Genomic DNA, 226472 nt, shown 5'->3' on the forward strand with positions numbered 1-226472 from the left:
CCACGACGACCACCGGCTTCTTCGCCTTCAGCCGCACCAGCGCGTCATAGAGCTGCTCAGAACCGGCGGTGGTGCCGCCAGGCGAATTGATGTGCACGATGACGGCGACATGGCTCGACTTCTCCAGCCGCTCCAGCGCCTCGACGCGTTGCTGGTCGCTGCGGATCAGCCCCTCGATATTGACGCGCGCGATTGACCCGGCCGATGTCAGCGCGGCGGGGCCGCTCCTGGTCGCAATCGCGCCAAAGGTGACGATCGCCGCGATCGTCACGAGACCCGCCACCAGGCGCCAGAAGGTCAGCTTGCGGCGAATCCTGCGGCGATCGACGATCACGTCCGAATCGAGCGACATCGAATTTCTCCAAGAAAACAGATCAGCGCGTTTTGCGCTCATAGCGTCAACGGCGCGTTATCTGATTACATCAATTGCGGCGCAATTTGAAGAAAACATGGCTTCGTATTGTCGTCCCCGCGAAGGCGGGGACCCATAACCACCGGCGCTGGTTTTTGGATTCGATGGAGCTCCAGCCCTGCGAAATACAGTCCGCCGGTGGTTATGGGTCCCGGATCGCGCTTCGCTTGTCCGGGACGACAGAAGAAACAAAAAGGCCCCGGTCGAAACCGGGGCCTGATGTCGCAGATAGATAAGCTGAAAGCTTACTTCTCGCGGTTCTTGAGCGCGGTGCCGAGAATGTCGCCCAGCGTCGCGCCCGAATCGGAGGAGCCGTACTGCGCGATGGCTTCCTTCTCTTCGGCTACTTCCAGCGCCTTGATCGAGACCTGCACCTTGCGGGCCTTCTTGTCGAACTGGATCACGCGCGCATCGACCTTCTCGCCGACGGCGAAGCGTTCGGCGCGCTGATCGTTGCGGTCACGGGCGAGCTCGGAGCGCTTGATGAAGGTGGTGAAGTCGGTGCCCGAGATCTTCACCTCGATGCCGGCTTCCTTCACTTCGAGCACTTCGCAAGTGACGACCGCGCCCTTCTTGACATCGCCGGGCTCGGCGAAGGGATCGCCTTCGAGCTGCTTGACGCCGAGCGAGATGCGCTCCTTCTCGACATCGACGTCGAGCACCACGGCCTTGACCATGTCACCCTTCTTGAAGTTGTCGATGACCTGTTCACCCGGCAGCTTCCAGTCGAGGTCGGACAGATGCACCATGCCGTCGACATCGCCATCGAGGCCGAGGAACAGACCGAACTCAGTCTTGTTCTTGACTTCGCCTTCGACAGTCGAACCGACCGGGAACTTCTCGACGAAGACTTCCCAGGGGTTGCGCATGGTCTGCTTGAGGCCGAGCGAGATGCGGCGCTTGACCGAATCCACCTCGAGAACCTGCACTTCGACTTCCTGCGAGGTCGAGACGATCTTGCCGGGGTGCATGTTCTTCTTGGTCCACGACATCTCCGAGACGTGGATCAGGCCTTCGATGCCCGGCTCCAGTTCGACGAACGCGCCGTAGTCGGTGATGTTGGTGACACGGCCGGTGAAGCGCGCGTTCAGTGGGTACTTCGCCTCGATGCCCTGCCACGGATCGTCCAGCAGCTGCTTCATGCCGAGCGAGATGCGGTGGGTCTCGTGGTTGATCTTGATGATCTTGACCTTCACGGTCTGGCCGATGGTCAGCACCTCGGTCGGGTGGTTGACCCGGCGCCAGGCGATATCGGTGACGTGGAGCAGGCCGTCGATGCCGCCGAGATCAACGAACGCACCGTAATCGGTGATGTTCTTGACCACGCCGTCGATCACCTGGCCTTCTTCGAGGTTCTGCACCAGCTCCTGGCGCTGCTCGGCGCGGGTCTCTTCGAGAACCGTGCGGCGCGACACCACGATGTTGCCGCGGCGGCGATCCATCTTGAGGATCTGGAACGGCTGCGAGTTGTTCATCAGCGGCGCGACGTCGCGGATCGGACGGATGTCGACCTGCGAGCGCGGCAGGAAGGCAACGGCGCCGTCGAGATCGACAGTAAAGCCGCCCTTGACCTGGTTGAAGATGACGCCGTGAACCTTCTCGTTGTTCTGGAACGCCTTCTCCAGCTTGCCCCAGCTCTCCTCGCGGCGCGCCTTGTCGCGCGACAGCACGGCTTCACCGAGCGCATTTTCGATCCGGTCGAGGAACACCTCGACTTCGTCGCCGACCTTGAGATCGCTTTCACGGCCGGGGCCGGCGAATTCGCGCAGCGCGACGCGGCCCTCGGTCTTCAGGCCGACGTCGATGACGGCCATGTCCTTTTCAATTGCAACCACCTTGCCCTTGATGACGGAGCTTTCCTGCAGATTGCCGCCGGCAAAGGACTCGTCCAGCATCGCAGCAAAATCGTCACGGGTAGGATTATAGGAAGCAGCGGTAATCGAAGCCATTTGTTCTCCAATGCGGGATACTTGCCGGCCGTTCGGGTTAAAGGGCGCATCGCGCGTGAAGGGTCAGGGGTCCGCAAACCCTGACGACCGCGTTTGCGGAGGAGCGCAAAAGCGGGCCGGCAGCATGCCTGCACGTTCGATACGTATTGATTTATCCGGAGCCTGAAACGAGCTTGTCGACTTCAGCAGCCTGGAGCGGGCTTTCCTCCAATGACGGCGGAGGTTCAAACCTGCCAGCCGGCCCGCTCGGACAGCCCTGATCTCATCGATGGCGGCCCGGATGGCCGTGGATATAGCCCCAAGGGCCATTTTCGGCAAGCGAAAATGCCTCGATTTACGGGCTCTTAAGGCTGACGGACCCTCATCGCCGGGCCTCCCGTTCAACGCCTTGTTGACCGCATGGCGCGAAAGGTCGCTCTCCCTCGCGGGATGGAACCTGACCTTAAGCCGGCCGCCTTACAGGATCGCCCGCTCAAAACCAGGGGGCCGCCCATGAAGAGCCTGATCGCTCTGACCGCCATCGCCATCTTTACCGTCACCGCGGCTGTCGCCGGCAAGCCGCCTGCATTTGCGACCGACAAGGCGATTGCCGCCGCCAAATCGAACCCTGTCATGATGGCCGAGCAGCAATTGCCGTTCGAGCGTGGGCGCTCGAAGAACTGACCCTGAAGATTTCTGCTGCGATGCCGGCTGCGAGCGGATCGGCATAAAACTCACCGCCCGGCGCGGACCGCCTCGACGATGGCAATCGCGGCGCGCACGCCGGCCTCGATGTCGAGATTGGTATTATCGAGAATATGGGCATCCGCCGCCGCCTTGAGCGGGGCGGCCGCGCGGTTCTTGTCCCGTTCATCGCGCTTGAGGATGTCGGCAAGCACCGCCGCCTCGTCGGCCTCCTCGCCGCGGGCGCGGGCTTCCAAAGTCCGGCGGTGGGCCCGCACCTGCGGATCGGCCACGACGAAGATCTTCACATCGGCATCCGGGCAGATGATAGTGCCGATGTCGCGCCCATCGAGCACCGCGCCGGGCGGATCGGCCGCAAACTGGCGCTGAAAGTTGACGAGAGCTTCGCGCACTTTCGGGATTGCCGACACTACCGATGCGGCATCACCGATGCGCTGCGTCTTAAGTTCGGGATGGCCGAACTTTTCGGGATCGAGCTCCATCGCAATCGCAACCGCCCGCGCCTCGTCGGTCAGCTCAAACCCCTGGTCGAGCAGCGCCTTCGCCACCGCGCGGTAGATCACGCCAGTGTCGAGATGGCGGTAGCCGTAATGATGGGCGAGGCGTTTGCCGAGCGTCCCCTTGCCGGATGCCGCCGGCCCGTCGATGGCGATGATCATGGAAGCCATGTGCGACAGACCGGGATGATGGTCAAGGGCGCGGCCAAGGATGGTCGGCCAGGATCGTCGGCCTTGAACGGTGGCCTTGAACGGTGGCCTTGGCCGGGATGCCGCCGCAGGATGGACGCATCCCAGATGCGTCCAAATGTTCCTCGCCCTCGCCACAAGCCGGCTCTAGTCTGAAGCAAGCCCGAAAAATCCACCAAGCAAACAAGCACCGGCGGGGAGGGTTACGATGAGCGCGATTTCACGGCGTCGTTTTATCGGTAGCGCAGCAGCCGCTTCGGCCATCCCGCTGCTCGGGACTTCGGCGAAGGCGCAGTCCGACTGGCCGACCAAGCCGATCAAGATCATCGCCGGCTACCCGGCCGGAGGGCAGACCGATTTGTTCGCGCGAACCTATGGCGAATATATCCGGATCGAGACCGGCCAGAACGTGGTGGTGGAAAACAAGGCCGGCGCTTCGGGATCGGTCGCCGCAGTGGAAGCCAAGCGCGCCGCGCCCGATGGCTACACGCTGATGTTCACCATCGCGACGACGATGATCATGAACCGCGTTCTGATCAAGGATATCCCTTACGATCCCGAAAAGGATTTTGTCCTCGTCTCGATCATGCCGGCGGGCAGCCTGCCGTTCGTTGTCGCCGAGAAGACAGGTGCAAAAACGCTCGCCGAATTTGTTGCCTATGCCAAGAAGGCCGAGAAGGTCAACGTCGGCACCTATGGCGCAGGCTCCTACGCGCACATGGCGGTCGCCGAAATGAACAAGCAGTATGGTCTCAAGATGGAAGCGGTCCATTATCGCGGCGAAGCGCCGATGTGGACCGACCTTGCCGGCGGATTCATCGATGGCGCGCACGGCAGCTATTCCGCCGCGTTGTCGGTGCTGCAGAGCGGCCGCGGCCGTGCGGTCGCCGTCTCGCGCAAGCGCATGTCGACCTTGCCGAACGTCCCGTCCTTTGCCGAGCAGGGCACGACATCGCCGATTTTCAAGCTGACCGGATTCCAGTGCTGCGCCGTGCCCACGGGTACGCCGGCGGCGATCGTTCAGAAGCTGTCGAAACTGCTCGTCGCCGGCGGCAAGACCGAAAAGGTGCTGCAGCTCATGAAGTCATTCGGCGTCGACGATACCGCGATGACCTTCGAGGAGACGCAGAAGCTCTACAAGGAGGAATCGCCGATCTGGCTTGAAGCCGTGACTAGCCTTGGGCTAGCGCCGTCCTGAAGCGCGCGGGCCTTCTTTACGCAAACTCCGCGCCCAGCGAACGCATCATCGGAATGAAATCCGGGAAGCTGGTGGCGATGAAGGTGGTGTCGTCGACCTTGACCGGCTTGTCGGCGGCGAGCCCCATCACCAGTGCCGACATCGCGATGCGGTGATCCATGTGGGTGGCGACGAGGCCGCCGCCCGGCACATGCCCGTGGCCCTCGACGATCAGATCGTCGCCGTCGATCGCGACCTTGACGCCGTTGACCCGCAGCATGGCGGCGGTCGCCTCCAGGCGATCGGATTCCTTGACGCGCAATTCCTGCAGGCCGCGCATGATCGTGGTGCCCTCGGCGAAGGCGGCGGCGACCGCCAGCACCAGATACTCGTCGATCATCGACGGCGCGCGCTCCGGCGGCACCTCGACGCCGCGCAGCTTCGAGGCGCGCACGCGCAAGGCGGCCATCGGCTCGCCGGCATCGCCGCGGACGTCGCTCTCCTCGATCGAAGCGCCCATCTCGCGCAGCGTCGTGAACAGGCCGGTGCGCAGCGGATTGGTCATCACATCGGAGAAGGTTACGTCGGAGCCCTCGACGATCAGCGCCGCCACGATCGGGAATGCCGCGGACGACGGATCGGCCGGCACGACGACGTTGGCGCCATGCAGCTCGGGCTCGCCCGTCAGCGTAATCTTGCGGCCGTGGGCACCTTCTTTGACTGAGACGATCTCGGCGCCGAAATGTTTCAGCATCAGCTCGGTATGGTCGCGGCTGGCCTCCTGCTCGATGACCGTGGTGACGCCCGGTGCGGCCAATCCGGCCAGCAGCACCGCCGACTTGATCTGGGCCGAGGCCACCGGGGTCCGGTAAAGGATCGGCACCGGCTCGCGCGCGCCGTGCAGCGTCAGCGGCAGGCGGCCGCCCTCCCGGGCTTCGCCAGTCCTGGCGCCCATCAATTCGAGGGGATCGAGGATCCGCCGCATCGGGCGGGACCGCAGCGAGGCGTCGCCATCGAAGACGGCCGTGATCGGACATCCGGCGGCCGCCCCCATCACCAGCCGGCACCCGGTACCGGAATTGCCGAAATCGAGTGGCGCGGCCGGCTGGGCGAAGCCGCCAACCCCGACACCCCGGACCTGCCAGGCGAACGGGCCGGTCCGCTCGACCTTGGCGCCCAGCGCCCGCATCGATTTGGCGGTGTTAAGCACGTCTTCGCCCTCGAGAAGCCCCGAAATCCGGGTTTCGCCGACCGAAAGCGCCCCCAGAATGAGGGCGCGGTGGGAAATCGACTTGTCGCCGGGAACATGTACTTTGCCGGCCAAGGGGCCGCCGGCACGGGATTCCAACGGAGTGGGCGTAGCGGAATGGGTCAAGATCGGGGTCCTCTGCGGGGGCGGCAGTATCACATGGGCCACACGGCGTCACGCGGCGGTCAAATGCCGAAAGCGCTATTGACACCGGCCTCTCAACTAGCCAAGTGAAGCACCGTTTTTCAGAATTTCCCAGGATTCACACGTGGCCAAATCCGACCTCGGAACCAAGCGCATTTGCCCGACCACGGGTAAGAAATTCTACGACCTGAATAAGAACCCCGTGATCTCGCCCTATACCGGCGAGGTGGTGCCGATCGCGCCGATTGCGCCGCCCCGCGGGCGTGGCGAAGCCGCACGCGCCGCCGCAGCGACCACCGCCGCCGACATGCCGGAGCCCGCCGAGGCCGAAGAGTTGGTCTCGCTCGAGGAGGCCGACGCCGAGGAGAATACCGGCAAGGTCAAGGCCCAGGTTCCCGAATCGGAGGACGACATCGAAATCGATGAGACCATCGAGGATGATGACGACGACGATTCCACCTTCATTCCCGACGAGGAAGAAGGGGACGAAGACGTGACTGACATCATCGGTGATGTCGGAGGTGATGAAGAGACTTGAGATCGGCCCTGATCTGTGATCAAGGGTGCTGCCGCACGAGTCGCCCAAGGCTCGGCGGCCGGGGATAGCCCACCATCCCCGATCGGACGTGTTAAGGGGCCATAGCTCAGCTGGGAGAGCGCTTGCATGGCATGCAAGAGGTCGGCGGTTCGATCCCGCCTGGCTCCACCAGCCTTCGCTTGCTTCGCAAGCTACGGCTCGGCAAGCCACGCCGTGCCCTCTCGTAGCGAAGCAAGCGAAGGCTGCCGCGGCGTAGCCCGAAGGGCGAAGCCGGGCTCTTTCCGCGAAGACTCGTTTTGCAAGTCACGGGCGGTGCCGTAGATTTAATGGCGGAGGCGATCCGCCATGAAATACGTCTACATTCTCGAAAGTCTCGACTCCCTGCATTTCTATGTCGGCATTACCGACGACCTGCGCGCGCGATTGGCGAAGCACAACGCCGGCGAGGTCCCGCACACATCAAAGCACGGGCCATGGCGAATAAAGACCTACGTAGCGTTTCGTGACGCAGCGCAGGCTGTCGCGTTCGAAAGATATCTGAAGTCGGCGTCCGGCCGCGCCTTCGCCAAGAAGCGCCTCTGACCCGTCACCGCCCCTCTATTCCCCCAACACCGCATTCAACCGGTCGCGCAGCGCGACGATTTCGTTCTTCATCGCGACCAGTTCGCCGACCGAACAATCCGACGCCGCAAGGATCGACTGCGGCACGGCGCGGGCTTTTTCCCTGAGCGCCTCGCCCCTGGCGGTCAGCGCGATCAGCACCTGCCGCTCGTCCTCGGTGCTACGTGTTCGCTTGATCAGCTCGGCCGCCTCCAGCCGCTTGAGCAGCGGCGTCAGCGTGCCGGAATCCAGGAACAGCCGCTCGCCGATATCTTTCACCGGCACGCCGTCGCGCTCCCACAGCACCAGCATGACAAGATATTGCGGGTAAGTTAGCCCGAGCCTGTCCAGCAGCGGCTTGTAGACGCGGTTGAACGCATGCGCGGTGGAATACACCGCAAAGCAGATCTGATTGTCGAGCCGCAGCGGAAAGTCCGCCGAAGATTTCTTGGCCATCACGACCTCGTTAGCAGGCGCCCTTCGGGACCTGATCTGGCGATCTAAGCAATTGATTTCAATTGCATACAATCAAATTGCGCCGTCCGCAATAATTTATGTTGCGCACAATCTAATTGCATGCAATACATCCCCCATCAAAACGGCAACCAAGGGAGACCGACATGTCCGTGAACGTGCTCTACAAGACCAGCGCCCAGGCCACCGGCGGCCGCGACGGCCATGCTGCGACCCTCGATGGCGCGCTCGACGTCAAGCTCACCACCCCGAAGGAGCTGGGCGGCGGCGGTGGTGCGGGCAACAATCCCGAGCAGCTGTTCGCGGCGGGCTATGCCGCCTGCTTCATCGGCGCGATGAAGTTCGTTGCTTCTCAGGGCGGCCCGAAGGTTCCGGCGGACGCCACCGTGACCTCCACCGTCGGCATCGGCCCGCGCTCGGAGGGCGGCTTTGGCCTCGACGTCGAACTCGCCGTGTCGCTGCCCGGCGTTGCCAAGGCGGACGCCGAAGCGCTGGTCGCGAAGGCGCACCAGGTGTGCCCCTATTCCAACGCCACGCGCGGCAATGTGGATGTGCGCCTGACGGTCGTCTGACGACCTGATCCGGACGGCCCGCCGTGGATACCGGCGGGCCGTTCGCCCCGCGGAATTTTTCGCGCGTGCTACGGCAGCCGCGTCATGCGCCTGTGCGCGCGACGCCATTGCTGCCGCGCCTGAAGACCGCTAGCTCAGGACTTCCATTCCCCATCCTGAGCGAAGGCTTTCTCCATGAGTTCTACCGGCGCGATGACCGGCCTGCGCGTGATCGATCTGACGCGCGTGCTCGGCGGCCCCTATTGCACGCAAATCCTCGCCGACCATGGCGCCGACGTCATCAAGGTCGAACCGCCGGCCGGCGACGAGGTGCGCGACTGGGGTCCTCCCTTCCACGAGGAGGACGCGGCCTATTTCGTCGGCATCAACCGCAACAAGCGCTCCGTCGGGCTCGACCTGTCGTCCGAGGGTGGGCGCGCGGTTCTCCTGAAGATGCTGGAGACGGCGGACGTCCTGATCGAGAATTTCAAGCCGGGCACGCTCGACAAATGGGGCATCGGCAACGAGGTGTTGCGCGCGAAATTCCCGCGGCTGGTGCATTGCCGGATCTCCGGCTTCGGCGCCGACGGCCCGCGCGGCGGCAATCCCGGCTATGACGCGATCATCCAGGCCATGACCGGCATGATCGCCGCGACCGGCTCGCCGGAAAGCGGCCCGATGCGGATCGGCGTTCCCCTCGTCGATATCACCACCGGGCTTTATGCGGCGATCGGCATTTTGATGGCGCTGTCGGAGCGGCAGCGTTCCGGTTTGGGACAGTTTCTCGAAACCACGCTGTACGAGACCGGCCTTGCGATCATGCACCCGCACACCGCGAACTATTTCATGCATGGCAAGCCGCCTTCGCTCACCGGCAACGAGCATCCGAACCTCGTTCCGTACGCGATCTTCCCGACCAAGACCGACAACATCTTCATCGGCGTCGGCAATGACGGCACCTTCCGTAAGCTGGCCAAAGAGATCGGCAAGCCTGAGCTCGGCACCGATCCGCGCTTTGCGCGCAACAAGGACCGCATCGCCAACCGCGAGGCACTGCGCGCCGAGCTTGCCGCCGTGTTCAGCCAGCACGAGGCTGAGCCGCTCTGCAATCGCCTGCTGGCGGCGGGCCTGCCGGCCGGCCCGGTGCAGAAGATCGACCAGGCGCTGACCAATCCGCATACGCTGCACCGCGGCGACATCATCTCGAAGGATTGGTACAAGGGCGTCGCCTCGCCGATCCGGATGGATCGGACCAAGCCGAGCCTGCGGCGGACGCCGCCGAAATTCAGCCAGCACACCTCGGAAGTGCTGGGCGAGTTCGGCTATTCCAAGAGCGAGATCGAGGCGCTGGTCGCCAAGGGCGCGGTCTGCGGCACCGAGCGCAAGCGGTAAAGGTAGTCGCCCCTGCGAACGCAGGGGCCCATACGCCGCGGCTTCGCTTGGGGCACAAGTGATGGCCGCCCTTCTGCAACCACACACGACTGTGGTTATGGGCCCCTGCGTTCGCAGGGGCGACGGAGTGTTGTGGCCTTCGCCTATTTTCCAGCTTCCCTCCGCGCCCGCTTCCCCAATACCTTGCTTTCGCTTATACGGTCATTTGCACGTCATCCGGCGCTGTTATCGCGCGAAACGAAGGTGACGACCTTAACCCGGAGGGATTCCATGGCATTTCGACAATTCGGCGCAGCAGCGGCAGTGGGTGTTGCGCTGGCGCTTGCAACGCCGGCCCACGCTGCGATCGAGATCCAGTGGTGGCACGCCATGACCGGCGGCAACAACGACGTCGTCAACAGGCTCGCCGAAGAATTCAACGCCAGCCAGTCCGATTACAAGGTCGTGCCGACCTACAAGGGTACCTACCCGGACACCATGAACGCCGGCATCGCTGCGTTCCGCGCCGGCAACGCGCCGCACATCATGCAGGTGTTCGAAGTCGGTACCGCCACGATGATGAGCGCGACTGGCGCCATCAAGCCGGTCTATCAGCTCATGAAAGACGCCGGCGAGCCATTCGACCCAAAGGCCTACCTGCCGACCATCACCGGCTACTACTCGACCTCCAAGGGCGAGATGCTGTCCTTTCCCTTCAATTCATCCTCGATGGTGATGTGGATCAACAAGGACGAGCTGAAGAAGGCCGGGATCGCCGAAATTCCGAAGACCTGGCCGGAAGTGTTCGAGGCCGCCAAGAAGCTCAAGGCCGCCGGCCATACCAGCTGCGGCTTCTCCAATGCCTGGGTGAGCTGGGCCCATATCGAGCAGTTCTCCGCCTGGCACAATTTGCCGATCGGCACCAAGGCCAACGGGCTTGACGGCTTTGATACCGAGCTGAAGTTCAACTCGCCGGTGCATGTGAAGCATCTGCAGAACCTGATCGATCTGCAGAAGGACAAGACCTACGACTACAGCGGCCGCGACAGCAAGAACGAAGCCCGCTTCGGCTCCGGCGAGTGCGCGATCTTCCTGACCTCGTCGGGCTATTACGGCACCGCAAAGGGCACAGCGAAGTTCGACTTCACCTCGGCGCCGATGCCGTATTATCCGGATGTTGCCGGCGCGCCGCAGAACTCGATCATCGGCGGTGCCTCGCTGTGGGTGATGGGCGGCAAGAAGCCGGAAGAGTACAAGGGCGTCGCAAAGTTCTTCGCCTTCCTGTCCGACACCAACCGGCAGGCCAAGCTGCACCAGGAATCCGGCTATCTGCCGATCACCAAGGCGGCCTATGAGAAGTCGATCAAGGACGGCTTCTACGAGAAGAACCCGACGCTGCAGACGCCCCTGAAGGAGCTGACCAACAAGGAGCCGACCGAAAACTCACGGGGCCTGCGCTTCGGCAACATGGTGCAGATGCGCGACATCTGGGCCGAGGAGATCGAAGCGGCGCTGGCCGGCAAGAAGACCGCCAAGGAAGCGCTCGATTCCGCGGTCTCGCGCGGCAACGCCATGTTGCGCACCTTCGAGAAGACTGCAAAGTAGGCTGAGCTCAATCGGGGGGCCCGTCATTGCGAGCGAGGCGAAGCAATCCATGGCACCGCATGATCGGTAGCAATGGATTGCTTCGTTGCTTCAGCACAAAATTGCTTCGTAATTTTGTCGCGGGCTCTCGCAATGACGAGCGCGTGTGAATGGAAAAGTCCACCGTCTTCAACAACCGTCTGCTGCCCTATCTGCTGCTGTTGCCGCAGCTCGTCATTACGGTTGTCTTCTTCTATTGGCCGGCAAGCCAGGCGATCTGGCAATCCTTCCTGCGCGAGGACGCCTTCGGTCTTCGCTCCGAATTCGTCGGCCTCGAGAACTATCAGGCGCTGTTCGCCCAGCCGGAATATTATGCGGCGATCTTGACGACGGTGGTGTTTTCGACGCTGGTTGCGGCGCTGTCGCTGTCGATTGCGCTGTTGTTCGCCACCCAGGCCGACAAGAATCTGAAGGCCGGAGCGGGATACAAAACGCTGCTGATCTGGCCCTATGCCGTGGCCCCCGCGGTTGCCGGCGTGCTTTGGTTTTTCATGTTTCAGCCCTCGCTCGGCATGCTCGCACGCCCGCTCCGCGGCGCAGGCATCGACTGGAATCCGCTGCTCAACGGCAACCACGCCCTGATCCTGGTGGTGATGGCCTCGGTGTGGAAACAGATCTCCTACAATTTCCTGTTCTTCCTGGCCGGCCTCCAGGCGATCCCGCGGAGCGTGCTCGAAGCCGGCGCGATCGACGGCGCCCGGCCGCTGCGGCGGTTCTGGACCATTACCTTCCCGCTGCTATCGCCGACGACGTTCTTCCTCCTGGTCGTCAACATCGTCTACGTCTTCTTCGACACGTTCGGCATCATCGATGCCGTGACCGGCGGCGGCCCTGCCGGCGCCACCACCACCATGGTCTACAAGGTCTATGCCGACGGCCGTCTCGGCGGCGACCTCGGCGGCTCGGCCGCGCAGTCGGTGATCCTGATGGTCATCGTGATCGCGCTCACTGCGGTCCAGTTCCGCTACGTCGAACGCAAGGTGCAATACTGATGGTCGAGCACCGCCCGCTTAACGATATCATCGCCTACGCCATCCTGACGCTTGGCGTTTTCATCGTGGCCTTCCCGGTCTACCTGGCGCTGATCGCCTCGACCCATGATGCCGGAACGGTGGTGGGCGGCCACATGCCGGCGACGCCCGGCGGCCAGACGCTAGACAACTACTACCGCGCGGTCTTTGTCGGCGGCGCACGTACCAGCCGCGAGCCGGTCGCCAACATGCTGATCAACTCCTTCGTCTCGGCGATCGGCATTGCCGTCGGCAAGATCTTCATCTCGATCCTGTCCGCATATGCCGTGGTCTATTTCCGCTTCCCGTTCCGCAAGACGGCGTTCTGGATCATCTTCATCACGCTGATGCTGCCGGTCGAGGTTCGCATCTATCCTACCTACAAGGTGGTCGCCGACCTCAATATGCTCGACACCTATGCCGGGCTGATCCTGCCGCTGATTGCATCCGCCACCGGCACGCTGCTGTTCCGCCAGTTCTTCATGACGGTACCGGACGAGCTCTTGGAAGCTTCGCGCATCGACGGCGCGGGCCCATTCCGCTTCTTCTTCGACACGCTGCTGCCGCTGTCGGTCACGACGATCGCCGCGCTGTTCGTGATCCAGTTCATCTACGGCTGGAATCAATATCTCTGGCCGCTTCTGATCACCACGAAGGATTCGATGCAGACCATCGTGATCGGCATCAAGAAGATGCTGGCAACGACAGACGAACTCGCCGAATGGCAGCTTGCGATGGCGACGGCGGTCCTCGCCATGCTGCCGCCGGTCGCAGTGGTCATCTTCATGCAGCGGCTGTTCGTGCGCGGCCTGGTCCAGACGGAAAAGTGAAATGGCCAACGTAACCCTCCGCAACGTCCGCAAGACCTATGTCGGCGGCTTCGAGGCCATCAAGGGCATCGATTTCGAGGTAGGCGATGGCCAGTTCTGCGTGCTGGTCGGCCCTTCCGGCTGCGGCAAGTCCACGCTGCTGCGCATGGTCGCGGGGCTGGAAACCATCACCGGCGGCGAGATCGACATCGGCGGGCGTGTGGTGAACCAGATCGAGCCGGCCGATCGCGACATCGCGATGGTGTTTCAGAACTACGCGCTCTACCCGCACATGAGCGTCTACAACAACATGGCCTACGGCCTGCGCAACCGCGGCATGGCCGAGGGCGAGATCAAGACGCGCGTGGAGGAAGCCGCGCGGATTCTCGAACTCGGCGCCATGCTCGACCGCAAGCCGCGGCAATTGTCCGGCGGCCAGCGCCAGCGCGTGGCGATGGGGCGCGCCATCGTGCGCCAGCCAAAAGTGTTTCTGTTCGACGAGCCGCTGTCCAACCTCGACGCCAAGCTGCGCATCGCGATGCGGGTCGAAATCCGTAAATTGCAGCGCCGCCTCTCGACGACCTCGATCTACGTCACCCACGACCAGCTCGAGGCGATGACGCTGGCCGACATTCTCGTTGTCATGAACGGCGGCCAGGTCGAGCAGATCGGCAATCCGCTCGACATCTATCAGAAGCCGGCGACCACCTTCGTTGCCTCCTTCATCGGCGCCCCGCCGATGAACCTGATGCCGCTGCGCTCGGACGAGCTGAAATCGCAGCTGGCCGGCGATTCGCGCATTGGCGAGGCCGGCATCCTCGGCATCCGGCCCGAGGATTTCGTCATCACAGGCGAAACAGCGTCCGGCGCCGTGGCGCTCGGCCTCACGGTGGAGGCGATCGAGCGGGTCGGCGCCGAGACCTTCGTCTACGGCACGCGGCAGAAGGAAGAGCAGGGTATCGCCGCCACCCCCGGCGAATTGCCACCAGGCGAAATCATCGTCCGCATCCCGGGCGCCGTCGGCCCGGCCATCGGCGAGCGAATCAGGGCGGTGGCGGCGAAAGACAAGCTGCATCTCTTTACCGCCGACGGAAGGAAGCGGGTGGGCTGAGGTCGTCATTCCGGGGCGACGCGAAGCGTCGAACCCGGAATCTCGTTCCACAAGCTCGGGATTCCGGGTTCGCTTCGCGCCCCGGAATGACTGCCACAAACCTCGCCGCGGCCGATTTACGCAGCTTTCAGAGGCGCTTGAACCCTCCTCAAATCACCCCCATATTGCTTCTTGACCGGACGGCAAGTCGGCCGGCCGGTTGCATGGGGCGCCGCAAGGGCCCCTCAAAGTCGCTTCGAGAGGACTTTGTAATGTCTCGTGTTCCTTCGTTGTCCAGTCCGTTCCTGCTTGGGTTCGACGAAATCGAGCGTGCGCTCGATCGCGTCGTCAAAGGCGCCGACGGTTATCCTCCCTACAACATCGAGCGGTGCGACCGTGCCAACGGCCAGCCCGAACGGTTGCGCATCACGCTGGCAGTGGCGGGTTTTACCCGTGACCAACTCGATGTGACGATTGAGGAAAACCAGCTCGTGATTCGGGGCCGCCAGCAGGACGACAAGGCCCGGCAATACATCCATCGCGGCATCGCCGCGCGCCACTTCCAGCGCACCTTCGTGCTGGCGGAGGGGATGCTGGTGCTGGGCGCGGATCTGAAGAACGGGCTGTTGTCGATCGATCTGGCCAGGCCTGAGCCTGAAAGGGTCGTTAAGACAATCGCTATCAATGAGCACGAATAATAGTGGAACAAGGAGCGGACTCGACCGCTTAGTCTCCAGAGGAGTCGAGACCATGAGTGATGTGAGTGTGACCTACGAACCCGAAAAGGTTTCCGTCGAGGCGCTTGCCCATCTTGGTGAAGGGCATATCGCCTATGTGAAACAAGTCCGTTCCGAGGACGTGCCGGGACTGTTTCCGCAGGCGCCGAAAATCGCGCCGGGACTCAAACTGTTCGCGCTGCATGCCGCCGACGGCACCCCGATCATGCTGACCGACAGCCGGGAAGCGGCGATCGCCAACGCATGGAGCAACGAGCTCCAGGCCGTCAGCGTACACTGACGCAGCCTGCTGCCGTCATTGACACGGCATTGGCTGCGGTCGCTGACGATACTTCGCCGGCATTGATGCCGCGAAGGTGAGAAGAGGGTTTCGGATACGCGGGCATCGCCCGCGTATCGTCTCTCTAACAAGCTTTGGTCCGCCTAGGCCGCACGGACGGTGGACAGGAATTTCTCCACCTCACCCTTGAGATGATTGCTCTGCGCCAGCAACGAGCGGGCGAGACCGTGGACATGCGTCGATGCTGCGCCAGTATCGGTCGCCCCGCGGTTGACGTCGGTGATGCTGCCCGCGACCTGCGTGGCGCCCTGCGCGGCCTGCTGCACGTTGCGTGAGATTTCCTGCGTCGTGGCGCCCTGCTCTTCCACTGCTGAGGCGATCGCCTGCGAGATTTCCGCGATGCGGCCGATCGTGCCGCCGATCTGCTGGATCGCCGACACCGATTGATTGGTCGCCGACTGCATCTGGCTGATCTGCTCGCTGATCTCCTCGGTCGCTTTCGCCGTCTGCGACGCCAGCGCCTTGACCTCGGAGGCGACGACCGCAAAACCCCGTCCGGCTTCGCCGGCGCGCGCCGCTTCGATCGTGGCGTTCAGCGCCAACAGATTGGTCTGCTCGGCGACCGCGCTGATCATCTTCACCACCTCGCCGATCCTGCTGGCGGATTGGGCAAGATCGGAAATCCGCGCATTGGTCTGCTCGACCTGGCTGACCGCCTCGCGCGATATCTTGTGCGAATCCTGGACCTGGCGGCTGATCTCCGACACCGACGAAGCCATTTCCTCCGCGGCCGCCGCGGCCGATTGCGCATTCGCCGAGGACTGCTCCGAGGCGCTAGCGACCGTCGCCGACAGCACCTGGGTTACTTCCGCGGTCTTGGTGAGCTGTCCGGCGGAAGATTCGAGCTCGGACGAGGCGCGCGATACGGTCTGGATGATCTTTCCAATGACGGAATCGAATCCGTCCGCCATCTGCTGCATCGCGGCCCTGCGCTCGCCTTCCGCCTTCAACTTCAGGCCCGCCTGCTCCGCCTCCATCGACTGCACCCGCAGCGCGTTGTCGCGGAACACCTGCACGGCGCGCGCCATGGCGCCGACCTCGTCGCCGCGGCTGAGCGCCGGCACCGAGACGCCGAGATCGCCGCCGGCAAGGCCCTTCATCACGTCGGTCATTTGCGCGATCGGCCTGATAACGCCGAACGCCACGCCGAAAATACCGCCGCCGATGATGAGAAACACCGCGGCCGAAACAGCCCACAGCACGAAGGTAAAGGTGGAGACGCGGTCCGTCGCTGCGATTTCCGTCGCCGCGTTCTGGTCGTTGGTCTGCTTGACAATGTCGTCGATGATGGCGCGGTGCGCCGTGTAGCGCGCGGTGATCTCGGCGTAGGATTTCGCCGCCGCGGCGGCGTCGCCCTTGGCAAGCGCCGGCAACAGGCCGTCCTGGATCGCTGTCCAGAAGCGGCGCACTTCGCTGTCGGATTTCTCCACCAGCTTCGTCTTCAAGACCGGATCGAGGTCGGACTTGATCCAGAAATCGCGGCGCTCGTCATATTCCTTCTTGAGCTGCGCAATCCTGTCGCGGTGAGCGGCAAGCTGCGCCGGATCGTGCAGCACGAGGGTCGCCTCGAGATAGGCTTCGATGACGTATTCGGGCGGCGGCAGGATGTCCGCGATCAGATCGTTGCCGAGCTTGATCTGGTTATAGAGGGGACCGCCGACCTTGAGCTGCGACAGCCCGTAAACACTGGTGGCAATCACGGCGCCGAGGCCTAGCGCAGTAACCAGTCCGAAAATCAATATCGCGCGCGAAATCGTCAGGCGCAGCGTCATGGCAATGTTCTCCGGGCGAGTAAAAAAATTCCCAGCGCCCGAACTAACGGCCATTTAGCTTAAAATTGCGTTTAATTAGTTTACTACCGTTCAGAGAAGCCCACGCTTCGCTGCGCGGAACCGCGGCGTTTTTCGGGTTCGCGTGAAGAATATTCGCCAAAAACGAGCGATCTAGGCCGCGCTCGCCGGCGGTAGCGCGAGCACCGAATAGATCGCCTGGGCGTCGCGGGAGGCACGCAACTTCTTGGCAACGTCCACGTCGCGGAGCAGGCGGGCGATTCGCGCCAGGGCCTTCAAATGGTCGGCACCGGCCCCTTCCGGGGCCAGCAGCAGGAAGATCAGGTCGACCGGCTGGCCGTCCATCGCCTCGAAATCGATCGGACGTTCGAGCCGGGCGAATAGCCCGAACAGCTTTTCCAGTTTCGGCAGTTTGCCGTGCGGGATGGCGACACCATAGCCGACGGCCGTGGTGCCGAGCTTCTCGCGCTGCAGCAGCACCTCGAACACCGCCCGCTCGTTTTGGCCGGTCAGGACGGAAGCCCGTGCGGCCAGTTCCTGCAGCGCCTGTTTCTTGCTGATGACCTTCAATGCGGGGAGAATCGCCTCGGGTGCGACCAGATCGGTAATCGTCATGGGGCGTTCCGAGGTGAATTAACCGTCAGGTTGCGAGATAGGTTCTAGAACCGGGGCGTCAAGAAGGTGAGACAGGAGGCGGGCTTAACCCGGGTCCTGATTTGCACGGCTTCTACTCCAACGTACGCACGCTGCCAACTCCCGAAGGGCAAGTTCCTGCCCCCGTGCTTAAAGAGCCGCGGACCATAGGGAGAGCCATTCGGGGCGTCAATGCTTTCGGTCCCAGATGTCAGGGGGTAACCGCCGGCGGATCGACCCAGCCGACATTGCCGTCCGCCCGGCGGTAAATGATGTTTACCCGGCCGCTGGAGCCATGCTGGAAGACGAGGCAGGCGGCCCCCGTCAGGTCGAGTTCCAGGACCGCCTCGCTGACCGAAAGCCGCTTCAGCGAGGTCGTCGCCTCGGCAATGATGACCGGGCTGTAGGAGGTCACCTCCCCGTCCCCTTCCGCCGGCGCCTCGATGACATAGCTCGGCGCGTCCAACATCGGCCCGTCGAGCTCGGCCAGCGCCGCCGAGGCCGCATAGGCCTTGCGGGCGGAGCGATCCTTCAGCCGGCTCTTGTAGCGGCGCAGGCGCTTCTCGATCATCAGCAGCGCCTGGTCGGCGCTGGCATACGCGTCGGTGGCATTCGATTCGGCTTCCAGCGTGATCCCGGAATCGAGGTGCAGCGCGCAATCGGTACGGAAGCCGAAGCCGTCCTTGCTCAGCGTGATGTGCCCGGAATAGTTACCGTCGAAATATTTTCTCAAAACTTCATCGGTGCGCTCGCTGACGCGCGAACGAAGCGCCTCGCCGACACTGATACTTTTCCCGGAGATTCGAAGGGTCATTTGATGCCTCGCTTGATGCCTCGGCTACTCTGGTCTTTCCCGGATCGGCTCCACAGGGCGAAACGAGACTATCGCGATTTGACGCGAACGCAATCAGGCCGGAGCCGTATCGCGGGACCGGTCGGAGGAGGTGGCGGAAGCGGAAAGGGCATTACCGAGCATGCTTTGCTTGTCGCGGCGGCGCTGCACCGAGGAAGGAATACGCATGGCCTCGCGGTATTTCGCGACCGTGCGGCGGGCAATATCAATGCCTGATGCGCGCAATCGTTCCACGATCGTATCGTCGGAGAGAATAGCGTTCGCCGTTTCGGCGTCGATCAACTGCTTGATGTGGTGACGCACCGCTTCGGCCGAATGCGCCTCGCCGCCGTCGGCCGACGCGATCGAGGCGGTGAAGAAATATTTCAGCTCGAAGGTGCCGCGATTGGTCGCCATATATTTGTTGGCGGTGACACGCGACACCGTCGATTCGTGCATCTGGATCGCATCCGCCACCGCTTTCAGATTGAGCGGCCGCAGATGTGCGACGCCGTGGGTGAAGAAGCCGTCCTGCTGACGGACGATTTCGGTGGCCACCTTGAGAATCGTACGGGCGCGCTGATCGAGCGCGCGCACCAGCCAGGTCGCGTTCTGCAGGCAGTCGCTGAAATAGGATTTGTCGCCGTCCTTGCGGATCGTCTTCGACAGCTCGGTGTAATAGACCTGATTGACCAGCACGCGCGGCAGAGTGTCGCTGTTGAGCTCGACATGCCAGCCGCCATCGGGGCCGGGCCGCACATAGACATCGGGCACCATGGTCTGCGTGCGCGCCGAGCCGAAGCGCAGGCCGGGCTTCGGATTGAGGCGGCGGATCTCGCCGATCATGTCGGTGATGTCTTCATCGTCGACGCCGCATAATTTGCGTAACGCGGCAATGTCGCGCTTCGCCAGCAGGTCGAGATTTTCCACCAGCGCCTGCATGGCGGGGTCGTAGCGATTGAGTTCGCGAAGCTGGATCGCCAGGCACTCGCTCAAATTCCGCGCGCAGACGCCGGGCGGATCGAATTTCTGCAACACCGCGAGCACAGCCTCGACATCGGCCTGCGAGGCGCCGAGGCGCTCGGCGGCCTGGCCGAGATCCGGCGGCAGGTAGCCGGCTTCGTCGACGAGGTCGATCAGGTACTGCCCGATCATGCGCTCCGCCGGCGCGCTGAACGCCACCGCAAGCTGCTCGGCAAGGTGGCTGGCGAGCGTCACCTCGGCGGCGACGAAGGCTTCCAGGTTGTAATCGTCGTCGTTAGAGGCGCCGCCGCCCCATTCGGTGTAGGCCGTCGGCGCGGCATCCTGCGCGGCGCGCGCGGCCGCCTCGGCGGGCTCCTCGGAAAACACGTTGTCGAGCGGGGTGTCGAGCGTCTGCTCGATCTCGGCACGGCTGCCGAGGTCGCGGTTCAGCCAGTCCTCCTGGCCGGGCTCGAAGGCTTCCCCCGCCCCGGCGCTCATGTCAGAGGCATCGCTGCCATCTTCGCCAGAATCCCGGTAGTCGCCGCCCTCGATGGCCGGCTCGCCCGCGACCGGGGGTTCGGGGCCGTCGCTGGCGCGCTCCAGCAGTGGATTGCGTTCCAGTTCCTCCTCGACGAAGGCCGACAAATCGAGATTCGACAGTTGCAGCAGCTTGATCGCCTGCATCAATTGCGGCGTCATCACCAGCGACTGCGACTGGCGGAACTCTAATCTCTGCGTCAGCGCCATGGGGCCAAGAACCGATCCTAACAAAAGTTGGTCCGATTCTTGCTTATATTAGTCCCAAGCCCTTGTACACGTCTTGACGGATGCAAAAATTGGGCTATGGCGCAACGGCCGCAGGCTGAAACCGGCTTCCGGCCCCGACGCTCCGAGAATTATCGAACAAGCACAATAGTTTATCTGAAATCCGGCCGCATCCGGCGCGGCATCGGCTAAAGCCGGAATTCCTCGCCAAGGTAAAGACGGCGTACATCGGGATCGTTGACGATTTCTTCCGGACTGCCCTCGGTCAAAATCTGCCCGGCATAGACGATGTAGGCACGGTCGGTGAGGCCGAGCGTCTCGCGGACATTGTGGTCCGTGATCAACACGCCGATGCCGCGGTTGGTGAGGTGGCGGACCAGGTCCTGAATGTCGCCGACCGCGATGGGATCGATGCCGGCAAAGGGCTCGTCGAGTAGCATGTAGTTCGGACGCGTCGCCAGCGCGCGGGCAATTTCGACGCGCCGCCGCTCGCCGCCGGAGAGTGCGATCGACGGCGACTTGCGCAGCCTCGTGACGTTGAATTCGTCGAGCAGCGCATCGAGCTCACGCTCGCGCTTCTTGCGGCTGGGCTCGACCACTTCGAGCACGGCGCGGATGTTCTGCTCGACGGTGAGGCCACGAAAGATCGAGGCTTCCTGCGGCAAATAGCCGATGCCGAGCCGCGCGCGCTGGTACATCGGCAGCTTCGTCACATCATGGCCGTCGAGCTCGATCGCACCGCGATCCGCCTTGATCAGGCCGGTGATCATGTAGAACACCGTGGTCTTGCCGGCGCCGTTCGGACCGAGCAGGCCGACCGCCTCGCCGCGACGGACATAGATGCTGACGCCGCGCACGACCTGCCGCGTGCCAAAGCTCTTCTCCACGCTATGCACCGCGAGGAAGCCGGACCGCTTGATGAGTTGTGGCGCGCCACCGCCATTGGACCTGGCTTGGGGACGCGGCGGCGCGGGCCGCGGGCGAGGCTCGCGCGCCGTTTCGGCATCCGCGTGCTGCTCGGGCAGCTCAAGTCCAGGCAATGAAGCGGCGGCAGAGCGCGCCCTCGGCGCGTCGCGCACCGGGCTCGTCAGCATGTCGCCGAAGGAATCGCCGAGCGCCGTTATGTCCTCGCGCGAACGCGCAAACCCCGCAGGGCCGCGCTTCGCGGGACGTCGACGAAACATGCCGAGAAAATCCACCATCCCGCTTCGCTTAAGCCTTTCACGGTGATTCCGCGACGCGCCCGCCAGCGAAAAGCTTCGCTGGCGAACCATGAATGAGTGGATGTCCCCCGGCCGGTGAAACACCCCTCCATACCCCGCTCACGTAGATACAGGCTCGCACCATCAGCTTCAACCGCACGGGCCCGAAATAATCTTTAAGGCGCTGATCTGCCTTATTTTTTACCGGGAATCAGCGACGGTATCTGCATCGGCGGCTGCTTTGCGCCGCCCGAACCCGAGCCGCAATTCTCTCCCTGGATGAACATGCCCTGCACTTTGCCGGCGTCGGATTCAACACGCGACACGCCGGTGGTCATGTCGACCTTGAGGCGGTCGCCTTTCAGCACGTTCTTGCACTGGGTCAGCACGACACCGCCGACCATGGTGATGAGGTTGGCCCGCGTGTCGAAGATCGCCGTCTCGCCGGTGACGACCTGATCCTTCTGCGTCACCACGACCGAGCCCTTGGCTTCGAGGCGGCGGATCGACGAACTGCCGCCCGGCCCGGGCGTTGCCGATTGCATCGATCCGGATTTCGATCCTTTCGGCGCGGCGGGCTGCGGCGCGTCCTGTGCCGGGCCGGAATCATAGAACACGACCAGCGATTTCGAGGTCATGGTAGTGTCGCCCTGCACGACCTTCACATTGCCGGAAAAGGTTGCTTCCTTCTTCTTGTCGCGCATTTCGAGCGACGCCGCTTCGATCTGAATCGGCTGATCGCGGTTCTGCGTAAAGCCCTGCATCGCATTCGGCACGCCGGACATCGCGCCCTGGGCGCGCGCATCGCCGGCGGCGAGCAGCGCGAGTGCGAGCGCTGCGGGCGCAAAGCTGCGCGAGAACAACTGCATCATTGATATCATTTCGTGTTGGTGGACTTGCCGGTGACAGACCGTGTCCTCGGTGGTGGTACCGGTTCAGGCTCCGGCTCGGGCGCCGGCGGGCTTTCCATAATCAAGTTCATCACGACGTTACCTTCGAAGCGAACGATCTCGCCGCTGTTGATGATCCTGAGCCTGTCCGCAGTGAGCGTGCCGTTCAGCAGTTTGACGTCGACATGCTCGTCCGACGTCACCGTCCCCTTGTTGATGTCGACATAGGCCTGCGAGAGTTTCGCTTCATAGCCGGTGGAGGATTGCAGGAAGATGTCCTTGCGCAGGTCGAGCATCTGCTGCTTGCTGTCGAAGAAGCCCGTGCGCGCATCCATCGTCACCGTGCTCTTGTCCTCCATCATGACCTTGGCGCGCAGCGTCCGGAGCTCGACCTGATCGGGATTGGCGAGATCCTGGATCGCCGCCTTGGCCCAGAGTTCGTAAGGCCGCTGGTCGGTGGAGAAACCCGCCAGATGCGGCGTTTCCATGGTGATCTTGGTGCCTGATACGACGAGATTGCCCATGTCGACCGGCAGCTTCACGATCTCCGTGATGCGAAACGGGTTGAAGACAGCGATGAGGACGATGACCGCCATCGACAGCGCCACGGCCGCTGGCACCGCGACCCGCAGCATCCGCACCATCCGGCTGTGGCGGGCGGCCGCGGCGAAGCGGACCTCCAGTCCGGGGTCGTAAGCGGGGTTCTGTACCGAGTTCACCGAGGCTCCAAAGACGCCAGCAAAGCGTCATTCTACCCGCAATCGCGGGATTATGCAGCCCGGACACTCGCGATCAGTATGTCGGAAACGGGGCGGAAGCGGCCTCCCGGACCGCTTCAAACGGCCTCGTTCACGAATGCGCGAAGATGTCTTCAGCCTCCCAGCCGCCGAGATCGAGCCTGGCCCGGGTCGGCAGGAAGTCGAAACAGGCCTGCGCCATCGCGGTGCGGCCCTCGCGCGCCAGCATGGCATCAAGCCGCTCGCGCAAGGCATGCAGGTGCAGCACGTCGGATGCGGCATAGGCGAGCTGCGCCTCACTGAGAGCAGCGGCACCCCAATCGCTCGACTGCTGCTGCTTCGACAGGTCGATATTGAGCACCTCGCGCACCAGGTCCTTCAGGCCATGCCGATCCGTATAGGTGCGCGTCAGGCGCGAAGCGATCTTGGTGCAATAGACCGGCTGCGGCATCACGCCAAAGGTGTTGTAGAGCACAGCGACATCGAAGCGGGCGAAGTGAAAGATTTTCGTCACGTTCGGATTGGCCAACAGCGCCTTCAAATTCGGCGCATCGGTGTGGCCTTGCGGGATCTGGATGACATCGGCGCTACCGTCACCATTGGACATCTGCACCACGCAGAGCCGGTCGCGATGCGGATTGAGTCCCATGGTCTCGGTATCGATCGCCACCGAATCCTTGTAACGGGACAAATCGGGCAGATCGCCGCGATGCAGGCGGATGGTCATGAAAAAAGCCTCGTGTCTCAGTCGATTCGACTTAAACACTAGCGTCGGCCGCCGCCGGAGGCGAGCGGCTGGGCACGGCTTATAGGCCGGAATTGGCGGATTGGTGGAAATTCTGTCTACTTCGCCGGGCGTTCGGCTGCCTTCCATGGAAGCCGGCATTGCCGGCTTACTTCATAATGCCGGTCGCTCAGGCCGGCTTGGCGCCGGACGATGTCGGGGGCTGAAGTTCCGGGCTATTGGCCCACCGGTCCAGATTTTCAATGACGTTCGCATGGCTCGGCCGCCGCGGGGGCGGCTGCTCCCGTTCCTCGGACAGCTTGCGCGGCAGCTTGATCTTCTCGGTCATGGCCAATCTCCACCATCATACAGCGTAACGCGCGGCGAGAGATTTTATCAAGCTATAACACATTGTTTTTACTGATGTATTTAACTAATTTGGCGTGAGAGCCTAGCTTAGTGGAACCAACACCGAAGACGGAAGTTGAGTAAACCACTCAATCATCTCATTTTGCGTTATTCTGGGATTTCCGATCTGGGATTATTCCGATGCCCGACGTCAGGGGAGAACGACTTCAGGTCATGCTGTCGCCAGATGAGCTGACGCTGATCGACGATTTCCGCTTCAAGCACCGCATGCCAACGCGGGCGGCCGCCGTCCGTGAGTTGTTGAAACTCGGCCTCACCGTCAGTGCGTCCAATGCTGACGGCGCAAAATCCAGCAGTTATGGCGTGTTCGGGCGCGGCCCGGATGGCCATACCGGCGATTCGGATTCCGCGACGTAAGCTCAGGTGCGGTGGGCGCGCTCAAAGTAGCGATTGATCCGCCGCCGGGAAGGCGCCGCAGCCGGCATTCAACCTGCAAGCGTGTGTAGTGGTGCCCAGGAAAGGACTCGAACCTTCACGGCCGTGAAGCCACTGGCACCTGAAGCCAGCGCGTCTACCAATTCCGCCACCTGGGCACGTGCATTTAGGCACGTGGCGCGCTTAGTAAGGATCGGTTACGCGCTTGTCAAATTGCTTCAACGCGATCCGAATAGGCTGTACAGCGGGGCCGTGTTGGCGTATCGCGAATCCGCTAAATCCCCTGATATCTTTCGAATTTGACCGGCAGGAATTGACCCGATGGCATCGAACCTGGAAACGCTCGTCACGGTTTTTGGCGGATCGGGGTTTCTGGGGCGAAACGTGGTCCGGGCGCTGGCCAAGCGCGAATACCGGATCCGCGTGGCGGTGCGGCGGCCCGAGCTCGCCGGACACCTGCAGCCGCTCGGCCGGGTCGGCCAGATCCATGCGGTGCAGGCCAATGTGCGCTATCCGGCTTCGGTCGAGGCCGCGATGCGGGGCTCCGAGATCGTCGTCAATCTGGTCGGCACGCTCTTCGAGAGCGGTGCGCAGACGTTCGATTCGGTCCAGACCAAGGGCGCCGAAACGATCGCCCGGGCGGCAGCCGGTGCCGGCGCCCGGATGGTGCATGTATCGGCGATCGGCGCCGACGCGAATTCGCCCTCGGCCTATAGCCGCGCCAAGGCGGCCGGCGAGACCGCCGTGCTGGCGGCCGTGCCCTCGGCCACCATCCTGCGGCCATCGCTGCTGTTCGGGCCCGAGGACCAGTTCACCAACCGCTTTGCGGCGCTGGCCCGGATATCGCCGTTCCTGCCGCTGATCGGCGGCGGGGTGAACCGGGTGCAGCCGGCCTATGTCGGCGACGTCGCCGCCGCCATTGCCGATGCGGCCGACGGCAAGACCAAGGCGGGCGGCGTTTACGAGCTCGGCGGGCCGGAAGTGTTGACCATGCGCGAGATCATGGAAATCATTCTCCGCATCACCGACCGCAAGCGCATGCTGCTGTCGCTGCCGTTCGGGCTGGCACGGACACAGGCGATGTTCCTGCAATTCGCGCCGGGAATCTTCAAACTGACGCCGGACCAGGTGGCGATGCTGCAGTCCGACAATGTGGTCTCCGATGCGGCGAAGGCCTCAGGGCTAACGCTGGAAGGGCTCGGCATCACGCCGGAATCGCTCGAGGTGATCGCTCCGCAATATCTCTGGCGCTTCCGCGCCGCCGGGCAATTTCAGCGAAAGAATGCGTAATAGCCGTCAACCCTCATGGTGAGGAGGCGCGTCAGCGCCGTCTCGAACCATGTGGCCCCCGCTGCTGCATCTCGGCTTTCATCCTTCGAGACGCCGCTGCGCGGCTCCTCAGGATGAGGTCCAACACCACTTCGCTCTTTCCAGAGACTACTTCCCCAGCGCCAGCGCGATCAGGCCGAGCGTGCCGACGATGACGCGCCACCACGCGAAGAACGTGAATCCGTGACGGGTGACATAGGTGAGGAACGTCTTCACCACGATCATCGCGGTGATGAAGGACACCACGAAGCCGATCGCGAGGATGCCGACGTGATCGACCGTCATCTCGGCACGGTTCTTGTAGAAATCATAGGCGAACGCGCCGACCATGGTCGGAATCGCGAGAAAGAACGAGAACTCGGCCGCCGAGCGCTTGTCGGCGCCGAGCAGCATCGCCGCGACGATGCTGGCGCCGGAACGCGACACGCCGGGGATCATCGCCACGCATTGCGCGATCCCGATCCACAGATACATCATCAGGGGATAGCGCGTGGCGTCGTCTTCGTGCGGCTTGAGATCGAGTTGATCGACCCACAGCAGGATCGCGCCGCCGACGATCAGCGTAAAGTTCACCACCCATGGATTGAACAACAGCTCCTTGATGTACTTGCCAACGGCGAGGCCGACGACGACGGCCGGCAGAAACGCCACCAGAACGCCGACGACGAAACGGCGGTCGTCGGGATTGGTGAACATGCCGAGCGCGACGCGCGACAATTTCCCGAAGTAAAGCGCGACGATGGCGAGGATCGCGCCGAGCTGAATCAGGATCACGAAACTCTGCCAGAACGCGCCTTCGCCGAGGCCGAAGAAGCGTTGCGCCAGCAACATATGGCCCGTGGAGGAAACGGGGAGAAATTCCGTGATACCCTCGATGATGCCGAGAATCACTGCCTTCACTGCATCAGACATCATGCTGCGGTCCGTCCTGACTGAAAAAGCCGCGCCCTTCTCGCCTATTCCCCCCTATGCCGCAATCGCAAAAAAACGCCAAAACACCATTGTCTGGCGCATTTGCTTGGCTAGTGTCCGATTCGCATGACGCGGCCTGAGGACCTTAAAGGTTCCCTCAGCGCCGCGATTTTACCTAGGGATTTCATGTACACGCTCTACCATCACCCGTTCTGCCCGCATTCGCGCTTCATTCGCCTCGTGCTCGGCGAACACGGCCTTGACCTGCGGCTGGTGGAAGAGCGGGCGTGGGAGCGGCGTGAAGGGTTTCTCCTGCTCAATCCGGCCGGCACGACGCCGGTGTTGATGGCCGAGGGCTTTCCGCCGATTCCGGGCGCCGGCATCATCGCCGAATATCTCGACGAGACGCATGGCCTCGAGGCGGGCGACCGCCGGCTGCTGCCGGCCGCGATGGGCGAGCGTGTCGAGGTGCGCCGGCTGATGGCGTGGTTCAATGAAAAATTCTTCGAGGAGGTCTCCAATCCGCTGGTGACCGAGCGCATCTACAAGCGTTTCATGAGCGAGGAGAATGGCGGCGGGGCGCCGTCGACCGACGTGATCCGCGCGGCCAAGGTCAATGTGCGCTATCATCTGGCCTATATCGGCTGGCTGGCGCAGACGCGGAACTTCCTCGCCGGCGACCGGCTGACCTACGCGGACCTCGCCGCCGCGGCGAACCTTTCGGCGATCGACTATCTGGGCGATGTGCCATGGCACGAGGACGAGGCGGCAAAGGCGTGGTACGCGCGGGTGAAATCCCGCCCGTCGTTCCGTCCGCTGCTCAGCGAGTGGCTGGCGGGCGTGCCGGCGTCGCGGACCTACGTGGACCTCGACTTCTGAACAAGACCGCCCTCTCCGCCACCGACCTGAAGGCCGCGCTTATCCGCGAAGCAAAGACTCTCGGATTCGATTGCATCGGCGTCACCGATCCCGACGCGATCGGGGATGCAGCAAAATATTTTCGCGAATTCCTCGCTGCCGGCGCGCATGGCGACATGGACTGGCTGGCCGCGCAGCCGGAACGGCGGATGGACCCGCGCGTGCTGTGGCCGGGCGTGCGCTCGATCATCATGCTCGGCGTCAATTATGGCCCCACCGAAGATCCGCTCGCCTTGCTGACGCAGCGCACGCGCGGCGCGATCTCGGCCTACGCGCAAGGTGATGACTATCACGACGTCATCAAGAAGCGTCTGAAGACGCTGGCGCGCTGGCTGGCGGCCGAGACCGGCGAAGATGTGAAGGTGTTCATCGATACCGCCGCGGTGATGGAAAAGCCGCTGGCGCGGGCGGCCGGGCTCGGCTGGCAGGGCAAGCACACCAACCTCGTCTCGCGCGAGTTCGGCTCATGGCTGTTTCTCGGTGCGATCTTCACCGCATCCGACCTGCCGCGCGATGCCGCCGAGCGCGACCATTGCGGCTCCTGCAACGCCTGCCAGGAGATCTGCCCGACCGCGGCGTTTCCGGCGCCCTACAAGCTCGATGCGCGGCGGTGCATTTCGTATCTGACGATCGAGAACAAGGGTCCGATCCCGCACGAATTCCGCAAGAGCATCGGCAACCGCATCTATGGCTGCGACGATTGCCTCGCCGTCTGCCCGTGGAACAAGTTCGCGCAGGAGGGACGCGAGGCGAAACTCGCCGCGCGTGCCGAGTTGCGCGCGCCTTCGCTGTCCGAACTGGCGCAGCTCGATGACGCCGCATTTCGCGCGCTGTTTTCAAAATCGCCGGTCAAGCGCATCGGCCGCGACCGTTTTGTTCGCAACGTGTTGATCGCAATCGGCAACGCGGACGACGCATCGCTTGCTGTCGAGGCCGAGCGCCTGCTCGATGACGCCAGCCCGCTGGTGCGTGGCGCCGCGGTCTGGGCGCTGTCGCAACTGGTGGAGCGGGAGAGGTTCGACGCGCTGGCTGCAAAGGCGCTGGATGCGGAGACGGATGAAGAAGTCCGCGCGGAGTGGCGGCGAACCTCCGTCGTCATGCCCCGCCACCGGGTCTCGCCGAAGGCGAGCCCGATGACAGGCTCCGGCGGGGCATCCAGTACTCCGAGGCATCTGTGATGAACCGGTATGTCCCAGCGTACTGGATAGTCCGCTCCAGTGCGCAATTGCGCACAAGGCGGACGATGACAGGTGAGACGAAATCCGTCATGGTCGCCAGCCATGACAAAAAACCAGCCTTTCTTCACGCATAATCGCGATACCGGCACCTTCATGCCCACGCCGGTTTCGAACGGCCCGTGGGACGCCAATTCCCTGCACGGCCGCGTCGTCATCGGCCTGCTCGCCCATGTGATCGAGCAGCGCCACGGCTCCGACGAGTTCGTGCCGGCGCGACTTACCGTCGACATGTTTCGTCTGCCAAACATCACGACGCCGATCGAGGTTAAGACAAAACTCGTCCGCGACGGGCTGCGCATCAAGGTGGTGGAGGCCGAGTTCTTCAGTGGCGGCACCAGCATGGCGCGCGCCTCCTGCCAGTTATTGCGCAAGACGGAAAACGCGCCGGGCAATGTCTGGTCACCCCCGAACTGGGACGCGCCGAAACCGGCGGATATTCCAAAGCCCACCGATCCCCGCCTCGGCATGAACGGCAAATGGACCACGCGGCCGATCGTCGGCCAGATGGGCTCGCTCGGGCCGCGGCGGCTATGGATGAGCGAGGTGCGCGAGCTCGTCGAGGGCGTGCCGATGTCGCCCTTCGTTCACGTCGCGACCGGCGCGGATTTCGCCAGCCCCTTCGCCAATGCCGGCGACCAGGGCCTCGGCTACATCAACAGCGACGTCACGCTGTACCTGCACCGCCTGCCCGTGACGCCCTGGATCGGCTTCGAGGTGGTCAACCATCACGCGTCAGACGGCGTCGCGATCGGCGAATGCTGGCTCTACGACGAACAGGGCCCGATCGGAACATCGACGGTCGCGGCGCTGGCGCAGCGCAAGCCGATGACGAACGTGCCGCCGCCGTAGCTCAATCCCGTCATGCCCCGCGAAGGGCGGGGCATCCAGTATTCCAGAGGCCTTAGAGAATAGATCGAGGCGTCACGGCGTACTGGATCGTCCGCCTTCGCGGACGATGACGGCCAGAGCGTGCGTTGTCACTCCACCAAATGCCGCTTCATCTCCGGCCGCGCCTTTAGCGCTGCGCCCTGCTTCGCGACGATCTTCGCGATCCGCTCCGGCGCGAACTTCAGATCGACAAACGCCGGCGCGGTATTGGCGACCTCGTGGTACTCCGCGATCTTGCCGCCCATGCAGGTGCATGATCGCGACGCCCTCGAACATCGCCCGCCCGCCGTTCGCTTCCGGCAGCGTCGACCGGTAGCTGAAAGTGTAGCGCGCGTAGAGCGTCTCGCCGTTGCTGACGGGATCGTGCATGTCCCAGCGAAAATCGGTGGCCGTGCGGTAGAACCAGTCGTCGATCATCTCGGCGATTTTCGCGCGGCCTTCGAACGCGCCGTAGAACACGTCGTGATAGACGCCGTCCTCGGTGAAGAGATCCGCGAATGCTTTTCCGTTACGCTGCTCGACGGCGTCGCAGAAGGCGCGGAGCATGGTGGATGGGTTCATTGTTTTTGTCTCCCTCCCCGGATGTCATGCCCCGCGAAGGCGGGGCATCCAGTATCCCAGAGAAAGCGACTTCAATCGATAGGCCGCGGCGTACTGGATCGTCCGCCTTCGCCTTCGCGGACGATGACAGCGCCAGCGAGGCAATAATTCACCCCATCTCCGCGACGGCGGCCATAATGCGCGCGATGTCCTGCGGGCGCGACAGGCGGTGGTCGCCGTCCTGGATCATGGTCAGCACGACATCTTCGGCGGGCAGCCGGTGCGCCAGCGCAAAGGCGTGCTGCCAGGGCACGTCGGGGTCCTGCGCGCCCTGCAGGATGCGGACCGGGCAGCCGACCTCGATGGCACTGCCGAGCAGCAAATGATTGCGCCCCTCCTCGATCAGCGCGCGGGTGATCGGGTAGGGCGTGCCGTCGCCATATTCGGAGGGGCGCATCCACACGCCCTTGGTCCTGATCTCCTCGCGGATCTCGTCGGAGAAGCTGTTCCACATCAATTGCTCGGTGAAGTCGGGCGCCGGCGCGATCAGCACGAGGCCGGCAAGCGATGCGGCCATCTGCCGCTTGGCGATTTCCCGCGCGAGCAGCAGCGCCATCCAGCCGCCCATCGACGAGCCGATCACGACCTGCGGGCCCTTCGCGAACTGCTCGAAGACCGCAACGGCCTCTTCCAGCCAGCGGCCGATCGTGCCGTCGATGAAGGCGCCGCCTGATTCGCCGTGGCCGGAATAATCGAACCTAATACAGGCGCGGCCACGTTCCCCGGCGAAGGCATCCAGCGCCAGGGCCTTGGTGCCCCGCATGTCGGAATTGAAGCCGCCGAGCCAGAACAGCCCCGGCGAGCTGCCCGGGCGGGCGCGTACCGCGATCCCGCGGCGCCCCTCGCCCTCTCCGACCTCAATAAAGGCCGGTTCCTGGTCGATATCAGCGGAATTGGTCATGGATAGCTCACCCTTATCGGCTGCTTTTGTCGGCGAGGCCGCTTCACCGGTCAAGCGCGGCGGCCCGGCGCTTGCGGATCGGGCGGCCGCGCTATATTTGCCGGACGTAACCGAAACGCCTCGCATTTGACGGTTTTCGGGCGCAGATGTCAGTGAGTTCGCTTGCTGTTATCAGCGTATTGCTTCAAACTACGCGCCTTCCTTTCACAACTTTGGAGAACTACCCATTCGCCGTCCCAACAGAGCCCCGCCCGCTGCAACCAAAGACGGGCCGCGCACCAATGATGATATCCGCAACGCGCAGATCCAGCTGATCGATCAGAATGGCATCAACCACGGAACGATCGAGACCGTGGTCGCCATCAAGATGGCCCTTGAGGCGGGCATGGATCTCGTCGAGATTTCGCCGAACAACAATCCTCCCGTTTGCAAGATTATGGACTACGGGAAGTTCAAGTATTCGGCGCAGAAGAAAGCCGCCGAGGCGCGCAAGAAGCAGAAGATCGTCGAGATCAAGGAGATCAAGCTGCGGCCGATGATCGACGATCACGACTATGACGTGAAGATGCGAGCGATGCAGCGGTTCTTCGAGGAAGGCGACAAGGTCAAGATCACCTTGCGCTACCGCGGCCGTGAGATGGCGCATCAGGAGATCGGCACCAAGCTATTGGACAAGGTGAAGGCGGATGTCGCCGAAATCGCCAAGGTCGAGCAGGATGCCAAGTTCGAGGGACGCCAGGTCGTGATGGTGCTGGCGCCGCGTTGATCTGCGTCGCAGCCCACTCGTCGTCCCCGCGAACGCGGGGACCCATAACCACCGAAGGTTATTGCTAGCAAAAAGCGTCTCCCATCCTGCCCGGATGGGAGAGCACGGCGCATGGGTCCCTGCGTTCGCAGGGACGACGCCAGTGAGCGCTCAGCTCCGCGTCGCCTGCCAGGTGCCGCTGCAGTAGTCACCGGTGATGAGGCCGCGCCACGAGCCTGCGCCGTAGCTGCCAACAAGCCGGCCGCCGCCGCTGGCGTGGGATGCCCCGACCGAAACCCTGACGGCAACCATACCGGCGCGACTGACCGATCCCGAAACCCTGCCGCCGCCGGCCGATGAAACCCGGCCGCCGATGACAGTGAAGGGAACGCTGAGGCCTGAACTGCAATTGCCCCGCGTGGTGGCGAAGACAACGTTCCAGATGCCATCATAGGCGCGGAGTACCCTGGCTCCCCTCGGCGCGGCTTCGGCGGTAACAGGGGCCGCCACGGCAACCAGCACGGCGAAAACGGGAAACCAGCGCGCGGTGCGAACGCCGGTAGAAGCTCGAAAACTGGCAATCGATCGCCGAAAATGGGTCATTGTTCCTGCTCCGGGCCGGGATGTTAATGACATCACGGGTAGGTAGCTGGAGCGCTTTCGCCGGTTCATCATTGCCATTTGGCGCATCCTCTGCCATAAGCCCGACCTTCATCGCCCGGCTGATCAAGGGCTGCCGTGTCGATGTCCGTGCGGGTTGCCTCGAAGCTTGAGGAAAACCTGAGCACTTTCAACGCTCTAACGAGCATTTTAGCCGGCAGAAGCGCCCCTCGGGGCGCGTTTTTCTGCGGCCATAGGAGAGCCAAATGCCCAAGCTGAAGACCAAGTCAGGCGCCAAAAAGCGCTTCAAGGTGACTGCCACCGGCAAAGTGATGCACGCCCAGCGCGGCAAGCGCCACGGCATGATCAAGCGGACGAAGAAGCAGATCCGTCAGCTCCGCGGCACCCGCGTGCTGTTCAAGACCGACGGCGACAACGTCAAGAAGTACTTCTTGCCGAACGCGTAAAACCGCGCGTTTCCGCCCATCACAGCCGAGCCGCGCCCGCGCGGCGCTTCCGTCACTTCATCTGATCAAGGATTTAAGTCATGTCTCGCGTCAAACGCGGTGTGACCGCCCACGCCAAGCACAAGAAAGTCTACAAGGCCGCCAAGGGTTATTACGGCCGCCGCAAGAACACGATCCGCATCGCCAAGCAGGCCGTCGAGAAGGCCGGCCAGTATGCGTTCCGCGACCGCAAGCGCAAGAAGCGCACCTTCCGCGCGCTGTGGATCCAGCGCCTGAACGCAGCCGTGCGCCCGTTCGGCATGACCTACAGCGTCTTCATCAACGGCCTGTCGAAGTCGGGCATCACGGTGGACCGCAAGGTGCTGTCGGATCTCGCCATCAACGAGCCGGCGGCGTTCCAGGCGATCGCCGAGAAGGCCAAGGCCGCGCTCGCGGCCTGATCCATCGTCGCTACGGCGTCTTGCAATCCGGTGTCATGCCCCGCCTTGTGCGCAATTGCGCACCGGGGGCGGGGCATCCAGTAACCACCGACCTACATATTGCCTCCGGGGTTACTGGAATCATCCGCTGCGGCGGGTGACACAGTCCCGTGCGGACTTGCGAGCACGCGATCTCCAAAGGTGCTCGTCCATGTCCGACCTCGCAACGCTTGAAAAATCCATCCTCGAGCAGATCGCCGGCGCCGGCGACGAAGCGGCGCTGGAAGCCGTTCGCGTCGCCGCGCTCGGCAAGAAGGGCTCGATCTCCGCGCTGCTCGCGACCCTCGGCAAGATGTCGCCGGACGAGCGCAAGACGCAGGGCGCTGCCATCAATCTGGCCAAGGACAACGTGACCCAGGCGCTCGCCGCCCGGCGCGATATTCTCAAGTCCGCCGCGCTCGATGCCCGTCTCGCTTCCGAGACCATCGACGTCACGCTACCGCTGCGTGAGGCGCCCGCAGAGACTGGCCGTATCCATCCGCTGAGCCAGGTCTTCGAGGAGGTCAACACGATCTTCGCCGACATGGGATTTGCGATCGCCGAAGGTCCTGACATCGAGACCGACGACTACAACTTCACCAAGCTGAATTTCCCGGAAGGCCACCCGGCGCGGGAAATGCACGACACGTTTTTCTTCAACCCGAAGGAAGACGGTTCGCGCATGCTGTTGCGCACGCATACCTCGCCGGTGCAGGTGCGCACGATGCTGAGCCAAAAGCCGCCGATCCGCGTGGTGTGCCCGGGCCGCACCTATCGCATCGATTCCGACGCAACCCATACGCCGCAGTTCCATCAGGTCGAGGGCCTCGTCATCGACAAGGGCTCGCATCTCGGCCACCTCAAATGGATCCTGCACGAGTTCTGCAAGGCGTTCTTCGAGGTCGAGCACATCAACATGCGGTTCCGGCCGTCGTTCTTCCCGTTCACCGAGCCCTCGCTCGAGGTCGACATCCAGTGTCGCCGCGACAAGGGCGAGATCCGTTTCGGCGAGGGCGAGGACTGGCTCGAAATTCTCGGCTGCGGCATGGTGCATCCGAACGTGCTGCGCGCCTGCGATATCGATCCCGACGTCTACCAGGGCTTTGCCTGGGGCATGGGCCTCGACCGCATCGCGATGCTGAAATACGGCATCGCCGACTTGCGGCAATTGTTCGAGAACGACGTGCGCTGGCTCAATCACTACGGCTTCAAGCCGCTCGACGTCCCGACGCTCGCCGGGGGATTGAGCACGTGAGCCTCGTCGAGACCGCCGTTGCGGAGAGAGCCCCCACCCTAACCCTCCCCCGCAAGCGGGAGAGGGAACGGACCGCGCTCGCGGCTACCACAGTTGCTCACGGTAGCCTTGCAGGATTCCACGAGGATACGCTTACCCTCACGGCTCGACGGCTCGAACTCCCTCTCCCGCTTGCGGGGGAGGGTTGGGGTGGGGGTCTCTCCGCATCGGAGGTATCAATGGTCGATCCGGAACATCCTGACTGGAAGGTTTCCGACAGGCTGCGCACCAATGCACGCGCGCTTCGAAAGAACTCGACGGATGCAGAAAGAATTCTCTGGTCAGAGCTCCGCGGTCATCGCCTGAACGGCGCCAGCTTCCGCCGCCAAGTCCCCATTAAGAACTACATCGCCGACTTCGTCTGTCACGCCGCAAAGCTGGTGATCGAACTCGATGGCGGCCAGCATTTTTCCGATCAAGCCGAGCAGGCCGATACTGTCCGCTCGGCGATAATCGAAGCCCAAGGCTTCAGGGTTCTTCGTTTCAGCAATCTCGATGTGATGAAAAATCGCGAAGGCGTCCTTGAGACAATCGCCGCTGCCGTTGCGGAGAGAGCCCCCACCCTGGCCCTCCCCCGCGAGCGGGAGAGGGAACAAGAGAAACCATCGTCATGAAATTCACGCTCTCCTGGCTGAAGGAACATCTCGACACCGACGAGCCCTTGGAAAAGCTTGCGGACAAGCTGACCATGATCGGGCTCGAGGTCGAGAGCATCGAGGACAAGGCGAAGGCGCTTGCGCCGTTTTCGATCGCGCGGGTGATTTCCGCCGAGCAGCATCCGAATGCCGATCGCCTGCGCGTGTGCCTGGTCGATACCGGAGATGGCGGCGCCCCCGTACAGGTGGTCTGCGGCGCGCCGAATGCCCGCGCCGGGCTTATCAGCGTGTTCTCGCCGCCGGGGACCTTCATCCCCGGCAAGAACATCACGCTCGGCGTCGGCACCATCAGGGGCGTCGAGAGCCGCGGCATGCTCTGCTCGGCGGCCGAGCTGCAGATTTCCGAGGACCATGACGGCATCATGGAGCTGCCGGCGGACGCGCCGATCGGCAAACCCTACGCCGCCTGGGCCGGCCTCGGCGATCCCGTGATCGAAATCAACCTGACGCCGAACCGGCAGGACTGCACCGGTGTGCACGGCATCGCCCGCGACCTCTCCGCCGCCGACATGGGCAAGCTGATCGATCCAGGGATCAAGCCGATCAAGGGCGAATTCCCCTGCCCGGTGAAGGTCGCGGTGGAAGACGCGACGCTCTGCCCCGGCTTCGCGCTGCGGCTGGTGCGCGGCGTCAAGAACGGTCCGTCACCAGAATGGCTGCAGAAGCGGCTGACCTCGATCGGGCTGCGGCCGATCAATGCGCTGGTCGATATCACCAACTTCATGACCTACGACCGCGCCCGGCCGCTCCACGTGTTCGATGCGAAGAAGGTAACGGGCCATCTCACCGTTCGCCGCGCGAAAGAAGGCGAGAGCCTGCTGGCGCTCGACGGCCGCACCTACACGCTCGATCCCTCGATCTGCGTGATTGCGGACGAGCACGGCGTCGAATCGCTCGCCGGCATCATGGGCGGCGAGACCTCCGGCTGCGACGAGAACACGACCGACGTGCTGATCGAATCGGCGCTGTGGAACGAAATCAACATCGCGCAGACCGGGCGCAAGCTCGGCATCAATTCGGATGCGCGCTACCGCTTCGAGCGCGGTGTCGATCCAGCCTTCATGGTGCCGGGGCTGGAGCTTGCGACCAAGATGGTGATGGAGTTTTGCGGCGGCGCGCCGTCGGAGACCGTCGTCGTCGGCAACGCCTTCGGCGAAGACCGCATCATCGATTTCCCGCTGACCGAGGTGAAGCGCCTCGCCGGCATAGAGGTGCCCCTGGTCGAGATGCGGCGCATCCTCGGCCATCTCGGCTTCATGGTCGCCGGCAATGGTCCGGTGGTGAAGGTCGCCGTTCCCTCCTGGCGCACCGACGTGCACGGCAAGGCCGACATCGTCGAGGAGATCGTGCGCATCGTCGGCGTCGACAAGGTGCCGGAGACGCCGTTCGAGCGCGGCGAGGATGCCCGCAAACCGGTGCTGACCGCGATGCAGAACCGCACCCGCCGCGCCAAGCGCGCGCTGGCGGCGCGCGGCATGGTCGAGGCCGTGACCTGGTCGTTCATTTCCAAACCGCATGCTGAGATGTTCGATCGCGATCCGCCCAAAGCTTTGCCTGACCATGCGCTCGCTAACCGCCGCGGCCATCCCGAATTGGCGCTGGCCAATCCGATCGCGGCTGATATGTCCGATATGCGGCCAAGCCTGCTCCCCGGCCTCGTCACGGCAGCGCAGGCAAACATCAATCGTGGCGTTCCGGATCTGGCACTGTTCGAGGTCGGGCAGGTCTTTGCAGGCGACAGGCCGGGAGACCAACTGATTGCCGCCGCGGGCGTGCGCCACGGGTTTGCGTCTTCGAAGGGCATGGGCCGGCACTGGTCCGGCTCCGCCATGACCGACGCGCTCGATGCCAAGGCCGATGCGTTCGCGGTGCTCGCTGCCGCCGGCGCGCCAATGCAGGCGTTGCAGATCGTATCAGGCGGTGCGAGCTGGCTGCATCCGGGACGCTCCGGCACCATCCAGATCGGCCCGCAGAATGTGCTCGGCTATTTCGGCGAATTGCATCCGCGTGCGCTGGAGGCGCTCGGCGCCGACGGCCCGTTGGTGGCATTCGAGGTGATCCTCGACCGCATTCCCGATGCCAAGAAGAAGCCGACCCGCGCCAAGCCGCTGCTCGAGCTCTCTGCGTTCCAGCCGGTGTCGCGCGACTTCGCCTTCATCGTCGATCGCAGCGTCAAGGCCGGCGACATCGTCCGCGCCGCTCAGAGCGTCGACAAGAAGCTGATCACGGACGTCTCCGTGTTCGACGTCTATGAAGGCAAGGGCATCGATCCCGACAAGAAGTCGATCGCGATCGCCGTGATGATCCAGCCGCGCGAGAAGACCCTGACCGACCAGGAGATCGACGCGGTCGCCGCGAAGATCGTGGCCGAGGTGACGAAGAAGACCGGTGGCAGCTTGCGGGGATGAGTCAGCTCATTCCCGCTGACGTCAGCCTAAACGCAGCGATCGCGATCTGCACGGTCGCCTTCATCTCCGGAACGGCGCGGGGTTTTTCCGGCTTCGGCTCGGCGCTGATCTTCATGCCGCTGGCGAGCAGCATGGCCGCCCCTCGTCTGGTCGCCGCGCTGCTGTTGATTATCGATTTCGTCGCCGCCGCGCCGCTCTTGCCGAATGCGTGGCAAAAGGCCGATCGCAAGGCAACTGCGATCATCGTAGCCGGCGCGCTGATCGGCGTGCCGATCGGGACCTACTTGCTCAGCCGCCTCGAGCCGGTAACGACCCGCTGGATCATTTCCGTTTTCGTGTTCGCGCTGCTGCTGCTTCTGCTCTCCGGCTGGCGCTACCGCGGCAAGGACCATGCGTCGATTGCAGTCGGCATCGGTGGGCTCTCGGGCTTTTGCAGCGGCCTCGCCCAGACCGGCGGGCCGCCGATTGTCGGCTACTGGCTCGGCCGCCCGATTCCATCTGTCATTGCTCGCGCCAATATCGTGCTGTTCTTCGGCGCATCGGACTTCTTCTCTGCCGTCAGCTATGCCGCGACCGGATTGATTACGCTTGACGCCATCAAGTTCGCGCTCGTGATCGGCCCGGTCTATGCCTGCGGCGTCTGGTTCGGCGCTTCGCTGTTCGGCAAGGCCAGCGAAACCGTGTTCCGCGCGATCTGCTATGCGCTGATTGCCGCGGCCGTGATCTTTGGATTGCCGGCGCTGGATGGCGTGCTGCGTTGATGGTGCGCCGTCAGTTGATCGGGGATCCCGCCCCACGCCGCCGCTGCTTCGTCGGCCGCGGCTCCGGCTCCGGCTCCTTCAACGCGCCGATCCGCCGTAGCGCTGCCTCCGCGGCGCGCTCGCCGCTCTCCCAGGCGCCGTCGATCGTCCCCCACAGCGTTTCATGGGTGGCCTCACCGGCGAGATAGAGGCAGCCAAACGGCTCGCTCAGGACCTTTCGCGAGGATTGCGCGCCGGCACCGGCCGCCGACATCGCCCCAAGCGCGAACGGCGCCGCGTTCCAGCGCGTCGCGCTCGATTTCTTTACCGCAGCGGCCGCCTCGCTGCCGAACAGTTTCGTCAGCCATTCCACGGCGAACGCCACCATGGCCTTCTCGCCCTGCGCGGACAGATCGCGGCCGAACGAGCCCCCGACATCGATCGTGCACAGCGACGAGCCGCCCATATTGGCGAAGATCAGCCCGGTTCTTGTCGAATCGCTCTTCTCGATGATGATGTCGTCGCGCGAAAGCCCGAACGGATTGCCCGGCATCTGCAGCGCGATCCGGTCATAGCTGCCGAGGCTAAGCTTCGAGGCGGCATCCAGTATTCTCTTCGGAATATCGGGTGCGAACTTGATGTTGCCCGCCGTCAGGACGTTGGTCGACACGGTGATGACGGCCGCGCGCGCGGCGATCCGCCCCGCGGGCGTTTCGACGCTGACATCGCGGTTGCTCCAGACGATACGCCCCGCCGGCGTCGATAGCGACAGCGGCAGCTGCTCGCCGAGCTTTGCGATCAGCGTGCCGAGCCCGGCGCGGCAGCCGATCGCGGTGTTGCGGTCCTGCGCGCGCGCCTTGTCGCCGACCGAGAGGTCCTTCAGATCCTTGCCCGCGAAACCCGCCCCGAGCACGAACTCAGCAGTGCCGGCCCAATCGCCGAGATCCTTCGGCAGCACCGAGGCGCAGGAGACGTCGAACCGCCGCGCAGCTTCGTCGATGGCGCGGTTGGCGCGCACCACGGCGGCCAGAAATTCCTCGGTTTCACCGGCGCGTGCATTGCGGCGGCCGATCCGGATCTTCTGCCCCGAAGGCGCGGTCGTGATCTCGAGGCCGGCGGCGCGCGCCAGCTTGATCATCGGATTTGTCTCGGGGTTGTGCATCCAGCGCGCGCCGCGGTCGAACGGCACCTCGAAGGTCGAGCTGTCGGTCTGGCATCGCCCGCCGATCTGGCTCGCAGCCTCCACCACGATCACTTTTCGGTTCGCCGCCATGATGCGCCGCGCCGCAGCAATGCCGGCCGCACCCGCGCCAATGACGACAATGTCGGCTTCCCGTGGCAAGGGCGCCGCTCCCGCGCGCTGCCCGTAAAAAGCCGGAGTCATCGCCAAGCCTGCGGACGCCGACAGAAAAGTGCGGCGGGTCAATGTCATGTCATGGTTTCCGAGGCCTGAAGAAGCCGAGAACAGCTCGCGAACTGTGCCGCATCTCACGGCGAGCGGCAACACTCATGGTAAATCAATCATCGTTGATCCCTTTGCCGCATGAACTAAATTGAAACGGCTTGCGACCATGATAAGGAAACAAAAAAAGCGGAAGAAAAGCCGCTCTGGGGGAGTTTCATGGGCGTAATGCTCGACACCATCGGCCAGTTGATTGCCGGCTACCTGCAAAAGGAAGTGCCGGGCTACGAGCCGTTTACGCCCAGCGATCCCGAGCACCTGCGCGGCGTCATCGCCGCCGGCGACGTCCTGCTGGTCGAGGGCAACAACCGCATTTCCGGCATCATCAAATATCTCACGCAATCCACCTGGTCGCACGCCGCGCTCTATGTCGGCCCGATCGACGGCGCCAGCGAGGCGGATGGCGAACCGCATGTGCTGATCGAGGCCAATATCGGCGAAGGCGTCACCTCGGCGCCGCTGTCGAAATATTTTCCCTATCACACCCGGCTCTGCCGCCCGATCGGCCTGTCCTACGAGGACCGCACCACCGTGTGCCGCTACGCTATCAACCGAATCGGCTTCGGCTACGACACCAAGAACATCGTTGACCTCATGCGCTACCTGATCCCGCTGCCGGTGCCGCAGCGCTGGCGGCGGCGCATGATCGCGTTCGGCTCGGGCGATCCCACCAAGATGATCTGCTCGGCCCTGATCGCGCAGGCGTTCGACGCCGTGCGCTACCCGATCCTGCCCAAGATCACCCGCGCGGCCACGCGAAAGGCCAGGCGCGAGATCCTGCATATTCGCGATTCCTCGCTCTACATGCCGCGCGATTTCGACATCTCGCCCTATTTCGAAATCGTCAAACCCACCATCGTGCACGGCTTCGATTACACGGCCTTGCACTGGGCCGACAAGCAGAAGCCGCTCGCGGAGGTAGCGGGCGAATTCGGTGTGTTTCCAGAGGTCAAGTCGCCGCCGCTTGTTCCTGAAGAGATTGACCAAGAAGCGCCGCTTCCGGCTGAAGAAGTGAGCGAGGAAGTGACGATCGAAGCCACGATGATCGAGCGTGTAACCGTGTCTGAACATTATCTCGCGGTCGAATACGTTGCCGTCCGCCCGCCCGATCGTCGCATGAAGCCGCGGATGCCGGAGACGATGGTTTAGTCGCGAATCCGAGGAGTGGGCAAAGCGCCGCGCGCCTACATTTGTCAGACCCCATCCTGAGGAGGCGCGGAGCGCCGTCTCGAAGGATGAATGGCACCAGCGGGGCCTCGTGGTTCGAGACGGCGCTACGCGCCTCCTCACCATGAGGGTCGGATATCGCCACGCATGGCCGCTAAAATCTCCGGCGTCAATCTCACCGTCAACGGCTCCGCGGCATGGCGATCGGCAACGCCGCCGTTTTTCAGCCGCGATTACCGGTCCGCGCGCCCGATCACGGCCATCAGCTCGGCGATCTTCTCGCGCTGGTCGGTCTTGTTGCCGCTGGTGATTGCATGCTCGACGCAATGCGCGACGTGATCGCGCAGCACTTCCTCCTCGACCCGGCGCAACGCAGCCCGCACGGCGGAAATCTGCGTGACGATATCGATGCAGTAGCGATCCTCTTCAACCATTTTTGAGAGACCGCGAACCTGCCCTTCGATCCGGCTGAGACGTTTCTGACAAGATGCCTTGATGTCTTTTCGCATGCAGCCTATATACCCCTACAGGGTATAGGTTTCAAGTGGCGGAGCGACCGATGAATAAGAATGAAAACGCCGGGCGGAACGGCGCGTCGAACAGCGGCTGCTGCGGTGGCCACCGCCATGCTGGCCATGATCACGGTCACCACGCCCACACCACGGTAACCGTGCGCGATCCCGTCTGCGGCATGACGGTCGATCCCGCGACCAGCAAGCATCGTTTCGATTACAAGGGCGAGATCTTCCATTTCTGCTCGGCCGGCTGCCGTACCAAGTTTGCCGCCGATCCCCTCGCCTATCTGGAAAAGGACAAGCGGCCGAAGCCTGCGGTGCCGGAAGGCACGATCTACACCTGCCCGATGCATCCGGAGATCCGCCAGGTCGGGCCCGGAAGCTGCCCGATCTGCGGCATGGCGCTGGAGCCCGAGGTCGCGAGCCTTGATGCGCCGCCCAATCCTGAACTTGCCGACATGACGCGCCGGTTCTGGATCGGCCTCGTGCTGGCGCTGCCCGCGGTTGTGCTCGAAATGGGCGGCCATCTCGTCGGCGGCCATGGTTGGGTCGATCAGGCCCTGTCGAACTGGATTCAATTTGCATTTGCCACGCCCGTCGTGCTCTGGGCCGGCTGGCCGTTCTTTGTGCGCGGCTGGCAGTCGCTGGTGACGCGCAATCTCAACATGTTCACGCTGATCGCGATGGGCACCGGCGTCGCCTACATCTACAGCGTCATCGGCACGGTTGCGCCCGGCATTTTCCCGGACACTTTCCGCAGCCATGGCGGTGCGGTAGCGGTCTATTTCGAAGCCGCTGCCGTGATCACCGTGCTGGTGCTGCTGGGACAGGTGCTGGAGCTGCGCGCGCGCGAGGCGACCTCAGGTGCGATCAAGGCGCTGCTGCAGCTCGCACCGAAGACGGCGCGCCGGATCGGCGACGACGGCACCGATCATGAGGTCGAAATCGACGCGCTTGCCGCCGGCGACCGATTGCGCGTGCGGCCGGGCGAGAAGGTGCCGGTCGACGGCGTCATCCTCGAGGGCCGGTCCTCGCTCGATGAATCGCTGGTCACGGGCGAATCGATGCCTGTTACCAAGGAGGTCGGCAGCAAGGTCATCGCGGGCACGCTGAACCAATCCGGCGGCTTCGTGATGCGCGCCGAAAAGGTCGGGCGCGACACGCTGCTTTCCCAGATCGTCAAGATGGTGGCGGACGCGCAGCGCTCCCGCGCGCCGATCCAGCGGCTGGCCGATCAGGTGTCCGGCTGGTTCGTGCCGATCGTTATCGTCGTGGCGCTGGTCGCGTTCGGCGCCTGGGCCTTTTTCGGACCCGAACCGCGGATGGCATTCGGCCTCGTCGCCGCCGTCAGCGTGCTCATCATCGCCTGCCCCTGCGCGCTCGGCCTTGCCACGCCGATGTCGATCATGGTCGGCGTCGGGCGCGGCGCGCAGGCCGGCGTGCTGATCAAGAACGCCGAAGCGCTCGAGCGCATGGAGAAGGTCAATACGCTGGTCGTCGACAAGACGGGAACGCTGACCGAGGGCAAGCCGAAGGTGGTGGCCATCGTGCCCGGCGCCGGCTTCGATGAAACCGAGATTCTGCGGCTGGCGGCGACCGTTGAACGCGCCAGCGAGCATCCGCTGGCCGACGCCATCGTGCGCGCGGCCAGCGAACGCAAGCTTGATCTCGGCAAGGTCGAGGCATTCGACTCGCCGACCGGCAAGGGCGCCACTGGCAAGGTGGACGGCAAGACCATCGTGCTTGGCAATGCGAACTTCCTGAAAGCGCTCGGCATCGACGCGCAGGCGCTGAACGACCAGGGCGAACGTTTGCGCGGCGAGGGCGCGACCGTGATCAACATGGCCGTCGATGGCAGGCTGGCCGGCCTGTTCGCGATCGCCGACCCGGTCAAGGCGTCGACGCCGGAGGCGCTGAAGGCGTTGGCGGCGGACGGCATCAAGGTCATCATGCTGACCGGCGACAACCGGACCACGGCGAATGCCGTCGCGAAAAACCTCGGCATATCGGATGTCGAAGCGGAGGTGTTGCCGGATCAGAAGAGCGCGGTGGTGGCAAAGCTGCAAAAGGCCGGAAAAATCGTCGCGATGGCCGGCGACGGCGTCAACGATGCGCCGGCGCTCGCCGCGGCTGAGGTCGGCATCGCCATGGGCACTGGCACTGATGTGGCGATGGAAAGCGCCGGGATCACGCTGCTGAAGGGCGACCTTATCGGCATCGTCCGCGCCCGCCGCCTATCGCAAGCGACGATGAGCAACATAAGGCAGAACCTGTTCTTCGCCTTCATCTACAATGCCGGCGGCATTCCGATTGCGGCCGGCATTCTCTACCCGACGTTCGGCCTGCTGCTGTCGCCGATCATCGCCGCGGCGGCGATGGCGCTGTCATCGGTCAGCGTCGTCGGCAACGCGTTGCGGCTGCGGCTGACGCGGCTGTAGTTGCGCCTGAAAGGCTTCCTCGGAAGGTGAACCGAATGAGGTCGTCATGCCCGGGCTTGTCCCGGGCATCCACGTCTTGGCGAACCATCAGCAAGAAAGACGTGGATGGCCGGGACAAGCCCGGCCATGACGAAAGTCAGTTCACGCCGCTTCCGCTCGCCCCCGCGGCAAGCCTGCCCGCGCGAGGCCGCCATACAGCGCCTCGCCGGGCATTTCCGATTTCAGGATCTCGCGCACCGAAATCAGTTTCTCGATATCGATACCGGTGGCAAATCCCTTGCTCTCGCACAGGAACACCAGATCCTCGAACACGACATTGCCGGTCGCGCCCGGCGCGAACGGGCAGCCGCCGAGGCCGCCGAGCGATCCGTCGAGCACGCGCGCGCCGGCATCGAGCGCGGCGGAAGCATTGGCAATGCCCATGCCGCGCGTGTCGTGCAGGTGAATGCAGATCGGCTTGTTGCCCGCAATCTTCACCGCGCCGGCGACGAGTTCGCCGACCTGCTTCGGCCCGGCATAGCCGACCGTATCGGCGATTGCGACCATGTCGACGCCGGCCTCGAACAGCTTTTCTGTCAATCGCAGCACTTCTTTCGGGTCCACCGCACCCACGATCGAACAGCCCAGCGCCATCGAGATCGCGGCGTTTACCACCGGCTTGTGCGCGCTGGCATCGCGCAACTCGCAGAGTCGCCGGACATTTGCGATGGCGGCGTCGCGCGAGCGGTTGGCGTTGGCCTGGCTGTGCTCCTCAGTCGCCGAAACCACCGTCGCCACTTCGGCGACGCCGGAGGCCAGCGCCTCGTTGGCACCGCGCTCGTTCAGCGTCAGCGCAATGCCACAGGCGCCGGGCAAGGATGCCACCGTCGCAATGATCTCGCGGACGTCGACGAATTGCGGAAAGGTCTTTGCCGGCAGGAACGAGCCGACCTCGAAGTGCCGCACGCCGGCGACGTATTCGTCCCGAATCCAGCGCTGCTTGGCTTCCGTCGACGGAAACGTCTTCACGAGTTGCAGGCCGTCGCGCAGCCCGACCTCGCGCAGCACGATCTTGCCGTCGGGATAGATTTCCTGGACACGGGTCATGGCCACGTCACTCCGCTGCTTTGACGACAGTCTTCTCTCCCCGGAGCCGGCAGGCTCTTGCCGAAGCCCTTGCACGTATCTACCTCTCGCAAGGGTTTCTTCACAAGGGTAGAACCGCCATGTTGGACGCCGCCGTCAAGGCGCTTTCGCAGATCCTGTCGCCGCCGATGCGCACCATCCTGTGGCGCTCGATCGGGCTGGCGCTGGTGCTGATCACGGTGCTGGCGATCGGCTTGCAGCGGCTGTTGAGCTGGTTTGCCGACTATGGCGAGGGCTGGGCAGAGGCGATGCTCGGGCCGGGCTTTCACACCTCGCTCCACGTCCTTTCCTGGATCATCTCGATCGCAGCCGGGCTTGGCGTCGTGCTCGGCGGCATCTTCCTGATGCCCGCGGTCACCTCGCTGATCGCGAGCGTGTTCGTCGACGACGTCGCCGACCATGTCGAGCGCGAACATTATCCGGCAGAGCGTCCGGGCCAAGCGCTGCCGCTCGGCATCGCGATCCCCGAGGGCATCAAGACAGCGCTGCTCACCATCCTGGTCTATCTGGTCGCGCTGCCCTTCGTGCTGTTCGCCGGCGCAGGCTTTCTAATCTTCTTCATCGCCACCGCATGGCTGCTCGGCCGCGAATATTTCGAGCTCGCAGCGATGCGCTTCCGCTCACCGGCAGAGGCCAAGGCGATGCGCAAGGACAATGCGGCGACCGTCTTTACCGCAGGCCTCTTCATCGCGGCCTTCGTATCGATCCCGATCGTCAATCTGGCGACGCCGGTGTTCGGCATGGCCTTCATGGTCCACATGCACAAGCGGCTTTCCGGTCCGCGGCCGGAGCTGATCGAGCCGGCGAGGAAGATGCCGGTGGCGTGAGGCAGGCTGCTAATCCCGTCATTGCGAGCGGAGCGAAGCAATCCACGCCTCCGCACGGGGACAGATGAATTGCTTCGTCGCTTTGCTCCTCGCAATGACGGGGCTGGCAGTACTGCTCCGCCCTCACACCGTCTTCTCCGGCCAGCGGCAGAGATCGTTGATCAAACACACCTCGCAACGCGGCTTGCGCGCCAGGCAGGTGTAACGGCCGTGCAGGATCAGCCAATGGTGGGCATGCAGCATGAATTCCGGCGGGATCACTTTTTCCAGCCCGAGCTCGACCTCGAGCGGCGTATTGCCCGGAGCCAATCCCGTACGGTTGCCGACGCGGAAGACGTGGGTGTCCACCGCCATCGTGTGCTCGCCGTAGGCCATGTTGAGCACGACATTCGCGGTCTTGCGCCCGGCGCCGGGCAGCGTCTCGATTTCGGCGCGGGTGCGTGGCACCTCGCCGCCGAACTCGTCGATCAGTTTCTGCGATAGCGCGATGACGTTCTTGGATTTGTTGCGATAGAGCCCGATGGTCCTGATGTACTCGCGCACCTTCTCTTCGCCGAGCGCGAGCATCTTTTGCGGCGTGTCGGCGACCGCAAACAGCGCGCGGGTTGCTTTGTTGACGCCGGCGTCGGTCGCCTGCGCCGACAGCACGACCGCAACCAGCAGTGTATAGGGATTGAGATGCTCGAGCTCGCCCTTCGGCTCCGGATTGGCCTTGCGAAACCGGCTAAATGCCTCGTGGATCTCGGCCGCGCTCCACGGTTTTGGCTTGGCCGATTTCTTCGCCGCGCGCTTCGGCGGCGTCCTGGCAGCCTTCTTGGCAGCTTTCCTTGCTACTTTCTTCGGCACGGATGGAACGCCGGCTTTCCTGGCACCGATAGAGCGGATGATTTTGGCCATGATCGAGGTATACTGATACGCGATGACCGCAGGCAACGACTTTGATCCGACGCGCGACCAGCCGACACTTTTTTCGGCGCGGGTGACGCCGCATCGCTCGCTGAACCGCACCGGCTTTCTGGTGCTGATGGCCTTCATCGGCGCGGTCAGCTTCGTCGCCGGCATTGCCTTCTGGATGATGGGCGCCTGGCCGGTGCTCGGGTTTTTCGGCCTCGATGTGCTGGTGATCTACTGGGCGTTCCGGATCAATTTCCGCAGCGCTGACGCCATCGAGGACATCGTGGTGACGCCGTCGGAATTGCGGGTGCGGCGGGTCAGCCATCGCGGCCATCTGATCGAATGGTCGTTCAACCCGCTCTGGGTGCAGCTCGAGCAAACCGGCGATCCGGAATTCGGCATCGAGCACCTCTTCCTGGTCTCCCGCGGCCGCCGGGTCGCGATCGGCCATTTCCTCGGGCCCGACGAAAAGGCGAGTTTTGCCAAAGCCTTATTAGCGGCGTTGCAAACCGCCAAACGGGGGGTCACCTATAATCCGATCACATAGGTCGACACGTTTTCCTTACGCGGGGCCGGTTCCGCTTCGCTCGAAAACGCGACGTTGAGCCTTGTCAGAAATCGGGTGGTTTGGACCGCGCATGAGCCCTAAATCAGACCCCATGATGACACTTGCGATACATGACCAGAGCCTCGCCAAGCCCGGCTCCCAGAACGCTGCCCTGCGCGACTACGACTCGGTGCGCCGCGCCATCGCGTTCATTTCCGAGCATTGGCGCGCACAGCCGACTATCGAGGCGATGGCGGACGCCGCCGCGGTGACGCCGGATGAGCTGCACCATTTATTCCGCCGCTGGGCCGGGCTGACGCCAAAAGCCTTCATGCAGGCGCTGACGCTCGATCACGCCAAGGGTCTCTTGCGCGATTCCGCCAGTGTGCTCGATGCCGCGCTCGACTCCGGCCTGTCGGGCCCGGGCCGGCTGCATGATCTGTTTGTCACCCATGAAGCGATGTCGCCGGGCGAATGGAAGAACGGCGGCGCCGGCATGACGCTGCGCTACGGCTTTCACGCCTGCCCGTTCGGCACGGCGATCGTGATCGGCAGCGACCGCGGATTGGCGGGGCTCGCTTTTGCCGATCCCGGCGAGGAACTGGCGTCGTTTGCCGACATGAAACGGCGCTGGCCGAACGCCACCTATGTCGAGGACCACGATGGCACGGCCGGCCTCGCGCAGCGCATCTTCGACACCAGGCTGTGGCGGCCGGACCAGCCGCTCCGCGTGGTGCTGATCGGCACCGATTTCGAGGTGCGGGTGTGGGAGACGCTGCTGAAGATCCCGATGGGCCGCGCCGTCTGCTATTCCGATATTGCCAACAAGATCCAGAACCCGAAGGCCTCGCGCGCGGTCGGCGCCGCTGTCGGACGCAACCCGGTGTCGTTCGTGGTGCCCTGCCATCGCGCACTCGGCAAAGGCGGCACGCTGACTGGCTATCACTGGGGCATCACCCGCAAGCAGGCGATGCTCGGCTGGGAAGCCGGGCAGGTGGGATTGCATTGATTGCGAATGCAGTAGGGTGGGCAAAGGAGTGCCAGCGACGTCCCCACCACCTATCCCGATGACGGTTGAATGGTGGGCACGCTTCGCTTTGCCCACCCTACGGCTACGCGCCTACGCCGCGAGATCGAGCTTCTCCGCCACCGTCGAATCCGCATTGAGCCGGTAGATCACCGGAACGCCGGTGGCCAGTTCGCGCTTCAAAATCTGCTCGGGCGTCAGCTTCTCCAGCACCATGATCAGCGCGCGCAGCGAATTGCCGTGGGCGGCGACCAGCGTGCGCTGGCCGCGCAGCACGCCGGGCAGGATCTCCTTCACATAATACGGCAGCGCGCGCGCCAGCGTGTCCTTCAGGCTCTCGCCGCCGGGCGGCGGCACGTCGTAGGAGCGGCGCCAGATCAGCACCTGGTCCTCGCCCCACTTCTTGCGGGCATCATCCTTGTTGAGCCCGGACAGATCGCCATAGTCGCGTTCGTTGAGCGCCAGGTTCTTCGTCGTCGGCAGGCCGGTCTGGCCGATCTCCGCGAGCATCAGCTTGAGCGTATGCTGGGCGCGCGTCAGGTCGGAGGTGAAGGCGACATCGAACGTCAGCCCCTGTGCCTTCAGCTTGCGGCCGGCCTCTTTGGCTTCGGCGATGCCCATCTCGGTGAGGTCAGGGTCCTTCCAGCCCGTGAACAGGTTCTTCAAATTCCATTCGCTCTGCCCGTGACGCACGAGCACAAGAAGACGTTCGCTCATTGTGGGGATGTCCCGTTTTTCGGTTGCTAGAAGTCGGCAAGCCCGAGCACGTCGGCCATGGTGTAGAAGCCGGGTTTCTTGCCATGCGCCCAGAGCGCCGCCTTCAGCGCGCCGTGCGCAAAGATCATACGGTCCTCGGCGTGGTGCGAGAGCGTGATGCGCTCCGAGCTACCGGCGAAGATCACGCTGTGATCGCCGGTGACCGTGCCGCCGCGCAGCGAGGCAAAGCCAATATCGCCGGGCCGCCGCGCACCGGTATGACCGTCGCGACCGCGCGCGGAGCGGGCATGCAGGTCGACGCCACGGCCGGCGGCGGCGGCCTCGCCGAGCAGGAAGGCGGTGCCCGAGGGCGCGTCGATCTTGGCCTTGTGATGCATCTCGACGATTTCGATGTCGAAGCTTTCGTCGAGCGATTGCGCCACGCGCTTGACCAGCGCCGCAAGCAGGTTGACGCCGAGGCTCATATTGCCCGACTGCACCACCACCGCGCGCGAGGTGACGCTCTTGATCACGGCCATGTCGGACATCGACAGGCCGGTGGTTCCGATGATGTGCACGAGGCCGCGCTCGGCGGCGATCGCAACGTTGGCGATGGTGGCGGCCGGCACGGTAAAATCGACAATGCCGTCGGCATTGGCTGACAGCGCCCAGAGGTCGGCGGAGAGCTTGATGCCGTTTTCCGGCAGGCCGGCGAGCACGCCGGAATCCTTGCCCAGAAGTTCCGATCCCGGCGCTTCCAGCGCACCGGTCAACACGGCGCCCGGTGTCTCGGAAATGACGCGCACCAGCGCGCGGCCCATCCGGCCGCCGGCCCCCGCAACGATCAATCGCATATCGGCCATGGCTTCACCTCTTCACGCCCTATTAGCGGGATGAGGCCGTTCCGGCAACCGATCAGGTCACATACTCGTCATGGCCGTCCGATGGATGGGGCGTGGATGCCCGGGTCAAGCCCCGGCATGGGATTGAAGTCCATCCCTCCTTACGGTTGCGGGCCGTCATAGCCCTCGATGACAATCAGCTCGGCGATCGAGTGCGGCTGCCGCACCTTGATGTTGGCCTGGTATTCCGGTGAGTTGTAGCAGGCCAGCGCCTGCTCGTAGCTGTCAAACTCGATCACGACGTTGCGCGAGCGGCTTTGGCCCTCGACGGCGGTGAACTTGCCGCCGCGCACGACATACCGCCCGCCGAATTTCTTGAAGATCGCGAGATTGGCCGCCGCATAGGGCTTGTAACCTTCGTCATTGTTCACGTCGACGCGACCGATCCAGTATCCCTTGGCCATTCTCACTCTCCGTTTCTTGCTTCCAGTTCTTGCTATCCCAAGGCCTGCTTGATTTCGGCCTGGATGGCATCCGCCGCCGCCTTGGGATCGGCGGCTTCGGTGATCGGACGTCCGACCACCAGATAATCCGCACCGGCGGCAATGGCACGCGCCGGCGTCATGATACGCTTCTGGTCGCCGGTCGCTGATCCCGCCGGGCGAATGCCGGGGGTCACCAGGTTCATCTGGTGGCCGACGATCTTGCGCAAGCTAGCCGCCTCTTCGGGCGAACTGACGAGGCCGTCGACGCCGAGCACCTGCGCCTGCTGTGCGCGCGCCTCGACGAGATCGGAGACGTTGAGGCGATAGCCGGCGGCATGCAGGTCGCCATCGTCATAGGAGGTCAGCACGGTGACGGCGAGAATCTTCAAGCCGGAGCCGGCGCGCGCCTCGACCGCCGCCTTCATGGTCTGCGGGTAGGCGTGCACGGTGAGGAAGGTCGCACCAAGCTTCGCCACGCTCTCGACGCCGCGCGCCACCGTGTTGCCGATGTCGTGCAGCTTGAGATCGATGAAGACCTTCTTGCCGGATTTCGCCAGTTGCTGCGCCAGCGGCAGTCCGCCGGCATAGGCGAGCTGATAGCCGATCTTGTAGAAGCTGACGCTGTCGCCGAGCCGCGTGATCATTGCTTCCGCGTCCGCAACAGCGGGCAGGTCGAGCGCGACGATCAGGCGATCCTTCGCTGCGATATCGGCTGGCTGCATGTCACCTCACATCATGCGTTGGGAAACGTCGATCAACTGCCGCACCAGCGCTTTCAGCGCGTCGATATCGGCAGCATTCTTCAGATGGTCCATCTCGTCATAGGCGTCTTCGGCGAACGCCAGCGCGAGCTGGTTCGGAATCACCTGGGCATGGCAGGCCGAGAGGATCAGCCGCAGCGCCGCCAAGGCACGCGCGCCGCCGAGCCGGTTTCCTGAAGCGGCGGCGATCGCAAACACCTTGTCGCGGAACACCTGGCCGCGGGTCTCGTGCGGGTCCTGCACCCGGCTCACCCAATCGATGGTATTCTTCACCAGCGCCGGCACCGAGGAATTATATTCCGGCGTCACGATCAGCACGCCGTGATGGGCTGACATCATGCGCTTCAGATTGACCGCATGCTTCGGCACGCCGGATTTCGCCTGCAGGTCGCCGTCGTAGATCGGCAGCGGAAAGTCGCCGAGCGAGATGCGGGTGACCTCCGCGCCTTCCTTCACCAGGGCGTGCGCGGCCACCGCGGCCAGCTTCGCATTGAGCGAGCCTGATCGCAGCGATCCCGGGATCACGAGGATTTTCAGCGCGGACATCTATTGAAATCGCGTTCGGGATGGGCCCCGCGCGATAGCGCAAGGCGGCTCAGCCCTTGCGATACACCCAGACCCGGGCGGGCGGAAGGTTCATCCAGATCCGCTCGGAAGCTTCTGTGGACACGCCCGGCAGCGATTTCGGGATCGGCGGGGCGACCGAATAGGTAAATTGCACGAAGGGCGCGCCCGGCTCCAGCGCCGTGAAGGCGTCGCGGATCAGCTTCAGGCGGGTCAGCATCGGTTTTGTCACAAGCGGCAGGCCGGAGACCACGGCGGAGGCCGGCGCATCCAGCGCCTCGCCAAGCGAGTCGCGCAGCGCATAGGCGTCACCCTGCACCACCTTGGCCTGCGGGTAGCGGTCGCGCAGCAGCGCGCAAAAGCCCGGATTATATTCGACCAGCACCAGCCGCTTCTGGTCGACGCCATGCTCGATCAGCGCATTGGTGATCGCGCCGGTGCCGGGCCCGAGCTCGATCACCGGCCCTTCAGATTCGACGTCGACATATTGCGCCATGGTCCGGGCGAGCAGCTTGCTCGACGGCATCACCGCGCCCATGTGCAGCGGCTTTTCGATCCATGAACGGAGGAAGCGAACCTCATCGTCGAGACGAGGCTTCTTCAACGCACGCACGGACGATTGCAAAGGCATGTCGCTACCAGGCGGGACCCGCTTTGATGCGGGGATGTCAGAAAACAGTCATAAACACGTATAGGTCGACGGGGATACGGTCAAGCCAAACGGTAATGCGCCAGACCTGCCAAAGTGCCGGCGTTCCCGCGATAACACACTGTGCAAGCTGAATGAATCATGACTGGCGGGCGAGCATCGCACCTCGCCCGGCTGCGGTTCTCAGGAGGCGGCGCGGTTGCCGAAGAAGTCCTTGACCTTGGTGAAGAAGCCGGCCGCTTCCGGCTGGGTGGCGCCGGACGACAGTTTTTCGAACTCGGCGAGGAGTTCCTGTTGCTTCTTGGTCAGATTCTGCGGCGTTTCGACCACGACCTGGACATACATGTCGCCGGTCTGGCGCGAGCGGAGCACCGGCATGCCTTTTGATGCAATGCGGAAACGGCGGCCCGACTGCGTTCCGGCCGGCACCTTCACCTTGGTCTTGCCCTTTTCGATGGTCGGGACCTCGAATTCGCCGCCGAGCGCGGCCGCGACCATGGAGATCGGAACCCGGCAGTGCAGATCGGCGCCGTCGCGCTGGAAGAATTCGTGGGTGGCGAGCGAAAGGAAAATATAGAGGTCGCCGGGCGGGCCGCCGCGAATGCCAGCCTCGCCTTCGCCGGCGAGGCGAATGCGCGTGCCGTCCTCGACACCGGGGGGAATATTGACCGACAACGTGCGGTCGCGCGTCACGCGTCCTGATCCCGCGCAGTTCGGACAGGCATCTTCGATCATCTGACCGCGGCCCTGACAGCTCGGACAGGTGCGCTCCAGCGTGAAGAAGCCCTGGGCCTGGCGGACGCGGCCGGCGCCGCCGCAGGTCGAGCAGGTCTTCGGCTTGGTGCCGGCCTTGGCGCCGGTGCCCGAACAGGGCTCGCAGGTGACCGAGACCGGAATCTCGATCTGCGCGGTCTTGCCCTGGAACGCTTCCTCGAGCGTGATCTCCATGTTGTAGCGCAGGTCGGCGCCGCGCTCGCGACCGCCGCCGCGCCGCTGTCCGGCCATGCCGAACAGGTCTTCGAAAATATCCGAGAAGGAGGACGCGAAGCCGGCGCCGAAGCCGGGGCCGCCGCCGCCCATGCCCTGCTCGAACGCGGCATGGCCATAGCGGTCATAGGCGGCACGCTTCTCGCCGTCCTTCAGCACTTCATAGGCTTCGTTGATTTCCTTGAACTTCATTTCGCTGGTGGCATCGCCCGGATTCTTGTCCGGATGCCATTTCATCGCCAGCTTGCGGAAGGCGGACTTGAGCTTCGACTCGTCTGCGTTCCGCTCGACTTCCAGGGTTTCGTAATAGCAGCGCTTGGTGGACATCAGTCAAACCCGCCCGAAATTCGCCTTCATGCCGAAAGCACCAGCAATCGAAGATGCCGCCATCGGCTTAAAGAAAAATGACCCCCACCCATCGAACGCCTGACCGCGCGCTCTTTTGGATGAGGGTCATGATCGAAAGCCCGCTTAAGCCGACTTCTTGTTGTTCTTGTCGTCGTCGACCTCGGTGAACTCCGCGTCGACCACGTCATCCTTGGCGGCATCCTTCTTGGCGTCCGCCTCGGCCTGCTGCTTGTACATGGCCTCGCCGAGCTTCATCGACGCCTGCGCCAGCGTATTGGTCTTGGCCTTGATGGCCTCGGCATCGTCGCCCTTCAGCGCTTCCTTGAGGTCGCTGACGGCATCCTCGATGGCGCGGCGCTCGCTCTCGGCGACCTTCGAACCGTGCTCGGCCAGCGCCTTCTCGGTGGAATGCACCAGCGCATCGGCATGGTTCTTGGCGTCGACCGCCTCGCGGCGCTTCTTGTCCTCGGCCGCATTGGCCTCGGCGTCCTTGACCATCTTCTCGATGTCGCTCTCCGACAGGCCGCCGGAGGCCTGAATCCGGATCTGCTGCTCCTTGCCGGTCGCCTTGTCCCTGGCCGAGACGTTGACGATGCCGTTGGCGTCGATGTCGAAGGTGACCTCGATCTGCGGCATGCCGCGGGGGGCCGGCGGAATGCCCATCAGGTCGAACTGGCCGAGCACCTTGTTGTCGGCCGCCATTTCGCGCTCACCCTGGAAGACGCGAATGGTGACGGCGTTCTGGTTGTCCTCGGCGGTCGAGAACACCTGGCTCTTCTTGGTCGGGATCGTGGTGTTGCGGTCGATGATGCGGGTGAACACGCCACCCAGCGTCTCGATGCCGAGCGATAGCGGGGTCACGTCGAGCAGCAGCACGTCCTTGACGTCGCCCTGCAGCACGCCGGCCTGGATCGCGGCGCCGATGGCGACGACCTCGTCCGGGTTGACGCCCTTGTGCGGCTCCTTGCCGAACAGCTGCTTGACGACTTCCTGAACCTTCGGCATGCGCGTCATGCCGCCGACCAACACCACCTCGCCGACTTCGGCGGCGGTGAGGCCTGCGTCCTTCAGCGCCTTGCGGCACGGCTCGATGGTCTTCTGCACGAGATCGTCGACCAGCGCCTCGAACTTGGCGCGGGTCAGCTTCATCGTCAGATGCTTCGGTCCGGTCTGGTCCGCCGTGATGAACGGCAGGTTGATTTCGGTCTGCGTCGTCGACGACAGCTCGATCTTGGCTTTTTCAGCGGCCTCCTTCAGGCGCTGCAAAGCGAGCTTGTCGTTGCGCAGGTTGATGCCCTGCTCCTTCTGGAACTCGTCGGCGAGATAGCTGACAAGACGCATGTCAAAGTCTTCACCGCCGAGGAAGGTGTCGCCATTGGTCGACTTCACCTCGAACACGCCGTCGCCGATTTCCAGAATCGAGACGTCGAAGGTGCCGCCGCCGAGGTCGTAGACCGCGATCGTGCCGGATTTCGATTTGTCGAGACCGTAGGCGAGCGCGGCCGCCGTCGGCTCGTTGATGATGCGCAGCACTTCAAGACCGGCGATCTTGCCGGCGTCCTTGGTGGCCTGGCGCTGGGCGTCGTTGAAATAGGCGGGGACGGTGATAACGGCCTGGTCGACCTTCTGGCCGAGATGGGCTTCCGCGGTCTCCTTCATCTTCTGCAGGATGAAGGCCGAGACCTGCGAGGGCGAGTAGGTTTTGCCGTCGGCTTCGACCCAGGCGTCGCCGTTCGATGCCTTGACGATCTTGTAGGGAACGAGCTTCTTGTCCTTCTCGACCATCGGGTCGTCATAGCGGCGGCCGATCAGGCGCTTCACCGCAAAGAACGTACGCTCGGGATTGGTCACCGCCTGACGCTTGGCAGGCTGGCCGACGAGGCGCTCGCCGTCATCGGTGACGGCAACGATCGAAGGCGTCGTGCGCATGCCCTCGGCGTTCTCGATGACTTTCGCAGTCTTGCCATCCATTACGGCGACGCACGAATTCGTGGTGCCGAGATCGATCCCAATGACCTTTCCCATGGTCCTCATATCCTTCTTTTTGCGGCAGGTTGGCTGGGCCCTGGACGGCGCACCTAACCGAACCCCCAACGTTCAAATACTCGCGATATTGCGACGGTGAGCCTCATATAGGAGGGTGGGTTGGGCCCGCAAGGACCGAAAGCAAGCTTAGGGCCTGAAAAGGCTGATGTTTGAAAGATTGTGTCAGCCATGGCACGGGCCGCCCTGCACGTCGAGCCGCGTTAAGAAACTGGCAAGGCCTCCATCATCCATGGCGCTGAAGTAGTGGCGGGCGCCGCGCCTCATCCACGCCGCGCGCCAGAGGGGGAGCGGTATTTGGCCGCTGCAAACGCCTCAAAAAAGCGCCCCGAGGATGGGCAAAATCGACACATATCGCGATGTAACGGGGGAACGGACGCCTATCCTGCCCTGTTGCAGGGACGTCAAAACCGCTAAAAGCGGGCCGACTGGAACGACCCCGTCGTGCCCCGAGGCCCCCAGGATTCCACAAGCTGCATTGTCCGACCTTGAACGGCCGCCATACCAAACCGGTAGATCCTCTATGACGCCATTTCGATCCTTCGCTGCGGTTGCCCTGATCGTCGCCGCTCTGTCTTCTGCCGATTCCGCGCTCGCCGCCGACCCGGTCTTCCCGCCGGGCGCCAGGGTCGGCATGACGCCGCTGGTCGGCCTCAACAAGGCCAGAACGTTCACGGGATTCGAGACCGAGGACCAGGGCGTCAAGGTGCTGGTCACCGACCTGCCCGCCGACGCCTATGGCGAAGTCGCCAACGCCTTCAAGGCCAATCCGGCCGGCGCCGGCGGCATCAAGCCGGAGAGCCTCGAGACTTCAGCAGGGCTCGGCTACTATACGATCGAAAACGGCAAGGACGGCGCCACCAATGTGCGCCGCTATTCGATGATCCTGCCCGGTCCCACCTTCTCCGGCTATATCGCCGTGCAGGTGCCGGAAAACGCCTCGAAAATCTATACCGACGATGCCATCCGGCAGATGTTTGCCACCGCCGCGATCCGCACCGAGGTGCCGGTCGACGAGCAGCTCGGACTGATGCCGTTCAAGATCAGCGAGCTTTCGAGCTTCAAGAACGTCCGCACGTTGGCGCCGGGCGCGGCTCTCATTCTCTCCGACAGCGACGAGAAGAAGGGTTTTGAGATCGCCCCCTTCATGATCCTCGGCATGATCGGCTCGACCGCGGCTTCGCCCGACGATCGCGGCCGCTTCGCCCAGCAGATCGCGACCACGATCCCCGGCGTGCGCGACGGACGCATCACGATGAACGAGCCGGTCCGCATCGACGGCCAGCCCGGCTTCGAGACCCGGATCGACGCCGTCAGCGGCAAGGACAATACGCCTGTTACCATCGTGCAATGGGTGCGGTTCGGCGCCCAGACCTCGCTTCGCATCATCGGCTCGTCGCCGCGCGACGAGTGGACCAAGGCCTTTCCGCGCTTCCGCGCGGTGCGGGACGGAATCCAGCCAAAGACCTGATCCCGCCCTTGGCGGCTCGCGCCGCAATTTCGGGCTTTCGTTCGTACACACATGGAACTAGCCTTCCCTGCAGTCGGGTTTGCAACAGGGGAGACGCGCTATGCTTTCTCGCAGGCTGGTTCTGACAGGTTTTGGCGCGACGTCGGTCGCTGCCCTCTTACCCGGCGCGCTGATGGCCGCGCCGATCAAGCCGGATGACGCTTCCGCGCTGATCGTCATCGACGTGCAAAACTGCTTCCTTCCCGGCGGCAGCCTCGCGGTCAAGGACGGCGAGCAGGTCGTTCCCGTGGTCAACCGCCTCGCCAAGGGTTTTGCCAATGTGGTGCTGACGCAGGACTGGCACACGCCGGGCCACGTCTCGTTCGCGACCTCGCATGCCGGCAAGAAGCCGTTCGAAACCGTCGATCTCCCCTATGGCAAGCAGGTGCTATGGCCGGATCATTGCGTGCAGGGCACCGACAGTGCCTTGCTATCAAAGGATCTCGCGATCCCGCATGCCGGGCTCGTCATCCGCAAGGGTTTCAACAAGAACGTCGATAGCTATTCGGCCTTCACCGAGGCCGACGGCAAGACCACGACGGGGCTCGCCGCTTACTTGAAGGCGCGCAAGGTGAAGCGGGTGTTCCTCGCCGGCCTCGCCACCGATTACTGCGTCGCCTGGAGCGCGCTCGACGCCCGCAAGGCCGGCTTCGAAACCTATGTGATCGAGGACGCCTGCCGCGGCATCGACCTGCAGGGCTCGCTCGCCAAAGCCTGGGCCGACATGACCAAGGCCGGCGTCAAGCGCATCCAGTCGGGTGATATTGCGGTTTGAGGTGCAGTACGTGCACGGTGGTAAACCCTCATCCTCAGGAGCCGCATTAGCGGTGTCTCGAAGGATGAAGGCCGGGATGCATCAGCGGGGCCTCATGGTTCGAGACGGCGCTAAAGCGCCTCCTCACCATGAGGGTCTACTGTCTACGCCGCGCTGTTCGGTTCGTTGTTCGCAGGCGCAGCCTTCGCGCCGCCCTTGGAGACGCCGACCAGTGCCGGGCGCAGCACGCGCTCGCCGATCATGAAGCCAGCCTGCACGACCTGAACCACCGTTCCCGACGGGACCGACGGATCGGGCACCTCGTACATTGCCTGCTGGAAGTTGGGATCGAACTTCTCGCCCGACGGATCGAACTTCTTGACGCCGTTCTTCTCCAGCGTGTTGAGCAGCGAGCGCTCGGTCAGCTCGACGCCTTCAATGAAGGCCTTGATGCCGGGATCGGCGGTCTCCCTGGCTTCGGCCGGAATGGCATCCAGCGCGCGCTGCAGATTGTCGGCGATTTCGAGAATGTCGCGCGCGAAACCGGTGATGCCGTACATCTTGGAATCGGCAACCTCGCGCCGCGTGCGCTGGCGCAGATTTTCCATCTCCGCCAGCGTGCGCAGCATCTTGTCCCGCGCCTCGGCAACCTCCTTCGTCAACGCCTCGACCGATCCTTCCTCGGGATCGTCAGGCATGATGTAGGGTTTCGAGACCACGGGCTCGCCGGTCTCCGCCGGTTTCGCCTCATCGTTACTCGGCCGGTTGGGATCGGTCATAAGGCTGCCTTCTCAAGAAACGCATCTGGTTCGATGGGGGGATTTGCTGGCCGGGATATCGTGCTTTAGAGGCCGAAAATCAAGCGTTCCATGGCGTTTTTGAGGGAAGCATGTCTTTCGGCGCGATCCGGAGGGGCCCCGCGCTGCCCGGAGCAAGATATATCAGAACCATAAAGCCGTGGATTGGACCTCAATTCGGCCCGGATCAACCGCCCAGCATCCGGCTGACGATCCGCGCGGCGTAATCCACCGTCGGGATCACCCGCGCATAATTCAGCCGCGTCGGCCCGATCACGCCGAGAACGCCGACGATGCGGCCCGAGGCGTCGCCATAGGGCGCGATGATGGTGGAGGAGCCGGACAGCGAGAACAGCTTGTTTTCCGATCCGATGAAAATCCGCACGCCTTCGGCGCGCTCGGCGCGGCCAAGCAGATCGATCACCCCGCGCTTGGTCTCGAGATCGTCGAACAGCGACTTGACGCGTTCGAGATCTTCCAGCGCGTGCAGGTCCTCCAGCAGATTGGCGTGCCCGCGCACGATCAACTGGCGCTCCTCGTGTTCGCCGCCGGACCAGCTCGCGATGCCGGCCGCGATCACCTTCTGCGTCAACTGATCGAGCTCGGCCCGGCTCTGCGCCAGCGCGTTTTCGAGCTCCAGCCGCGCTTCCGCCAGTGTGCGGCCGCGAATCCGGGCGTTGAGGAAATTGGTCGCTTCGGTCAGCGCCGCGGGCGGAACGCCGGGCGGCAGCGCCAGCACCCGGTTCTCGACCTGGCCGTCTTCGCCGACCAGCACGACCAGCGCGCGCTCCGGCTCCAGGCGGACGAATTCGATATGCTTGAGCCGCGAATTGGATTTCGCCGTCAGCACCACCGCCGCCGCGCGCGTCAGGCCGGAGAGCCGCGTCAGGGCTTCGCCGAGCGCCGCCTCGACCGATTGCGCGCGCCCGACCGAGGCCAGCTGGTTCTGGATCGATTCCCGCTCGGGCTCGGTGAGGTCGCCGACCTGCATCAACGCGTCGACGAAGAAGCGCAGGCCGAGTTCGGTAGGCAGCCGCCCTGCCGAAGTATGCGGCGCGTAGATCAGGCCGAGCGTCTCGAGGTCCGACATCACGTTGCGGACCGACGCCGGCGACAGCGGCACCGCGATCAGGCGCGAAATGTTGCGCGAGCCGACAGGTTCGCCGGTGGCGAGATAGCTCTCGACGATTTGCCGGAAAATGTCGCGCGAGCGCTCGTTGAGCTGGGCGAGCCCCGCATGCGGCGCGATCAGGCCGATCGGATCGTGGTGGGCCACTGTTAACTCCCTGATGCCCCCTAATTTGTCGTCCCAGGGCGCCGATGACAAGCGCGCTTTGCCCGCCAAATCGGCGGCCCAAACCCCTGCCAAAAACCCTTGCCGCTGCCCGCTCCCCCTCCTACAAGCACCGCAAACGGATTTTCGCTCGATTTTCGAAAGGATTCCCCATGCGGCCAAGCCGCCGTGCGCCGGATCAGTTGCGCCCCGTGTCGCTGGAACGCGGCGTGGTCAAATACGCCGAAGGTTCCTGCATGGTTAAATTCGGCGATACCCACGTGCTGGTAACCGCCACGCTGGAAGAGCGGCTGCCGCCCTGGCTGAAGGGCCAAGGTCGCGGCTGGGTCACCGCCGAATATGGCATGCTGCCGCGCGCCACGCTGGAACGCACCCGCCGCGAGGCCGCCGCCGGCAAGCAAGGCGGCCGCACCGTCGAGATCCAGCGGCTGATCGGCCGCTCCTTGCGCGCGGCCGTCGATCTGGAGGCGCTCGGCGAGCGCCAGATCACCGTCGATTGCGACGTGATCCAGGCCGATGGCGGCACGCGCACGGCCTCGATCACCGGCGCCTGGGTGGCGCTGGCCGACTGCATCGCCTGGATGAAATCGCGCAACATGCTGAAGGCCAACGTGCTGCGTGACAATGTCGCCGCAATCTCCTGCGGCATCTATCAGGGCACACCGGTGCTCGATCTCGACTATGCCGAGGATTCCGAGGCCGAGACCGACGCCAATTTCGTCATGACCGGCGACGGCCGCATCATCGAGGTGCAGGGCACCGCCGAGAAGACGCCGTTCTCGCAGGACGAGTTCCTCGCGCTGATGGAACTGGCGCGCAAGGGCGTCGCGCGTTTGGTGGACTTGCAGAAGCTGGCCGTGGCGTAGTCTGATCGCCCATGCACCGTCGAATCACCGGCCGCCTCGTGATCGCGACCCATAATCCCGGCAAGCTTGCCGAGATGCGGGAACTGCTCGCGCCGCATGGCGTCGAGGCGGTCTCGGCCGGCGAGTTGGGCCTGGACGAGCCCCATGAAACCGGCAAGACGTTTCGGGCCAATGCCGCGATCAAGGCGATCGCGGCCGCCAATGCGGCGCAGTTGCCGGCCTTTGCCGACGATTCCGGCCTCGTGGTCGATGCGCTCGACGGCGCACCGGGGATCTACTCGGCGCGCTGGGCCGGCGAGGGCAAGGATTTCACGGCCGCGATGACCCGGATCGAGCGCCTGTTGCAGGAGCGCGGCGCGACCACATCAGACAAGCGCAAGGCGCATTTCGTCTCGGCGCTATGCGTGGCGTGGCCGGACGGCCATCTCGAAGAGGTCGAGGCGCGCGTCGACGGAACGCTGGCCTGGCCGCCCCGCGGCACCGCCGGTTTCGGCTACGATCCGATGTTCCTTCCCGACGGACATACGCGTACCTTCGGCGAGATGGCTTCGATCGAAAAGCACGGCCTGCCCCCGCTTGGCCTTGGCCTGTCGCACCGCGCCCGCGCCTTCGTCAAACTGGCGGAGATCTGCCTTGGCTAGCACCGAGCGCCATTACGGCAAGCGAGCGGCCTTCGGCGTCTACGTGCACTGGCCGTTCTGCCTGTCGAAATGCCCGTATTGCGATTTCAACAGCCATGTCCGCCACGCCGCGATCGACGAAGCGAGATTTGCCCGCGCGTTCGAGCGTGAGATCGAAACCACGGCTGAGCGCACCGGTGAGCGAACCGTCACCTCGATCTTTCTCGGCGGCGGGACGCCGTCGCTGATGCAGCCGCACACCGTCGGCGCCGTTCTGGATGCGATCGGAAAACACTGGCGCGTCGCCGACAATGTCGAGGTGACGCTGGAAGCCAATCCGACCAGCGTGGAGGCAACGCGGTTTCGCGGCTATCGCACCGCCGGCGTCAACCGCGTTTCGCTCGGCGTGCAGGCGCTCGACGACGCGTCTCTCAAGGCCCTTGGACGGCTGCACAGCGCGCGCGAAGCGCTCGACGCCGTCGCCATCGCGCGCAGCGCGTTCGACCGCTACTCGTTCGACCTGATCTATGCGCGCCCCGACCAGACGCCGCAGATGTGGGCGGATGAACTGAAGCTGGCGATTTCAGAAGCCGCCGAGCACCTGTCGCTGTACCAGCTCACCATCGAGGAAGGCACGCCGTTCTTCGGGCTGCACGCCGCCGGCAAACTGAAGACGCCGGACGAGGCGCTGGCGCGCGCGCTCTATGATGTGACGCAGGAAGTCTGCAGCGCGCACGGTCTTCCGGCCTACGAGATTTCCAACCACGCCCGCTTAGGGGCCGAGTGCCAGCACAATCTCGTCTACTGGCGCGGCGACGAATATGCCGGCATCGGCCCCGGCGCGCATGGACGTCTCGACGTTGATGGCGGGCGCTACGCGACCGCGACCGAGAAGCGGCCCGAAGCCTGGCTGATGCGGGTGGAGGCCAAGGGCCATGGCGTCGTGTCGGACGAGCGCCTCAACAGCGAAGAACGCGCCGACGAATTTTTGCTGATGGGATTGCGCCTCGCCGAGGGCATCGATCCCAAGCGCTATGCCGCCCTGTCAGGCCGCGCGCTCGATCCGGGCCGGATCGCGATCCTGCGCGACGAAGGCGCGATCACGGTCGAAACCGACGGACGCCTTCGCGTGACCAAGGACGGTTTCCCCGTGCTTGACGCCGTGGTGGCGGATCTCGCGGCGTAACAGAAAGCGCGATGACGCTTCATCCAAATCTCATCGCGTTTTAGCCTGCGGCTCGCTTCGCTTCGACCATCGAGAGAACCGTATGTCTGATGTCGAGAGTGTCGTCCGATTCATGTCCAAGGGCGCGCAACGCCGCAAGGCAGCTCGCCAAAATACCCGAAGCGAGTCGACCAGGGTGCCGTCGAGACCCAGAAGAGCCGAGCAAGTCATGGCGCGAGGATAGCTGCCGAACGCGAACGAGCACAAGCTCGCTTGGCCTAGGCTGGAAGCTACTTGAGAAGCGAATCCCACAAGCCCTACGCCGCGTCATTCGGCCTTGGAGGCAAGGACAAGCTCAAGCCGTTCTCGATGTCCACCACGAGCTCGCTAGCCATCTCCTGCAATCTTTGACGTTCTTGGTCGGGGAAATTGCGCGGCTGCATGTCGACTAAACAGAGGCATCCTATGACCTCCCCGGATGAGGTCCTAAGAGGCACTCCGGCATAAAAGCGAATCCCCTTTTCCAGTACGCGTGGATCATCCGCGAAACGCGGGTCCTCAGTGACGTCTTCGGAAACCAGCACATCGTTTGCGGCGATGACGTGTGCGTCCAGCGAGTTCTCGTGAGCATCGTTGGTTTCCTGCGAGCCGGGATCGTTCAACGATACAAGCGCAATCGGGACCTCGAATGCCTGAGCGATTTTTCTGGAGGCCTGGTCAAGCTCCTGCCGCTGCATTGCGGTCCAACCGGCTCTGTTCACCGACGCAATCGGCGTCGGCTCCATCCTGCTGACGACTTGGAGAGCCTCGCCGCGGGCTGCGGCACGGTGCGTCCATTCGGCAATCTGGTCGGTACAGGCTTGAAGCGACGCGAAAACTGCATCGGCCGCCGTCTGCCGCTTCAGCTCTTCGGTCTGTCCCGTCCCGGCTGCCAAATTCCAGCAACAGACAGCGAACTTCACATGAGGAGCGCGGCGGCGCAACCTGCGAAAGGCATATCGCGCGTACACTTGCGGCTGAGGGTGAAAATAGGACAGGCAAACTGCATCGATACCCTGAAGATCGAGCTGGCCTAACGCACCCTGGCTGACTGCGATCGGCGGCAGCACTTTGGCGCTGAGACCACGCTCCTGAAGCACCTGCCCGATCATCTCCGCCGCTGCGTGATCGAGCTCGGTCCGTCCTGCAAGACAAAGGATGGACGGCCGCTCGGCGGTGAGATTTTCTTCGTCCAGAGCTTTTTCCCGGACATGGTCCTCGACCTCGCGCACCACGAAGACAGCGGTGTCCGCGACGAGCCGACGATAGTTTGTATCGCTGGTATTGCGCTGCCTGTCGTTCTCAGCAAGGCGAAGCGCGGGAATGGCCACATTATCGTAAAACTCGCGCGAGGAACATGCGTCGACATAGTCCTCTGCGATCTCCACCGCCTCTTCCACATTGCCCGCCAATAGCCGTTGATAAAGCTGCTCCTCCGGCGCGAGCACCGGATCGCTGCCGAGAAGAATGCCCAGGAACTCCAACTGCGGGACATAGCGCCCGATCACAACGACGCAGACGGTGAGCGGCGTCGAGAGGAATAGCCCGACGGGACCCCACAACATCGTCCAGAAAATCGCGGCGATAATGATTGCCAGCGATGAAAGACCGGTGCTGGAGCCGTAGAGCCAGGGCTCGATGACGTTGTTGCTGATGAGCTCAGCCACCAGGAACAGGCCGACGACCCAGAACAGCATGGTCCAGCCTGGATCGACGGCAATCGCCAGGGCAATTGGGAACAGAGCGGCCAGGAAGGGACCGAGATAGGGGATGAAACGGAGAACCGCAGCGAGCAGCCCCCACAGAATCGCGTTCGGCACGCCCACGAAGTAGAGCGCTATGCCAATCGGTATTCCGTAGGTCAGATTGACAATGAGCTGCATCACCAGATACCGACTGACGCGGGTGGCGGCGTCGTTGATGGCCTGCGTGCTCTTTTGAAGATCACCGGCTCCTGCAAGCTTGATGAAGCGGTCGCGCAGGTCCTCCCGCTCCAGCAGAACGAAGATGACAAAGATGACGACCAGCCCGGCGGTCGCCAGCGGCGCCAGCAAGGGGCCGATGACGGAGCGAATAAGTTCGAGGGGCCTGGGCTGTGGCGCCTCCAATCGGACAGTGACCGGCTCCTCGGCCCTGGAACTAAGGCGTGGCTGCACTGGTTCGGACTTCTTGTTTCCGCCCGAGATCTCCTTGCCGAGATCCTCCACCGTTGTGGTCACCTTGCTGACGACGCTGCCGCCCGGGGCCGATGCCTGCAGCGAGTGGATCTTCTCGGTGATTGTGGTCTGATATTTCGGGAGATTGTCCGCAAGCTGGACAAGTTGACGCCCGATAACCAAAGCAACGCCTGCAACGACGACGAACGCAAGCGATACAGCCATCAGCACTGCGGCGATGCGAGGCACCCTCCAACGCCGCAGCCAATTCACCATTGGTGTCAGGATAAAGCTCAGCAGGATGGCAAGGGCAAAAGGAACGAAGATTTCGCTGCCAAAATAGAGGCCTCCGATGGCCAGGACGATGCCGCCGGCCGTCAGGATCGGAGACGCTGCAGTTTGAACCGCTGGCAATCGCTGTGGCGATGCCGGATTCAGATCGGCCATTGGAGTTGGCCTTCCAGGTTGAACACAAGTTAACCCAGAATTGGCCGATCCGATCCAAGCGAGCGTTTTGGCGTGCGCGCCGTGGGCCCTGCCGGGAGCTGGCTAAAACTAGGCGCCAAAACTCTTCGGCGGACCGGCCACCGGCGTGGGACCGCCGCTGGCAACCCTCATCACGGCAAGGCCGCGCTCGTTGGTGCCGTCGGAGCGGAAGCGGAACAGGCCGTCGATGCCGGCAAAGCCTGACGGGTTGGTCAAGGTCTCAGGCGAGAAGCGGTGACTGCCCTGCTGCTTCGACAGCGCCGCGACCAGCGCGACGGCATCATAGGCAAGCGTCGCGGTGCGCACCGGGTCTGCGCCGAACTTGGCGCGGTAGCGGCCGGAGAAGGCGCGGAAGCCTGATGAATCCGGTGCGGCATAGAGCCCGCCCTGCAGCACAGGGCTCGCATAGACGCGCGGATTGTCCCACAGCCCAGTGCCGAGCATCTGGATGTTGCGCAAATTTGCGCCCGCCGCAGTCAGGGCATCCGCCGTCGCGACCACCGATTCGCCGTCGTCGGCGATGAACAGCGCATCCGCCGAGCCGAGCGACTGCGCCACCGTGCGCGCCGCCCCGGCGCGGTCGGCGGCGTATTTCTCGAAGGCAACGATGCGTCCCTTGCGGCCGGCCGCCTGCTTGAATGCCGCCTCCACCACATTGCCGTAGGCATTGTCGGGCAGCAGCGCTGCGAACGAACGCTTTCCGATGCTCGCGGAATAGTCGACGATCCGATAGACGTCGGATTCGGGCAGGAAGCTCAGGAGAAAAACGCCGCGTCCGGCGACGCTCGAATCGGTCGAGAAGGCGATCACCGGAATGCCGCGGCTGCGCGCCATTTGCGCGGTCGCCGGCACCGAGCCGGCGAACAGCGGGCCCAGAATGATCTCGACGCCTTCGCCGAGCGCCTCCTGCGTAACCTGCTGCGCACCTTGCGGATTGCCGCCGTCATCCTTGATCAGGAGCTGGATGTTCGGATTCTGGAATTCGGCTAGCGCCATCTCGGCCGCATTCTTCATCGATAGCGCGGCCACCCCGGCATTACCGGCAGCCGAGAGCGGCAGGATCAGGCCGACCTTGACGTTGCCAGTGCCGACCGCGAGCGGCTGCTGCTGCGGGCCGGGAGGCCCCTCGGGCGGCGCCGGGCCGAACGGGCTGGAAATCTGGCCGCCTCCGCCGGCGCAGGCGCCGAGCAGGGGCATGCCGAGGATGAGACCGACCGCGGTCCGCCGCGTCGGCCCCACGGACCGCAAAGCCGGGGACCCCTGGTTGCGATAGAGCGGGCCTTCCATTCTGTCTCTTCTCTTGACCGACCGCCGTCGGCCAGGATTCCGGCTTTCTGAGCCGAGGCACCTGAACCGCTACTGAACCCACCTGGGATTCTGCAATATTGTCGAGGATTAGTTAACCAAAACAAAAGGCTTACGATTCGCCAAAGACTTTATCGACCGCTTGGGAACTCTCAACGTCGCGCCGCCCATCCCGCCGGATATGGCGCTCGCCGGAAGACCCCTCTAGATTGGTCTCATGCGCGCAAGACCCAGTTCAAACTACGGCCCTGATACCGAACCGGGTTCGACGGGCAGAACATTTTTGATCGGCGGCCAGCTCCTGAACGCCCCGAAACCGGCGCCGGGCCTCTATCTGGTGGCGACCCCGATCGGCAATCTCGGCGACATTACCTTGCGCGCGCTGGAGACGCTGGCCGGCGTCGACATCATCGCCTGCGAGGACACCCGGGTCACCCGCCGCCTGACCGAGCGCTATGCGATTTCTGCGGAGCTCAAGCCCTATCACGAGCACAACGCCGTCATGGCGCGGCCGAAGATCCTGGAACGGCTGGCGCAGAGCGCTTCGATCGCGCTGGTGTCGGATGCCGGCACGCCGCTGATTTCCGATCCCGGCTTCAAGCTGGTCCGCGAGGTCTCCGCCGCCGGTTTTCCCGTGATCGCGGTGCCCGGCGCATCCTCGGTGCTGACCGCGCTGTCGGTCGCGGCGCTGCCGACCGATCGCTTCTTTTTCGAGGGCTTCCTGCCGGCCAAGGAGGTTTCGCGGCGGGCGCGGCTGGCCGAGCTCGCCCGCATCGACGCCACCCTCGTGATGTTCGAATCCGGCAATCGCGTGCAGGAGACGCTGAAAGATCTCGCCGCGGTCATGGCCGGGCGCGATGCTGCGATCTGCCGCGAGCTGACAAAGCTGCACGAGGACGTCAGGCGCGCGCCAATCGCCGAGCTGGCGAAGACCGCCGATACGCTGGAGACGCGCGGCGAGTTCGTGCTCGTCATGGGCCCGCCGCCCAAAGACGCCGAAGTCATGACACAGCACGATCTCGACGATCTCCTGCGTTCGTCGCTCGTCCGCGACAGCGTCAAGGACAGCGTCGCGCATGCTGTCGAGCTTTCGGGCCGGCCGCGCCGTGAGGTCTATGCCCGCGCGCTGGAGCTGGCCAAAGAACTCAGGGGCGGCGATGGCGAAGCGTGACGGCAGATTGCCGCCGGAGGCTGTGCCGAAGCTCGCCGCGCCCGAGCGCCTCGCCGCCTTTCGCACTGGGCTCTCCGCCGAAAGCCGCGCCGCCGCCTATTTGATGGCCAAGGGCTACCGCATCCTGGCCAAGCGCTTCCGCACCCCCTATGGCGAGATCGACCTGGTCGCGAAAAAGCGCGATCTGGTGGCCTTCATCGAGGTCAAGGCGCGCGCCAGCCTTGACGACGCCGCCTACGCCGTCACGCCACGCCAGCAAGGGCGCATTATCAACGCCGCCCAGGCCTGGCTGATGGCGCATCCCGACCATGCCGAATTTGAGCTGCGATTTGACGCCATCCTGATTGCGCCGCGGCGCCTGCCACGCCATCTGTTAGCGGCATTCGACGCCAGCCCGTAAAAGACCCCTCCAGAGACCCGGATCTTCCCATGAAACTGAATGTCGCCGTCCAGATGGACCCCATCGCGCGCATCAACATCCGCGGCGATTCGACCTTCGCCCTGATGCTGGAAGCGCAAAAGCGCGGCCATGGGCTTTTCTATTTCACGCCGGACCAGCTATCGCTGCGCGGCGAGGAGTTGGTGGCGCCGGTGCAGGCGGTGACCGTGCGAGACGAGGCCGGCAACCATTTCACTCTCGGAGAGCCCAAGCGCCAGCCGCTGAACGCCTTCGACGTCATCCTGCTGCGGCAGGAGCCGCCGTTCGACATCGCCTACATCACCTCGACGCATTTGCTGGAACGAATCCATCCGAGGACGCTGGTCGTGAACGATCCCGCCAGCGTGCGCAACGCGCCGGAAAAGATGTTCGTGCTGAACTTTCCTCAGCTGATGCCGCCGACGCTGATCTCGCGCGACCTCGACGAAATCAATTCGTTCCGCGCTGAGCATGGCGCGGTCGTCATGAAGCCGCTGCACGGCCATGGCGGCGCGGCGGTGTTCCGCGTGATGCCGCAGGACATGAATTTCGGCTCGCTGTTCGACATGTTCTCGGTCACCTTCCGCGAGCCCTGGGTGATCCAGCGCTTCCTGCCCGAGGTGAAGGATGGCGACAAGCGCATCATCCTGGTCGACGGCGAGTTCGCCGGCGCCGTCAACCGCGTGCCGGCGCCCGACGATCTCCGTTCCAACATGGTGCGCGGCGGCGCCGCGCAGGCGACCGAACTCTCACCGCGCGAGCGCGAGATTTGCGACACGCTCGGACCTGCGCTGCGCGAACGTGGACTGTTGTTCGTCGGCATCGACGTGATCGACGGCAACCTCACCGAGATCAACGTGACATGCCCGACCGGCATCCGCGCCATCCAGCGCCTCAACGGCCCGGATGTGGCGGCAAAGATCTGGGACACCATCGAGAAGAAGCGTGGCGGGAAATAATTTCCTCTCGCGACTTCCGATCCGTTCATGATGGAACCGGCAAGGCGAGCTGCGGCGCCGTTCCGTGGAGCCCGCGGAAGCGGCTTGCCATGCACTCCCTTCTTCCACCATCATGCGGCCACTGTTTGGGCAAGACTGCAGGGAGCGCTGCCGGATGGTCGACCGGCCACCTTCGGATGACATTGGACGGAAAAGGAATCGCCAATGACCTCCACGCCACCTCCGAAACCGACTGAAGCGCAGGATCCCCCAGTCGCAGGCGACGACGAGCGCCTTGCGCAGGCCCACGAACAGATCAAGCGCGCCGATGAACAGCTCACGCGTTTGACGGAGCAGCTTGCGCGCATGGAGCGCGACGCCACGCGTCCGTCCTCGGCCCGTCCGGCTCCGCAACCGAATTCGGCCAAACCTGCAGTCCAATTGCCGGCGATCTTACCTGTCCAGCCATCACCGTCAGGAAAGCCCTCGCTGCAAATCATCTTTGGCCTGGCGCTGGCGGCATGCGTCGTTGTCGCGACCCTGGTTTGGCAGCTAGCCTATGACGATGCGACACGGTCGGCGCCCCAGCTCGCTTCGTCGCCGTCCGCATCGCCGCCGGAGGACCGGGCATCACCCGCCCAGGCCGCGCCATCAATTGTTCAGATGGCCGCGGCGGAGCCTGCACCGCCGCAAGCCTCAGCCCCGCAAGCACCCTCACCGCCAGATTCACAGCCGCAGGCACCAACCTTGGCGCAGGCCGCAGCCCCGCAGGAGGCCTCGCCGCCGGCCGCCACGCCGTCCCCCGATCAGGCACAGCTCCTGCAAACCATCTCGCGCAACCTTGCCGATCTCGAGCGCAACATCGAGCAGCTAAAGTCGAACCAGCAACAAATGGTCAGCGACAATGCAAAGGCCATTGCGGAGCTCAAGGCGAGCCAGGAAGAGATGAAGCGCGCGCTCGCAAAAGCCTCCGATCAGGCCGCGCCGAGGGTGTCCCCGCCTGCGACGCAGCCCGCTCCCAGCGTGCGCAGGCCGGAGCGGCCACGACCGCAAGCAAGATCGCGGCCCCGATACCCCAGGGAATGGCTCTACGACGACGATTGGTAGCCGCGCGGTCGCGCAGCTGGCCTGACGTCGCGCAAAAAAATCTGGGATACCATCGAGAACAAACGCATCGCCAACTGACCCCGCACCGCGTCATCGCATTTTCACATCCCTGCCGCGCCTTCTCCTCCCACTTGCCAATTTTGGCAGGCGGGCGCAGCCTGTAGCTGCGGATGAATCTGTCCGGGCATAAAACTGCAATACATAAAATTAGTGGAGGGAAGAGGCATGACGACGAATCTTTCGCGACGGTCTTTGCTTGCGCTTGGCGCCGGTTTCGGCGCTTCAACGATGCTCGGTGGCAGTGCGCTGGCCAAGGCGCCCAAACTCAACACCCAGACGCCCTATTGGCACCGCTTCACCGTTGGTGATGCAGAAGTCACCGTTGTCTCCGACGGCCCGCTTCCGCTCGGCGACCCCTCCGGCACCTTCACCGGCGTGCCGAAGGAGGAAGTGAAGAAGATGCTCGTCGACAATTTCATGAATCCCGACAATGTCGTGCTGGAGCAGAACTCGCCGGTCATCAACACCGGCGACAAGCTGGTGTTGTTCGACACCGGCATGGGCACATCAAAGGCGTTCGGGCCTACGACCGGCCAGCAGCAGAAGAACCTTGCTGCCGCCGGCATCAAGGCTTCCGACATCGACGCCGTCGTCTGCACCCACGCCCATATCGACCATATCGGGGGCCTCGTCGGGGCGGACGACAAGCCGCTCTTCCCCAACGCGCAGGTCTATATTTCACAGGCCGATTACGACTACTGGACCGACGAGAGTAAGCTCGGCAGCCCGTTAAAGGACTTCGTGATCCATGCGCGCAAGAACCTGCTGCCGGTGAAGGATCGCCTGGTGTTCATCAAGGACGGCCAGGAATTCCTGCCCGGAATCCAGGCGATCGCCGCGCCCGGACACACCGTTGGCCACACCATCTTCATGGTGAGCTCGGCGGGCAAATCGTTCTGCTTCCTTGGCGACCTCACGCACCATTCGGTGCTGCTGATGGAGAAGCCGCGAATGGAATTCTCCTATGACACCGATCCGAAGCAATCTGCGGCGTCGCGGGTGAAGCTGCTTGACATGGTGGCTGCCAACAAGATCCCGGTGATGGCCTACCACTTCGCCTGGCCAGGATACGGCCACGTCGCCAAGAACGGCGATGGCTTCCGCTATTATCCCGAGCCGATGAACATGCAGCTTTGAGATAAAGTGTCCGGGGCCGGCGCTCAGACCGGCTCCGGATCATCACGATGCCGTCATGCGCGCGGCTTGCAGGCTGCGTCGAGCGTTGAATGGGCGTACCGTAGAAACGATCGCCGATGACCGGAATTGGTTTCCTTTAGGCGAGCGAAACACCGTGAGACTGGCTGCAAAGGCAACATGAGCGTCAGGCCGCAGGACCAGCAGGCGCCCAAACCGAAATACAGAGCCGTCTCGACCGCTTGGCAGCCAGTATGGAGGCCCAGCAAATGACCAAAGACTTCGTAGCCATTGGCGCTGGCATGCTCATCGTGGGGTTGGGAATATGGAGCTTTCAGCACGATCCGCAAAACACGCGACCTGCGGAGATGCAGGTACGCATTCTCGCCGACGACCCGGCGCTGAAACACGTTTCGGAAAATAGCCCCTACATGCGAACGGAGCGCTGAACACAATCAGCGCTGACTGCCTGCGTTGACGATCCGTAGTTGTGCCGGGCAGGCCAGCGCCTTGCCGCCGCGCGTTTCTTTGCACCTATGTTCTCCTATTGTTCTTGACTTATCCTCCGGTTCCCCGCTACCTTCGATTGCGTCACGAGGGGCAGCATGGTTGCGCGGGTATCTACGGTAGCCTTTGAAGGGATCGAGGCCCGCGCGGTCGACGTACAGGTGCAGGTCGCGCCGGGGTTGCCGGCCTTTGCGATCGTGGGTCTGCCCGACAAGGCGGTATCGGAAGCGCGGGAGCGGGTGCGCTCGGCGCTGATTGCCTCGGGACTGGCGCTGCCGGCGCGGCGGATCACGGTCAACCTCGCCCCGGCCGATCTGCCGAAGGAAGGCAGCCATTATGATCTGCCCATCGCGCTCGGGCTGATGGCGGCAATCGGCGCTATCCCGCCGGATGCGCTGAACGGTTTTACCGTGCTCGGCGAGCTCGGGCTCGACGGCTCGATCGCGCCTGTCGCAGGCGTGTTGCCGGCTGCGATCGGCGCCAACGCGCGCGAGGAAGGATTGATCTGCCCCGCCGCCTGCGGCACGGAAGCGGCGTGGGCGAGCCCCGACATCGAGATCATCGCGGCGAAATCGCTGATCCAGATCGCCAACCACTTTAAAGGCACGCAGGTGCTGTCGCGCCCGCAGCCGAAAGTGCACGAGGCGGAAGCGACGCATCTCGACCTCAGAGACATCAAGGGCCAGGAAAGCGCCAAGCGCGCGCTGGAGATCGCCGCGGCCGGCGGACATCATTTGCTGATGATCGGCTCGCCCGGCGCCGGCAAGTCGATGCTGGCGGCGCGGCTGCCCTCGATCCTGCCGCCGCTGTCGCCGTCGGAGCTTCTGGAAGTCTCGATGATCGCTTCCGTCGCCGGCGAAATCCGCGACGGCGCACTCACTGCGCGGCGCCCGTTCCGCAGCCCGCATCATTCCGCCAGCATGGCTGCGCTGACCGGCGGCGGCCTGCGTGCGAGGCCCGGCGAGATTTCGCTGGCGCATCAGGGTGTCTTGTTTCTCGACGAGCTGCCGGAGTTCGATCCGCGCGTGCTGGATTCGCTGCGCCAGCCGTTGGAGAACGGCGAGGTCTCGGTCTCCCGCGCCAACCACCGCGTCACCTACCCGGCGCGCTTCATGCTGGTCGCCGCGATGAACCCGTGCCGCTGCGGCCAGGCCTATGATCCCGGCTATTCCTGCAGGCGCGCACCGGTCGAGCGCTGCACCGCCGATTACCTGATGCGCATCTCCGGCCCGCTGATGGACCGCATCGATCTGCGCATCGAGGTCCCGGCGGTGACCGCCGCGGACCTGATCCTGCCGCCGCCGTCCGAAGGTTCGGCAGAAGTCGCAGCCCGCGTCGCCGCCGCCCGCGATATCCAGCTTGCGCGCTATGCGGCGGCCGGCATGCCGCAGATCCGCACCAATGCCGAAGCGCCGGCCTCTCTACTGGAGACGATCGCGCAGCCCGATGCGCAGGGACAAAAGCTGCTGCGCGATGCGGCCGAAACCATGAAGCTCACCGCACGCGGATACCATCGCGTGCTGCGCGTCGCGCGCACGCTCGCCGATCTCGACGGTGCGGAAAAAATCGGCCGGCTGCATCTGGCCGAAGCGCTTTCGTATCGCGCACTCGCCGAGGATTTGCGGCGAGCGGCATAACGCGTCGCAACGTCAACCAGCTGGGCCGGCTCTTCGCGCAGCCGCGTCATATCGAAACGTCGTTAAACAAGCGAAGCCTTTGCCTTTCTTTCGTTGATTCAGATCAACCCTCTGTTCCCGCGCAGCAGCTAAGGTGAATTCGGGAGGCGTGCACATTTCCTGCAACGGCGCAGGCGTGGCACGCGTCTCTGATCACATGACAACAACGCGAACGGCAATGCGGCCGCCGGGGGAACCGGCACGGCCGAATTGATGGGTTCGCTTCTGAGGCGACAGTTCGGGATATGCTCGACACGTCAGTTAAGCAGAATGCGCCGCCGGAAAGGTCCGGCACGGTCGGCCGGCGCGCCGAGCTCTTGGTGTTCGGCATCATCGCCGCTTTCATCTGGCCCATCGTCGCCGTCGGCGTGGTCGGCGGCTACGGCTTCCTCGTCTGGATGACGCAACTGATCCTGGGACCGCCCGGTCCCCCCGGCCATTGAGGCCGCCATGGAAAGCCCGGGCCCCTCGCGCCGCGCCCTGTTTCGCGGTCAATTCCTCACCAAACCGGTCGCGCTGATCGGCGACGGCTGCCTCGCCGAAGCCGGCATCTTCTGCCGTTCCTGTGGCGATGCCTGTCCGACTTCTGCCATTCGCTTCCGTCCTCGTATCGGACTGCCGCCGCAGGCCGTCGTCAATGAGGCAGCCTGCACCGGCTGCGGCGAATGCGTCACCGCCTGTCCGGGCGAGGCGATCACGCTCGGCGCCGCGCGTCATGGAGAAGCTTCATGACGGCGGACGCCACCATCCACATCTCAAGCGCGGTGGTGTCGGTGCTGCCGGAACGGCGCGATGAGGTGCTGCGCGCGCTTGCCGCGCTGCCGGACCTCGAGATCCATCAACGCGACGCCAGGAAGATCGTCATCGTGATGGAAGCGTCCGAGAGCGGCATCATCGGCACGCGTCTCGCCGAAATCGCATGCTGGCAGGGCGTCCTGTCGGCCAACATGGTGTTCGAGCAGGTCGAAAGATCCGCCGATATCGGAGACTAGAACATGTCACTGTCGCGACGCGAATTGTTGAAGGCGCAGGCCGCCGCCGTGGCCGCTGCAGCCGCCGGCATCGCTGCCCCTGCGGCCGCGCAACCGGTGCCGGGCGGCATCGGATCGCTGGAAATCAAATGGTCGAAAGCGCCATGCCGATTCTGCGGCACCGGCTGTGGCGTGATGGTCGGCGTCAAGGACAACAAGGTGGTCGCCACCCATGGCGACACGCTCGCTGAGGTCAATCGCGGGCTGAATTGCATCAAGGGATATTTCCTTTCCAAGATCATGTACGGCGCCGACCGCCTGACCACGCCGCTGCTGCGCAAGAAGGGCGGCGTGTTCGATAAGAACGGCGAGCTGACCCCGGTATCCTGGGAGGAGGCCTTCGACGTCATGGCGGCGCAGGTCAAGAAGGTGCTGAAGGAGAAGGGTCCGAACGCGATCGGCATGTTCGGCTCGGGGCAGTGGACGGTGTTCGAAGGCTATGCCGCCACCAAGCTGATGCGGGCCGGCTTCCGCTCCAACAACCTCGATCCGAACGCGCGCCATTGCATGGCCTCGGCAGCGGTTGCTTTCATGCGCACCTTCGGCATGGACGAGCCGATGGGCTGCTATGACGATTTCGAAGCCGCCGACGCCTTCGTGCTGTGGGGCTCCAACATGGCCGAGATGCATCCGATCTTGTGGACGCGTCTCACCGATCGCCGGCTGAGCCAGTCGCATGTCAAGGTCGCGGTGCTCTCGACCTTCACCAACCGCAGCTCCGACCTCGCCGATATCCCGATCGTGTTCAAGCCGGGCACGGATCTGGCGATTCTGAACTACATCGCCAACCACATCATCACGACCGGGCGGGTGAACCAGGATTTTGTGAAGAACCACACCACCTTCGTGAAGGGTACGGTCGACATCGGATATGGCCTGCGCGCCGATCATCCGCTTGAAATGAAGGCCAAAGGCGCGGCGACCGCCGCCGCGACCCAGCCAATTGATTTCGATTCCTATGCCGCCTTCGTAAAGGACTACACGCTCGAGAAAGTATCCGAGCTGACCGGCGTCGAGCGCGGCTTCCTGCAGGAGCTCGCCGAGCTCTACGCCGATCCCAAACGCAAGGTGATGTCGCTGTGGACCATGGGCTTCAACCAGCATGTCCGCGGCGTCTGGGCCAACCAGCTCCTCTACAATCTGCACCTCCTCACCGGAAAGATCGCCGAGCCCGGCAACTCGCCGTTCTCGCTGACTGGCCAGCCTTCCGCCTGCGGTACCGCGCGCGAGGTCGGCACCTTCGCGCACCGGCTGCCGGCCGACATGGTCGTCATGAACCCGGAGCACCGCAAGCACACGGAAGAAATCTGGCGCATTCCCCACGGCATCATTCCGGACAAGCCCGGCTATCACGCCGTCGAACAGGACCGCATGCTTCGCGACGGCAAGCTCAATTTCTACTGGGTTCAGGTCAACAACAACGTGCAGGCTGCGCCGAACAGTTCGCGCGAGACCTATCCGGGCTATCGCAATCCGGACAATTTCATCGTCGTCTCCGACGCCTACCCAACCGTCACGGCGCTATCGGCCGATCTCATATTGCCGGCGGCCATGTGGGTGGAGAAGGAAGGCGCCTACGGCAACGCCGAGCGCCGCACCCATGTGTGGCGGCAGCTTGTCAATGCGCCTGGCGAAGCGCGCTCCGACCTCTGGCAGCTCATGGAATTCTCCAAGCGCTTCACCACCGACGAGGTGTGGCCGGCGCAGATCCTGAACGAGAATCCCAACTATCGCGGCAAGACGTTGTTCGACGTGCTGTATCGCAACGGCAAGGTGGACAAGTTTCCGGCCAGCGAGATTCCCGCCGAATACGAGAACCGCGAGTCGAAAGCGTTCGGGTTCTACGTGCACAAGGGCCTGTTCGAGGAATACGCCGAATTCGGCCGCGGCCACGGCCACGACCTGGCAGACTACGACCAGCTCCATCAGGTCCGCGGACTGCGCTGGCCCGTCGTCAACGGCAAGGAGACGAAATGGCGCTACCGCGAAGGCCTTGATCCCTACGTGAAGCAGGGCAAGGGCGTCGAGTTCTACGGCAACAAGGACGGCAAGGCGCGGATCATCGCGGTGCCCTACGAGCCGCCCGCCGAATCGCCCGACAAGGAATACGACGTCTGGCTCGTCACCGGTCGCGTGCTCGAACATTGGCACTCGGGATCGATGACCATGCGGGTGCCGGAGCTCTACAAGTCGTTCCCCGGCGCGCGCATCTACATGCATGCCGAGGACGCCCGCGCCAGGGGCATCAACGAGGGCGCCGAGGTGCGGGTGATTTCCCGGCGCGGCGAAATCAGGACCCGCGTCGAGACCAAGGGCCGCAATCGGATGCCGCGTGGCGTCGTGTTCGTGCCCTGGTTCGACGCCAGCCAGCTCATCAACAAGGTGACGCTGGACGCCACCGATCCCATTTCCAAGCAGACGGATTTCAAGAAATGCGCGGTCAAGATCATCCCGGCCTGAAGAGGCTTCGAACCCCGCTCGCAGGCGCCCTGCTCGGCGGCATGCTGGTGCTCGCCTGCGGTGCGATCTACGCCCAGAACGCGCCCCAGATCGTGCCGCGCATCACCGGCGCGCCTTCGCCGATGGGTGATGTACCGGCACCCGCCCTGGCGCGGCCGGTCATCGACGACAAGCGGGTCATGCGCAACTATCCGGAGCAGCCGCCGGTCATTCCGCACTCGATCGACAATTACCAGCTCACGCTCAAGACCAATCGCTGCCTCGACTGCCACCGGCGGCAGTTCACCGAGGGCTCGGGCGCGCCGATGATCAGCGTCACCCACTTCATGGACCGCGATGGCCAGGTTCTCGCCGACGTGACGCCGCGGCGATATTTCTGCACCGGCTGCCACGTCCAGCAGACGGACGCGCAGCCCCTCGTGCCAAGCACGTTCAAGGACATGCTTCTCGTCGGTTCCGAGAAGAAGTGAGAACCGGCAATGAAGCGGATCAAGGAACTGTTGATCTGGTTCTGGCGCATTGCCAGCCGCCCGAGCACGCATATCAGTCTCGGCGTGCTCGCGCTCGGCGGATTCATCTGCGGCGTGCTGTTCTGGGGCGCATTCAACACCGCGCTTGAAGTCACCAACACCGAGAAGTTCTGCACCTCCTGCCACGAGATGCGCACCAACGTCTTCGAGGAGCTGCAACGCACCCCGCACTTCTCCAACCGCTCGGGGGTTCGCGCCAGCTGCCCCGACTGTCACGTCCCGCATAACTGGACCGACAAGATCGCCCGCAAGATGCAGGCGTCCAAGGAAGTCTGGGGCAAGATTTTCGGCACGATCGATACCAGGCAGAAGTTCCAGGATCACCGGCTCGAACTTGCCAAGCACGAATGGGCGCGGCTCAAGGCGAACGATTCGCTGGAGTGCCGCAACTGCCATTCGGCCGTGGCGATGGACTTCACCAAGCAGACGCGGCGCGCTTCCGACATTCACTCGAGGTTTCTCGTCAGCGGCGAGAAGACCTGCATCGACTGCCACAAGGGCATCGCCCACGAACTGCCCGACATGACCGGCGTCGAGCCGGGCTGGCGCGAGCCGCCCGAACTCCGGCAGCGTCAGAGCCATCGCGAAGACCCGCGCGCCGAGCTGGCACGCTACCTCGCCGACACCGGCGCCGGGCAGTAATTGGTCCGGCCCCACTCACATTGGAGTTCAGGACGGGCGTCGCCCTATTCCTGGGCTCGCCGGTAGCGCAGCCCGCGGATCAATTCCTCGAGGTACGGCAAGACTTCAAACAGCGCGGTCAACGCCAGCATCACGACAATGTAGGTCAGGGGCAGCGGCGATTGCTTCAGGGTGAATGAGAAATCCGGCGTTCCCTGGCCGAACAATGCGGCGAAGGCCGGCCAGTGCAGCGCAATCACAAGCAGCAATCCGGTAAGCGGCAGCATCTCGAGGAAGCTATGGACGTGCTGTTCGGTCGGCGACACGTCGCGCATGGTCGACGCGTAACGTACATCCCAGATCGCGGTGGCCTCGTGAAGAAGCAGGAACGCGACCATGACGAGGATCACGCCCGAGGTAACTTCGAGAAACAGCGCCGCGAGCACCGGTACGGCCATCTCCGCAAACTGGGCGAGGTGCAGGATCGATTCGCGCCAGCCGCTTGTCTTCTCGATGTGGCTGGCGCGGTGACAGAGATAATCGGCAAAGCCGGCCGCCAGCCAGAGCGGCAGGACGAAATACATCAGCATCCCACGCAAGATCTCGTCGGCCCCCATCGGCATCTCTCCGTGACCAGCCCGACGGTATAAAGAGCGGAACTCAGACAAGTTCCTGTCGGCAGCGATGCGGCACCGCGCCCGATCGTGCGCCGACGCAACGTCCGGTCGGGCCGATCACGTCATGGGGCATCGCAAAACGCGTCGATCTTCTGTTTTACGTGGTCAGAAGGATTCCTGCTTGTCGCTGTCACCACAGCTGATGAGAATGCGAAAACCATATCCCCGTCATTGCAAGCCGCCACTCGCGATCAGGATGCCGCGGATCACAACGACAACCGGCGTCAACAGGGTGGTAACTAGTTTCGTTTACGCTCCGCCAACCATAAGCCCCATGTCGCGGGCTTATGGTGAGCGAGTAGCGTGTCATGTTGCGTTTGAAGATTCTGGCTTCGGTAGTTCCGCTGGCAATCGTCGCTTTGTTCGCACGCGGCGAGTTCTTGGGTGGTCCGCGACCCTGTATCGAGGTCGCCGGTACGACTGTTCAGATCGCCGCCCTCTCCTGGCAGGCCGACCTGCATGTCGGTTTCACCAACAATCCTTCCCAAGCCACGGTGCGGGTCCAGATTTCCGACAATGCGGAAACCGCCGATTTCACCGTGATCGACGACATCGGAACAGTCGAGGCCGGCGCCTGCAAGGGCGGCACCCCGCCCCGGTTGATCGCGGTCTCGCGCCAGCCTTCGGAAACCGATCCGGTGATCTACCTGTCGCGGGACGGGCCGGCCGACTACCGCATCTTCGTGGCCTCGAAGAGCTTTTCGCTGCTCGACGCCGCCGCCCTACTGGTCGGCGCCCGCGGCGCCCGCCACCGCATCGAGGCGGCGTCGCTTTAGGTTTGGAGCATGGTCTTGTCGGAAAACCGGTTCCCACTTTTCCGGACCATGCTCGATTAACCTTTCATTCACCCTGTTCTCATCGCGGTCATGCCCGCGCCGGGCGCCTCAAGCACTTTGCAACGTCGGCGAAGCATCGTCTCTCCGAGAGGGACGGCGAAGCAGGGCCGGTTCAATTCAGGCAGCAAGCTCAGGGTCATGGCGATGGGGCGAACTTTCCGGATCAAACTTGCCTTTCGCCGTTTCGGCCGCCGCCATCCTTGGCTGACCTTCACGGTCCGCTCCTTCATGATCTTCTCGGTCGTGTTCGGCGCGGCCTACGGATTCATCGCCGGAAGCCGAAGCGAAAATTCCGGTTACGACCCGCACACCTTTGCGATCGGCGTTGCCTTCCTGTTTGCGATCGCCTGCGTCGCGCTCGCCACGTTCAGCGTTCGCTTCCGCCTGTTGCGCAAGAAGATGCGCAAACTCGCGCTGCATAACGAGGCGCTGGCCGACCGGAACTGGGAAATGCAGGAAGCCGAGCAGCGCAGCCGCCGCCTATTCGAATCACAGGGCGACCTGATCGTGCTGCGCGACGCCGAGAGCCGCATCACCTTTGTCAACGACGCCTATTGCGAGCTGGCGCAGATGCCGCGCGATCAGCTGATCGGCAGCCGCTTTGCGCTTTCCGTACTCGAACAGGGCGACACCGCGCTGGAGCCGAACGGCACTCGCGTTCACGACCAGCGGATTGAAGGCCCGCTCGGCCCACGCTGGATCGCCTGGCGCGAGGGGCTCATCCGCAACGATGCCGGCGGACCGGCCGAAATGCAGAGCGTCGGCCGCGACGTCACCGATCGCACCGAAAGCGAACGCGCGCTGACCGAAGCCCGCGACCAGGCCGATGCGGCAAGCCGCGCCAAGTCGCGCTTCCTCGCCATGGCGAGCCACGAGATCCGCACCCCGCTGAACGGCATCATCGGCATGAGCAGCCTGCTGATGGATACGCCGCTGACGCCGGAACAGACCACCTATGTCAAGGCGGTGAAGACTTCCGGCGACGCGCTGCTCGCGCTGATCGAGGAGCTGCTCGACTATTCCAAGATCGAGGCCGGCAAGATCGACCTCGAACACCGACCGTTCGCGCTATCAGGCATGATCGAGGACATCACCGAGCTGTTGGCGCCGCGCGCGGAGGCCAAAAGAATCGAGATCGCCGCCTATGTCGACGAGCGGCTGCCGCGCGAGGTGATCGGCGATGCGGCGCGGCTGCGGCAGGTACTGCTCAATCTCGCCGGCAATGCGATCAAGTTCACCTCGACCGGCGGCGTTGCGCTGATCGTCGAGCCCGGCATCTGGCCCAATGAAATCAGTTTCCTGGTGCGCGACACCGGTATCGGTATCGCGCCCGAGGCCCGCGAGCGCATCTTCCGCGAATTCGAGCAGGCCGACGACAAGATCGCCCGCAGCTATGGCGGTACCGGGCTCGGGCTGAGCATCTCCGACCGCATCGTCAAGCGCATGGGCGGCCGCATCACGCTGGAGAGCCAGGAGGGCGTCGGCTCGACCTTCGAAGTATCGATCCCGCTCGTTGCCGCCGATGGCGAGCAGGCCTCCTTCGCAGCGCCGGATCTCGCCGGACACTCGATCATGCTGGTCTCGCCGCAGAGCATCGAGGCGTCGCTGACCGCACGGCGGCTGCAGCGCTGGGGCGGGCAGACCTGCATGGTATCCGATGCCGACGTCGCTGAGGCGCTCCTGCCCGAACGTTCCTGGCATACCCTGCTGATTGATCACGCGCTGGGCCTCGTCGACGTCGAACGGCTCGGCGAGGCCGCGCGCCTTCATGCCGCGCAGCGCATCGTCATGTTCACGCCGGCAACGCGGCAGGAAATGCAGCCGTCCGCGAGCTCCGCCCTCACCGGCTATCTGGTCAAGCCGCTGCGCGCCGCCTCGCTTGCCGCCCGCCTGATGGCGGCGCCGGAAGTCGCCGCGCCGAGCCTGGAGCCCACGCTCGACGCGGGCGAAACGTCTGATACGCCGGCCGCCAAGGGCCTGTCGATCCTCGTTGCCGAGGACAACCAGATCAATGCGCTGTTGATCCGATCGCTGCTCGGCCGGCTCGGTCATCACGCCGTCATTACCACCAACGGCGCCGAGGCGCTGGAGTCCTGGCTGTCGGCGAAGTCCGCCGGCACGCCCTATGACCTCGTCCTGATGGACATCCAGATGCCGCAGCTCAACGGCATCGAGACCACCAAGCGGATCCGCGCCCTCGAGGCAGGCGAGCCGGGCCACCGCACGCCGATCCTCGCCCTCACCGCCAACACGCTGGTCGAAGACCGCTACGCCTGCTTCGAAGCCGGCATGGACGGATTCCTGATCAAGCCGCTCGACCGCGAGAAGCTCGCTGAGGCGCTGATGGGGTTGATCGCGTCACGGCATATTGCGGCGTGAAGTAAAAACAAACTAGACGTCGTCCCTGCGAACGCAGGGACCCATAACCACAGGATCTCGTGACAAGCAAAGGCATCTGTCTGCCTGCCCAAAGAGGGGCCGCGGCGTATGGGCCCCTGCGTTCGCAGGGGCGACAGTAATTAATTACAACCGCCGCAGCGCCACCGACTCGATGACGTGATCGGCGCCCTTCTTGAGGATCAAGGTCGCGCGCGGCCGCGTCGGCAGGATGTTTTCCTCGAGATTGGCGAGGTTGGTGCGCTCCCAGATCGCGGTTGCGGTGGCGATCGCCTCTTCGTCGGACAGCGGCGCATAACGATGGAAGTAGGACCTCGGATCGTGGAAGGCGGTGTCGCGCAGCGTCAGCCAGCGCTTCACATACCATTCGCGCAGCACCGGCTCTTCGGCGTCGATATAGACGGAGAAGTCGAAGAAGTCTGACACAACCGGCACCGCCTTGCCGTCGCGCGGCAGCCGTCCGGTTTGCAGCACATTGACGCCCTCGACGATCAGGATGTCGGGCTGGTCGACCTCCTGCCATTGGTTCGGGACAATGTCCCAACTCAGGTGCGAATAGACGGGCGCGCGAACTCCCCTCCGCCCGGCCTTGATGTCGCTCAGGAACGACAGCAACAACGGCAGATCGTAGCTCGCCGGAAAACCTTTTTTCTGTATCAATCCCAACCGTTCGAGCACCGCGTTCGGATAAAGGAAGCCGTCGGTTGTCACCAGGTCGACCTTGGGTCGTGGCGACCACCGTGCCAGCAGCGCCTGAAGCACGCGCGCGGTGGTCGACTTGCCGCCCGCAACTGAACCTGCGATACCGATGATGTAGGGCACCTTGCGATCCCTGATGCCGAGGAACTGGCGCTGCGCCTGAAACAGCCGGCTCGTGGCATCGACATAGATCGACAACAGACGGGACAGTGGCAGGTAAATGTCCTCGACCTCATTGAGGTCGAGACGATCATGGAGCGAACGCAGCCGCTCGAACTCGCCCGGCTCCAGCGTCATCGGCGTGTCGTCGCGCAGCCGCGCCCACTGCTCCCGGGTGAAGATGCGGTAGGGATTATATTGCTGCTCGGGAGCCCGGATATCCATCAGCCTGTCCTCTCGGTCAGTCGCGCTTGCGCGATGCCTTCTCCTCGAGCCCGGACATCGAGGTCCGCTGCGCCAGCGCTGCCTCGACCTCTTCCAGTGTCACGCCGCGCGATTTCAGAAGCACCAGCAAATGAAACAGCAGGTCGGCGCTTTCGGCGATCAGGTGGTCGCGATCGTCCTCGACCGCCGCGATCACGGTCTCGACCGCCTCCTCGCCCAGCTTCTTGGCGCAGTGCTCCGCGCCCTTGTCGAGCAGCCTGCGGGTGTAGGACGCCTCTCCGCCCGATGCGGCCCGTGCATCGATGGTGGCGGCCAGATCATGGATCGTGAAACGCGACATCAACCAAACTCAACACTCGCGCCGGGTGAGAAGCCGCGGCGCCGTCCCAGGAAGGGACTTAGCACTTTTGTGACGGCGAGTCGTCAGGGATCGAGCCGCATCGGCAAGCCGGCGCGCACCATGTGCTCCTTGGCTTGGCGTATGGTAAATTCGCCGAAGTGGAATATCGAGGCGGCCAACACCGCGGTGGCATGGCCCTGGCGGATGCCGTCGACGAGGTGGTCGAGATTGCCGACCCCGCCGGAGGCGATGACCGGTACGGGGACACTGTCTGCGATGGCTTGGGTCAGCGGCAGGTCGAACCCCTGCCGCGTGCCGTCGCGGTCCATCGAGGTCAGCAGGATCTCGCCGGCGCCCAGCGACACCACTTCCTGCGCGTATTCGATGGCATCGATCCCGGTGGAGTTGCGGCCGCCGTGGGTAAAAATCTCCCAGCGGTCCGAGCCGCCGGCGCGCTTGACCCGCTTGGCGTCGATCGCGACGACGATGCATTGCTCGCCGAATTTTTCGGCCGCCTGCTTGACGAATTCGCGGTTACTGACCGCCGCCGAATTGATCGAGACCTTGTCGGCGCCGGAACGCAGCAGCGTCTTGATGTCCTCGATGGTGCGGACCCCGCCGCCGACGGTCAGCGGCATGAAGCAGGCCTCCGCGGTACGCCGCACGACATCCAGCATGATGCCGCGGTTTTCGTGGGTGGCGGTGATGTCGAGGAAGCACAATTCGTCGGCACCGGCTGCATCATAGGCGATCGCCGCCTCGACGGGATCGCCGGCGTCGCGCAGATCGACGAAGTTGACGCCCTTGACCACCCTTCCGTCTTTCACATCGAGACAGGGGATCACGCGAACTTTGAACATCGCAAATCTCCCAAAGCGTTTTCAAGCGAGGTGGGTACCGGCTCGCGTGAAGAAAACGCGTCAATATAAAGAACTAGAGCCATGGTCCCGACCATGGCTCTACGCTGCAGTTCGCGCGTTGCGGATCAGCGCGAGCGCCGCAGCAGGATCGAGCCGGCCGTCATAGAGCGCGCGGCCGGCTATCGCGCCGGCGAGCTTTTTGGCGCGCGGCTCCAGCATCGCCTTGATGTCCTCAATCGAGGCAAGGCCGCCGGAGGCGATCACCGGGATCGAAATGCTTTCGGCCAAGGCAATGGTCGCATCGAGGTTGAGACCTTTCAGCAGGCCGTCGCGCGCGATATCGGTGAAGATGATCGCGGCAACGCCGGCATCCTCGAAACGTTGCGCGATTTCGAGCGCGGTCACTTGCGAGGTCTCGGCCCAGCCTTCGACGGCGACCTTGCCGTCGCGCGCGTCGAGCCCGACGGCGACGCGGCCAGGGAATTTCCTGGCGGCGCCTTTCACCAATTCAGGATCGCGCACCGCGGCGGTGCCGATGATGACGCGGGTAATCCCCTTGTCGAGCCAGGCTTCCACAGTCTTGAGATCGCGGATACCGCCGCCGAGCTGCACCGGCATGGTGACGGCCTTGAGCATCGCCTCGACCGCGTGCGCGTTCATCGGCTTGCCGGCAAAGGCGCCGTCGAGATCGACGACATGGAGATATTCGAACCCCTGTTCGGCGAAGGAGCGCGCCTGCGCGGCGGGGTCGAGGTTGAACACGGTCGCGCGCGCCATGTCGCCCTGTTCAAGGCGCACGCACTGGCCATTCTTCAGGTCGACCGCAGGAAAGAGAATCACGGCTTCCACTTCAAAAAGTTGGAAATCAAAGCGAGGCCAAAACGCTGGCTCTTCTCGGGGTGAAACTGGGTGCCGATCGCGGTGTCCTTGCTGACGATCGCCGTCACCGGCCCGCCATAGTCGGCGCGCGCCAGCACATCCGCCTCGTTGGCGGCGTTGAGATGATAGGAGTGCACGAAATAGGCGTGCAATCCTTTCGGTCCGAGCGGTAGTCGCTCCAGCACCGGGTGCTCAGCGAGTAGATCGAGCGTATTCCAGCCCATGTGCGGGATCTTCAGGTTTTCCTCGCGCGGCGAGATCTTCTCGACGTCGCCTTCGATCCAGTTGAAGCCTTCGGTGACGACGTGCTCCTTGCCGCGCGTCGCCATTAGCTGCATCCCGACGCAGATGCCGAAGAACGGCCGCGCCTTGACGCGCACCGCTTCGGTCATCGCCTCCAGCATGCCGTTCACGGCGTCGAGGCCGCGGCGGCAATCGGCGAAGGCGCCAACGCCCGGCAGCACGATGCGGTCGGCGCGGTACACCGCGTCAGGATCGCGCGTCACCACGACCTTTTGCGGGTCTTCCATGCTGCGCGACGCCCGCTCGAAGGCTTTCGCCGCCGAATGAAGATTGCCGGAGCCATAATCGACGATCGCAACGGTCATCGCGGTCCCCCCGGCTCCGGAAACAGGCCGATGATCCCGCCTTGCGGCAATGGCGGTGGCGGCTTGGAGAATGGTTGACCCGGAATGTTGCGGGTCGGCGGCGGCGCGCCGCGATCAACCGACCATTGATCGTTGACCGGGCCGCGCCCGCCGGCCCAGCGTTCAAAGAAGCGGTGCTCGGCGGCTTCCTCGTCGTCGGCCACCACGATGTCGAGCTGGCGCCATTTGCCTCGCGACAGCGTCCAGCGCCGCAGGCTGGCAGCTTCCAGGCCCATCAGGATGGCGATCAGAAGATCGACAGCGAAGACCGTGTCGCGGCTGGCGCCGATCGCGGACATCCCGAAATGGATGGCGATCATCAGAACGATATAGCCGATCAGCACCAGCCACAGCCGATACCACAACAGCCAGATCACGCTCGCGACCATCGCCCAGAAATGGAAGCCGTCACGAACGAAGACAAACCTGTCGGTCGCCGAAAGACTGACGCCATTGGCTACAGGAGCATGCACTGTGTAGACCGGCATCGAACCTCTCCGCCGCGAACCAAAAACGCGAACAAGAAATCAGCCGCCGAGCTGACCCTTGGTGGAAGGCACCTCACCCGCCGCGCGCGGATCGATCGCAACCGCGGCACGAAGCGCCCTCGCCAGACCCTTGAAACAGGATTCGGCGATATGATGGCTGTTCTCGCCATATAGGGTCTCGACGTGCAAAGTCACGCCGGCGTTGATGGTGAAGGCGTTGAACCATTCGCGCACCAACTCGGTGTCGAATGTACCTACCTTGTCGCGTGGAAAATCGACCTTGAACACCAGCACCGGCCGGCCCGAAATGTCGATCACGACGCGCGACAATGTCTCGTCCATCGGCATGTGGATCGAGGCGTAGCGGGTGATACCGGCCATGGTGCCGAGCGCCTGCTTCACGGCCTGGCCGAGCGCGATGCCGACGTCCTCGGTGGTGTGGTGATGATCGACATGAAGATCGCCGTCCGCCTTCACCGTGATGTCGATGCGGGAATGCCGGGCGAGCAGATCGAGCATATGGTCGAAAAAGCCGATGCCGGTCGACACCTTGGATACGCCGGTACCGTCAAGGTTTACCGCCACCTCGATGTCGGTTTCCTTGGTCTTGCGCTTGATAGACGCTGTGCGCATGAAAACTGCTTCCCTCTGGCCGCTCGGGGCCGAAAACGCGGCCCTTTTAACAGGCCGATGCCCCCTTCGCTACTGCGGGATAGGGCCAAAAGGCCGAACTTGAGCGCATGGTGACCGAAATCTGGGCCAAGAGGCCGCGATTGTAACCCTCCCCGCCAGCCCCTAAATCTGACGGGAACGAGGACAATCCATGCAAGCATCTGAAAGCAACCTGCCGATCTGGCACGGCACCACGATTTTGACGGTCCGCAAGGGCGGCAAGGTGGTCATCGGCGGCGACGGCCAGGTCTCAATCGGCCAGACCGTCATCAAGGCCAACGCCAGAAAGGTCCGCAAAATCGGCAAGGGCGACGTGATCGGCGGTTTTGCCGGGGCCACCGCCGACGCCTTCACCCTGTTCGAGCGGCTGGAAAACAAGCTGGAACAGTATCCGGGGCAACTGACCCGGGCGGCCGTCGAGCTCGCCAAGGACTGGCGGACCGACCGCTATCTGCGCCGCCTCGAGGCGATGATGATCGTCGCCGACAGGGACGTCTCGCTGGTCCTGACCGGCACCGGCGACGTGCTGGAGCCGGAAGCTGGCGTGATGGCGATCGGCTCCGGCGGCAACTACGCCCTTGCCGCCGCCCGCGCCCTGGTCGACACCGACAAGGACGCCGAGACCATCGTGCGCCGGGCGCTGGATATTGCCGCCGACATCTGCGTCTACACCAACCGGAACGTGACGATCGAGACGCTCTAGGAGGAGCCGCCGGGGATGGTGCCGGACTATCTCTTCCGCCCGATGACCTCTGCCGATCTGCCGCTGGTTCGCCGCTGGCTGGCGGAGCCGCATGTCGTGGAGTGGTGGGGCGATCCGAACGAGCAGTTCGATCTGGTCAGCGGCGACCTCGACGAACCCGCGATGGACCAGTTCATCGTCGCGGCCGGCGGCAGCGATTTCGCCTACCTGCAGTGCTACGCACTGACGGCATGGAATACGGGTTTCGGCGAGCATCCGCAGGGCACCCGCGGCATCGACCTCTTCATCGGCGAGCCCGGCCTGATCGAACGCGGCCATGGCTCGGCGCTCATCCGCGCCTTCGCCAGCGAGCGCCTGCGCAGCGGTGCGCCGCGCATCGTCACCGATCCCGACCCGGCCAATGCAAGGGCCATTCGCGCCTATGAGAACGCGGGCTTTGAAAAATCGGGTATGGTCGATACACCTGATGGCCCCGCCCTCTTGATGGTCCGCAACGCATGACCTCGACCAGCAGCATCGACAAGGCGCCGATGGTCCGAACGCTTTCAGGCTGGCATTGGCTTTTGATCGCCGCCGGCATCCTCGCAGCCCAGGCCGCGATCCTCTACGGGATGGGCCGCCTGCCGATCTGCGCCTGCGGCTACGTCAAACTCTGGCACGGCGTGGTGCAGAGTTCGGAGAACTCGCAGCACATCGCCGACTGGTACACGTTCTCGCATATACTGCACGGCATCCTGTTCTATGGCGCGGCCGTCCTCGCGTTCCCCCGCCTCGCCTGGCAGGGCCGCCTGATCCTCGCCATGCTGGTGGAGGGCGGCTGGGAACTGGTCGAGAATTCGGACTGGATCATCAACCGCTATCGTGCCGGCACAATCTCGCTGGATTATTTCGGCGACACCATCGTCAACTCGATCTCGGATTCGCTGGCGATGGTCGGCGGTTTCCTGCTGGCGAAAAAGCTGCCGGTGGCCATCACCGTAGCGGTCGCGATCCTGTTCGAACTCGTGTTGGCGCTCCACATTCGCGACAATCTGACACTCAACATCATCATGCTGATTCACCCGTTCGAGGCGATCAAGCTATGGCAGGGCGGCCCGCCTTACATCTGAGATGCCTTAGCAACGCCTTGCTCTCGCAACACTGGACGCCTACCTAGGACCTATGACCGACTTCTCTCCCCGTGAAATCGTCTCCGAACTCGACCGCTTCATCGTCGGCCAGGCCGACGCCAAGCGCGCGGTATCGATCGCACTGCGCAACCGCTGGCGGCGGCTGCAGCTCACCGGCAGCCTGCGCGAAGAGGTGCTGCCGAAAAACATCCTGATGATCGGGCCGACCGGCGTCGGCAAGACCGAGATCGCGCGGCGGCTGGCAAAGCTCGCCGGCGCGCCCTTCCTTAAGGTCGAGGCGACGAAATTCACCGAGGTCGGTTATGTCGGCCGCGACGTCGAGCAGATCATCCGCGATCTCGTCGAGGTCGCGATCATCCAGGTGCGCGAGCGCAAGCGCAAGGACGTGCAGGCCCGCGCGCAGCTCGCCGCCGAGGAGCGCGTGCTCGATGCACTGGTCGGACCGGCGTCGAGCCCGGCGACCCGCGATTCCTTCCGCAAGAAGCTGCGCGCCGGCGAATTGAACGACAAGGAAATCGAGATCGAGACGCAGTCCTCCGGCGGCATGCCGATGTTCGAGATCCCGGGCATGCCGGGCGCGCAGATGGGCGCGATTTCGATCGGCGATATCTTCGGCAAGCTTGGCGGGCGGACCAAGACCCGCCGCTTGACGGTGGAGGGCTCGCACGAAATCCTCGTCAACGAGGAATCCGACAAGCTGCTGGACAACGACCAGCTCGTGCTGGAGGCGATCGCCGCGGTCGAGAACAACGGGATCGTGTTCCTGGACGAGATCGACAAGATCTGCGTGCGCGAGAGCCGCGTCGGCGGCGACGTCTCGCGCGAGGGCGTGCAGCGTGATCTGCTGCCGCTGATCGAAGGCACCACCGTCACGACCAAGCACGGCGCGGTCAAGACCGACCATATCCTGTTCATCGCCTCCGGCGCCTTCCACATCGCAAAGCCCTCGGACCTGCTGCCGGAATTGCAGGGCCGCCTGCCGATCCGCGTCGAGCTGGAAGCGCTGAGCCGCGATGACATGCGTCGCATCCTGACCGAGCCGGAGGCCTCGCTGATCAAGCAATATGTCGCGCTGATGCTGACCGAAGGCGTGACGCTCGACATCACGGACGATGCGATCGATGCGCTGGCGGATGTCGCCGTCGCGGTCAATTCGACGGTCGAGAACATCGGCGCGCGGCGGCTGCAGACGGTGATGGAGCGCGTGCTCGACGAGATTTCATTCTCGGCGCCGGACCGCCATGGCGAAACCTTCAGGGTCGACGCCGACTACGTGCAGAAGCACATCGGCGACCTCGCCAAGAATTCGGATTTGAGCCGGTTTATTCTGTAGGCCGAGGCGCAATCACCGTCGTCCCGGCCTTGAGCCGGGACCCATAGCCACAAAACTCCGTTGTGCGCTTCGATTGGGGCCGCTATCCCGTTTGCGATCGAGGTCGGTGATTATGGGTCCCTGCTTTCGCAGGGACGACGGCGGATGGTACCAATGAATTTGCGGCTATGGGAAAACCCCTGGCGCTTGACGCTGGCCGTCAACGCTGCCGTGCTGGCCGGGGTCTTCCTGCACAAGATCACGCTGCAGCCTTACGTCCCCTACATCCATCTGCTCGTCGATTATCATTTCGGCTTTACCAAGCGCGCCTTGATCGGTGCGATCGTCTCGTTGTTTACGGCCAAGGTGCCGGTGTGGCTGGTTTTTGTGCTGGGGGGCGCGGCGTGGCTGATCACGGCAGGGCTGTTCGTCCAGCTATTCCGGCGAACCTTCGGGTTCGAGCAAAAACACCTGCCGCTGTTCGTGTTCATGGCAGGCTCGCCGTTCTTCCTGAAGAATTTTATGCACACGCTTGGGCATTTCGACATTTACGGATGCCTGCTTGCGATTGGCCTGTTGCTGATCCCGGCGCGCTCGGTGGCGTATGTGCTGCTCGCCGCCTTGTTCTCCGCGATCCTCGTTCTGATCCACCACATTCATCTCCTGATGTATGTGCCGACCATCGCCGTCATCGTGGTGCTGCGTCATTATCTCGCTTCTGGGATGAACCGACAGAACCTCGCCGTCGGCTTTGCATCGCTGATCGGTCTGGGCGCGCTTTTCATCGCCGCACAGTTCTACGGCACCGTTCCGGTATCGGAAGCGGAGTTCGTCGCCCATCTGGGAAGCCGGATGGCCGATCCTTCGCGGACCAATCTCTTGAGCTTCGGATACATCTGGTATCAGCCGCTCGCCAAGGAAATCTCGGATACCTGGCAGCGCCTGCCGCACAACCTGCTCGGCGTGCCGGTGTTCGCGCTGCTGATCTGGCTGCACACGCCGCTGTGGCGATATCTTCGCAATCTGATTGCCGCGCTTTCAGTTGACGCCCACCGCCGTATCGTCACTGCGGCGATCATCATCGTCAGCCTCGGCTATCTCGTGATGTTTGCGATCGTGTTCGATTATTCCCGCTGGGTTTCCAACTGGGCGGTATGCCTGATGCTGATCCTGCATGCGGTCAAGGCGCTGCCGGCCGCAAAGGAAGCGGCACCGATAAAGGCCGATAATCGGAAGACGCTCGTGTTCGGCTGGATCGTGACATTGATCCCGCGCGTCGGCATCGTGCGCCCGTTCTAAAAGCGCGAGCGCCTGACGCGGACATAGAGGGCGCCCTCGCCGCCATGGCCGATATGGGCTTCCTCGAAGCCGACCACCAGCGCGCGGAATTCCGGCAGGCCAAGCCATTGCGGCACCTGACGCCGCAGCACGCCACGTTCGGACTCGGTACCCATCTTGCCCTTGCCGGTGATGACGAGAACGAAGGTCAGTCCGTCATGATGGGCGCGCTGCAGGAAACCGAACAGGGCGCGGTGCGCGCGCATCTGCGTCATGCCGTGCAGATCGAGTCTGGCATCGATCTCCTTGCGGCCGCGCGACAGATGCGAGCGCTCGCGGCGGCCGATCGGTGCCAGCGGCGGCGGCGCTGGTTTTGAAGGAACGACTGGCCGCGCCGGCGCGACATGCTTCGGCGATGCGGCCGGTTTCGGCGTGGCCTGACCCGTGGCTTCCGGCGCGGCCATCGACGGCTTGACGACGCGATGTCGCTTGCGGAGTGGCTTGACCTGCTTGACGACGCTTTCCCACAGCGCGCGCTCCTCCTCGCTCAGGCCGCGCTTACGCCGCGGCGGCTCCGGCAATTCGGGAATCGACGACCTTCGTTTCATCGACGATAGCGATACCGGCGCAGGTGACGTTGATGCGGCTTTACCGAAACTGCCTCGACCTTCGGCCGCGGCTCGGGAAGCGGGACTGGCCTGGCTATGGCGGCCTGAACGGCCGGAGCTTGCGAAGGCGCCGATGTGGGTGGCGTTGCCGTCTGCGCCGCAGACCTGCCGGTTGTCGCCGCCGTCACCTCCGGCGGCTTCGCCACGTTCTTCTGCTCGGCGGAAGGCGCGGTTGGCGGAAACAGCTTGGCGATCTTCTCCGACGGCCGATCGTCGGGCAGCGGCAGCTTGCGGCCCCGCGCCACCGGATCGAGGCTCTTCGGTACGAGAATCACAAAGCGGGCATTGTGACGGAGCCGGCCCGACACCTTGCCGGCGTCGCTGCCTGCGCCGAAGTACAGGTCGGCGCGCGCGGGACCGACGATGGCCGAGCCAGTATCCTGCGCGATCATCAGCCGGCGAAACGGCGTCTTCGATAGCTCCGATTCGATCGGCAGCTCGCCCTCGATGAAGAATGGCGTGCCATAGACATGCAGCGATTTGTCGACGGCGATCGAGCGGCCCGGCGTCAGGGGCACACCCTGAGCGCCGACGGCTTCGTCCTTGTCGGAGAGCTGCACCTCGCGGAAGAACACGTAGGATTTGTTCTGCCGCCGCAGCTCGTCGGCCTCGTTCGGATTCTGCTCCATCCATTCCCGGATCTTCTGCATCGACATCTGATCCTTCGGGATGATGTTACGCTCGATCAGGATGCGACCGACCGCCGTGTAGGGAAAGCCATTATGCGCATCGTAATTGATGCGCAGCGTCGTGCCGTCGTCGAGGCTAACCCGTGCCGAGCCCTGGATCTGCGTGAACAACAGGTCGGTCTGGTTGGTCAGGTAGCAGATTTCAAGGCCGCGGCCGGCGATGGCGCCATCCTCGATCTCAGCGCGGTCGTAGTATGGCACCAGCTTGCGGCGGCCGATCTTGCGAAACACCTGTCCCTTGTTGGGCAATCCGGTCGACGCCTGCGTGGTGCCGCGAACGAACAGGTTCGACGGCCGCCGATAGACCGGCACCTTGTAGACCTCGTTCTCGGTCCGCGAGCCCTCGACGATGGGTTCGTAATAGCCGGTGACAAAGCCCTCGCCTTCGCCGAGCTTCGAAATGCGCAGCGGCAGGAAATGCTCCTCGAAGAATGTTTTCGCCCGACCGCCGTCGGATAGTTCGAGGCTCCTGGCCACAAGGCAGGGATCGCGCAGCGAGGTGCCGAGCGCCTTCGGATCGGCGGGCGGCTTCTGCTGCGCCGCTATCGGCCTGCAGCTGATGCGAAATGCCCTGTAGGCGGCGAGATGATCGTCATTGCTCCAACCCGCGATCTCGGACCAGGCGACCGGCGTATATTGCCCGCCATTGATCTGAAACGGCAGTTCGAGCTCGGGATATGGCAGATGCCGGACGGCCGGCGAAGGCAGCTGCTTTTGCGACCGCGCGTGGCGCGCAAAGGCATCCACCGGCGCGAGCGACAGCGTCAAAGCGATCGCGCCGAACGCGAGCCTCACAAGGTTCTGCGTCTCAGGCCGCGCTTCCAGTGCCAACCAGCTTCCAGTTCGGATCGCGAGAGCTTGTGTCGCGGGCGAAGGTCCAGACATCGGTGATATCGGCAACCTTGTCGGGATTGCCGTCGACAATGGCGCCGGTCCTGTCGCGCGTCACCGAGATCATCTGCGACACGAAGCGAACGGTGAGCTGCGCCGCGCGGTCACGGGCCTCCGCACCCACCAGCTCGGCCTTGTCGATCGACACGAACCGCGTTTCGGTCTTCTGCTCGTGCTTTTCGCGATCCTTGATCACGGCTTCGAAGCTGTCATAGACCTCGGTGGACAACAGGTCCTTCAGCGCGCGGCGATCGCCATTGGCAAACGCCAGCACGATCATCTCGTAGGCACTGCGGGCGCCGGAGAGGAAGTGCCTGGGATCGAACGAATTGTCCTGGGTGGCGATGGCATCAAGGCCGGCGGCCAGCGGCGTGCCCGGCTCGGCAACATCCTTCCAGCGATCGGACGGCGACGTCTCGGCATTCGGCGCCAGCGGCGACTGATCGATCACGGTGCCCGGCATCGGAACGACGTTATTATTGTCCTGCGTCCGCTGCGCGACGTTCGGCGCAGCCCGGTCATAGGGCCGCTCACTCCCGGTGCGCTGCCCGAGGACGCTGCGCAGGCGCAGGAAGATAAAGACCGCCAGCGCCAGGAAGATGATGGTGTAGATATCCACGTCGTATTCGCTTTCTGGGTTCTAACGCCGGCAACGGGCCCGGCGGTCGAGCGTTCCCTTGGTATGAGGCTCTCTGGCGAGTTTCCCCGAGAACGGCAGAGATTACATCATCGATTGAGACTGCAGCATGTAGGCATGAAACTACGCCCGGCCAATGGCGCGTTTTGGCGCGGGTGATTGTAGCGCGTTTTCGGTGCGAGGGGAAACCCGATCGTGGCTGGAAATCACGCACATTCAATCATTTAGAGTACAATTAGGGGCTCAGTCAGGCGGTATTAGGCATATCCGCCACAATTGAGGACCCCGGCTTGTCCGGTCACCCACCTGTCGTCCTTGTGGAATGAGCCGGGCCTATGATAGCCACTCGCCCGGAAAATACATTTTCGCACCAAAGCGAACTTGGACGAACAAGGCCTGCGCTCGCAAGCGCTTCAGGAGAGAGTTTCATGACCAACGGCAACGGCGCGCCTGCCGAACAGGCCCCTCCCCAGCTCAACGTCTTGGCCCAGTACACCAAGGATTTGTCGTTCGAGAATCCGAACGCCCCCTCCTCCCTGGCGCCGCAACAGCAGCAACCGGCGATCAACATTCAGATCAATGTTGGCGCGAATAATCTCTCGGAAAATGAGTTCGAGGTAACGCTCTCGATCGAGGGCAAGGCTGAAGGCGCCGGCAAGGTGATGTTCAGCTTCGAGTTGGCCTATGCCGGTGTGTTCCGCATCGTCAACGTGCCGAAGGAAAATTTGCATCCGCTGGTCATGATCGAGTGCCCGCGGCTGCTGTTCCCGTTCGCGCGCGAAATCATTGCGACCGCCGTGCGCGATGGCGGCTTCCCTCCGCTTATGCTGGATCCGGTCGATTTCGTCGGCCTGTACCGCCAGAACATGGAACGGCAGGCCGCAGCCCAGGCCGCTTCCGGCGCCAAGCCGAGCTGACGCGGGCGGGTCTTATTTGTTTGAGCATGATCTTTTCGGAAAACCGCTTCACACTTTTCCGGATCATGCTCTAACGGCCGCTAGGCTGCTGCCACCGGCAGAAAATCGTTCCAGATCGGCTTGTCGCCCAACGTGGCGACGAAGGCGCGATGGGCCTCGCGGTCCGCATCGGTGACGCGCGGCGCCAGCGGCACCTCGCGCTGCCGGCGCGGCGTGTCGCCGATCCCGCTGGTGACCGTAACACGGGTTTCCGACGCCAGAATCAGCTGCGACTGCCGTGCTCCGATCAGGTCGATATAGACTTCGGCCAGCAGTTCGGCGTCGAGCAGCGCGCCGTGCTTGGTGCGGCGGGAATTGTCGATCGCATAGCGCGAGCAGAGATCGTCCAGCCGATTGGATACGCCGGGATGCTTGCGCCGCGCGAGCAGCAGCGTGTCGACCAGCCGCTCGCGCGAAATCGGCTGCCGCTTGATGCGGTCCAGCTCGGCATTGATGAAGCTGATGTCGAACGAAGCGTTGTGGATGACGAGCGGCGCGTCGCCGATGAACTCCAGGAACTCCTCGACCACTTCGGTGAACGGCGGCTTAGAGGCAAGGAATTCGGTCGACAGGCCGTGCACGTTGAACGCTTCCATCGGCATGTCGCGCTCGGGATTGATGTAGCGGTGGAACGTCTGCCCTGTCGGCATGCGGTTGAAGATCTCGATGCAGCCGATCTCGACCAGGCGGTCGCCGCGCAGTGGGTCGAGGCCGGTGGTTTCGGTGTCGAGAACGATTTCGCGCATGGATTCCGCTTAACGCTGAGGTCCGGCGAATCAGCTCCGCCGCTGCGGCATCTTAACAACCGCGGCCAGAATGTCCTTGATTTGCGCCCGCACAGGGTCGAGGCCGTGGGAGGTATCCACCACGAAATCGGCGCGCTTCCGCTTCTCTGCGTCGGGTACCTGGCGCGCAATGATGGAATCGAGTTTTGCGGCATCCATGGTGCCGCGCGCCAGCACCCGCTCGCGCTGTAGTTCCGGCGAGGTCGTCACCACGACCACGGCATCGACGCGCTTCTCGCCGCCAGTCTCGTAGAGCAGCGGCACATCCACCACGACGACAGGCACGCCGGCGCGCTCGGCATCGGCGAAGAATTTCTGCCGGCCGGCGCCGAGCATGGGATGGACGATCTGCTCGAGCTGCTTCATGGCCGCGGGATCATGCACCACACGCTCGCTGAGCTTTTGCCGATCGACCTTGCCATTCGACGTCGTGCCGGGAAAGGCCGCCTCGATCGCCGGAACCGCTGCGCCCTCATAGAGCTTGTGGACCTCGGCATCGGCGTCATACAGCGGCACGCCCGCTTCCACGAACAGCTTTCCCGTCGTGGACTTGCCCATGCCGATCGAGCCGGTGAGACCGAGAACTAGCATTGTGTCCGCCGCATCATCTCAGACACCGAGTAGCCCCTGCCCCCGCAGGAATGCAAGCAGAGGCAACAGCGGCAGACCGAGAATTGTAAAATGGTCGCCCTCGATGCGCTCGAACAAATGCACGCCGAGCCCCTCCAACTGATAGGCCCCGACACTAGTCGTGACGGCGTCGCCAGCCGTATCCAGATAGATCCGTATGTCCTCGCCGCTCAACTGGCGCATGGTCATGCGCGCGATCGAAATCCCGGAAAACAACAGCTTGCCATCCCGAGCCACCGAAACGGCGGAATGCAGCTCGTGCGTATTCCCGGCCAGGGCGCGTAGTTGCTCCGCCGCCTGCGCGCGGCCTGCCGGCTTGGAGAACAATCGCTGGCCGAGCGCCAGCGTCTGGTCGGCGCCGACCACATAGCGGTCCGGCATCTTGGCCGAAACGAACAGCGCTTTTTCCTGCGCCAGAAGCGCGGCAATCTCTCCGGGCTTAAGCAAGCCCGATTGCTGCTGGATTGCGCGCTCATCGATATCGGCGGGCACCGCCTCGAAAGGGAGGCCGGCATTGGCGAGCAGCATCTGCCGCGCGCGGCTCTGCGAGGCTAGGATCAGTGGACGTTGCACACGCCAGATGGTCATCGCAGCAGCGTCATTCGGCCAGCCGTTGCCGCTGGCGATCGGTGAACAGTTTTAACACGGCCGCGGCGGTTTCCTCGATCGAGCGGCGCGTCACGTCGAGCTGCGCCCAACTGAATTTTGCACTTAGCTTGCGGGCATAGGCGACCTCGTCAGCCACTGCCTGACGATCGATGTAATCATCATTGGGCGTATCGGCGCCCATGCTCAGCAGTCGGTTTTGCCGGACCTGGATCAGCCGCTCCGGCGTCGCATGAAGGCTGACGACCAGCGGCTTCTTCAAGGCCTCGAGCTGATGCGGCAGCGGAATGCCCGGCACCAGCGGCACATTCGCAGTACGAACGCCGCGGTTGGCGAGATAGATCGAGGTCGGCGTCTTCGAGGTGCGGGACACGCCGACCAGAACCACGTCGGCCTCCTCCAGGCCTTCGACGTGCTGCCCGTCATCATGCATCATGGTGTAGTTGAGCGCATCGATGCGCTTGAAATATTCGGCATTCAAAACGTGCTGGGCACCTACCCTGCCCGTCGTTGCCGCGCCGAGATACGCCTCGAACAATTGCATCACCGGTCCGATGATCGAGAGGCTCGGGATATTGATGTCCCTGCACTTGGCTTCGAGACGGCCGACCAGGTCCTTCTCCAGCAGCGTGAACAGCACGATGCCCGGCGCCTCCTCGATCTCGTCGAGCACGCGGTCAAGCTGCTTCTGGCTGCGCACCAATGGATAGACGTGCTCGACCGCGGTCACGTTGGCGTATTGCGCGGCCACCGCGCGCGCCACCGTGATCAGCGTCTCGCCGGTCGAATCCGAGACTAGATGAAGATGAAAATAGTTGCCGGTCGTGGGCACCCGAACCCCTGTGTAATCCTGTGAATCCTGTGGAGCTTAACCGCGTTATCAGGCCCTGCGCCCCTGCCCCATGGATAACCCTCCGGTTTCTTCACAGGGCCCCCGCGAGGACAAGTCCGCCGTCTGCCGGCAATGATAATGAGAAGATGTGGATTTGTCTCTTGATAAGCTGGCCACGGATCAGCGCAAGCAATTGATGCGCGTGGCGTTATGCCGATGGTCCGGAGGCCGGCCAAGATTTGCGGGGGATGTGAACAAGCCCTTAAGAGATTAGGGACCGCGTTGTGTGAGTCCAAATCACCGCTACTCAGACTCAAACCCCTAAGATTCTAAAATTATTAGTTTAGAGAAGCGGAGCTTTGCGGATATGTCTTGCGTCCCACGTTGGCGGAGTTCTTTCGCAACGCTGAGGCATCACGAACGTTCCGGGACGAGACGGCTGCAATGTATGAGTGGATCAAGGCGCTGCATGTGATCGCGGTCATCTCCTGGATGGCTGGCATGCTCTATCTGCCGCGGCTGTTCGTTTATCATTGCGAGGCCGAGATCGGATCGAAGCAGTCCGAGACTTTCAAGGTGATGGAATGGCGGCTTTTGAAGCTGATCATCAACCCGGCGATGATGGTCACCTGGCTGGCCGGGCTCTACCTGGTGTGGAGCGGCCATTGGTACACGTCGCCCTGGTTTCACGCCAAGCTGACGCTGGTGCTCATCATGTCGGGCGTCCACGGCTTTTTTGTCCGCTGGGTCAAGGATTTCGCCGCTGACCGGAATACCAAAAGCCAGAAATTCTATCGTATTATCAATGAAATACCGACCGTCCTGATGATTTTCATCGTCATCCTGGTGATCGTGAAGCCGTTCTAGCCTCATTTTCGCTAGGCGGCCGGTTTCACACCAGCTTGCGAAGCAGCAAGCGATTTTCTATATTGTCTAAATCCCACCCTACGCAGGCGGATGTGGCTGCGTTCCGGCTCCTCATTGGACCGGCCGCCGCATCAGGTTTGATGCCTCACCGGCGCTTTCCTTGCTCAGATCTGCGGACCTTCCTTTTTCCGTGGCCGCTTTTTCTCAAAGCCACCTCGCACCCTTCCAGAAGACACCCCACAGGACGACCCCAATGCGGGAAATGAAACTCCAAGACCTCAAATCGAAAACGCCGGCCGAGCTCGTCACGTTCGCCGAAGAGAGCGGGGTCGAAAATGCCAGCACCATGCGCAAGCAGGAGCTGATGTTCGCCATCCTCAAGCAGCTCGCGATCCAGGAAATCGATATTATCGGTGAAGGCGTCGTCGAGGTTCTCTCCGACGGCTTCGGCTTCCTCCGCTCTCCCGACGCCAACTACCTGCCCGGCCCCGACGACATCTATGTCTCGCCGTCGCAGATCCGCCGCTTCGGTCTTCGCACCGGTGACACCATCGAAGGCCATATCCGCAGCCCGAAAGAAGGCGAACGCTATTTCGCACTGCTCAAGGTCAACACGCTCAATTTCGAAGATCCGGAAAAGTCCAAGCACAAGGTCAATTTCGACAACCTCACGCCGCTGTTTCCGGACCAACGCTTCCGCCTCGAGCTCGAAGACCCGACGCGAAAAGATCTCTCTGCACGCGTGATCGACATCGTCGCGCCGATCGGCAAGGGCCAGCGCGCTTTGATCGTGGCGCCGCCGCGCACCGGCAAGACGGTGCTGATGCAGAACATCGCGCACTCCATCACTGCCAATCATCCCGAATGCTATCTCATCGTTCTTCTGATCGACGAGCGTCCGGAAGAAGTCACGGACATGCAGCGCTCGGTGAAGGGCGAGGTGGTGTCGTCGACCTTCGACGAACCCGCCGTGCGTCACGTCCAGGTCGCCGAGATGGTGATCGAGAAGGCGAAGCGCCTGGTTGAGCACGGCCGCGATGTCGTGATCCTGCTCGACTCGATCACGCGTCTGGGCCGCGCTTACAACACGGTGGTGCCGTCATCCGGCAAGGTGCTGACCGGCGGTGTCGATGCCAACGCGTTGCAGCGGCCGAAGCGATTCTTCGGCGCCGCGCGAAACATCGAGGAGGGCGGTTCGCTCACCATCATCGCGACCGCGCTGGTCGATACGGGCAGCCGCATGGACGAAGTCATCTTCGAAGAGTTCAAGGGCACCGGTAACTCCGAACTGATCCTCGACCGCAAGGTCTCGGACAAGCGGACCTTCCCGGCGATCGACATCTCGCGCTCCGGCACGCGCAAGGAAGAGCTGATCACCGATCCGCAGCTCCTGAAGAAGATGTATGTGCTGCGCCGGATCCTCAATCCGATGGGCACGATGGATGCGATCGACTTCCTGCTCGACAAGCTCCGCAACACCAAGAACAACTCGGAGTTCTTCGACTCCATGAACACCTGAGCCGCGAGATAAGGCTTGGGGGAGGGCGCCTCGCACCGCGGGGGCGCCCTTTTTCATGCCGCCGAGCCAGAAGCCCGAAATTATTGATTGGTTAACCATATAAAGTATTGAATTTTATGCGGTTTGGTCTCTTGCGGCGATGCCCGGTTACAAAAACGCGAAAACAACCCCATGCACAGTAGAATGAGCCCGGACCTGCTTTGCCGCTCGCGCTGAATCGCGTTGCCTTTTCAGGACCTCCCGGACAAATAGGCCATGCATCCGCGGGACCAGACCATTTTCGCTTTGTCCTCAGGCCAGCCGCCGAGCGCGATTGCCTTGGTGCGCGTCTCCGGCCCGCAGGCTGGAAAGGTCGTCATAGCGCTGGCCGGCAAAACGCCGTCGCCGCGAATGGCCACCCGCGCCCTGCTTCGTGACCTCAGCCAGCGGCCGATCGACGATGCCGTGGTGCTGTGGTTTCCGGGTCCGGCGAGCGCGACGGGCGAAGACGTTGCGGAGTTTCATATCCATGGCGGGCGGGCGGTGCTCGCGGCGTTATTCGCGACACTGTCCGAATTCGAAAATGTTCGGCCGGCCGAGCCCGGAGAATTTACCCGGCGCGCGTTCGAGAACGGCAAGCTCGATCTCACCGAGGCCGAAGGCCTCGACGATCTCATCCACGCCGATACCGACAGGCAGCGCCGCCAGGCGCTGCGCCAGTTGAAAGGACTGCTCGGCGACAAGGCGCGCGACTGGCGCGCGCGGATTATCGAGGCCTCCGCCTTGATCGAAGCCGGAATCGATTTCTCCGATGAGGGCGACGTGCCGGCAGAGTTGATTGCGCCGGCGCTGGCAAAGGTGGGGGCGCTGCTGACGGAGATCGAGGAAGTCCTGGCGGAGCAGGGGCGCAGCGAACGCCTGCGCGATGGCCTGGTTATCGCGATCGCGGGACCGCCGAACGTCGGCAAGTCGACGCTGATGAATCAACTCGCACGCCGCGAGGTCGCGATCGTGTCACCGCATGCCGGCACGACGCGCGACGTCATCGAAGTGCAGCTCGACCTCGATGGCTATCCAGTGACGGTGATCGACACCGCGGGCATTCGCGCGACCGACGATCCGGTAGAGCAGGAGGGTGTTCGCCGCGCCCGCGCCCGGGCGGCCGATGCGGATCTTGTGCTGTGGCTGGCGGACTCATTGGACGTCGAGCGTGAAGGGCAGGGCGACACGGCTGCACCGGTCTGGCTGATCCGCAACAAGATCGATCTCGATGGAGAGGATCGGCCAGTGGCCGAGTCGTCCGATGGCCGGGTTTTCCGCATTTCGGCCCGCCGTGGCGACGGCTTGCCGGAACTGATCGCGGCCGTAGTCGGATTTGCGCAAATCTATTTCGGGAGCGGCGAGGGCGGACTGATCGGCCGGACCCGGCAGCGAAAGCTGTTGCAGGAGACGGCGGAGGCGCTGCGCCGTTGTGTTGAGGTCATCGAAGAGGGCGAAGAGCTCGCCGCGGAAGAGTTGCGTGCGGCGGCCTACTCCCTTGGGCGATTGCTCGGACGGGTCGATGTCGAGGATATTCTCGACGTGATCTTCCGGGAGTTCTGTGTAGGTAAGTAACACTTCCTTACCCATGTTTCACGTGAAACATGGCCGAGTCGGAACCCGGCGTTTCACGTGAAACAAATGCTTAAGCAAACTTCTGCTTTCCGGTCTTGCGACTTGGGGATAGAAACCCGCCATGATTTCCCAGGCAGACTCCTTCGACGTCATTGTCATCGGTGGCGGCCATGCCGGCTGCGAGGCCGCGAGCGCGGCTGCGCGGATGGGAGCGAAGACGGCGCTGGTGACTCATCGTTTCTCCACGGTCGGAGCGATGTCTTGCAATCCCGCCATTGGGGGTCTCGGCAAGGGTCATCTGGTCCGCGAAGTCGATGCGCTAGATGGCTTGATGGGCCGGGTCGCCGACGCCGGAGGCATCCAGTTTCGGATGCTGAACCGCCGTAAGGGCCCGGCCGTTCGTGGACCCCGCGCCCAGGCAGATCGCAAGCTTTACGCCGCCGCCATGCAGACCGCGATCCGGCAGACTGCCAATCTCAGCGTGGTCGAAGGCGAGGCGGATGAGCTAATCGTCTCGAACGGTCGGGTCACCGGAATTCGTCTCGGCGATGGCCGGACGTTGAGCGCCGGCGCCGTGGTGATCACGACCGGAACCTTTCTTCGCGGCCTGATCCATCTCGGCGAGAAGAACTGGCCCGCGGGTCGGGTCGGGGAGGCGCCAGCCATGGGGCTTTCCGCCTCGTTCGAGCGGGCCGGCTTTACCCTCGGACGTCTGAAGACCGGGACGCCGCCGCGGCTCGACGGCACCACCATCGACTGGTCTGCGGTCGAGATGCAGCCCGGCGACGATCCGCCGGAGCCATTCTCGGTCATGACCGACCGGATTACGACGCCGCAAATCCAGTGCGGGATCACCCGGACGACGCCGGCGACCCATGAGGTGATCCGCGCCAACGTGCATCGCTCGCCGATGTATTCCGGCCAGATCAAGAGCAGCGGCCCGCGCTATTGTCCGTCGATCGAGGACAAGATCGTCAAGTTCGGCGACCGTGACGGCCATCAGATCTTCCTGGAGCCGGAGGGGCTCGACGACCCCACGGTCTATCCTAACGGTATCTCCACCTCGCTGCCGGAGGAAGTTCAGCTCGCGATCCTCGCCAGCATTCCCGGCCTTGAGCGGGTCAGAATGGTCCGGCCGGGCTATGCCATTGAGTACGACCATGTCGATCCCCGCGAGCTCGACCCGACGCTGCAGACCAAGCGCGTGCCAGGTCTTTTCCTGGCCGGACAGATCAACGGCACGACGGGATATGAGGAGGCGGCGGCGCAGGGAATCGTGGCCGGCCTCAACGCGGCCCTGGCGGCTGGTGGCACTGACCCCATCGTGTTCGACAGGGCCGACGGCTATCTCGGCGTGATGATCGATGATCTCGTGACCCGCGGCATAACAGAGCCATACCGGATGTTCACCTCGCGGGCCGAATACCGCCTGACCCTGCGGGCCGACAATGCGGATCAGCGGCTGACCGATAAGGGGATCGCGCTGGGCTGCGTCGGCCCGACGCGTACCCAGCGGCATCGGGACAAGATGGCTGCGCTGGCGGCGGCGAAGGCGCTGGCCAAATCGCTGACGATGACTCCCAATGAAGCGGCCAAGCATGGCCTGGCGCTCAACCGGGACGGCCATCGCCGCTCGGCTTTTGAGTTGCTGGCCTATCCCGAGATCGACTGGATGACCCTGCGCGGCATCTGGCCGGAACTCTCGGCCATCGATCCGGCCATCGCCGTCCACCTTGAGATCGACGCCAAGTACGATGTCTATCTCAAGCGCCAGACCGCTGACGTCGATGCCTTCCGGCGCGACGAAGGCCTGGTCCTGACCGGCATCGATTATGGGGATGTGCCGGGGCTCTCGAACGAGGCGCGCGCCAAACTGGAGGCGGCAAAGCCGCGAACCGTGGGGCAGGCGGGCCGGCTCGACGGGTTGACGCCGGCGGCGCTGGGAATCTTGGCGGCCTATCTGCACCGCGAGGCGCGCCGGAAGAATTCGCGAGCGACAGCGTAAAGAATCTGTTTCACGTGAAACGGGCAGGGCGATTGCATCGTCACGGCCGGGCGTGGGGCGACCCGCTCGTCCAATGGCCGACTTTCAGCGAGCAACTTTCAGACATGAGCAAAACGCCAACGGCAATTCTCCCCTCGGCCGCGGACAAGGCGGAGGCACTCGCGCTCACGCCCGTCTCGCCTCAAACGGTCGAGCGGCTCGATCGCTACGTCGCTCTGCTCCTGGAGTGGCAGGCCAAGACGAATCTCGTTGCGCCCTCCACGCTTCCCAATCTCTGGACGCGCCACATCGCCGATTCGCTGCAGCTTCTCGACCTTGCGCCGTCGGCCAAAACCTGGGTCGACTTCGGGAGCGGTGGCGGTTTCCCCGGCGTGGTGCTGGCGTCTGCTCTGGCGGAGACGCTGGGTGCCAATGTCCATCTGGTCGAGCGCAACGCCAAGAAAGCAGCATTTCTGCGCGAGGCCGTGCGCATAACTTCTGCACCTGCAACCGTGCATTTGGCGGGAATCGGGGATATTGTGGATAGAATTGGCAGCCGCGTCGATTGCGTCACTGCACGGGCGCTGGCTCCATTACATCAGCTTGTCGGCTTTGCGGAGCCGTTTGTGAGCAATGGCGCTAAAGCGCTGTTTCTTAAGGGCCAAGATGTAGAGGCTGAATTGACTGAAGCCGCTATATATTGGAATATTGAACCGCGACTCTATTCCAGCCGCACGGGCGGGCACGGCTGGATCGTCGAACTCGATCGGATCGAGCGACGCAACCCTTCCGCGATCACACATGGCGATCGGGCATGAGCGAATTAGATCAGTTATATCAACAAGATAGGGACGAAACTCCACCGCCCCATCCACGCATCCTGTCGCTGGCCAATCAGAAGGGCGGCGTGGGAAAGACGACCACGGCGATCAACCTCGGCACCGCGCTTGCGGCGATTGGCGAGCGTGTCCTGATCGTCGACCTTGATCCGCAGGGCAACGCCTCGACCGGTCTCGGCATCGATCGTCGTAATCGCAACTGCTCGACCTACGATGTGCTGATCGGCGAAGCACCGCTGCGCGATGCCGTGGTGGCCACCGCGGTGCCGCGGCTGCACATCGCCTCCTCGACCATGGACCTGTCCGGCCTCGAGCTCGAACTCGGCACGACACCGGGCCGCGCGTTCCGCCTGCGCGATGCGATCGCGGCGCTGAACAAGAATGCCGCGCCAGATACCGACTACACCTATGTGCTGATCGATTGCCCGCCCTCGCTCAACCTTCTCACGGTCAACGCGATGGCGGCGTCGGATGCGATCCTGGTGCCGCTGCAGTGCGAGTTCTTCGCCCTCGAAGGTCTGTCGCAATTGTTGCAGACGGTGGAGCAGGTGCGCTCGACGCTCAACCCGAACCTGTCGATCCACGGCATCGTGCTGACCATGTTCGACTCGCGCAACAATTTGTCGAACCAGGTCGTTGCCGACGTCCGGCAGTTCATGGGCGGCAAGGTCTACGACACCATGATCCCGCGCAACGTGCGCATCTCCGAGGCGCCGTCCTACGGCAAGCCGGTGCTGGTCTACGATCTCAAATGCGTCGGCAGCGAAGCGTATCTGAAGCTCGCGACCGAAGTGATCCAGCGCGAGCGCGATCTAAGGACGCATTGAAAAATGTAGGATGGGTAGAGCGAAGCGAAACCCATTAAGGTGCGCGACGAAGGTGATGGGTTTCGCGTCCGCTCTACCCATCCTACGCACGGTCGCAAATCAATCGAATTCTGTAGTGGAGTAATTGAGTGAATCCGAGGGAGCTGGCGGCGATGGCCGACAAAACAGGTTCGCGACTGGGCCGTGGCCTCGCAAGTCTGATCGGAGATGTCGGTGGCGAGACCGCGCATGTCGAGCGGCCGCGTAATCAGCGCAAGGTGCCGATCGAGTTTCTCAAGCCCAACCCGCGCAACCCGCGCCGGACCTTTTCCGATACCGAGCTCGGCGAACTCGCCAGCTCGGTCAAGCAGCACGGCGTGATCCAGCCGATCGTGGTCCGTCCGGTGAAGGGCGCCCAGGATCGCTACGAGATCATCGCCGGCGAACGGCGCTGGCGCGCCGCGCAGCTTGCCAGCCTGCACGAGGTGCCGATCGTTCCGATCGAGGTCAGCGATAGCGACGCTCTCGAGATCATGATCATCGAGAACGTGCAGCGCGAAGACCTCAACGCGATGGAAGAGGCGCAGGGCTATCACGCGCTGGCCGACGAGTTCAAACGCAGCCAGGAAGAGATCGCCAGGGAAGTCGGCAAGAGCCGCAGCCACGTCGCCAACATGATGCGGCTGACGAAATTGCCGGCGGAAGTGCAGGCGCTTATTTCGAACGGCGAATTGTCGGCCGGCCATGCCCGCGCCTTGATCGGCGTGCCCGATCCGCTCGCGGCGGCCAAGCGCATCGTCGCCGAAGGCCTCAACGTCCGTCAGACCGAGGCGCTCGCCCATGAAGAAGGCGTGCCGGAGCGCAAGCCGCAGAAGGCGCGCAGCGGCGGTGGAGCTAAGACGAAGGATCCCGACACCATCGCGCTGGAGAAGCGCGTTTCCGATGCGCTCGGCCTGAACGTCACCGTCAACCACCGCGACCCCGGCGGCTCCGTCCAGATCAGCTACCGCAACCTCGAGCAGCTCGACGAGGTGATGCGGCGGCTGGAGGGGAAATGACGCTGTCATTGCGAGGAGCTACAGCGACGAAGCAATCCATCTATCCCCGTGCGGTGAGATGGATTGCTTCGCTCCGCTCGCAATGACGGCGGAGAACGACGGCGTGAAGCGGTGAGCCTCAGCGAAACTCGGCGACGATCCCGATCTCGCCGACGATGGCTTCGTTGAAGGCCGTCAATTCCTCAGCGGGAATCCAGTATTCCGAATGCGCGGCGCCGCCGGCTTTCTGGACGTCATATTTTTCCAGAAAATCCCGCCTGACCTGAAAACGAGTGACATAGCCAGAGCCACTGGCCGGCACATTCCAGTCGCGGGCGATCTTTACGGCATATTCTTCCGACAGCACGGGATAGAAGATGGGTTGCTCCGGCAGCCGTGGTGGAAACACGCGCATGCCGCTTTTGCGGATCAATTCCAGCTCGGTTGGTCCAACCGGGCGCCAGAGGGTGACGACATCTCCACCCGGCATCGTTATCCCCGCCGCTTCGCGTTTGCCGCGATCGACAGCAGCGCCCGCAGCCCGATCGCCGATGCCAGCGTTGCCTGCTTGCGCATGTCGAGCGCCGCGGTCCCGAGTTGGTCGATGATGGCGGCGAGCCGGGCTGGGTTGAAATTGCGCAGCGCGATTTCGACGGCGCCCTTGCGCGAGAAGTGCAGCCGCGGATAGCCGCTTTCGAGCAGGACCGACACCGGCGTGCCTTCGGCGACCGCGAGTGCGGATTTGTGCAGCCACGCCGCTTGGCGCTGCGCGGCCGAGATGATCACACCGGGATAGGTGCCGGCGACCATCGCTTTGGCAAACTCGCTTTCCACCACATCCGGCTTGCCGGCAAAGGCGCCGTCCACGATCGGATCGAGCTTCAGCTCGGAGGCGTCGGAGACGACGGTCATGACATCGTCGAGCGCGATCTCGCCCTTGCCGTGCGCATAAAGTGCAAGCTTGCGCAGCTCGTTGCGGGAGGCCTGGCGGTCGCCGCCGAGCAGCGACATCAGCACCGCACGGGCATCGGCGGCGATGCGCAGATTGGACGTCCGCACCTCCTCGTCGATCAGCCTGGCGAGGTCGCGCTCGGTATCGGGATAGCAGGCAATGGCGACTGCGGTCTTGGCGCGCTCGCAGGCCTTGCGCAGCGGCGATTCCGGCCGCAGCTCGCCGGCCTCGATCACGATACGGCAATCCTTCACCGCCGAATCGGCCAGCGTATCCACCCCGCTGGCAAAACTGCGCGAGCCGGCGCGCACGCGAATGGCGCGGCGGCCGCCGAACATTGGGATCGTCATGGCTTCGTCGACCAGCCGCGACGGCTCGGCCGCCAGCTCATCGCCTTCCAGCCGCACCAGCGAGAAGGGGTCATTGGGATCGTCAACGGCCGAAGCGATCAGCGCGTCGGCACGCTCGCGGACCAGGCCGGCGTCGGGCCCGTAGAGCAAAATGATCGGGCGGCCAGGGTCGGGCCGGGCGAGAAAAGCGTCGACGTCTTTTCCGCGGAGCGCGACCAACGGGGATCAGGTGCCGGCGTAGAAGTAGGATGCCAGCCGGGTCTGGATGTTTTCCGCGATCTCGTTGGCGGCGCGATCCTCGGCGTCGCGGAAGGCGCGCTGGCGGGCGAAGCGCTGCAGATTGCCCGGAATGTCATACGACACGCGGGAGAAAGTCGTCCCGGTCATGACGGACTTGTTGGTCGCAAGGTCGATCAGATTGTACTGCGCGTCGATTCCGTAGTTTTCGCTCGATGGCAGCGCGGTGGCGGGATCGAGCATCAGCGAGGAGCGCGTGGTGTTAAAGCGCAGCACCAGGCGGTGGGTCGGCGGCATGCCGGTGGCGTTGCCATAGAGCTTGAACGCCAGCGCGTTGCGGATCTCCACCTGGATCCTCGCTTCGCGGGAAGCATTTGGCTTATCGACCGGCGGGACTTCCACGCCCATCAGCTTTTCGCGCAGGCCGGGCTTGCCGTCGTTGCGTTCCGCATACATCGGCTGGAAACAGCCGGCCGTGAGCGCCGCCAGCGCGGCGACGGCGATTAGCCGGACGGCGATCCGGGTCCTAGCCAACGACATTCACGATCCTCATGGGAACAACGATTACCTTGCGGACGGCCTTGCCGCCGAGGGCGAGTTTTACCGCATCGAGCGCCAAAACGGCAGCCTCAATTTCCGGATTTTGGGCGACCCGTGGCACGGTAACATCACCCCGTTTCTTGCCGTTGACCTGGACCACCAGCGTCACGGTGTCCTCAACCAGCAAATCGCGTTCGATTTGCGGCCAGCTGGCCTCCGAAATCAGCCCGGACTGGCCCAGCACCTGCCAGCATTCCTCGGCCAGATGCGGCATCATCGGGGAGATCAGCTGCACCAGGATGGTTGCGGCCTCCTTGATGGCCCAGGCCAGATCCGGCGTCGGCTTGCCGTCGCGGCCCAGCACCTCCGCCAGTGCGTTGGTGAATTCCCGGATATGGGCCAGGCAGACGTTGAAATGTAGCCGCTCTATACCGGACGACACCTTGTCCAGCGCGCCATGGGCCGCCTTGCGCAAGGCAAGCGCATCGGCGCCGAACGAGGTCGGCCGGTCTGCCGAGGCCGGCTTGGCGATGTCGGCGGACTCATTCACCAGCCGCCACAGCCGCTGCACGAAGCGTGCCGCGCCCTGCACCCGCTCGTCGCTCCAGATCACGTCGCGGTCGGGCGGGGAGTCCGACAGCATGAACCAACGCGCGACGTCGGCGCCGTAGGTCGCGATGATGTCGTCGGGGTCGACGGTGTTCTTCTTCGACTTCGACATCTTCTCGATCGGGCCGATCGCGACCTCCTCGTCGCCATAGATCATGCTGGCGCGGCGCTCGCTGCCGACCATCTCGATCTTCACCTCGGCCGGCGTCACGAAAGTGCCGTCGGCCTTCTGGTAGGTCTCGTGCACCACCATGCCCTGGGTGAACATGCCGGCGAACGGCTCCTTCATATCGATATGGCCAGTCGCCTTCATCGCACGGGTGAAGAAGCGGCTGTAGAGCAGATGCAGGATCGCGTGCTCGACGCCGCCGATATACTGGTCGACCGGCATCATGCGGTTGGCGACATCGGGCGTGGTCGGCGCCGTCTCGTTCCAGGGATCGGTGAAGCGCGCAAAGTACCAGGACGAATCCACGAAGGTGTCCATGGTGTCGGTTTCGCGCTGCGCCTTGCCGCCGCACTTGGGGCAGGTGACGTGCTTCCAGGTCGGGTGGTGGTCGAGCGCGTTGCCGGGCTTGTCGAAGGTGGCGTCCTCCGGCAGCGTCACTGGCAGCTGATCGTCCGGCACCGGCACCACGTCGCATTTCTCGCAGTGGATCACCGGGATTGGGCAGCCCCAATAGCGCTGGCGCGAGATGCCCCAGTCACGCAGGCGGAAATTGACCTGCCGCTCGCCAATCGGCGCGTTGCCGCGCATCTCGGATTCCAGGCGCTTCGCAACTTCTTCCTTGGCGGCTTCGATGGTCATGCCGTCGAGGAAGCGCGAATTGATCATGCGGCCGTCGCCGTCATAGGCGGTGTCCGAGATGACAAACGTCTTCGGGTCCTGGCCCTCGGGGCAGACCACTGGAATATTGCCGAGCTTGTACTTGTTGACGAAGTCGAGGTCGCGCTGGTCATGGGCCGGACAGCCGAAGATGGCGCCGGTGCCGTATTCCATCAGGACGAAGTTTGCGACATAGACCGGCAGCTTCCAGCTCGGGTCGAACGGATGGACTGCCTTGATGCCGGTGTCAAAACCCTGCTTCTCGGCGGTGTCGATGATCTCCTGCGCGGTGCCGATCTTCTTGATGTCGGCGATGAACTCGGCGAGCTCTGGATTCTTCGCCGCCGCGGCTTGCGCCAGCGGATGGTCGGCCGAGATCGCCATAAATTTTGCGCCGAACAGCGTGTCCGGCCGCGTCGTAAAGATCTTCAGCTCGGTCTCGCCGGCAGGCGTTGTCGCCGGATCCAGCGCGAAGCGAATCAGCAGGCCCTCGGACCGGCCGATCCAGTTGCGCTGCATCAGCCGCACCTTGTCCGGCCAACGGTCCAGCCCGTCCAATGCGTCCAGCAGCTCTTGCGAGTACTTCGTAATCTTGAAGACCCACTGGCTCATCTCGCGCTGCTCGACGATCGCGCCGGAGCGCCAGCCGCGGCCGTCGATCACCTGCTCGTTGGCCAGTACGGTCATGTCGACCGGGTCCCAGTTGAGCTTGCGCTTCTCACGTTCGGCGAGGCCCGCGCGCAGCATGTCCAAAAACATCTTCTGCTGATGCTTGTAGTAGCTGGGATCGCAGGTCGCGAATTCCCGGCTCCAGTCCAGCGACAGTCCGATCGACCGCAGCTGCTTCTTCATCGCGGCGATGTTGTCGTAAGTCCACGCCTTCGGCGCGACCTTGCGCTCGATCGCGGCATTCTCCGCCGGCAGGCCGAAGGCGTCCCAGCCCATCGGGTGCAGCACGTTGAACCCCTTGGCGCGCATGAACCGCGCCAGCACGTCGCCGAGCGTATAGTTCCGGACATGCCCGATATGGATGCGCCCGGACGGGTAGGGGAACATCTCGAGCACGTAGTATTTCGGCCGCGGATCGTCGTTTTTGGAGGCGAAGATCGCCTTTTCGTCCCAGGCGGCTTGCCAGCGGGGCTCGGAATCACGGGCGTTGTAACGTTCGGCGGTCATGAAATCGCAGGGCTTTTTGTGGATTCGGGTCCCCATCCAGAGGACGGCGGACTAGGCCACAAAAGCGGCTGCGGAGCAACGGCTGGGGGCGGGGGAGGGGTGATTTGAAAACGGGTGTAGCGCCGGGGCGCTTCACCCCGCCATCGCGATTCCGGCTTCATCCACCAGCTTGGCAAAGCCATGCTCGACCACGGTATTTCGCCCGCGGTGTTTGGCGGCGTAGAGGGCGGCGTCGGCAGCTTCAATCAGGTCGCCCGGGGTTTGGATATCGCTCGGCAGCGTGGTGGCAATGCCGACGCTGACGGTGACCATCCCGTAGCTGGAGGTGATGTGGGGCAAAGCGAGGCCCTGGAGGGTGGCGCGCACGGTTTCGCCGATTTCGAGCGCCTTCTGCGCGCTGGTGTTCGGCAGCAGCAGGCAGAATTCCTCACCGCCATAGCGGCCGGCAAAGCCCATCGTGTCGCCGGCGATGCCGGCCAGCGTCTCGCCGATGCGCGTGAGGCAGGCGTCGCCTTCGGGATGGCCGTAGGTGTCGTTGTAGAGCTTGAAGTGATCGACATCGATCATCAGGAGCGACAGCTCGCTGGCGTATTGCTGCGCCTTCATCCACTCGAAATCGAGCCGGCCCTGGAAGCCGCGGCGGTTGGCAAGGCCGGACAGCATGTCGATCGAGGCCATCACGGTCAGCCGGTCGTTGGTGGCGACAAGCTCGCGCTCGCGCTGGCTGAGCTGCGCGGCCATCGCGTTGAAGGCGCGCGCCAGCGGCATGAATTCCGAGGGCAGGCGGCTGCGCGAGACGCGGGCCGACGCGTCGCCTTCGCCGAATCGCTTGGCCATGCTGGTCATGACCTCGATCGGTTTGATGATGAGCTTTTCGGCGCCGATCAGCGCACCCAGCAGCACAAACAAGCAGACGAATGCGAGCTGCAGATAGGCGATCCGGATGTCGCCGTTGATCGCGGCCGTCACCGTGTCTTCGTCGATGCTGACGATCAGGCGGGACTGCGTTCCGGGAATCCGGGCGAAACTGATGCTACGCTTCGAGCCGCTGGTCGCGGCAAAGGAGATCGAGCCCGTATCGGAATTGGAGGAGAGCGCCTTGTAGGTGATCGCCGAGAGCAGCGGCACATTATCGAGGGGACGGCCGATCGTGCCGGCCTGGTCCGGCGGCGCCGCCAGCACGACGCCGGTTGAGTCGATCAGGACGGATGAAATGCCCGGCCGTCCGCCGAGATTGGCCATGATCTTCGACAGCCAATCGAGATTGATACCGGCAACCGCAACCGAATCTTCTTCCGGATTGATCGCGGCGACCGGATAGGCCGCCATCATGATCGGCCGGTTGTTGGTCTTGCCGAACAGATAATCGCTGAAAATGAAGTCGCGGGTTTCCTGCGCCTTTCTGAAATACTCGCGATCGCCGATGTTGAGGCCGACTTGAATGTTCAAGGTCGAGCACTGCACCACGCCGTCCTTGCTCACGAGCATGATGCTCCGGATCCAGGGCAGGTTAGCGGGCAGGCTGGCGCGCAGGATCTCGCAGCTCCGTCCGATGCCGCTGGAGGCGCGGATGTACGCCGCCGATTTCAGCATTGTCTCGACCGAGGAGATCACCTCGCGCTGGGTCTCGGCGCTGTGGTGCGCGATATTGGCGTATTCTTCCGACGCCATCGCGATCTGCTTGACGCGCGCGTCTTCAAGCGAGCGGACCCGCTCCAGCATCAACGGCGCCACCAGCAGCACGGCCAGCATCGCAAGCCGCGCACGGATGCCCAGAAGCTTCTTGAGCTTGAGTTTGATCCGATTGCGGTTGAAAGTAACGCCAGACATCCTGCCCCCCACATCACAGAGTAGTGCGAAGGGTTCAAAAAGCCTTTCCCGAACTTGGTAAAATTCAAGGAAATGCCGTAAGATTTTCCGCGAAGAACGCGACCGGCAACAGAATATGACGCGAGAGAGATGGCGACGCCACTAACGAAGTCTTTACCAACCGGCCTTGCTCAGGTGGAGCAGGAGATCGCGCGCGCCTGCAAGGAAGCGCGCCGCGAGCGCGCGTCGGTGACGCTGGTTGCGGTGTCGAAGACATTCGACGGGGCAGCGATTTCACCTGTCATCGATGCCGGACAGCGCGTGTTCGGCGAAAATCGCGTGCAGGAAGCCAAGGGAAAATGGCCGGCATTGATGGCGGCCTATCCCGGAATTGCGTTGCATTTGATCGGACCGTTGCAATCCAACAAGGCAAAGGACGCGGTGGCGCTGTTCGACGCCATCCATTCGGTCGACCGGCCGAGCCTGTGCGAAGCGCTGGCCAAGGAAATCAAGTCGCAGAACAAACGTCCCGAATTGTTCGTCCAGCTGAACACCGGCGAGGAGCCGCAGAAGGCCGGCATCGCGCCTAGCGAAGCCGACGCCTTCATCGCAAGTTGCCGCGAGAAATATGGCCTCGTCATTTCCGGGTTGATGTGCATCCCGCCGGTCGATGAGGCGCCGGCGCCGCATTTCGCGCTGACGGCCAAGATCGCCGCGCGCAACGGCTTGCGGAATCTGTCGATGGGCATGAGCGCGGATTTTGCCGTGGCGATCCAGCTCGGCGCCACGCATGTGCGCGTCGGCTCGGCGATCTTTGGGGCGCGGTGAGCCCGGTTGTCGTCCCTGCGAACGCAGGGACCCATACGCCGCGGCTTTACTATTAGGGCGATGGGGTTAGTTATCTTCGTTACCAACGAGCGATGGTGGTTATGGGTCCCTGCGTTCGCAGGGACGACATCGAATGCGGAGAGGAAGCTTACTTAAATCCCACCGACACTTTGCCAAGCAACCCGAAATCGACGGCGCAGAAATCACCCGATTGAATCGGCAATGGCGGATGGCAGGTGCCCGTCGTCACCACATGCCCCGCCTTCAGCGTTACGCCAAGCTGGCGCAGTTCATTGGCGAGCCAGGCTAGCGCTTTCCGGGGATCGCCGAGCACGTTCTTGCCGTGACCGACATATTGCTGGCCGCGCATCGTGGTGACCGGCCGCTCCTCGACGAGGTCCAACGCGCGCCAGTTGGCGCTGGTCGCCGGTCCCAGCACGAACAGATGCGCACAGGCATTGTCGGCGATCAGCTGGGCCTCGCCGGCGCTGGCGAAATCGGCAAACCGCGAATCCGGAATCTCGATCGCCGGATGAAGCGTATCGACCGCATCGAGCACCTGCTGCACGGTATAGGGCGTCGGGCGCGCCGGCAGATCGACGCGCATGCGAAAGGCGAATTCAGGCTCGGCGACACGCATTTCATTGCCGGCCATCGAAGCGGTGCCGCCATCCGCGATCACGGTTTCGGCGAGGATGCGCCCGGCCATCGGGCCGGCGACATTGATGTGCTTTTGTCCGGCCTCGCTGGTTGCTGCGATCTTCCAGCCGAACAGGTTTTGGGCCGAAAATCGTTCGACGGCCGCCTGGATCGCGTAGGCTTCGATGCGGTCGCGCGGCCGCAGCGATGCGTCGAGCGCGTCGAGCTTGGTGCCGGCGCGCCAATGGTCGTGCAGCGTTTTCGAAGCGGCGGTTATTGCATCCTTGTCGAGCATGTTCTGGTCCCGTCAGCCGATCATGATTCTTGTCTGCGGGCCGATCCGCCGCAACAGGCGCAGCATGGCGGATTTGGTCATCGACACGCATCCCGCCGTCGGCGAAAAATTCGAGCGGGCCAGATGCAGGAACACGGCGCTGCCGCGGCCGGCGATGCGAGGCGCGCTGTTGTGATCGATCTCGATGATGAAATCATAGAGATGGTCCTCGCGCGTCAGCCGGTCGCCGGCCTGGCCGCGCACAAGGCGAATGGGCTGATTGTAATGGCGATCGCGTGGGTCTTCGCACCAGGCATCTTCCGTCCTGATCGCCCGGGTCGGGAGATAGGTCCCCGGCCGGGCGTGGCGGTCGGCGCGCCACCACAATCGCAGCGGGCGATAGGTGCCCCTGGGGGTGCCGCCGTCGCCTTCCTTCTTGTTGGCAAGGATGCCGGCGCGACCAAGTGCCACCGGCACGGACCAGCCATCCGTGGTTAGCCATCCCCGACGGGCGTCGCCGGCAGCCCTTTGCACCCGGATCACGGAAACCGGCCGATCACGCGCAGCTGTCTTATAAGTGATTGAAGTCGTGTCATTTTCCATGCCAATGCCCGAATTCGGGGATTGCCTGCCCCGGCCCATAATTGCCCCATTCGGGACCATTACAGGACATTCATCGAAACCGGCCTCAAATTTGGGATAGACTGCGGTCCAACTTGTGAAACTGTAACAATATCTTACCTCAATGCGAATCAGTACCAGCTTGGCTTGCCTGCGAAGTTTGCGCGCGAATCAGGTTGTCATCGACCAAGACCCGGCTTGAGACGCTTCCACTTGTGTCCGCCGCCTGCCTCAAGAGGATCGTATCCTATGCCCAATGCCCGCAAGATCCTGATCGTGGATGACGATACCGATCTGCGCGACACGCTGGTCGAGCAGCTATCGCTGCACGAAGAGTTCGAAGCTTCCGCCGTCGATACCGGCGCCAAGGGCGCCAGCGCCGCCAAAGCCAATTCCCCCGATCTGGTGCTGATGGATGTCGGCCTGCCCGATACCGACGGCAGGGAAGTCGTGCGCAGCCTGCGCAAGGGCGGCTTCAAGGCGCCGATCATCATGCTGACCGGCCACGACACCGATTCCGACACGATCCTGGGACTCGAGTCGGGCGCCAACGATTATGTCGCCAAGCCGTTCCGGTTCGCCGTCCTGCTCGCGCGGATCAGGGCGCAGCTCCGCCAGCACGAGGCCAGTGAGGACGCGGTGTTCTCCGTCGGTCCCTACAGCTTCCGCCCCGGCTCCAAGATGCTGACGGCCGCCAATGCCAGGAAGGTGCGGCTGACCGAAAAGGAAACGGCGATCCTGCGCTTCCTGTACCGCGCCGGCCAGTTGCCGGTATCGCGCGAGACCTTGCTGCAGGAAGTCTGGGGCTACAATTCGGGCGTCACGACCCACACGCTGGAAACCCACATCTACCGTCTCAGGCAGAAGATCGAAAAGGATGCGGCCAATCCGGAAATCCTGGTGACGGAAGCCGGTGGCTACAAGCTGGTGCCGTGATACGATTCGCAGCCACTATTGGTGATTTTCGCGGATCCTGGTCACAGGTTCATGTCGATCGAAGATGATGTAGCCCTGCTCGAGCGGGTCCCGACATTGCGCCTGTTGGGAACGGCGTCGCTGCGCATGCTGGCGATCGGCTCCGAGCAGCGCAATTTCTCGCCCGGCGACTATCTGTTCAACGCAGGCGACGATGCGGATGCGGGCTATATCGTTCAGCGCGGTTCGATCCGGGTTGAGGACGGCGGCGCCGAAGTCGTTGCCGGCCCCGGCTCCCTGATCGGCGAGCTGGCGCTCATCGTCGCGATGAAGCGGCCGTCAAGCGCGGTTGCGCTCGATCATGCCTCGGTCATCCGGGTGTCGCGCAGCCTGTTTCAACGCGTGCTCGAAAGCGATCCCGCCGCGGCCCGCCGTCTGCGCGATGAACTCGCCACCCGCACCAGTCAGCTTGCCAGCGATATTGTGATGGCGGGCGCCAAGCTGAGTATCTGATCTTCGTCGTCCCGGACAAGCGAGCAGAGCGAGCGCGATCCGGGACCCATACGCCGCGGCATCTCTTTTGGGCAATTTGGTAGATGGCTTTCGTAACAACGAAGGCCTGTGGTTATGGGTCCCTGCGTGCCGCCTCCGCTAAAGCTTCGGCGAGCCCAACGCCAAACCCCGGCGAAGCCTTGGCGAAGACGGGTCGCAGGGACGACAAGAGCTTATACTTCCAGCGTCACCGTCACCGGGACGTGGTCGGACGGGCGCTCCCAGCCGCGCGCATCACGGCTGATCCTGAAATCGGTGACGCCGTCCTTCAGCGCGCGCGAGACCCAGATGTGGTCGAGCCGCCGGCCACGGTCGCCCACGGTCCAGTCGGCAGCGCGGTAGCTCCACCACGTATAGACCTTTTCCGACAGCGGGATCCGCTCGCGCGCGACGTCGAACCATTCGCCGTGGGTCTGCGCGGCCAACAGCTTCTCGCATTCGATCGGCGTGTGCGAAACCACCTTCAACAGCTGCTTGTGCGACCACACGTCGTTCTCATGCGGTGCGACGTTGAGGTCGCCGACCAGGATATGCCGGTCGTCGCCGCGCGGATGTAGCGGCTCGCACGTCTTCATCTCGTCGAGAAATTTCAGCTTGTGATCGAATTTCGGATTGAGCGCGGGATCGGGAATGTCGCCGCCGGCCGGCACATAGAAATTGTGCAGCACCAGCGGCTTCGCCAGTTGCGCCTTCTCGCCGAACGCCACCGAGATGTGGCGTGAATCGATCTTGTCGCAGAAGGTCCTGATGTCGGTGGTGTCGAACGGCAGCTTTGAGACGATGGCAACGCCGTGATAGCCCTTCTGTCCGTTCAGCGCGATATGCTCATAGCCGAGACGTTTGAAGCGCTTGAGCGGAAAGGCATCGTCGATGCATTTGGTCTCTTGCAGGCACAGCACGTCCGGCCGCGCCGACTTGAGGAATTTGGCGACGATGTCGATGCGCAGGCGTACCGAATTGATGTTCCAGGTTGTCAGGGAAAAACGCATGGGAACCGTGTCTTATCACGGTTCGTAGCGGCGTCGCGCTGGTTGTCCACAGGCGGAAGCTGGTGGGCACGCCGCGCCTTGCCCGCCGGGCACTGGAACGAAGCCCTCAGTTCGCCGGCGTGAAATAGTTGGTGAAGTCGATCTTGAACAGGCCGGGGTCGACCTTCTTGGTCGAGTCGAGATTATAGACCGCGACCGTGGTGTCGTAGCCTTGCGGATCGGTCACGGTCCATTGCTTGAGCTGGCCATCCTTGACGCCGACCATCAGCATCAGCCGGCTGGTGCCGATCAGGGCCTGCTTCTCCTCGATCGTGACGCTGATATAGACGTCGTCGGCGGTGACGCTGACGACATTGGTGTCCTTGAGCAGATCGATTCTATCCGACAACAGGAAACGCAGCGGCGTTTGCGACAGCGGATAGATGTCCTGGGTGGCGAGCTTGCGATCGCGCACGGCCAGCGACGAGCCGTCCGCAACGATCGCGATCGGGCTCGGATCGTCGTACTCGAAACGCACCTTCCCCGGCTTTTGGATGTAGAAATCGCCCTTGGTCTTGCTGCCGTCGGGACCGACCTGGACGAAATTTCCGACCAGCGTCTGCAGCGAGGACAGATAGGAGCTCACCCGGGCCGCCTGCGCCTTCTGATTGGCATCGAAGGTCGCAAACACATTGGCCGGGACGTTGCGGTTCGGATTCGGAATCACCGGGTTCGGCGGCGTCTGGGTTGCGCCGGTGGTCATCGGAACCCTGTCCTGCGCGCTCATCTGTACGCCGCCATCACGCGCCTTCGGCGCGGGCTTCGGAACCGGAACGTTCTGCGACAGCGCCGGCGTCGCGAAGCCTGCGATGGAAGTGGCGAGCAAAAGGGCCAGTCCGGAGCGCAGCCCGCGATGGGTGGGTTGTTGTGTCATCAGATATTTCGGATCTCTATGCGATGAGGCATCCCGCTGCCCGCCAGTTTATCGCGCTTTCGGGCGAAGGAGGTATCGTTTTTCCGTGAAAATTGTTGCGCCGAATCCACGTTCAGCGCCGGAATCTAGAAGCCACCCTCCTCTTCTGGCACCAGAATCTCGCGCTTGCCGGCGTGATTCGCCTGGCCAACGATGCCTTCGAGTTCCATCCGCTCCATCAGGGATGCGGCGCGGTTGTAGCCGATCTGCAGTCGGCGCTGAATATAGGAGGTCGATGCCTTGCGGTCGCGTTTGACGATCGCCACCGCCTGCGCGAACAGGTCGCCGCCGCCATCGCCGCCCATGCCGGTGGAATCGAACACCGCGCCGTCTTCCTCGCTCGGCTCTTCCGCCGTGACCGCTTCCAGATATTCCGGCGCGCCCTGCGTCTTGAGATGGCGCACCACCTTCTCGACTTCTTCGTCGGAGGCAAACGGGCCGTGCACGCGGCTGATGCGGCCGCCGCCGGCCATATAGAGCATGTCGCCCTGGCCGAGCAGCTGCTCGGCGCCCATCTCGCCGAGAATGGTGCGGCTGTCGATTTTCGATGTGACCTGGAAGGCGATGCGGGTCGGGAAGTTCGCCTTGATGGTGCCGGTGATGACGTCGACCGACGGACGCTGCGTCGCCAGGATGACGTGGAGGCCCGCGGCGCGCGCCATCTGCGCTAGGCGCTGCACCGCGCCTTCGATGTCCTTGCCCGCGACCATCATCAGGTCGGCCATTTCGTCGACGATGATGACGATGTAGGGCAGCGGCTCGAGGTCGAGCTTTTCTTCCTCGTAGATTGCCTTGCCGGTTTCCTTGTCGAAGCCGGTATGCACCGTGCGCGTCAACTCCTCGCCCTTGCCCTTGGCTTCGACGAGGCGCTGGTTATAGCCGTCGATGTTGCGGACGCCGAGCTTGGCCATTTTCTTGTAGCGCTCTTCCATCTCGCGCACGGCCCATTTCAGCGCGACCACCGCCTTCTTCGGATCGGTCACGACGGGCGTCAGCAGGTGCGGAATGCCGTCATAGACGGAGAGTTCGAGCATCTTGGGATCGACCATGATCAGGCGGCACTGATCCGGCCGCAGCCGGTAGACCAGGCTGAGGATCATGGTGTTGATGGCGACCGATTTGCCGGAGCCGGTGGTGCCGGCGATCAGCATGTGCGGCGTACGCGCCAGATCGATGATGATGGATTCGCCGCCGATGTTCTTGCCAAGGCAGAGCGGAAGTTTTGCGTGCGAATCATCCTTCACCGAAAGCAATTCGCGCAAATAGACCTTTTCGCGATGCGCGTTCGGCAGCTCGATGCCGATGGCGTTGCGGCCGGCCACCACGGCGACGCGGGCCGACAGCGCGCTCATCGAGCGGGCGATGTCGTCGGCGAGGCCGATGACGCGCGAGGATTTGATGCCCGGCGCCGGCTCGAGTTCGTAGAGCGTGACGACCGGTCCCGGGTTGGCCTTGACGATCTCGCCGCGGACGCCGAAGTCGCCGAGCACGCCTTCCAGCGCACGCGAATTGGCCTCCAGTTCGGCCTTGCTGAGCGGCTGCCGGTCGGAGGCCTTGGGCGCGGTGAGCATGGAAACCGACGGCAGTTCGAACTTATCGGATTTGCGGGAAGCGGGACGCGGCGCGGGCTTCTTGCGTGCGCGGGGGGCTTCCTCTTCCTCCTCCTCGTCCTCCTCTTCTTCTTCCTCCTCGTCCTCGAGTTCCTCGTCCTGCGGCGCCTGTTTTGGCGCAGCGCGGCCGCGCAGGCTCGGTTCCTGGCGCTCGAAGGAGGAGGTGCGAGACGGCGAGGAGCTCGACACCAGCGAGCGGTAGGCCGCAGTCATCAGCCAGCCGATCCGCGCCTTGGCGCTCATCAGCGCGTGGTACACCCAGCCGAGCGATACCGAGCTGCGGTCTTCTTCCTCGACGAAGGGCGTGTCATCGTCCTCGATCGGTGTCAGCTCTTCTTCCTTCGCCCGCGAGCCCCAGCCGCAGGCAAACAGGAAGGCCGCACCCATCGCGACGAACAGGATGATGCCGAGCACTAGGCGATAGGTGAATCCGGCCGGACCGAACACCACGGCGGGCGCGCGCACCAGCGCGTCGCCGACGACGCCGCCAAGGCCGGTCGGCAGCGCCCATGCGCCGCCATGCGGCCAGCAGCTTGCAAACCCGGCCGCAATCACCGTGCAGAGAATCCAGCAGCCAAGGCGCAGCGCCTCGCGGTCGAAGTTGCGATGGGTCAGCATCCGCCAGCCCCACACGGCGACCGGGAGGATCAGCATGATCGCGCCGAGGCCAAGGATCTGCATCAACAGATCGGCGCCGATCGCGCCGGGGTAGCCGAGCACGTTGCGAATGGGGCGCGAGGTGGCGTGGCTCAGGCTGGGGTCTTGCACGGACCACGTCATCAGCGCTGCCGCAGCAGCGCCGGACAGTGCGATCAGGCCGAGGCCCATCAGTTCGCGCAGGCGCCGCGCCAGGGCCTCGCGGATCGAGACCGGCAGATGGCCGACCAGGGGAATGACACGTTCGATCGCTGGCATGCTCATCGGGCCCTGCGATTAATCCAGAATTTCGACCAGCCGGTGCAACGCCTCGGCTGTTGATTCACTGTCGGAAACCAGCGCCAGGCGGATATAGCCTGCGCCGGGATTGAAGCCGTCGGGCTGCAGCTGCGACAGATAGCTGCCCGGGATCACGCGGACGCCGGCGTCACGATAGAGTCTCACCGCCGCTGCCTCGTCGCCGCCGCGCTGGGATACGTCGAGCCAGACGCAGAAGCCGCCGGCGGGCCGCTTATAGCCGTAGCGGCTGCCGAGAATCTGGTCGGCGAGATCGAACTTGATGCGATACAGCCTGCGGTTTTCCTCGACATGGGCCTCATCGCTATAGGCGGCGACCGCGACATGCTGCAGTGGCACCGGCACCTGGGGGGCGGCGACATTGCGCAATTCGTGAAAGGCGGCAAGAAATTTTTTATCACCCGCGGCAAAGCCGACGCGCATGCCCGGCAGGTTCGAGCGCTTCGAGAGCGACTGGAACGCGACGACATTGGTGAAGTCGGGTCCCGCGCATTCCAGCGCGCTGCCCGGCGCCTCCCTTGTGTAGATTTCCGAATAGCACTCGTCGCTCAGGATCATGAAGCCGTAGGCGTCGGCGAGTTTCTTCAGCCGCGTGAAGTAGGCGCCCGAGGCAACAGAGCCTTGCGGATTGGCGGGCGAGGCGATGAAGATCGCGACGGTCCGGGCCAGCGTTGCTTCATCGAGCGAATCAAGGTCCGGCAAGAACCCGTTGGCCAGCGTGGTCGGCAGATAGACCAGCTCGCAACCCGCCGCGCGCGCGCCGGCGCCATAGGCCGGATAAAACGGATTGGGCATCAGGATCGCGGGCCTGCCGTTGCGCGGGCCGACATAGCGGGCGGCGGTGATCGCGGCGAAGAATAGGCCCTCACGGCTGCCGTTCAGCACCAAAACTTCGCTCTCGGGATCGATCGGCCGCGGCAGATCGAATCGGCTCGACAGCCATTTGGCGGCGGCGTGCCGAAACGGCTCGATGCCCTTGGCGAGGGGATAGCGGCCGAACTCGGCGATGTGTTTGGCCAGGACCGGCCCGACGAAGTCCGGCACCGGGTGCTGCGGCTCGCCCAATGACAACGTAATCAATGGCTTGGCCGGCTGGTACGGCGCCAATAGCTCGCTCGTCCGGAGAAAAGGAGAGCGCTCGGCCTGACCGGCAGGCACGCTGCCGGCGCCCTGCGCCACGCCGGAAGGGACGGTCATTGCCATGTGTGAAACGCCAGCACTTTCAAAACGGGGTCGAGGGCTTACCCCAGGACCGCGGACCCATCAAATCACCATAGATACGGCGAGGTTAAGACGCGATTAACCATCGGCCTCTGCTGGACAATCTACGGAGTATTACCATATTATCGGCAGGTATTACCAGAGGTGAGCCATGACGACGACAGTCACGCGCAAGGGGCAAGTGACAATCCCAAAGCCGCTCCGCGACTACTTGGGAATCCGACCCGGCAGTCAGGTGGATTTTCGCCGTACCGACGACGGCGGCGTCGTCATCGAGAAAGCTGATGGACCTCGGCCACCAAGCAGGTTTGCCAAAGCGCGCGGGTCGGCCGGGCCGGGTATGACGACCGACGAACTGATGGCTCTCCTCCGCGGCGAACCGGAATGACGTTGGTCGATTCGAACGTTCTCCTGGACGTTGTCACTGACGGCGAAGCGTGGGCGGACTGGTCGCAGGGACAGCTCGAGCAGGCGGCTTCGGTTGGGCCGCTTGTCATCAATGACGTCATCTACGCCGAGATCTCGACACGCTACGCTGCTGTCGAAGATGTGGATGCGATGCTCCGCAATCTCGACATCGAGGTCGTAGCAATCCCGCGCCCGGCGCTTTTTCTGGCGGGCAAGGCTTACCTGAGGTACCGCAGCGCCGGCGGCCAGCGCACCGGCGTTCTGGCCGACTTTTTCATCGGCGCTCACGCGGCGGTCGAGCGGCGGCCGCTTCTCACCAGGGATGCGCGGCGCTACCGCACATATTTCCCGACGATTGAGCTGATCACGCCGTCGGAAAGCGGAGGATAGCGTCCCGCGAAGGCTACCGCCCCGGCAGCCGCTCGAACGCGGGCATGCCCTCCGGCACGTGGTGGAAGGCCTGCCTGTCGATCGTGTAGATCGCCATCTGCGGGTTGAAGAGGCTGGGATCATCGAAGGTTCCGACCTTCAGCACCACGGCGGGCAAGCCCGGCACCTTGGTCACCAGATGGGTTCCGCATTCCGGGCAGAACTCGCGCGTCACGGCGCGCTCGAGGTCGCTGCGGGTGAACTGCTTGGGCTGGCTTGCGGTGTATTTGAAGCCGTCGACCGGCATCGCCACGAACATGTTCGGCGCGCCGCCGGAAATATACTGGCATTCGCGGCAGTGGCACTGCGCCGCCATCATCGGGTCGCCCTCGGCCACATAGCGCACCTTGCCGCAATAGCATCCGCCTTCGACTTTCATGACGTCCTCCCGGTTTTTGTTGCCGTCATTTCGACGGCTCTCGCCCGGTTTGGCAAATGCAATTTCGGCAAATGAGACAGAGAAAGAAAGGGGCTCCAACTTGCGCTGGAGCCCCTCAACGGTCAGGGCATTGCCGGGTATGTGCCCGAACCGGAGTTGTGGATGCGGGCCTCGAGACAACGACTACGCTGTCCCTGGGGGTCCGCATCCCGGGAGAACTTACATGTTGTAGGCGCGCTCGGTGTGCTCGGTGACGTCGAGGCCTTCACGCTCGGTCTCGACGTTGACGCGCAGGCCGACGATCACGTCGACCACCTTGAAGATGATCGCCGAACCGATGCCCGACCACACCAGCGTGGTTCCGACGCCGGTAGCTTGCGCGATCATCTGCGCGACGAAGTCGTAATCGGCGACCTTCGGCGGGATGGCGGTGTAGTCGATGATGCCTGCGCCGCCGAGCGCCGGATTCACCAGGATGCCGGTGCCGAGCGCGCCGACGATGCCGCCGACGCAGTGCACGCCGAACACGTCGAGCGAGTCGTCGTAGCCGAGTGCATTCTTCACCACGGTGCAGAAGAACAGGCAGACGACACCGACGACGAGGCCGAGGACGATCGCACCCATCGGACCGGCATAGCCAGCCGCGGGAGTGACAGCGACGAGGCCGGCCACCGCGCCCGAGAGCGCGCCGAGCACCGAGGGGTGGCCCTTGACGATCCATTCCGCGAACATCCAGGCCATCGCCGCCGCTGCAGTCGCAACGAAGGAGTTGGTCATGGCGAGCGCGGCGCCGCCGGATGCTTCGAGGTTCGAACCGGCGTTGAAGCCGAACCAGCCGACCCAGAGCAGCGAAGCGCCGATCATGGTCATGGTCAGGGAGTGCGGGGCCATGAGCTCCTTGCCGTAGCCGACGCGCTTGCCGATCAAGAGTGCACCGACCAGGCCGGCGATGCCGGCGTTGATGTGCACCACGGTGCCGCCGGCGAAGTCGATTGCACCCTTCTTGAAGATCCAGCCGGCGTCGGCGTTGAGCTCGTCGAGCTTGGCCTGCGCCGCGGTCTTGGCGGCACCGTCAGCAGCCGCGGCGAGCGCCTTGGCGGCATCCTGGATCAGGTCCGGACCCTGCCAGTACCAGACCATGTGCGCGATCGGGAAGTAGATCAGCGTCACCCAGAGCGGGATGAACAGCGCGATCGCCGCGAACTTCATGCGCTCGGCAAAGGCGCCGACGATGAGGGCGGGGGTGATCGCCGCAAACGTCATCTGGAAGCAGACATAGACCAGCTCGGAGATGTTGGCGTCGACGCTGAAGGTCGCCGCCTTCGAATCCGTGGTCACGCCCATCAGGAAGGCCTTGGAGAAGCCGCCGATGAAGTCGGAACCGCCGGTGAAGGCGAGGCTGTAGCCGTAGAGGGCCCAGAGAACGACGACGATGCAGACGGTGTAGAAAACCTGCATCAGGACCGACAGCATGTTCTTGGAACGGACGAGGCCGCCGTAGAACAGCGCCAGGCCCGGGATGGTCATCAACAGCACCAGCACTGTCGACGTCAGCATCCAGGCGTTGTCGCCCTTGTTGACGGTCGGCTCGGCATAGGCAGCGGTCGCGGCAAACATGCCGACGGCGAGCGCTGCCAATCCCGCGCTATAGGGACGTTTAAACGTCATTGATTTTACTCCTGAGTGGTAAGGTTTGTGCGCGAAATCAGAGGGCCGCGGCATCCGCCTCGCCGGTGCGGATGCGAACCGCGTGGTCGAGGTTGATGACGAAGATCTTGCCGTCGCCGATCTGTCCGGTCTTGGCGGCTGAGGTGATGGCGTCGATGGTCTTGTCGACCTGATCGGAGGCAACAGCGACCTCGATCTTGATCTTGGGCAGGAAGCTCACGGCGTACTCGGCGCCGCGATAGATCTCGGTGTGGCCCTTCTGCCGGCCGTAGCCCTTGACTTCCGTCACCGTGAGGCCGTGAACGCCAATGGCAGTCAGGGCATCACGGACTTCTTCCAGTTTGAATGGCTTGATAATCGCCATAACAATTTTCATGGGTCTTGGTCCCCGCTTGGGCCCGGCTTCGAGGACCGGGCGTTCTCGACTGAGATCACCACGCGGAGATGTTCACTACGCGGGCACAGCCGGGACCCATAGAATCAAATGCCGTGCCAGATCGGGACCGATCACTAACAGACTATGAAGTCGATCCTTTTCGCCCTTTGCGGGAATTGCTGCTTCCTGCGCCATTCGGTCGCGCCCAAAGTGTAGTCAGGTCTGCTCAAATCGTGAGCAGGTCTGACGCCTAGGACACAATCCTGCTCAGCTGCAGGGCAAGAAAATGGTAACGGGGTGGGCCGCCTGTTGCAGCGCTTTGCCGTGCTGGGAGGATGTCGAGGCGTTCCGGCCCTGCGGCGGCCCGCTGGTGCGACGATGCCGAGCCAATCAAGGGTTGCTTTACGGACTCGCCGGTAGGATCGACCTCCTAAAAGGGGCGTCCCATGCATGTCGACACGCTTCCGCTTATCGTCAAGCTGGCAGGGTTTCTGCTGGCCATCCTGCCGCTCATGATCGACAACCTGCGCAGCGGCAGAGCAACCAACGGCAACAATCTCATACTGCTGCTCGGCGGCCTCGCGATGCTCATCCTTGATCGAGCCATGGGATGGAGCGACCGATCCCTGCTGGCATCGGGCGGCTGGATCATCGCCGGAATGGCCATCCTCCTCGTGGTCCACCGGATGATCGGTGTTCCATCCGGCGTCGCCAAGACGCTGATGGCGCTGCTGCCGTGGTTCACCGTGGCAAACTATCTTGTGGTGATCACGGCAGGATTGCTCATCACCGCACTCACGGGCTTTGTCACACGCCGAGACGCGCCGGTCGTGCCGTCGCTCATGGTCGCCGGCGTCTTCATCCTGGCCCTGTGAGCTCGGCTGCTACTGCAGCGCTTCGCCGTGCTGGGAGATATCGAGGCCTTCCAGCTCCTGCTGCAGCGAGACCCGCAGCGGCGCGAACACGCCCACCAGCTTGAGTAGCACAAACGTAACTCCCGCGGACCATACCAGCGTGGCGCCGACCCCATAGAGCTGGATCAGAACTTGCTGCGGGTTGTTTTCCAGCAGGCCTGCAGTGCCACCGATCGCGTTCACCGCAAAGACACCGGCGAGCAGCGTGCCGGTCAATCCGCCAATGCCGTGGACGCCGAAAACGTCGAGCGAGTCGTCATACTTGAAGCGCTGCTTCAGCCAGGTGCAGGCCCAGAAGCAGAGCGTGCCGGCGAAGACGCCGATGATGACGCCATGCCATGGCGCGACGAATCCGGAAGCCGGCGTGATGGTGCCAAGGCCCGCGACGGCGCCTGAGATCATGCCGAGCACCGAGGGCTTGCGCCGCGTCGCCCATTCGATCGCGGCCCAGGTCAGCGCGCCGGCGCAGGCGGCGAGGTGCGTTGCGGTGATCGCCATTACCGCGCGCGAGCTGGCGGCCAGCGCCGACCCGCCGTTGAAGCCGAACCAGCCGATCCACAGCAAGCCGGTGCCGATCACGGCGAGCGACAGGTCGAACGGCGCGAGATTCTCGCTGCCATAGCCGTGACGCTGGCCCATCACCATCGCGGCGACCAGACCACCGATGCCGGCGGAAAGATGGACGACGAGGCCGCCGGCGAAATCGAGGACGCCCGCGCTCGCCAGGAAGCCGCCGCCCCACACCCAATGCGCCAGCGGCACATAGACGAACATGAACCAGCCGATGGAGAACAGCAGATAGGCCGAGAACCGCATCCGGTCCGCGACCGCGCCGGCCACCAGCGCCACCGTGATGATCGCAAACGTCATCTGGTACAGCATGAAAAGCGCTTCCGGAATCGTCTTTGCCGCCGGATTGACGCTGTCCATCGTCATTCCGACCAGGAACCAGCGATCGAGCGTGCCGATGATGGGACCGTCGCCGACGAAGGCCAGCGAATAGCCGAAGGCCACCCAGAGGATCGAGATGATCGCCACCGCCGAGAGGCTCTGCGCCATCGTCGCCAGCACGTTCTTCTTGCGCACCATGCCGGAATAGAACAGCGCCAACCCCGGTATCGTCATCATCAACACCAGCGCGGTGGCGACGATCATCCATGCCGTGTCGGCGGCGTTGATGGTGGATGTTTCGGCCAGGGCCGGCGTTGCGAGCGGGATGCTCGCGGCAAGCGTGATGAACGCAGCAATCGGCGCTGCACGATACGATGGTGCCCCCATAAAATTCCCCCGGCGTGGTGTCGTTTCTTGTCTCGCGCGTCCAGCGTCGCCGCCGCCGCGCCCTGGATTCGGTGATGTCTTTAGAGCGCGTCGCTATCGGTCTCGCCGGTGCGGATGCGCAGGGCGTGATCGATCGGCGTGACGAAGATCTTGCCGTCGCCGATCTGCCCGGTGCGGGCGTTCGCGGTGATGACCTCGATCGCCTTGTCCGCGACGTCGGAAGCGACTGCGATCTCGATCCTGAGCTTGGGCAGGAAGTTCACGACATATTCGGCGCCGCGGTAGATTTCGGTGTGACCCTTCTGGCGGCCGTAGCCCTTGACCTCGGTCACCGTCATGCCGTGGACGCCGATGGCCGTGAGCGCCTGGCGGACCTCGTCAAGCTTGAAAGGTTTGATGATGGCAACGACGAGTTTCATGATCAGGCCTTCATTTCCCTGGACATTTCGTGAGCACGAGGCAGGCTGACCGCCCATCGGCCCGGCTGCCAGTGCAAATCTGGCATCTTTCTAGGCAAATGGCACAAAAAAGTTGCAGGTAGAAGGGGAAAACATTTCGAGCTGGTGACGTCCATCACTGTACAGGCGGCAGGATCGTCCGCCAAAATACGGTCTCTCCCTCAGCCGCCCGCCGGCTACCTCCATTTTTCCACGGCTCAAGGAAATAAAATAATATGTCGAACCGATCGTGGTTTTATGCCGCCAACGGCCAGCAACAGGGCCCTTATCCGGAGGTCCAGCTTCGCGACCTCATCACCCGCGGCACGGTCGGGGCGGATACGCTGGTCTGGACCGAGGGCATGTCGGGCTGGCTCAGGGCCGGCGACATTCCTGGCCTGGTCCCTGGCGGCTCCAGCGCGCCGGCTTTCGCAGCCCCTGGCGGCCCGCCGTCGGTGGCCGGGAGCTATAGCGGAGGTCCGCTGTCGATCGACTTTGACATCCTGGAATTTACCTGGCGCACCCTGGCGCTTGTGGTCGGTCTGATCCTCATCATCCCGGCGCCGTGGGTTTTGGTCTGGTACACCAAGTGGATCGTGCCGCGCATAGGCGTGCCGGGACGACCGAACCTCAGCTTCGAGGGCGAGGCGATGACGATTGTGCCCTGGTTTTTTGGCTTCGTCGTCCTCATGATTGGCGTGAATCTGATCGGCAGCCAAGTGCTCAGCAACCTGATGATCCTCGTTCAGATGGCCCTGTATTGGCTGTTCCTCAAATGGTTCGTCGCCAATCTCGCATCGAGCGGCCAACCCCTTGAGCTCAGTTTTTCGGGCACGGTGTGGGCTTACCTCGGTTGGACCATTCTTGGGGCGATCTCCATCATCACCATCATCGGCTGGGCCTGGGTTTACGTCGCCATGCTGCGATGGGTCTGCCGCAACATCCAGGGCACGCGGCGCGAAGTACTCTTCATCGGCAGCGGCCTCGAGTTTCTGTGGCGCGCGGTCGTGGCGGCATTCGCCAGCATCTTCATCATTCCGATACCCTGGGTGTATCGATGGATGATGCAATGGCTGGCGTCGCAGACTGTCTTGGCAGAGCGCAGCGACTACGCAAACGCGTAAGCCTCACTTGCGCTGGCGCACCGAGCCTTCCTGCGCTACCGACGCCACCAGCGTGCCGTCGGGCTTGAAGATCAGGCCGCGGGTCAAGCCGCGGCCGCCTTGCGCACTCGGCGAATCCTGCGCGTAAAGCAGCCATTCGTCGGCACGGAACGGGCGGTGAAACCACATCGCGTGATCGAGGCTCGCCGGCATCATGCGCTTATCGAACAGCGTGCGGCCGTAGCGCGCCATCACCGCATCGAGCAGCGAGAAATCCGACGCATAGGCCAGCGCGCACAGGTGCAGCGCCGGATCGTCGGGCAGCTTCGCCGCGGTGCGTATCCAGACATGGATGCGTCCGTCGTCGATCTTCTGGCCGAAATAGCGGCCGAGCTCGCATGGGCGCAGTTCGATCGGCCGGTCGGATTCATAATAGCGCCGGATGAATTCCGGCATCTCCTTGAACATCGGCTGTTTCGACACTTCTTCGGCCGTCAGCTTTTCCGGCGGCGGCACGTCCGGCATCTTGTCCTGATGATCGAAGGCGCCTTCTTCTTCGGCATGGAAGGAAACCATAATGGAGAAGATCGCGTTGCCATGCTGGATCGCGGTGACGCGGCGGGTCGAATAGCTCTTGCCGTCGCGCAGACGTTCGACCTGGTAGATGATCGGGATCTGCGGATCGCCCGGCAGGATGAAGTAACAATGGATCGAATGCGGCAGGCGGCCTTCGACGGTGCGGCATGCCGCGACCATGGCCTGGCCGATCACCTGCCCGCCGAACACCCGCTGCCAGCTCGTCTTCGGACTGTTGCCGCGGAACAGGTTCACCTCGAGCTGCTCGAGATCGAGGATGGAAATCAGGTCAATCAGGCCTTTGGACATGAGAAGCGCTTTCGTTCGTCATTCCGGGGCGCCTCAAACAGGCGAACCCGGAATCTCGTGCCAACCTCTGGATTCCGGGTTCGCGCTGCCGCGCGCCCCGGAATGACGCTCTGGTTAAGCAACCTTGTTTCTTGGCCCTGTTTCGCCCAGCTAATATCAGGTAGCAAGTCTCGTCTGAGGTGACAGCGTAACCAGGTAAGGATCGCATGGCGGCACAGCGAAGCATTGTCATCTGCGGCGGCGCCTTTGCCGGCCTGGCGCTGGCGCTGGCGCTCCGCCAGGGGCTGGGCCCGGACATTCCCGTCATTGTCGCCGACCCCGCCCTCGCCACGCGGCCGAGCCGCGATCCACGGGCGACCGCGATTGTCGCCGCGTGCCGGCGGCTGTTCGAGGCGCTTGGCGTCTGGGATCAGGTGTCGGATTCGCAAGCGATCCTCGACATGGTCGTCACGGACTCCAAGCTGGAGGACGCTACCCGCCCGGTATTCCTGACTTTTGCGGGGGAGGTCGAGCCCGGCGAGCCCTTTGCGCATATGGTCGAAAACCGCCGCCTGATCGATGCGCTGGTCGCGCGTGCCGAGGCTGAAGGCATCGATCTCCGCGCCGCCGCGGTGTCGAGCTACGATTCACGGCCTGATGGTGTAACCGTAACGCTCGCCGACGGCAATGTCGTGGAAGCAAGCCTGCTCGTCGCGGCCGACGGCGCGCGCTCGAAGCTGCGCGAGCGTGCCGGCATCGCCACCCATGGCTGGGACTACGATCAATCCGGCATCGTCGTCACCGTCCGCCATGAGCGCGATCATCACGGCCGCGCCGAAGAGCACTTTCTGCCCGCAGGTCCGTTCGCGATCCTGCCGCTATCAGGCAAGCGCTCGTCGCTGGTCTGGACTGAAAGCCGCACCGAGGCCGCGCGTGTCACCGCGCTCGGCGAAAGCGAATTCCATGACGAGCTCGAAAGGCGCTTCGGGCTGCACCTCGGCGAGATCAAGGCGCTCGACAAACCGCGCGCCTTTCCGCTCGGCTATTTCGTCGCGCGCTCGTTCGTCGCCGAACGGCTGGCGTTGATCGGCGATGCCGCGCATGTCATTCATCCGATCGCGGGGCAGGGGCTCAACATGGGGCTGAAGGACGTCGCGGCGCTGGCGGAAGTCGTCGTCGATGCGGCCCGGCTCGGCATCGATCCCGGCCAGGCCGATGTGCTCGAGCGCTACCAGCGCTGGCGGCGCTTCGACACCATGGCGATGGGGCTCGCCACCAACTCGCTGAACTTCCTGTTCTCGAATGAATCGACGCTGCTACGGACCGTGCGCGATATCGGGCTCGGCCTCGTCGACCGCGCGCCGCCGCTGAAAAACCTTTTCATCAAACAGGCGGCGGGACTATCCGGCGAGGTGCCGCGGCTGTTGAAGGGCGAGGCGTTGTAAGAGAGCGAATTGTAGGATGGGTAGAGCGCAGCGAAACCCATCAACTTTCTTTGCGGCAACGATGATGGGTTTCGCTTGCGCTCTACCCATCCTACGAAAATGGCCTCACTCGATCTTCCGCGCCTCTTCCGGCAGCATGATCGGAATGCCGTCGCGGATCGGGTAGGCGAGTTTCGCCGAGCGCGAGATCAGCTCCTGGCGCGCGGAATCAAATTCCAGCGGGCCCTTGGTCACCGGGCAGACCAGGATTTCCAGCAGCTTTGGGTCGACGGTGCCGTCGAGGCGTTCGGGTGAGGCGTTCATTTGATGTCTCCGGATCGGCGTGGTGCTTAGCATGGAAGGCCGCCCGATGTCATGACGTCGCCATCCGCACCAATTCGTCCACCACGGCCTGCTGCCGGGCCTTCGGCAGCGCTTGATCCGATAGCGCGAAGCCGAGAAAGGCCCAATAGAGGATCTGCGCGCGGGAGCGGGCGGCCTCGGTTGATAGGCCGGACTGCACCAGTAGGCCCTCCACATAGTTCAGCCGCCGCCGGTCGATCGCCTGCACGGCGGCACGCGCGGCGGCATCGACGCCGGCCCAGCTTCGAACGGCGCGTTCCAGCGTCAGCCGCTCGCCGAACACGCGGCGCAGCAGCAGCGCGAGCGGGTTATCGTCTTTCGACGCCGCCTCGACATTTTCGATGATCTGCTCGGCGGCGACCTCGTGCCAGCGCGCCAGGACCGCGGCGTGGAACGCGGCGATATCGGCGAAGTGCCAGTAAAAACTGCCGCGCGAGACGCGCAGCGTTTTCGCCAGCGGATCGGCCTTCAGCGCGGTGAAGCCGCTGTTGGCCAGCGCCTTCAGGCCCTGATCGACCCAGTCCTTTGCCGAGAGTTGATCGCTCATATGTCCGCCACCATACACTACTGTATTGACAAGCGCCACAAGACGGCGCATAACCATACAGTGCTGTATGGAGGCGTCTCGATGCGCGATCTCATCCTGCAATGCGCCGGCGTCGCCGGCATAGCCGTGGCTCTGATTCATGGGGTGCTGGGCGAAACCAAGGTGTTCGCCAAGGCGACCATCCAGCCGGAGAGCCTGCGCACGCTGATCCGACTGGTGTGGCAGGCGGGCACGGTGGCCTGGATCGGCGGCGGTGTGCTGCTGATCGCCGCGCCCTCGCTCGGATCGGAGAGCGCGCGGCACTGGATCGTTGGGACGATCGTCGCGGTCTATGCGTTTGCCGCCGCCGCCAATGCCTGGTGGTCGCGCGGCCGCGGCTTTGGATGGAAAGCGCTCGGCGCCGTCGTCGTGCTCGCGGTCGCTGGCTATTGAAGCGCTATTGCAATCCAGTGTCGCCGCTGGTGCGCTTCTTGGCGAGGTCCATCTCGGTCACAGCGATCAGGATCTCGGCGCGGGTTTTCAGGTCGGGTGCTTCCAGCATCGCCTGCTTCTCCGCCGGACCATAAGGCGACATCATCGCGAGCGCATTGACCAGCGCCTCGTTCGGCGCGCTCTCGATGCCTTCCCAATCCACCTTCAGATTGTTGGCGTTGAGAAAGTCGGTCAGCACGTCGAGCAGGGCGGTGCGGTCGACGTCCTCTTCGCCCTTGCGTGCGACGAAATCGTCGGCATAGGGGAAGAAGTCCACCTTGCATTGCCGGTACGCCGTCAGAGCTGCGATTTCCTCCACCACCTTGAAGCGGGCGACGCCGGTGAGCTCGAGGATGTAGCGGCCATCGCCGGATTCGGCGAGCTGGGTGATGCGACCGACGCAGCCGACCCGGAACAGCTCGGGCTTTGCCTCGTCCCTGGTGTGGGAAATATCCGGCTGGATCATCCCGATCAGCCGGTGCCCGTCACGCAGCGCATCGTCCACCATCGCCAGATAACGCGGCTCGAAAATATTGAGCGGCATCTGGCCGCGCGGCAGCAACAGCGCGCCCGGCAACGGAAACACCGGAATGATTTCGGGAAGCTCGCCGGGTCCGCGGTATTCGGCATTGATCGGCATGGGCAGTCCCGGTCAGTTCGCTGGTTCGGTGCGTGTTCTCTTCACAAAACGACGTCCCACAGTTGGGAATACGCGCTATTCGTCTGAACATGATCTTGTCGGAAAACCGGTATCCACTTTGCGCTACGCGGCCGTTCCGGTCCGGATCATGCTCTAGGAGAAGAGTATCGTCGATAGTCGCCTTCGTCCTTCAACCGTTGCTTCGTCGGCGCCGCCCCAGGCCTCGAAGAACTGCACCAGCTGCTTGCGGGCGCCGTCATCGTTCCATTTGCGGTCGCGCTTGACGATCTCCAACAGCTGGTTGGTCGCCTCCGCGCGCTTGCCGAGGGCATTGAGCGCGGTCGCGAGATCGAATCGCGCCTGATGATCGAGCGGATTTGCGGCAACCTTCTGTTCAAGCTCGGTCACCGGACCCAGTGCCTTCGCTTGCTCGGCGAGGTCGATCGAGGCCTGCACGGCCTTGACCGCGGCGTCGTTGCGCTTGGATTCCGGCACCATTGCCAGCGTCTGCTTGGCCTGCTCGACGGCGCCCGTCGTGACATAGCATTTGGCAAGCCCAGCCAGCGCCGGGATGTTGGTGGCATCGAAACCAAGGATCTCGGCATAGATCTGGGCGGCCGCGGCGGGGTCGCCCTCCGCCAGCACGGCCTCGGCCTCTTTGAGGATTTCCGCGATATTCGGCTCGCCCGGCGCGGTCACGCCCTTGGTGATCTTCTCGATGAAGGCATTGACCTGGCTCTCCGGCACCGCGCCCATGAAACCGTCGGCGGGCTGGCCATTGACGAACGCAATAACGGCCGGGATCGACTGGATGCCCATCTGGCCCGGGATCGCCGGGTGCTGGTCGATGTTCATCTTGACCAGCTTGACCTTGCCCTTGGCGGCGCGGACCGCCTTTTCGAGCACCGGCGTGAGCTGCCGGCAGGGACCGCACCACTCCGCCCAGAAATCGATCAGCACCGGCTGGCGCTTCGATTCCTCGATGACGTCCTTCATAAAGGTCTGGGTGGTCGTTTCCTTGATCAGATCGGATGCTGCCTGCGGTGCCGGGCCGCCGCCCTGCTCAACTATCGTCACGGTATCCTCGCCTGATGTCTTGGCCTGATGTCTTGCGAATGCTTGTCGGGAACGGGGGTCGTTCTAGCACGTCCCGGAACCAAGTTCTCGTCAGCTAGATGGCGGCTTGGCCACAAAATTCAATTGGCCGCAGCCCGCCGGCCCGTCCCCTGGTCCGGGTTCCGAATCGCACCTTCCGATGCCGGTCGGCCCGTCCGGATGTCGTTTCGAGCGGTTCGAGCCCATTTGTTAATGAAATCGGACCAATCTGATGTCATCCAATTGCGTTCGGACTGTTGCATTCACGGTCCGCATTTGGCATAGGTCTGCCGTTGACGGCGCGCGTCGCCGCCATCTCGGATGCGGGTGTAGCTCAGTGGTAGAGCACGACCTTGCCAAGGTCGGGGTCGAGGGTTCGAGCCCCTTCGCCCGCTCCAGATTTCTTCAAATCGCTGGTACCGTATCAAACGACAGGCCGCCTTCTTGGCGGCCTTTCGTTTGCGGCTCATGCCGTTGGGTCCATCGGCAGCCGCTCACCTCGGAAGGCGATACACCCAGATCCTGGCCTTGCCTGAACTCACGTCCTGAAACATCTTCGGGAAGACAGCGCTGACCGGTTTGTTCAGATAAACGAACAATTGCCCGTCGCGGGTCGCCCGGAATTTTTCGTCGAGGCGGCCGTTGGTCGGCTCGCTGTCGAGGAAGTTCTCCTCATTGCCGGTCTCGCCATAGCGAAGGATGACGTGGCCGAAGGGGCGGTCGAGCGTCCGCTTGAGGGGATAGGCGGCCGCCAGCAGGACAAAACGCCCGAGCCCCGCGGCTGAGCCGAGCACACCGTCATTCTTCCAATCGGGAAGGAAGGCGCGGAGCGGCATTCCGCCGGGGCCGGACGAGGCGCCGAGGAATCGCCAGTCGCCGTCCTTCTCCAGGATGAACTGATATTGTGCGCGCCGTTCCAGCTTGATGCCGACCGGCGTGCACAGATCGGCGGTGTTGAATTCGGCGACATGGATGCGGCACGCCGCCGAGGCGCAAGTATTCGGAAGAAGGCCACCGTCGGCGTTGCGCTTGCACAGCTTCAAATCGTCGGGATCGCAGACGTCGAGCGTCACCGGCTGCTCCGCCGGCTTGCAGAAATCGCCGAGGCTGTCGCGGATGTTGAAGAGATAGTGGCTGGCAAGGATGATGCCACCGATCAGGAAAGTGACCGCGAAAAATGCCGGCGCAACCTTGAGCTTAATATCGCTGATGAATTGCCGGTAGGCATCCTTCAGCCTAAAGCGCGCGATCATGCGGTCGCTCAGCAGCATCGTAATCAGGATGACGAAGGCGAAAAACTGGAAATAGGGATGCGTGATCCGGTCGACCAAGGTCTGCGGCGAGGCAGGCAAATCAGGCACATCAAAGCCAAACCAGCTCGGCACTGGATACAGCGTGACGAACAGCAAGATGACGAAAAGCGCAATCGGAAGTCCGACCGCACTGCTGCGCGCTTTGGTTTCGCCTCGATGCAGGTCGACCTTTCCAAGGCTCGTCCGCCACGCCTGGCGCATCTGATCGGTGATCCGGCTTCGAAGGCTGACGCTCAGCCATAGCAGCAGCGCGACAAGGCCGGCGCAAAGCACGAACCACAGCGGCTCGCGCGCGTAGGCGTTGATCCAACGGGACGCCGCGCCCGGCAGCGCGAGGCCGACCATGCGAATGACGTCGGAAAGCGGCCGCAACGGCGAGGCGAACTCGGCCTGGGCCGGCGCGTTGGATGTCAGCGGATAGGTCAACAGATAAAACGAGGCGATGACGGTCAGGAAATAGATGATGCGCCGCCGCCAGATCGAGCTTCCGACGACGTGCTCCTGGGTGAACTCGCGCTGGCGGGCGGAAGCCGCCGTTTCATATTTCGGTTTGTCCGGTGGAACGATCAGCCTGTCTGGCGCGACGATCTTCTCGTCGTAGGTCAGTATTTCGTAACTCGGCGGCAATCCGACCGGCGCGTAGAGATGCGCATCGACGGCGATCCGGTCGAAAACGCTTTCGTGGATCTTCGGCGTTTCGATTTTGACGCAGTCGCGCTTGTCCTCGGAAAATTTCGTGTCCGAAAGCGCGGCGACGCTTCGCGGCCCATAGCGGTAGTAGCCGCCCAGCCCATTCCGCGAATCGTAGATGCGGCCGTCCTTGTCCTGCGTCGAGCGCACCCGGGTGAAGGCGTCGGGATCGGCGCCGGGCGCTTCCTTCAAGGTCAGCCCGCGGCGGCGCGCTTCCGACAGGATCCACGTCAGCGACACATGAGCGAGCGAGTCATCCGGATATCCGCCGCCCACATTGGAGTGAACGCCGGCGAACCAGACCTGGGTAATCCGGTTCGGTTGGGTTTCCGGACTCTCGTCCCATAATAGCGGATGGAAGGTGGTGCGCTCGTCGTCCAGCGACAGCGCGTGGCAGGCCTTGCGGACCAGCGGATGCAGCTGCCGGTCTGGCAGTTCGAGCGGCCACAGGTAGCGGCTGACGCCGCGCGTCATCTCGTCGATTGGCAGGCCGTAGGCGGCAACGGTATCCCACAGGCCGAGGAAAGCGACATGGTCGACCGGCCGTTCATTCTTGTCGTGCTTGGCGGAGACGAACAGGTTGCGCAGCTTGCGAAACGGCCATTCGACCTGAAACCGCGACTTGAACGATTCTGCCCGATGGGCCCGATAGGCCGCGGCGACTTTTCGATCGAGTTCTTCCTCGGTGCGGTAACTCACCAGCCCCTGTTCGCAGATCAGGCCGTTGACCACGCGGATGGTAAAGGCGCCACGGCTAAAGCCGAACGCGAAGATATCGTCGCTCTGCCAGGGGCCGTATTGCTCCGGCCGGTTCTCGGCCTTCGCCGCCGCGGCTTCAAGCCGGAGGTAGTCGAGATGCGAGCGATAATTGCGGCAGGCGAACTTGTAGATGTCGAGCACGTTGCGCTTCAGGCCGAAGCCGAAGGCACCGCCGAGGATTGCGAACGGCTTGAAGGAGGAGGTGCCGACGCCGTCGTCGTAGAACGCAATCTGCTGCGAGCTCGTCAGGTCCAGCGATTCGAAGACGCGCCAGACATTGGTTCGCCAGACCTTGCCGGCCGAATTGCCGGTGCCGTCTGAGAGCAAAATGATCCGCTTGTTGGCCATACGGACGCTCGCTCACGCGCGGTCGCATCAGACCGACGTTCAGTTGAGAGCATACGGAAAGTCTCTCAGGGATTGATCCGGCCCACTATGAAATGGACCACAGTTGGCCCATTCGTTTGTCGACCAGGATGAGGCCGCGCGATGTGGCGCGCCGCCCACTCGCGCGCCTTGCCCGCGGGATAGCGCACGTTTGCCCGTGGCAATATTGCGATGCAGCGGCCGCAGACGCAAAACGCAGCAAGCCGCTTGGCAATCCGTCTCAAATTTTTGCCGATCGCGTCGAGCCGAGCCGGTTGCGCTTCTTTCCCGAAGCGGATGTGCTACGGTTTTCTCGTCTGTTGCACCTCACCAGACCAATTCGTCTCTCAATAATAACAGGCGCAGCCGCCAGGCTGCCTTACGGGAGTGACGCGATGAAATCGGCTTTCAATCGATCCATTCTTGCGCTCGCAGCCATCCTCGTTGTCGCGGGGGCCGGCGAGGCCAGCGCGCAGCAGAAGGCCCTGAAGAAATACGAGTCCGGCACCAAGGATTTCTGGACCAACCCGCCGCCCGACTGGTTCCTCGGTGACGAGACCGAAGCCCAGAAGGGACAGGCGCCGCCCTCCGGCCCGCCGACCGGCGCTTCCGAAGCCGAACTCGCGGCAATGATGAAAAAGATCAAGCTGCCTGATGGTTTCAGCATCGAAGTCTATGCGTCGGGCGTGCTGGAAGCCCGGCAGATGGCCTGGGGCGACAAGGGCACGCTGTTTGTCGGCTCCTTCAGCCTCGGCAACGTCTATGCGATCAAGGACAATGGTGGAAAGCGGGAGGTCAAGACCGTCCTCAAGGGCCTCAACATGCCGACTGGTCTGGCGTTCCAGAACGGCGCGCTCTACGTCGTCGCGATCAACAGGCTGATCAAATACGAAAACGCCGAAGCCAATCTCGACAATCTCGGCGCCGGCAAGGTGGTGTATGACGACATGCCGACCTACGTCGCGCATGGCTGGAAATACATCGCCGTCGACAAGGAGGGCTGGTTCTATCTGCCGTTCGGGCCGCCCTTCAACATCGGCATCCCGCCGACCAGCGTCTCGCAGATCCGCCGCGTCGATCCCAAGACCGGCAATGCCGAGATCTGGGCTCTCGGCGTCCGCAACAGCGTCGGCGGCGACGTCGATCCGCGCTCGGGGCGATACTGGTTCACCGAAAATGCCCGCGACTGGATCAGCGACGACATGCCGAGTGACAAGCTCAACATGATCTCGAAGATCGGCGAACATTTCGGCTATCCCTATTGCCATCAGGGTGACATGCCGGATCCGAAATTCGCGATGGGGCACAAGTGCGATGAATTCACGCCGCCGGTCGTCAAGCTCGGCGCCCATGTCGCACCGCTCGGCATGAAGTTCTATACCGGCGATCAATTTCCCGCCGAGTACAAGAACAACATCCTGATCGCCGAGCACGGCTCCTGGAACCGCTACAAGTACCAGGGCGCCCGCATCAAGCGCGTGATCGTCGATGCCGACGGCAAGAACGCCAAGTCGGAGATATTTGCCTCCGGCTGGCTCGAGGGCGACACCAATTATCTGGGACGTCCGAACGACATCATCATCGCCAAGGACGGGTCGATCCTGGTGGCCGACGATTGGGCCGGCGCGATCTATCGCATCAGCTACAAGAAGTAGGACATGACCGATCAGAGGCTGCGGTTGCCCGGGAACGGGCAGCCGCAGCTTCTGTTGTTTGTGGCGTGTAATTGAGGAATTCGCATGCGAATGGCATTGGTGGTGCTGGCAGCGGCAATCGCTTGCGGCTCGTCCGTCCGCGCCGCCGATATCGCGGCCGGCAAGGCGAAGGCCGAACTCTGCGTCGGCTGTCATGGCGAAGGCGGCATTTCGCAGATGGAGAACATTCCATCGCTCGCGGCGCAGCCGGACCAGTTCATTCAGTGGCAGCTCGTGTTCTTCCGCGCCGGCACCCGCAAGAACGAGCAGATGCAGCCGATCGTCGAGCAGCTCAATAACGAAGACATCCGTAACCTCGGCGCCTATTACGCCTCGCTTCCACCGCCGAAGCCTAGGGATGACGACGATCCCGAGCTTTCGAAAAAGGGTGCGCAGGCGGCCGTCGGCCGGCGCTGCGCCTCATGCCATACCGATAGCTATGCCGGCACCAAGGGGGTCGCCCGCCTCGCCGGCCAGCGCGAGGAATATCTCGTCAAGGCGCTGCGCGACTACAAGACGAGCGTGCGCGCCGGCGGCGCAATGGCGGCGATGGCCGATGTCGCCTTTCCGCTCAGCGAGGAAGAGATCGAGGCGCTCGCGCATTATCTCGCGCATCTCTGAGTGACGTGGTCGTCCCTGCGAACGCAGGGACCCGTACCGCGTGATCTCTCGATGTGGCAGTGTGGCAGACGCCTTTCACAAAACTGCCGCCGGTGGCTATGGGTCCCTGCGTCCGCAGGGACGACCGAGATAGAATCGTATGACTACGCGGAACGCTGCTTCTCATACGCCTTGAGATGGGTGTAGGCGATGCGCAGCTTCGGCACCGGAATCTTGGCGGCGTCGGCGCGCACGACGAGATCGCCGATCACATGGTCGGCCTCGACCGGCAGGCCTGCCTTGATGTCGCGGAACATCGAGGCGGTCATCGGCGAGCCTTCCGTCGTCAGTAGCCCGGCGGTCCGCTGGAAGAACGGTCCGGCCGGCTCATAGCCCGACGCCTTGGCAATGGCGCTGCATTCATCGAGCATGCCGAGCAGAAAATCCTTGCCGCCGGCGGCCGCCAGGATGTTGCCGACGGACGTGCGCATCAGCGAGGTGGAAGCGGCGAGCGAGGCGAGGAAAACCCACTTCTCCCACATGTCCTGCATGATGTGCGCACTGGCGACGGCGCCGAACTTGCCGCTCTCGAACACTTTTGCGATCGCGCGCACCCGCTCCGACATCGTGCCGTCGCGTTCGCCGAAATTGAGCGACTGCATCGGCGCGAGCTGCACCACCTCGCGCGCCTCGTTGAGCGTCACCGCGATGGCGCAGAGGCCGCCAAGCACGCAGCCACTGCCGAACTTCTTGTCGAGCACGTTGAGGTGCAGCATGCCGTTGAGCAGCGGGATGATCGACGTGTTCGGCCCGACGGCCGGACCAAAGGAGTTGATCGCGTCTTCGAGGTCGAACGCCTTGCAGCTCAGCAGCACGACGTCGAAGGTCCCGGTAAGCTTGTCGGCCTGCACCGTTGGCGGATTCTTCAGTGTCACGTCGCCGGCGGGGCTCTTGATGACGAGGCCCGCGCTGGCGAGCTCGGATGCGCGCTTCGGCCGGACGAGGAAGGTCACATCATTTCCGGCCTGCAGCAGCCTGCCGCCGAAATAACCGCCGATGGCGCCGGCGCCGACCACGAGAATACGCATGCGATGCTTCCTTTTGTTTTTAGCCTTGGAAGGGCGAGTAGCGAATGGCGAGTAGGAAGATGCCGACTGCCACCTTCCAACCATTCGCTATTCGCTACTCGCCATTCGCCTCTTTACCATTTCCCGCCGAACAGTCGAATCCCGCTACTTCCCCGAGACCATTTCCTCGACCTCGCGGAGCTGTTCCTTGCCAAAGAACATTTCCTTGCCGACGAAGAATGTCGGCGAGCCGAAGGCGCCGCGCTCGACCGCGCTTTGGGTATTCTCGATCAGTTTGGCCTTTACGTCGCCGTCCTGCGCGCGGGTCAGCAGCTTGGCCGCATCGAGGCCGGAGGAGGCGAGCGCCTTGGCCGCAACTTCCGGATCGTCCATCTTCTTCGGCTCGACCCACATGTGGTGGAAAGCGGCCTCGACGTATTTTTCGAACACGCCTTCGAACTGCGCCGCAACCGCCGCGCGCATCAGGTTCAGCGTATTGACCGGGAAGAATGGGTTCAAGACGTAGGGCTTGACGCCAAAGCGCTTCACGAAGCGCTCGGTTTCCAGGGCGTGGAATTCACGCTTGTTCTTGATGCCGGCGAGCGATTCGGCAGGCGATTTGTTGTTGGTGGCCTTGAAGATGCCGCCAAGCAGGATCGGCACATATTCGAACTTCACGCCGGTGCGCTTCTCGATCGCCGGTATCGCCTCGTGGCTGAGGAAGGCATTGGGGCTGCCGACGTCGAACAGGAATTGTGGATTTATTCTCACGGCGGTCTCCCGAATGTTTTCCGTATTGTGGCCCAAGGCGGTCGTCGCGTCCATCGGTATGATGACGATCGTAATACTGCAACGGGTTTCGCCCGTTACACCAGACGCCGCAGCGGACGGCGACGCCAGACCAGCATGTAATAGCCGAGTTGCAGGACGAACATGGCGCAGAACACGATCGGATAGGCCGCCCAGACTCCTTTAAGCCCGATGGTCCGGCTCAGGATGACGGCCGAGGGTATCTCGATCGCGACAATGGCGAAGATCGAGAGCAGCATCGGAGCCAGCGCCACGCCGCCGGCGCGCATCGCGCCGGAGAATACGGTGGCCATGCCGAATGGCACCGAGCTCCACAAGGCGATCATGAGCAGTTCCCGCGCACGCTCAAGCACCGCCGGGTCGGTGATGAAGACACCGAGCGCCGCTCCTGGAAACAGGCAGATCAGCGCCACGAGGCCGCCGGTCAGCACGAGATTGAGCACGACGCCGGTCCGGACGATGGCGTCAAGCCGGCTGCCATGCCCGCCGCCGATCGCCTGCGCGCCGAGGATCGACACTGCGATCGAAATCGACACCGCGGTGAACTGCGCGTAACCCATGATCTGGTTGACCGCGCCGTAAGCTGCGGTGGCTTCCGAGCCAAAGCCGTTGACGAGGCCAAGCAGCACCAGCTCGGCAATCGCCATCACCACCATCCCGACCGCGCTCGGAATTCCGATGGCGAGGATCTTGCCGAGCAATGCGCGATCCAGCTGAAGCTTGCGCAAGAGCTCGGCGTCCGGTGTCAGCGGGCTTTTCCTCTGACGCAGGTACAGGCCGAGTGCGATCAGCGTCAATGCATTGGAAATCGCCGCCGCCCATGCCGGGCTGGTCACGCCGAACCCGGCGCGGATGAGCAGCGGCGTCACGATCAGGCCGATCGTCGTCGACAAGGCCAGGGCTACTAGCGGCGTCATCGTGTCGCCGGTCCCGCGCAGCATCGCCGTCGCCAGCAGGAAGACAAAGCCGAGCGGCATCGTCAGCAGCATGACGCGCGCATAGGCGCTTGCCTGGTCGAGGATGTCAGGCGGCGTGGCCAGCGCGGTCATCAATTGCCGGCTGAACATGCCACCAATCAGCGCGACCGAAACGGCCAGCCACAGCCCGATCGCCAGCGTCGCACCCGCAACGGCCTTCACCGTGCCGCGCTCGCCCGCGCCCCAGGCCTGCCCGATCAAGACGGTGGCGCCGGTCGAGAGGCCCATGACGAAGGCGAACAGGAAAAACATCACGGGAAAGAACACCGACACGGCGGCCAGCGCGTCGACGCCGATCATCTGGCCGAGCAAGGCGTTGCTTACGGTGCCAAACAGCGATTGCAGGGCGTTGCCCAGCATCAAGGGAGCGAGGAAGACGAGGAACGTCTTCCAGAGCGAAGGGGTTTTCGACATGGCTCTGTTCTCAATGAAGGCGTGACGGATCGTTGCCGCGCACCGGAGCGGTGGCGGGCAAGGCTCCCTTGGGAAGTTTCTGCTGGCGGGCGACCGCGCCTTACGGTTCGGCGCGGTCGCTGAAGGCGAGCTTGACGATGTGGTCGCGGATGTCGTCGGGCCAGCCGGCAATCAGGCCGACAAAGCGCCGGCGATCGTCGGCGAACAAGGCGCGCGAGGCTTCCTCAAAACCGGCGAGGTTGCCGGTCATGACCGACATGAAGCGATACGCGGCGTCCCGTGCGGCGCGGGCGCGATCGGTATCGCCATTGGCGCGGCGGGCTTCGTCGACCAGCTTGCGCAGCGCGACCGATGCGCCGCCGGGCTGTGCCCCGAGCCATTCCCAATGGCGTGGCAACAGCGTGACCTCGCGCGCGACGACGCCGAGTTTTGGCCGCCCGCGACCGCGCGGCTCCGCCGACGCCTCCTCCGTTGCGGCTTCCAGATCAGGCGCCGGCTGCGGCAGTCGGGCAATGACGTCGCGTTCGGTGCCGCGCAGGTCGAGGTCGATCGGCTGTCCCGTGGCGTCGGCGAAGATGATGATCGGCGGCGCGGCCGCGTTGCGCGAGGCATTCATGACCGCAATCGCGACCTCGGCGAGCGGGCCGGACGCCAGGCGTTGCGGGCCGATGAAGGCCGTGAATTGCGGGCGGGTGTTGGCAACCATCGGAGGGACTTTCAGTTTTTCGTCACTGTATATTTACCCGGGTCAAATTAGCCTGTCAATATCATCCGGGTAAATATATATCGCGTTCCCAACGCCGTCTCGACTTTGACGCGCCCGGCTGGCACCAACGGCGCGCCAATCGAAGGGGACGACATGCTCACGGTTCATCATCTCAACAATTCCCGCTCGCAGCGCGTGCTGTGGCTGCTCGAAGAGCTCGGCGTTCCCTATGAGATCGTGCGCTACCAGCGCCAGCCGGACATGCGGGCACCGAAGGAACTGCGCGCCATTCACCCGCTCGGCAAATCGCCCGTCATTACCGACAACGGCAACACCATCGCGGAATCAGGCGCGATCTGCGAATACATCATCGACACCTACGGCAACGGCCGCCTGATCCCGCCGCCTGGTACGCCGGAGCGGCTGCGCTACACCTATTGGCTGCACTATGCCGAGGGATCGGCGATGTCGCCGCTGCTGCTCAAGCTCTTGTTCACGCTGATGCCGAAGCGCACGCCCGCGCTGCTGCGGCCGCTGGTGCGCAAGGTCTCCAACACCGCGCTGACCACGCTGGTCAATCCGCAGCTCAAGCAGCACATGGATTACTGGGAGAGCGAACTCGGCAAGAGCGAGTGGTTCGCCGGCAGCGAGTTCACCGGCGCCGACATCCAGATGAGCTTTCCGCTCGAGGCCGCTGCGGCGCGCGCCGGGCTCGAGCAAGGCCATCCCAAAGCGATGGCGTTCCTGGAGCGCATCCATGCGCGGCCGGCCTACGCGCGGGCGCTGGAAAAGGGCGGGCCGTATGTGGTTGGAAGGTGATCGGCAAAATGGCTCGTCATACCCCGCGAAAGCGGGGTATCCAGTACGCCGCGGCCTATCGGTTCAATCATTAGTGTCTCTGGGATACTGGATCGTCCGCTCCAGTGCGCAATTGCGCACAAGGCGGACGATGACAAGTCTTCGCGCAATGACCACGCCTACGGCTGCATCGCCGCGATCACTTCCTTCACCAGGCGCGCAACGCCCCTGATATCGCCGGTCGGATCGACGCTGTCGCCGAGCCGCACCACGACAAGGCGCTGCGATGGGATAATGATGATGCGCTGGCCGAGATCGCCGGACGCAAAGAACGCATCGCGGGGAATGCCGGCCCGGACGCGGCCTCTCGCGTTGGGATGTTCGCTGCGGTTGGTCCAGAACCCGGCGGCATAGTCGGTATCGAGCGTCGCGGCGGCGCAGAAATCGACCCAGTCCGGATGCAGGATGCGCTTGTCGCCCGCCACGCCGTCATTGAGATAGAGCAGGCCGAATTTCGCCCAGTCGCGTGCGCTGGCCAGCATGTAGGTCGAGCCTTGAAGGGTGCCTGATCCGTCGAACTCCAGCGTGACGTTGCGCATGCCGAGCGGGTTGAACAGTTCGCGCCAGGCAAAGGCCAGCGTCTGCTCCGGCCCGCCAACGGCATCGCGGATGATGCGCGCCAAAATCTGCGTGGTCGGGCTCGAATAGGCCCAGCGCGTGCCGATTGGCGCGATCATCTTCGCATTTACCGCATACGCGGCGGTATCGTCCTGCAGATACATCCGGCTGGAGGGATCGAAGCCGGAATTGGTCTCGTCGAGGTCGAGGCCGCTGGTCATGCGCATTAGATGCTCGACCTCGATCTCCCGCCTGGGATCACCAGCGCCACGCCATTCCGCTATCGGCGCCGGCATCGACGGCGTGACGAGGCCCTGCTGGGTAAGGATGCCGATCAGCGCGTTGATGACCGATTTGGTCATGGAGAAGCCGAGCAGCGGCGTATCGACCCCGATGCCGGCGGCGTAGCGCTCGGCGATCACCCTGCCGTCATGAACCACGACCACCGCTTTGGTCCGGCGGAACGGCGGCTCCGCCGGCTCCTCGAAGGCGCGATCGAGCGCCGCCTTCAGCGCCGGCTCCGACGGCTCGACCACGGCCGGACCGGCAATCTCGGGTAACGACGGCGGCGTCTTCGCCTTCAGTGCCTCGACGTCGCTCTTCAGCAGATAAGGCTCCTTCTGCCTGTGCAGATCGACGCAGCCGAACCCTTCGTGAAATGCGGCGCGGCTGCGGAACAGGCCGAGCATCGAGGCATCGACGATGCGCGCGTTGCGGTCGATGTCGAAGCGAAGCCCATGGCGCAGGCGGCGAATCCCGGCGCGGTCGGAGACCTCAGCGAATACGGCCGCAGGATCGAAGCCTGACACGAAGGTCTTCGAGCAGACGTTGTGCGCGACATAGGTGGTCGCGACGCGAATGGCATGATCGGGTCGAAAATGGACGCCCGCGGCTGCCAGCGCGGCGATCAGGATGGCGAGAGCGATGGCAATCCACTTTCGCAACGTTGCTCCCGCCTAGCCCGACGTCTGCGCCGCGCCGACCGAAGGCAGTGCCTGCACAATGACGCCGGGCGGTGGCACATCGTCATCGGGCACGAAGAAGTCTGACATCAGCTGCACCGAAGGATCGACGCGGTACTTCTCGAAATCCCGGACGCCCGATGCATACAGCACCTTGTCGTCGATGCAGAACTGCCCGGTGAATTCGCGTGACGGCCGCGTCAGGATCGCGTGTGCGGCATCTCCCATGATCTCGGGCGTGCGGCTCGCCCGCATCATCGTTTCGCCGCCGAGCAGGTTGCCGACTGCCGCGGTCGCGATGGTGGTGCGCGGCCACAGCGCATTGACGGCGACGCCAGCGGATTTCAATTCACCCGACAGCCCCAGCGCGCACATGCTCATGCCGAACTTCGCCATCGTGTAGGCGGTGGAATGCGCGAACCATTTGACCTTCATGTCGAGCGGCGGCGACAGCATCAGGATATGCGGGTTGGCGGCCTTCTTCAGGTGCGGGATGCAGTATTTGGACACCATGAAGGTGCCGCGGGTGTTGATTCCCATCATCAGGTCGAACCGCTTCATGTCGGTCGCTTGCGAATTGGTTAGGCTGATCGCGCTGGCATTGTTGACGCAGATGTCGATGCCGCCGAACTCGGCAACGGTCTGCTCGACTGCCGCGATCACCTGCGCCTCGTCCCTGATATCGCAGAGCACTGGCAGCGCCTTGCCGCCAGCGGCGCGGATCTCGTCCGCCGCGGTGTAGATGGTGCCCTTGAGTTTTGGATGCGGCTCAGCGGTCTTCGCCGCGATCGCGACATTGGCGCCGTCGCGCGCGGCGCGCAGCGCAATCGCCAGCCCGATGCCGCGGCTGGCGCCGGAGATGAACAGCGTCTTGTCCTTGAGAGATGTCATCGAAACTCTCCTGCATGCGAAGTTATGGACGCATACTGGTCAGGCTCCCTCCCCCTTGCGGGGGAGGGCTGGGGAGAGGGGTAAGCCCCGGGCGCTGAACGCAGTCATGATGGGATCCTGCATCAACCGTCGTCGCGAAGCGATATGGATGTCGAGATTCTCTCGAGCGGCGGAGCAAGCGGCTACCCCTCTCCCTAACCCTCCCCGCAAGGGGGGAGGGAACCCATCCGCCGGTGCGTCCCGCACGCGTATGCGTCGCCCTTACGTGCACAAACTCACTGCCCAACCGCCGCCGCCCCTCTTGTCCGCGGATCGGGGGCGCCGAGCAGGCCATTTGGCGTGACGGCGATCGAATTGGCCGAGGTCTGGCCGAGCGGCTCGATCACCTTGTGGCCTTTCGCCTTCAGCTCGGTCAGCACCTCCTCGGGAAAGCCGCGTTCGACGCGCACTTCGTCGGGCATCCATTGATGATGGACCCGCGGCGCGGCCACCGCGGCGGCGACATCCATCCTGTAGTCGATCACGTCGACGACGATCTGCAGTACCGCCGAGATGATGCGGCTGCCGCCCGGCGAGCCCGTCACCAGCACCGGCTTGCCGTCCTTCAGCACGATGGTCGGCGACATCGACGATAGCGGCCGCTTGCCGGGGCCGGGCAGATTGGCTTCGAAGCCGACGAGGCCGAACGCGTTGGAGGCGCCGGGCGCGGCGGTGAAGTCGTCGAGCTCGTTGTTGAGCAGCACGCCGGTGCCCTGCGCGACGAGGCCGACGCCATAGGGAAAATTCAGCGTGTAGGTATTGCTGACGGCGTTGCCGCTGGCATCGACCACCGAATAATGCGTGGTGTTGCTGCCCTCGCGCGGGCTCACCGCCAGCACATCGCCCGCCGGCGTCGCGCGCGCCAGGTCGATGGTGGCGCGCTGCTTCGCTGCGTATTCCTTGGTGGTGAGCACATTGACGGGCGCGTTGACGAAGGCGGGATCGCCAAGATAGCGCGCGCGGTCGGCATAGGCGCGCTTCATCGCCTCGACCAGAAGGTGCAGCGACGGCGCGGAGCCCTGCTTCATGTCTGATATCGCGAACCCTTCGAGGATGTTCAGCGACTGCAGCAGCACCGTACCACCGGAAGATGGCAGCGGCATCGAGACGATGTCGTAGCCGCGATAATTGCCGCGTACCGGCGTGCGGATCACCGCCTCGTAGGATTTGAGATCGTCCGCCGTCATGATGCCGCCGGCATCGCGGACGGCTTTTGCAAGCCGCTCGGCAACCGGTCCTTCGTAGAAGCCACGCGGCCCCTGCTCGGCAATCGCCGTCAGCGTTGCGGCGAGATCGGCCTGGATCAGTCGGTCGCCCTCCTGCAATTGCATGCCGTCCGCACGCGCCAGCTGCCCGGTCGAGTTCGGCCACCGCGCCATGCGGCGATACATGTCGGAGAGTGTGTCGGCCATATCGTCAGTGACGACGAAGCCATCGCGCGCCAGCTCGATAGCGGGTTTAAGGATTTGCGCCAGCGTGAAACGTCCCGAACCGTATTTCTCCAACGCCATCGCCAGGCCGGCCACGGTGCCGGGCACGCCGATGCCGAGTGCGGAATTGCGTGACTTATCGGCGTCGGGCTTGCCGTCTGCCCCGAGAAAAATATCGGTTGTGATCGCCGCCGGTGCAGTCTCGCGATAGTCGATCGCAACGTCCTCGTTGCGGCTGGCCGAATGAATCACCATGAAGCCGCCGCCGCCGATGTTGCCGGCGCGGGGATAGGTGACGGCCAGCGCAAAGCCGGTGGCAACCGCGGCGTCGACCGCGTTGCCGCCCTGCCGCAGGATGTCGGCGCCGACTTGCGCGGCGATCCGCTCCTGCGCCACCACCATGCCATGCTCGGCGGTTATGGCGCGGACTGTCGTAAGGTCGGGCGGCGCGTAAGCGCGGCGCTCCTGGGCAAGCGCCGTCGCGCCGCAGGCCAACACAAGGACGAAGGTAGCAGCTACTCGGCGCCACCGGATTGAAGGGATCTCCATCGAAATTCCGCCGCAGTTGGAAGACTGTGTGACGCGCGGCAGCCGCCCCGCCGTCGGTGATGCATGCTATATAGGTTTGGATTTAACAGGCAGAACGCCTCACGCGACTTTGAAGGGAAATATCCGGCATGGCGGTGATCGCTTCCGAGGCGGAAGGCAGCAGGATTCCGCAGGTTTATCCGGGCCGTGCCGCCGTCATCAGCTGGATCTTCTTCGACTGGGCCGCGCAGCCCTATTTCACGCTGATCACGACCTTTATCTTCGCGCCCTACTTTGCGAGCTTCGTCGCGCCCGACCCGGCGAGCGGGCAGGCGCTGTGGGGATTTGCCACCGCCGCGGCCGGCTTGATGATCGCGCTGCTGTCGCCGGTGCTGGGCGCCGTTGCCGATGCCAGCGGCCGCCGCAAGCCGTGGATCGCCGGCTTCGGGTCGCTTTTGGTGATCGGCGCGTGCCTGATGTGGCTCGGCAAGCCCGGCGATCCGAGCGTCATCCCGCCGTTGCTGCTCGCCTATGCGATCGCCAGCGTCGGCGTCGAATTCGCCACTGTCTTCAACAATGCGATGATGCCGACGCTGGTGCCGCCGGATCGAATCGGCCGGTTGTCCGGCACTGGCTGGGCGACGGGCTATATCGGCGGCATTCTGAGCCTCGTTCTGGTGCTCGGCTTTCTCGCCGCCAGCCCTGAGACCGGCCGCACGCTGTTCGGCCTGGTGCCGGCGTTCGGGCTCGATCCGGTCGCGCATCAGGGCGACCGCATCACCGGTCCGCTGACCGGTATCTGGTTCATCATCTTCGTGACGCCGATGTTCCTGTTCACGCCGGATTATCCGGCGCGGCGCCCGATCCGCGAGGCCGTGCGCGAAGGATTGAACGGAATCAAGCGAACGCTTGGCGAATTGCCGAAGCAGCGGTCGCTCGCAACGTTCCTGCTCGCCAACATGATCTATACCGACGGGCTGGTGTCGCTGTTCGCCTTCGGCGGCATCTACGCCGCGGGCACCTTTGGCTGGCGCACGATCCAGATCGGCACCTTTGGCATCCTGCTGGCGATCGCCGGCACTTTTGGTGCGTGGCTTGGCGGCAAGCTCGACGACATGCTGGGGCCGAAGCGCGTCATTGCGGGCAGCCTGTTGATTCTGCTGCTGGCGCTGGCGGCGATCCTGCTGGTCGACAAGGATTCGATCCTGTTCGTGCAGGTCGCTCCGCCCGTGCCTGGCGGCGCGCTGTTCTCCGGCGCGGCCGAGCGCGCCTATCTCGTGCTGGGTTGCCTGATCGGCGCGGCCGGCGGCCCGCTGCAGGCGGCGTCGCGCACGCTTCTGATCCGCCTCGCGCCGCGCGATCGCATCGCGCAGTATTTTGGCTTGTTCGCGCTGACCGGGAAGGTGACGTCGTTCATCGGCCCGCTCCTGATCGGCGCGATCACCGCCGCGACCGCCAGCCAGAAGGCCGGCATGGCGCTGCTCGTGGTGTTCTTTGCCACGGGCCTCGCGCTGCTGACGCGCGTGCGGGAGTGAGGTACCAACCCAATCCACGACTGTCATCCCCGCGACGGCGGGGATCCAGTACGCCGCGCCCCATCGGTTCAATCACTGGCGTCTCTGGAATACTGGGTCACCCGCCTGCGCGGGTGACGACAGCTCCGCCGCCTTGGCGATGAGCGCCGATCAATGCCGGAAATGCCGGACGCCGGTAAACACCATGGCGATGCCGTGGTCATCGGCGGCCTTGATCACTTCGTCGTCGCGCACGGAGCCGCCGGGCTGGATCACGGCGGTGGCGCCGGCTTCGATGCAGGCCAGCATGCCGTCGGCGAACGGGAAGAACGCGTCCGATGCGACGACCGAGCCCTTGGTCAGCGGCTCGGCGAGCTTCAGTTCAGCCGCGGCATCGAGCGCCTTGCGGGCGGCAATGCGCGCGGAATCGACCCGGCTCATCTGGCCGGCACCGATGCCAACGGTGGCAAGGTCCCTGGCATAGATGATGGTGTTCGACTTGACGTGCTTGGCAACGCGGAAGGCGAATTTGAGATCGCGCAGCTCGGCGTCGGTCGGAGCGCGCCTGGTCGCAACCTTCAACTGCATGTCTTCGACCACCGCGTTGTCGCGGCTCTGCACCAGAAGGCCGCCGGCGACGGTCTTGGCCGTTAGGCCCACGGTGCGCGGATCGGGCAATCCGCCGGCGAGCAGCAATCGCAGATTCTTCCTCGCGCCGACGATCGCTATCGCTTCTTCCGTGGCGTCGGGCGCGATGATCACCTCAGTGAAGATCTCGGTGATGGCGCGCGCCGATTCCGCATCGAGCGTGCGGTTGAGCGCGACGATGCCGCCGAAGGCTGAAGTCGAGTCGCAGGCCAGCGCGCGGCGATAGGCGGTAATGAGATCGGGCCCTTCGGCAACGCCGCAGGGGTTGGCGTGCTTGACGATCACGCAGGCCGCGGTGCGTTTGGGGTCGAATTCGCCGATGCATTCATAGGCCGCATCGGTGTCGTTGATGTTGTTGTAGGACAGCTCCTTGCCCTGCAACTGGCGCGCGGTGGAGACGCCGGGCCGCTTGTCGGGCGTGGCATAGAAGGCCGCCTTCTGGTGCGGGTTCTCGCCATAGCGCAGCGACTGGATCAGCCGGCCGCCGAACGCGCGGAAATCCGGCGCGTCGGTCTCGTTCTGCGCCGCGAACCAGTTGGAGATCGCGGCGTCATAGGCGGCGGTGCGGGCATAGGCCTTGGCGGCAAGGCGGCGGCGCAGCGCCAGCGTCGTTGCGCCCTTGTTGGCAGCGAGCTCGTCGAGCACCGCCTGATAGTCCTGCGCTTCGACGACGACGGCGACATCGTCATGGTTCTTCGCCGCCGCGCGGATCATCGCGGGACCACCGATGTCGATATTCTCGATGCAGTCCTCGTAACCGGCGCCTTTGTCGACGGTCGCCTCGAACGGATAGAGGTTGACGACGAGCAGATCGATCGGCGCGATGCCATGCGCCTTCATCGCATCAGTGTGTTCCTTGTTGTCGCGGATCGCGAGCAGGCCGCCATGAACTTTCGGATGCAGCGTCTTGACCCTTCCGTCCATCATCTCGGGAAAGCCGGTCAGCTCCGAGACGTCCTTGACCGCAAGGCCCGCCGCCGCGATTGCCTTGGCGGTGCCGCCGGTGGAGACGAGCTCGACACCATGGGCGGCCAGCGCCTTGGCAAATTCGATCAAACCGGTCTTGTCGGAAACGGAGAGGAGGGCGCGGGTAACGCGGCGGGTGGTATCAGTCATGGGCAAGGTCCTTTGTCAGGGATGCTTATGCCCAGGCGCGCGGCGATCATTCCCGCGCTTCCCGATGGTGCTCCATCCAAAGTCGCCAGTCGCGCGAGAGGGCGCTGGTTAGCAGCTTTTGGCTGGGTTCACAATGGGGCGGAGCAGTCTCCGTAGTTGGCCTTGGCCTCGCGTCATACCCATCGAGCCCTCATCCTGAGGAGCCCGCGAAGCGGGCGTCTCGAAGGATGCAGGCCACAAACCGGGCTCATGGTTCGAGACGCGCTTCGCGCTCCTCACCATGAGGAATTACTGACGTAGCAGGATCAAAGCGGCAGTTCCGGTTCGCGGCGGGCGGTGCGGCGGGCGTTGGTGCCGGCGGCCGAGGTCGTCGAGCGGACAAAACTCCAGCGGACCGAGGTGGCGTGGCGGGAATCCTGCCGGATTACGATCTGGGCGGTGCGGCGCGGGCCGTCATTGCCGGCCAGAAACACGCTGTCCTCGAGGTCGACCTTGTCGTCGAGCGCCTCGAAGCTCCAAACGTCGCGGTTCGGCAATACCAGCATGACGCCGCGCGCGTCGCTGAGGCGGCTTGCCTTGACAGCGGGATGCAAATGAAAGCGCAGGGCAAAATCGGTGTCGCCCTTGGCTCGGGAGCCAGGCGCCGGCGACACGGTGTCCTCGCCGTCGAGCCTTCCACCATCCTGCGAGATCATCAGCACCCTTCGATGCAGGATGCCGAAGCGGGCGACATAGCCGTCATGCGAGGTGGTCAGGAGATCGCCATCGGCCACCGCCTCGCGGTAGCTTTCCACATTGGAAGGCCCGCTGACGATCGGCGCGCCCTGCAAGAGGCGCTTCATCGCCGACAATTCGACGAACTGGCACGAGGACGTGTCGTGATAGGTCAACGTCGAATGCGCCATCGTACTGCGCGCAAAGGTCCGCCAATTGTCGCGGCCGGTCGAGGGCATGCCGCAATTGACGACGATGCGGCTCACGCCCGACGACAGTTCGAACGACAGGCAGCCGGCGTGCGCCTCCTGGCTGACATTCGGCGGCGGCGGCGGGCCGGTGTCGATGATGACGGTCGTGCCGCCGGCATCGAGGCGCTGGAAGCCGGTATGCGGCATGTTCGCCATCGGCACGCCGTGGGTGTCGTCATAGGCGAGCAGCGTCGCCACCAGGTCCGAAGGCGCGTTACTCATGCCGTTGAACAGCGCAAAGCTGCCGTCGCCGTGACGGAAGAAGCGCAGCATCGGCATCATGCGGTCGATCGCATTGAGCAGCGCCGGCGGCGGCGCGATGTTGCGGGCGGCAAAGGTCTGGCGTAGCGGCAGCAAGTCGCTGAGCAGCTCGACCAGCGCGCCGGGATTGCGCGAGATATGCCCGCCGTCGGGCATGATCTGCCGCTGCAATTCGTCGGACAGCCGCCGCGTGGCGGCGCGGATGTGACGCGCCTGGTTGGCAAGACACAGCGAGGCGTAGCACAGCGCGATCAGCACCTGCAGCCGCGGCACGCCGTCGACGATATCGAACATCGCGTAGCGCAGATAGCGGATCTCGCGGGTCAGCCCGCGCAGATATTTGCGATAGAATTTTCCGTCGGTGTCGCCGAGCACCAGCGGTGCCTGCGACAATAGCGAGATGACGCGGCGCGCCAGCACGTCGGGGCGGCGCTCCAGCGGCCGCTTGCGCGCCGGATTGGAGATCCAATCGTCGACCAGCGAACGCGCATTGGCGCGGGTCAGCGCGGTGTCGGCGGCGCGCAAATGGCGCAGCCAGCCGAAGCCGAGCAGGGCGACTTCCCAATCCTCCGACGGCGGTTCGAGGTCGAAGATCGAGCGGCCATGGCAGGTCACGATCTTGCCGGCGAACACGAAGCGGCCGGCATAGATTTCGGCGGCGCGGGTGGCATCGGCGGTACGCAGGTCATGCGGGGCGATGATCAGTCGGTCGGCGCGGCCGGGCCACAGCCGCGACACGGCCACCGTCGCTCCCGTGGCGCGCGCGATCACGGTCCGCGCCGAGCGGCTCATGATAAGCGTCGAGATGCGTCTGCGTTGAGCGACCGACACGCCGTGCCTTGGAAAGGGAGGGAGGGGGTATTCTGGCGAATCCTTTTAGTCCGGAAACGCCGGCATAGCACCATCTTGAAAATCGGCGAATCACCCGAGGGACGGGAAATTTCGTTTGAAATCAGGCTGATTTAACCAGACGCGCCGCGTAAAATCCATCCAGGCCGCCGAGTCGGGGGTCGGAATGGGGCAAATGGCTGGGCAGGGTGCGTAAATCGCCCGATGCGGTGAGGATTTCACTCAAACCCGCGACCTCACAGGCATCGATCGGGGCGCGGCGTACGCCGGCCTCTGACGCCAGCAGGGCACCGACCGCCTGCTCGCCTTCCTCCGGCTCCAGCGAACAGGTGCAATAGACCAGCGTTCCGCCCGGCTTGAGCAGGGCGACCGCCTTCTGCAGCAGCCGCTTCTGCAGCGCCGACAGCGCCGCAATGTCGGCTTCCTGGCGCAGCCAGGCGACGTCGGGGTGACGGCGGATGGTGCCGGTGGAGGTGCAGGGCGCATCGACCAGCACGCCGTCGTAACCGCCATTGCCGGCGCCGGGCCATTCGGCGGCATCGGTGACGACGTCATTGGCCTGCAGCGAAAGCCGCGCCAGATTGTCACGCAGCCGCGCCATGCGCGCCGGCGAACGATCGACCGCGGTGACGCGCGCGCCGGCCTGCGCCAGTTGCGCGGTCTTGCCGCCCGGCGCGGCACAGAGATCGACGATGGCCTTGCCGGCGACGTCGCCGAACAACCGCGCCGGCAGCGCGGCGGCGGCATCCTGCACCCACCACTGCCCTTCCGAGAAACCCGGCAGCATCGTCACCGAGCCCTGCAGCAGGGTGCGCACGGTGCCGGTCGGCAAGGTTTCGCCATGCAGGCGGTTCGCCCATTGCGGCGCGTCCGATTTCACGGTGATGTCGAGCGAGGGTTCGTTGCCGATGGCGCGCGCCATCTCCCGCGCGGTGGCCTCGCCATAGGCGCCGATCCAGCGCGCGAGCAGCCACGGCGGAATGTCGAGCGTCTGCGATTTGACTTCCTCGATCAGCGGTTGCCCTTCGCGGGCGCAGCGGCGCAGCACCGCGTTGACGAGGCCGGCATATTTGGCGGCGCGCCGATCGGATTGCACGAGGCGCACCGAGAGATCGACGGCGGCGTGATCGGGCACGTCCATCCAGAGAATCTGCGCGGCACCGATCAACAGCGCGCTCTGCGCGCGCGGCGCGTCCGTCGGAACGCCGCGATCGAGCAGGCGCGACAGCAAATGGCCGAGCGTGCCGAGCCGACGCAGGATGGTTGCCACCAGGCGGCGCATCAGCGCGCGGTCGCGGTCGGCAAGTGCCTTGAGTCCGGGATGGGCGCCTGCGCCGTCGAGCTGATCGTCGAGGGTGCGATGCTTGTGCAGCACGCCGTCGAGGATGTCGGCCGCGATCCGCCGCGCAGCGAGGCCGGGCACTTCAGAAGGTACTGCGAATCTTGAAGGTGGCATGAAGCAGGAATGTCTCGGAAGGCAGAAAGGTTTCGGCTCATGCCATGGAAAATGAACCAGCCGTGTGCCATGCGAATATGCCAAATGTAAGAATCGCCACAGACAATTTTACGAATGTGATGTCATCTGTGCGCCTGTCCCGTGCTATGGGAGAGTTGTGATGACCGACAATTCTTCATCTGCCGCGCCCGTCGCGGAACGCAAGAAGCTGACGCCTGCGGCCGAGCGCGCGCTCGCCGAGGCCGATGCCCGACGCAAGGCCGCCGAAGCCAGCGCCGCCACGCTGCAGAAGGAGTTTTCGGGTCCGAAGGGCCTGGAACCGACCCGTTACGGCGATTGGGAGCGGAACGGGATCGCGTCGGACTTCTGATATTTTTGAAGCGGCGGACGCTTGCCGGCCCCTTGCCGGATGACCCGACTCAGCCCTTAGTCGGGCAATGCCCTCTTATGAGCGAATGAATACGGATCGGCGCCGCGGTCCATGGCGCCGCCTGATTTCGTCGGCCCTGCCGTGGATATTCGTGGCGTGCGTAGTGGCGGCGACCAATCTGCCGGTGCGCCAGTGGATCAACTGGCCGTGGTCGCGGCCCGTCGACAGCCAGGCGGCGCGCGATGCGGAGATGGTGTGGAAGCATGCCGGAAATTCCGCTGTGCATCAGCCCGTCGATGTCATCCGCACCATCGATGGTGACACGTTCGAGGCGCGTGTTCACCTGTCGCCTCGCCTTGAACCAATCACGCGTATCCGTCTTCGCGGCATCGATGCGCCCGAATTGAAGGCGTCCTGCGCGCAGGAATTGCGGATGGCGGAAGCCGCGACGGGTGCATTGCGCGCGTTGCTAAGCGAAGGCGGTGTCATGATCTTCAATATTGGTCCGGACAAATATGCCGGCCGAGTCGTCGCTGACGTCGCGACGCGGCGCACCGGAAATGTTTCGGCGGCGATGCTCACCGCAGGTTATGTACGCGGCTATGGCGGCGGTCACCGCAACGGTTGGTGTGCGAACGCGAGCGAAGCACTGCCGAAATGAAAGGGCCGCGCAATAGCGCAGCCCTTTGTTCACTCTGATCCAAGGATCAGCGCGTGACCGTCACGGTGGTTCCAACCGAGACGCGCTGGTAGAGGTCGGAGATGTCGTCATTGAGCATGCGGATGCAGCCATAGGACACGAAGCCGCCGATCGAGTTCGGCACGTTGGTGCCGTGAATGGCGTATTCGCCGCCGGCCAGCGTCATCGCCGCGACGCCCATCGGGTTGCGGGGCGAGCCGCCGGGGATGACGTCGGGCATCTCAGGCTTGTCGCGCTTGACTTCGCTCGGCGGCGACCAGGCCGGGTTGAGATATTTGCCGTCGATCTTGGTGGTGCCGGACCACTGCTTGCCGGCCTTGCCGACGCCGACCGGGTAGCGCATCGCGCGGCCGGATTCGAGAACGAGATAAAGGCGTCGCTCGCCGGTCTTCACCACGATCGTGCCCGGCGCGTAATCGCCGTGGATCCCCACCAGTTCCGGCCGCGCCTGCGCGGCTGGCGACGTCACAATGGCCAAACCCATGGTGGCGGCCAACGCCACCGCAATTCTCTTCAACATTCCCAGCTCCCACTCTGCCCGCCCCGCTCAGGGGGTCCTCAAATGTCCTTTCACAGGCCCTGCCGGCCCGCTGTCTCATCCGTGCCTAGTTTAGTCGCGTGCACTGACCGGGCGGTTTCAACCCGGCGTCGAGACTGGTTTCGCTGAGCGGAACAAAGAAAATGTTGGAAATAAAGTAAATGACCGGAAAACAACACATGGCCGCGAAATAGCCACGAAGCCAACCGGGCCACTGATAAATGCGTGAGGGAGGCTGACCTACAGGTCATGGCCTGATTTGTCGCGGTCATTGGCGGAACGACAAAGACGTCAATGCCCGGGACAAAGCCCGGGCATGACGGCAACGAAACGGGGCGATCGTGGACCCTACAACGCCGGATGCGCCTGCCTCGCCCGGCCGCGCGCCGACCTTACGCCGGCGCCCCCTTCTTGTTCTGCCGGTTCTGCACGAGGTCGTCGACGACGGCGGGATCGGCCAGTGTCGAGGTGTCGCCGAGGCTGGACGGTTCGTCCTCCGCGATCTTGCGCAGGATGCGGCGCATGATCTTGCCGGAGCGTGTCTTGGGCAGGCCCGGCGCGAATTGGATCTGATCGGGGGACGCGATCGGGCCGATGTCCTTGCGCACCCAGGCCACCAGTTCCTTGCGCAGTTCCTCGGTCGGCTCGGTGCCGGCCATCAGCGTGACATAGGCGTAGATGCCCTGGCCTTTGATGTCATGGGGATAGCCGACCACCGCCGCCTCCGACACCTTGGCATGCGCGACCAGCGAGCTCTCGACTTCGGCGGTACCCATTCGGTGGCCGGAGACGTTGATAACGTCGTCGACGCGGCCGGTGATCCAGTAATAGCCGTCGGCATCCCGCCGGCAGCCGTCGCCGGTGAAGTATTTGCCCTTGTAGGTCGAAAAATAGGTCTGCTCGAAACGCGCATGATCGCCATAGACCGTGCGCATCATTCCCGGCCAGGATTTGGCGAGGCAGAGATTGCCCGTGGTCTCGCCCTGCAGCACGTTGCCCTCGGCATCGACGATCTCAGGCACCACGCCGAAGAACGGCCGCGTCGCCGAGCCGGGCTTGAGTTTCGTTGCGCCGGGCAGCGGGGTGATCAAAATGCCGCCGGTCTCGGTCTGCCACCAGGTGTCGACGATCGGGCAGCGGCTGTCGCCGACGACGCGGTAATACCATTCCCAGGCTTCCGGATTGATCGGCTCGCCGACCGTGCCGAGCAGCTTAAGAGATTTGCGCGAGGTTTTCTTCACCGGCTCGTCGCCGCCCTGCATCAGCGCGCGGATCGCGGTCGGCGCGGTGTAGAAGATGTTGACGTTGTGCTTGTCGATGACGTTCCAAAACCGCGAATTATCCGGATAGTTCGGCACGCCTTCGAACATCAGCGTGGTGGCGCCGTTCGCCAGCGGCCCATAGAGAATGTAGCTGTGGCCGGTGACCCAGCCGACATCGGCGGTGCACCAGTAGATGTCGCCGTCGTGATAGTCGAAGACGTATTGATGCGTCATCGCCGCGTAGACGAGATAGCCGCCGGTGGTGTGCAGCACGCCCTTGGGCTGGCCGGTGGAGCCGGACGTATAGAGGATGAACAGCGGATCTTCGGCGTGCATATGCTCGGCCGGGCATTCGGTCGTCACGACGGCGGCCGCCTCGTGGTACCAGAAATCGCGCGACGGATTCATATCGACGGCAGCGCCCGTGCGCTTGACCACGACGACCCAGTCGACTCCGCCGGTTTTTGCGATCGCGGCATCGACATTGGCCTTTAGCGGCACTTTCTTGCCGCCGCGCAGGCCCTCGTCGGCGGTGATGATGACCTTGGACTGGCAATCGGTGATGCGCTGGGCGAGGCTGTCGGGCGAGAAGCCGGCGAACACTACGGAGTGGATCGCGCCGATCCGCGCGCAGGCCAGGATCGCATAGGCCGCTTCCGGGATCATCGGCAGATAGATGGTGACGCGGTCGCCCTTCTTGACGTTCCGCGTGCGCAGGATGTTGGCCATCTTGCAGACTTCGTCGTGCAGCTGGCGGTAGGTGATGTGCTTGGACTGCGAGGGATCGTCGCCCTCCCAGATGATCGCGGTCTGGTTGCCGCGCTTGTCGAGGTGGCGATCGATGCAGTTCCAGGCCGCGTTCAGGACACCGTCCTCGAACCATTTGATCGAGATGTTGCCGGGAGCAAACGAGACGTTCTCGATCTTGTGGGGCGCTTTGATCCAGTCGATGCGCTTGGCCTGTTCGGCCCAGAAGCCGTTGGGGTCCGAGACCGAGCGGGCGTACATTTCGCGGTACTTGGCGTCATCGACATAGGCGCGCTTGGCCCAATCGGCAGATACGTCGTAGATCTTCTCGGACATGCTTCCCTCCCACTCATTGCGGCCCCATGTCGGCGGCCGCAAATCGTCCAGAATTGTTGCAGCGATTATGCGTCGCGGGGCGATACCCGGACAAGGCGGAACGTTTGCGACCTTGGTCGGTCAGCCGTTGACCGGCCTTGTCTGGGATCAAAGTCGCTAAATTTTTAGGGAGCTTGGGCAGGGCCAAATCAACGTTATCGCCGGAATGGCTCCCATGAAAGGTATTTGGTAACCGTCAATGACGGAATCGGGACTCGCAAAAGGGGACGTTACCCCCTAAATGGCCTCCCCGGGGCTGACGGCCTCCCGGAACCAAGCCACAAGAAAAGGCATTACCGGCGAAACAGGCGGAGTAAGGCGACAACGGTCATGATGGATCAGCAGAATTTCGAGGCTACGCGGCCCGTTTCCGCCGATCCTGCCGTGGCACTGGCGCAAGCGCTTGGGCAACTGCCGAAGGAACCGATCAAGGACCCTCGAAAAGCTATTGCGGCAAAGCCGCACATCGTCGCCAAGACTCCCCTAGGCAAGACCTCCGTCGAGGAACTGGCGCAAGAGCTCGGCCTCAAGCTCGGCGACCAGAACGGGCTGACGATCCGCCGCGTCAAGCGCGGCAAGGGCTATTCATTCCATCGCGCCAACGGCACGCAGATTCGTCATGCCGGCACCATCCGCCGCCTGCATTCGATGGCGGTGCCGCCGGCCTATCGCGACGTGCGCTACTCGGCCGATCCGACCTCGCACCTGCAGGCGGTCGGCATCGATGCCGCCGGGCGGCTGCAATATCGCTATCACGCCGATTGGGAAAAGGTCCGCGAGCACCGCAAGGCGCATCGCCTGGCCAAGCTGGTCGCGGCGCTGCCGAAGATCCGCCGCAAGGTTTCGGCGTTCCTGTCCGGCGACGAACCGACGCGCGAATTCGCGCTTTCGGCGGTGATCGAGCTGATCGCGCGCACCGCGATCCGTCCGGGCAATGAATCCTACGCCCGCCTCAACGGCACCCGCGGCGCCACCACGATGCTGAAGTCCAACGTCACGCTGGAAGACGATTGCTTCGTCCTGACCTTCAAGGCCAAGGGCGGTAAGGCCGTGCGCAAGGAATGCGACGCCGCAAAACTGGTGCGCGCCATCGGCATTTTGCGCACCGTGCCGGGCAAGCGCATGTTCCAGTACTATGATCGTTCCGGCGTCGTGCGCGCCGCCTCGACCACGGCGGTAAATGCGTTCCTGCGCGAGATCGCCGGCATCAAGATTTCGCTGAAGGATTTTCGCACCCTGATGGCATCCGCCGTCGTGCTGGAATCGCTGTCGCGGATTTCCCCGGCGGCGAGCGCCCGCGGCCGTAAGAAGCAGGTGCTGGACGCCGTGCGCGCCGCGGCCGATGAGCTGTCGAACACGCCGGCGATCTGCCGCAAGAGCTACGTCCACGACACCATCGTCACCGCCTTCGAGGACGGTATCCTTGAGCGCTTCGCCGCGACGATGAAGGGTTACCGCACGCAAGCCAAGCGCGAGGCGCTGTTGGCGCAGGTGGTGACCGCGGCCGCGGCGGCGTGACGCACTGCGTAGGGTGGGCTGAGCGAAGCGAGCTCACCCTCTCTCGACATCGGAAGTCCGAATGGTGGGCACGCTGCGCTTAGCCCACCCTACCGCACTGTCTGACGCTGCTAGCTACATCCCGCCCATCTTGCAGACCAGCTTCCATTCATCCGCCGTCACCGGCTGCACCGACAGGCGCGAGTATTTCACCAGCGCCATATCCGCCAGCTTCTTATCGGCCTTGATCGCGGCCATCGTCACCGGCGTCTTCAACGGTTTGTCCGCCTTGATGTCGACGCAGACGAATTTGCCGGTCTTGTCGGTCGGATCGGGATAGGCCTCCTTGATGACTTCCGCGATGCCGACGATCTCCTTGCCCTCGTTGGAATGATAGAAGAAGGCCTTGTCGCCCTTCTTCATGTTCACGAGGTTTTGCCGGGCGGTGAAGTTGCGCACGCCGGTCCAGGCTTCGCCCTTGGCGCCCTTCGCGACCTGCTGGTCCCAGGACCAGGCCGACGGTTCGGATTTCACCAGCCAGTACGCCATCGTCATTCCTCCGCCTTGAACGGCCGCGTCATCAGGCCCTCGATCGCGGCGTCGATCGTGATCTTGCCGCTCAATATCGCCGCGACCGCCTTTGATACCGGCATATCGACATTTTGCGAAGCTGCCAGTTCGATCAGGACCGGCGCGGTGAATTCGCCCTCGGCGAGCTTGGCGCGGTTCGGCGCCTCGCCGCGGCCGAGCGCAATGCCGAAGGCGAAATTGCGCGATTGGGGACTGGCGCAGCTCAGAACGAGATCGCCGAGACCCGACAGGCCGACCAGCGTTTCGGTGCGCGCGCCGCAGGCCCGGCCGAGGCGTGCCAGTTCGCTGAAGCCGCGCGTCGTCAGCGCTGCCAGTGCGGAGGCACCGAGCTGGCGGCCGACGACGATGCCGGCGGCGATCGCCAAGACGTTCTTGGCCGCGCCGCCGATCTCGACGCCGCGCACATCGGTGGTGTGATAGGGCCGGAACGTGGCCGAGCCCAGCGCCTGCACCAGGTCTGCTGCCAGTCCTTCATCCTTTGCGGCAAGCGTCACGGCGGTCGGCAGGCCACGTGCGACGTCGTCAGCGAAATTCGGCCCGGACAGGATGGCAGCAATCGCACTCGGCATCGTCTCGGCGATCACCTCGGTCATGAATTTGTGCGTGCCACGCTCGATGCCTTTGGCGCAGGCAACCACGGACGTCGAAGGCTTTATGAGCTGGGCAAGCGCAGTGGCGGCATCGCGCAAATGTTGTGCAGGTGTCGCCAGCAGGATGATATCCGCGCGCGCGGCCTCGGCCATGTCCGCGGTGACGCCAATGCTGGCATCGAGGCTGATGCCGGGAAGTTTTGGATTTTGCCGCGTCGCCCTGATCTGCGCGGCGGCCTCGGTGCTGCGCGCATAGAGCGTGACCTTGCGGCCGGCGCGGGTGGCGGCGCAGGCGAGCGCGGTGCCATACGCGCCGGCCCCGATCACTGCGACAGTGTTGAAAGATGCCACGTCAGAATCCCGCACGCGTTTTGGCGTAACCAGCCGGCGCCTTGGCGTTGGCATCGAGCAGCCAGCGCGCCCGCGGCGGTGCGTCCATCGTATCGGTGAGGCCGAGCGCCATCCGCTCCGCGCCGGCCCAGGCGATCATCGCGCCGTTGTCGGTGCAGAGTGCGGGCGGCGGAATGATCAGCGTGGTCTGCGCCTTCGCGGCAACCTCCTGCAGCGCGCCGCGGATGGCGTGGTTGGCGGCGACGCCGCCGGCGGCGACCAGCGCGCGCGGCGGGCCGAACCGTTCGTGAAATAATCTTAAACCGACGCTCAGGCGGTCCGCGGTCGATTCCAGCACCGCGGCCTGGAAGCTGGCGCAGAGATCGCTGACATCCTGCGGCTCCAGCGGCATCATGCGGCTGGCCTCGTTGCGCACCGCGGTCTTCAGCCCCGACAAGGAGAAATTCGCATCGGGGCGCCCGAGCATCGGCCGCGGAAAGGCAAAACGCCTGGGATCGCCGCTGCCGGCGGCGCGCTCGACCTCCGGTCCGCCCGGATAGGGCAGCGAAAGCATTTTGGCGACCTTGTCGAAGGCTTCGCCCATCGCGTCGTCGACCGTGGTGCCGAGCCGGACATATTCACCCACGCCGACAACGGCAACGATCTGGGTGTGGCCGCCGGAAGCCAGGAACAGGCAATAGGGAAAGGCGAGCGCGCAAGTGAGCCGCGGTGTCAGCGCATGAGCCTCGAGATGGTTGACCGCGATCAGCGGCGTATCGTGCACCATCGCAATGGCCTTGGCCGTAGTGAGGCCGACGATGACGCCGCCGATCAGGCCGGGGCCGGCGGCGGCCGCCACCGCCGACAATTCTGCGAAGCCGACATCAGCGTCCTTCATCGCCCGGCCGACGATGCCGTCGAGCAGGTCGACATGGGCGCGCGCGGCAATCTCCGGCACCACGCCGCCGAATCGGGCGTGTTCCGTCGTCTGCGAGCGCACGATATTCGACAAAATTCTTCCGCTGCCGTCGGGCAGGCGCCGGACCACCGCGGCTGCGGTTTCATCGCAGGTGGTCTCGATACCCAGCACCAGCATCGGCTTTTCGTTACTCAATTTCAGCCCTTGCGCGATCGGCAAAAACAACGTTTCGGTAACCGCGTAGCACTACGAGGTCGCAAGGTGCAATCGGGCCGAAATGGTTTTGGCGGAGATCTGACATATGGCCGTCCTCGTCACGCGACCAAGCCCGGACGATGATACGACCGCCAGCGCCCTGCGCGCGCGGGGCTTTGAGGTATTGTGCGCGCCGATGCTGCGGTTCGAAGCCATCCCGTTCCAGGACGACGCGGAGGCAAATTATGGCGCCGTCCTCGTCACCAGCGCCAACGCGCTACGCGCCGCAGCTCCGCAACTCGGGAACAGCCGGCTTCTCAGGCTGCCCCTGTTTGCGGTTGGAGAACACACCGCCGCCGCCGCGCGCGATGCCGGTTTCAGTGAGGTGATCGTCTCAAAGGGAGACGCCGGCGCGTTGCGTGAGCTGGTGCTGGCGGCTGCGAAATCGAAACAGCTCAAGAAGGCGAACCCGCTGCTGTACCTCGCAGGCGCCGATCTTGCGCGCGACCTTGCCAGTGAACTCGGCGACAAGGGATTTACCGTGGCGACGCGCACCACTTACCGGATGGTGCCGGCCCCGAGCCTGCCACGGGAGATATGTGACGCCTTTGTGGCTGATAGGATCGAGGCAGTGCTGCATTATTCACGGCGTAGCGCGCGGGCCTTTCTGGAGGCGGCGCGCGCCGGCGGCGTCGAAATCTCGGCGCTGGCGCTGCCGCAATGCTGCATCTCGGCGGCGGTCGCCGCAGTGTTGCGGGAGGCCGGCGCCAGCCAGGTTACGGCGGCGGAGTCGGCGGATGAAAATGCCCTGTTCGAGGCGCTGCAGCGGGCGCTGCAACGGCGAATTCGCACTAATCTTTAAGTCTAGCAGTGTCTTATCGGAAAACCGGTGCCGCCGCGGCCACTTCATGCTCTAACACGTCCCGATTCTGCTAAGTTCCGGCATCTAACCGTTCAAGGGAACCGCTGCGATGGTCGACAACAGGCCCGAAGACACTCAATCGCCGCCCGATTCTGGCCGCCCGAAGCGCGAGCCGCCGACCATCGACCTCGAAGCGGTGTCGAGCGAGACCAAGCGCGTGGTTGAGGCCTCGTCCGACCCGGCGGACGAGGCTGCCCCGGAGACGATGGCCGAGCCGGCGCCCGAAGCCGCCGCGCCCGCCGCTGCGCCGCCGGTATCGGAGCCGCCGTCGCGGCCGGCTTCGCCTTGGGTCGTCGCGCCGGTGTCCGGCGCAGTTGCGGCTGCGCTAGTGATCGGCGTCGGCTGGATGCTGGGCTGGCCCGCGATCCAGCCCGTCACCGTGCCGCCGGCCGCGCAGCAGAATGCCGCCGCCATCGATGGCCTGACCGCGCGTGTCGCCGGCCTCGAGGCCAAGGCGGGCAAGGTCGTTGCCGATCCGCGCACCGAGGCGCTGGAAAAATCGCTGGCGACGCTGCGCGGCGAACTCGCGACGACGCGTGCGCAAGGTGACAAGCTGGCGGCCACGCTGAACGAGGTGCGGTCCGCGCCGCGTGCTGATGGCGCCGTATCGCCGGATCTCACCGCGTTTGCGGAGCGCCTTGGAAAAATCGAGAACCAGATGCGCGCGCAAAGCGCCGAGATCGCGCAGCAAGGCAGCAAGCTCGCCAACACGCAAAGTGCCGATGCCAAGGCTGCGAGCGATATGCCGTGGCGGCGCGTGCTGGCCGCGGCGCTGCTCGACGTGCTGGTGCGGGTCGGCGATCCCTACCCTGTCGCGCTTGCGACGGCAAAATCGCTGGCACCGAATCCGGATGCGCTGAAGCCACTCGAACCATTTGCCGAGAAGGGCGTGCCGAACGCGAACAGGCTGAGCACGGAGCTCTTGGCCCTGGTCCCGAAGCTGACGCCGGCGCAGCAGCAGGCCGCCGCCACGACCGGCACCGGCATTGTCGATCGCCTGCAGGCGGGCGCGGCCAAGCTCGTCAAGATCGAGCGCACCGATACTGCCGGCACCGACCGCGGCGCCGTGGTGGCGCGGATCACCGCGGCGGCGCTGCGCAATGATTTCAACGAGGCACGGCGCGAATTGAAGACGCTTTCACCGGAAGATCGCGCGCCGGTGCAAAGCTGGCTCGATCGGGCCGATGCGCGCGACGCGGCGCTGGCTGCTTCCCGTCAGTTTGCGAGCGAGGCCATGGCCGTGCTCGCCAAACCGTCGGAATAGGAATTTTATTAACGCTGGGATTTCGATGATCCGGATCATTCTTTTTCTGTTGTTGATCGCGCTCGGCGCAGCGGGCGCAGCCTGGATTGCCGAACAAACCGGCGATGTCGTGCTGTCGTGGGGCGGCTATCGCGTCCAGACCACGCTGCCGGTATTCGTGCTGGCGCTCGGCATCGTCATCGTCGTGGCGATGATGGTGTGGGCGATCGTGCGCGGCCTCTGGCGCACCCCGGCGCGCCTCCGCCGCAACCGGCGCGAGCGGCGCCTGGCGCGCGGCAGGCACGCGATCACGCAAGGGCTGCTCGCGATCGGCCACGGCGATTCCTCTGCCGCCCGCTTCCACGCCGACGCCGCGCGAAAACACGCATCGCATGATCCGCTGGCCTTATTGCTGCACGCGCAATCGGCGCAGCTCGACGGCGACCGCGACGGCGCGCAGCGCGCCTTCCGCGCCATGGCCGAGCGTGAGGACACGCGGCTCCTCGGCCTGCGCGGCCTGTTCATCGAGGCGCAGCGCGCCGACGATCCGGTCGCGGCCGTGATGCTCGCCGAGGAGGCACTAAAACTGTCGCCGTCCTCGTCATGGGCCTCGCATGCGGTGCTCGGCTTCTGCTGCGCCAAGGGCGACTGGGCCGGCGCGCTGAAGATTCTCGACAACAATCAATCCGCCGGGCTGATCGACAAGGCGACTTATCGCCGGCAGCGTGGCGTGCTGCTGACGGCGCGGGCGCTCGAGCTCGAAAAGGTCGATCGCGACCTGGCGCGCGAGAGCGTGATGGAAGCGGTCAAGCTGGCGCCGACCTTGGTGCCGGCCGCGGCGCTCGCCAGCAAGTTCGAAAGCGAGGCGCATCAGGTGCGCCGCTCGATGCGCCTTGTCGAGACGGCATGGCTGGCGCAGCCGCATCCCGATCTCGCAGATGCCTACGCCCATGTGAAACTCGGCGATGCCGCGCGGCAGCGGCTGGTGCGTGTCGAGACGCTGGCGGCGAAAACGCCGGGCCATATCGAGGGCGCGCTGGCGATCGCGCGCGCCGCGATCGACGCCTCCGAATTCGCAAAGGCGCGTGCGGCACTGGAGCCTTTCATTGCCGCACCGACGCAGCGCGTCGCGCTTCTGATGGCCGAGCTCGAACGCACCGAGCACGGCGATAGCGGCCGTGCCCGCGCCTGGACCTTGCGAGCGGTGCGCGCAGCTCACGACCCGGCCTGGACCGCGGACGGCTATGTCAGCGATCGCTGGCGCCCGGTTTCCCCGGTTACGGGGCGGCTCGACGCGTTCCAGTGGCAGACGCCGGTGGCGGCGCTGCCGTCCGACAAGGGACCTGCGATCGAATCCTCGCCGTTCGAGGAAGCCATGCTGGCGACCCCGCGCCGCGCCGTTGTGATCGCGCCGCCGGAACCCGTGAACGAACCGGCGGCCGAGCCTGCTCCGACCAAGCCGGAGTCGTCAGCCGCTCCGGCCGAGACGACGGCACCCGCCGCGCAGGACAACACGCCGCCCGCGGCGGTCGCTGCAGAGCCGGCCCCGGCCGAGGCCGCCCGTCCCGAACCTGTCGTGGAGCCAACGCCGCCCCCGCAAAAACCGGCCGAATCTGCCCCGCCGCAGCCGGCTCCCCTGTTCCGCTCGCGCAGGGACATTCCGAAAGCCGTCCCAGTGCCGATTCCGGCGGTAATCCCGCTGGTCCGCGCCCCCGACGATCCCGGGGTCGATGAGGATGGCCCGCCGGACGAATTCGCGGAACAAATCGGCCCGCCCAAGGCCCAGGCCGGCGGCTGGCGCGGATTTTTGTCACGCTGGGGCGGCAGCTAGCGTTCCGCCGCAGCGATTATCTTGCCAATCGGGGCAAGCCCCGATATCAGGTGCAGGCGTTCGCGGGCTCACCCGGCGAGCGCCGCTTCGGTTCGCCGCAATAGCTCAGTTGGTAGAGCACGTCATTCGTAATGACGGGGTCACAGGTTCGAGTCCTGTTTGCGGCACCACGCTTTTCCGGATCGGTTTTTCTTCTCCGCCATCGACTTGAGCGCAAGAAGTCGGCGGCGCAGCGCGTAGCGGGAAATTTGATCATCTCGCCATTGCCGTGGCCGAAGGCGGCGACCGCCGTATCTTTGTTGCCGACCCGCGATCAGCGCTCTTGCCAAGCGCGTCAGCTGACTTCCCGTACATCTGAAGCGCGCAATTAAACGAAAATACACCCTTTTCGCGCTTGACGCTGTAGTTGTGTGCTCGATCACGGTATCACCAAGCGTGCCGGGCTCGCGTCGCTTCGAAAGTCTGGAAAGCTCAGTTGCGTTTCCCAGCGCCGGAGATCGACATGCAGGCCCAAGCAGGTTTCCGCGGCTGGAGGCCAGCCGGGACGGATGCGCCTGTAGACCGCGGCCCGGCATCCTCGGGGCATTGCGAACCGGCCCGTCTGCATGAGCTGGACAGTTTACGAGCCCTTGCGGCGATCGGCGTCGTTGGATGGCATTACACAAATCATTTCGGCGCTTCTCCGCTGCCAGTTCTCATGGCGCCGTTCTATCGACACGGCGAGCTCCTCGTTGACTTCTTCTTCCTATTGTCAGGTTTCGTGCTCGCCCGCGTCTATTGGAACGACCGGTGCAGCGCGGCGTTCGCGCGCAATGTTCGCGACCGCGTTGCCCGAATGTATCCATTGCATCTCACCACGTTATGCTTCGTGGCTGTCATGCAGTGGATCCTGGTCAATCCGCTGGCGTCGACGCCTTTTGTCTATGTCTTCAACGACGCGCATGATTTCGCGCTGAACCTTGCGCTGCTGAATCGGACCGGACTTGAACGAGGGCTTTCGTTTAACGGGCCGTCATGGTCGATCTCGACGGAATTCGTCGTCAACATTCTGTTTCTGGCGGCTATCGCACTCCCGCGCAGCACGGCCCGTGCGGTACTGTTCGCGCTGTTCGCCGTGTCACTCGCGGTGATCCTGAAGAATGGCCTGGTCAGCGATGCCCTGGCATTCGGAATCAGCAACGATGTGTTCCGGACAATCGTCGGCTTCGTCTGTGGCGCGGCGCTATATCACGTGCACGCGCGCTGGCTGTCGCGGATCGACTTGAAGCGCGGTTTTGCCGATGGCCTCGCCATCGCGGCGGTTTTCGTATTCCTCTATTACTGCGCACGGGGTGAACTCGCCGGGCTACTTGATCTGATGATGGCGGTCACCTGCTTTCCGGCGCTGATTATTGGTGCGATCCATGGCCGGCTGGTTAAGCGGTTTTTGACACTTCGCTTCCTGGTCTATCTCGGCAGCGTCTCCTACTCCCTTTATCTCGTGCACTTTCCGCTTCAGCTCGCCATGCATCTGGCGTCCGTCACGCTTCTCGTTCAGATGCCCTATGACAGCGCGCTTTTCCTGCTGGGCTTCATCTTCGCAACGATCGGATTGGCATCGATCACCTATCGCCTGATTGAAGTGCCCGGAAAAAAGCTGCTGCGAACGCAGCGGATGGCCGCCCTTCCGGAACCGTTAGTGAGCCCCAGGTAGTAGAAAATCGGACGTAGTTTCAATAAATTAGCGGTGCCGTATTTAACGCGCCCAGGATTGAGCCCGCCGGCGATGGCTTCCGCGGCCGTGCCGCTACTTTGCGCTGATGCCTGCCGCCGCGCTTCATGCCTTATCGTATGCGCGTCCTGCGCGCCGAAATCCCTTATTAACTGGCCCCGTTCTAGCGTGCCTGCAAACCAACCTGCAGGGATATTGCATGTCGCTCGATGTCGGCCTGAGCCTTGCCGGGGACAGGCCCGCCCGCCAGGGAATCTGGACCGCCTCTCCGCTGCATGGCGTCGTCGTCGTCTTCATGGCGGCGATCATGCTGCGTGGGGTCCTGCCCTTCAACGTCGACGTCAGCTGGTGGCTGATCGTCTGCGAGCGCATCCTCGACGGCCAGCGGCTCTATGTCGACATCCTCGAGACCAATCCGCCGATGGCGGGGTCGGTCTACATGTTCGGCGTCTTCTTGGCGCGCGCGGTCCACGCGCGGCCGGAAGTCGCGACCAATGGGCTGATCTTTCTGATGATCGCGGGATCGCTGGCGCTGACGTGGCGGGTCTTGCGCTTCTCCTCGCTCCGCGAACGCGCCGGCGGCGCCGCAGCTGTCTGGGCGACCGTCGTGCTGACCATCCTGCCAATGTACGATTTCGGCCAGCGCGAACACCTGGCGCTGATCGTGCTGCTGCCGGCGCTCGCCGTCTACGTCCTGCGCGCCAATCGCGAGGCGGTTGCGCCATGGGCTGTTCTGATTGCCGGCCTGTGCGCCGCGACCACCATGAACTTCAAGCCGTATTTCGTCTTCGCGGTCGGCTTCTGCATTCTCACTGCCGCGGTGCAGGCGCGCGACTGGCGGGTGCTGTTCGCGCCCGAGAACTGGATCGCCGCCGCTTTCGTCGTGATCCACGCCGTTTGCATCGTCGCGTTCTACCCGGAATATTTTACGCTGATCTATCCGCTGGTCCGCGACGTCTATCTGCTGCTGAAGGCGCCGCTCCTCGCCATTCTGTTGGCATCGGCCACGACGTTCTGGCTGCTGGCGATCATGGTCGCGCTGGCGCTGCAAAGCCGGCGGCAGAAAGTCGACAGCGCGACGCTGGTGATGATGGCCGGTTCGCTCGGCTTTGCGATCTCGTTCTTCGCGCAAGGAAAGGGCTGGGGGTATCACGCCTATCCGATGGTCGCGCTCGGGCTGCTGGCGGCGGGCTGGGCGATTGCGGACAGCAGCGATGCGCAGGCGCCAGCGCGCTGGCTCCGCGCCGGTGCGATGCTGGTGGTCGTGCTGATCTTCGCCAATGCATGCCTGTGGTTCAACGCGAGCGTCGATATGCGGCGCGTTCAGGAAGAGGTGACGCTATTGGAGCCGCGGCCGAAGATCCTCGTGCTGAGCGCAGCCGCCGTCATCGGTCATCCGATGGTGCGCGAGGTCGGCGGCACATGGATCTCGCGTCAGCAGGCGTTCTGGATGCGGGAAATCGTCCGTCGTGCGCTCAAGGACGGCGCGATCGATCAGGCGACGGCCGATCGCCTCGCCACTTACGTGGCGCAGGAGCGCGCCGGAATCATCGAGGATTTCAGGAAGCAGACGCCTGATGTCGTCGTGATCGACAACCAGAACAGCGACTGGGGCAAGTGGGCGGCGGCCGATCCCGAGCTTTCCGAACTGCTGAAGGCCTACGTTTCCGTGAAGAACGTCGACGGGATCGAAATTTTGCGACGGGCCGATCAGCCCCGGTCCTAGGAGCCTGATGAGACCGCCCGCTACGCCAGCCGTTGCCGGCTACTTTGCATGGGGTTGTTTTCGATATTTTGTTTGGGCGGTCGATCCGACCGCTCGCGCTGCGTGATCTGGCGCACATAATGATCCGGCCGTCATCCGTAGTCTCCCGGACAACTCAAGGGGAGACCTCATCATGCGTAAGTTTATTTTGATTGCAGGCTTCGTTCTGGCTTCCGCCACCGCCCACGCTGGTGACCGAAGCTTGTCACTGTCCGGCGTCGAAAAGCAAAGCGCGCCGGCGCCCGCGAAAACCATCGACGCGCCGCGAACGGCGGAAGCGCCTCAGGCTGTGGAAACGCCGAAATACACCGAGCGGCCGGCGATCGTCGAGCCCAAGGCGGAAACACAGAGGACCGAGACGTCCAGAGGTGAAACGTCGAGGGCTGAAACGTCCAATGCGGAGTCGCCAAGGGCCGGCAAATACAGGGCTGGAAGGTACCGGCCCGCGGCGCGGGTTGAGCAGAATATGGCGGAGCGGCCGAGAGCCGAACGCGGCAGGCCCATGATGCGGAGATCGGCGTCGATGTCGAGGCGGGGCATGATGAGGCCGCACCGGCCCTTCCGGCTCGCGCGTATCATCAACACGCTGCATCGCTACGGAATCTACTGGTAAGCGTAGGCGTAAGTGTCGCGTAATTGTCTGCGTTTGCGTCATGCCCGGCCTTTGCGCCGGGCATTTCGTTTGAGGCGGCGCCCGCGGGCGCCGCCGCCGCATTACTGCGAAACCGTCTGCACCACGCTGCTGATCGGACGGCTCGCAACCGCCGGCGTCTTCTGGTCCTTCACCAGCATCGCGTCATATTCGGGCAGGGTTTCGAGCTGCTCCTTGGCGCGCATCTGCACCACCTTGTAGCCGCCGGCCTTGAGGCGGCGCAGCAGCGTCGGCAGGGCGAGCGCGGTGTGCTTCTGCAAATCGTGCATCAGGATCACGCCCTTGCCCTGCTTGTCGAGCTTGGTCATGACGTTCTGGATGACCTGGTCGGGACCGGACGATTTGAAGTCGTTGGAATCGACGTCGACTGAAAACATCGAGATGTTGCGCGAGGCCAGATAGCCCAGCGCCGCCTGCGTGTGCCCGAGCCCGGGGAAGCGGAAGAACGGCGCGGGCGCAGTCCCCAGCGCCATCTTCACGGCGCTAAAACCCTTCTCGATCTCCTCGCGCATCTGCGGCTCGGTCATCTTCTTGCTGTCGAGATGGGCGTGCGACCAGGTGTGCGAGCCGATGGTGTGGCCGGCGGCCGCGACCTGCTTGAGAATTTCCGGATGATAGGTGGTGTGCTTGCCGACTGGGAAGAACAGGCCCTTGGTGCATTCATCCGCGAGCGCCTTCAGCACCGCCGGCGTGGTCGGCCACGGACCGTCGTCGAACGTCAGCACGACCTCCTTGTCGGTCAGGAAGTCGAACTGCTTGTATTGCAGGAAGCCGAAGCCGGGACCGCCGGTCGTGTCGATCACGACGACGCGGCTGACGCCGAGCGCGTCCGGATTGGCGCAGGTTGCGGCCGGCCGCACCGGAAGCGGTGCAGGGAAGGCTGCGGGTGCGGGAGCCAGGGCGGGGGCCGGTTTCGACAGCCCCGCGGTGATCTCGACGTCGTCCTTGGGCGCGGGCTTGGCGGCAGCGGGCGCCGGCAGCGGATCGGCCGCGCGGGCGGCAACGGTTTGAGGAGGAGCCGCGTCGGCGCGCGGCGAGGAAGTCCAGAACCAAACGCCGGTGATGAGAACCGCCGTCACAAAACTGGCCAGCATCAGGCCCAACGCGTTACGCATCGCTACTCTTCCACATACTCAGGGATACACAGACAACAGGCCATTAATGACAACAATGTCTTAACGTCTGGCGAACACGCCCCGGTTAGGCGAAGAAAATGAGGGGTTTATGATCGAGTGACGTCAGTCACAGTCGAATCGTCCGGTTCCGCGCATGGTGCAACCATCAACAGCCGGTCCACGTAGCTGGACCAAAGGGAGCCGACAATGACCGCAGTGTTCTCAAATTCCGTTCGCAAGGTCAGTTTAGTTCTGGCCTTGACCACCTCTTTCGCCGCCGTGTCGTCGACCGCAAGCTTCGCCTTCTCCTCTGAGGCGCAGCAGCAGTGCACCGGCGACGCGTTTCGCCTCTGCAGCTCGGAAATTCCGAACATCCCGAAGATCACCGCGTGCATGGTCAAGCACCGCTCCGATCTGAGCGCCGGCTGCCGCAGCGTGATGGACCGTGAATTCGCCGCGCAGAAGGGTAAACTCGCCGCGCAATAAGCGGCTCACCTTTGATCAGGCTCTCAGAAGCGCTTGCGTCGATCCGACGCAGGCGTTTTCTGCTTGCAGGGGTCCGTTAGGGACCTGCGTCGTTTGAGGCGATTTTTCTCGCCCGCGAGGGCCTCAGGAGCGGATTTTCGAGCCTGGATGGCCCAATCCGGCACGTTTTCTTGACGCGAACAGGTAACCCACGTCGCCCGAACGCGTTATAGAGGCGTCCTGATTGCGGTTCCCAGTACGAAGGCATAGCCAAATGACCAAGATACTTTTCGTCATCCCCCTCGTTTTGATCACGTCCGCCGCTGCGGCCCAGACGCCGCAGGACCGGCAGAAGGGGCATGATGCCTGCTCGCGCGACGTCTCGCGCTACTGCCGGGCACATATGCAGGAGGGCGACCAGATCGTGCTGGCCTGCCTGAAGCAGAACCGCGCGAAGATCAGCAAGGGCTGCCAGCAGATGCTGGCGAGCCACGGGCAGTAACAATTTCGGCCGTAAACCCCGACAGTACGATCTCTCGGCGGCGCTAGCCGCCGCCGTAGAGGTAGTTCGGCAGCCACAGCGTCATGCCGGGCCATAGATACATGATCACCATGCACAGGATCACGATCAGCATGTAGGGCATCATGCCCGCGAAGATCTGGTTCAGCGTGACATGCTTCGGCGCGACGCCCTTGAGGTAGAACGCCGACATCGCCACCGGCGGCGACAGGAACGCCGCCTGCAGGTTGACGAACACCAGCACGCCCCACAGCACCGGGTCGATGCCGAAATGCTTCAGCATCGGCAGGAAGATCGGCACGAAGATGATGATGATCTCGGTCCATTCCAGCGGCCAGCCGAGAACGAAGATGATCGCCTGCGACAGGATCAGGAACTGGACCGGCGACATGTTGAGCGAGAGCACCCAACTCTCCAGCAGCGCCTGGCCTCCGAGAATGGCGAACACCGCCGAGAACAGCGCGCTTCCGACGAACAGCCAGCACACCATCGCGGTGGTCTTTGCGGTCAGGAACACCGCTTCCTTGGTGCGCTTCCAGTCGAGCGTGCGGGCATGGAAGGCGAGGATGAAGGCGCCGGCGGCGCCGACGCCGGCGGATTCGGTCGCGGTCGTGATGCCGAACAGGATCACCCCGAGCACGACAACGGTGAGAATGCCGAGCGGCATCACAGAGGAGGTCAAGAGTTTCAGCACTTCGAAGCGCTCGCCGTCCATGCGCAGGTAGGAGCGCAGCGACCACGCCGCGAGCACGGCAGCCGATATCGCGAACCAGATATAGAACTGAGCGTCCGGACCCTTCTCGCTCGGTGACAGTTCCTTGGCCTCGACCGCGCTGCCGAGTTGTTGCAGGCCTTCGACGGCTTCGCCCGCGGCGCCGGCTTGCTGGTGGATCACGACATACCACCAGACTGTGGCGAGCGTGACGACGGTCAAGAGCAGCGGCACCAGCGAAATCAGGAAGTGCTTGACGATCGCGCCATAGCCCATCGGCTTGCCGTCGACCTCGAGCATCTTCGCCTTCGCCGGCGAAAGCATCGCCTTGGAAAGGCCGACGAACATGTTCGGCGAATAGAGCTTCGTAAAGCTGTTGATCCATTCCGGCACCGGGACGCGGGTCTGCTCCTCCGGCAAGGGCGGAGCGACCTTCGGATTGATCATCGCCCAGCCGATGACATAGACAAGGTAGAGGAATGCGAGGAAGAAGCCGGGAAACATCGCGGCTGCATAGAGCTTGACGACCGACTGTCCCGCGACAGCGGCATAGACGATGATCATCACCGAGGGCGGGATCAGGATGCCGAGCGTGCCGCCCGCGGTGATGACGCCGGAGGCGAGCTTCACGTCGTAGCCGGCGCGCAACATCGGGTTGAAGGCGATCACGCCCATCAGCACCACCACGGCGCCGACCAGCCCGCTCGCGATACCCCAGAAGGTACAGACGATCAGGGTCGCCACCGCCAGCGAGGCCGGCAGGCGGCGGAAGGCGAGCTGGATCGAATAGAACATCTTGTCGACCAGCGCGCCGCGCTCCATCACGTAGCCCATCAGCACGAACAGCGGGATGGATATCAGGACGTCGTTGGTCATCGCGCCGTAGGTGCGCTGGACCATCAGCTCGAACACCTTGTTATGGGTCCAGCTCTGCGACGGGTCGTAGAAGGCGATGAAGCCGAAGAACATGCCAAGGCCCATCAGCGTGAAGGCCGTGGCGAAGCCCATCATGATGACGACGACGATGAGCGTCAGCATCAACAGGCCGAGTGCCGGATCGCTCATGTGTTCAGGTCCCCGCCCATGCCGCGCTGCCGCGCCATTTCATCGATGCGCGCCGCGCCCTCGATGGCGAGCTTGCGCGATTCCTCGTCGACATATTCAGAGTGCGCGAGCTGCTCTTCGATCACGTCGGTCTCGGCGACATCGGCAAGCCGGCTCGGCCATTCGCCGGTCTTCAGGCAGACGATGCAGCGGATGATCTCGGCGATCCCTTGCAGCATGATCAGCGCGCCCGCGATCGGAATTACCGTCTTGAAGTGATAGACCGGCGGGCCCTCGGCCGTGACGTTGGAATGCTCGTTGATGGCCCAGGAATCCGCGGCATAGAAGTAGCCGGCATAGATCAGCGCGGCGATGCCCGGAATGAAGAACACGAAATAGAGAACCAGGTCGAGGGCGGCCTGTGTGCGCGGGCGCATCGAGGAATACAGGAAGTCGCCGCGGACATGGGCGTTCTGCGCCAGCGTATAGGCGCCAGCCAGCATGAACAGCGACCCATACATCATGTTCTCGGCATCGAATATCCACGCCGTCGGCATGTTGACGGCGTAGCGCTTGAACACCTCGATGCAGACGACGCTCATCAGGAGGATCATAAGCCAGGCCGTCGCCTTGCCGACCCAGGTCGAGATGCCGTCGATCGTGTGCAGTAAACTCTGGACACTCATGTGATATGCTTCGGCATAAGAAATGGTCCCCAACATAGCACAAGGCACCGTCCGGGGTGTGGTCCGGACGGCGCCTTGCCGGTTTTATTTCGTGATCAGATCTTCTTCGCTGCGGCGTTCGGCCCGAAATAGTGGTCGTAGGCCATGCGACGGCTCACCACCGTGTCCTGCTCCCACTGCGTCGCGCGCTTGGCGAACTCGATCTGCGACTGCACGATCTCCTTGAACAGCGGATTTTCCGCTGCCTTCTTCTTCGCCACCTCGTCATAGATCTCGAGTTGTCGCTTCAGGATGGCGTCAGGCGTCTTGTAGAACTTGACGTTGTCCTTGCTCTGCAGCTCGACATAGTCCTTGGAGTAGCGGTCGATCGCCTTCCAGGACATGTCAGCCGAGGCTGCGTCCACCGCATTGGCGATGATCGACTTCATCTTGTCGGGCAGCGCGTTGTACTTGTCCTTGTTGAACATGATCTCGAGCTGCTCGGCGTTCTGGTGATAGCTCTGCAGCATGCAGACCTTGGAAACGTCGGGGAAGCCGAGCACGCGGTCGGAGGAGGCGTTGTTGAACTCGGCCGCATCGAGCAGGCCGCGGTCCATGGCAGCCACGATTTCGCCGCCCGGCAGCGCGTTCACGGCAGCGCCCATGCCCGAATACACGTCGATGGAGATACCGACGGTGCGGAATTTCAGGCCCTTGACGTCCTCGACCTTTGCGACCGGTTTCTTGAACCAGCCAAACGGCTGGGTCGGCATCGGGCCGTAGGGGAAGGAGACCACGTTGGCGTTGATCGACGCGTAGAGCTTTTCGAGCAGCTCCTTGCCGCCGCCATAACGGTGCCAGGCCAGCAGCATGTTGGCGTCCATCGCAAACCCCGGGCCCGAGCCCCACAGCGCCAGCGCGGTCTGCTTGCCGTAGTGGTAGACCAGCACGCCATGGCCGCCGTCGAGCACGCCCTTGGAGACGGCGTCGAGCAGGCCGAACGCCGGCACCACGGCGCCTGCCGGGAGCACCTCGATCTTGAGATCGCCGCCGGTCATGTCGTTGACCTTCTTGGCGTAGTCCTGCGCGTATTCGTGGAAAATGTCCTTGGACGGCCAGGTGCTCTGCCAGCGCATGCTGATCGGGCCCTGGGCCTTGACGACGCTCGGCGCGGCGACGGCGGTAGCGGCCCCCGCGGCGGCGGCCGTCAGGAAGCGACGGCGCGACGTGGTGTCCTTGGTAGGTTTGGTCATGGGTATCCTCCCGGTTGAGCCGGCCTTTATTTTTGGCGGCCAGCCGTTGTTGATTGGGACGAACTCTACGGTTCCGGCCGGAGCTTTGGCAAGGATACGTTATACCAATGCGGCGTTAGGCTGCGGCGCGGGCGATGGACAGCAACCCATGGCAGAAGCCCGGGGCGGCGGGCGTGCAACTGGTTAACGGCTCGCCGGGGATTGCGGCGCGTGCCGCCAGATCAGGTACTGCTGCCGGCCGCCGTCGCGACCACGGGCAAGACCTCGTTGGCGGCGCGGTCGGGGGTGTCTTCCTTCCAGCGGACCGAGCCGAACGGGCGCTCCAGCATGCGGCGGACACGGATCGGTTCGGGGCCGAGGTGAAAGTCGATCGCGCGCTGGTGCAAAGCGCGCTCGGACTGCGTCGGGCGGCTCCGTTGGCGCAGGTAATCCAGCCAGGTCGGGCAGTGGTAGCGTTCGGTCCATAGTTCGGGGTCGGCGATGTCGCGGGCGATCGACCAGCCATAGGCGCCGTTGCGCTGCCGGCTGAGCTGCACCTCCTGCATCACATTGTGGAAGGCGCGGGCGTTGTCCTGCGCCACGCGGTATTCGATCTCCACCACCAGCGGCCCGCTGCGGCCGGTCAGCGACAGTTTTACCTCGGGATCGGCCAGCGCCTCGGCGGGCGGCTCGTAGCGCGCGCCGACCGGCGGCATGCGCAGCCAGATGCCGAGCAGCGGCGATGCCAGCATCGCTCCGGCGGAGACCAGCAGCGCCACCTCGACGCCATAGATGTCGGTGAGGTGGCCCCAGCCCCAGCTTCCGATCGCGATGCCGCCGGCGATCGCGGCCTGGAACGCGGCGAGCGAGCGCCCGGCGACCCAGCGCGGCGCCGACAGCTGCACGCCAATATTGAACAGCGCCACCGCCAGCATCCACACCGCGCCGGCAAGCACGAGCGCGATCGCCGTCAGGAAGGCGCTGGTCGAGAGCGCGACGGCGGCGATCGCCCCGGCCAGCGATATCGTGCAGGCGCGCACCGCGGCCTCGCCGCTCAGTTGCCTGCGGACGGTGCCGATATTGAGTGCGCCGAACACCGCGCCCATGCCGAACGCGCCGAGCATGACGCCATAGGTCTGCGCGCCGCCATGCAACAGGTCGCGCGCGATCAGCGGCATCAGCGCCGAGATCGAACCCCCGATGATGCCGGTGACGAGCGTGCGCGTCAGCACTATCTTGATCGATGGCGAATTGGTGATGTAGCGGACGCCGGAGACCATGGCACGGTTGAGCCGCTCGCGCGGCAGCCGCGACGGTTCATGGACCCGCTTCCAGAGAAACAGCACGACCAGTAACGGTAAATACAGCACCGTGTTGACGGCGAAGGCCGCAACCGCGCCGGCGGTCGCGACGATGATGCCGCCGATCGCGGGGCCGAAACTGCGTGCGATATTGTAGCTGATGCCGTTGAGCGCGACCGCCGCCGGCAGGGTTTCGGGCGGCACCTGCTCGCTGACCGAGGACTGCCAGGCCGGCCCCATCAGCGCCATGCCGGTGCCGACGATGAAGCAGAACAGCAGGAGCACGTTCGGCGTGACCAGGCCGAACCATGACAGCAGCGTCAGTGCAGTCGCGCCGGTCAGTGCGATCAACAGCGCCGCCATCGCGACGACGCGGCGGTCGTGCATGTCGGCAATGGCGCCGGCCGGCATCGAGATCAGCATGATCGGCAGCATCAAGGCTGTTTGCACCAGCGCCACCTTGTCGGCCGATGACGTCATCTGCGTCATCGCCCAAGCGGCGCCGACGCCCTGGATCAGAATGCCCAAATTCGACAGCAGGCTCGCCAGCCAGATCCGCCGGAACACCGAATGCCTGAGCGGTGCGGTGATACTGTCGGAGCGCTTTGGCGGTTCGGTCATATCCGGTTCCGGTTGGGCTGCTTGGAGCGCGATGATTCCTGCGGGCGCTTCACAGATGCCCGCGAAAAGCTTGCGCTGTCCAGTCGTTGGGTCGCTGGGAGAACGGCGAGGGCACAGCTAAGATGCGGAAAGAGGACGGGGAACTGGAATGGACCTGACGCGGCGAACGATGCTGCGGGGCGCCGGCGCGCTACCGCTGCTGGCCGGCGGCTTTGCCGGAAATCTCAGCTTCTCTGCGCTGGCGCAGCCGGCCGCGGCGCCATCTGCGGCGAACGAGATTCCGCCTGTTCTGTTCGTGCACGGCAACGGCGATCATGCCGCACTGTGGATCACCACGCTGTGGCGCATGGAATCGAACGGCGTGCCGCGCGAGCGGATGATGGCGATCAGCTTCACCGATCCCCTGGCGCGCACTGACGACAAGGTGGAGCAGGCGAACCGTTCCTCGACCGAAGACCAGCGCCGCGAGCTCGGCGAAGCGATCAAGCAATTGAAGCAGCGCACCGGTGCGATGCGTGTCGCGCTGGTCGGCAATTCGCGCGGCGGCTATTCGATCCGCAATATCGTCAAGAATGGCGGCGGTGCCGACGTCAGCCACGCCGTGCTGTGCGGCGTTCCCAACCACGGCATTTACCAATGGGACGAGGGACTCGGCGGCGAATTCAACGGCCGCGGACCGTTCCTGCGCGGCCTGAACGAAGGCGAAAGCGAAGTGACGGCAGGAACGGCGTTCCTCACCTTGCGAAGCGACGGCATGGACAAATATGCGCAGGCCGACGGCCGCTTCGTCGGCAAGCCGGGCGTGCCGACCGGCATCACATCCGATGGCCCGGCGCTGAAGGGCGCGACTAATCTCGTGCTGGGCGCGCTCGATCACCGCGAGGTCGCGTTTCATCCGCGTGCGTTTCGCGAGATCTACAAATTCATTGCAGGCAAAGAGCCCTCGCGCATCGAGATCGTGCCGGAAGCGGGAGTCAGGCTGAGCGGCCTTGTCACGGGCGCGCCCGGCGGGGTCGTCACCAACCGGCCGGTTTCCGGCGCCACGGTCGAGATTTATCGCGTCTCGCCCGAGACCGGCGAACGCAGCGGCGGGCCGATCCATTCGTCGCAGACCGGCGCCGATGGACGCTGGGGTCCGGCGCAGGTCGAGCCGACCTGGTATCTCGAAATCGTGCTGACCTCGTCGGGCGCGACGACGACGCATTTCTATCGCTCGCCGTTTCCGCGCTCCTCCGACATCGTCAATCTGCGCGCCGCACGGCCGATCGGGAGTGCGGACGCAGGTGCGGACGCCGTCGTGCTGATGACGCGCCCGCGCGGCTATTTCGGCCTGCCGCGCGATGTGGTGCTGCTCGACGGCAAGGAGCCAAAGGATGTGAAGCCAGGCGTGCCGACGGATTCAACCACGACCTTGCGGCTGGCTGCGGAAGAGGTTGGGCGGTCCGTGGTCGCCATGTTCAATACAGAGCGAATCGTGGCGCGGGCGTGGCCGGCCTCGGAGAACCGGATTGCGGTGGCGGAGCTGACTTACTAGCTGTGTATGGACGGCGCCTTTGCGGCGCCTGGATCGAGACATAGATAATCGTAGCCCGCATGAGCGCAGCGATATGCGGGGCTTTGGCACAATCCCGGATATCGCTGCGCTCATCCGGGCTACGGGAACGGCCCCATGAGCATTGCCGAAGCCTACGACATGCCGGTTGCGCGAACGCCGCTGGTGCCGCCGAGCCCGCCGCGCGCGCCCGATAACATGTCGCTGTTCGCCAGGCTGAAGGCGATCCGCGAAAGCCCGATCGGGATGTGGGGCCAGCCGGCCTATGAGGAAGATATCATCCAGGGCCGCTTCTTCGGGCGCAGCAGCTTCATCCTCAATGCGCCCGATGCGATCAAGCATGTGCTGGTCGACAATTACGAGAACTATACGCGCACCCCCGTCAGCTTCCGCGTGCTGCGTCCGATCCTCGGCCAGGGGCTTTTGATCGCCGAGGGGCGCGCGTGGAAGCATCAGCGCCGCACATTGGCGCCGGCGTTTACGCCGCGCGCGGTGATGACGCTGATTCCACATATGCTGGCCGCGACCGACGAGACCGTCGCCAAGCTCCGCGCCGCGAGCCATGCGCCGGTCGATTTGCGCGAGGCGATGCAGCGGATGACGCTGGAGATCGCGGGACGCACGATGTTCTCGTTCGGCATGGACCGGCACGGCGCCGCCTTGCGCGATTTCGTTATGGAATATGGCGAGCAACTGGCGCGGCCGCATTTCCTCGATCTGCTGGTGCCCTTGAGCTGGCCGAGCCCGCAGGATTTGAAACGCGCGCGCTTCCGCAAGCGCTGGACCGCCTTTGTCGGCATGCTGATGGCCGAACGCCGCGCCGCCGGCAAAAAGGAGGGCGCGCCGGCGCGCGACCTGTTCGATCTGATGGGCGAGGCGCGCGACCCCGAAACCGGGCTGGCGTTTACCGACGACCAGCTCGGCGATCAGGTCGCGACCATGATCCTCGCCGGCCATGAGACGACGGCGACCGCGCTGTTCTGGGCGCTCTATCTGCTGGCGCTCGATCCCTTGACGCAGGAGGAAGTGGCGCGGGAAGTGGAGGGCGCCGGCGCCAATGGCGCGCTCGATCTCGAGCGGCTGAAATTCACCCGCGCGGTCATGGACGAAACGATGCGGCTCTATCCGCCGGCGTTCCTGATCGCCCGTGCGGCCGACGGACCTGATACGATCGAGGGGCTGCCGATCAGGAAGAAGGACGTCATCCTGATCGCGCCGTGGATCCTGCATCGGCACGAAAAACTCTGGCGCAATCCGAACGCCTTCATCCCGTCGCGCTTCATGACCGGCACGCCGCCGGACCGTTTCGCCTATCTGCCCTTCGGCGTCGGCCCGCGGGTCTGCATCGGCGCGCATTTCGCGCTGGTCGAGGCGACGCTGGCGCTGGCCAAGATGATCGGCGCGTTTCGCGTGACCCTGGCTGACAAGGAACCGGTGAAGCCGATCGGCGTGGTGACGACGCAGCCTGACCGCTCGCCGATGTTTACCATCACGCCCCGGTAGTGCTTTTGTGATCGGATGGATTGCCCGTGCGCGTAACAAAACGCGCCCGGCAACGAATGAATATCTTGCGAAGCGGCATCAGGACCGTCATCTAGGTTGCCAGCATGAGCGATACCCAGGCCCAGTTCTCCGTCCTGCGCCAGACCGCCGACCCCGCGGTGGTCGACGCCATTTCGCAACTGATCGCCAAGGGCGAGGACCGCGACCTCAACCGGATCAACCTGCTGGACTTCGCCGCGCGCTACGGGCTCGACGAGGAAAAGGTGATCTCCGCTTTTCTGCATTCGGCGCGGCTCGGGCTATTCGACCTCACCTGGAATGTGCTGTGCCCCGGCTGCGGCGGCGTGCTCGGCGCGCACAACACGCTGAAATCGCTCCGCCACGACGATTATAATTGTGCGCTATGCGCGCAAGGCTATGAAGCGTCCGTCGACGACCGCGTCGAGGTCGCCTTCACGGTGAGCCCGCGCGTCCGGCGCATCGCCGCGCATGATCCCAACACGCTGCCGATCTGGGAATATAACCGCCAGATGTTCTGGAGCTCGGGGATGGACCTGAGCGAGGAATCGATCCAGCGGCTGATCGACGAGGTTTCGCTCGAGGCGATCGAACTGCCGCCGGGCGAAAAAGCGGTGCTGTCGCTGCAACTGCCCAGCCAGTTCGTCATCGTGTTTGAGCCGGTGACGCATTCGGCGCATTTCTTCGACGTCCAGGGCGAGCCGAGCCGGGAGCGGCAGCAGTTTTCGATCGTGTTCAATAAGCTGCACGCGCCGACCGGCTCGACCGTGATGCGCCCGGGGCCGCTGCGCCTGTCGCTGGAAAACCAGACCGATACGCGTGTGCTGCCCGCCGTCTGGGTCGCCAACGACACCCTCCATGGGCTGCTCGGCAAGCGCAAGCCGATCCTCACCGCCAAGCGGATGCTGTCCAACCAGACGTTCCGCGACGTGTTCAAGGCCGACAATCTCAACGTCGATCAGCGGCTGAAGATCACCTCGCTGACCTTCCTGTTTACGGACCTCAAGGGCTCCACGGCGCTCTATGAGCGGGTCGGCGATCTCGCTGCCTTCGATCTGGTGCGGGCGCACTTCCACGCGCTGCTCGATATCATCGCTTCCGAGAAGGGCGCGGTCGTGAAGACGATCGGCGATGCTGTCATGGCGACCTTCATCCGGCCGGAGCATGCCATCATTGCGGGATTGCGCATGCGCGCGGCGATGGCTGCGCTTAATGTCGAGCGCGGCCGCGAGGATTTGATCGTGAAGATCGGCATCCACGAGGGGCCTTGCCTCGCCGTGATGCTCAACGAGCGGCAGGATTATTTCGGCCAGACCGTCAACATCGCTTCCAGAGTGCAGAGCCTGTCGACCTCGCAGGAGATCCACATCACCGGATCCATTATCGAGTCGCCGGCCGTCGCCTCGATCCTTCAGAAGGAGGCGATCCGGCCGATCCAGAAGGAAGCCGCGCTGCGCGGCATCGCCGACAAGATGGTGGTGTACGAGATACCTTAATCGTGAGCTCCTCATGGTGAGGAGCGCGTCTTCGCGCGTCTCCGGACGATGCTTTGCATCGCCGGGCGAACCATGAAGGCCCGGTCTGTGGCCTACATCCTTCGAGACGCCCGCTTTGCGGGCTCCTCAGGATGAGGGGTGGGAGTGGCCATGACGCAGCAGAACAAGAAGCAATCGGGGTAGCCTTTAACGCAATTGCGAATGATTCGCAGTTTGGCCGTGGCCTCGACGTCTGGCGCATCTCGCGGCGCCGTTGGGCCTTGAACCTTGGCCTGTGCGATTTGACCCATCAGCAGGCGACCACCCGCAAGGACCGCCCAACCTTCGGTCTCAAGTTTCCGCGCAGATGCATCGGTCACCTCAAACCTGACGCCGATTTAATCTGTCCGCGCAGCCGGACGTTGATTGCGGCGACTACATTTTCAACCCATATTCGATCGACAGGCTTTTCACGCGGTTGCAGGTAGATTGATGCTCGACGGACTACGCCAATTCATTGCCGACATCGTTTCGCCGAGCGCGGATCAGGATCTCGCGTTCGACGACACCGGATATCTTCTGGCGGCGACCGCGCTCTTGGTTCACGTCGTCTCGCTCGATGGCGAGCCGAACGAGGCCGAGAAGCGCAAGCTGCACAGCCTGATCGAAAGCCGCTTCAAGCTCGATCAAGGCAAGGCGGATCATCTGATCGCGCAGGCGACGCGCGCCGAGGGCGAGGCGGTCGATCTCTATCATTTCACCAGCGTCATCATGCGTTCGGTGAACGAGGAGGGCAGGCTTCGCATCATCGAGATGATGTGGGAGCTCGTATACGCCGATGGCGATGTCAGCGAATTCGAGGACAACGTCGTGTGGCGCGCCGCCGATCTGCTCGGTGTGGCCTCGCGCGACCGGCTCGAGCTCAAGCACAAGGCGGCCGCCCAGCGCCAATCGGGCTCGCCCAGGGATGTTTCGAAAACGGCCGACGCGGCAACGTGATCGACACCGTCACACCCATTGATTGCATTTCAACGCAGATGACGAAACTTTAATCTGCGTCCCGGTCCGTCGCGGCAACGCCGCGATGATCCTGAAAACATTGAACTTCGATTGCCGAGGCAGGAAACGGCGCATGGGCATATGCCATGCACGTGGCTTGCGCCGCACCTCGCCCCTATGCTCTCGTTCCCGCGCTGGCGGAATTCTTTGCAATTCACTTAAGAGCATTCGACTGTGACCGAGCGTGTGACGCTGATTACCGGTGCATCAGCGGGGATAGGCACCGAACTGGCGCGCGTTTTTGCGTCACATGGCCATCGTCTGGTGCTGGTCGCGCGGCGCGCCGATCGCCTGACGGCGCTGGCCGCCGAAATCACCGCCGCGGGCGGCCCGGCTCCGATCGTGATTCCCTGCGACCTCGTGCAGGTGGACTGCGGCGACAAGATCGCGGAGGCGCTGGCAGCTGCCGGTGTGGAAGTCGAATACGTCGTCAACAATGCAGGCTTCGGATTGTTCGGCAAGGCCGTCCAGCGCGACCGCGCCGATCAGCTCGACATGATCGCGGTCAATATCCGCGCGCTGACCGATCTGTCGCTGCGGTTCTCCGAGCAATTGATCCGCCATCGCGGCGGACTTCTGAACGTCGGTTCGATCGCTGGCTTTCTGCCGGGCCCGGGAATGGCAATCTATTACGCCACCAAGGCCTATGTGCTGTCGTTCACGGAGGCGATGCGTGCCGAACTCGCGCCGCATGGTGTGCGTGTGACGGTGCTGTGTCCAGGTCCGGTGCCGTCGGAATTCCAGGCCCGCGCGGGCTTCCGGCCCGGTTTCGATTCGGCGGTTCTTAAGGTTTTGCCCGCCGACGTCGCGCAGCAGGCCTATCGCGGATTGATGGCTAACAAACGTGCAGTGATGCCGGGCATCGGCATCAAGATTGTGCCATTCCTGCTCCGCCTGTTTCCGCGCTCCTTCATTCTGGGCGCCGTCGGCCGTCTTCAACTGCGCCAGCGCTGAAGAATTCCCGTGTTTTTCCGGAAGTCGCGGCCGTTTGCGCCGTGTGCAGCGCGCTGACCGCCTCTGGCCCGGCGTTTGCATTTTTGCGTGTGTGCATGAACTCACGCGAAATTAACAATCACTTAGGTATGGTTTCATTTCGAGGTCCCAGGTAACGCCGATGTCGTTCCGGTCGCACAGTGGTCACAAGAACGTGCTGCCCTTTCCGGGCCGTTGCACGTCGGCTGCCTCCGGTCCGGCTCTCAGGCCGGTGCTGATCATCCTGCACCAGGAAACTTCGACGCCGGGCCGGGTCGGCAATGCGCTGCGCGCGCTCGGCTATCCCCTCGACATTCGCCGTCCGCGGTTCGGCGATCCCTTGCCGGAAACGCTGGATGGGCACGCCGGCGCGGTCATCTTCGGCGGGCCGATGAGCGCCAACGATCCCGACGACTACGTCCGCCGCGAGATCGACTGGATTGAAATTCCCCTGCGCGAGCAGCGGCCGTTCCTCGGCATCTGCCTCGGTGCGCAGATGCTGGCCAGGCAACTCGGCGCAGAGGTCGCGCCGCATCGCGACGGGCGCGTGGAGGTCGGCTACTATCCGATCCGCCCGACGGCCGCCGGTCACGCGCTCTGCGCGGACTGGCCGGAGCGTGTCTACCACTGGCATGGCGAAGGATTTCAGCTGCCTCGTGGTGCCGAGCTGCTCGCCGAAGGCGATGACTTTCCGGTGCAGGCGTTCCGGGCAGGCCATGCGTTCGGCCTGCAGTTTCACCCCGACGTCACCTACGCGATGATGCACCGCTGGACCACGCGCGGCTGCGTGCGCATGGATTCGCCGGGCGCACAGCCGCGTCATCTGCACTTCGAGGGCCGCGCGGTGCACGACGTGACCGAGCGCGCCTGGCTGAACAATTTCATCGCGGGCTGGACCACGCGCGCGCCGCGTGCGGTTCTCCTGGAGGCCGCCGAATAGCCGCCGCACGGAATTTCCTCGTGCCTCCGAACGCCTTTCAAAATCCGTCGATGTGATAGTGTTGCGCTCGAAAAGCCCGCGGTTCCGAACGGGCGAAGGGAGGCGACCTCGTGACCTATCAGCATATTCTCTATGAGGTGAGCGACAAGATCGCGACCATCACCCTCAACCGTCCCGATCGCATGAATGCGTGGACCGCGACCATGGAGCGCGACGTCCGCCATGCCATGGAGGCCGCCGCCGGCGATGACAATGTCCGCGTCATCGTGCTGACCGGCGCCGGCCGCGCCTTCTGCGCCGGCGCCGACATGGAAGCGCTGCAGGCGATCGATCCCAGCGAGATCAGGCGCGGCGAGAACACGCCGCCCTTCGACATGAACCGAAGAGCGGACTGGCAGACCCGCTACGCCTATTATCCGGCAATCCCAAAGCCCGTGATCGGCATGCTGAACGGCGCCACCGCCGGCATTGGCCTCGTCCATGCGCTCTATTGCGACCTGCGCTTTGCGGCCGACAACACCGTCTTCACCACCTCGTTCGCGCGCCGCGGGCTGATCGCCGAGCACGGCATCAACTGGATGCTGCCGCGCATCGTCGGCCACGCCAACGCGCTCGATTTGCTGATGTCGGCGCGGCGGGTCTCCAGCGAGGAGGCGCTGCGGATCGGGCTGGTCAACCGGATCTATGCGCCGGAGCGCTTACGCGAGGAGACCTACGCCTACGCCCGCGATCTCGCCGATTTCGTCTCGCCCAGCGCGATTTCGGTGATCAAGCGCCAGCTCTACGACGTGCCGTTTCAGACCCTGGCGGAGGCGACCATCGACGCCAACCGCGAAATGCAAATCGCGCTGAAGGGGAGTGACTTTAAGGAGGGCGTGGCGAGTTTTGTGGAGAAACGGCCGCCGCGGTTTACGGGGAAATGAGGGGAGTTTGCCGGAGCCCGCCGTCGCCCTTCGGGCTATGGCGAGGCAGCCTTCGCTACGAAAGAGGCCTGCCCAGCCGAAGCAGGCGCAGCCTGCGAAGGCTGGTGGAGCCAGGCGGGATCGAACCGCCGACCTCGTCATTGCGAACGACGCGCTCTCCCAGCTGAGCTATGGCCCCGTCGCGACCGCCTCGAACTGACCCGAAGCAGCCGACAATCGGCGCCATTTACAGTCCGCCCCAAGGCCAAGTCAAGAACGCTGCAAGAAACTTGAAACGGCCGATTTTGGCGTCATTTTGCCGGGAACTTCCCTTGTTTGCGGGGGGATGAACCGATATCTAGCGTTGTACCCCACCTCGCGAGCACCCCCGCCACATGCGTGCCATCCTCGATATCGTCATCATCGTCCTTGACCTCTATGTCTGGCTCCTGATCGCGTCCGCCATCCTGTCCTGGCTGATCGCCTTCAATGTCGTGAACACGCGCAACCAGTTCGTCGCCGCGGTGGCCGAGTTCCTCTACCGGATCACCGAGCCAGCGCTGGCGCCGATCCGCCGCTTCATGCCCAATCTGGGCGGCCTCGATATCTCGCCGATCATCCTGATCCTGATCATCATGTTCATCCAGCGGGTGATTCTCTATTACGTCTATCCCAACGTGATCTGATTGCGGGCGCTGGGGGATGGATCCTTGGCGCTATTCGACCGACGGCGTCAGCGTTGCGCTTCGAGTGACGCCGCGCGGTGGCAGAGACGACATCGACGGTATTGAAACGCTCGCCAACGGGCGGGCCGTGGTCAAGGTTCGCGTCCGTGCCATCGCCGAGGGCGGCGAGGCCAACCGCGCGGTCACGGAGCTGCTGGCAAAGCTGCTCGGCGTGCCGAAGGCGCGGGTGAAGATTCTTTCAGGCACGACTTCCCGCCTGAAGCAGGTGGCGATCGAGGGCGATCCGAAAATTCTCGGCGAAGCGCTTCGCAAGGCGACTGCGGCCAAGCCGAACAAAACGAAGGATTGAGATGACGGCACGCATTATCGATGGAAAGGTCATTGCCGCGGAGCTTCGTGCCCGCGTCGCGGACGAGGTGGCGCGGGTCAAGCGCGAGCATCAGATAACGCCGGGCCTTGCGGTGGTGCTGGTCGGCAACGATCCCGCCAGCGAGGTCTATGTCCGCAGCAAGCATACCCAGACCCAGGCCGCCGGCATGGCCTCGTTCGAGCATAAGCTGCCCGAAGACGTCGCGCAGGCCGATCTCCTGGCGCTGATTGCAAAGCTCAACGGCGACCCGGCCGTGCACGGCATTCTCGTGCAACTGCCGCTGCCGAAATCGATTCACACCGAAACCATCATCAACGCGATCGATCCGGCCAAGGATGTCGACGGCCTGCATCCGAGCAATGCCGGACGGCTGGCGGGCGGCTTTGCCGCGCTGTCGCCCTGCACGCCGCTCGGCTGCGTCATTTTGACCAAGAGCGTGCACGCCTCGCTGGAAGGCATGAACGCGATCGTCATCGGCCGTTCCAACCTGGTCGGCCGCCCGCTGGTGCAATTGCTGCTCAACGAGAATGCGACGGTGACGATCGCGCATTCGCGCTCAAGGGATCTGCCGCAACTCTGCGCCCGCGCCGATCTGGTCTATGCCGCAGTCGGCAAGGCGGAAATGGTGCGCGCCGGCTGGATCAAGCCGGGGGCCACCGTGATCGACATCGGCATCAACCGCCTGCCGGGCGCCGAGGGCAAGACGCGGCTGGTCGGCGACGTCGCGTTCAAGGAAGTGTCTGATGTCGCCGGCGCGATCACGCCGGTGCCCGGCGGCGTCGGGCAGATGACGGTGGCGTGCCTGTTGGTGAACACCCTACGCGCGGCCTGCGCGATCAAGGGGCTGCCGAAGCCGGGGGTGTGAGGGTGCCTTCACTCCCTCTCCCCGTTCTTCACGGGGAGAGGGTCGGGGTGAGGGGCTCTCACCGCGGACTCTTCTCCTCGTGGGGACTCGCGGATGGACCCCTCACCCCAACCCTCTCCCCGCAAGAGCGGGGCGAGGGAGCTTTCTAGTCACCCGCCGCGTCCGAGACGCGAGAACTCACTTCTTCTTCGCGCGCTCGATGCCTTCCAGGATAAGGCGGTGGGCGTCCTCGGCGCCGCACCAGCGCAGCACCTTTACCCATTTGCCTTTTTCGAGATCCTTGTAGTGCTCGAAGAAGTGCTGGATCTGCTGCAGCGTGATATCGGGGAGGTCGTTGTAGTTCCGGACCTTGTCATAGCGCTGAGTCAGCTTCGAGGACGGTACCGCGATGATCTTCTCATCGCCGCCGGCCTCGTCTTCCATCAGCAGCACGCCGACGGGGCGCACGCTCATCACGGCGCCCGGCACGATCGCCCGGGTATTGGCGATCAGGACGTCGCAGGGGTCGCCGTCGCCCGACAGCGTGTGCGGGATGAAGCCGTAATTGCCGGGATAGCGCATCGCCGTATAGAGGAAGCGATCGACCACCAGCGTGCCGGCCTCCTTGTCCATTTCGTATTTGATCGGCTCGCCGCCAACCGGCACCTCGATGATGACGTTGACGTCGTGGGGCGGATTTACTCCGATCGGGATGGCGTCGATACGCATGAAAACTCCGCTATGCGTTGCAGGGCACGCCCGGAATCAGGCGTGCGTCCGGGTCCCTTTAGACCGGCGGCGGAGCAGGGAAAAGCCTCAATTAGACTCAGTTGGTCCAGGCGAATGCGACTTTATCGAGCGACTTGTGCCCGAATTTTTCGGAGGAACGGGCTACCATCCGGCCGCCGAGCGCGCGGTAGAATTCCGTCGCCGGATCATTATCCGAAAGCGCCCAGATCACCATGCTCTTCAGCCCGCTCTGCATCAGGTCGCGCCGGGCTGATGTGAACAGGCGGCGGCCGAAGCCGAGGCCCTGGAATTCGGGCCGCAGATAGAGCTCGTAGATCTCGCCTTCGAAATGCAGGCTGCGGGCGCGGTTGCGGCCGTAATTGGCGTAGCCTGCGACCTTGTCGCCGAACACCAGCACGCTGACGCGGCTGCCCTTGCGGATCGCGCTGTCCCACCACTGCGGGCCGCGACGGTTAATGAGCTTCTCGAGCTCCGCGCCGGGAATGATGCCCTGATAGGCAGAGCGCCAGGCTTCATCATGCGTAGCCGCTACCGCGGCTGCGTCCGCAGCCTTGGCCGGTCGAACCTCGATCAGGGTTGTGCTCATGACCCAATCAAAGCAAGTCAGCGGGCCGGCTTCAAGGTCCATCGTTAATTATCGGTTAACCTGTGGATTTTCTGCATCAGTTACGCGATCATATGTATCGAAAGAGGACAAGGAGGCTGTCGTACCAATCCTTCGCGGGCGCCATGACAAGGAAATGGTTGCCAAAATCATCGAAGGCAGCGCTTTCGCGAATTTCGTTCACGGAAAAATGCACCGGATTTGATTCGCCGGCGGTATTCTGTTGGCGATCTCGAAAATGCGCCCTCCTTCGGCTCGATCAGGCCAGTTCATGCGTCCCCCGCCCGCGCGATTTGCGCTGCTTCTTGTTGCCGCGCTCGGTGTGAAAGCCGCGACCGCGCAGCCCGGTCTTGGCGCGCAAGGATCTGAAGGTGAGCCGCATCGGCTGCAGCAGTGGCGAGTGCCTTCTTCCGATCCCGGTGCCACCGCGCGCGCCGTGCTGTTCAGACCGCCGGGCGATGGACCGTTTCCACTTGCGGTGATTGCGCACGCTACCACCCAGAACGTCTTGCGACGGGCGCAGATGCCGCAGCCCGAATACCGCGCGCTCGCCGCCTGGCTGGTGGGGCGCGGCTTTGCCGTGCTGGTCCCGGAGCGGTCCGGCCATGGCGCGGGCGGAAAATATCTCGAGGACCAGGGCGGCTGCGACGAGGCGGACTATGCGCGGGCCGGCCGCGCCACGGCGGATGAGATTGCCGCCGCGATCGGCCTGTTGCGCCAACAGTCCTTCATCCGGCCCGAGGGCGCGGTCGTGATCGGCCATTCGGCCGGTGCCTGGGGCGCGCTGGTGTTGGCCGGTGATGATCCCAGCAATGTCGTCGCCATCATCGCATTCGCGCCGGGGCGCGGCGGACATGCCAATGATCTACCGGGCAAGGTCTGCGCGCCGCATACGCTGATTTCAGCCGCCGGCGAGTTCGGCAAGGCCGCGCGCACGACGGTGACCTGGCTGGTGGCTGCCAATGACAGCTATTTTCCGCCGGCATTCTCCAGGCAATTGGCGGATGCATTCCGCGCCGGCGGCGGCAGGGTCGATTTCCACGTGCTGCCGGCCCATGGCAGCGAGGGGCACTGGCTGGCGGAGACCGCGAGCGGCGTCGCGCTTGCCGACACTGAGCTCGACCGCGCCTTGAAGGCGCGATCCGCGGCGGCGGGGAAGAAGCGATGACGCTGTATTTCCTCATCAAATATCTGCATGTGCTCGGCGCCATCGTCATTCTCGGCACCGGCGCGGGTACCGCGTTTTTCATGCTGATGGCGCTTCGCAGCCGCGACGTGGCGTTCATCGCGCGCACGGCGGAGACCGTCGTCATCGCCGACATGCTGTTCACGCTGACGGCGGTGCTGCTGCAGCCGGTGAGCGGGGCCGCGCTGATGTGGCAATCCGCCACCGCATGGAGCGAGCGCTGGCTGATCGTCTCGCTCGCCCTCTATGCGGTCGCCGGGTTGTTCTGGGTGCCTGTCGTCTTCATGCAGATCGAGATGCGCGATCTCGCGCGCAAGGCGGCCACGCACAATCAGGAGCTGTCTCCCCGCTATTTCGCACTTTTCCACCGCTGGTTTCTGTTCGGGATTCCCGGGTTCGGTTCGGTCATGGCTATTCTGTGGCTGATGATCGCCAAACCGTTCTAGACAGCCATGAACGCCGACATCAGAAAAATCCTCGTGCTCGGCGCTTCCGGTTTGATCGGTTGCTTCATTACCCGTGACCTGCGCATCCGTGGATTTCCGGTGGTGGGCGTCGCCCGCAAGCTGCCGGCCTTGCAGAAGACCGGCCCGCACGATCTCGAACTGCCGCTGATGTCGATGGATGCGGCCGCGCTGACGAAGCTGATCCACGACCATCGCATCGACATCGTCGTCAATTGCCTTGGCGTGCTGCAGGACGGTCCGGGCAGTGACACCGCCGCCGTGCATTGCGATTTCGTCAAGCGGCTCTCGCACGCGATCAAGGGCAGCCGCCGTGCGATCCGCCTCGTGCACGTCTCGATTCCAGGTACGGCCGAGACCGACCAGACCAATTTCAGCACCACCAAGCGCGAGGGCGAGCGGCTGATCGAGGAGTCCGGCGTCTCCTACACGATCCTGCGGCCCGGCTTCGTGGTGGCGCTGGCGGCCTATGGCGGCAGCGCGATGGTGCGCTCGCTCGCGGCCTATCCGTTCGATCTGCCGGATGACGAGCAGGCGACGCCGTTCCAGCCGATCGCGATGGAGGACATTGCTGCGACCATCGCCTGGCTCGCGTCGCGCAATCCAGGCGAGGCGAACGGCGAGACCTGGGACCTGATGCAGGCGGAGCCGGTCACGCTTGGCGGCGTGATCGATCACTTCCGCCAGGCGCTCGGTACCCGCGAATGGCCGCGCATCGCGATGCCGGCGTTTCTGCTCGATTTAGGCGCAAGGCTTGGCGATCTCGCCAATTTATTCGGCTGGATGCCGCCGATGCGGAGCACCGCGATTGCCGAGCTGCGCCGCGGCGTCAAGGGCAACCCCGCCGGATGGATCAGCGCCACCGGCATCACGCCCAAGACGATCGCAGAGATGGCCGCGCAGCGTCCGGCAACCATTCAGGAAAAATGGTTTGCCCGGCTGTTTCCGATTAAGGCGCTGATCATCGCAAGCCTCGTCGTGTTCTGGGTGGTGTCGGGTTTCATCGCGCTGCTGATCTCCTATGACGCGGCGGCGGACATCCTGCGCAGCCACAACTTTCCGGCCTGGCTCGTCGACCCCATCACCGTCGGCACCAGCCTGATGGACATGAGCATCGGCGTATTGATCGCGTTCCGCCGCACCTCGGCATTCGGCCTGATCGCGGGTATCATCGCTTCGCTCGGCTATATGTTTGGTGCGGCGATCCTGACGCCGGATCTCTGGATCGAGCCGCTGGGCGCGCTGGTGAAGACGGGACCTGCGATCGTGCTGATGCTGGTGGCGCTGCTGACGCTGGATAATAGATAGCGTTTCCGGGCGAAGTGGGAACCGGTTCGCGAAGGAAACGCGTCAAAACAAAGAATGTGCATGAACAGCTGGCCCGACGATGACGTGATCCTCTACGACGGCGTCTGCATCTTCTGCTCACGCTGGGTGCGCTTCGTTGCAAAGCGCGATGTAGCGCGCAGATTCCGCTTCACCCCAATCCAGTCAGCCTATGGCACGAAGCTGGCGCAGACGTTCGGCATCGATCCCGATGATCCCGATACCAACGCCGTCGTACATGGCGGCGTGGCGTGGCTGAAGTCCGACGCCGCGCTGACGGTGCTGAGCCAGTTGCCGCGCTGGGGCTGGGTGCGCGTGCTGTTCGCCGTGCCAAAGCCGCTACGCGATGCGATCTACAGCCTCATCGCGCGCAATCGGTATCGGATCTTTGGGAAGTATGAGCAGTGTTTTGTGCCCGATGCGGAGATGCGGGCTCGGGTGATGGAATAGAGGAAATTGCCTCAACCGTCATTGCGAGCGCAGCGAAGCAATCCATTGTGCGGCTCGGGGATATTGCTTCGCTTCGCTCGCAATGACGGGGAGAGATCAGCGCTTCTTCAACGCAGCCAACACTTCCCTCGCCGCTCGCTCGCCACTATCCCGCGCCCCATGGGCAGTCGTGAAAAACTCCGGCGAGGTCGCTTCGCCGGCGAAGAACAACCTGCCATCGACGGGGGCGGCCAACACCGCACGGTCGCCCGCGTGGCCCGGCAGCGCGTGCGAGTACGAACCGCGGGCGAACGGGTCGTGGGCCCAGCGCGATTCCGCGAGCGGCTTCAGCCTGCGGCGGAAATCATTGCCGAGGAAGGACACGATCTCGTCGATGCCTGCCGCGGCGAGCGCGCCGTCGCCGGCGTCCTCCAGCGATTGCGCGAAGCGGCCGCCAAAAAAGCCCTCGATGCAGGGCTGGCCGAACGGGCGGATGTGATAGGTGCCCATGCCGGTGCGCATGGTTGCGCCGCGCAGATTGCCTTCGACGGGCAGCGCCTCGGGCTCGGCCAGCGCCAGCGTTATCTTGTCGGCAAGGCCGAGCGGCAGGCCGCGCGCGGCGTCGACCTTTGCGGGCAGAGCGGGCTGAAAGCGAATCGTTTCATCCGCGATCAGGTTGGTCGGCACGGTGACGATGATCTTGTCCGCCTCCAGCGTGCCGCGCGCTGTCTCAATGCGGATGCGCTTTGCGGAATGATCGATCAGTGTCACCGCGCAGTTGAGCGCGACCGGACATGAGGCGCCGTAGGCCGCAACGAGGGCGCCATAGCCACGGCGGACACGCCAGTTGATGTCGGTATCCTCATAGGCTTCCATGTCGAGGATCGAGACCTGGTCGAGCTCGCGGCCGTTCACATAGGTCGAGATCGCATCGATCATCGGATTCCAGCGATTGCCGGGCTCGAGATAGAGACTGGCGGCGCAGTCGCGGCCGGTCTTGACCGCCTCCGCCGCGGCTTGTCCGGCGCGATTGTAGAAAGCGTTCAGCGCATCGATGAAATCGTCACGATCGGCTTGCGGAAACGCCTCGCCATAGGCGCGCTCGCGCCAGGGCGGCAGCGCCCGATTGATCTCGAAGCCAAGCTCTTCGGCGATTGCGACGAACGAGTTTCTATCAGCCGAATGCAGCCAGCCGCAGCCGACATCGAAGGTGACCTCGGGCGAGGCCATGATGGTATGCGCCCGGCCGCCGAGGCGGTCACGCGCTTCCAGCACGATAATGGAAAGGCCTGAATCCCTCAGCGCATTGGCGGCGCCGAGGCCGGCGGCGCCGGCGCCTATGATGGCGATATCGACGGAAGAGGGCAGGGACGTCATGCGGCAGGCTCTAGCACGTTCGGCGACAGCTCTAAAGCTACCCGCGCACAACCGTCGTCACCCGCGCAGGCGGGTGACCCAGTATCCAGAGACGTCAGTGATTGAAGGATAGGCCGCGGCGTGCTGGATGCCCCGCCTTCGCGGGGCATGACGAGTAGCGGAGGGGCGCCTACGCCACCGCTTCCTTGGCCTTCTCCGCGCGCTTGCGGTCGTTGGCGTCCAAGAACTTTTTGCGCAGGCGGATCGACTTCGGGGTCACCTCGACCAGCTCGTCGTCCTCGATATAGGCCAGCGCCTTTTCCAGCGTCATCCGGATCGGCGGCGTCAGGCGCACCGCTTCGTCCTTGGAGGTGGTGCGGATGTTGGTGAGCTGCTTGCCCTTGAGCACGTTGATCTCGAGATCGTTGTCGCGGGTGTGCTCGCCGACGATCATGCCCTTGTAGACCTTCCAGCCCGGCTCGATCATCATCGGGCCGCGGTCTTCCAGCTTGAACATGGCATAGGCCACCGCTTCGCCCTGATCGTTGGAGATCAACACGCCGTTGCGGCGGCCCTGGATGTCGCCCTTGTAATTGGCATAGCCATGGAACAGGCGGTTCATGATCGCAGTGCCGCGGGTGTCGGTCAGCAGTTCGCCCTGATAGCCGATCAGGCCGCGGGTCGGCGCGTAGAACACCAGCCGCAGGCGGTTGCCGCCGGACGGGCGCATCTCGATCATCTCGGCCTTGCGCTCGCTCATCTTTTGCACGACGACGCCGGAATGCTCCTCGTCGACGTCGATCACGACCTCCTCGATCGGCTCCTGCCACGCTCCGGTGGCTTCGTCCTTCTGCAGCACGACGCGCGGACGCGAGACGGAAAGCTCAAAGCCTTCGCGGCGCATGGTCTCGATCAGGATCGCGAGCTGCAATTCGCCGCGGCCCGACACTTCCATAGAATCCTTGTCGGCGGCTTCGACCACGCGCAGCGCGACATTGCCTTCTGCTTCGCGCATCAGGCGGTCGCGGATCATGCGGCTCGTCACCTTGTCACCCTCGGTGCCGGCGAGCGGCGAGTTGTTGACGATGAACGACATCGAGACCGTCGGTGGATCGATCGGCTGCGCCTGCAGCGGCGTTTCGACCGTGGGATCGCAGAAGGTGTCGGCGACGGTGCCCTTGGTCAGGCCCGCGATGGCGACGATGTCGCCGGCTTCGGCTTCATCCAGCGGCGTACGCTCGATGCCGCGGAAGGCGAGGATCTTTGTGATGCGACCCTGCTCGATGGTCTTGCCGTCGGCGCCCAGCACCTTGACCTGCTGGTTCGGCTTGATCGCACCCGAGGTGATGCGGCCGGTGATGATGCGGCCGAGATAGGGGTTGGCCTCGAGAATGGTGCCGATCATCCGGAACGGGCCCTGTTCGACGGTCGGCGGCGCGACATGGCGCACGATCAGGTCGAACAGCGGCTGCATGCCGGCATCGTGCGAGCCATCCGGGCTGTCGGCCATCCAGCCCTGCTTGGCCGACCCGTAGAGGATCGGGAAATCGAGCTGCTCCTCGCTGGCGTCGAGCGCCGCGAACAGGTCGAACACCTCGTTGATGACTTCGGTCGGGCGCGCGTCGGGGCGGTCGACCTTGTTGATGACGACGATCGGCTTCAGCCCGACCTTCAGCGCCTTGGAGACCACGAACTTGGTCTGCGGCAATGGACCTTCGGCGGCGTCGACCAGCACCAGTGCGCCATCCACCATGTTGAGGATGCGCTCGACCTCGCCGCCGAAATCGGCGTGGCCGGGGGTATCGACGATGTTGATGCGGGTATCCTTCCACTGCACCGAGGCGGCCTTGGCCAGAATGGTGATGCCGCGCTCGCGCTCCAGGTCGTTGGAGTCCATCGCGCGCTCCGTCACCTTCTGGTTTTCGCGATAGGTGCCGGATTGCTGCAGCAGGCGGTCGACGAGAGTAGTCTTGCCGTGGTCGACGTGGGCGATGATGGCGACGTTACGAAGGTTCATGGCTCTTCTTCTGGTCGTGCAATGGTGGACGCGCGATCTCGCCGGAAAGCCGGGATCCACTGTTCCGAATCGCGCTGCTCAAACCCTGGAATACTGGCGCGTGATGACGCTTCTTCGAATCGTCATCCAGCTCCATCTCTTTCTCTTTTGTCGAGCATGATCTCGGGACAAACGCGTACCGCGTTTGTCCCGAGGGAAAACCGGTATCCACTTTTCCGGATCCATGCTCCGGGGGCGCTTTCCCCCCCAAAAAGGAAGCCCGGCCAAAAGGACCGGGCACACCTTACGCGTTGCGGCGCAATATATTCGGAAAACGCCAAAAAACAATGGTTTGTTTGCCATTTGGTTAGCCGATTTGGGCCAGGCGCGGCCTCAATTGTCCTTGCCGGGTTCGGGATAGATTCCCCGCAAAACCTCCTCAAAATGGCCCTTCACGGCCTCATTGCAGCGGCAGGAGCGGTTTCGCAGCCCTTCCGCGTTGCGGATCACGATCGAGCCGCGCCGGGTCTCGAGCGTACCCTCCGCCTTGAAGGTCTGGATGACCCGGCTGGTGTAGGAGCGGCCGACGCCGAGCAGGGTCGCCAGCTGCTCATGCGTGAGCGGCACGGTGTCGCCGTGATCGGTGCGCTCCATCGCCGAAATGATCCATTTGGCCGTGCGCTGCTCGATCGAATGGATCGCATTGCAGGCGGTAGACTGGAAAATCTGCGCCAGCATGCAGTCCGCATAGCGCGCGAAGACGTTGTTCAGCGAGCGCGATTTGGCTTTGGCGGCATCGAGCTTGTTGACTGGCAGCCGAACGAAGGGCCCGGCGAACTTGACGATGATGCGGGTATAGGCCGGGAGGTTGCCCTGGCTGACGATGCCGCCGACCGCGCCCTCGCGTCCGATCAGGATGGTCTCGACGTCGCGGCCGTCCTCGTTGGCGACCATGTAGGAGACGAGGCTGGGGCCGCAGGGAAAATGCACGGTCTCGACATTGTCGCCGGGGCTGTAGAGCAGATCATTCGGATCGCTGTCGGCGGCGACAAGGTGCGGGGCAATCAACGCGAAATCGGCGTCATTCAAACGGCGCAGCAGGTTGTTGAACGGCCGTACGCCGGCCGTGCCGTTTCGTCGCGTGAGCATGAAAGTTCCCTTGTCCCTCCGAGCGACAATAATCGGTCTGCCTCCCGCGATATGTGCACAAGTGGACAGACGGTAGAACGTTCGTGTGGTGGTTTCAGTTCCGGAACCGGCGGATGCGCTTTGCGAAGGCGTCAGCCCTCAGCCGAAATTTCCGGGACCTCGGCCCGGATCTCCGAAACAAGCTTCAGACCTGGAACTTGCGAGACATGGACCCCGCCTCCCATGACGGCATGCCAATTGACGTCCTGGTCGTCGAAGACGACCCGATCATCGCCCTCGACTTCGAAGACACGATCCACGGTTTCGGTGTGAAGTCGGTGCGGATCGCCGCCACCGTGGCCAAGGCACTCGAACTGATTGAAGACAAGCCGCCGCAATTCGCGCTGCTCGATGTCGGGCTGATCCGCGAGGAGAGTTTTGCCGTCGCCGAGCGGCTTGAGACGCTTCAGATTCCCTTTGCCTTCGTCACCGGCTACGGCGCCGATGCGATGCTGCCGACAGCATTCGCGACCAGGCCGCGGTTGCCCAAGCCCTGCTCCACCGACGCGCTGCGGGCGCTGCTGACGAGCCGCGGCATCAATTCCTGAACGGCAGCGGCGATCTGCGAGGGTTACACCGGTTTCGGGTCGAGCGTCGTTGACCACAACGCAACGTCGGTGCGGTCGCGCAAGGTCACGGTCATCTGCCCGCTGGCGCCGTCGATCCGGACATCGCCGAAGAACTGCATGCCGGCCGACGGCGGCAGGTTCTGCTTGCCGGGCCCTGGCGCCTTGATGAATTTCACCTCGGGGCCGAACGTGTTGTCGAGTTCGTTCGGACCAAATGTGCCGGCGTGCAGCGGGCCGGCAACGAACTCCCAGAACGGGTCGAACTCGGCAAACTGCGCCTTGTCGGGATTGTAGTAATGCGCGGCGGCGTAGTGCACGTCAGCCGTCAGCCACACCGTGTTGATGACACCTGATGTCTTGATGAAGCGCAGGAGATCGGCGATCTCCAGCTCGCGGCCGCGCGGCGGGCCGTCGCTTTGCGCTACCGCTTCCGAGCCTTTCTTGTTGGTTGCATCGTCATAGACGATGATGGAGAGTGGCATGTCTGACGCGATCACCTTCCAGGTGGCGCGTGAATTGAGCAAAGCGCGCTTCAGCCAGGCGAGTTGCTCGGGGCCAAGAAAATACGCTTCCGGGCCGTATTCGGTCTGCTGGTTCAGACCATTCGGGCCGCGATAGCTGCGCTCGTCCAGCATGAAGACGTCGAGATGCGGACCATAGCTCAGCGTGCGGTAGACTCGCCCCGGCTCGCGGATGCTCTCGCGCGTCGGATACATTTCGTGGAACGCGCGGGCTGAACGCGCGGCGAGTAGGCTGATGCTGCGTTCCTTGTAGGTCGCCGGCAATTCCTTCGATAACGACCAGTTGTTGACGACCTCATGGTCGTCCCACTGCACGAAGACCGGCACCTCGGCATTGAAGGCGCGCAGGTGCTCGTCCATGAAATTATACTTGTGCGCGGCGCGGAATTCGTCGAGCGTTTCGGCGACCTTTGCCTTCTCCGGGATAGTCACGTTCTTCCAGACCTTTCCGTCGGGCAGCGTCACCTCGCTCTTGATCGGACCGTCGGCGTAGATGGTGTCGCCGGAGTGCAGCAGAAAATCCGGGCGATGCCTGCGCATGGTGGCGAAGGTGAGCATGCCGCCGTCCTCAGGGTTGATGCCCCAGCCTTGCCCCGCGACATCGCCGCCCCAGACAAAGCTGATGTCGCGGCGGTCGGCGGGCGCGGTACGGAAGCGTCCGACGACCGGTTCGCTCATTATTTCCGGATGCGAGAGGTCGCGGAATTTCACGCGATAGAAGATATCCTGGCCGGCCGGAAGATTCTCCAGCAGCATTTTTGCGGTGTAGTCGCTCTCGGGGAGCGCCGCGATCGGCGGCAGGGCGCGGACCTTGGCAAAGGATTCGGTGGTGGAGACCTCGACCAGCATTTGCGAGGGACGGTCGGCGCGCGACCACACCACGCCGCTGTCGATGCTCACATCGCCGGACTGCACGCCCGATGTCACGATCGGCCGGTCGGCGGCGCGGCTGAGATAGGGCATTGCGATGAGGCCGACGGCGCTGGCGCCGGCAGAGGCGAGGAAACGCCGCCGCGAGATTCCGCAAAGACCATTGCGGGACGTGCTGCGAGGAATTTGGAACCTCATGCGGGACCTCTTCAGGATCGGGCGCGGATGCGATGATAGCACCGCCAGACCTAGAAGGAATTGATGACGGCCCGATTACCGCCGTCGCCGTTCAGGCGTTGCCGGCGGCGCGAAATTGCGCGCTCGCCCGTTGCAGGTTCTGCGGCATGCTGAGGAGCAGCGCCTTGCGGTCGGCGACCGCGTTGTGAAACTGCTCAATCGCGATGTTGAACGCGGTCAGCGTGCCTTCCTCGATCGCGCCGTGCTCGAAACATTGCAGCGTGTCGCGCAGAATCGCGTCCGCTTCCGCCTGCATCTGGTCGAGCTCGTCCATCGAATCGCATTGGCGGGCGGCGGTGAGCATGTCGAGCAGCCGGTCGCGCTGCGAGGTGTTGACGCTGCGATCGTCCTTCTTGAGATAGCCGGCGAACCAGGCGCCGGCGGAGCCCATCGCCGACAGCGCCATCAGGGCCCACCAGATGTAATCGCTGTAGCGGTCGAGAAAGGTCTTCTCCTCGCCATCGACGAAGGCGGCGGCGCCGGGATGAACCGGGATGGTGGCGTCCTTATCGGTGTCGGGCGTCTCGATCTTGGCCGCCAGCGGGAATTCGTTTTTCAGGTTCTGGCGGACCGCAAACAATTGCCGCGTAAAGACCGCAACGGTCGATTCCGCAATGCCTCGGCGTGCCACGATGTGGTGCGCAAAACTGATGGTCTTGACCTCTTCCTCGGGCCGGCTCGGCGCGCTGCCGAATGTTCCGGCCGGGATCTCGGAGGCTTCGTAGGCGGGATGGTTCTGCGCGATGGCTTCCGCGGAATCGATTGCGAGGAATTTCGGCGCGCCGCCCTCGCGCGCCGACGCGGCGATCGCGTCCGCCGTGATCTTGCTGTTGACCGGTCCGGCGGCGAGATAGGCGTCGGCCTTCTGGTTACGGATGGCCTCGGCAGCCTCATTGGCGGGAAACTGGATGATCTCGACCTTTGCCGGATCGACGCCATATTGCCGGAGGATCACCTTGAGCAGGTTGACGTTGGCCTGGGTGCGGCCGACGACGCCGATGCGGCGTCCCGTGAGCTGGCCGATCTTGGTGATGCCAGGTGCGGCCTTCTTTCCCTTTTCCTTCTTGGCGGCAGACGCGACCCACAGCACCACGACGTTCTTGCGCAGCGTCGCCACCGCCTGCGCATTTCTCGGCACCTCGAGGTCACCGCGAATGATGGCGAGATCGACCTTGCCATCGCCGAGCAGGCTGGCGCTCGCGAGCGCGCCGTCGGTCTGCACCGGCCGCAGCCGGACCAGGCTGTTGCGCTGGTTGTTGAAGGCCTGCGCCAGGTTCTGCACCACCTTGAGGTCGTCGCTGTTGGCGGGGCCGACCGCGATCCGCAAGGTCACGGGCCGCATGGCAAAATAATAGCCGGCGACCAGCGCACCGACGATGGCCAGTACGCCCGCGAGCGTGATGAATGTCAGCCGTCGTTTCGCTGAGCGGGGCGAGGGTGGGACCGGCATTTCCGGAACGAGAGGGCCGTCGCTCATCAATCCCTAGAATCGTTGGAGGTGCAGTTCCACTGCCGGCGGCACGCTTCAATTGGGATAACCTAGCAAAATCTCCCGCTTAACCATCATTACATCTGCGTCATGGTTACCAGCCGTCCCCAGCGGCCGTTGCGAGCCGGCCTCGGCCAATTTTAGGCAGGATCCCCCGCGCGGCTTTCGGTGTTAGGGTTTGAGACGGTTCTGAAACGGGAGGCGAACATGGCGGAGCGGCTGTCGGCGGAGGCACGGAAATCGGCGCTGGTGGAACTTTCCGGCTGGGCCGAAACGCCGGGGCGCGAGGCGATCACGCGGACCTTCACCTTCAAGGATTTCAACGAAGCGTTCGGTTTCATGTCCCGCGCCGCGCTGGTGGCGGAAAAGAACGACCATCACCCGGAATGGAAGAACGTCTACAAGACCGTGGAAGTGGTGTTGGCGACCCACGACGCCGGCGGCGTAACCGGGCGCGACGTCGATCTTGCCAAGGCCATGAATGCGATTGCGCGGCAGCTCGGCGTCGCCTGAGCCGGCGTTGCCAGATACTTGCGCCGCAGAGGAAACATCCCCAATTGTTCCACGGGGCGTTCTCACGCGAAGCGGTTCGCGTGAAGGACATAATGGAAGCGGAGAGCCGGCATCCATGCCGGAGCCCTGAGGGAGCGCCGCAATGGCATCGTCCGATCACACCGCGGGTTTCGAGCCGGCCGACCGGTTGGCGCAGGACCGCGAGAGCGTGCGCCGGCGCTTCTGGATCAAGTTCAAGCAGGTGGTGGCGCAGCTTCCATTCGCCGAGGATCTGCTCGCAGCCTATTACTGCGCCTTCGACAAGGAGACGCCGCGCCATGTTCAGGCGTCGCTGCTCGGCGCGGTGGCCTATTTCATTCTGCCGTTCGACTTCATGCCCGACATGCTGCCCTTGCTTGGCTTTACCGACGATGCAGCCGTGCTGGCGACCGCCATCCGCATGGTCGCAGGTCATATCACGCCGGAGCATCGCGAAGCCGCCCGCGCGGCGCTGAAGCGCGGGATTGACGCCGAGACGGGCGAATAGCCAACATCGTATTGGCAGACGTAAAAACCCCGTTCCGAAGCATTCGGAACGGGGTTTTCGGTTTTCGTCGCTTTGATGAACCGGCCGCTGCTAGCGTTGAGCCGGCGCCTGCACCTTTGCACTTCGCTCGGCTTCCCAAGCCTGGAACTGCTTGAACAGGGCCTCCCTGTCCGCGTCCGACTTGACGCTCGCCGCGGTCGTCGGGCTCTGCTTCAGGAATTCATCGAACCTGGCGCGCGACACCGCCTCGATGTTGTGGCTCTTGAGCCATTGGTCGGCGACCGGCAGGCGCTGCCAGTCCGGCAGCGGCGCCGACAGCGACACTTCCTTCCACTTCGGATGGAATGGCGGGTTCTGGAAGGTCGGAAACTTCGTGAAGAAGGCGTCCACGAACTGGGCAAGCTTGCGGTAACGGTCGGTGTTGGGCGCCCAATTATAGGCCGCGAGCACCGCCGGCACCGCAATCGTGTCGACCTTGCCCCCTTCCGGGATCAGGTTGGGATAGTCCTTTGAGGTTAGCACCGCCGGCAGATAATCGCCCTGCAGCGGCCGCGAATAGTCGACCGGGACGAGATGGAAGCGGTTGTCGTTGAAATTGCTGACCGACTTGTACGGCTTGCCGCCGACGGCGATGACCGCGTCAATCTCGCCAGCCCGCATCTTCTCCATCGCGATGCGCTGCTCGATGTAGACGAAGTTCGGCTTGATGCCGAGCCGCTCGAACACGACGGCCGCGGTCACGAAGGTGCCGCCGTTGGGAAGATCGACGCTGACCCTCTTGCCGTTGAGCTGGTTGATGCTGGTCACCGATTTCGACGCGATGACGTACATCTCTTCGTTGTAGAGCTTCGTCACATAGGTGAACTGCTTCTTGATGTCCTTGGCGAAGCCCTTCTTCTCGAGATAGTCGAGCGTGTCGGCGCGCACGATGCCGAGGTCGACGCCCTGCAGGAACAGGATGTCGGCGACGCTTTGCACAGAGCCGCGCCCGACGATGGGGAGTACGCGCAACTTGTTTCCATCGTCGAGCACGGAAGCAAGGTCGGCGCCAAACTGCACATAGGTGCCGCCGATCGTCCCGGAAATCAGGGTGACCGTGTTGGCGTTCAGCGCCTGTTTGGTGGCGACGGAGCCGAACTGAAAAATCGCCTTCAGGCTTTCACTGACCTTGGCCGGGTCGTATTCCGTTTCTGCGGCCTTAGCCGCGGTATTGCTGCATGCCACTGTCATGGCAAGCAATGCCATTCCCAGGAAGTGTCGCATGGGTTCCTCTGTTTGCGCTGGTCAAAATAACTTCTGCAGTATTGGCCCAAATGCGATGCGATTCGGATGAATCGTCATCGCGCTTTAGGTCTTTGCTTGAACATGATCTCTTCGGAAAACCGCTTCACACTTTTCCGGATCATGCGCTAGTTCAGCTGGCCGAGCCTTCGCTTAGCATCGGTCGAGCCCATCTGGGCGGCCTTCTGGTACCAGACCTTCGCCGCCGCGGGGTCGGGCGTGACGCTCCGCAGATCCTGGCTGCCGAGCACCTGCGGATCATAGGTTCCCGCAAGCATCAATGCGGCTTCCGGCTCCTGCGCGTCCGCCGCGCGTTCGAGCAGCAGCCGGGCCGAGGTGATGTCGCCGATCGAGAGCAGGCTCTTCGCGCGATTGAGCAGCGCGGCCAGTTCGTCCGGATCGATGCGCCGGACCGGAGGAGCCGCCTCACGCGGGGCTGGAGCCGGTTCGCGAACCACTGGCGCGACCGCAGCAACCGCAGGCGCCGGATTGATCGCCGCGACGACTTCGCGGGATGCCTCGCGGGCCGCGGCCTCGGGCACTGCAACCTTGCCCTTCAGCGCGGTCTGATAGGCTGCGGCAATTTCGTCGCGCGTCGGCGAGGCCGAAGCCATCGCGTTCGCCACCGACGTGCGGCGGGCCGCGGCGAGCTCGGCTCCGGTCGGTTCAGCGGCAATCGGCGGCGCAGCAACGCGCGCGGGCATTTGTCCGGGGTCCGGCACGGCCGCGGCGAGCTCGGCCGGGGGCGGCGCGCTGCCGCCACCACCGCTGCCGCCGAGAGAAGCGTTGAAGATGACGGCGCGCGTTGAATCAATCGAAAACAAGGCGAGAACGGCCGCGATGGCCGAAACCACTGCGACACCGGTGATGATGCGGCCGGCGCGCGGCTTCCTCAGCCCGCCACCGCTGCCAAACCTGCCGCTGCCGAAGGTATATTCCGAAAGCTGCTGGTGGGACTCTTCCTCGTAATTGGAGAGGAAAAGCGGCACCTCCTCGTGCGGCGGCAGCTCCTCGGGCAGGACCTCGGTCCGCTCGAACGACAGCGCAAAGGGCTGGTCGTACTGAGGCTCTTGATACCGGGTCTGCGGCTCGTACCGGAGCTGTTCGAATCGAGATTGCTCGGCCTCATACAGCCGCGGATCGCTGATGGCTTCGTCGAACCTGTCGAACGGATCCCTTGCCTGAACCGGCCTGTTATTCTCCGACATGATGATGCTTCCCCACTACTGAACGCAACGACGGGCGTCCCCCCGTACATTCTTCTTGCTCTTGTTGATGTACAGGAGCCCCTTCACCACCCCTAAGGTCGCACACGGATTGGGTTTAAAAAACGACGGCCGACGCTCGGAATTAGGAAATTTTTTGGTATGATTAAGGCGCACAAGCGGTATGGGGGGCTTTCGAAACACGTATTATTACGGGGAAAATATCTTGTGAGAGCAATTTTCGGAACAAAATGCGGGGCTTGCGGCCGGCCGCGCGCACGGGATGGCCGTTTCGCCTCCGCGGCGCGCCATCATTGAGCAAATATGGCGAATGATGGAACCCAGTTCAGGGGTGCAGGATTACTTTGCCCATGGCCTTGCGCCCGGCGAGCACTTTCAGCGCCTCGGCGGTTTGCGCCAGCGGGAAGGTGCGGTCGACATGGGAGGAGATTTTGCCTTCAGCCGTCCACTTCACCAGCTTTTCCAGGTTGGCGCGGTTCTTCTCCGGATTGACCCTGGTCCACGCGCCCCAGAACACGCCTCTGATATCGCAGCCTTTGAGCAGCGCGAGGTTGAGCGGCATCTTCGGGATGTCGCCCGCGGCAAAGCCGATCACCAGGAAGCGGCCTTCCCACGCGATCGAACGCAGCGCGGCTTCTGCATAGGTGCCGCCGACCGGATCGAAGATGATGTCGGCGCCCTTGCCGCCGGTGAGCCGGCGCAGGCCCTCTTTAAGGTCTTCCTTGCTGTAGTTCAGCGTCAGCTCGGCGCCATGCGCCTTGGCGAATTCGAGCTTCTCGTCCGATGACGCGCAGGCGATCACCTTCAAGCCCATCAGCTTGCCGAGTTCGCAGGCCGCAAGGCCGGTGCCGCCGGCCGCGCCCAGCACGGCGAGCGTCTCGCCCGCCTTCGGGCTGGCGCGATCTTCCAGCGCATGCAGTGCCGTGCCGTAAATGATGATGATCCCGGCGGCGCGGTCGAAATCCAGATTATTGGGAATTTTCACGATCGAGTTTGCCGGCAGCGCGATCTTCTCGCGCGCGCCATTATGGCCGCAGGACGCCACCACGCGGTCGCCGACTTTCAGGTCGGTGACCCCGGCGCCGACGCTTTCGATCACGCCGGCCACTTCGGCGGCGGGCGAGAACGGGAACGGCGGCTTGATCTGGTACTTGCCCTGGATCATCAGGATGTCGAAGAAATTCAGCGCCGCGGCCTTGATCGCGATCACCGCCTGTCCGGCCTCGGCGACCGGATCGGGCACATCAGTCAGCACGAGATCGTCGGGTTGGCAATATTGCGAGCAGAGAATGGCTTTCATGGGCGCACCTGATTTCGGACCGTCAAGAAATGCTGGCAGCTTCATGCCGGATTTGAAGCCGGGCTACAATCCGATTCGAGGCATAGCCTCATGGTGGCTGGAGGATTCAAACGATGTTTGAAAAAGGCTTGCTGGCGGGAAAGCGGATATTGGTCACCGGCGGCGGCTCCGGGCTCGGGGCCGCGATGGGACATCGCTTCGTCGAGCTCGGCGCCGAGCTGATCATCTGCGGGCGTCGGCGCGAGGTGCTGGAGCAGGCGGCCATGCGGCTGCGCAGCGAGCTCGGCGGCAAGGTCGGCACGATCGGTTGCGATATTCGCGACGGCGCCGCCGTCGAGGCCATGATGGACGAGATCTGGCGCGATGCGCCGATCGACGTGCTGGTCAACAACGCCGCGGCGACCTTCATCGCGCAGACCGAACATATGTCGTCTCGCGCAGCGGATGCGATCCTGGCGCCGACACTGCACGGCGCGATGTACTGCACGCTTGCGGCGGGCCGGCGCTGGATCGACGGCAAGCACAAGGGTGTGGTGTTGAGCATTCTCTCGACGTCGACGATCACCGGCCGCGCCTTCACCGTCCCATCGGCGATGGCGAAATCCGCCGTGCTCGCGATGACCAAGAGTCTTGCGGTGGAGTGGGGACCCAAAGGCGTGCGCACGGTGGCGATCGCGCCGGGCGCGTTTCCAACGCCGGGCGCGTCGGGCCAACTCCGTCCCGAAGGCCGCGATGCAAGTTGGGCGGAGCGCAATCCGCTCGGCCGTGCCGGCGAGCATCGCGAGCTTGCCAATCTTGCCAGCTTTCTGATTTCCGATCAGGCCGGTTACATCAATGGCGAGATGGTGGTGCAGGATGGCGGCGCGCACCTGCGCAGTTCAGGCGCCGAGGATCTCCTGCAATGGACCGATGCGCAGTGGCAACAGCAGCGCGAGCGAAGGTCGAAAAATTAATACAGAGGTTGACGCCGGCGATTGACACAAAGCGCGCGCTTTTGATTCGCTGGAGGGACCCGGGACGAAGCGTCGCCGCGACGGTGACAGTGATGTAACTGCCTTCCCAAGAAAGCATTTCCCGGCTATCCATCGCCGGCGCGCGATGCGCCCTCGGGCCATCTTCCAGTCACAATGATGAGGGAACCAGTTGTCCGTGTTGCGAATACTGACATTTCTGGTTGCTATTGCGGTGTTGTGTGGGGCGACATCCCTCGCACAGGCACAGAGCCCTGCTCCGAAGAACGCCAAGGATGCTGCCAAGGCGGCGCCTGCGCCGGCACCGGCTGCAAAGAAGCCGGAACCGGCGGCGACGGCAGCGGCGGGTGGCGCCGAGCCGACGTTGATCGGGCAATACGGCACCTGGGGCGCCTACACGGCGACACCGAACGGCCGAAAGGTTTGCTTCGCGCTGGCAAAGCCGTCGTCATCGAAAACCAATCCGCCGAATCGCCCGCGCGATCCGGCCTACGCATTCGTCTCGACGCGTCCGGCGGAGAAGGTCTTCAACGAAGTCTCGATCATGATCGGCTACGCGCTGAAGCCGGGCTCGGAATCCTCGCTCGAGGTCGGCGGCGCGGCGTATGCGATGTACACCCAGGGCGACGGGCTCTGGATCAAGAACGCGGCGGAGGAAGAGCAGATGGTCAGCGCCATGCGCAAGTCCGCCGAAGTGGTCGTCAAGGGCGTGTCGGCCAAGGGCACCGAGACCACCGACGTCTTCTCGCTGAAGGGGCTGTCCCAGGCGCTCGACCGCCTGGCGCAGGATTGCAAGCGGTAGGCCGCTTTAAGCTCAAAATGCCGTTGTTTGCGGGCCCCGGAAGGCCTATTTGAAGCTCCAGTAGGGTGGGCAAAGGCGCGCAGCGCCTGCCCACCATTTTGATGTGGTGGTGGGCACGTTGCGCTTTGCCCACCCTACGCCGCCCCCAACGATCTCGTGTGAGTCAATGACGCTTTCATCTTCCGTGGCGCCGCTGGAGAAGGTTCCGCTCGAAACCTATGTGCCGCCGGCAAAGCCCTCGCTGATCGGGCTGTCGCGCGCCGAGATCGCCGAGCGGCTTGGCGAGATCGGCGTTGCGCCGGCGCAGCGCAAGATGCGCACGCAGCAGCTCTGGCACTGGATGTATTTCCGCGGCGCCAAGAGCTTTGCCGAGATGACCAGCGTTTCCAAGGACATGCGCGCCGAACTGGAGCAGCATTTTACCGTCGATCGCCCGGAAGTGGTTGCCGAGCAGATCTCCAGCGACGGCACCCGCAAATGGCTGCTGCGTCTGCCGAGCGGCGATGCGCTGCAGAAGGCGCATGAGGTCGAGTGCGTTTATATTCCCGAAACCGATCGCGGCACGCTCTGCGTCTCCTCGCAGGTCGGCTGCACGCTGAACTGTTCGTTCTGCCACACCGGCACGCAGCGGTTGGTGCGTAACCTCACCGCCGGCGAGATCGTCGGCCAGGTCATGGTGGCGCGCGACCGTCTCAACGACTGGGCCGATCGCGATACGCCGGGCGGCGGCCGGTTCGTCACCAACATCGTCATGATGGGCATGGGCGAGCCGCTCTATAATTTCGACGCGGTGCGCGATGCGCTGCTCATTGTCGCCGACAATGAGGGCATCGGCATTTCCCGCCGCCGCATCACGCTGTCGACCTCGGGCGTGGTGCCGAACATCATCCGCACCGGCGAGGAGATCGGCGTCATGCTGGCGATCTCGCTGCACGCGGTGCGCGACGAGCTGCGCAACGAGCTGGTGCCGCTGAACCGGAAATATCCGATTCAACAATTGCTGCAGGCCTGCCGCGACTATCCGGGCTCCTCGAACGCGCGCCGCATCACGTTTGAATATGTCATGCTCAAGGGCGTCAACGATTCCCTTGATGACGCCAAGCTGCTGGTCAAACTGCTCAAGGGCATTCCGGCCAAGATCAACCTGATCCCGTTCAATCCGTGGCCGGGCTCGCGTTACGAATGCTCCGACTGGGAGCAGATCGAAAAGTTCTCCGAATACATCTTCAACGCCGGCTACTCGTCGCCGGTGCGCACGCCGCGTGGCCGCGACATCCTTGCCGCCTGCGGCCAGTTGAAGTCGGAGACCGAAAAGCTCTCCGCGCGCGAGCGCCAGGCGCTGCGCGCCATGGCGATGACGGATTGATGGGCGGTCGCCGCATGCCATCCCGTCATTGCGAGGAGCAACGCGACGAAGCAATCCATCTCTCCGCGTGTGGAGACGTGGATTGCTTCGCGGAGCCTGTCATCCGGCGGCGCTTCGCGCCGACCGGGTGGCTCGCAATGACGGAGCCATCATGTCCCTAATCGGCCGCATCTTCGTCATCCTGTTCGCGTTCCTCGCCGCCTGCTTCGTGGCGGGGATGATCGTGGTCGGCGCGGTGCTGTATCCGGAAATCTCCGATCTCGGCGGGGGGCCGATCGATCAGGGCGCAGTCAATGTCCTGCTCGGCTTCGGCTTCATCTTTCTCTCAGGCTTTGCGCTGCTGCCGGCGCTGGTCGTGGTCCTGATCACGGAGGCCTTCTATATCCGCAGCGTGCTCGCTTATGCGATCGTCGGCGCGGCCTGTTATCTCGGCCTGATCCCCTTCGACACCGAGACGCTGCAGTTCGACGGCATCATCCGCCGGCATCTCGAAATCATGACCGGCGCCGGCATCGTGGCCGGCCTTGTCTACTGGATGATCGCCGGCCGCACTGCCGGGGCCTGGCGCGAGCCGCGGCCTCCGCTACGGCCGCCGCCGCCCTTGCCGTCGCAATCCGTCCGCTGACGTGATGTGTTCCACAGCCGCTCCACTTACCCTACCCCTCCAGGGGAGGGTAAGGGCGCCTGTGCCTTTCCATCCGCCATCGCCTCGGCTAAACCCCGCGCCATGAACCGGACTGGACTTGTAATTGCGTTGGGCCTCTCGCTCGTCATCGGACTGCTGTTCGGAATCTTTCCCGAACTCGACCTGAAACTGGCGGCATTGTTCTATGATCCCACGAGTGCCTCGTTTCCGTTGAAGCAGAGCGGGCTTGCCGCCTTCGTGCGTGATGGCGCGATGTGGGTCGCCTGGGCGCTGGTGCTGCCGGCGCTGTTTGCCATCATCGGCAAATTGCTGCGGCCAGATCGGCCGATGCTGGTGCCGGGACGCGCCGCGGTGTTTCTATTGGTCACGATCCTGCTCTCTGCGGTTGTGCTCACCAATCTCACCTTCAAAAGCTATTGGGGCCGGCCGCGGCCGGTCGTGGTGACAGAGTTCAACGGCCCCTGGAAGTTCGTGCCGTGGTGGGATCCGCGCGGCGAGTGCGGGCGCAACTGCTCGTTCTTCTCCGGCGAGGGCGCCACCGCGTTCTGGACCTACGCACCGGCCGCCCTAACTCCGCCGGCATGGCGGCCGCTGGCCTATGTGGCGGCGACATTGTTCGGGGTGGTCACGAGCGGGCTTCGCATGGCGTTCGGCGGGCATTTCTTCACCGATGTCGCCGCCGCCGGCCTCGTCAGCTTTTTCGTGATCTGGCTGGCCTATGCCTTTATTTACCGCTGGCCCTCGACGCGGCTGACGGATGAAGAGATCGAGGCAGCGCTGGGGCGATGGGGCTCCCCCGGCTACCGCCTGTGGCAGCGCTGGCGTGGACGCCCGGCGGGGTAACCCGGTCTCGGCCGCCAGGCGCCATTAATCGCGTGCCCAGGGCTGCGAAATTTGTTATTCGCGCCTCCAAAGCCGCTGGAGCTTCGGCTCTGATAAAATCAGAACCGAAGCTCCAGCTCCTTGTTTTGACGCGTTTTCTTCACGCGAACCGGTATCCGCTTCGCTTGAAAACGCTATAACCGCATCCGCCATTTTCGACCGATTGGAAACTTGATGAGTACGATTCTGAAAAGCCTGCCCAAGGGGGAAAAAGTCGGCATCGCTTTCTCGGGCGGCCTCGACACCAGCGCGGCGCTGCTCTGGATGAAGCAGAAGGGTGCAAAAGTCTTTGCCTATACCGCCAATCTCGGCCAGCCCGACGAGGCGGACTACGACGAGATTCCGCGCAAGGCGATGGAGTTCGGCGCCGAGAAGGCGCGCCTGGTGGATTGCCGCACGCAACTGGTTCACGAAGGCATTGCTGCCATCCAGTCCGGCGCCTTCCATGTCTCGACCGGCGGCATCGCCTATTTCAACACGACGCCGCTCGGCCGCGCGGTGACCGGCACCATGCTGGTTGCGGCGATGAAGGAGGACGGCGTCAACATCTGGGGCGACGGCTCGACTTACAAGGGCAACGACATCGAGCGCTTCTACCGCTACGGCCTTTTGACCAATCCGAGCCTGCGCATCTACAAGCCCTGGCTCGACCAACTCTTCATCGATGAGCTCGGCGGCCGCGCGGAAATGTCTGCGTTCATGACCGCCAATGGATTTGCCTACAAGATGAGTGCCGAAAAGGCGTACTCGACCGATAGCAACATCCTCGGCGCTACCCATGAGGCCAAGGATCTCGAGCAGCTCAATAGCGGCATCAAGATCGTCAACCCGATCATGGGCGTGCCGTTCTGGCGCGATGATTGCGTTGTGAAGGCCGAGCAGGTCGTGGTGCGTTTCGAGGAAGGCCAGCCGGTCGCGCTGAACGGCCAGACCTTTGCCGATCCGGTCGCGCTGTTCCTCGAGGCCAATGCGATCGGCGGCCGTCACGGCCTCGGCATGAGCGACCAGATCGAGAACCGCATCATCGAGGCGAAGAGCCGCGGCATCTATGAGGCGCCCGGCATGGCGCTATTGCACATCGCCTACGAGCGCCTCGTCACCGGCATCCACAACGAGGACATGATCGAGCAGTACCGGATCAGCGGCATACGCCTTGGCCGACTGCTCTACCAGGGGCGCTGGTTCGACTCGCAAGCACTGATGCTGCGAGAAACCGCCCAGCGCTGGGTAGCCCGCCCCATCACCGGCGAGGTGACGCTCGAGCTTCGCCGTGGCAACGACTACTCGTTCCTGAACACCGAGAGCCCGAACCTGACCTATCAGCCGGAGCGGCTCAGCATGGAGAAGGTCGAGGACGCCGCGTTCACGCCGGCCGACCGCATCGGCCAGCTCACCATGCGCAACCTCGATATCGCCGACACCCGGGCCAAGCTGAAGCTCTATACGGATACGGGCTTGCTGTCCGGCAGCGAAGGCTCGGAGATCTTCAAGCTCGAAAGCGACAAGGGCTGACTAAGCGGATTGTTGTAGTGGTCGTCCCGGCGAAGGCCGGGACCCATACGCCGCGGCGGGCATGGTTGAAACCCGCTGGTGGACGACTTCGCTCACCAACGGCCATTTGTGGTTATGGGCCCCGGCCTTCGCCGGGGCGACCACGTTTGTAGCAGCGAACAAAAATGGCCGGGATCGCTCCCGGCCATTTTCATTTCGTCGCAGATCGCCTCAGCGTGGCGGCGCGGTGCCGGCCGGGGGCGGCGGCAGCGAGGCCTGTCCGCCGTTGAGCAGCGGCGTGATGTTGCGGATGGTGACGCGCCGGTTGATCGCGCTTGGCCCGTCGACCTGCTCCTTGGGATACTGCTCGCCATAACCTTGCGAGGTCAGGTTCTCCGCCGGCACGTTGAACTGCTGCGTCAGCAGCGTTGCGGCGGATTCCGCGCGGCGGTCCGACAGCGACAGATTGTCGACGTCGGAGCCCACCTTGTCGGTGTGACCTTCGATCAGGAACACGGCGCGTGGATTTTCCTGGATCGCCCTGTTGAGGCCGTCGGCGATCACCTGCAGCTTCGCCGCCTGGTCCGGCGGGATCTCCCACGAACCGGTCGCGAAGTTGATGGAGTTGACGTCGATGCTCGGCATCTGCATCCGCACATTGGGGCTGTAGCGGATTTCGTCGAGCGAGTAGCGCCGGTTGATCCGTTGCACCGGCGGCGCCCTCAGGGTTTCGTAGATCACTTCCGGGGGTGCTTCGTCCGCGGCGACGATGTAGCGGTCGTACGGCATGTTGACCACTGGCGGCGGCAGATCGACATAGAAGCCGCCGACGGCTTGCGGATCGCGGTAGCTGTTGTCGATGATGATGATCTCACGGCCACGGTCGTCGCGGCGGATGCGGCGCAGCAGCCGTCCGTCACTGCCGACCACGGTGACAATCTGGCTGCCATCCGGCCGGACCACGACGGTGCGGGTTTCGCCGCCGACGGTCTGGGTCTGGATGTCGCGCGCACCATAGCGGAAGCGATAGAGATCGTTGCCGCGGACGTATTGCTGTCCGCTCGGGTCACGGATGATGACGCGGTCCGGCTCATAGTAGACCGTGCGGCCGCCCTCGGTGACCTCCCGTCGCTGGTTGTGCATGTTGGCGATGGTCGCGCCGGCCACGGCGCCTGCGACGACGCCCGCGCCGATCGCGAGCGGCGTCAGGTTTTCACGCCGTGGCTGTGGCGGAGGCGGTAGTGGCGTTGTGACCGTGGGGGCGGCCCGGAACGCGGGTGCAACCGTCGGCGGAGCGAATTGCGCCCTGCCGGGCGGTGGCGCTGCGGCTGCCGAGCCCGGGACGACAGTCGGCGCGGCGGCGCCCGGTGCGGGGCTGGTCGTCGGCGCGGGCGCAGCCGTTCCGCCGGGTGCGCCCGGAGGCGGCGCGCCGGGGCGACCCGCCGCGGCCGGGGGCGGCGTTGTCGGCGTGCCCGCTGCCGGCGGCGTGGTGGGCGCTGCGCCGGGCCGCGGCGGTGCGGCGGTGCTTCCGCCGGGTGGAGGCGTGGTCGTTGGAGCCGGTGCAGTCGGTGTGGTGGGCGTTGCCCCGGGACGTGGCGGCGCGGCAGTGCTTCCGCCGGGCGGAGGCGTGGTCGTCGGAGTTGGTGTGGCCGCGGGCGCCGGCGGCTGCTTGGCGCCAGCCGGCGGAGGCGGCGGCGGCACAGGGGAGGGCGTCCCCTTCTGCGATGAAGGCGGCGGCGGTGGCGGCGGAGGCGGTGTCGCAGGCTGCTTCGGCGCGGTGGGCGCTGCTGCCGGCGGGGAGGCGGCGGCGGTGTCGGGCGCGAAGGCGCGGCCGCAGGCGGCGGCGGAGGCGTTGCCGGTGCCTTCGGTGCAGCCGCCGGAGGTGGCGGAGGCGGCGGGGGTGCTGCCTTCGGTGCGGCCGTGGGCGGCGGCGGTGGCGGGGTTGGACGTGGCGGAGCCGCGGCAGGCGGAGGTGGCGGCGCCGGACGCGGCGGCGGGGCGGCTGCCGGAGGCGGTGGCGGTGGCGCGGCTGGACGTGGAGGAGCTGCAGCCGGAGGCGGGGGAGCCGCGGGCGCAGGTGCCTTCGGTGCGGCAGCGGGTGGTGGCGCGCCCTTTTGCGGCGGCTGGCCTCCCTTGGCCCGGTCGTCATCCTTGGCTTGCGCCACGACAAGCGGAGCGGTCTGCGCATGCGATGCGGAAGTCGCGAACTGCGTCGCCGTCAAGGCGGTTGTGGCGAGCAGCAGGATGCGGAGGTTTGTCATGATATCCTTGGTCCCCGAAGATAGGCCTGACAGCAACGGAAGGGCCCTCATTGACATGTCAGTTAGTCGATGAGCGGCTCATCATTAGGCCGGATTGTGGCGGTCTACAAATGGTCGAGTGCTATTTATTTCATTAGCGCAAGGGGTTGCATTCATTGCGCGTTCAGGAGGGGCATTCACCCCGCCCCCGGATCGGTGGCGGGGTTGGGCGTGCGGGGGCCATTGGGCCCGCGTATCGGTAGCTCTTCCGGCATCTCGCCCGGCAGCTCCTCGGGTTGTGGCGGCTCGCCTGGTTCACGTAAGGGTGGTGGAACGTCCGGACGCGGATTGCCCGGCGGACTCTCGGGGGGCGGCTCTGTCGGCTGTCCCGGTGTCGCCGGCGGAATCTCCGGCGGTTCGATCGGCATCCCATCTCCTGAAGTTCGGCTCCAGGAGCAACAACGCGCGACGTGCGCGGCAGGTTCCCGCGCGTTTCAAAAATGGAACCGATTAGGCGGGCGTATGGCAGACGGCTTCGATGTTGTGCCCATCGGGATCGAGCACGAAGGCGCCGTAATAGTTCGGGTGATAATGCGCACGGATGCCCGGCGCGCCGTTGTCGCGCCCGCCGGCCGCGATCGCGGCCTTGTAGAATGCGTCGACCGTGGCGCGGTCCTTGGCGACGATCGCGACATGCAGCGGTTTGTCCAGACCGCCTTCGCCGCCGATCCAGAAATCCGGCTTTCCGTTGGCGCCGAAACCGGCGGCGGGATGCTCATCGGGACCGTCCTGCTTCACCTCCATGATCAGGACATAGTCGAGCGGCGCCAGCGCCTTCAGATAGAAAGCCTTGGAACGTTCATAGTCGGAAATCGGAAATCCGATATGGTCGATCATTAAACTCTCCCGCGATGTGAGGCAGCGTCAGACAGGGAAATTCAGCTTCGCGTCAAAAGCGTGTTGCTCCGGGTCTTGCCGGTCTCGGCATAACCGCGCGCACGCATGTCGGCGATGCAGTCGGTTTGCCATTCGTCTTTGGACAAATGCTCGATCACCACCGCGCGCGGCCACAAGCTTTGCGGCGCCTCGGCGAAGAAGCCGGTCAAGACGCGATCCTCAAAACCTTCGACGTCGATCTTGAGCGCGTCGACATGCGAGACGCCGGCCTCTTCAAGGATGCGCTGCAGCCGCAGCGACGGCACCTTGATGGCCCGGCTTGAGGCTTCGCCCGACACGATGTGGCTGGCGCCGAGATTGTCGCCGTCGGTTTCGATCAGCAGTTCGCCGTCGGTGGGACCGGCAGCAGCCGCGACCAGCCGCACCTGGCTGTAACCGGAGGCCCCGCTGTTGAAGGCGAGCCGCGCATGGGTGACCGGATGCGGCTCGATCGCGATCACCTTGCCACCCGCGCCGACGTCGCGCGCCAGGCTGAGCGCATAGGTGCCGACATTGGCGCCGACATCGACGAACACGCCGCCTGCGGGAAGATGCGCGCGCAAGAAATCCAGCTCCTCGATATTGTAGGCAGGGTTGAACAGCGCGCCGCGTTCGGTGGCGCTAGCCTGGTGGTAGAAGCGGAACGAGCCACCTTGATATTGCACGTCGACCGGGCCACTGCGCAACAGGTTCACCAGCCGCGACAGCATCGGCCGAAACGCCCCGCGCTTCAGCCGCGTGCGGTGGGCCAGCGAAATGATGGCGGCCTGTGCGGCATTGGGGGCGAAGGCGCCGAACGGGGCGGGGGCGGGATCATTGTCGGGCGTCAAACAGAGGTCCTCGGATAGAAGCGGCGCATGCATAGCCGGTTTTGCGCGCGACTCCAACGAGGCTGTGAGGCTTCGTTTCGGTTGTCATGCCCCGCGAAGGCGGGGCATCCAGTACGCCGCAGCGTCTCGATGAATCGCTGTCGTCTCTGGAATACTGGATCGTCGGCCTTCGCGCCTTCGCGGACGATGACAGGGGGAGTACGATCGAATACTATGCCGCCTTCTTCGCCGCCTTCCGCGGCCGCAGGAAACGGCCCAGCAGGCGCTGCCTGTCCTTGCGCGGGATCAGGTTGACGTCGCTGACCAGCTTGGCGCCGCCCTTGCGCCGTTCCAGCACGATCTTGCGGCTGTGGAACGCCTCCAGCTCGGCGCGGTGGGCGACGCTGACGATGGTGGCCTTCGGCAATTCCTTGATCACCATCTCCATCATCTTGTCCTGGCTCTTGGCGTCGAGCGCCGAGGTCGCTTCATCCAGCACGACGATGTCGGGGTTGTGCAGCAACAGGCGCGCAAAGGCGAGCCGCTGCTTCTCACCGCCCGACAGCGTCTGGTCCCACGGCGCCTCTTCCTCGAGCTTCTCCTTGAGATGGTCGAGGCCGACCTTGCGCAGCGCTTCGCAGATCTGCTCGGTCAGCCAGTCATCGGCCGCGCCGGGATAGGCGACCGCGCGCCGCAACGTGCCTGACGGCACGTAAGATTTTTGCGGCAGCATGAAGAGCCGGCGGTCGGCGTGGAAGTTGACGCTGCCGCCGCCCCAGGGCCAGAGCCCGGCCAGCGCCCGCACCAGCGTGCTTTTGCCGGTGCCGGATTCACCGGCCACCAGCAGCCGCTCGCCGGGTTCGATTACGACTTCGGTCTCGCCGACGACGGCAGTGCCGTCGTCGAGCGTCACCGAGAGATCGTTGAGGCTCAGTATCGCGCCGCCCTCGGTCTCGCCGCGCTGGATGCGGCCGATGCCGTCGCCCTGTTCGGCGCGCTCGAGGCCATCGAGCGACATCATCAAGGAGGCGATGCGGCGGGCGCAGGCATTCCAGTCCGCCAGCCGCGGATAATTGTCGACCAGCCAGCCGAACGCGGTCTGCACGATGGTGAAGGCGGATGCCGCCTGCATCACCTGGCCGAGCGTCATGCTGCCATCGAGAAATTTCGGCGCGCACAATAGCAGCGGAACGACTGGCGCGATCAGCCCTGATCCCTGCGACACCAGCGTCGTGCGCATGTGCTGGCCGGCGAGACGCGCCCATTGCCGCAGCACTTTCGAAAAGGTCTTGTCGATGCCGTCGCGCTCTTCCTCTTCGCCGCCGAGCAGCGCGATGCTCTCGCCGTTCTCGCGCAGGCGCGTCAGCGTGTAGCGGTATTCGGCCTCGGCCTGGTTCTTGTCTTCCGACACCTGCACGAAGCTGCGCCCGATCGTCACGATCGAGCCTGAGGCGATCGCGGCGTAGAGGATCGCGGCGATCACGAGGAAGCCCGGGATGGTGATCGTGGAGCCGCCCAGTGTCAGCGTCAGCGCGCCGCCGATGGTCCAGAGCACGACGATGAAGGTGGCGGCCGACAGGAACGCCGAGGTGACGCCGGCGACAAAATCCACCGGCGAATCGGTCGCAATCCGCAGGTCCTCGGCGATCCGGTATTCCGGGTTCTGGTGATCGCCGCCGACGAGGTTGAGCTGATAGTAGCGGCCGTTCGCCAGCCAGCGCGAGATCACGGCACTGGTGAGCCAGGCGCGCCAGCGGCGCTGGATGGCCATGCGGGCGAACACTTGCGCCACACCGAGCAGCACGCTGCCGATCGCCAGCGGAAAGAATACGGCGGTGAGATAATAGACAGTCCCGGCATCGCGCCTTTCGATGGCATCGAAGATCGCGCGATTCCAGACATTGATGCCGTATTGAAAGCCGACATGGCCGACGATCAGCAGCAGCAGTCCAATCGTGAACAGCCAGGCCAGCCGGTCGCCCGTCCTGCCCCAATAGCCGCGTGCAGAAATCCAGAAACGCGTCAGCAGATAATCCTTGCGGGCCTGCTCGGCCTCTTCGGGCGACATCTGCGGATCAGGCTCGATGACCTCCGGCGGCGGCGGTTCGACCTGATCTCCGGTCTCGGCGACGACCTCCGCGAGTTCGGCTTTTTCTTCGGGATCCGGCGCCCCGGACTCCGGCGTCTCCTTTGCCTTGGCTGCCGTGTTCGCAGCGGATTTCTTCGCGGACGGTTTGGCTGCTTTGCCCATGGCGGCACAACGGCAGCCAAATCAGAAGGTTCCCGCCGGTTCCCGGCTTAGATCAATCGATCGCCTTGGCTGCGCGCCGGCCGTTGCCGGCTACTGTGCATGGGGTTGTTTTCGATATTTTTCTTTGGGGCCGTCAAAGATGCATCAGGCCGGATCTGATCTCATCAGCGTTAGGCCGGGGCAGCACGGGGAGCGCCGCGGTCTCACCGCGCATCGGCCATCCCGCGTCAGCGCGCTTCCGAAGCCGCCGGCTCGAACTTGCGCCGGCGCGCGTCCTGCAGCACGCGGGAAAGCTGCTCGATCGAATAGGGCTTTTGCAGCAGTTCGAAGCCGTAAGCGCCGTGCTCCGACAGCACGTGGCTGTAGCCGCTGGTCAGCACGACCGGCAGCTCAGGATGGTTGCGGCGAATTTCCTGGGCGAGCTCAAGGCCGCTCATGCCGGGCATCACGACGTCGGTGAAGACGGCGTCGAAGCGGTCGGCGCCGATCGCCAGCTCTTCGAGCGCGTGCGTGGCACTCCCGACGAGGCAGGTAGCGTAGCCGAGTTCGGCCAGCGCATCGGTGGTGAATCGCCCGACCTCGGCATTGTCCTCGACGACCAGCACCGACATGCCGCGGCCGTCGGTCCCTTCGACATCGGTGGCCGGTGTCTGCCGCGACTTGCCGCTGCCGGCGGTGCGCGGCAGGTACAGCGTGAAAATGCTGCCTTTGCCGACTTCGCTGTTGACGGTCACTTCGCCGCCCGACTGCTTGGCGAAGCCGAAGACTTGCGACAGGCCGAGGCCGGTGCCATGGCCGGCCTGCTTGGTGGTGAAAAACGGCTCGAAGATGCGCTCGAACTGATCCGGCGGGATACCGCTGCCGGTATCGGCGACCGACACGGCAACATAGCCATAGGGATGTTGCGGCAAAGGCGCGGCATTGGGCAGGCTGGCCGCCATTCCCACCGCGATCGTCAGCCGTCCGCGGCCCTCCATGGCGTCGCGTGCGTTGACGGCCATGTTGATGATGGCGGTCTCGAACTGGCCGGCATCGGCGTTGACGAAGCATGGCTCTTCCGGCCCGAGGATGACGATCTCGATGCGCGAGCCGATCAGCGTTGAGATCATTTCGCTCAGCGTCTGCACGCTGCGGCCGACGTCGAAGATCTCCGGCTTCAGCGTCTGCCGCCGTGCAAAGGCCAGGAGCTGCCCGGTCAGCTTGGCGGCGCGGGTCACCGTATCCGAGATCGCGTCGATGTAGCGCAGCCGCCGCGGTTCCGGCAGGTCGGGCCGCCGCAACAGGTCGACGGAGGCGCGGATCACCGTGAGCAGATTGTTGAAATCATGCGCGACGCCGCCGGTGAGTTGGCCGAGTGCTTCCAGGCGCTGGCCGTGCTTGAGCGCTTCCTCGGCCGCCTGCCGCTTCTCGGCCTCGAAATGCAGATGGCGGGTGCGGCGCAAGGCGAGCCCGAGCAGGGCAAACAGCAACGCGGTGGCCGGCGCGCCGAAGATCAAGTGCTGGCTCATGGTGGCTAGCCAGCGCGCGCGGATCGCCGAGGTCTCGAGGCCGGCGCTGACGTAGATCGGATATTCGGCGAGGCGCTGATATCCGAGACGCCGCTCCACGCCGTCGACTGGCGAGGTGGCCGTGATCAGGCCGGCCTTGGGGTTGGCCGCGATCTGTGTGCCGATCGCGCCGGTGCGATCGAGGCGGACGTCGCGGCCAGCGGCCGGGAAACGGGCCAGCACGGTGCCGTCGGCGCGGCCGACCGCGAAGAAGGCGCCAGGCTCGCGGCCGATCCGGGCATAGTAATTTTCAAAATATTCCGGCAGCACGGAGGTCTGGATCACGCCCGTGAAGCCATGGTCCTCGCTCGGCCGCCGCCGGCTGACGCCGAAGAACGGGGCGCCCTGGTAGGGCGGGCGCGGCTTCAGCACTTTGCCGATATAGGTTCCGATATCGCTGGCGGCATGAGCCTTGAAATAATCGCGGTCGGAAAAATCGATGTCGGGGGCCGGGACGACGAGGCTGTTCACCAGCGCATGACCCTTGGCGTCGAACACCCAGGCCGACTTCACCTGCGGCAGCGAAGCGACCAGTTGCTTCAGCCGCAGATGCAGCGCCTGTTCGCGAGCGACGATCTCGGCATCGGGGATGTCGCGGATGATCTCGCCGATCTCCGACAGGCTGCGATCGATCGTCTCGAAGACTTTCAGCGCATGCTCATGCGCGACGTCGAGCGTGCGCTCGATCTCGCGGTCGGCGGTTTCGCTGATGGAGGTCCAGGAGACAGCGGATGCAAATACGAACAGCGCCAACGGAAGGGCCAGTGAGGCGGCCATCATCCATTGCAGTAGTCTCAACGAATTACGTTGGGCGGGGTGCACGCTCGCTCCGGATCATGCGCCAAGCTTAACGCAATCTCCGGCTGGCAACCAAGTCCCGTCGATGGAACCACGATCGCTTGCCGCGCCCGGCCTCGGCGCGTTCTGATTTGCTTCAAATTGCACTCGAATGTTGCAAAGCCTGTCGCCCGGCGCGCATTCGCGCGACCGGCTCGCTCGGCTACAGGCGAGGACGCTACGACCTAGATCTGCCGCTCGACCATCTTGAGCTTGAGCTCGGCGATGGCTTCCGATGGGTTGAGGCCCTTCGGACAGGCCTTGGCGCAGTTCATGATGGTGTGGCAGCGGTAGAGGCGGAACGGGTCTTCGAGGTTATCGAGCCGTTCGCCGGTGGCCTCATCGCGGGAATCGGTAACCCAGCGGTTCGCCTGCAGCAGCGCCGCCGGGCCGAGGAAGCGGTCGCTGTTCCACCAATAGCTCGGACATGAGGTCGAGCAGCAGGCGCACAGGATGCACTCGTAGAGGCCGTCGAGTTTCTCGCGATCCTCGTGGCTCTGCTTCCATTCCTTCTGCGGCGTCGGCGTGGTCGTCTTCAGCCACGGCTCGATCGAGGCGTACTGGGCGTAGAAGTTGGTGAGGTCGGGAACCAGGTCCTTGACGACAGGCTGGTGCGGCAGCGGGTTGACCTTGACTGCGCCGCCGGCGGCGACGTCATGCATCGACTTGGTGCAGGCCAGCGTGTTTTGGCCGTCGATGTTCATGGCGCAGGAGCCGCAGACGCCTTCGCGACAGGAGCGGCGGAAGGTCAGCGTCGGGTCGATGTGGTTCTTGATCCAGATCAGGCCGTCCAGCACCATCGGCCCGCAATCGTTGATGTCGACATGGTAGGTGTCGATGCTCGGGTTCTTGCCGTCGTCGGGATTCCAGCGATAGACCCGGAACTCGCGCGTCTCGGTCGCGCCGGCCGGCTTCGGCCAGGCCTTGCCGCCAGTGATCTTCGAGTTCTTCGGAAGCGTAAATTCAGCCATGCTGCAAGCCTTCGCTGTCGTCCTCAGTACACCCGCGCCTTCGGCGGGATGTACTGAACGTCGTTCGTCATCGTGTAATTGTGCACCGGGCGGTAGTCGATCGTGGTGTTGCCGCGATCGTCGATCCACGCCAGCGTATGCTTCATCCAGTTTTTGTCGTCGCGCTCGGAAAAATCCTCGCGCGCATGGGCGCCGCGGCTTTCGGTGCGGTTCGCCGCCGAATCCATCGTGACGACCGCCTGCGCGATCAGATTGTCGAATTCGAGCGTTTCAACCAGGTCGGAATTCCAGACCAGCGAGCGGTCGGTGGTCGCAACGTCGCCGATGCCGCCATGGACCTTGTGAATCAGGTTCTGGCCTTCCTGCAGAATCTCGCCGGTACGGAACACCGCACAATTGTTCTGCATCACGTGCTGCATGCCTTCGCGCAGTTTTGCCGTCGGTGTGCCGCCGGAGGCGTAGCGGAAATGGTCGAGCCGGCCGAGCGCCGTCTCGGCGGAATCCTTCGGCAATTCGGCCTGCTTGCCATTCGGCGTCAGCTTTTCGGCAAGCCGCAGCGCGGCGGCGCGGCCGAACACGACGAGGTCGATCAGCGAGTTGGAGCCGAGCCGGTTGGCGCCGTGCACGGACACGCAGGCGGCTTCGCCGATCGCCATCAGGCCGGGCACCACGGCGTTGTCGTCCCCGTCCTTCTTGGTCAGCACCTCGGCGTGATAATTGGTGGGAATACCGCCCATGTTGTAGTGCACGGTCGGCACGATCGGGATCGGCTCGCGGGTCACGTCGACATTGGCGAAGATCTTCGCCGATTCGGAAATGCCGGGCAGCCGTTCGTTCAGCACCTTCGGATCGAGATGATCGAGATGAAGGAAAATGTGGTCCTTCTTCTTGCCGACGCCGCGGCCTTCGCGAATCTCGATGGTCATCGAGCGCGAAACCACGTCGCGGGAGGCAAGGTCCTTGGCGGAGGGCGCATAGCGCTCCATGAAGCGCTCGCCCTCGGAATTGACGAGATAACCGCCTTCGCCGCGCGCGCCCTCGGTGACGAGGCAGCCGGCGCCATAAATCCCGGTCGGGTGGAACTGAACGAACTCCATGTCCTGCAGCGGCAGGCC

218 protein-coding genes, 5 tRNA genes, 1 pseudogene and 1 riboswitch (2 of these 225 running past the window's edge) are annotated in these 226472 nt (G+C 63.9%); of the genes and pseudogenes, 113 read left to right on the plus strand and 111 right to left on the minus strand.

Translation table 11 applies throughout. The features are described from left to right. Both sppA and rpsA read right to left on the minus strand, forming a co-directional pair. A protein-coding gene (sppA, locus tag QA643_RS00500; RefSeq protein WP_283031267.1) for a signal peptide peptidase SppA crosses the window boundary here: on the minus strand, positions 1-352 show its 5' portion. 620 nt of this gene lie to the left of the window's left edge; only the first 352 of its 972 coding nucleotides appear in the window; it begins with the start codon at positions 350-352; its stop codon lies beyond the left edge, outside the window. Between the two features lie 305 nt (positions 353-657). Further along, the gene (gene rpsA / locus QA643_RS00505; RefSeq protein WP_283031268.1) at positions 658-2361 is read right to left on the minus strand and encodes a 30S ribosomal protein S1; all 1704 of its coding nucleotides are present in this window, start codon (positions 2359-2361) and stop codon (positions 658-660) included. A gap of 492 nt (positions 2362-2853) precedes the next feature. Between rpsA and QA643_RS00510 the strand changes: the two genes are divergently transcribed. Then, a complete protein-coding gene (locus QA643_RS00510) occupies positions 2854-3024 on the plus strand; it encodes a hypothetical protein (protein WP_283031269.1) in 171 nt (56 codons plus the stop codon). Positions 3025-3074: 50 nt separating this feature from the next. On the opposite strand, the gene cmk is transcribed toward QA643_RS00510, so the two are convergent. Continuing rightward, positions 3075-3704 carry a (d)CMP kinase gene (gene cmk, locus QA643_RS00515; protein ID WP_283035076.1) on the minus strand — a complete coding sequence of 210 codons (630 nt, stop codon included), beginning with the start codon at positions 3702-3704 and terminating at the stop codon, positions 3075-3077. Positions 3705-3939: 235 nt separating this feature from the next. On the opposite strand from cmk, the gene QA643_RS00520 reads away from it, so the two are divergent. Further along, positions 3940-4929: a tripartite tricarboxylate transporter substrate binding protein gene (locus QA643_RS00520; protein ID WP_283031270.1), complete on the plus strand. Its 990-nt coding sequence runs from the start codon at positions 3940-3942 to the stop codon at positions 4927-4929. Between the two features lie 16 nt (positions 4930-4945). Here QA643_RS00520 and aroA read toward each other — a convergent pair whose 3' ends face one another. Next, positions 4946-6283 carry a 3-phosphoshikimate 1-carboxyvinyltransferase gene (gene aroA / locus QA643_RS00525; protein ID WP_283031271.1) on the minus strand — a complete coding sequence of 446 codons (1338 nt, stop codon included), beginning with the start codon at positions 6281-6283 and terminating at the stop codon, positions 4946-4948. Between the two features lie 142 nt (positions 6284-6425). Here aroA and QA643_RS00530 point away from each other — a divergent pair, with 142 nt between their 5' ends. The 3 genes from QA643_RS00530 (at position 6426) to QA643_RS00540 (ending at position 7421) form a co-directional block, all read left to right on the plus strand. Continuing rightward, a complete protein-coding gene (locus QA643_RS00530; protein ID WP_283031272.1) occupies positions 6426-6839 on the plus strand; it encodes a TIGR02300 family protein in 414 nt (137 codons plus the stop codon). Between the two features lie 95 nt (positions 6840-6934). Further along, positions 6935-7010: transfer RNA gene (locus QA643_RS00535), tRNA-Ala, on the plus strand. A 174-nt stretch (positions 7011-7184) separates the two neighbouring features. Next, positions 7185-7421 (plus strand): GIY-YIG nuclease family protein, encoded by a 237-nt coding sequence (locus tag QA643_RS00540; protein ID WP_283031273.1) that lies wholly within the window; start codon positions 7185-7187, stop codon positions 7419-7421. Positions 7422-7436: 15 nt separating this feature from the next. Here the strand turns inward: QA643_RS00540 and QA643_RS00545 are convergent, their stop codons facing one another. Beyond that, the gene (locus QA643_RS00545) at positions 7437-7895 is read right to left on the minus strand and encodes a MarR family transcriptional regulator (protein WP_283031274.1); all 459 of its coding nucleotides are present in this window, start codon (positions 7893-7895) and stop codon (positions 7437-7439) included. A gap of 164 nt (positions 7896-8059) precedes the next feature. Here QA643_RS00545 and QA643_RS00550 point away from each other — a divergent pair, with 164 nt between their 5' ends. From QA643_RS00550 to QA643_RS00585, 8 genes are all read left to right on the plus strand, one after another. Continuing rightward, positions 8060-8485 carry an organic hydroperoxide resistance protein gene (locus tag QA643_RS00550; protein WP_283031275.1) on the plus strand — a complete coding sequence of 142 codons (426 nt, stop codon included), beginning with the start codon at positions 8060-8062 and terminating at the stop codon, positions 8483-8485. Between the two features lie 174 nt (positions 8486-8659). Continuing rightward, positions 8660-9856, plus strand: coding sequence for a CaiB/BaiF CoA-transferase family protein (locus QA643_RS00555; RefSeq protein WP_283031276.1), 1197 nt, complete (start codon positions 8660-8662; stop codon positions 9854-9856). A gap of 270 nt (positions 9857-10126) precedes the next feature. After that, complete coding sequence (ugpB, locus tag QA643_RS00560; protein ID WP_283031277.1) at positions 10127-11440, plus strand: sn-glycerol-3-phosphate ABC transporter substrate-binding protein UgpB; 1314 nt, start codon at positions 10127-10129, stop codon at positions 11438-11440. Between the two features lie 149 nt (positions 11441-11589). Continuing rightward, positions 11590-12471, plus strand: coding sequence for a sn-glycerol-3-phosphate ABC transporter permease UgpA (gene ugpA / locus QA643_RS00565; protein ID WP_283031278.1), 882 nt, complete (start codon positions 11590-11592; stop codon positions 12469-12471). After that, positions 12471-13319, plus strand: coding sequence for a sn-glycerol-3-phosphate ABC transporter permease UgpE (gene ugpE / locus QA643_RS00570; RefSeq protein ID WP_283031279.1), 849 nt, complete (start codon positions 12471-12473; stop codon positions 13317-13319). Before ugpA ends, ugpE begins: the two co-directional genes overlap by 1 nt. A gap of 1 nt (position 13320) precedes the next feature. After that, positions 13321-14409, plus strand: coding sequence for a sn-glycerol-3-phosphate import ATP-binding protein UgpC (locus QA643_RS00575; protein ID WP_283031280.1), 1089 nt, complete (start codon positions 13321-13323; stop codon positions 14407-14409). Between the two features lie 251 nt (positions 14410-14660). After that, a complete protein-coding gene (locus QA643_RS00580; protein WP_057850485.1) occupies positions 14661-15086 on the plus strand; it encodes an Hsp20 family protein in 426 nt (141 codons plus the stop codon). Positions 15087-15138: 52 nt separating this feature from the next. Beyond that, on the plus strand, positions 15139-15405 hold the full coding sequence (locus QA643_RS00585; RefSeq protein ID WP_283031281.1) for a DUF1150 domain-containing protein: 267 nt from the start codon (positions 15139-15141) through the stop codon (positions 15403-15405). 143 nt (positions 15406-15548) lie between these two features. Here the strand turns inward: QA643_RS00585 and QA643_RS00590 are convergent, their stop codons facing one another. The 9 genes from QA643_RS00590 to QA643_RS00630 all read right to left on the minus strand — a co-directional run bounded on the left by QA643_RS00590 (position 15549) and on the right by QA643_RS00630 (position 24350). Beyond that, a complete protein-coding gene (locus tag QA643_RS00590; RefSeq protein WP_283031282.1) occupies positions 15549-17237 on the minus strand; it encodes a HAMP domain-containing methyl-accepting chemotaxis protein in 1689 nt (562 codons plus the stop codon). A 171-nt stretch (positions 17238-17408) separates the two neighbouring features. Beyond that, complete coding sequence (gene ptsN, locus QA643_RS00595; protein WP_283031283.1) at positions 17409-17870, minus strand: PTS IIA-like nitrogen regulatory protein PtsN; 462 nt, start codon at positions 17868-17870, stop codon at positions 17409-17411. A 229-nt stretch (positions 17871-18099) separates the two neighbouring features. Beyond that, positions 18100-18702: a ribosome-associated translation inhibitor RaiA gene (gene raiA, locus QA643_RS00600; RefSeq protein ID WP_283031284.1), complete on the minus strand. Its 603-nt coding sequence runs from the start codon at positions 18700-18702 to the stop codon at positions 18100-18102. A gap of 93 nt (positions 18703-18795) precedes the next feature. Next, positions 18796-20430 carry an RNA polymerase factor sigma-54 gene (gene rpoN / locus QA643_RS00605; RefSeq protein ID WP_283031285.1) on the minus strand — a complete coding sequence of 545 codons (1635 nt, stop codon included), beginning with the start codon at positions 20428-20430 and terminating at the stop codon, positions 18796-18798. 206 nt (positions 20431-20636) lie between these two features. Next, positions 20637-21650: an LPS export ABC transporter ATP-binding protein gene (gene lptB / locus QA643_RS00610; protein WP_283031286.1), complete on the minus strand. Its 1014-nt coding sequence runs from the start codon at positions 21648-21650 to the stop codon at positions 20637-20639. Positions 21651-21844: 194 nt separating this feature from the next. Next, positions 21845-22531, minus strand: a complete 687-nt coding sequence (locus QA643_RS00615; protein ID WP_283031287.1) for an LptA/OstA family protein — start codon at positions 22529-22531, stop codon at positions 21845-21847. Next, positions 22528-23259: an LPS export ABC transporter periplasmic protein LptC gene (gene lptC / locus QA643_RS00620; protein WP_283031288.1), complete on the minus strand. Its 732-nt coding sequence runs from the start codon at positions 23257-23259 to the stop codon at positions 22528-22530. Before lptC ends, QA643_RS00615 begins: the two co-directional genes overlap by 4 nt. Before the next feature lie 130 nt (positions 23260-23389). After that, positions 23390-24004 (minus strand): ribonuclease D, encoded by a 615-nt coding sequence (locus QA643_RS00625; RefSeq protein WP_283031289.1) that lies wholly within the window; start codon positions 24002-24004, stop codon positions 23390-23392. A gap of 187 nt (positions 24005-24191) precedes the next feature. Then, positions 24192-24350, minus strand: a complete 159-nt coding sequence (locus QA643_RS00630) for a hypothetical protein (protein WP_283031290.1) — start codon at positions 24348-24350, stop codon at positions 24192-24194. A 200-nt stretch (positions 24351-24550) separates the two neighbouring features. Here QA643_RS00630 and QA643_RS00635 point away from each other — a divergent pair, with 200 nt between their 5' ends. Beyond that, the gene (locus tag QA643_RS00635) at positions 24551-24787 is read left to right on the plus strand and encodes a hypothetical protein (RefSeq protein WP_283031291.1); all 237 of its coding nucleotides are present in this window, start codon (positions 24551-24553) and stop codon (positions 24785-24787) included. A gap of 89 nt (positions 24788-24876) precedes the next feature. Here the strand turns inward: QA643_RS00635 and QA643_RS00640 are convergent. Next, a tRNA-Leu gene (locus tag QA643_RS00640) sits at positions 24877-24963 on the minus strand. A gap of 163 nt (positions 24964-25126) precedes the next feature. Between QA643_RS00640 and QA643_RS00645 the strand changes: the two genes are divergently transcribed. Beyond that, positions 25127-26095: a complex I NDUFA9 subunit family protein gene (locus tag QA643_RS00645; protein WP_283031292.1), complete on the plus strand. Its 969-nt coding sequence runs from the start codon at positions 25127-25129 to the stop codon at positions 26093-26095. 147 nt (positions 26096-26242) lie between these two features. On the opposite strand, the gene QA643_RS00650 is transcribed toward QA643_RS00645, so the two are convergent. Then, complete coding sequence (locus tag QA643_RS00650) at positions 26243-27049, minus strand: undecaprenyl-diphosphate phosphatase (RefSeq protein WP_283031293.1); 807 nt, start codon at positions 27047-27049, stop codon at positions 26243-26245. A 183-nt stretch (positions 27050-27232) separates the two neighbouring features. Here QA643_RS00650 and QA643_RS00655 point away from each other — a divergent pair, with 183 nt between their 5' ends. From QA643_RS00655 to QA643_RS00665, 3 genes are all read left to right on the plus strand, one after another. Further along, positions 27233-27925: a glutathione S-transferase family protein gene (locus QA643_RS00655; RefSeq protein WP_283031294.1), complete on the plus strand. Its 693-nt coding sequence runs from the start codon at positions 27233-27235 to the stop codon at positions 27923-27925. After that, positions 27874-29142 carry a tRNA epoxyqueuosine(34) reductase QueG gene (gene queG, locus QA643_RS00660; protein WP_283031295.1) on the plus strand — a complete coding sequence of 423 codons (1269 nt, stop codon included), beginning with the start codon at positions 27874-27876 and terminating at the stop codon, positions 29140-29142. Before QA643_RS00655 ends, queG begins: the two co-directional genes overlap by 52 nt. A 102-nt stretch (positions 29143-29244) precedes the next feature. Next, complete coding sequence (locus QA643_RS00665; RefSeq protein ID WP_283031296.1) at positions 29245-30051, plus strand: acyl-CoA thioesterase domain-containing protein; 807 nt, start codon at positions 29245-29247, stop codon at positions 30049-30051. Between the two features lie 128 nt (positions 30052-30179). Here QA643_RS00665 and QA643_RS00670 read toward each other — a convergent pair. Continuing rightward, a pseudogene (locus QA643_RS00670) lies at positions 30180-30651 on the minus strand (nuclear transport factor 2 family protein). Between the two features lie 148 nt (positions 30652-30799). Then, complete coding sequence (locus QA643_RS00675) at positions 30800-31591, minus strand: alpha/beta hydrolase (RefSeq protein ID WP_283031297.1); 792 nt, start codon at positions 31589-31591, stop codon at positions 30800-30802. A 226-nt stretch (positions 31592-31817) separates the two neighbouring features. Between QA643_RS00675 and infC the strand changes: the two genes are divergently transcribed. Next, positions 31818-32357 (plus strand): translation initiation factor IF-3, encoded by a 540-nt coding sequence (infC, locus tag QA643_RS00680; protein ID WP_283035077.1) that lies wholly within the window; start codon positions 31818-31820, stop codon positions 32355-32357. A gap of 150 nt (positions 32358-32507) precedes the next feature. On the opposite strand, the gene QA643_RS00685 is transcribed toward infC, so the two are convergent. Then, positions 32508-32939, minus strand: coding sequence for a hypothetical protein (locus QA643_RS00685; protein ID WP_283031298.1), 432 nt, complete (start codon positions 32937-32939; stop codon positions 32508-32510). Positions 32940-33202: 263 nt separating this feature from the next. On the opposite strand from QA643_RS00685, the gene rpmI reads away from it, so the two are divergent. From rpmI to QA643_RS00715, 6 genes are all read left to right on the plus strand, one after another. After that, complete coding sequence (rpmI, locus tag QA643_RS00690; RefSeq protein WP_008539890.1) at positions 33203-33403, plus strand: 50S ribosomal protein L35; 201 nt, start codon at positions 33203-33205, stop codon at positions 33401-33403. A gap of 80 nt (positions 33404-33483) precedes the next feature. Then, positions 33484-33843: a 50S ribosomal protein L20 gene (gene rplT, locus QA643_RS00695; protein ID WP_171712761.1), complete on the plus strand. Its 360-nt coding sequence runs from the start codon at positions 33484-33486 to the stop codon at positions 33841-33843. A gap of 190 nt (positions 33844-34033) precedes the next feature. Further along, complete coding sequence (pheS, locus tag QA643_RS00700) at positions 34034-35116, plus strand: phenylalanine--tRNA ligase subunit alpha (RefSeq protein WP_283031299.1); 1083 nt, start codon at positions 34034-34036, stop codon at positions 35114-35116. Positions 35117-35334: 218 nt separating this feature from the next. Further along, complete coding sequence (locus QA643_RS00705) at positions 35335-35769, plus strand: endonuclease domain-containing protein (protein ID WP_283031300.1); 435 nt, start codon at positions 35335-35337, stop codon at positions 35767-35769. Further along, positions 35766-38219 (plus strand): phenylalanine--tRNA ligase subunit beta, encoded by a 2454-nt coding sequence (pheT, locus tag QA643_RS00710; RefSeq protein ID WP_283031301.1) that lies wholly within the window; start codon positions 35766-35768, stop codon positions 38217-38219. The genes QA643_RS00705 and pheT overlap by 4 nt, the downstream gene beginning before the upstream one ends. Next, positions 38216-38980 (plus strand): sulfite exporter TauE/SafE family protein, encoded by a 765-nt coding sequence (locus tag QA643_RS00715; protein WP_283031302.1) that lies wholly within the window; start codon positions 38216-38218, stop codon positions 38978-38980. The genes pheT and QA643_RS00715 overlap by 4 nt, the downstream gene beginning before the upstream one ends. A gap of 10 nt (positions 38981-38990) precedes the next feature. Here the strand turns inward: QA643_RS00715 and QA643_RS00720 are convergent, their stop codons facing one another. Then, on the minus strand, positions 38991-40391 hold the full coding sequence (locus QA643_RS00720; protein ID WP_283031303.1) for an FAD-dependent oxidoreductase: 1401 nt from the start codon (positions 40389-40391) through the stop codon (positions 38991-38993). Positions 40392-40580: 189 nt separating this feature from the next. On the opposite strand from QA643_RS00720, the gene QA643_RS00725 reads away from it, so the two are divergent. Then, positions 40581-41570, plus strand: coding sequence for a YiiX/YebB-like N1pC/P60 family cysteine hydrolase (locus QA643_RS00725; RefSeq protein WP_283031304.1), 990 nt, complete (start codon positions 40581-40583; stop codon positions 41568-41570). Between the two features lie 251 nt (positions 41571-41821). Here the strand turns inward: QA643_RS00725 and QA643_RS00730 are convergent, their stop codons facing one another. Beyond that, entirely contained in the window at positions 41822-42097 is a 276-nt protein-coding gene (locus tag QA643_RS00730) for a metal-sensitive transcriptional regulator (protein WP_283031305.1), read from the minus strand. 50 nt (positions 42098-42147) lie between these two features. On the opposite strand from QA643_RS00730, the gene QA643_RS00735 reads away from it, so the two are divergent. Further along, positions 42148-44541 carry a heavy metal translocating P-type ATPase gene (locus QA643_RS00735; RefSeq protein WP_283031306.1) on the plus strand — a complete coding sequence of 798 codons (2394 nt, stop codon included), beginning with the start codon at positions 42148-42150 and terminating at the stop codon, positions 44539-44541. Between the two features lie 141 nt (positions 44542-44682). On the opposite strand, the gene QA643_RS00740 is transcribed toward QA643_RS00735, so the two are convergent. Beyond that, positions 44683-45627, minus strand: coding sequence for a hydroxymethylglutaryl-CoA lyase (locus tag QA643_RS00740; protein WP_283031307.1), 945 nt, complete (start codon positions 45625-45627; stop codon positions 44683-44685). Between the two features lie 119 nt (positions 45628-45746). Here QA643_RS00740 and QA643_RS00745 point away from each other — a divergent pair, with 119 nt between their 5' ends. Further along, on the plus strand, positions 45747-46493 hold the full coding sequence (locus QA643_RS00745; RefSeq protein WP_283031308.1) for a sulfate transporter family protein: 747 nt from the start codon (positions 45747-45749) through the stop codon (positions 46491-46493). Between the two features lie 123 nt (positions 46494-46616). On the opposite strand, the gene nth is transcribed toward QA643_RS00745, so the two are convergent. Next, complete coding sequence (gene nth / locus QA643_RS00750; protein WP_283035078.1) at positions 46617-47390, minus strand: endonuclease III; 774 nt, start codon at positions 47388-47390, stop codon at positions 46617-46619. 22 nt (positions 47391-47412) lie between these two features. On the opposite strand from nth, the gene QA643_RS00755 reads away from it, so the two are divergent. Together QA643_RS00755 and QA643_RS00760 are read left to right on the plus strand one after the other, a co-directional pair. Beyond that, positions 47413-47934: a DUF2244 domain-containing protein gene (locus QA643_RS00755; protein ID WP_283031309.1), complete on the plus strand. Its 522-nt coding sequence runs from the start codon at positions 47413-47415 to the stop codon at positions 47932-47934. A 112-nt stretch (positions 47935-48046) separates the two neighbouring features. Next, the gene (locus QA643_RS00760) at positions 48047-48943 is read left to right on the plus strand and encodes a bifunctional helix-turn-helix domain-containing protein/methylated-DNA--[protein]-cysteine S-methyltransferase (protein ID WP_283035079.1); all 897 of its coding nucleotides are present in this window, start codon (positions 48047-48049) and stop codon (positions 48941-48943) included. A 111-nt stretch (positions 48944-49054) separates the two neighbouring features. On the opposite strand, the gene QA643_RS00765 is transcribed toward QA643_RS00760, so the two are convergent. The 8 genes from QA643_RS00765 to dnaK form a co-directional block, all read right to left on the minus strand. Beyond that, positions 49055-49678, minus strand: a complete 624-nt coding sequence (locus QA643_RS00765; RefSeq protein WP_283031310.1) for a 2,3-bisphosphoglycerate-dependent phosphoglycerate mutase — start codon at positions 49676-49678, stop codon at positions 49055-49057. 26 nt (positions 49679-49704) lie between these two features. Next, the gene (dapB, locus tag QA643_RS00770) at positions 49705-50520 is read right to left on the minus strand and encodes a 4-hydroxy-tetrahydrodipicolinate reductase (protein WP_283031311.1); all 816 of its coding nucleotides are present in this window, start codon (positions 50518-50520) and stop codon (positions 49705-49707) included. A 140-nt stretch (positions 50521-50660) separates the two neighbouring features. Continuing rightward, the gene (locus QA643_RS00775) at positions 50661-50963 is read right to left on the minus strand and encodes a DUF1330 domain-containing protein (RefSeq protein ID WP_283031312.1); all 303 of its coding nucleotides are present in this window, start codon (positions 50961-50963) and stop codon (positions 50661-50663) included. A gap of 32 nt (positions 50964-50995) precedes the next feature. Next, entirely contained in the window at positions 50996-51706 is a 711-nt protein-coding gene (gene pyrF / locus QA643_RS00780; protein ID WP_283031313.1) for an orotidine-5'-phosphate decarboxylase, read from the minus strand. 6 nt (positions 51707-51712) lie between these two features. Then, positions 51713-52291 (minus strand): NAD(P)H-dependent oxidoreductase, encoded by a 579-nt coding sequence (locus QA643_RS00785; protein ID WP_283031314.1) that lies wholly within the window; start codon positions 52289-52291, stop codon positions 51713-51715. A 49-nt stretch (positions 52292-52340) separates the two neighbouring features. Beyond that, positions 52341-52940 (minus strand): rRNA adenine N-6-methyltransferase family protein, encoded by a 600-nt coding sequence (locus QA643_RS00790; protein WP_283031315.1) that lies wholly within the window; start codon positions 52938-52940, stop codon positions 52341-52343. Positions 52941-53141: 201 nt separating this feature from the next. Beyond that, positions 53142-54272: a molecular chaperone DnaJ gene (gene dnaJ / locus QA643_RS00795; protein WP_283031316.1), complete on the minus strand. Its 1131-nt coding sequence runs from the start codon at positions 54270-54272 to the stop codon at positions 53142-53144. A gap of 144 nt (positions 54273-54416) precedes the next feature. After that, entirely contained in the window at positions 54417-56318 is a 1902-nt protein-coding gene (dnaK, locus tag QA643_RS00800) for a molecular chaperone DnaK (RefSeq protein ID WP_283031317.1), read from the minus strand. A 541-nt stretch (positions 56319-56859) separates the two neighbouring features. Between dnaK and QA643_RS00805 the strand changes: the two genes are divergently transcribed. Further along, a complete protein-coding gene (locus QA643_RS00805) occupies positions 56860-57807 on the plus strand; it encodes a hypothetical protein (protein WP_283031318.1) in 948 nt (315 codons plus the stop codon). Positions 57808-57907: 100 nt separating this feature from the next. After that, positions 57908-58621 (plus strand): bifunctional nicotinamidase/pyrazinamidase, encoded by a 714-nt coding sequence (pncA, locus tag QA643_RS00810; protein ID WP_283031319.1) that lies wholly within the window; start codon positions 57908-57910, stop codon positions 58619-58621. A gap of 143 nt (positions 58622-58764) precedes the next feature. Here the strand turns inward: pncA and grpE are convergent, their stop codons facing one another. Both grpE and hrcA read right to left on the minus strand, forming a co-directional pair. Further along, positions 58765-59379 carry a nucleotide exchange factor GrpE gene (grpE, locus tag QA643_RS00815; RefSeq protein ID WP_283031320.1) on the minus strand — a complete coding sequence of 205 codons (615 nt, stop codon included), beginning with the start codon at positions 59377-59379 and terminating at the stop codon, positions 58765-58767. A gap of 205 nt (positions 59380-59584) precedes the next feature. Further along, on the minus strand, positions 59585-60673 hold the full coding sequence (hrcA, locus tag QA643_RS00820) for a heat-inducible transcriptional repressor HrcA (protein ID WP_283031321.1): 1089 nt from the start codon (positions 60671-60673) through the stop codon (positions 59585-59587). Between the two features lie 170 nt (positions 60674-60843). On the opposite strand from hrcA, the gene rph reads away from it, so the two are divergent. Genes rph through hemW form a run of 3 tightly spaced genes read left to right on the plus strand, consistent with a single transcriptional unit; the run spans position 60844 to position 63363 of the window. Next, complete coding sequence (rph, locus tag QA643_RS00825) at positions 60844-61557, plus strand: ribonuclease PH (protein ID WP_283031322.1); 714 nt, start codon at positions 60844-60846, stop codon at positions 61555-61557. A gap of 11 nt (positions 61558-61568) precedes the next feature. Beyond that, on the plus strand, positions 61569-62198 hold the full coding sequence (gene rdgB / locus QA643_RS00830; protein WP_283031323.1) for an RdgB/HAM1 family non-canonical purine NTP pyrophosphatase: 630 nt from the start codon (positions 61569-61571) through the stop codon (positions 62196-62198). After that, the gene (hemW, locus tag QA643_RS00835; RefSeq protein WP_283031324.1) at positions 62191-63363 is read left to right on the plus strand and encodes a radical SAM family heme chaperone HemW; all 1173 of its coding nucleotides are present in this window, start codon (positions 62191-62193) and stop codon (positions 63361-63363) included. The genes rdgB and hemW overlap by 8 nt, the downstream gene beginning before the upstream one ends. A 296-nt stretch (positions 63364-63659) precedes the next feature. Here hemW and QA643_RS00840 read toward each other — a convergent pair whose 3' ends face one another. Together QA643_RS00840 and QA643_RS00845 are read right to left on the minus strand one after the other, a co-directional pair. Next, positions 63660-65984 carry an AI-2E family transporter gene (locus QA643_RS00840; protein WP_283031325.1) on the minus strand — a complete coding sequence of 775 codons (2325 nt, stop codon included), beginning with the start codon at positions 65982-65984 and terminating at the stop codon, positions 63660-63662. Positions 65985-66092: 108 nt separating this feature from the next. Continuing rightward, the gene (locus QA643_RS00845; RefSeq protein WP_283031326.1) at positions 66093-67310 is read right to left on the minus strand and encodes a penicillin-binding protein activator; all 1218 of its coding nucleotides are present in this window, start codon (positions 67308-67310) and stop codon (positions 66093-66095) included. Positions 67311-67545: 235 nt separating this feature from the next. Between QA643_RS00845 and rsmI the strand changes: the two genes are divergently transcribed. From rsmI to QA643_RS00910, 13 genes are all read left to right on the plus strand, one after another. Beyond that, positions 67546-68499, plus strand: a complete 954-nt coding sequence (rsmI, locus tag QA643_RS00850; protein ID WP_283031327.1) for a 16S rRNA (cytidine(1402)-2'-O)-methyltransferase — start codon at positions 67546-67548, stop codon at positions 68497-68499. Then, positions 68486-68899, plus strand: a complete 414-nt coding sequence (locus tag QA643_RS00855; RefSeq protein ID WP_283031328.1) for a YraN family protein — start codon at positions 68486-68488, stop codon at positions 68897-68899. Before rsmI ends, QA643_RS00855 begins: the two co-directional genes overlap by 14 nt. Before the next feature lie 29 nt (positions 68900-68928). Next, positions 68929-69876 carry a glutathione synthase gene (gene gshB, locus QA643_RS00860; protein ID WP_283031329.1) on the plus strand — a complete coding sequence of 316 codons (948 nt, stop codon included), beginning with the start codon at positions 68929-68931 and terminating at the stop codon, positions 69874-69876. A gap of 204 nt (positions 69877-70080) precedes the next feature. Further along, positions 70081-70962 (plus strand): hypothetical protein, encoded by an 882-nt coding sequence (locus QA643_RS00865; RefSeq protein WP_283031330.1) that lies wholly within the window; start codon positions 70081-70083, stop codon positions 70960-70962. Between the two features lie 225 nt (positions 70963-71187). Beyond that, the gene (locus tag QA643_RS00870; RefSeq protein WP_283031331.1) at positions 71188-72159 is read left to right on the plus strand and encodes an MBL fold metallo-hydrolase; all 972 of its coding nucleotides are present in this window, start codon (positions 71188-71190) and stop codon (positions 72157-72159) included. A gap of 266 nt (positions 72160-72425) precedes the next feature. After that, the gene (locus tag QA643_RS00875) at positions 72426-72605 is read left to right on the plus strand and encodes a hypothetical protein (protein WP_283031332.1); all 180 of its coding nucleotides are present in this window, start codon (positions 72426-72428) and stop codon (positions 72603-72605) included. 156 nt (positions 72606-72761) lie between these two features. Next, entirely contained in the window at positions 72762-74300 is a 1539-nt protein-coding gene (locus QA643_RS00880) for a YifB family Mg chelatase-like AAA ATPase (protein ID WP_283031333.1), read from the plus strand. Positions 74301-74584: 284 nt separating this feature from the next. Continuing rightward, the gene (locus QA643_RS00885) at positions 74585-74782 is read left to right on the plus strand and encodes a nitrate reductase (RefSeq protein WP_283031334.1); all 198 of its coding nucleotides are present in this window, start codon (positions 74585-74587) and stop codon (positions 74780-74782) included. Positions 74783-74789: 7 nt separating this feature from the next. Then, positions 74790-75071, plus strand: a complete 282-nt coding sequence (locus QA643_RS00890) for a 4Fe-4S binding protein (protein WP_283031335.1) — start codon at positions 74790-74792, stop codon at positions 75069-75071. Further along, on the plus strand, positions 75068-75331 hold the full coding sequence (locus tag QA643_RS00895) for a chaperone NapD (RefSeq protein ID WP_283031336.1): 264 nt from the start codon (positions 75068-75070) through the stop codon (positions 75329-75331). The genes QA643_RS00890 and QA643_RS00895 overlap by 4 nt, the downstream gene beginning before the upstream one ends. Before the next feature lie 3 nt (positions 75332-75334). Beyond that, the gene (gene napA, locus QA643_RS00900; RefSeq protein WP_283031337.1) at positions 75335-77830 is read left to right on the plus strand and encodes a periplasmic nitrate reductase subunit alpha; all 2496 of its coding nucleotides are present in this window, start codon (positions 75335-75337) and stop codon (positions 77828-77830) included. After that, the gene (locus QA643_RS00905; RefSeq protein WP_283031338.1) at positions 77803-78300 is read left to right on the plus strand and encodes a nitrate reductase cytochrome c-type subunit; all 498 of its coding nucleotides are present in this window, start codon (positions 77803-77805) and stop codon (positions 78298-78300) included. Before napA ends, QA643_RS00905 begins: the two co-directional genes overlap by 28 nt. A 9-nt stretch (positions 78301-78309) precedes the next feature. Then, entirely contained in the window at positions 78310-79002 is a 693-nt protein-coding gene (locus QA643_RS00910) for a cytochrome c3 family protein (protein WP_283031339.1), read from the plus strand. A 44-nt stretch (positions 79003-79046) separates the two neighbouring features. Here the strand turns inward: QA643_RS00910 and QA643_RS00915 are convergent, their stop codons facing one another. After that, complete coding sequence (locus tag QA643_RS00915; RefSeq protein ID WP_283031340.1) at positions 79047-79598, minus strand: diguanylate cyclase; 552 nt, start codon at positions 79596-79598, stop codon at positions 79047-79049. A 368-nt stretch (positions 79599-79966) separates the two neighbouring features. Here QA643_RS00915 and QA643_RS00920 point away from each other — a divergent pair, with 368 nt between their 5' ends. Beyond that, a complete protein-coding gene (locus QA643_RS00920; RefSeq protein ID WP_283031341.1) occupies positions 79967-80434 on the plus strand; it encodes a hypothetical protein in 468 nt (155 codons plus the stop codon). Between the two features lie 204 nt (positions 80435-80638). Next, on the plus strand, positions 80639-82873 hold the full coding sequence (locus QA643_RS00925; RefSeq protein WP_283031342.1) for an ATP-binding protein: 2235 nt from the start codon (positions 80639-80641) through the stop codon (positions 82871-82873). A gap of 144 nt (positions 82874-83017) precedes the next feature. Here the strand turns inward: QA643_RS00925 and coaA are convergent, their stop codons facing one another. From coaA to hisB, 7 genes are all read right to left on the minus strand, one after another. Then, positions 83018-83974, minus strand: a complete 957-nt coding sequence (gene coaA, locus QA643_RS00930) for a type I pantothenate kinase (protein ID WP_283031343.1) — start codon at positions 83972-83974, stop codon at positions 83018-83020. 16 nt (positions 83975-83990) lie between these two features. Further along, positions 83991-84314, minus strand: a complete 324-nt coding sequence (locus tag QA643_RS00935; RefSeq protein ID WP_283031344.1) for a phosphoribosyl-ATP diphosphatase — start codon at positions 84312-84314, stop codon at positions 83991-83993. An 83-nt stretch (positions 84315-84397) separates the two neighbouring features. Next, a complete protein-coding gene (gene hisF / locus QA643_RS00940; protein WP_283031345.1) occupies positions 84398-85174 on the minus strand; it encodes an imidazole glycerol phosphate synthase subunit HisF in 777 nt (258 codons plus the stop codon). Positions 85175-85273: 99 nt separating this feature from the next. Beyond that, on the minus strand, positions 85274-86014 hold the full coding sequence (hisA, locus tag QA643_RS00945; RefSeq protein WP_283031346.1) for a 1-(5-phosphoribosyl)-5-[(5-phosphoribosylamino)methylideneamino]imidazole-4-carboxamide isomerase: 741 nt from the start codon (positions 86012-86014) through the stop codon (positions 85274-85276). After that, on the minus strand, positions 86011-86661 hold the full coding sequence (gene hisH, locus QA643_RS00950; RefSeq protein ID WP_283031347.1) for an imidazole glycerol phosphate synthase subunit HisH: 651 nt from the start codon (positions 86659-86661) through the stop codon (positions 86011-86013). Before hisH ends, hisA begins: the two co-directional genes overlap by 4 nt. Next, positions 86658-87188, minus strand: coding sequence for a DUF2628 domain-containing protein (locus QA643_RS00955; protein ID WP_283031348.1), 531 nt, complete (start codon positions 87186-87188; stop codon positions 86658-86660). Before QA643_RS00955 ends, hisH begins: the two co-directional genes overlap by 4 nt. Positions 87189-87227: 39 nt before the next feature. After that, entirely contained in the window at positions 87228-87821 is a 594-nt protein-coding gene (gene hisB, locus QA643_RS00960; protein WP_283031349.1) for an imidazoleglycerol-phosphate dehydratase HisB, read from the minus strand. 190 nt (positions 87822-88011) lie between these two features. On the opposite strand from hisB, the gene hslV reads away from it, so the two are divergent. From hslV to QA643_RS00985, 5 genes are all read left to right on the plus strand, one after another. After that, on the plus strand, positions 88012-88563 hold the full coding sequence (hslV, locus tag QA643_RS00965) for an ATP-dependent protease subunit HslV (RefSeq protein ID WP_283031350.1): 552 nt from the start codon (positions 88012-88014) through the stop codon (positions 88561-88563). A 15-nt stretch (positions 88564-88578) separates the two neighbouring features. Further along, a complete protein-coding gene (locus QA643_RS00970; protein ID WP_283031351.1) occupies positions 88579-89064 on the plus strand; it encodes a GNAT family N-acetyltransferase in 486 nt (161 codons plus the stop codon). Then, positions 89061-89672, plus strand: a complete 612-nt coding sequence (locus QA643_RS00975; protein WP_283031352.1) for a DUF2585 domain-containing protein — start codon at positions 89061-89063, stop codon at positions 89670-89672. The genes QA643_RS00970 and QA643_RS00975 overlap by 4 nt, the downstream gene beginning before the upstream one ends. Positions 89673-89724: 52 nt before the next feature. After that, positions 89725-91026, plus strand: a complete 1302-nt coding sequence (hslU, locus tag QA643_RS00980) for an ATP-dependent protease ATPase subunit HslU (protein ID WP_283031353.1) — start codon at positions 89725-89727, stop codon at positions 91024-91026. 153 nt (positions 91027-91179) lie between these two features. Further along, a complete protein-coding gene (locus tag QA643_RS00985; protein ID WP_283031354.1) occupies positions 91180-92304 on the plus strand; it encodes a hypothetical protein in 1125 nt (374 codons plus the stop codon). Here the strand turns inward: QA643_RS00985 and QA643_RS00990 are convergent. From QA643_RS00990 to QA643_RS01000, 3 genes are all read right to left on the minus strand, one after another. Further along, complete coding sequence (locus tag QA643_RS00990) at positions 92301-92891, minus strand: Smr/MutS family protein (protein ID WP_283031355.1); 591 nt, start codon at positions 92889-92891, stop codon at positions 92301-92303. The genes QA643_RS00985 and QA643_RS00990 overlap by 4 nt on opposite strands. Beyond that, complete coding sequence (locus tag QA643_RS00995; RefSeq protein WP_349253306.1) at positions 92888-94387, minus strand: MltA domain-containing protein; 1500 nt, start codon at positions 94385-94387, stop codon at positions 92888-92890. The genes QA643_RS00990 and QA643_RS00995 overlap by 4 nt, the downstream gene beginning before the upstream one ends. A gap of 61 nt (positions 94388-94448) precedes the next feature. Next, positions 94449-95150 (minus strand): Tim44/TimA family putative adaptor protein, encoded by a 702-nt coding sequence (locus tag QA643_RS01000; protein ID WP_283031357.1) that lies wholly within the window; start codon positions 95148-95150, stop codon positions 94449-94451. A gap of 446 nt (positions 95151-95596) precedes the next feature. On the opposite strand from QA643_RS01000, the gene secB reads away from it, so the two are divergent. After that, the gene (gene secB, locus QA643_RS01005; RefSeq protein ID WP_283031358.1) at positions 95597-96085 is read left to right on the plus strand and encodes a protein-export chaperone SecB; all 489 of its coding nucleotides are present in this window, start codon (positions 95597-95599) and stop codon (positions 96083-96085) included. Between the two features lie 80 nt (positions 96086-96165). Here secB and dnaQ read toward each other — a convergent pair whose 3' ends face one another. Genes dnaQ through QA643_RS01025 form a run of 4 tightly spaced genes read right to left on the minus strand, consistent with a single transcriptional unit; the run spans position 96166 to position 98977 of the window. Beyond that, on the minus strand, positions 96166-96870 hold the full coding sequence (dnaQ, locus tag QA643_RS01010; protein WP_283031359.1) for a DNA polymerase III subunit epsilon: 705 nt from the start codon (positions 96868-96870) through the stop codon (positions 96166-96168). A 30-nt stretch (positions 96871-96900) separates the two neighbouring features. Further along, the gene (gene coaE, locus QA643_RS01015; RefSeq protein WP_283031360.1) at positions 96901-97500 is read right to left on the minus strand and encodes a dephospho-CoA kinase; all 600 of its coding nucleotides are present in this window, start codon (positions 97498-97500) and stop codon (positions 96901-96903) included. A gap of 18 nt (positions 97501-97518) precedes the next feature. Continuing rightward, positions 97519-98127, minus strand: a complete 609-nt coding sequence (locus tag QA643_RS01020; protein WP_283031361.1) for a Maf family protein — start codon at positions 98125-98127, stop codon at positions 97519-97521. A gap of 10 nt (positions 98128-98137) precedes the next feature. Further along, on the minus strand, positions 98138-98977 hold the full coding sequence (locus QA643_RS01025; RefSeq protein ID WP_283031362.1) for a pyruvate, water dikinase regulatory protein: 840 nt from the start codon (positions 98975-98977) through the stop codon (positions 98138-98140). A gap of 444 nt (positions 98978-99421) precedes the next feature. Between QA643_RS01025 and hemJ the strand changes: the two genes are divergently transcribed. The 7 genes from hemJ to QA643_RS01060 all read left to right on the plus strand — a co-directional run bounded on the left by hemJ (position 99422) and on the right by QA643_RS01060 (position 107643). Beyond that, positions 99422-99844, plus strand: a complete 423-nt coding sequence (gene hemJ, locus QA643_RS01030; RefSeq protein ID WP_283031363.1) for a protoporphyrinogen oxidase HemJ — start codon at positions 99422-99424, stop codon at positions 99842-99844. A 253-nt stretch (positions 99845-100097) separates the two neighbouring features. Then, on the plus strand, positions 100098-101363 hold the full coding sequence (rho, locus tag QA643_RS01035; protein WP_057834504.1) for a transcription termination factor Rho: 1266 nt from the start codon (positions 100098-100100) through the stop codon (positions 101361-101363). A 255-nt stretch (positions 101364-101618) separates the two neighbouring features. Beyond that, entirely contained in the window at positions 101619-102956 is a 1338-nt protein-coding gene (gene mnmE / locus QA643_RS01040; protein ID WP_283031364.1) for a tRNA uridine-5-carboxymethylaminomethyl(34) synthesis GTPase MnmE, read from the plus strand. A 121-nt stretch (positions 102957-103077) separates the two neighbouring features. Next, a complete protein-coding gene (gene mnmG, locus QA643_RS01045; RefSeq protein WP_283031365.1) occupies positions 103078-104961 on the plus strand; it encodes a tRNA uridine-5-carboxymethylaminomethyl(34) synthesis enzyme MnmG in 1884 nt (627 codons plus the stop codon). 104 nt (positions 104962-105065) lie between these two features. Then, a complete protein-coding gene (gene rsmG / locus QA643_RS01050; RefSeq protein WP_283031366.1) occupies positions 105066-105758 on the plus strand; it encodes a 16S rRNA (guanine(527)-N(7))-methyltransferase RsmG in 693 nt (230 codons plus the stop codon). After that, entirely contained in the window at positions 105755-106606 is an 852-nt protein-coding gene (locus QA643_RS01055; protein WP_283031367.1) for a ParA family protein, read from the plus strand. The genes rsmG and QA643_RS01055 overlap by 4 nt, the downstream gene beginning before the upstream one ends. A 152-nt stretch (positions 106607-106758) precedes the next feature. Beyond that, positions 106759-107643, plus strand: coding sequence for a ParB/RepB/Spo0J family partition protein (locus tag QA643_RS01060; protein ID WP_283031368.1), 885 nt, complete (start codon positions 106759-106761; stop codon positions 107641-107643). Positions 107644-107761: 118 nt separating this feature from the next. Here QA643_RS01060 and QA643_RS01065 read toward each other — a convergent pair whose 3' ends face one another. The 5 genes from QA643_RS01065 to QA643_RS01085 all read right to left on the minus strand — a co-directional run bounded on the left by QA643_RS01065 (position 107762) and on the right by QA643_RS01085 (position 114142). Further along, positions 107762-108112, minus strand: a complete 351-nt coding sequence (locus QA643_RS01065) for an ADP-ribosylation/crystallin J1 (RefSeq protein ID WP_283031369.1) — start codon at positions 108110-108112, stop codon at positions 107762-107764. A 2-nt stretch (positions 108113-108114) separates the two neighbouring features. Further along, positions 108115-109143, minus strand: a complete 1029-nt coding sequence (gene holA / locus QA643_RS01070; protein WP_283031370.1) for a DNA polymerase III subunit delta — start codon at positions 109141-109143, stop codon at positions 108115-108117. A gap of 6 nt (positions 109144-109149) precedes the next feature. Further along, positions 109150-109701 (minus strand): LPS assembly lipoprotein LptE, encoded by a 552-nt coding sequence (lptE, locus tag QA643_RS01075; RefSeq protein WP_283031371.1) that lies wholly within the window; start codon positions 109699-109701, stop codon positions 109150-109152. Further along, positions 109688-112312 (minus strand): leucine--tRNA ligase, encoded by a 2625-nt coding sequence (gene leuS, locus QA643_RS01080; RefSeq protein ID WP_283031372.1) that lies wholly within the window; start codon positions 112310-112312, stop codon positions 109688-109690. The genes lptE and leuS overlap by 14 nt, the downstream gene beginning before the upstream one ends. Positions 112313-112444: 132 nt before the next feature. Beyond that, complete coding sequence (locus QA643_RS01085) at positions 112445-114142, minus strand: diguanylate cyclase (protein ID WP_283031373.1); 1698 nt, start codon at positions 114140-114142, stop codon at positions 112445-112447. A gap of 129 nt (positions 114143-114271) precedes the next feature. Here QA643_RS01085 and QA643_RS01090 point away from each other — a divergent pair, with 129 nt between their 5' ends. Further along, positions 114272-114949, plus strand: a complete 678-nt coding sequence (locus QA643_RS01090; protein WP_283031374.1) for a YggS family pyridoxal phosphate-dependent enzyme — start codon at positions 114272-114274, stop codon at positions 114947-114949. Positions 114950-115097: 148 nt separating this feature from the next. On the opposite strand, the gene QA643_RS01095 is transcribed toward QA643_RS01090, so the two are convergent. Together QA643_RS01095 and QA643_RS01100 are read right to left on the minus strand one after the other, a co-directional pair. Then, positions 115098-115883 (minus strand): fumarylacetoacetate hydrolase family protein, encoded by a 786-nt coding sequence (locus QA643_RS01095; protein WP_283031375.1) that lies wholly within the window; start codon positions 115881-115883, stop codon positions 115098-115100. Positions 115884-115895: 12 nt separating this feature from the next. Then, the gene (locus tag QA643_RS01100; RefSeq protein ID WP_283031376.1) at positions 115896-116465 is read right to left on the minus strand and encodes a L,D-transpeptidase family protein; all 570 of its coding nucleotides are present in this window, start codon (positions 116463-116465) and stop codon (positions 115896-115898) included. Between the two features lie 267 nt (positions 116466-116732). Between QA643_RS01100 and QA643_RS01105 the strand changes: the two genes are divergently transcribed. Beyond that, positions 116733-117419, plus strand: coding sequence for a response regulator transcription factor (locus QA643_RS01105; protein WP_028348340.1), 687 nt, complete (start codon positions 116733-116735; stop codon positions 117417-117419). A 51-nt stretch (positions 117420-117470) separates the two neighbouring features. Beyond that, positions 117471-117911 carry a cyclic nucleotide-binding domain-containing protein gene (locus QA643_RS01110; RefSeq protein WP_283031377.1) on the plus strand — a complete coding sequence of 147 codons (441 nt, stop codon included), beginning with the start codon at positions 117471-117473 and terminating at the stop codon, positions 117909-117911. 212 nt (positions 117912-118123) lie between these two features. Here the strand turns inward: QA643_RS01110 and QA643_RS01115 are convergent, their stop codons facing one another. The 4 genes from QA643_RS01115 to QA643_RS01130 all read right to left on the minus strand — a co-directional run bounded on the left by QA643_RS01115 (position 118124) and on the right by QA643_RS01130 (position 123658). After that, positions 118124-118939 carry an exodeoxyribonuclease III gene (locus QA643_RS01115; RefSeq protein WP_283031378.1) on the minus strand — a complete coding sequence of 272 codons (816 nt, stop codon included), beginning with the start codon at positions 118937-118939 and terminating at the stop codon, positions 118124-118126. Between the two features lie 106 nt (positions 118940-119045). Further along, positions 119046-119852: an outer membrane lipoprotein carrier protein LolA gene (locus QA643_RS01120; protein WP_283031379.1), complete on the minus strand. Its 807-nt coding sequence runs from the start codon at positions 119850-119852 to the stop codon at positions 119046-119048. A gap of 125 nt (positions 119853-119977) precedes the next feature. Further along, positions 119978-122422 (minus strand): DNA translocase FtsK, encoded by a 2445-nt coding sequence (locus QA643_RS01125; protein ID WP_283031380.1) that lies wholly within the window; start codon positions 122420-122422, stop codon positions 119978-119980. Between the two features lie 12 nt (positions 122423-122434). Next, positions 122435-123658, minus strand: coding sequence for an aminotransferase class I/II-fold pyridoxal phosphate-dependent enzyme (locus QA643_RS01130; protein ID WP_283031381.1), 1224 nt, complete (start codon positions 123656-123658; stop codon positions 122435-122437). Between the two features lie 169 nt (positions 123659-123827). On the opposite strand from QA643_RS01130, the gene QA643_RS01135 reads away from it, so the two are divergent. Both QA643_RS01135 and QA643_RS01140 read left to right on the plus strand, forming a co-directional pair. Next, positions 123828-124064, plus strand: a complete 237-nt coding sequence (locus QA643_RS01135; protein ID WP_283031382.1) for an AbrB/MazE/SpoVT family DNA-binding domain-containing protein — start codon at positions 123828-123830, stop codon at positions 124062-124064. Next, positions 124061-124474 carry a type II toxin-antitoxin system VapC family toxin gene (locus QA643_RS01140; RefSeq protein ID WP_283031383.1) on the plus strand — a complete coding sequence of 138 codons (414 nt, stop codon included), beginning with the start codon at positions 124061-124063 and terminating at the stop codon, positions 124472-124474. Before QA643_RS01135 ends, QA643_RS01140 begins: the two co-directional genes overlap by 4 nt. A 13-nt stretch (positions 124475-124487) precedes the next feature. Here the strand turns inward: QA643_RS01140 and QA643_RS01145 are convergent, their stop codons facing one another. The 3 genes from QA643_RS01145 to QA643_RS01155 all read right to left on the minus strand — a co-directional run bounded on the left by QA643_RS01145 (position 124488) and on the right by QA643_RS01155 (position 126936). Continuing rightward, positions 124488-124892, minus strand: coding sequence for a GFA family protein (locus QA643_RS01145; protein WP_283031384.1), 405 nt, complete (start codon positions 124890-124892; stop codon positions 124488-124490). 219 nt (positions 124893-125111) lie between these two features. Next, positions 125112-126560, minus strand: a complete 1449-nt coding sequence (locus QA643_RS01150) for an ammonium transporter (protein WP_283031385.1) — start codon at positions 126558-126560, stop codon at positions 125112-125114. Between the two features lie 37 nt (positions 126561-126597). Continuing rightward, the gene (locus tag QA643_RS01155; protein WP_008142813.1) at positions 126598-126936 is read right to left on the minus strand and encodes a P-II family nitrogen regulator; all 339 of its coding nucleotides are present in this window, start codon (positions 126934-126936) and stop codon (positions 126598-126600) included. Positions 126937-127382: 446 nt separating this feature from the next. Here QA643_RS01155 and QA643_RS01160 point away from each other — a divergent pair, with 446 nt between their 5' ends. Further along, entirely contained in the window at positions 127383-127811 is a 429-nt protein-coding gene (locus QA643_RS01160) for a hypothetical protein (RefSeq protein ID WP_283031386.1), read from the plus strand. Positions 127812-127820: 9 nt separating this feature from the next. Here QA643_RS01160 and QA643_RS01165 read toward each other — a convergent pair whose 3' ends face one another. Continuing rightward, entirely contained in the window at positions 127821-129128 is a 1308-nt protein-coding gene (locus tag QA643_RS01165) for an ammonium transporter (RefSeq protein WP_283031387.1), read from the minus strand. Between the two features lie 80 nt (positions 129129-129208). Next, a complete protein-coding gene (locus QA643_RS01170; RefSeq protein ID WP_057853743.1) occupies positions 129209-129547 on the minus strand; it encodes a P-II family nitrogen regulator in 339 nt (112 codons plus the stop codon). A gap of 254 nt (positions 129548-129801) precedes the next feature. On the opposite strand from QA643_RS01170, the gene QA643_RS01175 reads away from it, so the two are divergent. Next, positions 129802-130689: a DUF4339 domain-containing protein gene (locus QA643_RS01175; RefSeq protein WP_283031388.1), complete on the plus strand. Its 888-nt coding sequence runs from the start codon at positions 129802-129804 to the stop codon at positions 130687-130689. 3 nt (positions 130690-130692) lie between these two features. Here the strand turns inward: QA643_RS01175 and tesB are convergent, their stop codons facing one another. Then, on the minus strand, positions 130693-131553 hold the full coding sequence (gene tesB, locus QA643_RS01180) for an acyl-CoA thioesterase II (RefSeq protein ID WP_283031389.1): 861 nt from the start codon (positions 131551-131553) through the stop codon (positions 130693-130695). 206 nt (positions 131554-131759) lie between these two features. Between tesB and QA643_RS01185 the strand changes: the two genes are divergently transcribed. Next, positions 131760-132977, plus strand: a complete 1218-nt coding sequence (locus QA643_RS01185; protein WP_283031390.1) for a ubiquinone biosynthesis hydroxylase — start codon at positions 131760-131762, stop codon at positions 132975-132977. Positions 132978-133082: 105 nt separating this feature from the next. Here QA643_RS01185 and QA643_RS01190 read toward each other — a convergent pair whose 3' ends face one another. Further along, entirely contained in the window at positions 133083-133280 is a 198-nt protein-coding gene (locus QA643_RS01190) for a Trm112 family protein (RefSeq protein WP_283031391.1), read from the minus strand. Between the two features lie 49 nt (positions 133281-133329). Further along, on the minus strand, positions 133330-133866 hold the full coding sequence (locus tag QA643_RS01195; protein ID WP_283031392.1) for a TetR/AcrR family transcriptional regulator: 537 nt from the start codon (positions 133864-133866) through the stop codon (positions 133330-133332). A gap of 81 nt (positions 133867-133947) precedes the next feature. On the opposite strand from QA643_RS01195, the gene QA643_RS01200 reads away from it, so the two are divergent. Continuing rightward, positions 133948-134298 carry a hypothetical protein gene (locus QA643_RS01200; RefSeq protein WP_283031393.1) on the plus strand — a complete coding sequence of 117 codons (351 nt, stop codon included), beginning with the start codon at positions 133948-133950 and terminating at the stop codon, positions 134296-134298. Between the two features lie 4 nt (positions 134299-134302). Here the strand turns inward: QA643_RS01200 and QA643_RS01205 are convergent, their stop codons facing one another. Next, positions 134303-134977 (minus strand): LON peptidase substrate-binding domain-containing protein, encoded by a 675-nt coding sequence (locus QA643_RS01205; RefSeq protein ID WP_283031394.1) that lies wholly within the window; start codon positions 134975-134977, stop codon positions 134303-134305. Between the two features lie 153 nt (positions 134978-135130). Then, entirely contained in the window at positions 135131-136054 is a 924-nt protein-coding gene (trxA, locus tag QA643_RS01210) for a thioredoxin (RefSeq protein ID WP_283031395.1), read from the minus strand. Positions 136055-136395: 341 nt separating this feature from the next. Here trxA and QA643_RS01215 point away from each other — a divergent pair. Continuing rightward, positions 136396-136470 (plus strand) — tRNA-Gly (locus QA643_RS01215). A 96-nt stretch (positions 136471-136566) separates the two neighbouring features. Here the strand turns inward: QA643_RS01215 and QA643_RS01220 are convergent. After that, the gene (locus tag QA643_RS01220) at positions 136567-139182 is read right to left on the minus strand and encodes a DUF2235 domain-containing protein (RefSeq protein ID WP_283031396.1); all 2616 of its coding nucleotides are present in this window, start codon (positions 139180-139182) and stop codon (positions 136567-136569) included. Between the two features lie 413 nt (positions 139183-139595). Here QA643_RS01220 and QA643_RS01225 point away from each other — a divergent pair, with 413 nt between their 5' ends. Further along, complete coding sequence (locus QA643_RS01225; protein WP_283031397.1) at positions 139596-140855, plus strand: PQQ-dependent sugar dehydrogenase; 1260 nt, start codon at positions 139596-139598, stop codon at positions 140853-140855. 84 nt (positions 140856-140939) lie between these two features. Beyond that, positions 140940-141515 (plus strand): c-type cytochrome, encoded by a 576-nt coding sequence (locus tag QA643_RS01230; protein ID WP_283031398.1) that lies wholly within the window; start codon positions 140940-140942, stop codon positions 141513-141515. Positions 141516-141658: 143 nt separating this feature from the next. Here QA643_RS01230 and panE read toward each other — a convergent pair whose 3' ends face one another. The 4 genes from panE to QA643_RS01250 form a co-directional block, all read right to left on the minus strand. Beyond that, entirely contained in the window at positions 141659-142582 is a 924-nt protein-coding gene (gene panE / locus QA643_RS01235; protein ID WP_283031399.1) for a 2-dehydropantoate 2-reductase, read from the minus strand. 144 nt (positions 142583-142726) lie between these two features. Beyond that, positions 142727-143332 carry a 2-hydroxychromene-2-carboxylate isomerase gene (locus QA643_RS01240; protein WP_283031400.1) on the minus strand — a complete coding sequence of 202 codons (606 nt, stop codon included), beginning with the start codon at positions 143330-143332 and terminating at the stop codon, positions 142727-142729. A gap of 95 nt (positions 143333-143427) precedes the next feature. Beyond that, entirely contained in the window at positions 143428-144762 is a 1335-nt protein-coding gene (locus QA643_RS01245; RefSeq protein ID WP_283031401.1) for an MATE family efflux transporter, read from the minus strand. A 100-nt stretch (positions 144763-144862) separates the two neighbouring features. Then, the gene (locus QA643_RS01250; RefSeq protein WP_283031402.1) at positions 144863-145468 is read right to left on the minus strand and encodes a DUF2239 family protein; all 606 of its coding nucleotides are present in this window, start codon (positions 145466-145468) and stop codon (positions 144863-144865) included. Between the two features lie 153 nt (positions 145469-145621). Here QA643_RS01250 and QA643_RS01255 point away from each other — a divergent pair, with 153 nt between their 5' ends. Next, positions 145622-146287, plus strand: a complete 666-nt coding sequence (locus tag QA643_RS01255; protein WP_283031403.1) for a glutathione S-transferase — start codon at positions 145622-145624, stop codon at positions 146285-146287. Between the two features lie 158 nt (positions 146288-146445). Here the strand turns inward: QA643_RS01255 and QA643_RS01260 are convergent, their stop codons facing one another. The 3 genes from QA643_RS01260 to ggt all read right to left on the minus strand — a co-directional run bounded on the left by QA643_RS01260 (position 146446) and on the right by ggt (position 150755). Beyond that, positions 146446-147828 carry a serine hydrolase gene (locus QA643_RS01260; protein WP_283031404.1) on the minus strand — a complete coding sequence of 461 codons (1383 nt, stop codon included), beginning with the start codon at positions 147826-147828 and terminating at the stop codon, positions 146446-146448. Between the two features lie 12 nt (positions 147829-147840). After that, positions 147841-148737 (minus strand): NAD(P)-dependent oxidoreductase, encoded by an 897-nt coding sequence (locus tag QA643_RS01265; RefSeq protein ID WP_283031405.1) that lies wholly within the window; start codon positions 148735-148737, stop codon positions 147841-147843. 275 nt (positions 148738-149012) lie between these two features. Beyond that, entirely contained in the window at positions 149013-150755 is a 1743-nt protein-coding gene (ggt, locus tag QA643_RS01270; RefSeq protein ID WP_283031406.1) for a gamma-glutamyltransferase, read from the minus strand. Positions 150756-150883: 128 nt separating this feature from the next. On the opposite strand from ggt, the gene QA643_RS01275 reads away from it, so the two are divergent. After that, positions 150884-152269, plus strand: a complete 1386-nt coding sequence (locus QA643_RS01275; protein WP_283031407.1) for an MFS transporter — start codon at positions 150884-150886, stop codon at positions 152267-152269. Between the two features lie 150 nt (positions 152270-152419). Here QA643_RS01275 and purH read toward each other — a convergent pair whose 3' ends face one another. The 3 genes from purH to QA643_RS01290 form a co-directional block, all read right to left on the minus strand. Further along, on the minus strand, positions 152420-154012 hold the full coding sequence (gene purH / locus QA643_RS01280; RefSeq protein WP_283031408.1) for a bifunctional phosphoribosylaminoimidazolecarboxamide formyltransferase/IMP cyclohydrolase: 1593 nt from the start codon (positions 154010-154012) through the stop codon (positions 152420-152422). 22 nt (positions 154013-154034) lie between these two features. Then, positions 154035-154115: riboswitch (ZMP/ZTP riboswitch) on the minus strand. 202 nt (positions 154116-154317) lie between these two features. Then, entirely contained in the window at positions 154318-156030 is a 1713-nt protein-coding gene (locus tag QA643_RS01285) for a heparinase II/III family protein (protein WP_283031409.1), read from the minus strand. Positions 156031-156190: 160 nt separating this feature from the next. Then, positions 156191-157543 (minus strand): RsmB/NOP family class I SAM-dependent RNA methyltransferase, encoded by a 1353-nt coding sequence (locus QA643_RS01290; RefSeq protein WP_283031410.1) that lies wholly within the window; start codon positions 157541-157543, stop codon positions 156191-156193. Between the two features lie 160 nt (positions 157544-157703). Here QA643_RS01290 and QA643_RS01295 point away from each other — a divergent pair, with 160 nt between their 5' ends. Further along, on the plus strand, positions 157704-157913 hold the full coding sequence (locus QA643_RS01295; RefSeq protein WP_283031411.1) for a DUF1674 domain-containing protein: 210 nt from the start codon (positions 157704-157706) through the stop codon (positions 157911-157913). 85 nt (positions 157914-157998) lie between these two features. Continuing rightward, positions 157999-158574 carry a thermonuclease family protein gene (locus tag QA643_RS01300; protein WP_283031412.1) on the plus strand — a complete coding sequence of 192 codons (576 nt, stop codon included), beginning with the start codon at positions 157999-158001 and terminating at the stop codon, positions 158572-158574. 46 nt (positions 158575-158620) lie between these two features. Here QA643_RS01300 and QA643_RS01305 read toward each other — a convergent pair whose 3' ends face one another. Together QA643_RS01305 and acs are read right to left on the minus strand one after the other, a co-directional pair. Further along, positions 158621-159133, minus strand: coding sequence for a L,D-transpeptidase (locus tag QA643_RS01305; RefSeq protein WP_283031413.1), 513 nt, complete (start codon positions 159131-159133; stop codon positions 158621-158623). Positions 159134-159543: 410 nt separating this feature from the next. Continuing rightward, the gene (acs, locus tag QA643_RS01310; protein WP_283031414.1) at positions 159544-161496 is read right to left on the minus strand and encodes an acetate--CoA ligase; all 1953 of its coding nucleotides are present in this window, start codon (positions 161494-161496) and stop codon (positions 159544-159546) included. A gap of 369 nt (positions 161497-161865) precedes the next feature. Here acs and QA643_RS01315 point away from each other — a divergent pair, with 369 nt between their 5' ends. After that, positions 161866-163053: a DNA topoisomerase IB gene (locus QA643_RS01315; protein WP_283031415.1), complete on the plus strand. Its 1188-nt coding sequence runs from the start codon at positions 161866-161868 to the stop codon at positions 163051-163053. Between the two features lie 114 nt (positions 163054-163167). On the opposite strand, the gene QA643_RS01320 is transcribed toward QA643_RS01315, so the two are convergent. From QA643_RS01320 to tsaD, 3 genes are read right to left on the minus strand one after another with little or no spacing between them, the layout of a single operon-like run. After that, complete coding sequence (locus QA643_RS01320) at positions 163168-163581, minus strand: EVE domain-containing protein (protein WP_283031416.1); 414 nt, start codon at positions 163579-163581, stop codon at positions 163168-163170. 2 nt (positions 163582-163583) lie between these two features. Continuing rightward, complete coding sequence (locus QA643_RS01325; RefSeq protein ID WP_283031417.1) at positions 163584-164564, minus strand: NAD(P)H-dependent glycerol-3-phosphate dehydrogenase; 981 nt, start codon at positions 164562-164564, stop codon at positions 163584-163586. 1 nt (position 164565) lies between these two features. After that, positions 164566-165639 carry a tRNA (adenosine(37)-N6)-threonylcarbamoyltransferase complex transferase subunit TsaD gene (gene tsaD / locus QA643_RS01330; protein ID WP_283035080.1) on the minus strand — a complete coding sequence of 358 codons (1074 nt, stop codon included), beginning with the start codon at positions 165637-165639 and terminating at the stop codon, positions 164566-164568. Positions 165640-165763: 124 nt separating this feature from the next. On the opposite strand from tsaD, the gene QA643_RS01335 reads away from it, so the two are divergent. From QA643_RS01335 to QA643_RS01365, 7 genes are all read left to right on the plus strand, one after another. Continuing rightward, positions 165764-166519, plus strand: a complete 756-nt coding sequence (locus QA643_RS01335) for a uroporphyrinogen-III synthase (protein ID WP_283031418.1) — start codon at positions 165764-165766, stop codon at positions 166517-166519. A 109-nt stretch (positions 166520-166628) separates the two neighbouring features. Further along, complete coding sequence (locus tag QA643_RS01340; RefSeq protein ID WP_283031419.1) at positions 166629-167843, plus strand: hypothetical protein; 1215 nt, start codon at positions 166629-166631, stop codon at positions 167841-167843. A gap of 25 nt (positions 167844-167868) precedes the next feature. After that, positions 167869-169653 carry a heme biosynthesis HemY N-terminal domain-containing protein gene (locus QA643_RS01345; protein WP_283031420.1) on the plus strand — a complete coding sequence of 595 codons (1785 nt, stop codon included), beginning with the start codon at positions 167869-167871 and terminating at the stop codon, positions 169651-169653. A gap of 94 nt (positions 169654-169747) precedes the next feature. Further along, a tRNA-Thr gene (locus tag QA643_RS01350) sits at positions 169748-169823 on the plus strand. A gap of 332 nt (positions 169824-170155) precedes the next feature. Further along, positions 170156-171346 (plus strand): acyltransferase, encoded by a 1191-nt coding sequence (locus tag QA643_RS01355; RefSeq protein WP_283031421.1) that lies wholly within the window; start codon positions 170156-170158, stop codon positions 171344-171346. 217 nt (positions 171347-171563) lie between these two features. After that, positions 171564-173090: a hypothetical protein gene (locus QA643_RS01360; RefSeq protein ID WP_283031422.1), complete on the plus strand. Its 1527-nt coding sequence runs from the start codon at positions 171564-171566 to the stop codon at positions 173088-173090. Positions 173091-173262: 172 nt separating this feature from the next. Next, complete coding sequence (locus tag QA643_RS01365) at positions 173263-173742, plus strand: hypothetical protein (RefSeq protein ID WP_283031423.1); 480 nt, start codon at positions 173263-173265, stop codon at positions 173740-173742. Between the two features lie 101 nt (positions 173743-173843). Here the strand turns inward: QA643_RS01365 and QA643_RS01370 are convergent, their stop codons facing one another. After that, the gene (locus tag QA643_RS01370; protein ID WP_283031424.1) at positions 173844-174896 is read right to left on the minus strand and encodes a polysaccharide deacetylase family protein; all 1053 of its coding nucleotides are present in this window, start codon (positions 174894-174896) and stop codon (positions 173844-173846) included. A gap of 207 nt (positions 174897-175103) precedes the next feature. On the opposite strand from QA643_RS01370, the gene QA643_RS01375 reads away from it, so the two are divergent. Beyond that, positions 175104-175382, plus strand: a complete 279-nt coding sequence (locus QA643_RS01375; RefSeq protein WP_283031425.1) for a hypothetical protein — start codon at positions 175104-175106, stop codon at positions 175380-175382. Between the two features lie 253 nt (positions 175383-175635). Further along, the gene (locus QA643_RS01380) at positions 175636-175863 is read left to right on the plus strand and encodes a hypothetical protein (protein WP_283031426.1); all 228 of its coding nucleotides are present in this window, start codon (positions 175636-175638) and stop codon (positions 175861-175863) included. Between the two features lie 43 nt (positions 175864-175906). On the opposite strand, the gene QA643_RS01385 is transcribed toward QA643_RS01380, so the two are convergent. From QA643_RS01385 to QA643_RS01400, 4 genes are all read right to left on the minus strand, one after another. Then, positions 175907-177658 (minus strand): TRAP transporter large permease subunit, encoded by a 1752-nt coding sequence (locus QA643_RS01385; protein ID WP_283031427.1) that lies wholly within the window; start codon positions 177656-177658, stop codon positions 175907-175909. Continuing rightward, positions 177655-178323, minus strand: a complete 669-nt coding sequence (locus QA643_RS01390; RefSeq protein ID WP_283031428.1) for a TRAP transporter small permease subunit — start codon at positions 178321-178323, stop codon at positions 177655-177657. Before QA643_RS01390 ends, QA643_RS01385 begins: the two co-directional genes overlap by 4 nt. Positions 178324-178418: 95 nt before the next feature. After that, positions 178419-179555 carry a TRAP transporter substrate-binding protein gene (locus QA643_RS01395; RefSeq protein WP_283031429.1) on the minus strand — a complete coding sequence of 379 codons (1137 nt, stop codon included), beginning with the start codon at positions 179553-179555 and terminating at the stop codon, positions 178419-178421. A 221-nt stretch (positions 179556-179776) separates the two neighbouring features. Continuing rightward, positions 179777-181456: an MFS transporter gene (locus QA643_RS01400; protein ID WP_283031430.1), complete on the minus strand. Its 1680-nt coding sequence runs from the start codon at positions 181454-181456 to the stop codon at positions 179777-179779. A 148-nt stretch (positions 181457-181604) separates the two neighbouring features. Here QA643_RS01400 and QA643_RS01405 point away from each other — a divergent pair, with 148 nt between their 5' ends. The 7 genes from QA643_RS01405 (at position 181605) to QA643_RS01435 (ending at position 189898) form a co-directional block, all read left to right on the plus strand. After that, positions 181605-182990 (plus strand): hydrolase, encoded by a 1386-nt coding sequence (locus QA643_RS01405; RefSeq protein WP_283031431.1) that lies wholly within the window; start codon positions 181605-181607, stop codon positions 182988-182990. Between the two features lie 135 nt (positions 182991-183125). Continuing rightward, positions 183126-184511 carry a cytochrome P450 gene (locus QA643_RS01410; RefSeq protein WP_283031432.1) on the plus strand — a complete coding sequence of 462 codons (1386 nt, stop codon included), beginning with the start codon at positions 183126-183128 and terminating at the stop codon, positions 184509-184511. Between the two features lie 104 nt (positions 184512-184615). Beyond that, on the plus strand, positions 184616-186025 hold the full coding sequence (locus QA643_RS01415) for an adenylate/guanylate cyclase domain-containing protein (protein ID WP_283031433.1): 1410 nt from the start codon (positions 184616-184618) through the stop codon (positions 186023-186025). A gap of 471 nt (positions 186026-186496) precedes the next feature. Beyond that, positions 186497-187003 (plus strand): TerB family tellurite resistance protein, encoded by a 507-nt coding sequence (locus tag QA643_RS01420; RefSeq protein WP_283031434.1) that lies wholly within the window; start codon positions 186497-186499, stop codon positions 187001-187003. Between the two features lie 234 nt (positions 187004-187237). Then, positions 187238-188017, plus strand: coding sequence for an SDR family oxidoreductase (locus QA643_RS01425; RefSeq protein WP_283031435.1), 780 nt, complete (start codon positions 187238-187240; stop codon positions 188015-188017). A 160-nt stretch (positions 188018-188177) separates the two neighbouring features. After that, entirely contained in the window at positions 188178-188975 is a 798-nt protein-coding gene (locus QA643_RS01430) for a glutamine amidotransferase (protein WP_283031436.1), read from the plus strand. A gap of 110 nt (positions 188976-189085) precedes the next feature. Further along, entirely contained in the window at positions 189086-189898 is an 813-nt protein-coding gene (locus QA643_RS01435; RefSeq protein ID WP_283031437.1) for an enoyl-CoA hydratase, read from the plus strand. 102 nt (positions 189899-190000) lie between these two features. Here the strand turns inward: QA643_RS01435 and QA643_RS01440 are convergent. After that, positions 190001-190076, minus strand: a tRNA-Ala gene (locus QA643_RS01440). Between the two features lie 196 nt (positions 190077-190272). Here QA643_RS01440 and QA643_RS01445 point away from each other — a divergent pair. From QA643_RS01445 to folD, 3 genes are read left to right on the plus strand one after another with little or no spacing between them, the layout of a single operon-like run. Next, positions 190273-190563, plus strand: a complete 291-nt coding sequence (locus QA643_RS01445; RefSeq protein WP_283031438.1) for a YggT family protein — start codon at positions 190273-190275, stop codon at positions 190561-190563. Between the two features lie 16 nt (positions 190564-190579). Then, on the plus strand, positions 190580-190912 hold the full coding sequence (locus QA643_RS01450) for a DUF167 domain-containing protein (protein WP_283031439.1): 333 nt from the start codon (positions 190580-190582) through the stop codon (positions 190910-190912). 1 nt (position 190913) lies between these two features. Beyond that, complete coding sequence (gene folD / locus QA643_RS01455; RefSeq protein WP_283031440.1) at positions 190914-191798, plus strand: bifunctional methylenetetrahydrofolate dehydrogenase/methenyltetrahydrofolate cyclohydrolase FolD; 885 nt, start codon at positions 190914-190916, stop codon at positions 191796-191798. A gap of 177 nt (positions 191799-191975) precedes the next feature. Here folD and ppa read toward each other — a convergent pair whose 3' ends face one another. Together ppa and QA643_RS01465 are read right to left on the minus strand one after the other, a co-directional pair. Next, positions 191976-192506, minus strand: coding sequence for an inorganic diphosphatase (gene ppa, locus QA643_RS01460; RefSeq protein WP_028348406.1), 531 nt, complete (start codon positions 192504-192506; stop codon positions 191976-191978). Positions 192507-192603: 97 nt separating this feature from the next. Beyond that, entirely contained in the window at positions 192604-193113 is a 510-nt protein-coding gene (locus QA643_RS01465; RefSeq protein ID WP_283031441.1) for a GNAT family N-acetyltransferase, read from the minus strand. Positions 193114-193402: 289 nt separating this feature from the next. Here QA643_RS01465 and QA643_RS01470 point away from each other — a divergent pair, with 289 nt between their 5' ends. The 4 genes from QA643_RS01470 to QA643_RS01485 are packed head-to-tail and all read left to right on the plus strand — an operon-like array spanning position 193403 to position 196557. Further along, the gene (locus QA643_RS01470) at positions 193403-194299 is read left to right on the plus strand and encodes a prolyl oligopeptidase family serine peptidase (protein ID WP_283031442.1); all 897 of its coding nucleotides are present in this window, start codon (positions 193403-193405) and stop codon (positions 194297-194299) included. After that, a complete protein-coding gene (locus tag QA643_RS01475) occupies positions 194296-194763 on the plus strand; it encodes a DUF2269 domain-containing protein (RefSeq protein WP_283031443.1) in 468 nt (155 codons plus the stop codon). Before QA643_RS01470 ends, QA643_RS01475 begins: the two co-directional genes overlap by 4 nt. A gap of 6 nt (positions 194764-194769) precedes the next feature. Beyond that, positions 194770-196089, plus strand: a complete 1320-nt coding sequence (locus QA643_RS01480) for an SDR family oxidoreductase (RefSeq protein WP_283031444.1) — start codon at positions 194770-194772, stop codon at positions 196087-196089. Between the two features lie 60 nt (positions 196090-196149). Further along, positions 196150-196557 carry a thiol-disulfide oxidoreductase DCC family protein gene (locus tag QA643_RS01485; RefSeq protein WP_283031445.1) on the plus strand — a complete coding sequence of 136 codons (408 nt, stop codon included), beginning with the start codon at positions 196150-196152 and terminating at the stop codon, positions 196555-196557. A 96-nt stretch (positions 196558-196653) separates the two neighbouring features. Here QA643_RS01485 and QA643_RS01490 read toward each other — a convergent pair whose 3' ends face one another. Next, positions 196654-197913 carry an NAD(P)/FAD-dependent oxidoreductase gene (locus QA643_RS01490; protein ID WP_283031446.1) on the minus strand — a complete coding sequence of 420 codons (1260 nt, stop codon included), beginning with the start codon at positions 197911-197913 and terminating at the stop codon, positions 196654-196656. A gap of 169 nt (positions 197914-198082) precedes the next feature. After that, complete coding sequence (gene typA, locus QA643_RS01495) at positions 198083-199909, minus strand: translational GTPase TypA (protein ID WP_283031447.1); 1827 nt, start codon at positions 199907-199909, stop codon at positions 198083-198085. Here typA and QA643_RS01500 point away from each other — a divergent pair. After that, complete coding sequence (locus QA643_RS01500; RefSeq protein ID WP_283031448.1) at positions 199908-200069, plus strand: hypothetical protein; 162 nt, start codon at positions 199908-199910, stop codon at positions 200067-200069. The two genes, typA and QA643_RS01500, sit on opposite strands and share 2 nt — an antisense overlap. A gap of 212 nt (positions 200070-200281) precedes the next feature. Here QA643_RS01500 and QA643_RS01505 read toward each other — a convergent pair whose 3' ends face one another. Further along, positions 200282-201037 carry a Crp/Fnr family transcriptional regulator gene (locus QA643_RS01505; protein ID WP_283031449.1) on the minus strand — a complete coding sequence of 252 codons (756 nt, stop codon included), beginning with the start codon at positions 201035-201037 and terminating at the stop codon, positions 200282-200284. 206 nt (positions 201038-201243) lie between these two features. Between QA643_RS01505 and QA643_RS01510 the strand changes: the two genes are divergently transcribed. After that, positions 201244-201624 carry a response regulator gene (locus tag QA643_RS01510; protein ID WP_283031450.1) on the plus strand — a complete coding sequence of 127 codons (381 nt, stop codon included), beginning with the start codon at positions 201244-201246 and terminating at the stop codon, positions 201622-201624. A 23-nt stretch (positions 201625-201647) separates the two neighbouring features. Here QA643_RS01510 and QA643_RS01515 read toward each other — a convergent pair whose 3' ends face one another. Both QA643_RS01515 and QA643_RS01520 read right to left on the minus strand, forming a co-directional pair. After that, a complete protein-coding gene (locus QA643_RS01515) occupies positions 201648-203234 on the minus strand; it encodes an alkaline phosphatase D family protein (RefSeq protein ID WP_283031451.1) in 1587 nt (528 codons plus the stop codon). 91 nt (positions 203235-203325) lie between these two features. Next, positions 203326-204723: a TAXI family TRAP transporter solute-binding subunit gene (locus QA643_RS01520; RefSeq protein ID WP_283035081.1), complete on the minus strand. Its 1398-nt coding sequence runs from the start codon at positions 204721-204723 to the stop codon at positions 203326-203328. Between the two features lie 246 nt (positions 204724-204969). Between QA643_RS01520 and QA643_RS01525 the strand changes: the two genes are divergently transcribed. Continuing rightward, the gene (locus QA643_RS01525; RefSeq protein ID WP_283031452.1) at positions 204970-205275 is read left to right on the plus strand and encodes a 4a-hydroxytetrahydrobiopterin dehydratase; all 306 of its coding nucleotides are present in this window, start codon (positions 204970-204972) and stop codon (positions 205273-205275) included. A 142-nt stretch (positions 205276-205417) separates the two neighbouring features. Beyond that, positions 205418-205801 (plus strand): YkvA family protein, encoded by a 384-nt coding sequence (locus tag QA643_RS01530; protein WP_283031453.1) that lies wholly within the window; start codon positions 205418-205420, stop codon positions 205799-205801. 90 nt (positions 205802-205891) lie between these two features. On the opposite strand, the gene QA643_RS01535 is transcribed toward QA643_RS01530, so the two are convergent. The 3 genes from QA643_RS01535 to QA643_RS01545 form a co-directional block, all read right to left on the minus strand. Then, positions 205892-207064 (minus strand): TAXI family TRAP transporter solute-binding subunit, encoded by a 1173-nt coding sequence (locus tag QA643_RS01535; protein ID WP_283031454.1) that lies wholly within the window; start codon positions 207062-207064, stop codon positions 205892-205894. A 146-nt stretch (positions 207065-207210) separates the two neighbouring features. Next, on the minus strand, positions 207211-208290 hold the full coding sequence (locus QA643_RS01540) for a hypothetical protein (RefSeq protein ID WP_283031455.1): 1080 nt from the start codon (positions 208288-208290) through the stop codon (positions 207211-207213). 343 nt (positions 208291-208633) lie between these two features. Further along, positions 208634-209608, minus strand: coding sequence for an NADPH:quinone oxidoreductase family protein (locus QA643_RS01545; protein ID WP_283031456.1), 975 nt, complete (start codon positions 209606-209608; stop codon positions 208634-208636). A gap of 113 nt (positions 209609-209721) precedes the next feature. Here QA643_RS01545 and QA643_RS01550 point away from each other — a divergent pair, with 113 nt between their 5' ends. The 6 genes from QA643_RS01550 to argG all read left to right on the plus strand — a co-directional run bounded on the left by QA643_RS01550 (position 209722) and on the right by argG (position 215787). Further along, complete coding sequence (locus QA643_RS01550) at positions 209722-210561, plus strand: SDR family oxidoreductase (RefSeq protein ID WP_283031457.1); 840 nt, start codon at positions 209722-209724, stop codon at positions 210559-210561. Positions 210562-210751: 190 nt separating this feature from the next. Continuing rightward, positions 210752-211381, plus strand: a complete 630-nt coding sequence (locus tag QA643_RS01555) for an invasion associated locus B family protein (protein WP_283031458.1) — start codon at positions 210752-210754, stop codon at positions 211379-211381. A gap of 166 nt (positions 211382-211547) precedes the next feature. Beyond that, positions 211548-212747 carry a 23S rRNA (adenine(2503)-C(2))-methyltransferase RlmN gene (gene rlmN, locus QA643_RS01560; RefSeq protein ID WP_283031459.1) on the plus strand — a complete coding sequence of 400 codons (1200 nt, stop codon included), beginning with the start codon at positions 211548-211550 and terminating at the stop codon, positions 212745-212747. Between the two features lie 151 nt (positions 212748-212898). Continuing rightward, positions 212899-213372, plus strand: a complete 474-nt coding sequence (locus QA643_RS01565) for a hypothetical protein (protein ID WP_283031460.1) — start codon at positions 212899-212901, stop codon at positions 213370-213372. A gap of 102 nt (positions 213373-213474) precedes the next feature. Then, on the plus strand, positions 213475-214236 hold the full coding sequence (locus QA643_RS01570) for a phosphatase PAP2 family protein (RefSeq protein ID WP_283031461.1): 762 nt from the start codon (positions 213475-213477) through the stop codon (positions 214234-214236). Positions 214237-214449: 213 nt separating this feature from the next. Continuing rightward, positions 214450-215787 carry an argininosuccinate synthase gene (argG, locus tag QA643_RS01575; RefSeq protein ID WP_283031462.1) on the plus strand — a complete coding sequence of 446 codons (1338 nt, stop codon included), beginning with the start codon at positions 214450-214452 and terminating at the stop codon, positions 215785-215787. Positions 215788-215997: 210 nt separating this feature from the next. On the opposite strand, the gene QA643_RS01580 is transcribed toward argG, so the two are convergent. The 8 genes from QA643_RS01580 to sdhA form a co-directional block, all read right to left on the minus strand. After that, complete coding sequence (locus QA643_RS01580) at positions 215998-216933, minus strand: OmpA family protein (protein ID WP_283031463.1); 936 nt, start codon at positions 216931-216933, stop codon at positions 215998-216000. Positions 216934-218203: 1270 nt separating this feature from the next. Further along, positions 218204-218434 (minus strand): hypothetical protein, encoded by a 231-nt coding sequence (locus tag QA643_RS01585; protein ID WP_283031464.1) that lies wholly within the window; start codon positions 218432-218434, stop codon positions 218204-218206. An 82-nt stretch (positions 218435-218516) separates the two neighbouring features. Further along, positions 218517-218903 carry a VOC family protein gene (locus QA643_RS01590; RefSeq protein WP_283031465.1) on the minus strand — a complete coding sequence of 129 codons (387 nt, stop codon included), beginning with the start codon at positions 218901-218903 and terminating at the stop codon, positions 218517-218519. Between the two features lie 41 nt (positions 218904-218944). Continuing rightward, positions 218945-219772, minus strand: coding sequence for an FkbM family methyltransferase (locus tag QA643_RS01595; RefSeq protein ID WP_283031466.1), 828 nt, complete (start codon positions 219770-219772; stop codon positions 218945-218947). 211 nt (positions 219773-219983) lie between these two features. Then, positions 219984-222002 carry an ABC transporter ATP-binding protein/permease gene (locus QA643_RS01600; RefSeq protein ID WP_283031467.1) on the minus strand — a complete coding sequence of 673 codons (2019 nt, stop codon included), beginning with the start codon at positions 222000-222002 and terminating at the stop codon, positions 219984-219986. Positions 222003-222229: 227 nt separating this feature from the next. Further along, the gene (locus QA643_RS01605; RefSeq protein WP_283031468.1) at positions 222230-224371 is read right to left on the minus strand and encodes a hybrid sensor histidine kinase/response regulator; all 2142 of its coding nucleotides are present in this window, start codon (positions 224369-224371) and stop codon (positions 222230-222232) included. A gap of 200 nt (positions 224372-224571) precedes the next feature. Next, positions 224572-225357, minus strand: a complete 786-nt coding sequence (locus tag QA643_RS01610) for a succinate dehydrogenase iron-sulfur subunit (RefSeq protein ID WP_283031469.1) — start codon at positions 225355-225357, stop codon at positions 224572-224574. Between the two features lie 23 nt (positions 225358-225380). Further along, positions 225381-226472, minus strand: partial view of a succinate dehydrogenase flavoprotein subunit gene (sdhA, locus tag QA643_RS01615; RefSeq protein ID WP_283031470.1) — the 3' portion only. It continues 741 nt past the right edge of the window; only the last 1092 of its 1833 coding nucleotides appear in the window; its start codon lies beyond the right edge, outside the window; it ends in the stop codon at positions 225381-225383.

The sequence above is a fragment of the Bradyrhizobium sp. CB3481 genome, from assembly GCF_029714305.1.
In the GTDB taxonomy this organism is placed as follows: Bacteria; Pseudomonadota; Alphaproteobacteria; order Rhizobiales; family Xanthobacteraceae; genus Bradyrhizobium.

Coding starts and splice junctions, on each gene's coding strand:
- rpsA (WP_283031268.1), bottom strand. CDS start 2,361: ATGGCTTCGATTACCGCTGCTTCCTATAATCCTACCCGTGACGATTTT.
- QA643_RS00510 (WP_283031269.1), top strand. CDS start 2,854: ATGAAGAGCCTGATCGCTCTGACCGCCATCGCCATCTTTACCGTCACC.
- cmk (WP_283035076.1), bottom strand. CDS start 3,704: ATGATCATCGCCATCGACGGGCCGGCGGCATCCGGCAAGGGGACGCTC.
- QA643_RS00520 (WP_283031270.1), top strand. CDS start 3,940: ATGAGCGCGATTTCACGGCGTCGTTTTATCGGTAGCGCAGCAGCCGCT.
- QA643_RS00540 (WP_283031273.1), top strand. CDS start 7,185: ATGAAATACGTCTACATTCTCGAAAGTCTCGACTCCCTGCATTTCTAT.
- QA643_RS00545 (WP_283031274.1), bottom strand. CDS start 7,895: ATGGCCAAGAAATCTTCGGCGGACTTTCCGCTGCGGCTCGACAATCAG.
- QA643_RS00550 (WP_283031275.1), top strand. CDS start 8,060: ATGTCCGTGAACGTGCTCTACAAGACCAGCGCCCAGGCCACCGGCGGC.
- QA643_RS00555 (WP_283031276.1), top strand. CDS start 8,660: ATGAGTTCTACCGGCGCGATGACCGGCCTGCGCGTGATCGATCTGACG.
- ugpB (WP_283031277.1), top strand. CDS start 10,127: ATGGCATTTCGACAATTCGGCGCAGCAGCGGCAGTGGGTGTTGCGCTG.
- ugpA (WP_283031278.1), top strand. CDS start 11,590: ATGGAAAAGTCCACCGTCTTCAACAACCGTCTGCTGCCCTATCTGCTG.
- ugpE (WP_283031279.1), top strand. CDS start 12,471: ATGGTCGAGCACCGCCCGCTTAACGATATCATCGCCTACGCCATCCTG.
- QA643_RS00575 (WP_283031280.1), top strand. CDS start 13,321: ATGGCCAACGTAACCCTCCGCAACGTCCGCAAGACCTATGTCGGCGGC.
- QA643_RS00580 (WP_057850485.1), top strand. CDS start 14,661: ATGTCTCGTGTTCCTTCGTTGTCCAGTCCGTTCCTGCTTGGGTTCGAC.
- QA643_RS00585 (WP_283031281.1), top strand. CDS start 15,139: ATGAGTGATGTGAGTGTGACCTACGAACCCGAAAAGGTTTCCGTCGAG.
- QA643_RS00590 (WP_283031282.1), bottom strand. CDS start 17,237: ATGACGCTGCGCCTGACGATTTCGCGCGCGATATTGATTTTCGGACTG.
- ptsN (WP_283031283.1), bottom strand. CDS start 17,870: ATGACGATTACCGATCTGGTCGCACCCGAGGCGATTCTCCCCGCATTG.
- raiA (WP_283031284.1), bottom strand. CDS start 18,702: ATGACCCTTCGAATCTCCGGGAAAAGTATCAGTGTCGGCGAGGCGCTT.
- rpoN (WP_283031285.1), bottom strand. CDS start 20,430: ATGGCGCTGACGCAGAGATTAGAGTTCCGCCAGTCGCAGTCGCTGGTG.
- lptB (WP_283031286.1), bottom strand. CDS start 21,650: ATGGTGGATTTTCTCGGCATGTTTCGTCGACGTCCCGCGAAGCGCGGC.
- QA643_RS00615 (WP_283031287.1), bottom strand. CDS start 22,531: ATGATATCAATGATGCAGTTGTTCTCGCGCAGCTTTGCGCCCGCAGCG.
- QA643_RS00625 (WP_283031289.1), bottom strand. CDS start 24,004: ATGACCATCCGCCTGCATCGCGGCGATCTGCCCGATTTGTCCCGTTAC.
- QA643_RS00630 (WP_283031290.1), bottom strand. CDS start 24,350: ATGACCGAGAAGATCAAGCTGCCGCGCAAGCTGTCCGAGGAACGGGAG.
- QA643_RS00635 (WP_283031291.1), top strand. CDS start 24,551: ATGCCCGACGTCAGGGGAGAACGACTTCAGGTCATGCTGTCGCCAGAT.
- QA643_RS00645 (WP_283031292.1), top strand. CDS start 25,127: ATGGCATCGAACCTGGAAACGCTCGTCACGGTTTTTGGCGGATCGGGG.
- QA643_RS00650 (WP_283031293.1), bottom strand. CDS start 27,049: ATGATGTCTGATGCAGTGAAGGCAGTGATTCTCGGCATCATCGAGGGT.
- QA643_RS00655 (WP_283031294.1), top strand. CDS start 27,233: ATGTACACGCTCTACCATCACCCGTTCTGCCCGCATTCGCGCTTCATT.
- QA643_RS00665 (WP_283031296.1), top strand. CDS start 29,245: ATGACAAAAAACCAGCCTTTCTTCACGCATAATCGCGATACCGGCACC.
- QA643_RS00675 (WP_283031297.1), bottom strand. CDS start 31,591: ATGACCAATTCCGCTGATATCGACCAGGAACCGGCCTTTATTGAGGTC.
- QA643_RS00685 (WP_283031298.1), bottom strand. CDS start 32,939: ATGACCCATTTTCGGCGATCGATTGCCAGTTTTCGAGCTTCTACCGGC.
- rpmI (WP_008539890.1), top strand. CDS start 33,203: ATGCCCAAGCTGAAGACCAAGTCAGGCGCCAAAAAGCGCTTCAAGGTG.
- rplT (WP_171712761.1), top strand. CDS start 33,484: ATGTCTCGCGTCAAACGCGGTGTGACCGCCCACGCCAAGCACAAGAAA.
- pheS (WP_283031299.1), top strand. CDS start 34,034: ATGTCCGACCTCGCAACGCTTGAAAAATCCATCCTCGAGCAGATCGCC.
- QA643_RS00705 (WP_283031300.1), top strand. CDS start 35,335: ATGGTCGATCCGGAACATCCTGACTGGAAGGTTTCCGACAGGCTGCGC.
- pheT (WP_283031301.1), top strand. CDS start 35,766: ATGAAATTCACGCTCTCCTGGCTGAAGGAACATCTCGACACCGACGAG.
- QA643_RS00715 (WP_283031302.1), top strand. CDS start 38,216: ATGAGTCAGCTCATTCCCGCTGACGTCAGCCTAAACGCAGCGATCGCG.
- QA643_RS00720 (WP_283031303.1), bottom strand. CDS start 40,391: ATGACATTGACCCGCCGCACTTTTCTGTCGGCGTCCGCAGGCTTGGCG.
- QA643_RS00725 (WP_283031304.1), top strand. CDS start 40,581: ATGGGCGTAATGCTCGACACCATCGGCCAGTTGATTGCCGGCTACCTG.
- QA643_RS00730 (WP_283031305.1), bottom strand. CDS start 42,097: ATGCGAAAAGACATCAAGGCATCTTGTCAGAAACGTCTCAGCCGGATC.
- QA643_RS00735 (WP_283031306.1), top strand. CDS start 42,148: ATGAATAAGAATGAAAACGCCGGGCGGAACGGCGCGTCGAACAGCGGC.
- QA643_RS00740 (WP_283031307.1), bottom strand. CDS start 45,627: ATGACCCGTGTCCAGGAAATCTATCCCGACGGCAAGATCGTGCTGCGC.
- QA643_RS00745 (WP_283031308.1), top strand. CDS start 45,747: ATGTTGGACGCCGCCGTCAAGGCGCTTTCGCAGATCCTGTCGCCGCCG.
- nth (WP_283035078.1), bottom strand. CDS start 47,390: ATGGCCAAAATCATCCGCTCTATCGGTGCCAGGAAAGCCGGCGTTCCA.
- QA643_RS00755 (WP_283031309.1), top strand. CDS start 47,413: ATGACCGCAGGCAACGACTTTGATCCGACGCGCGACCAGCCGACACTT.
- QA643_RS00760 (WP_283035079.1), top strand. CDS start 48,047: ATGATGACACTTGCGATACATGACCAGAGCCTCGCCAAGCCCGGCTCC.
- QA643_RS00765 (WP_283031310.1), bottom strand. CDS start 49,678: ATGAGCGAACGTCTTCTTGTGCTCGTGCGTCACGGGCAGAGCGAATGG.
- dapB (WP_283031311.1), bottom strand. CDS start 50,520: ATGGCCGATATGCGATTGATCGTTGCGGGGGCCGGCGGCCGGATGGGC.
- QA643_RS00775 (WP_283031312.1), bottom strand. CDS start 50,963: ATGGCCAAGGGATACTGGATCGGTCGCGTCGACGTGAACAATGACGAA.
- pyrF (WP_283031313.1), bottom strand. CDS start 51,706: ATGCAGCCAGCCGATATCGCAGCGAAGGATCGCCTGATCGTCGCGCTC.
- QA643_RS00785 (WP_283031314.1), bottom strand. CDS start 52,291: ATGTCCGCGCTGAAAATCCTCGTGATCCCGGGATCGCTGCGATCAGGC.
- QA643_RS00790 (WP_283031315.1), bottom strand. CDS start 52,940: ATGCCTTTGCAATCGTCCGTGCGTGCGTTGAAGAAGCCTCGTCTCGAC.
- dnaJ (WP_283031316.1), bottom strand. CDS start 54,272: ATGTCCACCAAGCGCTGCTATTACGAAACCCTGGAAGTCGAGCGGAAC.
- dnaK (WP_283031317.1), bottom strand. CDS start 56,318: ATGGGAAAGGTCATTGGGATCGATCTCGGCACCACGAATTCGTGCGTC.
- QA643_RS00805 (WP_283031318.1), top strand. CDS start 56,860: ATGACGCCATTTCGATCCTTCGCTGCGGTTGCCCTGATCGTCGCCGCT.
- pncA (WP_283031319.1), top strand. CDS start 57,908: ATGCTTTCTCGCAGGCTGGTTCTGACAGGTTTTGGCGCGACGTCGGTC.
- grpE (WP_283031320.1), bottom strand. CDS start 59,379: ATGACCGATCCCAACCGGCCGAGTAACGATGAGGCGAAACCGGCGGAG.
- rph (WP_283031322.1), top strand. CDS start 60,844: ATGCGGCCAAGCCGCCGTGCGCCGGATCAGTTGCGCCCCGTGTCGCTG.
- rdgB (WP_283031323.1), top strand. CDS start 61,569: ATGCACCGTCGAATCACCGGCCGCCTCGTGATCGCGACCCATAATCCC.
- QA643_RS00840 (WP_283031325.1), bottom strand. CDS start 65,984: ATGGCCGATCTGAATCCGGCATCGCCACAGCGATTGCCAGCGGTTCAA.
- QA643_RS00845 (WP_283031326.1), bottom strand. CDS start 67,310: ATGGAAGGCCCGCTCTATCGCAACCAGGGGTCCCCGGCTTTGCGGTCC.
- rsmI (WP_283031327.1), top strand. CDS start 67,546: ATGCGCGCAAGACCCAGTTCAAACTACGGCCCTGATACCGAACCGGGT.
- QA643_RS00855 (WP_283031328.1), top strand. CDS start 68,486: ATGGCGAAGCGTGACGGCAGATTGCCGCCGGAGGCTGTGCCGAAGCTC.
- gshB (WP_283031329.1), top strand. CDS start 68,929: ATGAAACTGAATGTCGCCGTCCAGATGGACCCCATCGCGCGCATCAAC.
- QA643_RS00865 (WP_283031330.1), top strand. CDS start 70,081: ATGACCTCCACGCCACCTCCGAAACCGACTGAAGCGCAGGATCCCCCA.
- QA643_RS00870 (WP_283031331.1), top strand. CDS start 71,188: ATGACGACGAATCTTTCGCGACGGTCTTTGCTTGCGCTTGGCGCCGGT.
- QA643_RS00875 (WP_283031332.1), top strand. CDS start 72,426: ATGACCAAAGACTTCGTAGCCATTGGCGCTGGCATGCTCATCGTGGGG.
- QA643_RS00880 (WP_283031333.1), top strand. CDS start 72,762: ATGGTTGCGCGGGTATCTACGGTAGCCTTTGAAGGGATCGAGGCCCGC.
- QA643_RS00885 (WP_283031334.1), top strand. CDS start 74,585: ATGCTCGACACGTCAGTTAAGCAGAATGCGCCGCCGGAAAGGTCCGGC.
- QA643_RS00890 (WP_283031335.1), top strand. CDS start 74,790: ATGGAAAGCCCGGGCCCCTCGCGCCGCGCCCTGTTTCGCGGTCAATTC.
- QA643_RS00895 (WP_283031336.1), top strand. CDS start 75,068: ATGACGGCGGACGCCACCATCCACATCTCAAGCGCGGTGGTGTCGGTG.
- napA (WP_283031337.1), top strand. CDS start 75,335: ATGTCACTGTCGCGACGCGAATTGTTGAAGGCGCAGGCCGCCGCCGTG.
- QA643_RS00905 (WP_283031338.1), top strand. CDS start 77,803: ATGCGCGGTCAAGATCATCCCGGCCTGAAGAGGCTTCGAACCCCGCTC.
- QA643_RS00910 (WP_283031339.1), top strand. CDS start 78,310: ATGAAGCGGATCAAGGAACTGTTGATCTGGTTCTGGCGCATTGCCAGC.
- QA643_RS00915 (WP_283031340.1), bottom strand. CDS start 79,598: ATGGGGGCCGACGAGATCTTGCGTGGGATGCTGATGTATTTCGTCCTG.
- QA643_RS00920 (WP_283031341.1), top strand. CDS start 79,967: ATGTTGCGTTTGAAGATTCTGGCTTCGGTAGTTCCGCTGGCAATCGTC.
- QA643_RS00925 (WP_283031342.1), top strand. CDS start 80,639: ATGGGGCGAACTTTCCGGATCAAACTTGCCTTTCGCCGTTTCGGCCGC.
- coaA (WP_283031343.1), bottom strand. CDS start 83,974: ATGGATATCCGGGCTCCCGAGCAGCAATATAATCCCTACCGCATCTTC.
- QA643_RS00935 (WP_283031344.1), bottom strand. CDS start 84,314: ATGTCGCGTTTCACGATCCATGATCTGGCCGCCACCATCGATGCACGG.
- hisF (WP_283031345.1), bottom strand. CDS start 85,174: ATGTTCAAAGTTCGCGTGATCCCCTGTCTCGATGTGAAAGACGGAAGG.
- hisH (WP_283031347.1), bottom strand. CDS start 86,661: ATGACCGTTGCGATCGTCGATTATGGCTCCGGCAATCTTCATTCGGCG.
- QA643_RS00955 (WP_283031348.1), bottom strand. CDS start 87,188: ATGCCGGTCTACACAGTGCATGCTCCTGTAGCCAATGGCGTCAGTCTT.
- hisB (WP_283031349.1), bottom strand. CDS start 87,821: ATGCGCACAGCGTCTATCAAGCGCAAGACCAAGGAAACCGACATCGAG.
- hslV (WP_283031350.1), top strand. CDS start 88,012: ATGCAAGCATCTGAAAGCAACCTGCCGATCTGGCACGGCACCACGATT.
- QA643_RS00970 (WP_283031351.1), top strand. CDS start 88,579: ATGGTGCCGGACTATCTCTTCCGCCCGATGACCTCTGCCGATCTGCCG.
- QA643_RS00975 (WP_283031352.1), top strand. CDS start 89,061: ATGACCTCGACCAGCAGCATCGACAAGGCGCCGATGGTCCGAACGCTT.
- hslU (WP_283031353.1), top strand. CDS start 89,725: ATGACCGACTTCTCTCCCCGTGAAATCGTCTCCGAACTCGACCGCTTC.
- QA643_RS00985 (WP_283031354.1), top strand. CDS start 91,180: ATGAATTTGCGGCTATGGGAAAACCCCTGGCGCTTGACGCTGGCCGTC.
- QA643_RS00990 (WP_283031355.1), bottom strand. CDS start 92,891: ATGAAACGAAGGTCGTCGATTCCCGAATTGCCGGAGCCGCCGCGGCGT.
- secB (WP_283031358.1), top strand. CDS start 95,597: ATGACCAACGGCAACGGCGCGCCTGCCGAACAGGCCCCTCCCCAGCTC.
- dnaQ (WP_283031359.1), bottom strand. CDS start 96,870: ATGCGCGAAATCGTTCTCGACACCGAAACCACCGGCCTCGACCCACTG.
- coaE (WP_283031360.1), bottom strand. CDS start 97,500: ATGCTAGTTCTCGGTCTCACCGGCTCGATCGGCATGGGCAAGTCCACG.
- QA643_RS01020 (WP_283031361.1), bottom strand. CDS start 98,127: ATGACCATCTGGCGTGTGCAACGTCCACTGATCCTAGCCTCGCAGAGC.
- hemJ (WP_283031363.1), top strand. CDS start 99,422: ATGTATGAGTGGATCAAGGCGCTGCATGTGATCGCGGTCATCTCCTGG.
- rho (WP_057834504.1), top strand. CDS start 100,098: ATGCGGGAAATGAAACTCCAAGACCTCAAATCGAAAACGCCGGCCGAG.
- mnmE (WP_283031364.1), top strand. CDS start 101,619: ATGCATCCGCGGGACCAGACCATTTTCGCTTTGTCCTCAGGCCAGCCG.
- mnmG (WP_283031365.1), top strand. CDS start 103,078: ATGATTTCCCAGGCAGACTCCTTCGACGTCATTGTCATCGGTGGCGGC.
- rsmG (WP_283031366.1), top strand. CDS start 105,066: ATGAGCAAAACGCCAACGGCAATTCTCCCCTCGGCCGCGGACAAGGCG.
- QA643_RS01055 (WP_283031367.1), top strand. CDS start 105,755: ATGAGCGAATTAGATCAGTTATATCAACAAGATAGGGACGAAACTCCA.
- QA643_RS01060 (WP_283031368.1), top strand. CDS start 106,759: ATGGCCGACAAAACAGGTTCGCGACTGGGCCGTGGCCTCGCAAGTCTG.
- QA643_RS01065 (WP_283031369.1), bottom strand. CDS start 108,112: ATGCCGGGTGGAGATGTCGTCACCCTCTGGCGCCCGGTTGGACCAACC.
- lptE (WP_283031371.1), bottom strand. CDS start 109,701: ATGTCGTTGGCTAGGACCCGGATCGCCGTCCGGCTAATCGCCGTCGCC.
- leuS (WP_283031372.1), bottom strand. CDS start 112,312: ATGACCGCCGAACGTTACAACGCCCGTGATTCCGAGCCCCGCTGGCAA.
- QA643_RS01085 (WP_283031373.1), bottom strand. CDS start 114,142: ATGTCTGGCGTTACTTTCAACCGCAATCGGATCAAACTCAAGCTCAAG.
- QA643_RS01090 (WP_283031374.1), top strand. CDS start 114,272: ATGGCGACGCCACTAACGAAGTCTTTACCAACCGGCCTTGCTCAGGTG.
- QA643_RS01095 (WP_283031375.1), bottom strand. CDS start 115,883: ATGCTCGACAAGGATGCAATAACCGCCGCTTCGAAAACGCTGCACGAC.
- QA643_RS01100 (WP_283031376.1), bottom strand. CDS start 116,465: ATGGAAAATGACACGACTTCAATCACTTATAAGACAGCTGCGCGTGAT.
- QA643_RS01105 (WP_028348340.1), top strand. CDS start 116,733: ATGCCCAATGCCCGCAAGATCCTGATCGTGGATGACGATACCGATCTG.
- QA643_RS01110 (WP_283031377.1), top strand. CDS start 117,471: ATGTCGATCGAAGATGATGTAGCCCTGCTCGAGCGGGTCCCGACATTG.
- QA643_RS01115 (WP_283031378.1), bottom strand. CDS start 118,939: ATGCGTTTTTCCCTGACAACCTGGAACATCAATTCGGTACGCCTGCGC.
- QA643_RS01120 (WP_283031379.1), bottom strand. CDS start 119,852: ATGACACAACAACCCACCCATCGCGGGCTGCGCTCCGGACTGGCCCTT.
- QA643_RS01125 (WP_283031380.1), bottom strand. CDS start 122,422: ATGAGCATGCCAGCGATCGAACGTGTCATTCCCCTGGTCGGCCATCTG.
- QA643_RS01130 (WP_283031381.1), bottom strand. CDS start 123,658: ATGGCAATGACCGTCCCTTCCGGCGTGGCGCAGGGCGCCGGCAGCGTG.
- QA643_RS01135 (WP_283031382.1), top strand. CDS start 123,828: ATGACGACGACAGTCACGCGCAAGGGGCAAGTGACAATCCCAAAGCCG.
- QA643_RS01140 (WP_283031383.1), top strand. CDS start 124,061: ATGACGTTGGTCGATTCGAACGTTCTCCTGGACGTTGTCACTGACGGC.
- QA643_RS01145 (WP_283031384.1), bottom strand. CDS start 124,892: ATGAAAGTCGAAGGCGGATGCTATTGCGGCAAGGTGCGCTATGTGGCC.
- QA643_RS01150 (WP_283031385.1), bottom strand. CDS start 126,560: ATGACGTTTAAACGTCCCTATAGCGCGGGATTGGCAGCGCTCGCCGTC.
- QA643_RS01155 (WP_008142813.1), bottom strand. CDS start 126,936: ATGAAAATTGTTATGGCGATTATCAAGCCATTCAAACTGGAAGAAGTC.
- QA643_RS01160 (WP_283031386.1), top strand. CDS start 127,383: ATGCATGTCGACACGCTTCCGCTTATCGTCAAGCTGGCAGGGTTTCTG.
- QA643_RS01165 (WP_283031387.1), bottom strand. CDS start 129,128: ATGGGGGCACCATCGTATCGTGCAGCGCCGATTGCTGCGTTCATCACG.
- QA643_RS01170 (WP_057853743.1), bottom strand. CDS start 129,547: ATGAAACTCGTCGTTGCCATCATCAAACCTTTCAAGCTTGACGAGGTC.
- QA643_RS01175 (WP_283031388.1), top strand. CDS start 129,802: ATGTCGAACCGATCGTGGTTTTATGCCGCCAACGGCCAGCAACAGGGC.
- tesB (WP_283031389.1), bottom strand. CDS start 131,553: ATGTCCAAAGGCCTGATTGACCTGATTTCCATCCTCGATCTCGAGCAG.
- QA643_RS01185 (WP_283031390.1), top strand. CDS start 131,760: ATGGCGGCACAGCGAAGCATTGTCATCTGCGGCGGCGCCTTTGCCGGC.
- QA643_RS01190 (WP_283031391.1), bottom strand. CDS start 133,280: ATGAACGCCTCACCCGAACGCCTCGACGGCACCGTCGACCCAAAGCTG.
- QA643_RS01195 (WP_283031392.1), bottom strand. CDS start 133,866: ATGAGCGATCAACTCTCGGCAAAGGACTGGGTCGATCAGGGCCTGAAG.
- QA643_RS01200 (WP_283031393.1), top strand. CDS start 133,948: ATGCGCGATCTCATCCTGCAATGCGCCGGCGTCGCCGGCATAGCCGTG.
- QA643_RS01205 (WP_283031394.1), bottom strand. CDS start 134,977: ATGCCGATCAATGCCGAATACCGCGGACCCGGCGAGCTTCCCGAAATC.
- QA643_RS01220 (WP_283031396.1), bottom strand. CDS start 139,182: ATGGCCAACAAGCGGATCATTTTGCTCTCAGACGGCACCGGCAATTCG.
- QA643_RS01225 (WP_283031397.1), top strand. CDS start 139,596: ATGAAATCGGCTTTCAATCGATCCATTCTTGCGCTCGCAGCCATCCTC.
- QA643_RS01230 (WP_283031398.1), top strand. CDS start 140,940: ATGCGAATGGCATTGGTGGTGCTGGCAGCGGCAATCGCTTGCGGCTCG.
- panE (WP_283031399.1), bottom strand. CDS start 142,582: ATGCGTATTCTCGTGGTCGGCGCCGGCGCCATCGGCGGTTATTTCGGC.
- QA643_RS01245 (WP_283031401.1), bottom strand. CDS start 144,762: ATGTCGAAAACCCCTTCGCTCTGGAAGACGTTCCTCGTCTTCCTCGCT.
- QA643_RS01250 (WP_283031402.1), bottom strand. CDS start 145,468: ATGGTTGCCAACACCCGCCCGCAATTCACGGCCTTCATCGGCCCGCAA.
- QA643_RS01255 (WP_283031403.1), top strand. CDS start 145,622: ATGCTCACGGTTCATCATCTCAACAATTCCCGCTCGCAGCGCGTGCTG.
- QA643_RS01265 (WP_283031405.1), bottom strand. CDS start 148,737: ATGACATCTCTCAAGGACAAGACGCTGTTCATCTCCGGCGCCAGCCGC.
- ggt (WP_283031406.1), bottom strand. CDS start 150,755: ATGGAGATCCCTTCAATCCGGTGGCGCCGAGTAGCTGCTACCTTCGTC.
- QA643_RS01275 (WP_283031407.1), top strand. CDS start 150,884: ATGGCGGTGATCGCTTCCGAGGCGGAAGGCAGCAGGATTCCGCAGGTT.
- purH (WP_283031408.1), bottom strand. CDS start 154,012: ATGACTGATACCACCCGCCGCGTTACCCGCGCCCTCCTCTCCGTTTCC.
- QA643_RS01285 (WP_283031409.1), bottom strand. CDS start 156,030: ATGAGCCGCTCGGCGCGGACCGTGATCGCGCGCGCCACGGGAGCGACG.
- QA643_RS01290 (WP_283031410.1), bottom strand. CDS start 157,543: ATGCCACCTTCAAGATTCGCAGTACCTTCTGAAGTGCCCGGCCTCGCT.
- QA643_RS01295 (WP_283031411.1), top strand. CDS start 157,704: ATGACCGACAATTCTTCATCTGCCGCGCCCGTCGCGGAACGCAAGAAG.
- QA643_RS01300 (WP_283031412.1), top strand. CDS start 157,999: ATGAATACGGATCGGCGCCGCGGTCCATGGCGCCGCCTGATTTCGTCG.
- QA643_RS01305 (WP_283031413.1), bottom strand. CDS start 159,133: ATGTTGAAGAGAATTGCGGTGGCGTTGGCCGCCACCATGGGTTTGGCC.
- acs (WP_283031414.1), bottom strand. CDS start 161,496: ATGTCCGAGAAGATCTACGACGTATCTGCCGATTGGGCCAAGCGCGCC.
- QA643_RS01315 (WP_283031415.1), top strand. CDS start 161,866: ATGATGGATCAGCAGAATTTCGAGGCTACGCGGCCCGTTTCCGCCGAT.
- QA643_RS01320 (WP_283031416.1), bottom strand. CDS start 163,581: ATGGCGTACTGGCTGGTGAAATCCGAACCGTCGGCCTGGTCCTGGGAC.
- tsaD (WP_283035080.1), bottom strand. CDS start 165,639: ATGCTGGTGCTGGGTATCGAGACCACCTGCGATGAAACCGCAGCCGCG.
- QA643_RS01335 (WP_283031418.1), top strand. CDS start 165,764: ATGGCCGTCCTCGTCACGCGACCAAGCCCGGACGATGATACGACCGCC.
- QA643_RS01340 (WP_283031419.1), top strand. CDS start 166,629: ATGGTCGACAACAGGCCCGAAGACACTCAATCGCCGCCCGATTCTGGC.
- QA643_RS01345 (WP_283031420.1), top strand. CDS start 167,869: ATGATCCGGATCATTCTTTTTCTGTTGTTGATCGCGCTCGGCGCAGCG.
- QA643_RS01355 (WP_283031421.1), top strand. CDS start 170,156: ATGCAGGCCCAAGCAGGTTTCCGCGGCTGGAGGCCAGCCGGGACGGAT.
- QA643_RS01360 (WP_283031422.1), top strand. CDS start 171,564: ATGTCGCTCGATGTCGGCCTGAGCCTTGCCGGGGACAGGCCCGCCCGC.
- QA643_RS01365 (WP_283031423.1), top strand. CDS start 173,263: ATGCGTAAGTTTATTTTGATTGCAGGCTTCGTTCTGGCTTCCGCCACC.
- QA643_RS01370 (WP_283031424.1), bottom strand. CDS start 174,896: ATGCGTAACGCGTTGGGCCTGATGCTGGCCAGTTTTGTGACGGCGGTT.
- QA643_RS01375 (WP_283031425.1), top strand. CDS start 175,104: ATGACCGCAGTGTTCTCAAATTCCGTTCGCAAGGTCAGTTTAGTTCTG.
- QA643_RS01380 (WP_283031426.1), top strand. CDS start 175,636: ATGACCAAGATACTTTTCGTCATCCCCCTCGTTTTGATCACGTCCGCC.
- QA643_RS01385 (WP_283031427.1), bottom strand. CDS start 177,658: ATGAGCGATCCGGCACTCGGCCTGTTGATGCTGACGCTCATCGTCGTC.
- QA643_RS01390 (WP_283031428.1), bottom strand. CDS start 178,323: ATGAGTGTCCAGAGTTTACTGCACACGATCGACGGCATCTCGACCTGG.
- QA643_RS01395 (WP_283031429.1), bottom strand. CDS start 179,555: ATGACCAAACCTACCAAGGACACCACGTCGCGCCGTCGCTTCCTGACG.
- QA643_RS01400 (WP_283031430.1), bottom strand. CDS start 181,456: ATGACCGAACCGCCAAAGCGCTCCGACAGTATCACCGCACCGCTCAGG.
- QA643_RS01405 (WP_283031431.1), top strand. CDS start 181,605: ATGGACCTGACGCGGCGAACGATGCTGCGGGGCGCCGGCGCGCTACCG.
- QA643_RS01410 (WP_283031432.1), top strand. CDS start 183,126: ATGAGCATTGCCGAAGCCTACGACATGCCGGTTGCGCGAACGCCGCTG.
- QA643_RS01415 (WP_283031433.1), top strand. CDS start 184,616: ATGAGCGATACCCAGGCCCAGTTCTCCGTCCTGCGCCAGACCGCCGAC.
- QA643_RS01420 (WP_283031434.1), top strand. CDS start 186,497: ATGCTCGACGGACTACGCCAATTCATTGCCGACATCGTTTCGCCGAGC.
- QA643_RS01430 (WP_283031436.1), top strand. CDS start 188,178: ATGTCGTTCCGGTCGCACAGTGGTCACAAGAACGTGCTGCCCTTTCCG.
- QA643_RS01445 (WP_283031438.1), top strand. CDS start 190,273: ATGCGTGCCATCCTCGATATCGTCATCATCGTCCTTGACCTCTATGTC.
- QA643_RS01450 (WP_283031439.1), top strand. CDS start 190,580: ATGGATCCTTGGCGCTATTCGACCGACGGCGTCAGCGTTGCGCTTCGA.
- folD (WP_283031440.1), top strand. CDS start 190,914: ATGACGGCACGCATTATCGATGGAAAGGTCATTGCCGCGGAGCTTCGT.
- ppa (WP_028348406.1), bottom strand. CDS start 192,506: ATGCGTATCGACGCCATCCCGATCGGAGTAAATCCGCCCCACGACGTC.
- QA643_RS01465 (WP_283031441.1), bottom strand. CDS start 193,113: ATGAGCACAACCCTGATCGAGGTTCGACCGGCCAAGGCTGCGGACGCA.
- QA643_RS01470 (WP_283031442.1), top strand. CDS start 193,403: ATGCGTCCCCCGCCCGCGCGATTTGCGCTGCTTCTTGTTGCCGCGCTC.
- QA643_RS01475 (WP_283031443.1), top strand. CDS start 194,296: ATGACGCTGTATTTCCTCATCAAATATCTGCATGTGCTCGGCGCCATC.
- QA643_RS01480 (WP_283031444.1), top strand. CDS start 194,770: ATGAACGCCGACATCAGAAAAATCCTCGTGCTCGGCGCTTCCGGTTTG.
- QA643_RS01485 (WP_283031445.1), top strand. CDS start 196,150: ATGAACAGCTGGCCCGACGATGACGTGATCCTCTACGACGGCGTCTGC.
- QA643_RS01490 (WP_283031446.1), bottom strand. CDS start 197,913: ATGACGTCCCTGCCCTCTTCCGTCGATATCGCCATCATAGGCGCCGGC.
- QA643_RS01500 (WP_283031448.1), top strand. CDS start 199,908: ATGGCTCTTCTTCTGGTCGTGCAATGGTGGACGCGCGATCTCGCCGGA.
- typA (WP_283031447.1), bottom strand. CDS start 199,909: ATGAACCTTCGTAACGTCGCCATCATCGCCCACGTCGACCACGGCAAG.
- QA643_RS01505 (WP_283031449.1), bottom strand. CDS start 201,037: ATGCTCACGCGACGAAACGGCACGGCCGGCGTACGGCCGTTCAACAAC.
- QA643_RS01510 (WP_283031450.1), top strand. CDS start 201,244: ATGGACCCCGCCTCCCATGACGGCATGCCAATTGACGTCCTGGTCGTC.
- QA643_RS01515 (WP_283031451.1), bottom strand. CDS start 203,234: ATGAGGTTCCAAATTCCTCGCAGCACGTCCCGCAATGGTCTTTGCGGA.
- QA643_RS01520 (WP_283035081.1), bottom strand. CDS start 204,723: ATGCCGGTCCCACCCTCGCCCCGCTCAGCGAAACGACGGCTGACATTC.
- QA643_RS01525 (WP_283031452.1), top strand. CDS start 204,970: ATGGCGGAGCGGCTGTCGGCGGAGGCACGGAAATCGGCGCTGGTGGAA.
- QA643_RS01530 (WP_283031453.1), top strand. CDS start 205,418: ATGGCATCGTCCGATCACACCGCGGGTTTCGAGCCGGCCGACCGGTTG.
- QA643_RS01535 (WP_283031454.1), bottom strand. CDS start 207,064: ATGCGACACTTCCTGGGAATGGCATTGCTTGCCATGACAGTGGCATGC.
- QA643_RS01540 (WP_283031455.1), bottom strand. CDS start 208,290: ATGTCGGAGAATAACAGGCCGGTTCAGGCAAGGGATCCGTTCGACAGG.
- QA643_RS01545 (WP_283031456.1), bottom strand. CDS start 209,608: ATGAAAGCCATTCTCTGCTCGCAATATTGCCAACCCGACGATCTCGTG.
- QA643_RS01550 (WP_283031457.1), top strand. CDS start 209,722: ATGTTTGAAAAAGGCTTGCTGGCGGGAAAGCGGATATTGGTCACCGGC.
- rlmN (WP_283031459.1), top strand. CDS start 211,548: ATGACGCTTTCATCTTCCGTGGCGCCGCTGGAGAAGGTTCCGCTCGAA.
- QA643_RS01565 (WP_283031460.1), top strand. CDS start 212,899: ATGTCCCTAATCGGCCGCATCTTCGTCATCCTGTTCGCGTTCCTCGCC.
- QA643_RS01570 (WP_283031461.1), top strand. CDS start 213,475: ATGAACCGGACTGGACTTGTAATTGCGTTGGGCCTCTCGCTCGTCATC.
- argG (WP_283031462.1), top strand. CDS start 214,450: ATGAGTACGATTCTGAAAAGCCTGCCCAAGGGGGAAAAAGTCGGCATC.
- QA643_RS01585 (WP_283031464.1), bottom strand. CDS start 218,434: ATGCCGATCGAACCGCCGGAGATTCCGCCGGCGACACCGGGACAGCCG.
- QA643_RS01590 (WP_283031465.1), bottom strand. CDS start 218,903: ATGATCGACCATATCGGATTTCCGATTTCCGACTATGAACGTTCCAAG.
- QA643_RS01600 (WP_283031467.1), bottom strand. CDS start 222,002: ATGGGCAAAGCAGCCAAACCGTCCGCGAAGAAATCCGCTGCGAACACG.
- QA643_RS01610 (WP_283031469.1), bottom strand. CDS start 225,357: ATGGCTGAATTTACGCTTCCGAAGAACTCGAAGATCACTGGCGGCAAG.